Here is a 229804-nt window from a genome sequence, read left to right as displayed (position 1 = left end):
CGTCGGCGCCGTCCAGCCCTCCTTCTTGAACAGGGCGGCGTTGTACCAGTTGCCCCAGACCGTGTAGGCCACGTTCACCACGTAGAACTTGCCGTTCTGGGTGCCGTCGCCGACCGTGCCCGGCAGCAGCGAGTCGCCGACCGTGCCCTCGCCGTCCCAGGCGGGCGCGGTGAGCAGGTCGTCGAGCGGCTCGATGGCGCCCTCGTTGATCAGCGTGCTGCGGTCCATCATGTCGGCGCCCGAGTTCATCACCAGGTCGCTCGGCTGGGTCGCCATCTTCGGCTGCTCTTCGGTCTTGATCTTCTGGGTGGAAGACATGTTGACCGTGACCTTGGGGTGCTTGGCGTTGAAGACGACGGTGTCCTCCTTGGCCCACTGGTCGCCCAGCCCACCGTTGAAGACCACCACCTTGACGGCGCTGTCGTCCTTGACGCCGAACGGGTTGTCCTTGCTCTTGGCCGCGCCGCCGCCGCTGTCGGACTTGCTCGGCTCGCTGCCGGCGCAGGCGCTGAGCAGACCGGCCGCCGGAACGGCCAGCAGGCCCGCCGCGCCGGCGCGCTGCAGCAGGGTCCGACGGCTGAGGTCGGACTTCTCGGGGGTAACCGACATGGTGTCTCTCCTTGTGGTGTCGGGTCAGGCGGTCCGCCGGAGGCGCCCGGCGTACCGCGACTCGAGGGCGAGGTTGTGCTCGTCCCCACCGGGGACGTTGGCGGAGAGGTAGATAGGGGGTACCTCTCCGGCCTGGTGGAACCGTCGTACGACCTCGGCGGTCAGCAGCTGCGCCAGCAGCGCCGCGGTGACCGAGGAGACCGCACAGACCGCGCCGCCGCCCTCGAGCGGCAGCAGTGCGTCGCCGTACGGCGCGCCGTTGTCCAGCACGACGTCGGCGAGGTCGGCGAGCCGGTGCCCGGAGGGGTGCCGAGGGGCGACCCGGGCGGTGTGCTCGACCGAGGTGACCGCGATCAACGGATGACCACCGCGCTTGACCAGCGTCGCCAGCTCGACCACCGAGCCGTTGATGCCTGATTGCGAGGCGACCACGAACACGTCCTCCGGCTGCGGCGCGGCCAGGGCGTAGAGCCGGTGCGCCACCTCCGGGTCGCGTTCCAGCTTGGGGTCGGCGAGCACGTCGCGGGGCGCGTCGCCGTGCAGCACGAGGTCGTGCAGGGAGAGTCGGTTGGTGGGGACCAGACCGCCGGCGCGCGCCACCAGCTCGGCGGCGAACGCCTCGGAGTGGCCGGCGCCGAACGCCTGCAGGACACCACCGGCGCGCAGGCCGCCGGCGATCAGGTCCGCCGCCCGGTCCACCGCCACCGCCTGGCTGTCCACCAGCCGGTCGAGCACCGGGCGGACGGCGTCCGCGTACCGCTGGGCACTGATCATGAGAGGGACCCCTTCGCGGCCTTGTGCCCGTCGACGGCCTGGGCGGTACGCCGGAAGGCCGCGTGGGCGCGGTCGTGGGTGCGCTGCGCCACCGCGATGTAGAGCAGGTCGAGCACGACGAGCTGCGGGTGCCGGGCGGAGAGCGCGTCCGGCCGGAAGGTCGTCGCCTGGCTGGCGGTGACCAGGACGATGTCGGCGAGTTCGGCCAGCGGCGAGCGGGGGAAGCCGGTCAGCGCGACGGTGGTCGCACCCCGGCTGCCGGCCTCGGCGAGCAGCTCGATGGTCTCCCGGGTCTGGCCGGTGTGCGAGATGCCGAGCGCGACGTCGCCGACGCCGAGCAGCGCGGCGCTGGCCAGCCCCTCGTGCACATCGCTCCAGGCCCAGGCGGCCACCCCGATGCGGTGCAGGCTGAACTGCATCTCCTCGCCGACCAGGGCGCTGCCGCTGGCGCCGAAGATGTTCACCCGGTTGGCCCCGGCGATGGCGACCGCCGCCCGTTCCACCTCGGCCAGGTCGAGCAGCGCGGCGGTGTCGTGCATGGCGCGGGTGTCGGCGGCCATGATCTGGTCGAGCACCCGGGACAGCGGGTCGCCGGGCTGGATCTCCCGGCCGATGTCCACGGTCCAGCCGGCGGAGCGGGCCCGGCCGGTCTCGGCGGCGATGCCGAGCCGCAGGTCGGCGTAGCCCTCGAAGCCCATCGCCCGGCAGAACCGGGTGATCGTCGCGGGTGAGGTGCCGCTCCGCTCGGCCAGCTCCACGATGGTCGCCCGGGCCGCCGCCTCCGGGTCGCTGAGCACGTGCTCGGCGACCCGGCGCAGCGCCCCGGTCAGCTCACCCGCGCCGGCCCGGACCCTGGCCAGCACCCCGTCGCCCCGCCGGTCGGCCGGGGCGGCATCGACCACCGCGGTCGCCGCGGAGGTGTCGACGTCGTGCTCGGCCATCGGCGGGAGCCTTTCGGAAAAGAGTGTTAACTGTTAGTGGTAAAAGTTCTTACTGAAGGGCCCTCCGTGTCAAGACCGTGGGCGAAGTTTTCAAACTGTTACCTGGGACGCCGGCGCGATCTTGCGCCGGACACACCCGGGCGGCCAGCATGAGGACCATGTCGGACACCGTCGTGGTCGGCCTCGACGTCGGGGGCACGTCCACCCGCGCCACCGCCCTGAGCCTCGACGGGGCCCGCCTGGGCACCGGCCGCGCCGGCGGCGGCAACCCGACCAGCCACGGCGCCGAGCCGGCCGCCGCCGAACTGCTCGCCGCCCTGCGCGCGGCGCTCGCCGACGTCGATCCCACCCGGGTACGCGCCGGCGTGATCGGCCTCGCCGGCGCCGGCCGCCTCCTGGCCGACCCGCTGGGGCGCGCCGCGTTCGACCGGGCCTGGGCCGAGGCGGGGCTGCGCTGCCCGTACACGGTGCACGGCGACGCCCTGGTCGCCTACGCCTCCGGCACCGCCGCCCCGGACGGCACCGTGCTCATCGCCGGCACCGGCGCGATCGCCGCCCAGGTGCGCGACCTGCGCCTGGACCGCACCGCCGACGGCCACGGCTGGCTGCTCGGCGACGCCGGCTCCGGGTTCTGGCTCGGCCGCGAGGCGGTCCGCCGACTGCTCGCCGACCTGGACCGCGCCGACGCGCCGGGCGAGTTGGGCCGCCAGGTGCTGGCGGAGCTGACCGGCGCCGACGAGGTCGCCGCCCGCCCCCGCGCGACTGTCGACGCCGTGGTGCAGGCGGTCACCCGGCGTACGCCGGTGGAGCTGGCCCGCTTCGCGCCGCTGGTCGTGGCGGCGGCCCGCACGGGCGAGCCGACCGGCACCGCCCTGATCGCCGAGGCCGCCGCGTTGCTGGCCGAGAGCGTGTCCCGGATCCGGCCCGCCGGCGCGACCGACCCCGTGGTGCTCGGCGGCGGCCTGCTCACCGGCGACACCCCGCTGGCCGCCGCGGTCCGCGCCGAACTGGCCCGCCGCTGGCCGGCCGCGCCCCGGCACAGTGCCGGGGACGGCGCCGCCGCCGCGGCCTGGCTCGCCGCCCGGGACCTGCCCGAGGTGACCGACCCGACGGCGCTGCACGCCCGGCTCGTCCCGCCGCCCACCTGACCCGCGCCCCGCGCCCCGCGCCCCGCGCCCCGCGCCCCGCGCCCCGCGCCCCGCGCCCCGCGCCCCGCGCCCCGCGCCCCGCGCCCCGCGCCCCGCGCCCCGCGCCCCGCGCCCCGCGCCCCGCGCCCCGCGCCCCGCGCCCCGCGCCCCGCGCCCCGCGCCGACGGATGGTAGTCCTCCACGCCCCCCTTTGGAGCTGAGAGCAGGCACGACTCAACGCGGTCGAAGGCAGCAGCGGTGTGTGAGTCGTTCCTGCTCTCAGCTCCAAAGGCATCCGCGAGTCGTCCTGCCCGTCGGCGGCGGGCGGTCGCACGGTGCCGACGAACTTGATGACGCGGGTGAATCAGGGGCGGTCCGGCCGCCGTGACTCGTTCGCGTCATCAAGTTTGTCGGCACGGACCGGCTACCTCACCCTCCCGGCCCGCGGGCGTCGGGAACGGGTCCGTCGGCGGTAAGGGCCGGGCGGTGCGGCGGGCCGCCCCGTCGAGCCGCTGATCGGGTCGGGGGACGGTCGACGACGCCGCCCGGCCGATCCGATCAGAATCGGTCAGCAGCGCCAGTCCCCATGGGAGATTCTTCCGATCGGACGCGACGAGGGCCGGCCGACAGCATCGGCCGGCCCTCGGGGTCCGCTCAGGCGTTCGGGTTGCCCTGCTGCCCGGGGTGCCACCCCTGCTGAGCCGCCTGGCCCGGGTGCGCAGCGGGCGGCGGGTACGCCCCGCCCTGCTGCGAGGCGCCATAGGGCGCGGACTGACCCTGCTGCGGGGTGCCATAGGGCGCGGGCTGACCCTGCTGCGGCGCGCCAAACTGGGCCGGCTGGCCCTGCTGCGGCGCGCCAAACTGGGCCGGCTGGCCCTGCTGCGGGGTGCCGTACGGGGCGGGCTGGCCCTGGGCGGGCGGGAAGCCGGGGGCCGGCTGGCCGTGCCCGGACGGCGGGAACATGCCCTGCTGCGGCGGACCGGCGAACTGGTGCGCCGCGGCCCGCTCGCGCGCCTCCTTGCGGGCCTTCACCGCGCGCACGATCAACAGTATCGGCAGGATGAAGACGTAGAAGAAGATCCGGTAGTCGCCGCCGTCGAAGAGGAACAGCAGGTAGAAGCCGTACCCGAAGAAGGCCAGGCCGACGACCACGTTGAGGATGCGCGAACCGGTCCCCTGCTCCTTGATGGCGACGCCGACGGCGACCATCGCGATGCCGCCGATGAGTGTGCCGGCTCACCTTATTGGAACGACCTCACTTGAGCTGCCCGGCGGTCAGGCCAGCCTGGATCTGGCGCTGGAAGGCCACGTAGACCACCAGCACCGGCAGCACCGCGATGGTCAACCCGGCGAAGAGCTGGGCGTAGTCGCCGGCGTAGCCCTGGCTGACCGCGAGTGAGCTGAGGCCCTGGGCGAGCATCCGGTTCGGCCCGTCGCCGGGGATGAGCACCTGGGGCAGCAGGAACTGGTTCCAGTGGCTGAGGAAGTTGAAGATCCCCACACTGATCAGTCCCGGTCGCGCCATCGGCAGCATCACCCGGAAGAAGAGCCGGAAGTGGCCGCAACCGTCGATCATCGCGGCCTCCGCCACCGAGGTCGGCAGCGTACGGAAGAACGCGGTCAGGAAGAACACCGTGAACGGCAGCGAGTACGCCGTGTACACCAGGATCAGCCCCGGCCAGGTGCCGAGCAGGCCCACGCTGCGCACCACGAAGAAGAGCGGCACCAGCGCCAGGAACACCGGGAACATCATGCCGCCGACGAACAGGTAGTAGACCACCTGACGACCGCGGAACTCGTAGCGGGCGAAGACGTACGCGGCGGTGGCGCCGAGCAGCATGGTCAGAGTCAGCGAGCCGGTCACCACCACCAGGCTGTTGAAGAAGAACCGGCCGATGTGGGCGGTGGTCCAGGCCCGCGCCCAGTTGTCGAACCGCAACGCCTCGGGCAGGCCCCACGGGTCGGCGATGATCTCGCCGTTGCTCTTCAGCGAGCTGAGCAGCATCCAGGCCAGCGGCAGGATGGTCATCGCCGCCCAGAGCAGCAGGAACCCGTGTGAGAAGGCGTTCGCCACCCCCGTCTCGCGGCGCGGCGGGCGGTCCGCCGGGGCGGTGTCGCGCGGTACGGCGGCGGTGGGCGCGCCGGTGTCGACTGTGGTCACGAGTACTCGATCCGATCACGCCGGGCGGTCCGCAGCGCCAGCACCGCCACCGAGAGGGTCAGGAAGAACATGGCCACGCCGATCGCCGACGCGTACCCGAACTTGTTCTCGCTGCCGAACGAGGTGTCGTACATCCGCAGGCCGATCACGTCGGAGGAGAAGTTCGGGCCGCCGTTGGTCATGAGCTGGACCAGGATGAAGCCGTCCAGCGCGGCGATGGCCAGGTAGATCCAGGCGACCTGGATGGTGTCCCAGAGCAGCGGGATGGTGATCTTGCGCAGCATGGTGGCCCGGGACGCGCCGTCGAGCAGCACCGCCTCGTAGATGTCACGCGGGATGGCCTGCATGGCGGCGCCGAACAGCACCACGTAGAACCCGACGTTGCTCCACACCATCACGGCCAGCACGCACCAGAACGCGAACCGCGGATCGCCCAGCCAGGCCGGCGGCTCGGCCAGCCCGACCGCGCGTAGCGCGCCGTTGAGCAGGCCGCTGGTCGGACTGTAGATCTCCTTCCACAGCAACGCGATGATCACCACGGAGAGCACCTGCGGGAAGAAGTAGACCAGCCGGTAGACCGAGGTTCCACGTACCCCGGTCACCCCGGCGCGGCCCTTGCGGCCCCCCATGGTGAGCATGCTGGCGAAGAAGAGACCCAGCGCGATGGTCACCACCGGCACCACCGCGAGCAGGATCGCGTTGTTCTTCAGCGCGTTCCAGACGTACCCGTCGTGCAGCAGGGTGCGGAAGTTCGCCAGGCCGACCTGGTCGGCCTGCGCGGAGTAGCCCAGCCAGTCGGTGGTCGAGATCTGGAACGCCTGGAGGTACGGCGAGAGCACGAAGATGCCGTAGACCGCCAGCGGTGGCAGCAGGAAGCTGAGGATCAGCGGGAGTCGACCGTGTCGCATCCGATCGTCACGCGGCCCGCTTGTACTTCTTGACCGAGGTGTCCTGCGCGATCGAGTCGGCGCCCTTCTGGCACTGGTCGAGGAACTCGGCCGGGGAGATCCGGCCGCTGAAGAACTCGCCGCAGGCCGCGTCGACCAGGTTGCGCTCCAGCTTGCGGTAGTAGTTGTTGTAGACCCAGTTGAAGCCGTTGGACCCGGACGCGTCGAGCGCCTTGACCACGGTGGCGAGCCCGAACGGCAGCTCGACGCCGTCAGTGGCGCCGGCGACCACGGGCAGGCTGGCGACCTTCTTCGTGAAGTCCTGCGCGCCCTTGCGCGACAGCATGGTCCGGAAGTATTCCAGCCCGCCGGCGGTGTTCTTCGCCTTCGCCGGCACCATGAACGGCTCGCCCGCGGTGCCTCGGATCGCCTCGAACGGCAGCTTGTCGCCGCTGCCCAGGCTCGGGGTGGGCGCGACGGTCATGTTGAACCCGGCCGGGGTGACGTCCTTCTGCTCGCTCTCCAGCCAGGAGCCGCAGGAGATGAACGCGGCCTTGCCCTGGCACCAGGCGGTCTGCGACTGCTTGTGGTCCAGGCCCGGGGAGCCGGCGAGGATGAACTTGTCCTTGACGATCTGGTACCAGGCGTCGGCGGCGGTCTTCATGGCGTCCGACTTCCAGGCGTTGGGCTCCAGGTTGTCGATGGCCAGCGCGACCGAGGGCCCGCCCAGCTTGATCGCGGTGGAGATCAGCGGCCAGCTCATGTAGCGGGGGTGCAGGCCGGCGTACGTCCAGGGGGCGATGCCGGCGGCCTTGATCTGCCGGCAGAGCGCGATGTGCTCGTCCCAGGTCTTGGCGTAGGTCCAGCCGCGGTCGGCGAAGAGCTTGGTGGAGTGCCAGATGCCGTACACCGTGTAGGTGTAGTTGAGCACCAGGAACTTGCCGTCGTAGGAGCCGACCTCGACGGTGCCGGGCAGCAGCGTGTCCTTGACCGTCTTGCCGGGTGCGTCGAGGCTCGGCGCGGCGAGCAGGTCGCTCAGGTCGGCCAGCGCGTTCTGCGAGACCAGGCCGTTGAAGTCGATCTGGCCGGCGCCGGAGTTGTTGACCACGTCCGGCGGGCTGCCGTCGACGAAGCGCGGCTGGAGTGTCTTGCTGATCTCCTGGGTGGCCGAGTGCTTGATCTCCGCCTTCGGGTACCTCTCCTTGTACATGGCCTCGTGGGCCTTGGCGTAGTCCTCGCCGAAGCCGCCGTTGAAGATGACCACCTCGAGCGGGGCGTCCTCCTTCACGCCGAGCGGGTTCTGCTCGCTCTTGGTGCCCTTGTACGCCCCGGCGTCGCCCTTGTCGTCGCCGCCGGAGGTGGCACATCCGGTGAGCAGCCCGGCGGCGGGGGTGGCCAGCAGGCCGGCGGCGGCGCTGCGTCGAAGGATCTCACGCCTGTTCATCGCATCTCCTCGTTGGCTCTGTCGCTTCTCTTCACGAGACACGTTTTCGTTGAAGAATTTCTACGCCGACGAGACGCGGACCACAAGACCTCAGGGCCGAACCGTTATCCGTACCGGTCGGCGGAGGCTGGCATAGCCTGGGCTCATGCGCCGCCTGCGGCAGCTCGCCGAGCGCACGCCGCCGGGGCGGGATCGCTACGTCGACCTGCTCCGGGCGCTGGCCATCGCCATGGTCGTCCTCGGCCACTGGGGCGTGACCGTGATCGGCCACGAGCACGGCCGTCCGTCCGGCCACTCGGCGCTGGCCGACCTGCCCTGGGCCTGGCCGCTGACCTGGGTGGCCCAGGTGATGCCGGTGTTCTTCCTGGTCGGCGGCTACGCCAACGCCGCCTCGCTGACCGCCCGCCGGGCCCGGGGCGGCACCGCGACCGGCTGGCTGGTGGACCGCAGTGCCCGGCTGGTCCGGCCGACCACCGCGCTGCTGCTGGTGCTGGCCGCCGGCGCCACCGTCGCGACCCTGCGCGGGGCCGACCCGACGCAGGTCCGCACCGTGGTCTGGTTCGCCACCATCCCGCTGTGGTTCCTGGTCGCCTACTTCGTGGTGGTGGCGCTGACCCCGCCGATGTACGCGCTGCACCGCCGGTTCGGCCTCGCCGTCCCGGTGGCGCTGGCCGGTCTCGTCGCGCTCGGCGACCTCGGCCGGCTCCTCGGCCCGGCCGTCCTGGCCGACGGCAACTACCTGTTCGCCTGGCTGGCCGTGCACCAGCTCGGCTTCGCCTGGTACGACGCGAGCCGGCTGGACGCCCGCTCGACCGGGACGGCAGGCCCCGATCCGCGCCACGCCGCCGAGCGGACCGGCCTGCGCCGTCGGCGGCTGCCGCTGTCCCGTCGGGCGGGCGCGACGCTGGTGGCGGTCGGGCTGGCCGCGCTGGTGCTGCTCACGGTCGTCGGGCCGTACCCGGTGGCGATGCTGCACGTGGCCGGCGAGAAGCTGGACAACGCCGCCCCGCCCAGCGTGGCGCTGCTCGCCGCGGCCACCACCCAGCTCGGGCTGATCCTGCTGCTGCGCGGCCCGGCCGGGCGGCTGCTGCGCCGGTCCGGGGCGTGGCAGGCGGTGATCGCGGTCAACGCGGTGGTGCTGACCGTCTTCCTCTGGCACCTGACCGCCGCGGTCCTGCTGGTCGGCCTGCTCGACGCGCTCGGCGTGCTGCCCACTCCCCCGGTCGGCTCGGCGACCTGGTGGGCCTGGCGGATCCCGTGGCTGGCCGCCCTGGCCGTGGTGCTGACCGCGCTGGTCGCCGTCTTCGGCCCGATCGAGGCCCGCACCCGCCGTGTGTCGGGTCCGCCCGGCCGGCCGGGCAGCAGGCCCGGCGGCGGTGGCCGCGCCGGCGCGTACGGCCCGACGGCTACCGCGCTGGCCGTCGCCGGGTACGCCGCGCTGGTCGCCGGGCTGCTGCTGAACAGCCTGGCGCCGAAGACCGCGCCGGAGCCGCTCGGCCTGCCCGCCCCGGCGCTGGTGGCGTACCTGGCCGGGGCGGGACTGCTGCGGCTGCTCAGGTCTGGGTGGGGAAGCCGAGGTTGACCCCGCCGTGGCGCGGGTCGAGCCAGCGGCTGGTGACCACCTTGCCCCGGGTGAAGAACGCGACCCCGTCGGCGCCGTGCGCGTGCAGGTCACCGAAGAGCGACGCCTTCCACCCGCCGAACGAGTAGTAGGCCATCGGCACCGGGATCGGCACGTTGACGCCGACCATGCCGGCCTCCACCTCGTGCTGGTAGCGCCGGGCGGCACCGCCGTCGTTGGTGAAGATCGCCGTGCCGTTGCCGTACGGGCTGGCGTTGACCAGCTCCACCGCCTCGTCGTACGAGCCGACCCGCAGCACGCTCAGCACCGGACCGAAGATCTCGTCGGTGTAGATCGACATCTCCGGCCGGACGTGGTCGAAGAGGGTCGGGCCGAGCCAGAAGCCGCCCGGCTCGCCGTCCGGCGTGACGGTGCGCCCGTCCACCACCGGCACCGCGCCGGCCGACACCCCGGACTCGACGTACGACCGGACCCGCCGGGCGTGCGCGGCGGTGACCAGCGGTCCCATGTCGCAGCCGCGCCGGCCGTCCCCGGTGCGCAGCCGGGCCATCCGCTCGGCGATCCGCTCGACCAGCGCGTCGGCCACCGGCTCCACCGCGACCAGCGCGGAGATCGCCATGCACCGCTCCCCCGCCGAGCCGAACCCGGCGTTGACCGCGGCGTCGGCGGCCAGGTCCAGGTCGGCGTCGGGCAGCACCACCATGTGGTTCTTCGCCCCGCCCAGCGCCTGCACCCGCTTGCCGGCCAGCGCGCCGCGCTGGTGCACGTAGCGGGCCACCGGGGTGGAGCCGACGAACGACACGGCCTTCACGCCGGGGTGGTCGAGCAGCGCGTCGACCGCCTCCTTGTCGCCGTTGACCACGTTGAGCACCCCGTCGGGCAGGCCCGCCTCGGTGAACCACTCGGCCAGCAGCAGCGCCGCGCTCGGGTCCTTCTCGCTCGGCTTGAGCACCACCGCGTTGCCGCAGGCGATCGCCACCGGCACGAACCACAGCGGCACCATCACCGGGAAGTTGAACGGGGAGATCACCGCGACCACGCCCAGCGGCTGCCGCAGGCTGTACGAGTCGACCTCGGTGGACACGTTCTCGCTGAACCCGCCGCGCAGCGCCGAGGCGATGCCGCAGGCGTACTCGATCACCTCCAGGCCGCGCTGCACCTCGCCGGCGGCGTCCGCGAGGACCTTGCCGTGCTCGGCGGTGATCGCCTCGGCGAGCCGGTCGCGGCGGGCGTGCACCAGCTCGCGCACCGCGAACATCACCGCCGTGCGCCGGGCCAGCGAGGCGTCCCGCCAGTCGCGCGCGGCCCGCTCGGCGGCCTCCACCGCGCCGGCCACGTCGGCGGCGCCGGCCAGCGCCACCTGCCCGGTACGCCGGCCGGTGGCCGGGTCGAAGACGTCGCCGCGCCGCTCGGACTCCCCGGTGGTCCGCTTGCCGTCCACGTAGTGCCCGATGAGGTTCACGCCGCCGCTCCGATCGAGGTGCCGATCGCGTCGACCAGGATGGCCAGGCCCTCGCGGGCCTCGTCCTCGGTGAGCGTCAGCGGTGGACCCATCCGCACCACGTTGCCGTACAGGCCGCCCTTGCCGACCAGCAGGCCGCCGGCGCGGCACGCCTCGAAGACCCGGGTGGTCAGCTCCGGGTCCGGCTCGACGGTGCCGGGGCGGACGAACTCGACGGCCAGCATGAGGCCCTTGCCGCGTACCTCGGCGACCTGGTCCAGGCCGGCGGTGGCGGCCCGCAGGCCGTCGCCGAGGATGGCGCCGACGCGGGCCGCGTTGGCCTGCAGGTCGTTGTCGAGCAGGTAGTCGAGGACCGCGTTGCCGGCGGCGGTGGAGACCGGGTTGCCGCCGAACGTGGAGAAGCTGATCGCCGGCACCGCCTCCAGCACCTCGGCCCGGCCGACCACGCCGGCCAGGGCGAAGCCGTTGCCGATGCCCTTGGCGAAGGTGAGCAGGTCCGGGGTGACGCCGTGCGCCTGGTAGCCCCAGAAGTGCTCGCCGGTGCGCCCCCAGCCGGTCTGCACCTCGTCGCTGATCAGCAGGATGCCGTGCTCGTCGAGCACCTTCTTCCAGGCGGCGAGGAGCCCGTCCGGGCCGTGGGTGAAGCCGCCGACGCCCTGGATCGGCTCGGCGATCAGGCAGGCCACGTCGCCGGCGGTCTGGGTGGCGAGCACCTCGCGCAGGTCCTCGACCGCGGCGTCGACCCGGTCGTCGGCGTCGAGCCGGGCCAGCAGCCCGCGCAGCCGCTCGCCGGAGTGCAGCCAGGCCACCTGGAGCGGGTTGAGCGCGCTGGCCGACCAGCTCCGGTTGCCGGTGACGCCCATCGCCGCGTACGACCGGCCGTGGTAGCTGTTGCGCACGGCGAGGATCTGGTGCGAGCGCCGGTGGTTGGTGGCGACGAGCAACGCGGCCTCGTTCGCCTCGGTGCCGGAGTTGGTGAAGAAGACGCGCGCGTCGGGGATGCCGGAGACCCGGGCGACCTTCTCGGCCAGTTCGACCTGCTGGCGGATCAGGTAGAGCGTGGAGCTGTGCACCAGGCCGGTGGACAGTTGCCGCTGCACCGCCTCGCGGATCTCCGGGATGTCGTAGCCGATCATGTTGGTCAGCACGCCGCCGAAGAAGTCCAGGTAGCTGCGGCCGGCCGCGTCGGTGACCCGGCGGCCGGAGCCGGCGACCAGTTCGAGCGGTTCGGCGTAGTAGAGCGGCATCCAGGACGGGAGCACGGCCCGGTGCCGGGCCAGCAGGTCGTCGGTGGTCATCGGCGCACCCTTTCGGCGGCGGGTTGGTCCCCGCACGCTCCCACCGCGCGCGGGCAGGGACAACTGTCACTGTGTCGCGCGACGGCCCCGCCCACCTGACACCACGTACCCCGGTGGTGGCCGGCGCACGGCGGGGCCGGTGCCCGGCGAACCGCCGCGCACCGGCCCGCGAACCGGGTGGTCAGTTGACGTAGACGCCCGGGCTGCCGGTCTTGCTGGTGTCCTTCACCGGCGAGTACGTGGCGGTGAAGTAGGCGGTGCCGAAGCACAGCGACGGGCCGGAGAACTTGGTCAGGGTCTGGTTGGTGAAGGCGATCGAGTTGGTGGCGTTGGCCGCCGTGCCGGTGAGCGTGTTGGTGCTGGTCCGGTAGACGCAGGTGATCGGGCCGAGCAGCGAGTTCAGCACGACGGTGCTCTGGATCGGCGCGGCCGCGGTGCCGGAGATGGTGACCACGCCGGCGCTGGTGACCTTGGTGGAGTACGGCAGGTTGTTCACGGTCACGCTCTGCACGCCGGTGGTGCCGAAGACGTTCGTGGTGCAACTGGTGAACGTCTGCGCGGTGAGGCTCTCGGTGGCGGTGCCGGGGGCGGTCGGGTTGGTCAGCACCTTGGCGCTGAAGCTGGACGCGGCGCACTTGATGCCGGTGGTGCCGCTGGCCGAGTTGTAGAAGGTGGCGTTGGTGCCGGTCTTCAGGCTGGCCTGGATCACGTCGCCCACCGAGACCGCGGTGCCGGCCGGGGCCGGGTAGGTCAGCACGGCGCTGGCCAGCGCGGTGGTGGGGGCGGCGGTGGCGGGGGCGGCGCCGACCAGACCGGTCAGCAGCGCCAGGGCGGCGAGGCCCGCGCCGATACGTCCGTACCTGGGCATGGTGGTTCCTTCCGGCGGTGGGTGGAGACGGGCGGCGATAATGACAGCCGTCGAACCCTTCGGAGAGATCACTTTCGGTTACGGGCTGTCAACTGAGCGTGTCGAAAGTTATAAACCTCAGAGGGTCGTAAAGTCAACGCATCAAGGAGGGCCGATATCTTGACCATGCAGGGCCCGCCACCGCCCGCACCCCTGCCGGGTGCCCGGCACGGCCGCGACCCCGACCGCGCGATCAAGCGAGGCCCGCGGCGGGTGCCGGCCGAGGAGGTGGCCGCCACCCAACGCGACCGGCTCTTCGACGGCCTGGTGCGGGAGGTCGCCACCCGGGGGTACGACAACGCGCGGGTCAGCGACATCTGCCACGCCGCCGGGGTCACCCGGCCGGCCTTCTACGCCCTGTTCAGCGGCAAGCAGGACGCGTTCCTCGCCACGTACCGGCACGGCGTCGCGGTGGTCTCGCAGTTGATGGCGGCCGCCTACGCCGACGCCGGCCCGGCCTGGCCGGACGCCGCCCGGGCGGCGCTGCGCACCCTGCTCGACGTGCTGGCCAGCGTGCCCGCCTTCGCCCGGATGGCGCTGGTCGAGGTGGATGCCGCCGGCCCGGACGCGCGCCGCGAGCGCGACGCGCTGCTGCACAGCTTCCGCCGGTTCTTCGCCGACGCCGGCCCGGGGCCGGCGGTCCACGGCGTGGACCGCGACGTGCTGGTGTCCACGGTGGTCGGCGGCATCTACGCCACCATCCGCGCCCGGGTGACGCAGGGGCGGGCGGAGGAGCTGCCGCTGCTGCTGCCGGTGCTCACGTACGCGGCCACCGCGCCGTTCCTCGGCCCGGCGGAGGCCCGGCGGGCCACCCGGGCGGCCCGCCCGGACGACGGGCCGGCCGCGGTCGCGCCCTGCGCGCCCTGAGCACGGGTGGAAAACCGCAGCGGTTTTTCACTTTGGCCGCAATTGGCAGATACCGACTAACGATCTGTTGACCCGTCGTTTACTCAGCGGTAACTTCGGCCTGCACATCGTCGTGGATGAATTGATCTCGAAAGGGAGACTCGCCATGTCGGAGCAGACCGCACCGATCGTGCCCGGCCAACCGAGCAGCGGCGTGCGCTGGCGCCGGTTCGCCGTCACGCTCGGCGCCGTCGCGGCCGGCGCGGCCGGCATGGTCGTGCTGACCGCCCAGGGCGTGCTCGGCGCGCAGTTCGCCATCTCCGGAATGCCGTTCACCGTCACCGCCGACAAACTCGAGGGCACCGGGTTCGAGCAGTTCGCCACGCTCGACCAGATGATCCCGGACAGCCCCAACCAGGGCGACACCGGCGGCCAGGTGCTCGTCATCGTCTCCGCCATCGACAAGGCCGAGCTGACCAACCTCTGCCAGAGCATCAATCTGGGCGGGACCAACCTGCGGATCACCGCCGGCGGCGCCGGCAAGCCGGTCAGCGCCCGCACGCTCGTCGTCGACGGCGACGAGATCGCCGGCAACGCCTCGTTCAAGAAGATCAACGTCGGGCAGGACGCCAGCACCGTCGACCAGGTGCCCGGCGTCAAGGGCAACCCGGGCGTCTTCGCCCAGCAGGCCGACACGGTGACCATCACCAACCTGCGGCAGAACAACTACGCCACCACCGCCGCGATCTTCACGCTGCCCAACCTGCGCATGGGCTTCAGCTCCGACGGGTGCTGAGGTGAGCGCCGGACAACACGCGGCGCCGGCCGCCCGCCCCGCCGGGCGCTGGCGCCGCTGGCGGCGGGCCCGCCCCCTCACCGCCGGGGTGCTCGTCGCACTCGGCGGCGCCGAGATGCTGGTGACGCTGCGCGCGCCGCTCGGCGTGCTGCTGCACGTCGGGCCGCAGGGCCTCGCCGCCTACCTGGTCCCGGCGATCCTCGTGCTCTGCGGGGTGCTGCTGGTCGCCACCCCGCAGCAGCGGGTCTTCTACGCGCTGCTGTCGCTGCTGCTCGGGCTGGTCTCCTGGCTCACCTCGAACCTGGGCGGATTCCTGGTCGGCATGCTGCTCGCCCTGGTCGGCGGCGCGCTCGCGTTCGCCTGGACCCCGCACAAGCACCGGGCCGCACCCGCCACCCCGGCCACCAGCGAGCCGGCCGACGACACCGCGGCTCCGGAACCGGCGGCCCTCGACGCGCCGCCGACCCACGACACCTCACCTGCCGGCCGGGACTGAGCCTCAGCGGGCCGTGTCCGCGACCGCCTGCGCGAACACCTCGGAGCGGTGCTCGAAGTTGCGGAACCGGCCGTAGCTCGGCGCGGCCGGGGACAGCAGCACCACCCCGCCCGCCGGCGTGAGCTTGCGGGCCAGCCCGACGGCGGCGACCAGGTCGTCGGCCAGCTCGGTGCGCACCGCCGCCAGCCCGGCGAGCGCCTCGACGATGCGCGCGCCGCTGTCCGGGATGCCGATCACGGTGATCTCCCGCTCGGCCAGGTGCTCGCGCAGCGGCGCGTAGTCGAGGCCCCGGTCGGTGCCGCCGACGATCACCGTCAACGGCCGCCCCTCGTACGCGTCGATCGCGTGCATCGCCGCGTACGGGCTGGTGGCCAGCGTGTCGTCGACGAAGGTGAGCCCGGACGGGTCGGCGATCTCGGTCAGCCGGTGGGCCAGGCCCTGGAACTCGGCCACCGCCACCGCCAGGCTGTCCCGCCGCGCCACCACGTCCACGCCCAGCGCGTCCAGCACGGCCAGCGCGACGCACAGGTTGCCCTCGTTGTGCCGGCCGACCAGCGGCAGCACGGCACGCGGGAAGAGCGGCGCGTCGCGCAGGTGGAACCACGGCGTACCGTCCGGGCCGGTGGCCACGTGCGTGGTGTCCGGCGAGCCGGCCCGCACCGCGGCCCGGTCACCCAGCTCGACCGCCAGCCTCGGGTCGGCGCCGTTGACCACCACCGTGTGCGGGCCGTGCGCGATCAGGTTCAGCTTGTCCCGGTAGTACTCCCGCTCACCGCCGTGCGCGTCCAGGTGCTCCGGGAACAGCGCGGTCACCACCGCCACCCGCGGCGAGTCGGTCAGGTCGGCGCACTGGTAGCTGGACAACTCCAGCACGTACCGCTCCGCCTCCGGCAGGTCGAGCAGCGGCACGCCGATGTTGCCGCCGAACACGTTCGGCCGGTCCATCGCGGTGAGCAGGTGGCTGATCAGGCTGGACGTGGTGCTCTTGCCCTTGCTTCCGGTCACCCCGACGGTCCGGTCCGCGTGGTCGGCCATCCAGAGCGCGCTGCCCTGGGTGACCGCCACCCCGCGACGGCGCAGCTCCACCATCCACGGGTGGGTGTTCGGCACCCCGGGCGAGCGGACCACCACGTCGGCGGCGGCCAGCCGGTCGAAGCCCTCCTCGCCGGTGACCAGCGGCGCCGCCGCCGCGAGCGGGCCCTCCCAGGGCAGGCTCAGGAAGTTCGCGCTGTCGTCCACGGCGACCAGGCCGGCCGGGCCGTGCGCGGCGATCGCGATCACCGCGGCCCGACCCTCACGGCCGGCACCCCAGACGGCGACATGACGTCCGCGCAGATCAGACAGGCGCACAGGCTCTCCTCGGGCTCGGTCGGTGCTCGGCGGGCAGGGTCCGGCCCAGCCGGACACGGCCGGACGAACCAGGGCCTAGTATTGCGTGTGCCCAACGAGCAGCTCCGGCGGATGGACGCCTTCACCTTCCCGTCCTACTCGATCGACTTCGCCACCGGCGAGGTCCTGTTCGACTACGCCCTCACCGGACCCGACGGCGAGCAGCGGTTCACCGAGGTGATCACGCTCCCGCTGCCGACCGAGCCGGTCTCCGACGCCACCGCGGCCACCCTCGGTCGGGTGCTGGAACTGCTGCACGTGGTGGCCGGCGTCAGCTACTACAAGGCCGCCGCGCCGCCCCGGCTGGTGCTGCCGGCGCCGCTGGGCGCCGCCGCCGTCGAGCTGGTCACCGCCGTCTACACCAAGGGCCTCGCCGAGTACGCCTACCGCAACCAGTTGCCGCACGTGCTGGCGCTGCGGCCGGAGGTGCCGGCCGGCTCGGTCGGCCGGGCCGCCCCGCTGGACAACTCCGACCGGCGTCCGCTGTCGGCCGTCGGCGGCGGCAAGGACTCCATCGTCACGCTGGAGGCGCTGCGCCGGGCCGGATTCGACCCGGTGCCCTTCTCGGTCAACCCGAACCACGTGATCGTCTCGGTCAACGAGGCGTCCGACCTGGTGCCGCTGGCCGCCCGGCGCCGGCTCGACCCGGTGCTGTTCGACCTGAACGCGGCCGGGGCGCGCAACGGACACATCCCGGTCACCGCGATCAACTCGCTGATCGCGGTCGCCACCGCGGTCCTGCACGGTCTCGGCCCGGTGGTGATGTCCAACGAGCGCTCCGCATCCGACCCGAACCTGGTCTGGCAGGGCCACGAGATCAACCACCAGTGGTCCAAGGGCGTCGAGGCGGAAGGGCTGCTGCGCGCGGCGCTGGCCGAGCACGCCGGGCTCACCGAGCCGTACTTCTCGCTCCTGCGCTCCCTGTCCGAGCTGCACATCGCCCGACTGTTCGCCGAGATCGACCGCTACGACGCGGTAGTGACCAGTTGCAACGCCGCGTTCAAGCTGCGCGACGCCAGCGAGCGCTGGTGCCGCAACTGCCCGAAGTGCCGGTTCGTCTTCCTGGCCATGGCCCCGTTCATGTCCCGCGAGCGGCTCACCGGCATCTTCGGCGGCGACCTGCTGGCCGACGAGTCGCAGACCGCCGGCTACCGGGAACTGCTCGGCGTCGACGGGCACAAGCCGTTCGAGTGCGTCGGCGAGGTGGAGGAGTCGGTGGTCGCGCTGAGTTTGCTCGCACAGCAGGACCAGTGGCGCGACGCCCCGGTGGTCAAGGCGCTGGTGGCGGCGCTGCCCGACACCGCGTGGCAGGCGGCGTCGACCTCCGACGTCTTCACCCCCGGCGGGCCGAACTTCGTTCCCGCCCCCTACGCCAAGGCCCTCACCGCCCTCACCTGATCCGTCGCCCCGCCTCGCCTCCCGCGAAGCCCTTCGGTGCACCCGGGGGGTCCCGCCGTGGGTTGCCTGCCCGGCGTGAGACACCCACAGCGCTCCACCGACGAGATCAGCCGACCGTGAGTGGAACGCTGTGGGTGTCTCGGGGCCTCGTAGGCACACACAGCGTTCCACTCACGCCTGTCCCGTCCGCCTCGCGGGCCCCGGCTGCCCGTCGGCCATGTCTGTCCCGCCCCGCCTCTGCCCTGCCGGTTCCCGTCCGCGCCGCACGCACCTGCCCTGCCAGTCCGCCCCGCCCGGCCAGCTCCCGTGCGCCCCGCCCCGCCCCGTGCGCCCCGCCCGGCCAGCCCGCCCCGCACGCCCTGCCCGGCCAGCCCGCCCCGCACGCCCTGCCCGGCCAGGCCGCCCCGCACTGCCAGCTCCCGTCCGCCCCGCCCGGCCCCTCTCGTGCGCCCCGCCCCGCCCCGCGCCCGGTGCCCCACCGCGCCGTACCCCGTGCCCGTGCCCAGCCAGCCCCCGTCTGTCCCACCTTGCCCCGCCTGCCTCGCTCCGCAGCCCATGCCCAAACACCCCCGCCTCGCCGGCCTTGCCGCCCTCGCCGATCTTGGACTTGTGGCACCTCGCAAAGTCCACTAATCGGGTATCAGAGGCGCCACAACTCCATGATCGACGGGGCGCGGGGCGCAGCGCGTGAGCGCGGGGCGCAGCGCGTGAGCGCGGGGCGCAGCACGGGGCGCGGGGCGCGGCACGGGGCGCGGGGCGCGGGGCGCGGCACGGGGCGCAGGCGCGGGGCAGGGCGGGGTGGGTGGCGTCAGGGGGTGCGGACGGCGTCCAGGGCCAGCAGCGCCACGTGTAGGGAGAGGCACTGGTCGACCGAGTCGAGGTCGGCGTCGAGGATGCGGCCGATGCGGGCCAGCCGCTCGTAGAAGGCCGGCCGGGACAGGTGCGCGGCCACCGCCGCCGCCGACTTGTTCCGCCCCTGCTCCAGGTAGGCCCGCAGGGTGCCGAGCAACTGCTCCCGGGGGTGCTGCGCGTCGTACGCCAGCAGCGCGCCCAGTTCCCGCTCGACGAACGTCTGCAATCGGGGTTCGTCGCGGAGCAGGTGCAGCAGGCCGGCCAGCCCGACGTGCGGCAGTCGGAAGCAGGGCAGGTCGCGCGGGTCCCGCCGGGCCGCCTCGGCGACCTGTCGTGCCTCGACCAGCGATCGGCGTGCCTCCCGCAGGCTGCTCACCCCCGACCCGGCCGCGACCACGACCGCCGGCCGGGACGCGCCGTCGACCGCACGCGCACCCGCGGTCGAACCGCCCCGACCAGCCCCGTCGGCCGGGCGCGCACCCCGACCGAACCGCCCCGGCCAGCCCCGTCGGCCGGACGCGCCCCGCCGACCGAACCGCCCCGAACAACCCCGTCCACCGGGCGCGCACCCGCGGCCGGACCGCCCCGACCGACCCCGTCCAGTGGGCGCGCGCCGCCGGGTGCCGCGACCCGACCGGCGCCGTCGGCGGGGCGGGCTGGGCGTGGGGTGAGCGGGCGGACCGGGGCGGCGTCGAGGCGTACCCGACGCAACGCCGCGGCGAACGCGGCGAGTGCCCGCTCCTCGTCGGCGGGGTCGGGCAGCGCCAGCAGCGCGCCCACCGTGTGGTCGTCGACGGCGCTGGTCAGGGCCGTGAGCTTGGCCTCGCGTACCGCCTGGCCGACCGCCTCGGCGAGGTCGCGCAGGCGGGCCGGGCCGGCTTCCGGGCCGGCGGGCTCGCGGCGGGCGCCCAGCCGGGGGTCGTCGGGGGCATCCGGGCCGGTGTCGCCGGCCGGGTCGTCGCTGCGGTGGCGGACCACCACGCCGACGAGGTGCCGGCGGTCCAGGGTGACGCCGAGCGCCTTGGCGCGCAGCGCCACCTCGTCCACCGGGCGGGAGTGGTCGATCAGCGCGGTGAGCAGGGTGCGGTGGATCTGCCGTTCCAGGCCCTCGGCGTCGCGTCGGATCAGCCGGCCCAGGGCCAGCGTGGAGGCGGCCCGCTCGATCAGGATGGTGAGCCGGGTGGGCGGGGCGGCCTCGGTCGCCGGCCAGCGCAGCAGCAGCCGCCCCCAGTCCTGCCCGCGCGCGCCGACGGTGGTGACGAGCCAGCCGCTGTCCGGGTCGTACGCGGTGCGCCCGGCCGGGCGGATCCGCCGGGAGTGCTGTTCCCAGCCGTCCAGCAGCAGTTCCGCGCTCTCCCCCGCCGGGTCGTACGCGAGCACCTGCCGGGACAGGTTCTCCAGCACCACCGGGCAGCCGGCCAGTTCGGCGGCCTGGCGCAGCACCTCGGCCGGTTCGGCGCCCTCCACGGACAGCTCGGTGAACCGCTGGTGGATCTCCTCGGTGGCGCGCAGTTCGGTGAGCTGGGCGTCCACGATCAGCGCGTGCACCGCCTCGGTGATGCGGACGAACGGGGTGGCCCGGCGCAGCTCGACCAGCGGCAGCCCGCGCCGTTCGGCGGCGGCGGCCATCACCCGGGGTACGCCGCCGACGTAGCGGCGGCCCAGCTCGACGACCAGCCCGGAGACGCCGACGTCGGCCAGGTCGCCGATGAACGCGCGCAGTCCGGCGTCGTCGGCGGGCAGCCCGATGCCGGTGGTGAGCACCAGTTCCCCGCCGCCGAGCAGGGTGGCGATGTCGGGCACCTCGGCCACGTGCACCCAGCGCACCGGGCGGTCCAGCCCGGCGTCGCCGGCGACCAGGCGGGGCGCGCCGTGGCGTACCGGCACCAGGGCGAGCACCTCACGCACCGTAGGGAACACGGGCGACACGCTACCCTGCGTCACCACGGTCCCGGAACGGCCGCCGGTTCAGTCGACGCCGAACTCCATCGCGGCCCGGTCGAGCCACTCGTCCTCGGCCGAGGGCACGCCCCGGGAGGCGATGGCTTCCGCGCCGCCCTGGGGCATCGCGCCGATCAGCCCGGTCGAGGCCGCCTGCGCGGCGCCGACCATCCGCTGCGGGGCGGTGCCGCCGACCATGCCGAGCGAGGCGTACTGCTCCAGCTTGGCCCGCGAGTCGGCGATGTCCAGGTTGCGCATGGTGAGCTGGCCGATCCGGTCGGACGGGCCGAACGCCGAGTCCTCGGTGCGTTCCATGGACAGCTTGTCCGGGTGGTAGCTGAACGCCGGCCCGGTGGTGTCCAGGATCGAGTAGTCCTCGCCCCGGCGCAGCCGCAGCGTCACCTCGCCGGTGATCGCGGTGCCGACCCAGCGCTGCAACGACTCGCGCAGCATCAGCGCCTGCGGGTCGAGCCAGCGTCCCTCGTACATCAGCCGGCCGAGGCGGCGGCCCTCGGTGTGGTAGTTCGCCAGGGTGTCCTCGTTGTGGATGGCGTTGACCAGCCGCTCGTACGCGGCGTGCAGCAACGCCATGCCCGGTGCCTCGTAGATGCCCCGGCTCTTGGCCTCGATGATCCGGTTCTCGATCTGGTCGGACATGCCGAGGCCGTGCCGGCCGCCGATGGCGTTGGCCTCCAGCACCAGGTCGACCGGGCTGCCGAACTCCTTGCCGTTGATGGTCACCGGCCGGCCCTGGTCGAAGCCGACGGTGACGTCCTCGGTGGGGATCTCGACCGTCGGGTCCCAGAACCGGACGCCCATGATCGGGCTGACCGTCTCGATGCCGGTGTCCAGGTGTTCGAGCGTCTTCGCCTCGTGCGTGGCGCCCCAGATGTTGGCGTCGGTGGAGTAGGCCTTCTCGGTGCTGTCCCGGTAGGGCAGGTCCCGGTCGAGCAGCCACTGGGACATCTCCGTGCGCCCGCCCAGCTCGGTGACGAACGCGGTGTCCAGCCACGGCTTGTAGATGCGGAGCTGCGGGTTGGCCAGCAGGCCGTAGCGGTAGAACCGCTCGATGTCGTTGCCCTTGAACGTGGAGCCGTCGCCCCAGATCTGGACGTCGTCGGAGATCATCGCCCGGACCAGCAGGGTCCCGGTGACGGCCCGGCCCAGCGGCGTGGTGTTGAAGTAGGCCCGCCCGCCGGAACGGATGTGGAAGGCGCCGCAGGTCAGCGCCGCCAGCCCCTCCTCGACCAGGGCGGCGCGGCAGTCGACCAGCCGGGCCACCTCGGCGCCGTAGCTGAGCGCGCGGCCCGGCACGGAGGCGATGTCGGGCTCGTCGTACTGGCCGATGTCGGCGGTGTAGGCGCAGGGCACGGCGCCCTTGTCGCGCATCCAGGCGACCGCGACCGAGGTGTCGAGGCCGCCGGAGAAGGCGATGCCGACGCGTTCGCCGATGGGCAGGGAGGTGAGAACCTTGGACACAGGAAGATTATGCATCAAGGCGCATGGTCATGCAAGCGGATCGTCGCGCCCCAGTTCCCAGCAGGCCACCGCCGTCGCGGCGGCCACGTTCAGCGAGTCCACCCCCCGGCGCATCGGGATCACCACGCGCACGTCGCTGGCCGCCATCGCCGCCCGGGTCAGCCCGGCACCCTCCGCGCCCAGCAGCAGCGCCGCCCGCGCCCGCTGCTCGCCGGTGAGCCGCTGGATCGGCACCGCGTCCTCCGCCGGCGTCAACGCGAGCACCGTGAAACCCGCCGCCCGCACCTCCGCCAGGCCCGCCGGCCAGCTCTCCAGCTTCGCGTACGGCACCGCGAACACCTCGCCCATGCTGACCCGGACGCTGCGCCGGTAGAGCGGGTCGGCACAGGTCGGCGACAGCAGGACGGCATCCACCCCGAGCGCCGCCACGGCCCGGAAGATCGCGCCCAGGTTGGTGTGGTTGTTGACGTCCTCCAGGATCACCACCCGCCGGGCGGCGGCCAGCACCTCGGCAGCCGACGGCAACGCCCGGCGGTGGAACGAGGCCAGCACGCCCCGGTGCACGTGGAAACCGGTGGCCCGCTGGAGCACCTCGGCGCTGGCCGCGTACACCGGGGCGTCGCCGGTGTCCAGGTCGGCGAGCTGGTCCGCCCGCTTCGCCTCCACCAGGTACGACCGGGCCGGGTAGCCGGCCCGCAGCGCCCGCCGCAGCACCAGCTCCCCCTCGGCGATGAACAGCCCGTGCGGGGGCTCCCACCGGGTACGCAGCTCCACGTCGGTGAGCGCGCGATAGTCGGCGATCCGGTCGTCGTCGGGGTCGGTGATCTCGTGGACGGGCACCGGCCGATTCTGCCTGGTGCCCCGGCCCGCCCCGGCACGGGCCGGGTTTCCGTCGCCCGGGGCGGGGAACGGGAGCCGGAGGAGCGGACACCGACGAAGGGACCACCACGATGGGTGCGGACCAATCCGACGACGGCGCGCTGCCCCGCGACGCCACCGTCGCCGACCAGATCGTGGCCCGGCTCGCCGAGTGGGGCGTGCACCGCTACTACGGCTATCCCGGAGACGGGATCAACGGCATGACCTCGGCGCTGCAACGGGCCGCGGGGCGCGCCGAGTTCATCCAGGTCCGCCACGAGGAGACCGCCGGCTTCGCGGCCGGCGCGCACGTCAAGTACGGCGGCGGTCCGCTCGGCTGCGTGGTGGTGACCAGCGGCCCGGGCGCGATCCACGCGCTCAACGGCCTCTACGACGCCAAGCTCGACCACCAGCCGGTGGTGGCGCTGCTCGGGCACACCGCGCTGCCCGCCGAGGGCGGCGGCTACTACCAGGAGGTGGACCTGCTCGCGCTCTACAAGGACGTGGCGTCCGCGTTCCTGGTCCAGCTCGACGACCCGTCGCAGACCCGGCACCTGGTGGACCGGGCCTGCCGCACCGCGCTGGCCCGGCGTACCGTCACCGCCCTGGTCCTCCCCGCCGACCTGCAGGACGAACCGGCGGTGCCGCACCCGCCGCACGCCCACGGCTACTACCACACCAGCGCGGCCCCGAGCAGCCCGCCGGCCGCGCCGGCGGCGGCGGACGTCCGCCGGGCCGCGGACGTGCTGCGCGGCGGCGAGCGGGTGGCCATGCTGGTCGGGCAGGGCGCGCTCGGCGCCGAGGACGAGGTACGCCGGATCGCCGACCGGCTCGGCGCCGGGGTGGCCACCGCGCTGCTCGGCTTCGCCGCCGTCGACCACCGGCAGCCCTGGGTGACCGGCGCGATCGGCCTGCTCGGCACCCGCCCGAGCTGGCAGCTCATGCGCGAGTGCGACCGGCTGCTCATCGTCGGCAGCCAGATGCCCTACTCCGAGTTCTACCCGGCGGAGGGGCAGGCCCGGGCGGTGCAGATCGACCTGGACGGCAGCCGGATGGGGTTGCGCTACCCGACCGAGGTGAACCTGACCGGCGACGCCGGCGCGACGCTGCGGGCGCTCCTCGACGAGCTGGGCCCCGGCCCGGCCCCGACCGCCTGGCGGGCCACCATCGCCGACGCCACCGGCAAGTGGCGGGCCGCCCAACGCGACCTGGCCGGGCAGCCCGCCGACCCGGTCAACCCGCAGTCGCTGTTCGCCGCGCTCGACGACGCGCTGCCCGACGACGCCATGCTCGCCGTGGACTGCGGCACCGCCACCGCCTGGTACGCCCGGCACCTGCGGGTCCGCCCCGGCATGCTGGCCAGCCTGTCCGGCACGCTGCTGTCCATGGGCGGCGGCATGCCGTACGCGCTGGCGGCGAAGTTCGCCCACCCGGACCGCCCGGTGATCGCGCTCCTCGGCGACGGGGCGATGCAGATGAACGGCGTCAACGAGCTGATCACGGTGGCGAAGTACTGGCGGGAGTGGGCCGACCCCCGGTTCGCGGTGCTGGTGCTCAACAACCGGGAGCTGTCGTTCGTGAGCTGGGAGCAGCGTTCCGGCGAGGGCACGCCGATGTTCCCGGACAGCCAGGACCTGCCGGACGTCGCGTACCACAGGTGGGCGGAGGTGCTGGGGCTGCGCGGCGAGCTGGTCGACGCTCCCGAGCAGGTGTCCGGCCTGTGGCGGCGGGTGCTCGACGCGGACCGGCCGACCGTGGTCAACGCCGTGGTCGACCCGGCCGAGCTGATGCTGCCGCCGCACTTCACCGCCGAGCAGGCTCGCAAGACGGCCGCCGCGGTGCTGCGCGGGGACAGCGACCGGGCCGGCATCATCCGGCGAGGCGTGCCGGCCGCGCTCGCCGCGTACCGGCCCCGCCGCCGCGGTCGCTGACCGCTCACGCCCGCTCGTAGCGCAGCAGCACCGCGCGCCCGTCGAACGGACGCGTCCCGACCAGCCGCAGGTCGTGGCGGGCGACGTCGGGCAGCACCTGCTTCCCGCCGCCGAGCAGCACCGGGTGCACCACCACCTGGTACTCGTCGACCAGCCCGAGCGCCGCCAGCGCCGTCGCCGCGCCGGTCCCGCCGGTGACCAGCAGGTCGCCGTCGGTCTCCGCCCGCAGGGCGGCCCACTCCGCCGCCAGGTCTTCGCCGCCGATCACCCGGGCGCCGTGGTCGGCCTCGGTGAGCGTGCGGGAGACCACCACCTTCGGGGTACGCCGCCAGATCGGCGCGAACGCCCGGTTGTGCGGGTGGTCGGAGGTCGACCCGGCGTCCGGCCAGTAGGAGGCCATCATCTCCCACACCCGCCGCCCGTAGACGAACGCGCCGGCCCGCTCGGTCAGCTCCAGGGAGTACGCGGACAGCTCAGCCTCCATCGCCGGCCAGTCGAACTCGCCCTTCGGCCCCTCGATGAAACCGTCGACCGACTGGTGCACCCAGTAGATGACCTTGCTCATGGCGCGCTCCTCCACTCACCGGCGCCCCCGTTCGTCGAGCGCGCTCACCGATGGGTCGGAGCCGCCACAGCGAATCCGACACCCCGCGCCCGGCGTGTTTGGCGGGGGCCCTTCTTATGCAGAATGCGTTAAGAAGGGCCCCCGCCTTACACCTAGCCGCGGTTCTGGAGCCAGCGGAGCAGGTCGGCGGGGAGGTTGCGGTTGTCCTCACGGGGCTGGGGCTGGGGTTGCGGGCGGGGCTGGGGGCGCTGCGGGGTGCCGGCCAGCTCGCGGCTGGGCGCGGTGAAGTCCCGCACCGGCTTGCCGGCCACCGCCGTCCGGATCGTCCGGGCCACCGCGTCGATCACCTTCGCCTGCACGGCGGAGCCGACCAGGTCGGTCGAGTCGTCCGGGTTCGCGGCGATGCCGGCGACCGCCACCTGCGGGGTGTACCCGACGAACGTCTCGGTGGCGTTCTGCTCCGAGCTGCCCGTCTTGCCGGCCACCGGTCGGTCGACGATCCCGTTGACGCCGGTGGCGGTGCCGCCGTTGCACTGCCCGTACGCCGACTGCTGACCCACCGGGCAGCGGGCCGCGTCGGTGGCCGCCCGGGCCACGTCCGGCTCCAGCACCCGCTTGCAGTTCGGCTGCCCCACGTCGACCTTCCCGCCGTCCGGCGAGGTCACCGAGACCACCGGCAGCGGCGAGCAGTAGGTGCCCTCGGCCGCCACCGTCGCGTACGCGTTGGCCAGGTCGAGCGGGGTGGTGGCGGCCACGCCGAGCGTGAACGCGCCCCAGTTCGCGGCGTTGTCGCGGGCGAACGCGGCGTCCGAGTCGGCCCGGAACGTGATGCCCAGGCGTTGCGCCATCTGGACCACCTTGTCCTCGCCGACCTGCTCGGCCAGCCAGACGAAGTAGGTGTTCACGGAGCGGCCGAAGCCGTCCCACATCATCCGGTAGCCGTCCATCCACTCCGGGTTGGCGTTGCCCGGGCACCACGTGCCGTCGCAGTTGCCCTCGGCGTCCGAGGCGTAGCGGGTGGGCAGCTTGGCCGGCGCGTCGAAGCCGGTGGCGAGCGGCTTACCGGCCTCCAGCGCGGCCAGCATGGTGAACATCTTGAACGTGGAGCCGGCCTGGTAGCCGTCGACGCTCGGGCCGCCGGAGATCAGCGGGTTCACCGTGTTCGGGTGGTTGGCCTGCCCGGCCGGGTTGTCGGCCAGGCCGTAGTGCCGGTTTACCGCCATGGCGAGCACCCGGCCGGTGCCGGGCTCGACCGCCGCGATCGGCAGGGCGCGCTTGTCGTCGTACCCGTAGACCTTGGTGGCCTGCGCCTGCGCGGTCTGCTGGACCTTCGCGTCGAGCGTGGTGACCACCCGGTAGCCGCCCCGGCGCAGCGCCTGCTCGCGCTCCTCGGCGGTGTTGCCGAAGGCCGGCTGGGTGAGCCACCACTGGCGCAGGTAGTCGCAGAAGAAGCCCCAGTCGTCGTGGCCCTGCGCGGTCGCGGTGCAGCCGTTGGGCTGCGCGGTCGGACGCAGCGTGAGCGGCTCGGCCTTCGCCGCCGCGGCCTGCGGGGCGGTGATCGCGCCGGTCTCGGCCATCGCGTCGAGCACGTACCCGCGGCGGGCGAGTGCCTGCTCCTTGTCACCGTCGATCGGGCTGTACTCGTCGGGCGACTGGACCAGGCCGGCGAGCAGCGCCGCCTGGCCGAGGGTCAGGTCGGCAGGCGTCGTGCCGAAGTAGCGCTGGGCGGCGGCGGCCACCCCGTACGCGCCGGAGCCGAAGTACGCGATGTTCAGGTAGCGGTTGAGGATCTCGTCCTTGGACAGCGACCGCTCCAGCGCGTTCGCGTACCGGATCTCCTGGAGCTTGCGCCCGACGGTCTGCTCGGTGGCGGCCTGCCGCTCCTCGGCGGTGCGGGTCGGGTCGGTCTTGAGCACGTTGCGGACGTACTGCATGGTCAGCGTGGAGCCGCCCTGCTCGGTGCCGCCGCCCTTGACGTTGGCCACCAGCGCACGGGCGATGCCGCGCAGGTCGGCGCCGCCGTGCGAGTAGAACCGCCGGTCCTCGGCGCTGATGATCGCCTGGCGCATCACCGGCGCGATCTCGGCCAGCGGCACGTCGGTGCGGTTCACGTCGTAGAACGTGGTGATCAGCGTCTTGCCGTCGTTGGCGTAGAGGTAGGAGCGCTGCGGCTGCGCCGGGGTGCGCAGCGCGTCGGGCAGCTCCTCGTAGGCGCCGAGGCTGGCCTTGGCGACGAACCCGCCGAGCAGGCCCGTCGGGAGCGCGGCGAGCGCGAGGACGAGCCCGGCGAGCAGGCCCGCGAGCAGCACGGTGAACAGGCGCGACAACGGCGACCGGGGAGACGGCATGGACGCAAGGATTGCCGCGAAAGCCGCCTACCGGCCAGTTCGTCAGGCAACTGTCAGTTACCTCACGGCAACAGTTCAGCATCGGCGCCGACCGTGAACCGGTCACCCGGTGGCAAGCGGGCCGTCCGGTGACGCCGGCGGCGCCGGGGCGGCGGCGACGCTGGCCGCCGCCGCGTCGCGGGCGATCGTCTCGGGCACCAGGCGACCGCTGCGGTAGCCGATGCCGATGCCGGCGACCAGCACGAACATCGCGCCGAAGGTCTGCAACGAGCCGATCAGCGCACCACCCAGGCCGAGCAGCGGGGCGGCGATCATCAGCATCGTCCCGTCGCCGTAGGAGAACATCCCGGACCGGGCGACCGACCAACCGGTGAGGAACCAGCCCACGCTGTAGCAGGTGGCCCCGAACAGGACGATCCCGCGCGCGGTCAGCCCGAACACCGGCGTCTGCTCGGCCAGCCCGGCGAACGGCAGCATCAGCACCATCCCGCCGATGCTGGCCAGCAGCCCGGCCAGCGCGATCCGGCGGCAGCGGGTGGCCGCGAGCAGACCGGTGAGCGCGAGCAGGGCGAGCAGGCCCAGCCAGACCGACGCCACCCAGCCGACCAGGTAGAGCGGCTGCCCGTCGGCCGGGTAGGGATCGTTGCCGACACCGCCGTCGCTGGCCAGCGCCACCACGCCGTAGAGGACCGCGTACGCCGGCAGCAGCCAGACCGCCGCGCGGGCGAACCGGCGGACTGACCAGGCCCAGCTCGCGTCCGTGGCGGGCGCGCCCGGCCCCGGTTCGGAGACGAACGGCAGCACCCCGAACCCACCCCCGGTCCGCCGGGAGCCGAGCGGTCCGCCGGGGTCGTGCGCGCCGGGGACCGGGGTACGGGAGAAGAGCCGGTTCGCCGGTTCCGTCATGCGCCACCTCGCTCGCGTCACGGGCGGCCCGGGACACGCAACGGCGCCCCGGCCCTGGTCACCACCCGTCCTTCAGACCGATGGTGGCAGCCGCCGGGGCGCCGGATGAGCGATTCTCGGATTTGCCGGTCAGCCCCGCTCGCGCTGGTCCGCCGGGTCGGTGAGCAGCGTCTCCGGGGACACCGGCTCCGGGGCCGGCAGGCCCTTGGCCGTGTTGCCGCCGGTGGCCTGCGCCTCCGCCACGCGTACCTCGTCGTGGATCTCCTGGGCCGCGACGGCCGCGGCCTGGGCCGCCTCGGCGGCCTCCCGCTCCACCTCGCCGGCGGTCCTGGCGGCCTCCGGCGACGGCTGGTCGCCGACCATGTTCGCCAGCCCGCCCAGCGCGCCGCCCATGCCCTCCAGGGCCTTGGTGAGCTCGGTCGGCACGATCCAGACCTTGTTGGCGGTGCCGTTGGCGATCTGCGGCAGCGCCTGAAGGTATTGGTAGGCCAGCACCTTCTGGCTCGGGTTGGCGGTGTGGATCGCGTCGAAGACGGTGCGGATCGCCTTCGCCTGACCCTCGGCCTGGAGGATCCGGGCCTGCCGGTCACCGTCGGCGCGCAGCACCGCGGCCTGCTTCTCACCCTCGGCGGTGAGGATCTGCGACTGCTTGTGCCCCTCGGCGTTGAGGATCGCGGCCCGGCGGTCCCGCTCGGCGCGCATCTGCTTCTCCATCGAGTCGCGGATGCTCGGCGGCGGCTCGATCGCCTTGATCTCCACCCGGGTCACCTTGATGCCCCAGCGGCCGGTGGTCTCGTCCAGCACGCCGGAGAGGTGCCGGTTGATCTCCTCGCGGCTGGTCAGCGCGCGCTCCAGGTCCAGCGAGCCGATCACGTTCCGCAGCGTGGTGACGGTGAGCTGCTCGATCGCCTGGAGGAAGTTCGAGATCTCGTAGGTGGCGCGGACCGAGTCGACCACCTTGAAGTAGAGGACGGTGTCGATCGACACGACCAGGTTGTCGGAGGTGATCACCGGCTGCGGCGGGAAGCTGACCACCTGCTCGCGCATGTCGACCTTGGTGCGCACCGCGTCGACGAAGGGCACCAGCAGGTTGAGCCCGGGGCTCAGGGTGCGCTTGTACCTACCGAGCCGCTCCACCACGTCCTGACGCTGCTGCGGCACGATCCGCACCGCCTTGGCCAGTGTCACCACGACGATCACCGCCACGGCGATCAACAGGATCGCTGCAAACTCCATATGGTTCACCCTCTCGCTTCGGGCAGCTCGCCCGGGGCGGAAATGTCGTCCTGCCAGACCAGGGCGGTCGCGCCCCGGACCTTTATCACCTGCACCCGCTCGCCCGCCGCGTAGCTCCGCGTCGCGTCGAACGACCGGGCCGTCCACAGCTCACCGTCGATCTTGACCATGCCGCGGTCGGCGTCCACCGGCTCCAGGACCACCGCGGTGGCCCCCTCGATCGCCTCCACGCCGAACGGCTGGTCGCCGGTCTCCAACGCCGAGCGGGCGTTGCGCCGGATCACCGGCCGGGCCACCGCCAGGGACAGCGCCGAGACCACCGCGAAAATCACCGCCTGGAGCGCGACCGGCGCGCCGAGCGCCGCGGCGCCGGCGGCGGCGAACGCCCCGACGCCGAACATGATCAGGAACAGCGTCGTCGTGAAGATCTCGGCGACCGCCAATACCACACCCAGAACGATCCAGAACACGGCGTCCACGTGACCAATCGTGACACGTGAAGGCACGTGTCATCGAACTGTCATGATCGCTAGGCTCGGCCCACGGCACGGCGACGAGGAGGACGAGAGATGGCTCTGCTGCCCGAGACCGCACGCCAGGTGGACCTGCTGGTGGCCCGCGCTCAGGCGGAGGGCCACGCCCCGTCGCTCGCGCTGGGCGTGGTCCGGAACGGCGAACTCGCGCACGTCGCGCTCGCCGGCGAGCACCCGCGCCCCGACGTCGACCTCCAGTACCGGATCGGCTCGATCACCAAGACCATGACCGCGGTGCTGGTGATGCAGCACCGCGACGCCGGCCGCCTCGCCCTGGACGACCCGCTCGACAAGCACCTGCCCGGCACCCCGGTCGGCGCGCTCACCGTGCGCCAACTGCTCGGGCACGCCAGCGGCCTGCAACGCGAGCCGGACGGCGAGTGGTGGGAACGCGCGGCGGGCCGGGACCTGGACACCCTGCTCGCCGGGCTGACCCCGGACAAGATCGCCTACCCGCCGCACCGCCTCTACCACTACTCCAACCTGGCGTACGGGCTGCTCGGCGCCGCGCTGGAGCGGATCGCCGGCGCGCCGTGGGCCGACCTGCTGACCGAACGGCTGCTCGCGCCGCTGGGCATGCGCCGCACCACCGTGCTCCCCGCCGAGCCGTACGCCCGGGGTTTCGTCGTGCACCCCTGGCACGAGACGCTGCGGGAGGAACCGCTGACCGACAGCGGCGCGATGGCGCCCGCCGGTCAGCTCTGGTCGACCGTCGAGGACCTGGCCCGCTGGGCGACGTTCCTCGCCGACCCGGACCCGGCGCTGCTCGACCCGGCGACGCTGACCGAGATGTGCGTCCCGGTGGCGATCAGCGACCTGGACTCGTGGACCGGCGGGCACGGCCTCGGCGTGGAGTTCTACCGGGTCGGCGAACGGGTGTACGTCGGCCACGGCGGCTCCATGCCCGGCTACGTCGCCGGCCTGGCGGTGCACCGTCCGACCAGGACCGCCGTGGTCGACTTCGCCAACTCGTACGGGATGCGCGGCGGGCACCACATCTCCGCGCTGGGCCGCGAGGTGCTCACCCGGGTGCTGGACGCCGAGCCGACCGCGCCCGCGCCCTGGCGTCCGGCCGCCGCGCCGCCCGCCGCCGAGCTGACCGAGCTGACCGGCCGCTGGTGGTGGATGGGCGTGGAGTACGGGTTCCGCGTCGACGCCGCCGGCGACCTGGTGGGCGGGATGGTGGGCGGCCCGCCGCTCCGCTTCACCCCGGAGGGGCCGGACCGCTGGCGGGGCCGCTCCGGCCCGCAGGACGGCGAGATCCTCACCGTCGTCCGCGATTCCGCCGGCACCCCGGTAGCCCTGGACATCGCCACCTTCGTCCTCACCCGCACCCCTGACCAGGCTCCCTGAGCCCCGCCCTGCCCCGCCCTGCCCAGCCCCGTCGATCTTGGACTTGTGGCGCCCGTACCGCCCCGTTACGCCCGTTCCATCACCCACCACAACTCCATGATCGACGAACACCCCCACCCTCCAGGCCGTGATCAAGGGGTTTGTGTCGGCGTTGATCTCCGCACGCGCGCAAACTCCTTGATCAGCGAGTCGGGGCGACGACACGAGACGACCTCGGGGCGTGGTGGCCGGCGGTGGCCCGGGTAACCCGACACGTACACGTCATCGGCTCTGGATCGTCCACTTCGCCGTCCGGCGGGCGCCCGGGAGGCGTGCCCGAGCCGACCCGGTCCGGGTGCGACGCGCTCACCGGGCGGCAACCGACCCGCGAACCCGGCGCCCGACGGGGCCGGGGGCGACCGTGATCGGCGCAGGGATCAAGCCTGACCGCCCGGAGCCGATCACGGTCGCCCCCGGCCCTCAACCGCAACAACCACTCACCCGGGCGAGGTGACGAAATCGATCAACCGCTCCATCGCGTTGATCAACGGCGTCTCCACGTCGGCGAAACTGTCCACCCGGGACAGGATGTGCCGCCACATGTCCGCCGGCTCGGCCACCCCGAGCGCCGCGCAGACGCCCTCCTTCCAGGGGCGTCCGGGCGGCACCACCGGCCACGCGGCGATGCCCAGCGCCGCCGGCCGCACGGCCTGCCACACGTCGACGTAGGGATGCCCGGTGACCAGCACGTGCGGCGAGGTCACCCGGGCCACGATCCGGCTCTCCTTGGAGCCGGGGACGAGATGGTCGACCAGCACGCCGAGCCGCCGCTCCGGGCCGGGGGCGAACGCGCGCACCTCGGCGGCCAGCTCGTCGATGCCGTCGAGCGGTTCCACCACCACGCCCTCGATCCGCAGGTCGTCGCCCCAGATCCGCTCGACCAGCGCGGCGTCGTGCACGCCCTCCACCCAGATCCGGCTGGCCTTGGCCACCTGCGCCCGCACGTCGTCCACGGCGATCGAGCCGGAGGCGGTGCGCCGGCGGGCGGCGGGAACCGGAGCGCGAACCGGGCGGCGCAACGTGACCGGCCGGCCGTCGAGCAGGAACGCGGCGGGCAGCAGCGGAAAGTTGCGCCGGCGCCCGTGCCGGTCCTCAAGCACCACCGCGCCGGAGTCGAACCCGACCACCGCGCCGCAGAAGCCGGAGTCGGCGTCCTCGACCACCAGCTCGGGCTCGGCATCGACCTCGGGCGTCACCTTCCGCCGCCGCCAGTCACCCGCCAGCACGTCCCCGTCGTATCGCCCCGCCATGACGATCACGCTAACCACAGCGACCGGCGTGTCGCCCGCCGACGCGCCGGGCGGGTCCCCGTCCTCCGGCACGAACCGGTGCGAAGGGGGTAGTTGGGGGCAGGCCACGCCAGCGGTGCGGCAGCCGAGACAGCGGCGGCGGCCACCACGTACCCTTTCCGCATGTCCTCCCCCGCAACGGGCGCGGCCACGCTGGCTCCGCGCCGGTCGAGCCGGTTCGTCGCCTGGGTGCGCGCCTGGCGCGCCGGGCTCGTGCCGTTCGACGAGGTCGCCGACGCCATCGCCGGCGACGAGGAGCACCTCGTCGCCGACGCCCCCGGCACCTGGACCGACGTGTCCCTGCGGGAGGCGCTGCCCAGCCTGGCCAAGCACTCCCCGGACGAGATCCGCCTGGTGCTGCCCGCGCCCGGCGACCCGCGCGGGCTGCCCGGCCCCGGCGCGTTCGCCGGCGCCGCGCTGCTGGCCGGCGAGGCGGTGGTCGCCAGCGGGCTCGGGCTGGTGCCCGAGGTCCGCACGCACACCTCCGGCTCCGGGATGACCTGGGAGACCGTGCTCTGGCGGGTGCACCCGCTGCCGGCGGACGCGCCGAAGGCGTCGCTGGTCACGCCCGGCGCCGCCGAGGCCGAGGCCGAACTGGCCGCCGCGCTGGCCGAGACGACCGCCGCGCTGACCCGGCTGGACGTCGCCCAGTGGCGACCAGAGCTGGCCGGCGCGCTCGCCGCGCTGCGCCGCCCCGACGGCGGCACCGACCTGCCGCCCGGCTTCGACCCGCGGTCGCGCCGGCTGTTCGCCCGGGCAGCCGTGCTGGACCGGGTGCTCGCCCTGGCCGGGGAGAGCGCGCCGGGCGGCGCGGTGAACACCCACGAGGCGCAGCAGCGGGACGCGGCGTTGCGGCCGCTGACCACCGCCTGCCGGCAGGCCCTGGTGGCCGCCTGCAACGCCCCGCTGCGGCTGTAGACCGCCGGCTCAGACCTCGTCGATCAGGTCGGCCACCGAGTCGACGATCCGGGACGGACGGTACGGGTACCGCTCGGCCTCGGCCCGGCTGCTGATGCCGGTGAGCACCAGGATCGTCTCCAGCCCGGCCTCCAGCCCGCAGAGGATGTCGGTGTCCATCCGGTCGCCGATCATCGCGGTGGACTCCGAGTGGGCGTCGATGGTGTTCAACGCGGAGCGCATCATCATCGGGTTGGGCTTGCCGACGAAGTAGGGCTCCACGCCGGTCGCCTTGGAGATCATCGCGGCCACCGAGCCGGCCGCCGGCAGCGCGCCCTCCACCGAGGGGCCGGTGGCGTCCGGGTTGGTGCAGATGAACCGGGCGCCGTCGTCGATCAGCCGGATCGCCTTGGTGATCGCCTCGAAGCTGTAGGTGCGGGTCTCCCCCAGCACCACGTAGTCCGGGGCGAAGTCGCTGAGCACGTATCCCACCGCGTGCAGGGCCGTGGTCAGGCCGGCCTCACCGATCACGTACGCGGTGCCGCCCGGCCGCTGGTCGGCGAGGAACTGGGCGGTGGCCAGGGCCGACGACCAGATCGCCTCCTCCGGCACGTCCAGCCCCATCCGGGCCAGCCGGGCCTGCAGGTCGCGCGGGGTGTAGATGGAGTTGTTCGTCAGCACCAGGAACGGCTTGCCGGAGGCGCGCAGCTTCTGGACGAACTCGGGGGCACCGGGCACCGGCTGGCCCTCGTGCACCAGCACGCCGTCCATGTCGGTGAGCCAGCTCTGCACCGGCTTGCGGTCATGCATCGTGTCGTCCCCAGGGTGTCGGTGATCGGTCGGGCTCAGGGCCGGCGGGCCGGGGGTACGCAGCACAGCGCCGGGCAGGTGTCCCACGCCGGCAGCTCGCCGAGGCGACGGCGCTCCCCGTCCGCCGCGATGCGCTCCCGCACCAGCTCCCGGACCATCGCCACGAAGCGCGGATCGGTGCCCGGGGTGCCGGCGCGGACGAAGTCCAGCCCGAGCTGCTTCGCCGTCTCCAGGGCCTCGGTGTCCAGGTCCCAGACCACCTCCAGGTGGTCGGAGACGAAGCCGATCGGGCTGACCACCACGCCGGTCACCCCCTGCTCGGCGAGGGCGGTCAGGTGGTCGTTGACGTCCGGCTCCAGCCACGGCACCTGCGGCGGGCCGGACCGGCTCTGCCACACCAGCTCGTACGGCAGGTCGGGCGCGGCCGCGGCGTGCACCAGGCGGGCGGTCTCCTCCAACTGCGCGGTGTAGCGGCCGCCGTGCGGGCCGGCGGTGGCGGCGGCGGAGACCGGGATCGAGTGGGCGGTGAACACCAGCCGGGTGCTGTCCCGCTTCGCCGGGTCGAGCTGGGCCAGCGCGGCACGCACCGCGTCGGCGTGCGGCTCGACGAAACCGGGATGGTCCCAGAACTGGCGCAGCTTCTCGATCACCGGGGCGTCCGGACCGACCGCGGCCCGGGCGGTGGCGATGTCCTCCTGGTATTGCCGGCAGGACGAGTAGCCGCCGTAGGCGCTGGTGACGAACGCCAACGCCCGGGTGATCCCGTCGTCGCGCATCCGCGCCACGGTGTCGGCGAGCATCGGGTCCCAGTTGCGGTTGCCCCAGTAGACCGGGAGGTCGACGCCGTTGGCGGCGAAGTCGGCCCGGATCGCCGCCAGCAGGTCGCGGCACTGCTGGTTGATCGGGGACACGCCGCCGAAGTGCAGGTAGTGCTCGGCGACCTCGGCCAGCCGCTCCGGCGGCACACCGCGCCCCCGGGTCACGTTCTGCAGGAAGGGAAGAACGTCCTCGGGCCGTTCCGGGCCACCGAAGGAGACCAGCACCAACGCGTCGTACGCCATGGCCCTATTCTTCCCCGCCCGCCGTGACGCCCGTGCGACGCCCCCGGCTCATGGCGGTAACGCCTCGGCGCCGGATGATAGGCGGGGCCCCTTCCTATGCAGAATGCGTTAAGAAGGGGCCCCTACGAACGCCTTACACCTCAGGCGCCGAGGGCGTGGTAGCCGCCGTCGACGTGGACGATCTCGCCGGTGGTGGCCGGGAACCAGTCGGACAGCAGCGCCAGGCAGGCCCGCGCGGCCGGCTCGGAGTCGGTGAGGTTCCAGCCCAGCGGCGCCCGCTCGGTCCAGGCCTCCTCGAACTGGTCGAAGCCGGGGATCGACTTGGCCGCGATGGTGCGCAGCGGGCCGGCCGCGACCAGGTTGCTGCGGATGCCCTGCTTGCCGAGGTGCAGCGCCAGGTAGCGGGAGGCGGACTCCAGCCCGGCCTTGGCCACGCCCATCCAGTCGTAGACCGGCCACGCCTTGGTGGCGTCGAAGGTGAGGCCCACCACCGCGCCGCCGGAGGACATCAGCGGCAGCGCCGCCATGGCGAGCGACTTGTAGGAGAACGTGGAGACCTGAAGCGCGGTCGCCACGTCCGCCCAGGGCGCGTCGAGGAAGCCGCCGCCGAGGCAGCTCTGCGGGGCGAAGCCGATCGAGTGCACCACCCCGTCGAGGCCGTCGACGTGCTCGCGTACCCGGTCGGCCAGGCCGGCGAGGTGCTCGTCGTTGGTGACGTCCACCTCGATCACCGGCGCCGGTTCGGGCAGCCGCTTGGCGATCCGCTCCACCAGGGAGAGGCGGCCGTAGCCGGTGAGCACGACCTGGGCGCCGTTCTCCTGGGCGAGTTTCGCCACGGAGAACGCGATGGAGGCCTCGGTGATGACACCGGTGACCAGCAGCCGCTTACCGGCCAGGAGTCCGGACATTGCGCAGTTCCTCCGTGCTCTCTCAGTGACCCATGCCGAGGCCGCCGTCGACCGGGATGACGGCGCCGGAGATGTAGCCGGCCGCGTCCGAGGCGAGCCAGGTGACCACGGCGGCCACCTCCTCCGGCTCGGCGAACCGGCCGGCCGGGATGGCCTTGCGGTATTCGGTGCGGCGCTCCTCGGGCAGCGCCGCGGTCATGTCGGTGTCGATGAAGCCGGGCGCCACCACGTTCGCGGTGATGTTGCGACCGCCCAGCTCGCGGGTGATCGAGCGGGCCACGCCGACCAGGCCGGCCTTGCTCGCGGCGTAGTTGACCTGACCCGGGCCGCCGTAGAGGCCGACCACCGAGGAGATGAAGATCATCCGGCCCCACCTGGCGCGGAGCATCTTGGTCGAGGCGCGCTTGGCGACCCGGAACGAGCCCGCCAGGTTGGTGTCGACCACCCGGGTGAACTGCTCGTCGGACATCCGCATGATCAGCGTGTCGTCGGTGATGCCGGCGTTGGCCACCAGCACCTCGACCGGGCCCAGCTCGGCCTCCACGGCGGCGAACGCGGCGTCCACCGACTCGGCGTCGGTCACGTCGCACCGCACCCCGAAGAACCCCTCGGGGGCCTCGCCGCTGCGGTGCGTCACCGCCACCCGGTCGCCCTGCTTGGCGAAGGCCTGCGCGATGGCCAGCCCGATTCCCCGGTTTCCGCCGGTCACCAGCACGGTACGGGCCACGGGTCCCCCTGAAGCTCGGTCTGATCTCTCGGTCGGTCGGAGCCTAGGGGTTACCGGCAGGTAAGCGCTAACCCGCCCAGGTCACCGCCGGGTACGGCCGCCGGCCGGACCGGGCCGGCTCACGCACCGCGTTCGGACGCCCCGCCCGGACGCGCGGTCCGCGCGCTGCCGGTGTACGCTGATCACTGTCTGCGGGCCGGTCTGCGCCCGCGTTCCGGGCCCCGCCGACCGCAGGAGGTGATCGCTGTGCGAGATAGCGATCCTCCCAGTCGTGGCCGGGCCCACCGTCAGCCCCGCTGAGCCACGGCTCGGTCGACGCGGCTGACCCGCTTCCCGCCCTCCGCACCGCATCCACTCCCCGGCCGGCATCGCCGGGGGTGGCCCTGCCGCGCGGCGGAGCACCCGGTCACGACTTCGTGTGCGTCCTTCCCGGTCCCCCTCGCGGCCCGCCTCACCGGGCCGACCGTCGCCACGGAGCGCAACCATGAGCCGTTACGCCGCACCGCTGGGCTTCACCCTCGCCGCCGTCTGGGTGGCGGTCCTGTTCGTCCTGGCCGGCGGGGGCCACTGACCCCCACCGGCCCGGTCCGGCTCAGATCAGCCGGGACGTCCAGAGCAGGCTCAACCCGCCGGCGCAGAGCGCCAGGAGCAACGCGATCCCCGCGTACCACTGGGTGATCTCCCGCGGCTCCGTGCGGTAGCCGATCGAGCTGCCCATGTCCTGGTAGACCTGCTTGAGCTCGCTCACCGAGGCGGCCTCGTAGAAGAAGCCCTGGGTGGTCTCCGCGAGCTGCGACAACGCGCTGCGGTCCACCGGTACGCGCTGGAGCTGGCCGCCGATGTCCACCTGGCCCGAGTCGGTGCCGAACGCGATGGTGGAGACCGGCACGTTGGCCGCCTGCGCCGCCGCGGCCGCCTCCTCCACCGAGCGACCCGAGGTGCGGTAGCCGTCGGAGAGCAGCACGATGCGGGCCGGCGGGATGCCGGCGGCGCCGTCGGCCGGCACCGACCGGATCGCCTCCAGGCAGGTGAACACCGCCTCACCGGTGGCGGTCGCCTCGGCCAGCACCAGCCCGTCGATGGCGGCGGTCACCGCGCCCCGATCCTTGGTCGGCGCCACCAGCACGTTCGCCGACTTGGCGAACGAGACCAGCCCCAGGTTGTAGCTCTCCGGCAGCTCGCCGACGAACTGCTTGGCCGCCTCCTGGGCCGCCTCCAGCCGGTTCGGCGCCACGTCGTCGGCCTGCATGGACAGCGACACGTCGATGGCGAGCATCACGGTGGCCCGTTCCAGCGGCTCCCGGGTGTCGACCGCCGGCCGGGCCAGCCCGGTGGCCAGCACCAGCAGGCAGAGCAGGAACGCGGTCGCCGCCGCGTGCCGGCGCCAGCCGAGCCCCTTCGGGGCGACGGTGCGCAGCAGGTCGACGTTGGTGAAGCGCAGGGCGTACTGCCGGCGGTGCAGTTGCCGCCAGACGTACGCGGCGGCGAGGGCGAGCACCGGCAGCACGGCCAGCAGCCACCACGGTTGCAGAAAACGGATCATCGGGTCGTCCCTCGGGTACGGGCGTGCCGCTGCGCGGCGACGAAACGCACCATGTCCAGCAGCCAGTCTCGGTCGGTACGCAGGCGCAGGTGGGCCGCGCCCGCGGTGCGCAGCTCGGCGGCGATCGCCCCGCGCTGGGCGGCCGCCGCCTCGGCGTACCGGCGGCGCAGGCCGGGGTCGGCGGTCTGCACCTCGTGCAGCTCGCCGGTCTCCGGATCGACCACCGGCAGCACCCCCACGTTGGGCAGTTCCAGTTCGCGCGGGTCGACCACCTCGACGGCCAGCACGTCGTGACGGACCCGCAGCCTACGCAGCGGACGGCCCCACCGCTCGGGCGGCGAGAGGAAGTCGGAGATCACCACCGCCACCCCCCGCCGGCGGGGTGGCCGGTTGAGCATGTCCACGAGCGCGCCGAGATCGCTGCGACCGGGCCGGACCTCGGTGCCGGCGACCGCGCGCAGCAGCCCCTGCGCCTCCTTGCGACCGGCGCGGGCGGGCAGCCGCAGCAGCGTCCCCGGCCCGCCGGCCGCCGCGCCGGTGCCGACCACCGCGCCGATCCGGTTACCGCCGCGCACGGTCAGGTGGGCCAGCGCGGCGACCGCGGCGACCGCCACGTCGCGCTTGAGCCAGCGCCCGGTGCCGAAGTCGAGGCTGGCCGACAGGTCGACCGCCAGCCACGTCTCCAGTTCGCGGTCGGCCACCGTACGCCGCACGTGCGGCATGGTGGTGCGGGCGGTCACCGGCCAGTCCATCCGGCGCACGTCGTCGCCGGGTCGGTACTCCCGGGACTCCCCCGCCTCGCTGCCCGGGCCGGGCAGCAGGCCGGCGTAGTCGCCCTGGAGCAGCCCGTCCAGCTTGCGGGTGACCATGAGCTGGAGCCGGGCCAGCACCGCGCCCGAGCGGTCGCCGGTGGCCGGCAGCCGGGTGGGCGGGGTCACGGCCGCTGCCCGGGCCACCCGTGTCCTCCGACCGCCGGCGGCGGTGGCGTGGCCTGCTGGCGGGGCGCGACGGCGGGCAGCGGGATGGTCGACATCACCCGGTGCACGATGTGGTCGGCCGGCACGTCGTCGGCGAGCGCGTCGTAGCTGAGCACCAGCCGGTGGCGCAGGATGTCCGGCGCGATGTCCTGCACGTCCTGCGGCAGCGCGTAGTCGCGGCCACGCAGCAGCGCCAGCGCGCGGGTGGCCCGGACCAGGCCGAGCGAGGCGCGCGGGCTGGCGCCGTACTGGATGAGCTGGGCCACGTCGGGCATGCCGTGCTCGGCCGGGGCGCGGGTGGCGAGCACCAGCCGGACCGCGTAGTCGACGAGCGCGTTGTGCACGAAGACCTGGTCGGCCTTGCGCTGCAGGGCGATCAGGTCGGGGGTGTCGAACACCGGCGCCGGCTCGGGCGGCGCCACGCCCATCCGGTAGACGATCTCGCGTTCCTCGGCGTCGGTCGGGTAGCCCACCACGATCTTCATCAGGAACCGGTCCCGCTGCGCCTCGGGCAGCGGGTAGACGCCCTCCTGCTCGATCGGGTTCTGGGTGGCCATCACCAGGAACGGGTCCGGCACCCGGTGCGTCTCGCCGCCGATGGAGACCTGCCGCTCGCTCATCACCTCCAGCAGCGCCGACTGCACCTTCGCCGGCGCCCGGTTGATCTCGTCGGCGAGCAGGAAGTTGACGAACACCGGGCCCAGCTCGACGTCGAACTTCTCGCTGGACTGCCGGTAGATCCGGGTGCCCATGATGTCGGCCGGCACCAGGTCGGGGGTGAACTGCACCCGGGCGAAGGAGCCGCCGACGACCTGCGCCAACGTCTCGACGGCGAGCGTCTTGGCGACCCCGGGCACCCCCTCCAGCAGGCAGTGCCCCCGGGCCAGCAGCGCGACGAACATCCGCTCGACCATCCGGTCCTGGCCGACGATCACCCGTTTGATCTCGAACAGCGCCCGCTCCAGCAGCGTGGCGTCCTGCGCCGGGGTGGTGGTCGCCGGCGGCGGCGCGTCCGGCGGCGCCTCGGTCGGGTTCGGCACGTCGGGCGTGGTCGGCTGGGCCACCGGTCCTCCACAGCTGGGTCGTCGTCGCGTCGTGGTGCGAGTCAAGACTGTCATGCCTTGCCGAGAGCCGACGGCGGGAGAGGCACGATTTTCGGCGCGCCACGGCCGGTCGCCCGGAAAACGCTGAACACGGGTGGACAACTGGGGGTCCGGCGCGTGTACGATTCACCCCGTCGCCGGGCGGCTCCCCCCGTGGCCGCCCGGCGCTAAAACTCCCGGCGCGCGGCCTAGACTCGCCCCGGTGACCACTCCCAGCCCGGACGAAGCGCCGATCTGCTCGGCGCGGGGATGTCGTGCCCCCGCCCGGTTCCAGTTGCGCTGGCAGAATCCCCGCCTGCACCCGCCCGAGCGGCGCAAGACCTGGTTGGCCTGCCCGGACCACCGCGCGTCGCTCGGGGACTTCCTCGACGCACGCGGCTTCCTGCGCGAGGTGGTGCCGCTGCCCGGATCGCCTACGCTCGGATCGTGAGCGAGCAGACGATCAGGCCCCACGCCACCGGCGGACGCGGCGGTGCCACCCGGTGACCGGCGACGACCTCGCCGGCCGGTCGGTCGCCCCGCGCGGCCCGCTGGAGCCCTGGCCGGAGACGGTCCACTGGCAGCCGATCTCCCGCGACCTGATCTGGGTGGAGCTGATCCGGCTCGGCATCGGCCTCGCCGTGGCGCTGGTGGTGCTCGGCGCGGCGTGGGCGCTCTCCGGCCACTGGCTGCTCGGCGCCGCCGTCGGCGTGGCGCTGCTGCTGTCCGCCTGGCGGGCGATCACCATCGTGCGCGCGGTCCGCGCCTGGGGGTACGCCGAGCGCGACGACGATCTCCTGGTGCGCCACGGACTGCTGGTGCGCCGGCTCTCCATCGTCCCGTACTCGCGGATGCAGTTCGTGGACGTGAGCGCCGGTCCCCTGGAGCGCGCCTTCGACCTGGCCACCGTGCAGTTGCACACCGCGGCGGCGGCCAGCGACGCCCGGGTGCCCGGCCTGCGTCCGGCCGAGGCGTCCCGCCTGCGCGACCGGCTCACCGCCCTGGGCGAGGACCGGGCGGAGGGCCTGTGAGCGCGAGGAGTGAGCCGGGCCTGCGAGCCCCGCGGTCGCGAACGAAAGTTGTCCGGTGAGCGCTCCCGGCGCGCAGCCGTCGCCGGAGGAACGGCCGGGCCCGCCGGCCGCCCCGGGGCCGGTGACGAACGGGCAGCCGTGGCCCCCGGCGTCGGGGTACCCCCCACCCGCGCCGGCGCCGGACCATGCCCCGCCACCGGGCTGGGACGGCCCCCTCCCCGACCGAACTCCGCCGCCCGGCTACGGCACGCCGGCCGGCCCGCAGGCTCAGCCGTGGCCCGGTCCGGTGCCGCCCGGTCCGGTGCCGCCCGGGGGGTGGGGACCGGCGCCGTGGGGGCCGCCGGGCGGCGAGGAGCCCCGGCAGCGGCTGCACCCGCTGAGTCCCGCGCTGCACGGCGCGAAGTCGCTGGTCGTGGTGATCGCCGGCCTCTCCTGGTCGACCCTGTCCCGGGTCGGCTTCGGATGGTTCGCCGTGCTGGTCGCGGTCTTCGTCCTCGGCGCCACCGTGCTGTCGGTGATCAGTTGGTGGAACACCGGCTACCACGTGGTCGGGCGCGAGCTGCGGGTGCACGAGGGGCTGCTGTGGCGGCGTACCCGGGCCATCCCGCTGGAGCGGTTGCAGGCGGTGGAGGTGGTCCGGCCGCTGCTGGCCCAGCTCACCGGTCTGGCCGAGCTACGGCTGGAGGTGGTCGGGGGGGGCAAGACCGAGGCGCCGCTGGCGTACCTCGGGGTGGCCGAGGCCACCGCGTTGCGGCAGCGGCTGCTCGCCGTGGCCGGTCGGGCCCCGGCCCCCGCGCCCGTGCCCGCCGACGGCGGCGGCGTGCCGGCCGCCCCGGCGCCGGCCGGCCGCCGGCTGCACGCCGTCCGCAACCAGGACCTGCTGGTCAGCCAGTTGCTCACCCCGCAGGCGTTCCTGTTGCCGCTCGGCCTGGCCTTCGTGGTGGCGCAGTTCCTGTCCGAGGGCTCGTGGTCGTTCATCGCGGTGGCCAGCACGCTCACCGCGATGGCCGGGGTGCTGCTGCAACCGGTCCGCCGGGTGCTCGACGACTGGAGCTTCCGGCTCGACGCCGACGGCGACACGCTGCGCGTGCACAACGGGCTGCTGGAGACGCGGATGCAGACGGTCCCGCTGCACCGGGTGCAGACGGTCGGGGTGACCTGGCCGCTGCTCTGGCGGGTGAAGGGCTGGCTGCGGCTGCGGTTGGAGGTGGCCGGCTACTCGGCGGCCGAGCCGGACGACCGCAACCGCCCGGACCGGCTGCTGCCGGTCGGCGACGCCGGCACCGGGGCGCGGGTGGTGGCGGAGGTGCTGCCCGGTGTCCGGCTGGACGCGCTGCCCGGCACGCCGCCGCCGGTACGCGCCCGGTGGCTGCGCCCGCTGAGCCGGGCGGCGGTCGGCGCCGGGCTCGACGAGCGGGTCTTCGTGGCCCGGTCCGGCTTGCTGACCCGCCGGGTGACGCTGGTGCCGTACGCCCGGATCCAGAGCGTGCGGGTCACCCAGGGGCCGGCGCAGCGGCGGCTGCGGCTGGCCACGGTGCACGCCGACACCGCCGGTGGCGCCGGCGCGGCGGCGGTCGACCGGGACCTGGCCGACGCGTGGGCCCTGGCCGCGGAGCTGACCACCCGCGCCCGCACCGCGCGCCAAGCCGATCGTTCCGTGTAAGGAAGGGCCCCTTCTTAACGCATTCGGTAGAGGCGGGGCCCCTTGTTAACCACTACCGCCCGCCACGCGTCCGCCGGGCCGGTCAGCGACGCTCGGCAGGGACTGCGTCCGGGTCGGCGGCGAGCGCGGCGTCCGGACCGGCGGCGGGGGCGGTGACGCCGGTCACGGCGGCCGGCGTCCCGGCGCGGCGGGCCCGCCGCGCCCGCCACCAGCGCTCGACCAGGCCGACCACCAGGAACGTCATCCCGACGTACGCCCAGCCGACCAGCACGTCGATCAGGTAGTGCTCGCCGCTGTACATCAGCGTGAACGTCATGGCCAGCGGGTAGGCCAGCAGCAGCGGCCACCACCGCTTGCGCACCGAGCGCAGGAAGAACAGCACCACGAACAGCGCGAACGCGGTGTGCAGCGACGGCATGGCGGCGACCGGGTTGGAGGCGACCTGCCCGGCGTTGAGCAGGTTGCCCGCGCCGTGCATGCCGATCTCCTTCCAGCCCCGGGTGGAGATCCGGGCCACCTCGGTGAGCAGCCCGTTCTGCGCCGCCCACCACGGCGGCGCGGCCGGGTAGACGAAGTAGGTGACCAGCCCGGCCGCGCACAGGAAACCCCACCGCGTCATGTAGCTGATCCAGCGCTCCCGGTTGCGCATCCAGAGCACCGCGGCGGCGGCCAGCGTCGCCACGAAGTGCGAGAAGTAGATCCAGCTCACCAGCACGTCCCACCAGCGCACCCGGGCGGGGTCGTAGAGGTGCTGCTGAAGCCAGACGGTCGGCACCTCGCCGCCGGTGACCCACCCGGTCAGGAACCGGTCGGCGACGATCAGCTCCATGGCGTGCGGGGTGGCGCCGTTGTCGGCGAACCCGCGGGACAGGTTGTACGCGGCGAGCAGCAGCACCACCGGGATCCAGTCCCGCGCGAAACGCAGGTGGCTGCGCCACGGCCGGTTCGAGTTCCAGGCGACCGTGCCGGCCCAGATCCACAGGAACGCGTACGCCGGGTCGGTCGGCAGGCCGATGGCGAGCCAGGCGGCGACGAAGGCGACGCCCCAGACGGCCATCGCGATCACGCGACGGCGCCCGCCGTCGGGGACGCGGTCGGTCCGGCGGGGGCGGGGGCGGGGATCTGTCAGCACGGCCATCGCGGTCAAGGTTAACGGCGGGCCACCGGAGGGCCGACGCCGACCGTCGGGGCCCGGCCCGTCCCGGCGTCGGGGGCCGGCCCGGACGCGGGACGGCTCCGCGCTCGCTGCACTAGGCTCGGCCGCATGCAGGAGCAGCCGGATTCGCCCTTCGTGCCGGGCCTGACCGCCCGGGTCGAGCTGACCGTGACCGACACGGACACCGCCCTGGCGCTGGGCTCGGGGGACGTGCCGGTGCTCGGCACTCCCCGGGTGGTGGCGCTGGCCGAGGCGGCCACCGTGGCCGCGCTCGCCGCCCGGCTGCCCGCCGGCGCCACCACGGTCGGTGTCCGGGTCGAGCTGGAGCACCGCACGGCCACCCCGGTGGGACGGGCCGTCTCCGCCCACGCCGAGCTGGTGAAGGTCGACGGCCGCCGGCTGGTCTTCGAGGTGACCGTGACGGACGGCAACGCGGTGGCCGCGCAGGGGCGCGTCGAGCGGGCGCTCGTCGACCGGCAGCGCTTCGTCGAGCGGGCCACGCGCGCGTGACGACCGCCGCCTTCGCCGAGATCGCCGCCGGCGTACACCTGCTGCGCGAGCCGCTGCTGCACGTCAACGTGGTGCTGGTGGTGGGCGACGGCGCCGCGTTGCTGGTGGACACGCTCTCCACGGCCGGGCAGGCCCGGGAGCTGGCCGCCGCCGCGCGGGCGGTCACGCCGCACCCGTGGACGATCGTCAACACCCACCACCACTTCGACCACTGCTTCGGCAACGCCACCCTGGCCGGGCCGGACACCCCGGTGTACGCGCAGGCCCAGGCCGTGGCCGTGCTGCGCGACCACCCCGACGAGCTGCGCCGGGCGGCGTACCAGGAGATGCGCGCCGAGCAGCCCGCGCTGGCCGACGAGCTGGCGCGCACCGAGCTGCGGGTCCCGACGCACACGGTGCACTCCGAGACGGCGCTGGACGTCGGCGGGCGGCGGGTGCTGCTGCGTCACCCCGGGCACGGGCACACCGACGCCGACCTGGTGGTGCACGTGCCGGACGCGGACGTGCTGGTGGCCGGTGACCTGGTGGAGCAGAGCGGGCCGCCGGCGTTCGAGGAGTCGTACCCGTTGCGGTGGCCGGACGCGGTGGCCGACCTGCTGCGGCTGACCACCCCGGCCACGGTGGTGGTGCCGGGCCACGGCGAACCGGTCGACGTGGCGTTCGTCCGCGAGCAGCACGACCGGCTCGCCCGGCAGGCGTGGCTGATCCGCGCCGGTCACACCGGCAGCGCCCCGCCGGAGCGGGTGGCCGCCGAATCGCCGTTCGGCGCCCGGCCCGGCCTGATCGCGGCCCGCCGCGGCTACGCGGAGCTCGACGGCACGGCGTGAGCGGCCGGCCGGCTGGCTCAGTCGGCGTCGGCGACGATCTCCCGCAGCCGGTTGCGGCACTCGGCGACGAACGTCGGGAAGGTGTGCCAGTAGTACGAGACGCCGCCGGCCGCCGCGGCGATCGCCCAGGCCCGCGCCCGCGCCCAGGTCTCGTCGTCCACGCCGAGCGCCTCCCGGTAGGCGTGCCGGGCCTCGGGCGGCAGGTCCCAGGTGGGGGCGTGTTCCGCGTCGGGGTGCCCGACGGTGAGGCCCCCGAAGTCGATGACCGCGTGCAGCCGGCCGTCGCGGACGAGGAGGTTGGTGGGCTTCAGGTCGCTGTGCAGCCAGACGTGCGGGCCGGCGGGCTCGGGCCGCGCGAGGCCGGCCCGCCACAGCCGGTCCAGCCGGTCGACGTCCACCTCCGCGCCGATGGTGCGCCGGCAGTCGTCGAGCGCCCCGCTGATCCATTCGTCGCAGGGGTGCAGGCTGCCGCCGCGATAGCCGCTCAGGTCGCCCGCCCGGGTCGCGCCGGCGAGGTCGAGCGCGTGCAGCTCCCGTACCGTCGAGGCCAGGTCGGCGCCGAGCGCGGCCCAGTCGGAGACGGTGTCGGGCCGGACCTCGTCGCCGTCGATCCACCGGTAGACCGACCAGGGCAGTCCGAACGCGGCGGACGGCGCGCCGGCGTGCCGCGGCTCCGGCACCGGGAACGACAGCCGCGACGCCAGGCGCGGCAGCCACCGCTGCTCCTTGCGCAGGGAGGCGGCCTTCTCGGCGGTACGGGGCAGGCGGACGAGCAGGTCGTCGCCGAGCCGGTACATGGTGTTGTCGGTGCCGGACCCGGCGGGCCGCAACGGCAGCGCGGCCCACTGCGGGCACTGCTCGGCCAGGAGCGACCGGACCACGGACTCGTCCACCGGTACCTCGTCGTGGTGCAACGTCACGTGGAGATCATTGTGCCGGAGCCGTGCGGCGGCCACCGATTTCCGGGTCCGGGCGCGCGCAGCCGGACCACCGGCGGCCGGCGGGGTGACGGGCGCGGGCCAGCAATAAGGTAGCCCGAGCCAACGATCCTGGGGGGACCTCTCGTGAGCCAGACCGTGCGGACCGCCGCGCGCCCGCCCGTCCGCCCGTCCACCCCCGGCGGCGCGGCCCTGCTGGTGCTGCTCGGCACGCTCACCGCGATCGGCCCGCTCTCGCTGGACATGTACCTGCCGGCGTTCCCGGCGATGGCCCGCGAACTCGGCGCCGACCAGGCCGGCATCCAGCTCTCGCTGACCACCTGCCTGATCGGCCTGGCGCTGGGCCAACTGGTCACCGGCCCGCTCAGCGACCGCTGGGGGCGGCGCCGTCCGGTGCTGATCGGCGTCGTCGCGTACGCGGTGCTGGCGCTGGCCTGCGCCGCGGCGCCCACCGCCCCGCTGCTGGCCGCCGCGCGGTTCGCGCAGGGGATGGCCGGCGGCATGGGCGTGGTGGTCGCCCGCGCGGTGGTCCGCGACCTCTACGCCGGCCGGGACGCGGCCCGGTACTTCTCCCGGCTCACCCTGGTCTTCGGGGTGGCGCCGGTGGCCGCGCCGAGCGTCGGCAGCCTGGTGCTGCGGTTCGGCTCCTGGCGGGCGGTCTTCCTCACCCTGGCCGCCATCGGGGTGGTGCTGGCCGTCGCGGTCGCGCTGCGCCTGCCGGAGACGCTGCCGGCCGAGCGCCGCAGCACCGGCGGGCTGGCCACCACCGTCCGGACCATGCGGTCGCTCGCCGCCGACCGGGTCTACCTCGGGTACGCGCTGACCCAGGGCTTCGCGTTCGCCGGGCTGTTCGCGTACATCTCCGGGTCGTCGTTCGTGTTCCAGGACGTCTTCGGCGTCTCGGCGGCCGTGTTCAGCGTGCTCTTCGGGGTGAACGCGCTCGCGCTGGTGGCCACCGGGCAGCTCAACGCCCGGCTGCTCGACCGGTTCAGCCCGCGCCGGCTGCTGGTCGCCACGCTGGTGGTCGGCGTGGTCACCGCCGCCGGCGTGCTGACCGGCGCGCTCGCTGGCAGCCTCGCCGTCACGGCGGTGGCGCTGTTCGCGTTCGTGGGCTCGCTGGGCATGGTGATGCCGAACAGCACCGCGCTGGCGCTGGACGCGCACGCCCGGCACGCCGGCACCGCCGCCGCCCTGATGGGCGGCATCCAGTCGGTGGTCGGCGCGCTCGCCGCGCCGCTGGTCGGCCTCGGTGGCGAGGGCAGCGCGCTGCCGATGGCCGCCGTGCTGGCCGGCGCCGCCGCGCTCTCCCTGACCGCCGTGCTGACCCTCGCCCGCCGCCGACCGCCCGGCGCCTAGCGCGGGTGTTAAGCGGGGGCCCCGCCTCTACCGGAGGCGTTAAGCGGGGGCCCCGCCTTTCACCGCGAAGCGGGTGGCGACGGCGGCGCGGGTGGGCATGGCGGTGGCGCCGCCGGGCGACTCGCAGACCAGGCCGGCGACCCGCAGCGCGAACGCCACCCGCTCCCGCCAGCCGATCGGGTCGGCCGGCTCGCCGGCGGCGAGCAGCTCGGCCACCAGCGCGCCCATCACCGAGTCGCCCGCGCCGGTGGCGTCCACCGCGTCGACCTTCGGCGCGGGCACCCGCACCACGTCGTCGCCGGCCGCGACCAGCGCACCGTCCGCGCCGAGCGTCACCACCACCGTGCTCGCGCCCAACTCCCGCAGGTACGCGGCGACGCCCTCCACCGGCTCGTCGGGGTAGAGCACCCGGGCGTCCGCGGCGCTCAGCTTCACCAGGTGCGCGGCGGCGGCGAACTCGGCGACCACGCCCCGCAGCGCGTCGAGCGCGCCGGGCGCGGTGAGCAGGCTGGGGCGCACGTTCGGGTCGAACACCCGCAGCCCGCCGGCGACCGCCCAGGCCCGGCGGGCGGCGGCCAGCACCGGCGGGTCGAGCAGCACGATCGAGCCGCAGTAGAGCACGTCCGCGCCCTCGACCAGCGCCACGTCGAGGTCGTCCGGGCCGAGCAGGGCGTACGAGCGCGGCTCGCCGTAGAAGCGGAACTCCGGCTCCGGGCCGGCGAAGGTGGCCACCGCCAGCGCGGTCGGCGCGGGCACGGTCACCGCCCCGCGCACGCCCACACCGGCGCCGGTGAGGAAGGCGCGGATCCGGCCGGCCAGCGCGTCGTCGCCGAGCGAGCCGACGAACTGCACGTCCCCGCCGAGGCGGGCGATCGCCACCGACACGTTGAGCGGTCCGCCGCCGACGGCCTGGCGGTAGACGGGTTCCCCGTCGTGCTCGGCGTCGAGCAGGTCGACGAGCGCCTCGCCGAGCACCACCGCGTACCCCATCCTGGCTCCCCTCGTTGTCCTCCCCCGATCCTGGCGCATCGCGGGCGGCCACGCGACGCGACCCGGGGCATCGACCGGTGGCTATTGCATGCGGCGACCGGACGTGATGGGATGGCGCTACCGGAAGGGCGCGGTGGGCTGCCGCGTCGCCGGGTCGAGCCGACGCGAGGGCATCCCCGGTCCGTGGCACGGACCGCAGGCGGTGCGCGCCCACCGACGGCCCCGGCCGCACGCCGACCGCCGGGCGCGGGCACCGCGATGATCGCATCCGCTCGTCGCAGCGGGGCGGGCCGAAGCGGGCCACGCTCCGCGAGTCAGGAGATCCCCGTGCACCGATCCCGTACGGCCGCGCTCGTCACCGCGGCCCTCACCCTGGCCGTGGGCGCGTTCGCCCTGGCCTCCGGGCCCGACCCGGCCGCCGCGCACGGCGCAGCGATGACGCCGGGCGCCCGCACCTACCTGTGTTGGAAGGACGGCCTCACCGGCACCGGTGAGATCCGGCCCAACAACCCCGCCTGCGCGTCGGCCGTCGCGGAGAACGGGGCGAACTCGCTCTACAACTGGTTCAGCGTGCTGCGCTCCGACGCGGGCGGCCGGACCACCGGGTTCATCCCCGACGGCAAGCTGTGCAGCGGCGGCAACCCGAACTTCAGCGGCTACGACGCGGCCCGCAACGACTGGCCGGTCACCCACCTGACCGCCGGGCGGTCGATGGAGTTCCGCTACAGCAACTGGGCCCACCACCCGGGCACGTTCTACTTCTACGTGACCAAGGACAGCTGGTCCCCGACCCGGCCGCTGGCCTGGAGCGACCTGGAGACGCAGCCGTTCCTGCAGGTGACCAACCCGCCGCAGAGCGGCGCGGTGGGCACGAACGACGGCCACTACTACTTCACCGGCACCCTGCCGACGAACAAGAGCGGCCGGCACATCATCTACTCGCGCTGGGTGCGCTCGGACAGCCAGGAGAACTTCTTCGGCTGCTCGGACGTGACGTTCGACGGCGGCAACGGCGAGGTGACCGGCATCGGCTCGGGCGGCAACCCCTCGCCGACGCCGACGAACCCGAACCCGACGCCCACCAACCCCACCCCGACGCCGACGAACCCGACGCCGACGCCGACCGGCCCGACGCCCACGCCGACCATGCCGGCCGGCAACTGCATGGCGGTCTACAAGGTGGTCAGCGCCTGGGGCGGCGGCTTCCAGGGCGAGGTCATGATCATGAACCACAGCACCCGGACGTACTCCGGGTGGACCGCGAACTGGACCTGGCCCAGCGGCCAGACCATCAACCAGGTGTGGAACGGCACGTTGAGCGGCAGCGGGGCGTCGGTGACGGTCACCAACGCCGCCTACAACGGCAGCATCGCACCCGAGGGAACCACGACGTTCGGCTTCACCGCGAACGTCTCCGGCCAGAACACGCTACCCACGGTCACCTGCACCGGCCGGTGACCACCGATTGAGCGAGGGCCCCCGGGGGCGCACCCCGGGGGCCCATCGTCACGTCCGGGTCAGCGGACCATGCTGCCCACGACCGGCTTGGTCAGCAGCGCGGACTGGTTGCGCTGGATGCCCGGGTCGAGCGTCTTCGCCACGAAGATGGCGTGCCAGATGCAGAAGATCAGCACGGTCCACACCTTGCGGGAGTGGTCCGCCTCCTCCCGCTTGTGCTCCTCCAGCAGCCGCATCGCGTACGACAGGTCGATCAGGTCGCCCGCGCCGGAGGTGGCCAGCACGTGCCGGGCCCACTCGTACATCTCGCCGCGCAGCCAGACCCGGGTCGGGGTCGGGAAGCCCAGCTTCTTGCGGTTGACGATGGCCGGCGGCACCACGCCCTGCAGCGCCTGGCGCATGGCGTACTTGGTGGCCTCGGAGCGCGGCGGCAGCTTCAGGTCGACCGGGATGCCGGCGGCGACGTCGAACACCTCCCGGTCCAGGAACGGCACCCGCACCTCCAGCGAGTGCGCCATCGAGATCCGGTCCGCCTTGACCAGGATGTCGCCGCGCAGCCAGGTGTAGAGGTCGACGTACTGCATCTTGGTGACGTCGTCCAGCTCGGTGCACTCGGCGTAGATCGGCGCGGTCACGTCGGTGTAGCGCACCGAGGGGTCGTAGCGGCGCAGCAGGTGCTGCTTCTCCTCCTCGGTGAACATCCGGGCGTTGCCGTAGTAGCGCTCCTCGATCGGGGTGGTGCCGCGCTCCAGGAAGCTCTTGCCCTTGACCCCCTGCGGGATCGCCCGGGAGACCGCCCGCAGGCCCTTCTGCACGCCGTCCGGCAGGCCGTTCACACTGCTCAGCGAGAGCGGCTCGCGGTAGATCGTGTAGCCGCCGAAGAACTCGTCCGCGCCCTCGCCGGAGAGCACCACGGTGACGTGCTCGGCGGCCTTCTTCGCCACGAAGTAGAGCGGCACCAGGGCCGGGTCGGCGACCGGGTCGTCCAGGTGCCAGACGATCTTCGGCAGCGCGTCGATCATGTCCTGCGGCCCGATCTTGGTCGGGATGGTGGTCACGTCGAGGTGCCGGGCCGACTCCTGGGCCACGTCGATCTCGGAGTAGCCGGGCACGTCGTAGCCGACGGTGAAGGTGAGGATGTTCGGGTTGAACTCGCGGGCCAGCGCCACCACCGCGGTGGAGTCGATGCCGCTGGACAGGAACGAGCCGACCGGCACGTCCGAGCGCATGTGCATCCGGACGCTCTCCCGCAGCGTCTCCCGGATGTCGTGGTAGAGCCGCTGCTCGTCCGGGACCGGGGCGGGCCGGAACACCGGCCGGTACCAGCGGCGCACGTCGATCCGGCCGTCCGGGCTCCAGGTCAGGTACTCCCCCGAGCCGATCCGGCTGATGCCCTTGTGCAGCGTGCCCGGCTCCGGGACGTACTGCAGGGTCAGGTAGTGGCTCAGGTTCGCGGTGTCGATCCCCGCGTCGCCCTGGTAGGCGGAGTGCGCGAACGGCAGCAGCGCCTTCTTCTCCGAGGCCAGGTAGAGGCCGTCCTGGGTCTGGAGGTAGTGCAGCGGCTTGATGCCGAAGTAGTCCCGGGCGCCGAACGCCCGCCGCTCCTGCCGGTCCCAGATCACGAAGGCGAACATGCCGCGCAGCCGGGTGAGCACCTGCTCACCCCAGTAGTGGTAGCCGGCGACGATCACCTCGCCGTCGCCGTTGGTGGCGAACTGGGCGCCGTAGTCGCGGATCAGCTCGTCGCGCAGCTCGATGTAGTTGTAGATCTCGCCGTTGAAGGTGAGCAGGTAGCGCCCGCCCGCGTAGGGCAGGGGCTCGTGGCTGAGCGCCACGTCGATGATCGCCAGCCGCTTGTGCGCGAACACGCCGTCCGCGTACCGGCCGGAGGCGTCGCCGACCACCTCGACCCCGGTCTCGTCCGGGCCCCGGTGGTGCAGGCACTCCAGTGCGCCGGCGATGTGGTCGCGGTGGGCGGCGGCGTCGCCGCGCGCGCTGAAGAAGGCCAGGAGTCCGCACATGACGGCCATCTTTCCACGCGCCGGAAGCCGCCGTCGCGGCACCGCAGGCACTCCCCGCCGTCGTGCGCGCGGTACCGTCGGGACCAGCGACGAGGCTCAGGGAGGGGCGGATCATGGCCGAGGAGCGGACGCAGCAGGGCAAGCCGGCGGACGGCACGGAGTCGCACGACCCGGACTTCCCGGAGGCGTTCCTGTCGTTCATGCGGCAGGGCTGGCGGGACACCGAGCTGCCGGTCACCCCCCGCGCGGAGGTGCCCAACCACGCCAAGCGGCGGGCCGCGCTGGCCGAGGCGTTCCCGGGCGAGACGCTCGTCATCCCCACCGGCAACGAGAAGGTCCGCGCCAACGACACCGACCACCGGTTCCGGCCGGGCAGCGACTTCGCGTACCTGACCGGCGACATGGAGCCCGACAGCGTCCTGGTGCTGCGGCCGGGCGGCGAGGCCACGCTGTTCATGCGGCCGCGGTCGTCGCGGGCGACCGACGAGTTCTTCCGCAGCCGCCACGGCGAGCTGTGGGTGGGCCGCCGGCCGACGTTGCGCGAGAAGTCGACCGAGCTGGGCCTGCCGACCGCCGACCTGAGCGAGCTGGACGCGGCGCTGGCCGACCTGGCCCCGGGGCGGACCCGGGTGCTGCGCGGCTTCGACGCCCGGGTGGACGCCGCGGTGCGCCGCCACGACGGGCCGCGGGCCGAGGGCCAGCCGGGTCGCGACCGCGAGCTGGCCATCGCGATCTCCGAGCTGAAGCTGGTCAAGGACGAGTGGGAGATCGCGCAGCTCCAGGAGGCGTGCGACGCGACGGTGCGCGGCTTCGAGGACGTGGCGCGGGTGCTGCCGGCCGACCGGGCGATCTCGGAGCGGCTGCTGGAGGGCGTCTTCGCGCTGCGTGCCCGGCACGACGGCAACGAGGTCGGCTACGGCTCGATCGTCGGGGCCGGCGAGCACGCCACGATCCTGCACTGGGTGCACAACCACGGCGCCACCCGTCCGGGTGACCTGCTGCTGATGGACATGGGGGTGGAGAACCGCAACCTCTACACCGCCGACGTGACCCGGGTGCTGCCGGTCGACGGCCGGTTCACCCCGTTGCAGCGGCAGGTCTACGACGCGGTCCACGCCGCCCAGCAGGCTGGCATCGACATGTGCAGGCCCGGGGTGGGGTTCCGCGACGTCCACCTGGCCTCGATGCGGGTGCTGGCCGAGGCGCTCAAGGATCTCGGGCTGCTGCCGGTGAGCGTGGACGAGGCGATGGACCCGGCCTCCACGGTCTACCGCCGCTGGACGCTGCACGGCACCAGCCACATGCTCGGCCTCGACGTGCACGACTGCGCCAACGCCCGCAAGGAGACCTACCGCGACGGGCCGCTCGGCGAGGGCTACGTGCTGACCGTCGAGCCGGGGCTCTACTTCCAGCCGGAGGACGAGCTGGTCCCGGAGGAGCTGCGCGGCATCGGCGTGCGGATCGAGGACGACATCCTGGTGACCGCCGACGGTCCGGTGAACCTCTCGGCGGGCCTGCCGCGGGGTTCCGACGAGGTGGAGACCTGGCTGGCCGAGCAGCGTGAGGCGGGTCCGCGCCTGCCCGGCTGAGTCTCCCGGACCGACCGACGTCTTCGGCGGGCCCGCACCAGTCTCCGGTGCAGGCCCGCCCGCTTTCCATCATCTTTGCGTAGTTTCTTCGGATAAGACCTTCTCGCGAGGATCCTTCTTCTACGGTGTCGATCAGGGGCTACCACCCGTTTGTAGCCGCTCGCTCCCTCTGGGGCGATCCGATCCGTTTGGGGAGAACCGAAAGGGCGGAAGGCTCTCATGTCCAACGAGGTAACGACACCCGACGGCGACGCGCCGGCCACGACCCCGCCGACCGGCAGGCGGCGGGCGCTCTGGGTCGCCACCGGGGTGGCCGGGCTGACCGGCGTCGTCGGCCTGGCGGCGCTCGGTGGCCTCGCCGCCCGCGACGACAAGGCCGGCGGGCCGGAGCGGGTGGCGGACAACCGCGCCGCCGCGCCGCAGAACGCCGGCGGCGACTCCCACGGGGACCACCGGACGGGCGAGGACGGCGGCGATCGGGGCCGGGGCGAGTGGGGCGGCGAGGAGGAGCACGGCAGGGCCCGTGAGATCCCCTGCGACGACGACGCCCTGGTCGACGCGCTGGAGCTGGCCAACCGCGACCACGGTGGCACCCTGAAGCTCGCCGAGAACTGCACCTACGAGCTGCGGGTCAAGGACCGCGAGGTCGGCGGCGGCCTCCCGGTGATCAGGCAGGACGTCACCATCCAGGGCAACGGCTCGACCATCGCGCGCGACGCCGAGGACGCCTTCCGGATCTTCCGCGTCGCCGGTGGCGGCCACCTCACCCTCGACGACCTCACCGTCTCCGGCGGTAACGCCTCCGCGGCGCGGCACCCCGGCCCGACCGCGTCGGGCCCGGCACGGGACGAGGGCGAGGGCGACGGCGGCGCGCTGCTGGTCGAGCGCGGCGGCAAGGCCCACCTGTCCCACGTCACGCTCACCGGCAACAACGCCGAGCACGACGGCGGCGCGGTGGCCAACTACGGCCGGGTGTGGCTGACGGAGAGCACGGTGGACCGCAACCACGCGCGGGGCGACGGCGGCGGCATCGTCAACCACGGCCTCCTCACGATCGAGGCGTCGCACGTCGACGACAACACGGCCGCCGGCAGCGGCGGTGGTGTCGCCAACGGCAGCGACGAGCGGCGCGGCCAGGGCGCTCCGGTCGCGCTCGCCGCCCTAGGCATGGGCGGGCACGGGGGGCGCGACGCCGGCACCGTGGAGATCGTCGGCGTCCGGGACGGCAAGAACACGTCGCCGAGCACGCTGGACGGCAACCGGGCCGGGAAGAACGGTGGCGGCCTGTTCAGCAGCGGCGGCTACGTCACCGTCTCCTTCACCCACATCACCGGAAACACCGCCTGCGAGAACGGCGGCGGCGTCTACGCCGAGAACACCGACCTCGACCTCGACAAGGTCGTCATCGCCGGCAACCACGCCGACGGCGACGGCGGCGGCGTCGTCACCACCGGCGGCAAGCACTGGGGCTACCCCAACACCAAGGACGAAGGCAACGCCACCATCTCCGACAGCGTCATCGTCGACAACACCGCCAACCGCTTCGGCGGCGGCATCTACAACGGCGAGTGGCTCGTCAAGATCGAAGACGGCTTCCTCACCCGCGACCACGACGAGGACGACAACGCCGCCCTCACCCTGCGCGACACCCTGGTCAAGGGCAACACCGCCCTCAACGGCGGCGGCATCTTCAACAACAAGGCCACCATCACCCTGACCAAGACCCACGTCACCAAGAACACCGCCACCGACACCAGCAAACTGCACCGCGTCGCCGGCGGCGTCCTCAACAACGAGGGCCACGTCACGCTCGACGACGACTCCCTCATCAGCGACAACGACCCCACCAACTGCGCCAACACCGTCAAGGACTGCTTCAACTAGCGCACCACCACATAGAGCCCGAGGTCCCTTCCCGCCGACTGCCGGCGGGAAGGGGCCCGCTCCGAGCGTCGTGTCCCCCGCCGGGGCCTCCGTCCCCGCTGCGACCGCCGGTCCCGCCCGCACCCTTATGCGGGTTTTTTTCGTATATGGGCACAGGGTGAAGAAGGTTCTCATACGGTGTTGTTCAGCAGCTACAACCGATTTGTAGCGAAGGCCGCCTCGCTGTGGCGAAGCGACCTTGTCAGGTACAAGGAGAGGGCAGAGAGCTCCGATGTCCAACTACCTTCGCAATAACGATGACGCCACCACCACCCGCGAGACCGTTTCCCCGCTCCGGCGCCGCCGGCTCTGGCTCGCGACCGGCGTCGTGGGCCTGACCGGAGCGGTCAGCCTCGCCGGCGTGGCCTACGCGACCACCGGGGTCACCGGTCCGCACCGGCTCGCCGACGTGAAGTGGTCGACCACGCAGCAGCTCAGCGACGACGACCACGGCGGCGACAAGGCCACCGAGGACGAGCACGGCAAGGACGAGCACGGCAAGGACGACTACCGCGGTGACGAGTACGGCAAGGACGGCAAGGACCGGGGCCAGGAGGGCCGGGACCGGGGCGAGTGGGGCGGCGAGGAGGACCACGGCAAGGCCCGCGAGGTCCCCTGCGACGACGACGCCCTGGTCGACGCGCTGGAGCTGGCCAACCGCGACCACGGCGGCACGCTGAAGCTCGCCGAGAACTGCACCTACGAACTCGGCGTCAAGGACCGCAAGGTCGGCGGCGCGCTGCCCGAGATCAAGCAGGACGTCACCATCAAGGGCAACGGCTCCACCATCGAGCGCGACGCCGAGGACACCTTCCGGATCTTCCGCGTCGCCGACGGCGGGCACCTCACCCTCAAGGACCTGACGGTCAAGGGTGGCAACGCGTCCGAGTTCAAGTACCCGGGCGGACCCGGCCCGATGGCGCCGGCGACGGCGAACGGCACGGCGGCCCAGTCGGCCCCGGCCGCCCCGGCGGTCGCGGGGGCGCAGGCCGCCACCGCGGCCCAGGCCACCGCTCCGGTCGCGGCCGCCGCGCCGGCTCCGGTCGCGGCGCAGGCCGCGGCTGCTCCGGTCGCGGCTGCTCCGGTCGCGGCGCAGGCGGCCACCGCTCCGGCGCAGGCCACCACGGCGGCGCAGGCCGCGACCGCGACGACCATCGTGGTCTCCGGCCCGGAGAACGGTGCCGAGAAGCAGGGCGAGGGTGACGGCGGCGCGCTGCTGGTCGAGCGCGGCGGCAGCGCCCACCTGTCCAACGTCAAGCTCACCGACAACAACGCCGAGCACAACGGCGGCGCGGTGGCCAACTACGGCCGCGTGTGGCTGGAGGAGAGCAAGGTCGTCAACAACCACGCCCAGGGCGACGGCGGCGGCATCTTCAACCGCGGCATCCTCAAGGTCGAGGAGACCAAGGTCGACGACAACACCGCCGGCGGCAACGGTGGCGGTATCGCCAACGGCAACGGCCTCTCCGGCAAGCACGGCGCCGACGCCACCGAGCTGCAGAGCTACGTCCCGTCGGGCAAGCACGACGAGGCCGGGACGGTCGAGATCATCGGTTCCGACCACGGCAAGAACGGCGGCAAGGAGGGCGAGAACTCCTCGGTGTCGAACAACCGGGCCGGGAAGAACGGTGGCGGCCTGTTCAGCAGCGGCGGCTACGTCACCGTCTCCTTCACCCACATCACCGGAAACACCGCCTGCGAGAACGGCGGCGGCGTCTACGCCGAGAACACCGACCTCGACCTCGACAAGGTCGTCATCGCCGGCAACCACGCCGACGGCGACGGCGGCGGCGTCGTCACCACCGGCGGCAAGCACTGGGGCTACCCCAACACCAAGGACGAAGGCAACGCCACCATCTCCGACAGCGTCATCGTCGACAACACCGCCAACCGCTTCGGCGGCGGCATCTACAACGGCGAGTGGCTCGTCAAGATCGAAGACGGCTTCCTCACCCGCGACCACGACGAGGACGACAACGCCGCCCTCACCCTGCGCGACACCCTGGTCAAGGGCAACACCGCCCTCAACGGCGGCGGCATCTTCAACAACAAGGCCACCATCACCCTGACCAAGACCCACGTCACCAAGAACACCGCCACCGACACCAGCAAACTGCACCGCGTCGCCGGCGGCGTCCTCAACAACGAGGGCCACGTCACGCTCGACGACGACTCCCTCATCAGCGACAACGACCCCACCAACTGCGCCAACACCGTCAAGGACTGCTTCAACTGACCTGACGGACCCGGGGTACGGACCGGCCCCCCAGCCACACGTGGCTGGGGGGCCGGTCCGCCGTCACGGTCAGCTCTGGACGAAGACCGCCACGCTGCGCGCCGGCACGGTGAACGTGCCGGCCGCCCGGTCGAACGAGGCCGTCCGCAGGGCCGGGTCGGCCGAGTTCCGCAGCACCGGGTGCAGCGCCACGTTCGCCCCGCGCAGGCCGCCGACGGTCTGCTTCGCCGTCTCCGGGGTGGCGTTGAAGACCACGGTCACCGACTTCCACTTCCCGTTTAGCCCGCGGGCGTCCAGGGTCATGGTGAGCACGCCCGGGGTCTCCTTCTCCCCGGACAGCGGGAACGCGACCCGCTTCTGCACCTGCTCGGCGGTGGGCAGCCCGAACACCGGCGAGGACCGCCGGATGCGCAGCAGCTCCGCGTAGCGGGCATCGGCCAGGTCGATCGCCGCGCAGTCCGGCACCAGCTTCGCGTCGGCCAGCAGCGGCTTCGCGTACGGCCACTTGTCCTTGTTGTCCTGCTCCGGCGGCAGGCCGGCGCCGAACCCGTTGCCCTGGGCGCAGTCCCAGCGGATCTGGTTGAACCAGTCACCGGAGTTGTAGGAGTTGCGGTCCAACGACTTCGACCGCAGCCGCTCCGAGCCGGCCGTCACGAACCCGGTCCCCTGCCCGAACGCGGTGGTCGCCAGCGCGAGCACCTGCATCCGGGCCCGGTCCTGCGCCGAGGTCCCCTGCGGCAGCTTGTACGCCAACGCGTCGTACAGGATCTCGTTGTCGTGCGCGTCGACGTAGGTGACCGCCTCGCCCGGCGCGGCGGTGTAGCCGGCCGGGGAGCCGTTGTAGTCGACCTGCGCCCCGGTGACCGTCTTCCCGGCGGAGTCGGTGAACCGGTAGTCGCGCAGGTTGCCGGTCAGCCCCACCTTGATCAGGTCGTGGGAGTGCAGCAGCCGGGCCTTCTGCTCGGCCGCCGAGCCGTTGGCCGCGTCGCCGTTCGGGTCGGTGAACAGGCCGGAGGCGAAGCCCTGCACCCGCGGGTTGGCGTCGAACGGGCCGCCGCCGCGCACCGCGTCGCGGAGCCGGTCGTTGAACGTGCCGATCCCGGTGCCGGCCATGTTGGCCTGGGTGGCCTGGACGAACCGGGCGTCGTTCGCGACCTCGCCGAAGTTCCAGCCCTCGCCGTACAGCATGATCTTCTTGCCGTCGACGCCGTCGCGGGCCGGCGTGAGCTTGTCCAGCGCGGCGCGTACGGCCAGGATGTTCGCCTTCGGGTGGTGCCCCATCAGGTCGAACCGGAAGCCGTCCACCTTGTACGCCTTGGCCCAGGTGACGAGCGAGTCCACCACGAGCTTGCCCATCATGGCGTGCTCCGGGGCGGTGTTGGCGCAGCACGTCGAGTTGGCGACCGTGCCGTCCTCCAGCAGCCGGTGGTAGTAGCCCGGCACCACCTGGTCGAGCACCGACTTTCCATCGGTGCCGGCGGCCGAGGTGTGGTTGTAGACCACGTCCATGACCACCCGCATGCCGGCCTGGTTCACCCCGGCGACCATCTGCCGGAACTCGGTGGTGCGCTTCGCGCCGGTCGGGTCGACGGCGTAGCCGCCCTCCGGCACCGTGTAGTGCAGCGGGTCGTACCCCCAGTTGTAGCCGTCCTTCTCGGCCACCGCGGCGACGCACTTCTGCTGCTGGTCCGAGTCCGGCGGCAGCTTCGCCAGGTCGCAGGCGGGCTGGGCCTGGTCGGCCCGCTTCTCCGGAATCGTGGCGAAGTCGAACGCCGGCAGCAGGTGCAGGTAGTTGACGCCGGCGTCGCCGAGCGCCCGCAGGTGCTTCATCCCGGCGGTGTTCGGGTCGGTGAACGCGAGGTAGGTGCCCCGCTTCTCGGCCGGGACCGTGCTGTCGGCGATGGAGAAGTCGCGCACCGACAGTTCGGAGATCTGCGCCTTGGCCGCCGGCACGGGCGCCGGCTTGCGCAGGTTCGCCCAGCCGGCCGGCGCGAGCGCCGGGTCGGTCAGGTCGACGATCTGGCTGTGCGTGGAGTTCGGCGCGAGCGCCACCGAGTAGGGGTCGGTGACCGACGCGGTGACCACCTTCTGCGCCGCCGGCTGCCAGGCCTCGACCTGGTAGCGGTAGTAGCGCCCGGTCCACGCCTTGGTGCCGCGCACCGACCAGACGCCGGTGCGGTCGTTGCGGCTCATCGCCACCGTGCTCGGCTGCGCGGTCGGTGAGTCGAACAGTTGCAGCGACACCTTCCGCGCGGTCGGTGCCCACACCGCGAGGGTGGGCACCCGGCCGGCGAACGTCGGGCCGAGCTTCGCGCCGGTCGCCGCCGGGTAGACGTCGTCGAGCACGCCGGGGATCTGCACCCCGGTGGCGCCGAGCAGCGCGCCCTCGGCGTCCCGCTCGGTCACCACGAGCTGCCCGCGCAGCGCCGCCGGCACCTTGGCCAGGTCGGCGCGATCAAGCGAGAAGGCGTGATAGGCCCAGAGCTGGGGGTACGCCTGCCGTTGCGCCTCGGTCAGCCCGTTGCGCTGCGCCCGCAGCGGCAGCGTGGTGTACGTGCCGGTCAGCTCGCCGTCGGCGACGCCGATCCCACCGGCCGGCGCGGCGACCAGCGCGTACTTCTTGCCGTCGGTCGGGCCGGTGGCCCAGGCGACGGTGGACCGGTCGATCCACTGCGCCTTCTGCTTGGTGACGTCGAGGTCCTTGGCGGCGCCGGTGGTGGCCGCCGGCAGCAGCCGGCCCTTGACGCCGGCCAGCAGCCACACCTCGTGCCCGACGCCGGTCAGGTCGAGCCGCTGGTCGTCCGGCTGGTCCTTCTCGTCGCCGGAGTGCAGGATGTAGCTCAGCCCGGTCGCGCCGGCGGCCAGGGGCACCCGGAACACCGCGCCGTAGGAGTCGATCTTCTCCGGCTTCAGCGGGGCGGCCCAGTCGGTCGGGTTGGCCGCGCCGTCCCACAGGTGCAGGCCCCAGCCGTCGTAGTTGCCGTCGGCCTTGCGCCAGTGGATGACCGCGGTGCCCTGGTCGACCGCCGGGTCGGGCTCGCCGGTGGCGGCCTGCCGGGTCGGGTAGAGCGTCGGGTCGCCCTGCTTCACCCAGACCTCGCCGGTCTGGGTGACGTCGATGGTGCGGTCGTTCGCCACGTCCTTGTTGCCGTCTTTGTCGACCACCAGGAAGCCGACCGACTTCGCGCCGGGCTTGAGCTTCACCCAGGCGAACCGGCCGTACGAGTCCTCACCGGCGAACGGCTGCCCCTTCGGCCACTCGGTGGCGTACGCCGGGTCGATGTCGCCCCAGGTGTAGAGCCCCCAGTCGGCGTACCCGCCGGCCGGGCGCTGGTAGTGCACGATCGCCCAGTCCCGCGACGCGCCCTGCGCCGGGGTGCCGACCGTGCCGGTGGTGCGGGCGGTGGCGGTCCGTCCCTTGCCGTCGCGGACCACCGCCTTGTATTCGACCTTGGTGCCGCCGGGCAGGCCGGTCAGGTCGTGGTGGACCGTGTACGGCGCGCGGTCGGCGCTGCCCAGCAGCGTCCACCTGCCGCCGGGCACCCGCGCGGCGAACGTGACGGTGGCGAGCGGGTCGCCGGTGACCTGGGCGGTGACCGCGGTGGTGGTGGCGACCGGGGCGGCGCCCGGCTCGGTGAGCGTGACGGTCGGGGCCGCGCCGGGCTGCGGGATCGCCCGGTCGGCCTTGAGCACCACGGCCGACATGGCCGGCACGGTGACGCTCAGCTTGCCGTCGGCGCCGGCGGTGGCGGTGGCCGCGCCGCCGTAGATGCCGGTGAAGCGGGCGCCGGCCGACCAGGTGTCCACGGTGACAGTCTGCGGGGTGGACGCGTTGTTGACCGCGGCTACGTGTTCCACCCGCTCGGTCTTCAGGACGCGGGAGAACGCGAACACGCCGGGACCGTCGGCGGCGTACCGGGTGACCTGGACGCCGTCGCGCAGCGCGGGGTGCACCGCCCGCAGCTTGCCCAGCTCGGCGATGGTCCGGTAGAGCGGGTGCCGGGTGTCGTACTGGTCGGAGGCGTGGGTGCGGGTGGTGCCGATCAGGTCGTCGTCGAGGTAGTCCGCGGTGCGCGAGGCGAACATGTCCTGGCGGGCGTCCTTGTCCCCGCCCGGCCCGGTGAAGCCCTGCTCGTCGCCGGAGTAGACCACCGGCTGCCCTCGGGTGAGGAACATCAGCTGGTGGGCGAGCTGGTCGCGGCGGAGCTGGCTGGCGTCGTCACCGCCGGACGCGGCGATGAACGAGCCGATCCGGCCCATGTCGTGGTTGCCGAGGAACGTGGTGAGCCGGTTGGCGTCGGTGTCCCGGGCGGAGTAGAGGTCGTCCTTGGCGTACACGTCGGCGAGCGCCTTGGCCGAGCCGTCGGCTGCGGTGTAGCCGCGCGCCGCCTCCTGGAAGGAGAAGTCGAGCGTGGCGGGCAGGCCGCCCTGGCGCACGTAGGTCGACTCGATGGCCTGGTCGGCGCTGTAGACCTCGCCGAACATGAAGAAGTCCTTCTTGCCGGCCTTCGCCGCGTAGGCGTCGATGCCCCGGGTGAACTGCGGCCAGAAGTCGAGGTTGGCGTGCTTGACCGTGTCGAGGCGGAAGCCGTCGACGCCGGCCTTGCCGATCCACTGGCCGTAGATGTCGGTCATGCCGCGGACCACCTCGGGACGTTCGGTCCACAGGTCGTCGAGGCCGAAGAAGTCGCCGTACTCGCTGTTCTCCCCGGCGAACGTCGAGTCACCGCGGTTGTGGTACATGGTCGGGTCGTTGAGCCACGCCGGGACCTTGACCTTCGCGTCGGCCGGGCTCGCGAACGTCGGGGTGTACGGGAACGACGTCGAGTTCACCGCGGGGAACTTCCGGGTGCCGTCGGCGTAGTTGCGGTCCTCGAAGGCCCGGCCCGAGGCGTCGGTGTAGGGCGAGGTCTTCTTGTCCACGTAGCCGTACTTGTCCTCCGCGTAGCGGATGATGTCGGCCGTGTGGTTGACGATGATGTCGAGATAGACCTTGATGCCGCGCCGGTGCGCGAGGTCGACCAGCTTCTTCAGCTCGGCGTTGGTGCCGAAGTGCGGGTCGACCTGCGTGAAGTCGGTGATCCAGTAGCCGTGGTAGCCGGCCGAGACGTCGGCGCCGGTGCCCTGCACGGGCCGGTTCTTGAAGATCGGGGCCAGCCAGATGGCGGTGGTGCCCATCTGCTGGATGTAGTCCATCTTGTCGATGACGCCCTTGAGGTCACCGCCGTGGTAGAAGCCCTTGTCCGCGGGGTCCAGGCCGGTGGTGAGCCGGTCCCCGGTCAGCCCGCCGGCGTCGTTGCGCTTGTCGCCGTTGGCGAAGCGGTCCGGCAGCACGAAGTAGAACTGCTCCGCCTTCGCGGTGTTGGTCCCGGCCTTGAGCAGCGCCTCGGCGGACGGCTCCCGGTTCCACTGGGGGGCGTTGCCGGCGGCCAGGACGTCGGGGGTGACGGCGCGCTGGGCGCCTTCGGCGCCGAGTTGGTGGAGGGCCACCGGCACGCCGACGAGGGTGAGTACGAGGGAGGAGACCAGGGCGAGCAACGCCTTGGGGGATATCGGCGTCGGTTTCATCGACGGCCTTTCTCTGGTCGCTGATTCGCCCGCACGCTAGCCCTTGCCGAAACATTCTGCAATACCTTGCAAACGACGTCGCAACACGGCAGTCATCTTGCAAAACGGGCGATCGGCGTCCCCGCCGTCAGGACCGGTGGGTCAGAGACCGGCGCAGGTCGCGCCGTCGACCGCGCACGAGTCCGGCCGGGTGGTGCCGGTCCGCTCGAAGTGGAAACGCACCGGCACCGACGCGCCCGCGGCCAGGTCGACCCCGCTGCGGTAGGTGAAGACGCCACCCTCGAAGCCGAACCGGCCCTGCTCCGCGCCCTCCACCCAGGCGGTGACCAGCCGACCCTGCGGAAACGTCAGCCGCACCGTCCAGCCCCGCGCCGAGCGACCGGTGTTGGCCAGCAGCACCTCGCCGATGAAGCCGCCGTCGAAGGTGCTGACCACTCCGTACCGCCCGGTCACCGCCGACGGCGGGGCCGGCGGCGGGGGTGCGGGCGACGCGGGCCGGACGTCGCCGCGCGGGCTCCCGGTCGACGCGGCCGGCGTCGGCCGGGCCGGCAGCACGGTCGACCGGGGCGAGAGCCCGGGCGCCACCGGACGCGTCACCGGGCTCGACGCCTGACCGGTGACGGCGGGCGAGGTAGCCGGCGCGACCGGAAGGCCGGGCAGGGACATGGCCGGGTCCGTCGGCCCCTGCGTCGGGAAGGTCCGCCGGCCCCGCACCGAGCCGAGCGCCACCACCAGCAGCACCACCATCACGATCACCCCGGTGGCGACCAGAACCCAGGGGGACGAGGTGATGGCGGAACCGGGCGACGGGGCGGCACGGCGCGTGCGGGACATGTTCCTCCTGTCGGCGGGCAGGGCGAACACCCGGCTGCCCTCCCCCGTTGGTGGACTGCGCCAGCCTAGCCAGCAACATCACCTGCGGCGAGCGAACCGAACGGATCTGACCCGTGACTCAGCGACCTGATACGTTGCACGCCGATCGATGACCACAATGGCTCGTGCAGCGGCAGGACGGATGGCCAATGACTGAGTGGCAGGGCAACATCCGGCGTGCGTCCACAGCGGACCACGCCCTCGTGACCGGGATCCTCGCCGAGGCCTTCATGCGGGACCCGGTCAGCGGCTGGATCTTCCCGGCGGACGACCACCGGGCGCGGGTCCACCCCGCGTTCTTCGGGCCGTTCGTCGCGTTGGCGTTGCGGACCGGCCAGGTCCACGTGGCCGGCGACGGGCTGGGCGCCACGCTCTGGCTGCCGGTCGGCGGCGACCACGACGGCGACGACGGCGAGGAGCTCGCCGACCTGGAGGCCGCGATCGGCCCGGAGGCGATGAAGCGCTTCGCCGTGCTCGACGAGCTGATGGCCGCGAACCACCCCGGCGAGCCGCACTGGTACCTGCCGTTCGTCGGCGTGCACCCCGACCACCACGGCAAGGGCGTCGGCTCGGCGCTGCTGCGCGACCGGCTGACCGAGTTGGATCAGGCCGGCGCGGCCGGCTACCTGGAGGCCAGCACGCCGCGCAACGCGGCGCTCTACGAGCGGCTCGGCTTCCGGCGCCGCCCGGTCACGCTGGACCTGCCGGACGGGCCCAGCCTCTACCCGATGTGGCGCGACCCCGCCTGAGAGAGCGTGCCGTCCCGCCCCGGATCCGCCGGGGCGGGACGCGGCGGACCGTCAGCGGCGGACCGTGGTGGTGCTGACGTCGAGCGCGCCCACCACCGCGGCGAGCAGCCCCTCCAACTGGGCCGGAAGGAAGCGCCGGCAGTCCCGCATCCGGCCGCCGACCTGCGGGTCGAAGATGTGCGCGGCGAGCCCGACCGCCTCGCCGAGACTCGCCAGCAGCAACGTCCCCGGGTCCAGCTCGGCCGGGGACGAGTGCATCAGCATGGCGGTCAGCCGGACCCGCGGCGAGGCCGCCTGGTTCGGGTCGATGGCCGGCCAGCGCACCTGGCGACCGATCAGCTTGCCCTGCTCCCGGCGCAGCACGCCGGCGGTGACCAGCCGGGTGCCGACCCGCTCGTTGATGTTCAACTGGGTCCGCAGGTAGCGGATCCACAGCCGGGCCGGATGCGCGCCCTCACGCCGCAGGATCTCGGTGATCAGCAGGTCGGTCAGCGGCTCCTGCCAGAGCCGTGGATCGACCGCGGCGATGCCGCCGTTGTCGAGGGCGATCCGGCCCTCGAACATCAACTCGGCGAGCGCGGCGCCGGCCAGGCCGCACTCCAGCCGGTCGACGGCGACATGCGGCTTACCGGTGAACTCGTCGTGTCCGATGAGGAACAGCGCATCGGCGAGCCGGTACGTGGCTTGTGCCCCGGGGTAGGTCATGGTCCATCCTCGAACGGTGGCCGTGATCGTCGCCACGGGACGGTACGGCATGAACACGCACAGCTCAATTCTGGTCGATCATGCGCGCCCTAATCGATATCGAAGTGGGCTTGTGACGATCCGTGATCACCAATACCCTGCTTCAGGCTGTTCCGAAGTAGACACCCCCAACCCTTCCCCCTCCCCCTGGAGAAGCCTTGTCCTCCGATCCGTTCTTCTCCGACGGTGGGCTACGCCGTGGCCGTCTCGGCACCGCCCACCTCGTCTTCTTCACCGTCGCCGCGTCGGCGCCGCTGACCGTTCTCGGCGGCGGCGTCACCACCATGTACGCGGTCAGCGGCAACATCGGCGCCGCGCTGGGCTACGTGCTGCTCGCGGCCGTGCTCGCCGTCTTCGCCACCGGCTACGCCGCGATGAGCCGGTACGTCGCGAACGCCGGCGCGTTCTACGCGTACATCGCCAACGGCCTCGGCCGGGCCGGTGGGGTGGCCGGCTCGGCGGTCGCGTTGGCCGCGTACAACGCGATCCAGATCGGCCTCTACGGGCTGTTCGGCGCGATCATGAAGGACTTCATGACGGCGAAGGCCGGGCTGACCCTCGACTGGTGGGTCTGGGCGCTGCTGGCCTGGGTGTTCATCGGCGTGCTCGGCGTGCTGCGCATCGACCTGAACGCCAGCGTGCTCGCGGTGCTGCTGGTCCTCGAGTGCGTGGCGGTGCTGATCTTCGACCTGGTGGCGTTCGCGCACCCGGCCGGCGGCAGCGTCACCACCGCCGGCATCAGCCCCACCCACCTGTTCGGGGCCGGGTTCGGCGCGGTGCTGGCGTTCACCATCGCCTCGTTCACCGGTTTCGAGAGCGGCGCGATCTACAGCGAGGAGGTCAAGGACCCACGGCGCACGGTGGCCCGGGCCACCTACATCGCGGTCGCGTTCACCGGCCTGTTCTACGCCTTCTCCGCCTGGGCGCTCACCGTGCTGACCGGCCCGGAGAACGCGCAGCAGGCCAGCACCGAGGCCGGGCCGGGCGTGGTCTTCGGCGCCCTCGACCAGTACGCCGGCACCGTGATCGCGGACATCGCGAACGTCCTGTTCATCACCAGCGTGCTGGCCGCCCTGCTGTCGTTCCACAACGGCGTGGCCCGCTACCTGTTCGCGCTCGGCCGGGAGAACGTCCTGCCCCGCTTCCTCGGCGCGACCTCCAGCCGCAGCGGCGCCCCGATCGCCGGCTCGCTGATCCAGAGTGTGCTGGCCGTGGTGGTCTTCCTGGCGTTCGCGATGAGCGGCCGTGACCCGGTCATCGACCTGTTCACCTGGCTGTCCGGCTCCGCCGCGGTCGGCGTGGTGCTGCTGATGACGCTGACCTCGGCCGCCGTCGTCGGCTTCTTCCGGGGCCGCGGCGGCCCCGAGTCGGCCTGGCAGCGGGCGATCGCCCCGGCGCTCGGCACCGTCCTGCTCACCGCCGTGCTGCTGGTGCTGCTGTTCAACTTCGACGCGCTGCTCGCGCCGGACACCGCGAGCTACCTGAAGTGGCTGCTCCCGGCGATCCCGGTGGTCGCCGGCGTGCTCGGCCTGCTCTGGGGCGTGGTGCTGCGGACCAGCCGGCCGGACACCTACCGCCGGATCGGCCAGCTCGACGAGGAGGGCCTGCACGAGCCCGGCCTGCACTCGGCCCCCGAGGCCGACCGCTGGGCAACCAGCCACCGCTGAGCACGTAAGGCGGGGCCCCTTCTTAACGCATTCGGTAGAGAAGGGGCCCCTTCTTAACACCTGGATTCCGGGTCAGGCGGTGCGGATGACGGTGCAGATGGCCGGGCCCTCGTCGGTGGCCCGCAGCAGGTATCGGTAGCGCTCACCGGGCACCGCCCGGCCCTGGCTGTCCAGGAACTCCCACCGCACCGCGACCTCGGTGAGCAGCGCGGACACCTGCTGCACGTCCTCGATCTGCGCGTTCGCGGCGATCAGCTCCCGCTCCTGGTAGTCGGGCGCGGCGCCGACGAAGCTCAGCGCCACCGACGCCGGCGAGGCGAACGAGAAGCTGTAGGTGTCGGCGACCACCAGCCCGGGCAGGGCGTAGCAGCCGGCGAGGGCCGGCACGTCGGCGCTGGTCAGCGCCACGCCGTACCGGTCGAAGAAGTCGGTGAGCGTGTCGAGGTCGGTGGAAGCCGTCACACCGGCTTCCATTACCGGCCCGCGACCTCGGCAAACCTGGTCAGCGGGGCGGGATGCGAACCTCGATCTCCGCACCGAGCTGGGCGCCGCCGGTCAGTGCCAGGTCGTCGCCGCTCCAGAACCGCCCCGGGTCGTACCAGTTGGGCCGCCGCCCGGCCGGCAGGAGCCCCATCGCCTCGTACGTCACCGCCACCACCTCGGCGCAGTACGCGGTCTCCAGCGCCCGGTCGCGCGCCGTCCTCCCGCCGTCGTCGGGCGTCCGGTCGGCGTCCGACATGGACGGCCGGCGTAGCTGCGGCACCCGGCCCCGGGCCCACCGCCAGGCGAGCTGCGCGGTGGACGGGAACGGCGTGCCGTCGAGCCGCGCCACGGTACGCAGCACCGCCTCCTCCATCGTGGTGTCGGCGGGTGGTTCGAGCTGGCGCAGCCAGCCGCGCTGGCCGTACCGATTGGCCCACACGCAGACCGCGTCGCGCAGGTCGTGCAACTGCACGCCGCGCTGGCGGGCGCCGGTCCACATGTCCGGCAGCGAGCGGCCCAGCTCGGCGTGCCACATCAGCGGCGGCATGTCGTCCAGCACCACCGCCATGCCCACGTGGTTGACCGGACTGTTGGTGGTGAACTGGATGGCGCGGTCGGGCACGCTGCGCCCGCGGAACACCCACAGATCTCCGGTACGGGTCAGCTCCACGGCCTCGTCCAGGCTGATGCTCATGGAGGACTACCCTAAGCCGATGCGGCAACGGATGCGGTGGTGGAAGCTGCTCGGGCTGGCCGGTCTCGCCGGCGTGGCGGCGACGGGCGTGGTGGTGGCCCGGGCGGAACGGCAGCGCCGGGCGTACACCCCGGAGGAGATCCGGGATCGGCTGCGCGAGCGGCACGCCAAGGCCTCGTCCTCCTGATCGGCGGCGTTCCGGGGCGGCGCACGGCGAGGTGCTGCCCTACCATCGTCCTGATGGGAAACAGTTTCTGGGAGACACAGTTTGTTCTCGATCCCCCACCCGCGCCGGTGGAGCGGCACGGCGACGTCGACCTGCACCTGCCGACCGGCGACGGCCGCCGACCGGCCGTCGTGGTGGTGCACGGTGTGCCCGGACCACCGGACGCACCCGACGCGCGGGACTGGCCGCTCTACCGCGGCTACGGCGCCCTGCTCGCCGAACGCGGCATGGTGGCCGCGATCCCCCGGCTCACCGTGGCGCACCCCGACGACCTGACCACGGTCGCGGACCGCGTCGCCGGCACGGCCGACCTGCTCCGCGCCGACCCCCGCGTCGACCCGGACCGGCTCGCGCTCTGGTTCTTCTCCGGCGCCGGCCTGCTGCTCGGCGACTGGCTGCGCGACCCACCCCGCTGGCTGCGAGGGCTCGCCGCGACCTATCCGCTGCTGGCGCCCCTGGCCGAGTGGCCGCCGGTCGACCCGCGCTTCCACCCGATCGACGCCCTCGACGCCGCCGGCGCGCCGGTGGGCGCGAGCCGGGCGGTGCCGCTGGTGCTGACCCGGGTCGGGCGGGACCGACCCGAGGTCGCGTCGAGCGCCGGGGCGTTCCTGGCCGTCGCCACCCGGCACGGTACGCCCGTGCGGATCGTCGACGTGCCGAACGGTCAGCACGGGTTCGACGCCCTGGACCACACCGAGGAGTCACGAACCGCCGTCCGTGCCGCCCGCGACGCGTTGTTCGACCTGCTCACCTCCGACTGAGCCGACCAGACCCGGCGGCGCTCGGCCGCGTCGCGTGCCGCCGGTCCGGGTCCGATCGGTGGAAGGCGTGGGGTGTCGCGTCGCCTCGCGGCGCCCACGGCGTTCCACGCCGCTCCCCCGCGTCGGTGTCCGCCCGGCCGGCTCGCGCCCGTCGAGTCCGGCCCCGCTACGAAATCCGGACATCCGACGCGGTCGGGACGACGACCGCCATATCACCGTGCCGCCGCATCGGCGCCGTTCCGCCGCGGCCGCACCCATCGTCGGAGTCGGGCACGTCCACCCCATGGGTGTCACAGTTGTCCGAGCGTTGGGAGACGTGGAGATCTTGGTGCGAACCCGCCCCTCCGGGGGCCGTTTCATACCAAGATCCACGATTGGTCGATCCCGCTTGGGCCGCACGGCGCTGATGTCCGGATCGGCGGTGGTGGGCGTCATCGTGGTGGCGGAATCGTCGCCGGGGGTGGGGCGTTATACCTGGCAGACCGCGTGGAGCCCGGCCCCTGGCCGCCGGCAGCCCCGGTCGGAATGCCCGGCCACCGGCCGTCGTTACATCCCCCGGGCCGCCGAGCCCTCGGCCCGGCAGGCGTCGGAATGACCGGCCACCGGCCGTCGTTACATCCCCCTGAGCCGCCGAGCAGGCCACCCCCGTGGCCCCGGCGTACGGGCCCCGAGCAGGCCAACCGGCCGCCGAGCCCACCCCGCCAAGACTTACCCCCTCTCTCGCGGCAACCCCTGCCGCGTCACCCCCCTTGGGAGGCAACCATCATGGCTACCACCCTGCTGCGTAACACCGTGCTGACCGCTGCCGGTATCGCCGCCACCGCCGGCGGTATCGCCGGGCCCGCCATCGCCGCCCACGCCGCCCCGGCCGAGAAGAGCACCGTCGTCGCCGACCGCAAGGGTCACGGCGAGCGGGAGCTGAACGTGCGCTACGAGGCACAGCCGAACTTCTACTACTGCGGCCCCGCCGCCGCCCGCAACGCCATCAGCGTCCTGGGCAAGAACATCGACGTCGACGCCATGGCCAAGGAGATGGGCACCACCGAGAACGGCACCAACAGCATCAACGACATCACCCCGGTCCTGAACAAGGAAACCGGCAAGCCCTACCGCTCCGTCGAGATCCGCAGCCCCAAGGCCGACAACACCCAGACCGACAAGCTGCGCGCCGACATCGTCCACACCGTCGACGACGGACGCGCCGTGGTCGCCAACATCGCCGGCACCACCACCGACACCGACGGCACCACCCACTCCTTCGAAGGCGGCCACTACATCAGCGTCGTCGGCTACCAGAACAACGGCGAAACCGTCACCATCGCCGACAGCGCCAACCCGAACACCGCCTCCTACCGCATCACCGTCGACAACCTCGCCGACTGGATCGCCACCCGCGGCTACAGCACCCGCTGACACCCCCCACACACACACGAAGGGCCCGACCCCACCAGGGGACGGGCCCTTCCTGCGTCTCAGCGTTCCGTGGCGCCGACCGGCTCGACCTGGTCGGGCGGCGTCTCGACCGGGCCCAGTCGCTTCGCGCGGCGGCGCAGCCACCAGGTGCTGACCAGGCCGGCCAGCACGGCGAGCACCAGCCCGGCCCAGGAGATGTCCTTGAGCCAGTGCTCGGCGGCCCGCCCGAGGTAGAACAGCAGGTAGGTGGTGCCGAAGGCCCAGACCAGGCCGCCGGCCGCGTTTGCCACCAGGAACCGGCGGTACGGCACGTGCAGCGCCCCGGCCAGCGGGCCGGCGAGGATGCGCAGCAGCGCGACGAACCGCCCGAAGAAGACCGCCCAGACGCCGTGGCGGGCGAAGCTCTGCTCGGCGCGGGCCAGGTGGGCCGGGCCGAGGTGCTTGGGGAAGCGCCGGCCCAGCCGTTCCAGCAGCGGCCGGCCACCGCGGCGGCCCACCGCGTACCCGATTGAGTCGCCGACGATCGCGCCGGTCGCGGCGGCGGCGGCCACCCACTCGGGCTGGACCACCCCGGTGGCGGCCAGCAGGGCGGAGCTGACCAGCACGATCTCGCCGGGCAGTGGGACGCCCATGCTCTCGACGCCGATCACCCCGGCGACGATCAGGTAGATCACGCCCGGGGGTAGCGCGGAGAGCCAGTGCTGCACGTCGACCACGCCTCGACACTACCCGCGCGGACCTCCGCCCGTGGGTGCCAGGAACTCCAGCCGGTTGCCGTGCGGGTCGTGCGTGTGGAACCGCCGCATCCCGGGAATCTCGTCGTCGCCCCAGGTCACGGCGTGGCCGGCGGCGTCGAGGCGGGCGGCGAGGTCGTCCAGGTCGGTGCGGACCAGCGCCGGGTGGGCCTTGCGGGCGGGCACGAAGTCGTCCTCGACGCCGAGGTGCAGCTCGGCGTCGTACCCGGTGAACCAGCAACCGCCGCGGGCGGCGAGGGCCGGGGGTTTGGGCTTCTCGGTGAGGCCGAGCAGCCCGGCGTAGAAGGAGCGGGAGAGGTCCTCGGAGCCGCGCGGGCAGGCCAGCAGGACGTGGTGGATCATGGTGGCACCTCCTCGTCCCGCAGCGTGGCACGAGGTTGCGCGAATAGCAAGACGGACGTACGGTTTTGTAGAGACCGACGCAGGTAAGTGTCGCCTAAGCACGGCGGCGCCCCGGTCGGTGCGACAAACTGCTCAGGACTACTCACGGTCGCTGGTGTGAAGGAGTACGACGTGGCGAGCCTCGACACCTTCGGTGCGAAGACCCAGCTACGCGTCGGAGACGCGAGCTACGAGATTTTCAAGATCGGCCAGGTTCCGGGGCACGACAGACTGCCCTACAGCCTGAAGATCCTGCTGGAGAACCTGCTGCGGACGGAGGACGGCGCGAACATCACCGCCGACCACATCCGGCAGCTCGGCGGCTGGGACCCCAGTGCCGACCCGAGCGTGGAGATCCAGTTCACCCCGGCCCGGGTGCTGATGCAGGACTTCACCGGCGTGCCCTGCGTCGTCGACCTGGCCACCATGCGCGAGGCCGTCCGCGACCTGGGCGGCGACGCCACCAAGGTGAACCCGCTCGCCCCGGCCGAGCTGGTCATCGACCACTCCGTCATCGCCGACCTGTTCGGCCGCGAGGACGCGTTCGAGCGCAACGTCGAGCTGGAGTACGAGCGCAACAAGGAGCGCTACCAGTTCCTGCGCTGGGGCCAGAGCGCGTTCAACGAGTTCAAGGTCGTCCCGCCGGGCACCGGCATCGTGCACCAGGTCAACATCGAGTACCTGGCCCGCACGATCATGGAGCGCAACGGTCAGGCGTACCCGGACACCGTCGTCGGCACCGACTCGCACACCACCATGGTCAACGGCCTGGGCGTGCTGGGCTGGGGCGTCGGCGGCATCGAGGCCGAGGCCGCGATGCTCGGCCAGCCGGTCAGCATGCTGATCCCGAGGGTCGTCGGCTTCAAGCTCTCCGGCGAGATGCCGGCCGGCACCACCGCCACCGACCTGGTGCTGACCATCACCGAGATGCTGCGCAAGCACGGCGTGGTCGGCAAGTTCGTCGAGTTCTACGGCCCGGGCGTCAGCGCGGTGCCGCTGGCCAACCGCGCCACCATCGGCAACATGTCCCCGGAGTACGGCTCCACCGTCGCGATCTTCCCGATCGACGGCGAGACCGTGCGCTACCTGGAGCTGACCGGGCGCGACCCGCAGCAGGTCGCGCTGGTCGAGGCGTACGCCAAGGAGCAGGGCCTCTGGCACGACCCGAACCACGAGCCGGCGTACTCGGAGCGCCTGGAGCTGGACCTCGGCACCATCGAGCCCTCCCTGGCCGGCCCGAAGCGCCCGCAGGACCGGGTGCCGCTCGGTAGCGCCAAGACGCTGTTCCGCTCGGCGCTGACCGACTACGTCGCGGCCGACGAGACCGGCGGCGACCCGGGCCGCAAGCCGGGCGTGCCGCAGCAGCAGAAGCCGTTCGGCACCGACGGCCCGGCCGACGAGGCCAGCGCCGAGTCCTTCCCGGCCAGCGACGCCCCGGCCAACGGGGTCAACGACCCGGCGGACGCGCCGCGTGACCTGGAGACCGCCGCCGTGGGCGCGGGCGGCCGGGCCAGCAACCCGGTCCGGGTGACCGGCGCCGACGGCGTCGAGTACGAGCTGGACCACGGCGCCGTGGTGATCGCCGCGATCACCTCCTGCACCAACACCTCGAACCCGCAGGTGATGATCGGCGCGGCGCTGCTCGCCCGCAACGCGGTGGAGAAGGGCCTGGCCCGCAAGCCGTGGGTGAAGACCACCCTGGCGCCGGGCTCCAAGGTCGTCATGGACTACTACGACCGCGCCGGCCTCACGCCCTACCTGGAGAAGCTCGGCTTCAACCTGGTCGGCTACGGCTGCACCACCTGCATCGGCAACTCCGGTCCGCTGCCGGAGGAGGTCTCCGCCGCCGTCAACGAGGGCGACCTGGCCGTCGTCTCGGTGCTGTCCGGCAACCGCAACTTCGAGGGCCGGATCAACCCGGACGTCAAGATGAACTACCTGGCGTCCCCGCCCCTGGTGGTCGCGTACGCGCTCGCCGGCACCATGGACATCGACCTGGCCAACGAGCCGATCGGCGAGGACTCCGAGGGCAACCCGGTGTTCCTGCGGGAGATCTGGCCGAACACCGCCGAGATCCAGGACGTCATCGCCTCGGCGATCGGCGCCACCGGCTTCAGCGCCGCGTACGCCGACGTGTTCGCCGGTGACGAGCGCTGGCAGTCGCTGCCGACCCCGACCGGTGACACGTTCTCCTGGGACGGCGAGTCGACCTACGTGCGCAAGCCCCCGTACTTCGAGGGCATGCAGCAGCAGCCGACCCCGGTGCAGGACATCGCCGGCGCGCGGGTGCTGGCGAAGCTGGGCGACTCGGTGACCACCGACCACATCTCCCCGGCCGGCTCGATCAAGGCGGACTCCCCCGCCGGGACGTACCTGGCCGAGCACGGCGTGGCCCGGCACGAGTTCAACTCGTACGGCTCCCGCCGCGGCAACCACGAGGTGATGATCCGGGGCACGTTCGCCAACATTCGGCTGCGCAACCAGCTCGTCCCGGGTGTGGAGGGCGGCTTCACGGTCAACCACCTGACCGGCGACCAGTCCTCGATCTACGACGCCTCGATGGCCTACCAGGAGGCGGGCGTCCCGCTGGTCATCCTGGCCGGCAAGGAGTACGGCTCGGGCTCGTCGCGCGACTGGGCGGCCAAGGGCACCATGCTGCTCGGCGTGAAGGCGGTCGTCGCCGAGTCGTACGAGCGGATCCACCGCTCGAACCTGATCGGCATGGGCGTCCTGCCCCTGCAGTTCCCGGTGGACACCACCGCGGAGTCGCTGGGCCTGACCGGCACCGAGACGTTCTCGATCAGCGGCGTGACCGCGCTGAACGACGGCGAGACCCCGCGCACGGTGAAGGTCACCACCGACACCGGCGTGGAGTTCGACGCCGTGGTCCGCATCGACACCCCCGGTGAGGCGGACTACTACCGGCACGGCGGCATCCTGCAGTACGTGCTGCGCCGGATGATCGCGAGCTGAGGTTTTGTGGTTAGGAGGGGCCCCTTGTTAACAGACGTCTGTTAACAAGGGGCCCCTCCTTACATCTCCTCCAGCACCGCCTTGAGCCGGGCCAGGTCGCCCTGGACCAGCGCGGTGTCCCGCTCGAAGTCGGCGTCGCTCATGCCCGGTCCTCGACGCAGGCTGAACACCACCTCGGTGCCCTCGCCGTCGGCGACGGCACGCAGCGGCACGTACACCGTCTCACCGGCCGGCGTGTGCACCTCATGGTCGAGCACGCCGTAGTCGTTGGCCGGGGCGAACGTCAGCCGCGCCCGCCCCTCGGGGGTGTCCACGAACCAGTCGTCGCCGTCACGGGTCACCGAGCCACCCAGGCCGGGCGCCCAGCGCGGCAGGTTGGCCGGGTCGGCCACGAACGCGTAGACCGCCGCCACCGGGCGATCGATGTGCACGCTGAGGTGCCGGGACTCGGTAGCCACGCCGCCGATCATGGCACGACCGTCGTACCGTCGCGCTAGCGTGCCGCGCCATGGGCATGGTTTTGATTGGACGCCGGCTCTCCGGCCCGGAACTGTCGGCGGCGGCGGCCGACCCGACGACGGTGGCGCCGCTGCTGCACGGCGACGACCCCCTCCTCGACCTGGACAAATCCTGGCACGGGCTGCACTACCTGTTGACCGGGACCGCGTGGGACACCGACGACGGCGCCGGGGCGGCGATCCTCGGCGGCGAGCCGATCGGCGACGACGTCGGCTACGGCCCGCCCCGGCTGCTCGCCCCGGACGCCGTCCGCGCGGTGGCCGACGGGCTCGACGCGGTCAACGAGGCGACGCTGCGCGCCCGCTTCGACCCGGACGCCATGACCGACGAGGGGATCTACCCGGCCATCTGGCACGACGGCGACGATGAGTTCGACACCTATCTCTGGCCGAGCTTCGTCGAGCTGCGCCGGTTCTACCGCACCGCCGCGACGCAGGGCGAGGGCGTGCTGCTGGCGGTCACCTGAGGCACCGCCCACCCCGTCCCACGTGACGCCGACCCGGCCGTCACCAGGGCACCACGCCGGCGTCCTCGAAGAACCCGCCGGTCGGCCCGTCGTCCGGCAGCGTGGCGAGCCGGATCGCGATCGCCGCGCCCTGCTGCGGCGTCCGCACCCCGCTGAAGCCGTTCAGGTCCGTCGCGACGTAGCCGGGGCAGGCGGCGTTGACCAGGATGTTCGTGTCGGCCAGCGCCCGGGCGTACTGGATGGTCACCGCGTTGAGCATCGACTTCGACGGCGCGTAGGCCACCGACAGCGGCCCGGTCTGGCGATCCCCGGCGGAGGCGCTCTGCCGGGTCAGCGAGCCGACCCCGCTGGACATGTTGACGATCCGGGGCGACGCCGAGCGGCGCAGCAGCGGCAGCATCGCCTCCACGACCCGCACGACCCCGATCACGTTCACCTCGACCGCCGCCCGCACGGTCGCCACGTCCGCGCCGCCGGGCTGCTGCGGCGTCCCGCCGGTGACGGCCGCGTTGTTCACCAGCACGTCGAGGCCGCCGACCCGCTCCCGGAGCAGGCCGACGGCGGCGGCCACGCTCGCGTCGTCGGTCACGTCCAGCGGTACGCCGAACGCGTCCACGCCGTCCGCGCGCAGCTTCGCCACGGCGGCCTCCCGGCGCTGCTCGTCCCGGGCGCCGACGCCCACCTGCCAGCCGAGCGCGCCCAGGCCGGCCGCGATCTCGTACCCGATTCCCTTGTTCGCACCGGTCACCAGCGCGGTCGTGCGTTCGCTCATGCGGTCGATCCTGTCCGCGCCGCCGGCCGCCGGCCAACACCGTCTCGGTAGCCGCCGATACCCGGCGGGTATCGAACGGGGTACGGTGGCCGGATGGAGACGCGGGAGCTGCGCTACTTCGTCGCGGTCGCCGAGGAGCTGCACTTCGGGCGTGCCGCGCGACGCCTCGGCATCGCCCAGCCGCCGCTGTCGCGGGCGATCCGGCAGCTCGAACGGCGGCTCGGGGCGACGCTGCTGGACCGCGACAGCCGGTCCGTCACGCTGACCCCGGCCGGCGTGGTGCTGCTGCGCGAGGGCCGGGCCGCGTTGGACGCGGTGGCCGCCGCCGACCGCCGCACCCGACGTGCCGCGTCCGCCGCCGGCGGCGGGCCCGGCCTGGTGCTGGCCAGCAAGGCCGGCGCGTCCAGCGAGCTGCTGCCGAAACTGCTCGACGCCTACGCCGCCGAGCCCGAGGCGGTGGCCGTGGAGGTGCTGCTGTGCGGCGTCGGGGAGCAGGAACGGCTGCTGCGTGACGGGCGGGCCGACGTGGCGCTGCTGCACCTGCCGTTCGACTCGACGGCCGGCCTGGACACCGAGGAACTGGTGACGGAGCAGCAGGTCGTGGTGTTGCCGGCGGCGCACCCGCTGGCCGCCCGGTCGCACCTGCGGTCGGCCGACGTGGAGGCGCTTCCCGACCTGCCGTTGCCGCGCTGGCCGCGCCGGGACGGCTCGTATCCGGACGGGCCGGGGCCCGAGGTCCGCGACCACGCCCAACTGCTCCAGCTCATCGCGCTCGGCCGGGCCGCGGCGGTGCTCCCCGAGTCGTGCCGGACGCTCCTGCGCCCCGACCTGACCGCCGTGCCGGTGCCGGACGCGCCGGCGGTGACCACGGTGATCGCGTGGCCGCCGCACAGCCGGTCGCGGTCCCTGGCCGCCCTGGTCCGCACCGCCACCCGCCTCTGACGACGCCACGCCGCACGGTCACCGGCCGCGCCGGCGCGCCCCTAGTCGAGCAGGTCCTTGCGCATCTGCTGGGTGACCACCCGGTAGCCGGACGTGCGGTAGAGCGTCGCGGCCGTCTCGTTGGCGCCGAAGACGTTCAGCTCCAGCGCCCGGGCACCCCGCTCCCGGGCCACCCGCTCGCCGGCCGCCAGCAGCGCCCGCCCCAGCCCTCTGCCGCGGTGCTCGGTGGACACCTCGATGTCCTGGATGAAGGCGCAGTCGGGCAGGCCACGCGGATGCGTCAGGCTGATCCAGATCCGGCCGATCGGGGTGCCGTCGGCCAGCTCGCCGACCAGGATGAGCTGGCCGACGGTGGCCATGCCGTCCGGCAGCAGGGCGGCGATGGCCGTCCGCGCCCGACCGAGGCCCTCCTCGGCGGTCCAGTTGCCGGCGGTGACGTGCTCCCGCGCGTACTCCACGGCCAGCTCGTCCTGCCAGCGGTCGAACTCCGCCGGGGCCATCGCCCGGACGGACACGGTCGGGTCAGTCACCGGCGGCCCGCCGCCGCGCCTCCCGCAGCTTCATGGCGTGCTCCAGCAGCGTGATCAGCACCTCCTTGGCGGACTCGCGCTGCCGCGCGTCGCAGAGCACCACCGGCACGCCCGGGTCCAGGTCGAGCGCCGCCTGCACCTCGTCCAGCCGGAACGTGCGGGCGCCCTCGAAGCAGTTCACCGCCACCACGAACGGCGTGCCCCGTCCCTCGAAGTAGTCGATCGACGGGAAGCAGTCGGCCAGCCGGCGGGTGTCGGCGAGCACCACCGCGCCGAGCGCGCCGAGCGCCAGCTCGTCCCAGACGAACCAGAACCGGTCCTGACCGGGCGTGCCGAACAGGTAGAGCACCAGGTCGTCGCTGATGGTGATCCGGCCGAAGTCCATCGCCACGGTGGTGGTCGACTTCGCCTCCACACCGGACAGGTCGTCGATGCCGATCCCGGTCTCGGTCAGCACCTCCTCGGTGCGCAACGGCCTGGTCTCGCTGACCGCGCCGACCATGGTGGTCTTGCCCACGCCGAAACCGCCGGCGATCAGGATCTTGATCGCGGTGGGCAGCGGCGCCGCTCCCGCCGGCCGCTCAGAGCGCCCGTAGTCCATTGATTACCGCCTCGAAAACGTGCTCGTCGGGAAGGCCGGCGGGGGTCGCGCGCGGCTCGCGTACCTGCACCAGGCTGCGGGCGGCCAGGTCTCCCAGGAGGACCCGGACGGTGCCCACGGGCAGGTCGAGATGGGCGGCGATCTCGGCCACGGACTGGATCCGCTGGCAGAGGCCCACGATCGCCACGTGCTCCGGGCCGAGCCCGGACTCCGACCCCACCTCGTTCCGCGTCGCGGTCACCAGGGAGATCAGATCGAACGTGCCGGTCACCGGGCGCGCCCGGCCGCCGGTCACCGCGTACGGGCGAACCACCGGGCCCGCGTGGTCGTCCACCCACTCCTGCTCCGTGGGCTCCCCCGGGCCGGTCATCGCGCCGCGTTCTCGCCGAGGGGCTGTTCCCTGGTCGGTGACGCGACGAACCGGCCGACCCGGGTGACGAGCATGGCCATCTCGTACGCGATCAGGCCGACGTCCGCGTCCTCCGACGCGAGCACCGCGAGGCAGGCGTTGCGGCCGGCCGCGGTGACGAAGAGGAAGGAGGACTGCATCTCGATGATGGTCTGCTGCACCTGACCACCGCCGAACCGCTTGCCGGCGCCGCGGGCGAGGCTCTGGATGCCCGCCGCCATCGCCGCCAGGTGCTCGCCGTCGTCCCGGCTCAACCCGCGGGACGAGGCCATCAGCAGTCCGTCGGTGGAGAGCGCCACGGCGTGTTCCGCCTGCTTGACCCGGCCGACCAGGTCATCCAGCAGCCACGCAAGATCCGCGCTCGAAGCCGTCTTCTGCGCCACTCGTCGTCCTCTTCTCCCCGGCTGGTGTGCCGTTCTCGTCCCGGATCCGTCCGCGTCGACGTCCGGTCAGGTGGCCTGCTCGTTGTCGTCGGCCGGCCCGCCGCCGGCCCCGCGCGCCCCGCCGAGCAGCCGCGCCGCGTCGGTGCGGCCGCGTCGGGTTCCGCTCTGGTAGGAGCTCATCATCCGGCGCACCTGCTCGGGCGCGCGCGCCGCGTCCTCCGCCCCGTCGTCGTCCGCATCGGACTGCTCGTGCCGCAGCTCCGGGTTCAGACTGGCCTGGCGCACCCGGACCGGCAACCCGGCGTCGGTGACCGGCGGGGCCGCGTCGGCCGCCGCCGGTGCGGCGCGGGTCTCGACCATGGCCAGCTCCGCGGTCGGCCCGGCCACCGCCGACTGCCGTTTGCGGGTACGCGCCGGCAGCCCGGACGGGGTCAGCCGGGGCGCCTCCGGCTCCGGCTCGACCTCCGGCGTGCCGCTGTCCTCCGGGGTGGTCGCCGTGCTGTCGCCGGCCTCGACCGGCCGGACCGCGACGGTCTCGTCAGCGGCGGCGGGCGGCGTCTCGACCGGCTCGTCGGCCGGCGCCGGCGCGGCGGTCACCTCGGGGGCCCCGACGAAGCCGTTGGTGTCCTCGGCGATCAGCTCGCGCGGGATCAGCACCACCGCGGTGGTCCCGCCGTAGGCGGACTCGCGGAGCTGCACCCGCACGCCGTGCCGCTCGGTGAGCCGGCTGACCACGAAGAGGCCGAGCCGGGCCGCGTCGGCCAGGTTCAGCTCGGAACGGTCGACGATGCGCGCGTTCGCGGCGGCCAGCTCGTCGCCGCTCATGCCGAGGCCCCGGTCCTCGATCTCGATGGCGAAGCCGTTGGCGACCAACTGGCCGCGGACCTCGACGGTGGTCTGCGGCGGCGAGAAGGACAGGCCGTTCTCGATCAGCTCGGCCAGCAGGTGGATCACGTCACCGACCGCGCGACCGGTCAGCGACACCGCGCCCAGCGGCCGGACGGTGACCCGGGTGTAGTCCTCGACCTCGGCGACCGCGCCGCGCACCACGTCGACCATCGGCACGCTGCGCCGCCAGGCGCGGCCCGGGGTCGACCCGGAGAGCACGATCAGGTTCTCCGCGTTGCGCCGCATCCGGGTGGCCAGGTGGTCGACCCGGAACAGGTCCTCCAGCTCCTCGGCGTCGTGCTCCCGGCGTTCCATGGCGTCGAGCAGGGTGAGCTGGCGGTGCACCAGCGCCTGGGTGCGCCGGGCCAGGCTCAGGAACACGTCGCGGACGCTGCGGCGCAGCTCGGCCTGCTCGACGGCGATCCGGACGGCGGTCTCCTGCACCACGTTGAAGGCCTTGCCGACCTGGCCGATCTCGTCGTCGCCGAACTGCAACGGTGGCGCCTCCCGTTGGACGTCCACCTCCTCGCCCCGGCCGAGCCGTTCCACCACGCTGGGCAGCCGCTCGTTGGCCAGTCGGAACGCCGCCTCGCGCAGCCGTTCCAACTGCCGGACCAGCGCCCGGGCCGTGGTGATCGAGACGATGACGGACGCGACGACGGCGATCAGGCCGAGACCGGCGGCGAGCACCAGCCGGACGATGACGCCGACGGCGACCGGGGTGGCCCGGGACACGATGTCCTCACCACCGGCGAGGATCACCCCGCGCAGGTCGGCCATCGCCCGGTCGGCGGCGGCCCGCCAGGCGTCGGCGGTGAGCGGGGGACGCACGTCCTCGCCCTTGGCCGCGAGCACCCGGTCCTGCAGGGTGCGGAGCTGCCCGAACGCCTCGCCCTCGACCATCTGCTGATAGCGGGCCCGGTCGCTCGGGGCCAGCTCGCGGGCGGTGCGGTCGGCGAGGAACCACTGCGCGCCGACCAGCCGGGCGAACGCGGTCTGCTCGGCGACGGTCAGCCGGTTGGCCGCGACCGCGCCGGTGAGCAGGGCGTCCTGTTGGGACAGCAGCTCGCGGGAGCGGTTCAGGTCGATCAGCGCGGCGGTGTCCCGGGCGATCTGGTCGTCGTCGAGGCCGCCGAGCGCGTCGAAGACCGCGAAGATCCCGTCGACCGCCTCGTCGTACGCGGACAGGGTGGCGGTCCGGTCGATGGTCTTGCGGCCGACCTCGTCCCGGACCTGGGTGAGCTGGCCCAGCTCGGACTTCAGCTCGGCGAGCCGCTGCTCCAGCTCGTCGCTGGCCGGGACCTCGGTACGCCAGTCCTGCACCGACTTCCACAGTGTGGCGGCCGCGGAGTCGGTGCGCCCGCGCTGGGCCTGCAACTCCTGCAACTGCCCGGGGTCGGACTCGCCCAGGTAGCGCAACGAGAGCCGGCGCTCGTTCTGCAGCTCCAGCAGCAGCGGGTCGCTCGGCTCGAAGACGCGCGCGTTGAGCGCCTGCACGCCGAGCAGGTTGAACCCGTCGCGCACGGTCACCCAGGCCGCGAAGCCCCAGAGCGCGACCAGCGACGCCAGCAGGGCGATGATCTTCGTACGGAGATTCGTACTGCGGGAACCCATCACACCGTCCTGGCCCGGTCTCCGGTCGGCTCGAAATCCGATCGACTCCGGCGCACGCTAGCAGCCGTCGTGAACTCCATTCAAGCGATCCTGATCATGGCAGGTGCCCGGTACGTCGATGCCCAGCCCGCGCGGCCCGAGGCGGCCAGCACCGCCGCGCGCACGATCAACGTCGGCCGATACAGGTCCTTGTCGTGCCAGAGCGCCGGCCCGCCGTCGCTTCCGTCCAGCTCGGACAGTCGATCGCGGCCCCGGGCCAGCGCGGCGGCGACCCGCGCGTCCCCGGCCCGGCCGGCGCCGGCCAGGGCGAGCACCGCGTACGCGGTCTCCTCGGCGGTGCCGTGCCAGCGGCCCCAGGAGCCGTCCGGCCGCTGCGTGTCGAGCAGCCAGCCGACGCCCCGCTCCACCGCGGCCCGGGCCGCGCCGTCGGGCGCGTGGTCGGCCAGGGCGAGCAGCACCGCGTACGTGGCGTAGTAGGCCGAGGCGTGCCAGCGGTCGTCCCACCGCCCGTCCGCCTCCTGCCGCGCCACCAGCCACTCGGTCACCCGCCGCCGGGCCGCCGTGACGCCGGGCCGGCTCGGGTGCTCGCCGAGCGCGTCGAGCACGTGCGCGTTGGTGGTCAGCGACGCCCCGTCCTCCCCCGGCCAGGTGCAGAAGTGCCGCCCGGTGTCGTACCCGGCGAGCGGCCCGACGCCGAGCGGCCGACCCAGCCGGGCCAGCGCGTAGAGCGCGACGGCCGTGGTGTCGGCGTCGGCCGGCAGCCCTGGCGCGGTGGCCGCGCCGGAGCCGCCCACGGCGGCGCGCAGCGCGGTCAGGACCGGCTCGGGCGCGCGCACCGGGACACCGGCCCGGATCAGCACGGCGAGCACCCAGGCCCGCTCGAAGACGGTGATCGGGCTGGCGCAGGGCACCGGGCCGGACCGGGCGACGGCTCGCAGGTAGTCCAGGGCGGCGCCGGGTTCGGGCCGGCCGAGCCAGGCGGCCGTGGCGGCCGGTGAGGCGCCCACCGCCCCGCTCGACGAGGGCCGGACGCCCGCCGCCCGGTGGGCCAGTTCGCCGGCCACCTCCAGCGCGTGCGCCAGCTTCTCCGGGACGGGCCGACCGGCGGCCAGCATTCCGCGTACCCGGCTCAGCCGGGTCGGGTCGAGACCGGCCGGCAGCGGCAGGCGGGGCCGGTCCGCCCACCCGGCCAGCCCGGGCGGCGGACCCGCCGGCCCGGTGAGATGCCGGTCGACGGCGTCCCGCAGCGCCGGCACGATCAGGTCGGTGGCCGGCAGGTCGGGCGGGGTGTCACCGTGCAGCGCGCCGGCCAGGAACGCCAGCCCCCGGTGCGCGGCGGCGGCCGACGCCGGGGCCGGGCCGTCCCGGTGCAGCACGGCCAGCAGCGCCTCGACGGCGCTCAACGTCGGCACCAGCGCGTAGCCGCCGGGGCCGCCCCAGCCGCCGTCCGGGCGCTGCTGGTCGAGCAGCCAGGCCAGGCGCGCGTCGTGGCCGGGCAGCCACGGCGCGAGCGCGACCAGCCGGCCGGTCTCGTAGACCGACGGCGAGGTCTGCCCGGCCGGGTCGTGGGCGAGCGCGTCGACCAGCTCGCGCACCGGCCAGGTACGGGTCGCGGGCTCGGCGGTGAGGCTCACCGCACGCCCCAGAAGTCGGTGTGCCGGTAGAACCCGGTGGTGTAGCCGAGCTGCCGGGACAGGAAGTCGGCCTCCCGGGGCGCCTCGCCGGCCAGTTTCGCCAGCAGCACGCGGCAGTGCTCGACCTGCTCGGCGAACCGTCGTTCGATCTCCGCCGGGTCATCCACCAGCAGCAACGCGTTGAGGTCGCCGGACTCCACGTCGCGGCGGTGGGTGCCCAGGTCGTTGACCAGGCGCAGGGCCCGCTGCACCTCGTCGCCGACCTCGACCAGCCGGTCCAGCGCGGCGGCGTCGGTCACCGATCCGGTGTGGATCCAGTGGGCCACGTTGACCACGGTGGCGGCGAGGTTGTCCGCGTTGGCCAGGTATTCGGCCAGCGTCGGGCGGCCGGTGGCGCGCCACGTCCACTCCCGGGCCATCGCGTCCAACGTGCGTTCCATGCTGGCGCGCCAGCGGCCGCGCAGCGCGGGGTAGCCGGGCGCGGCGGCGACGTCGTCGCGCAGCTCGGCGAGGAACCGGCCCAGCGGGTCGTCGGTGGCGACACCGTCGAGCACGCCCAGGCAGGTGGCCGCGATCCGGTCGACCTCGGCCCGGCTGGTCGCCTGGTGGTCGACCTGCCAGTCGACGGCGAAGCCCCACAGCACGGCCCGGTTGGTGACGGCCAGCTCGGCGGCCGTGTGCCAGGGGGCGCTGAACGCCATGGCCGAGGCGATGCTGCTGAACAGCGTCGCGTCGAACGGCTCACCGGGGAACAGCTCCGGGTGCGCGGCGGCGACCTTGCGCAGGCCGCGCTGGCCGTGCGCGGCGAGCGCGCAGATCCGTCCCTGCTCCGCGGCGGCTTCGATCGGGTCGGGCGCCGGTGCGCCGGTCACGCCGACTCCGCCCGGCCGGCGGCGAGCAGGGTCAGCTCGACCCGTTGGCGGGGTCGCAGCGCCGCGGCCAGCCGCAACCCGGGTACGTCGGTGCGGCGCAGCCGGAAGCGGTAGCGGCTGAGCATGGTGGCGAGGATGAGCTGGGCCTCCAGATAGAACAGGTACATGCCGAGGCACTGGTGCGGGCCGCCGCCGAACGGGAAGTGGGCGTAGCGGTGGCGGGCGCGGACCTGCTCGGGCCGGAACCGGTCTGGGTCGAACTCGTCCGGGCGGTCCCAGAACTGCCGCATCCGCTGGGTGATCAGCGGGCTGACCGCCATGGTCGCCCCGGCCTCGATGGGCACGCCGTCGATGACGTCGTCGGCGACCGCACGGCGCGGGATGATCCAGCCGATCGGGTAGAGCCGCAGCAGCTCGTCCAGCACCATCTTGGTGTAGGTGAGCCGGTCCAGGTGCTCGCGGCGTACCGGCTCGCCGCCGACCACCTCGTCGATCTCGGCGTAGAGCCGCTCGGCGACCTCGGGGTGCTGGTGCAGGTGCGGCCAGGCCCAGGTCAGCACGTTGATGGTGGTCTCGGTGGTGGCGGCGAACATGGCCACGGTGTCGTTGCGGACCTGCCGCTCGTCGAGCTGGCGGCCGTCGTCGGTGCGGGCCTGCCACAGCGTGGAGATGATGTCGTCGCCGGAGTCGGCCTCGTCACGGGTCTGCCGGACGATCGGCACCAGCACGTCGTCGACGACGCGCACCGCGCGGCGGAACGTGCGGTCGCCCGGCATGGGCAGCGACAGCGGCGCGAACGGCACCACGATCCGGGGGATGACGGCGGTGGCGATGCGGTCCTGGGCGTCGATCACCCGCATCGCGTCCGGCACCGAGATCCGGTCGGCGAAGAGCACCTTCATGATGGCCCGGCTGACGATGCGGGCCTGCTCGACTCCGATGTCGACCGGCCGCCCGGCGCGGTACGGCTCGTCCAGCTCGTCGACCGCGTCGGAGATGGCCTCGGCCATGCCGTCGATGAGCGCCTCGACCCGCTTGGCGGTGAACATCGGCTGGAGCATCCGGCGGCTGGCCGACCAGATCTGCCCCTCGCCGAGGATGCCCTCGCCGAACAGCCGCTTGACCGGGCGCCAGAACAGCCCGTCGCCGGCCCGTTCGTAGTTGTCCGCCCGGTCGCGCAGCACGTGCTGCACGTGCCGGGGGTGGGTGACCAGGTAGGGGCGGAACGAGCCGAGGTTGAGCCGGACGATGTCGCCGTCGGTGCGGTTGCCGACGTCGATCAGCGCGCGGGCCGGGTCCCGCAGGACGGCGGGCAGGATCTGCCGCAGCGGCACGGTGCGTGGCCGGCCGGTGGGCCGGGACGGGCCGGACGAATCGGCCACCTGAACGCCCCCTCGGGTTGACTGAGGGTCGCTACCCCGTCTCGACCCGTGAACGTTGCTCGTGAGCATGCCATCCTGAGCCGCGAATCAAAAGACAGCTCGGAGGATATTTCACTTAACAACAATCTCTATGTCGAGAATGGAGCCGGTGGGATATGCGTCACGCCGCAAGCCTTCCGGTGCAAGGCCGGGCCCCCGCTTAACGTTTCCGGCATAGCCGGGGCCCCCTGTTAACACGCGCCTCGCGGGCGCGGGAACGCGGGCGCGGGGCCCTCCGCTGTGCCAAGCTTCGGGCATGGACGACAAGACCATCCTGAGCCGGATCTCGGAACTCGTCGACGAGGAGCACCGCCTGCGCTCCGACGCGCAGCAGCACGAGGCCGGCACCGACGACGAGGCCCGGGAGCGGCTGCGGCACCTCGAGGAGTCCCTGGACCAGTGCTGGGACCTGCTCCGCCGCCGCCGGGCGGCGCGCCAGGCGCACGGCGACCCGGACGCCCAGGGCGAGCGCCCGGTGCCCGAGGTCGAGCGCTACCTCCAGTGACCCGGCGCCCCGGACGGGAGCGATCCCGCCCGGGGCACCCCGCGGATCAGCGGATCCCCGCCTCCCGCAACAGCGTCTCGGTCAACGCCACCGGGTCGGTGGCGGACGCCGGCAGCCCCCGGGCGGTGAACCAGGCGGCCACCACCCGCACGTCGCGGGCCAGGAACTCGCCTCCCTGCGGGTTGGCCACCACGTCCACCACCTGCGGCAGGTCGATCATGACCAGCCGGCCCGCGTGCACCAGGAGGTTGTACGGGGACAGGTCGCCGTGGGCGTACCCGGCGCGGGCGAGCACCACCAGCGCCTCGACCATCTGCTCCCACAGGTCGGCCAGCTCGGCGTCGGTGGGCCGGACCTGGGCCAGCCGGGGCGCGGCCTCCCCCGCCTCGGCGTCACCCACGAACTCCAGCATCAGCTCGGTGCCGAGCAACTGCACCGGGTAGGGCACGGCGATCCGCCCGGATTCGGCGCCGATCTCCCAGAGCCGGGACAGCGCGGCGAACTCGGCCGCCGCCCACTGCCCGGCGATCATCTGCCGGCCGAACGCGGTGCGGCCGGTCATCGCCCGCATCTCCCGCGAGCGGCGGACCCGGCGGCCCTCCAGGTAACCGGCGTCGCGGTGGAACAGCCGGTGCTGGGCGTCCCGGTAGCGCTTGGCCGCGAGCAGGCAGCCGCGGTCGGTGTCCGGCACGGCGCGCCGGACCAGATGGACGTCCGCCTCCTTGCCGGTCTTGAGCACACCCAGCTCGGTGTCGCGGGCGGCCAGCTCGGTGACCAGCCAGGCCGGGTGCGGCTCGGGACCGTGGACGGCCTGGTCCCAGGAGGACCAGTGGTCCTCGGTGTCGGGTTCCGCGTCCGGGTCGGCGAGGGTCGGCTGGGGCCGCCCCCGCTTCAGGAAGCGTGGTTCGTCGTCGTCGAAGCGGCTCTTGCCGCGGCCACGGCGCTGCGGCGCCGGGAGGTCGGGATCGCGCACGGGTGGATCTGTCCTTCGATCGAGGCTGGTGGAGGCAGGCGGAACGACCCTGCAAAGACGGCCATGACCGACCTCCTCTCCTCGACCGGGCGACACCCGGCTGCGCCCTCGCGCGGCACCATGCTCGCCGGCCGGAGCGGGTGGGGCAACCGGTTTTCCGCTCAGCCCGCCAGCACGGCGGCCACGGCCGGGATCACCCCGTCCTCGACCCGGGTCGGCGCGAACCGCGGATCCGACCAGCGGCGTCCCCGGTGCAGCCAGACGCTGGGCAGGCCCACCGCGGTCGCACCGCCGATGTCCGCCTCCGGGCTGTCGCCGACCACCCACGCGCCGCGCAACGGCATCCGGGCCCGCTGGGCGGCGAGCGCGAAGATCCGCGGGTTGGGTTTGCTGACGCCGGCCTCCTCGGAGATCACCCAGTCGGCGACGTACCGGTCCAGGCCGGTTCTGCGGATCTTGGTGTCCTGCTGGCGTGCCGCGCCGTTGGTGACCACGACCGGCACCCAGCCGGCGTCGGCGGCGATCCGCAGCGCGCACGCCACCAGCGGGTCGAGCCGCATGTGCTCCACCACGCCGTCGTGCAACTCCTCCACCAGGTCGATCGAGGGGATGCGCAGGCCGTAGCGGTCGCGGACGGCGTCGGCCACGTCCCAGCGGTTGGTCAGCCCGTCGGCGTCGACGGAGACGAGCCAGTCGAGGTCGGCGGGCGGCGCGCCGACGTTCTCCAGGAAGCGTGCTCCCCAGGCGCGGAACGGCCCGTCGCGGTCCAGCAGGGTGTCGTCCAGAGCGAGCAGGAGCAACGGCACCTGAGCACCCTACGGGAACGGCCGGAGCACCGGCAGGGCCGAGGGTCCCCTCCTGACGCTCAGGCGACGAACGCGGCGCGGGCCGCCCCGGCGTCGGGCAACCGGTCGAGCAGCATGGTGTGCGCCGCCCGGGTGTCCGCCAGCACGGCCGGGTCCAGCACCGCCACCAGCACGTCCTCGCCGGTGTCCGCGCCCCGGGCGAGGGGCCGGCCCTCCGGGTCGTAGACCGCCGCGCCGCCGTTGAACCGCCAGGGATCCGCGCCGCCGACCGCGTTCGCGAAGACCACGAACATGGTGTTGTCCAGCGCGCGGGCGGCGTAGTAGAGGTCCCGGCGGTGCGCCGAGCCGGCCAGGTAGCCGCTCGGGCAGAGGTAGCCGTGCGCGCCGTCGGCCGCCGCGGCCCGGCCGTGCTCGGGGAAGCAGCCGTCGTAACAGATGCCGAGGCCGAACCGCCACCGCTCGACCACCAGCGTCGCGCCGCACCGGCCGGCGTCGAACAGCTCGCGCTCGCCGCTCCAGAGCTGCTGCTTGTCGTACGCCGCGGTGACCGTGCCGGCCGGGTCCACGACCAGCGACGAGATGGTGCGCCGCCGGTCGGGGTGGCGGACCGCCGCACCGATCACCACGGCCGCCCCGGCGTCGCGGGCGGCCACGCGCAGCGGGTCCAGCCTCGCGTCGTCGACCCGCCCGTCGGGGTCGGCGGCGACGTCCGTCCCGGTCGGGTCGGCGCCCAGCGTCGGCGGGTGGTACGCCGGCAGGAACAGCTCGGGCAGCACCACCACCCGGGCGCCGGCGGCCCGGCCGACCAGGCGGGCGGCGGTGCGGGCGTTGCCGGCGACGTCGCCGGGCACCGGCTCGGCCTGCACGGCGGCGACGGTCAGCGGCGCGGTGGGGAGGGACACGCCCGGATGGTAGCGAACCATCCTCGCAAGCCGTACGTACGGTTTGCGTCGGCCCTACTCACCTGCGACGATCGTGACGTGCCCAGAGTAAGTCAGGACCAGCTCGACGCGCGCCGGCAGGAGATCCTCACCGCGGCCCGGGCGTGTTTCGCCCGACACGGCTACGAGGGCGCCACCGTGCGACGGCTGGAGGAGGCCACCGGCCTCTCCCGGGGCGCGATCTTCCACCACTTCCGGGACAAGGACTCGCTCTTCCTCGCCGTCGCCGAGGACGACGCCGCCGCGATGGTGGAGACCGTCGCCCGCAACGGCCTCGTCCAGGTGATGCGGGACCTGCTGGCCCGCGCCGTCTCCCCGGACACCACCGGCTGGCTCGGCAGCCAGCTCGAGGTCTCCCGCCGGCTGCGCACCGACCCGGCGTTCGCCAAGCGCTGGTCCGAGCGCTCGGCGGCGATCGCCGAGGCGACCCGCGAGCGCCTGCTCCGCCAGCGCGAGGCGGGCGTGCTCCGCGACGACGTACCGATCGACGTGCTCGCCCAGTTCCTGGAGCTGGCGTACGACGGGCTGGTGCTGCACCTGGCCATGGGCCGACCCGCCGGCGACCTGACCCGCGTGCTCGACCTGGTCGAGGAGGCCGTCCGCCGGCACTGAGTCTCGGTCCGGTAACTGCCCCCACCGGGGAGATCAACGCTGGCGCGCCTGCTCCACAATGGGCCGCGACACCCCTGTCGACAGGAGCAGCCCATGACCGTCCTCGCGGCCGACACCTGGGGCATCCCCGGCCCCGTCTTCCTGCGCTGGTACCTCGTCGCAGCAGTCGTCCTGGTCGTCGGCGCGGCGGTGTACCGGTTCCGCGCGCTGGCCGGCACCGCCGTCACCGACCACGCCGCGCTCGGTCCGCAGCAGGTCGCGTACCTCAACGGGGGCGACCAGCTCGCGGTCTGGACCTCGCTCGGCGGGCTGCGCCGGGCCGGCGCCCTCGGCGTGCACCCGGACCGGCGACTGGCCCCCGGCGGGCCGCTGCCCGCCGGCGTGACCCCGCTCGACCAGGCCGTCCACCACGCGGCCGGCCGCGGCCTGCGCTCCCGCGAGCTGGCCGGCGACGAGTGGGTCCGGCGCGCCCTCGACGAGCTGCGCGACGGGCTGGTCCGCCGCGGCCTGGCCCTGGACCCGGAGCGGCGCCGCACGTTGAAGCGCGGCGCCGTGCTGGTCGGCCTGCTGCTGGTCCTCGGCGTCGCGCGGGCCTTCGTCGGCCTGACCAACGGTCGCCCCGCCGGCTTCCTGCTCCTCGCCCTGTTCCCGCTCTTCGTCGCGTTCCTGCTGCTCAACCGCGTGCCCTGGCGCACCCGGGCGGCCACCGCCGCGCTGCGCGACCTGCGCCGCCGGCACACCGCGCTGCGCCCGGCCGCCACGCCGGCGTACGCCACGTACGGCCCGTCGGCCACGGCCATGGCGGTGGCGCTGTTCGGCACCGCCACGCTCTGGACCATGGACCCCGGCTTCGCGGAGCAGGCCGAGATCCAGCGCCAGGCCATGGGCACCGCCGGCAGCTCCGGCTCCTCGTGCGGCGGCGGCAGCAGCTCCTGCTCCGGGGGCGGCTCCTCGTGCGGCGGCGGCAGCTCCTGCGGCGGTGGCGGCGGGTGCGGGGGCGGCGGGTGCGGCGGATGACCGGCCCGTCGGGCGTCGGCATCGGCTGGCGGCCCGAGATCGCCGGCTTCGTGGCCGGGCTGCCGGGCCTGCGCTTCGTCGAGGTGGTCGCCGAGGCGGTGACCCCGACCGGGCCGCTGCCCGAGGGCCTGGCCGAGCTGCGCGAACGCGGCGTCACCGTCGTACCCCACGGGGTGCGGCTGTCGCTCGGCGGCGCGGAACCGGTCGACCCGCACCGGGTGGCGCACCTGGCCGGGGTGGCCACGGCGCTGGCGGCGCCGCTGGTCAGCGAGCACATCGCGTTCGTGCGGGCCGGGGGGCTGGAGGCCGGTCACCTGCTGCCGCTGCCGCGCAGCCGGGAGGCGGTGGCCGCGGTGGTGGCCAACGTGCGGCGGGCGCAGGCGGAGCTGCCGGCGCCGCTGGCGCTGGAGCCGATCGCGGCGCTGTTCGACTGGCCCGACGACGAGCTGGACGAGGCCGACTTCCTCACCGAGATCCTCGACGCCACCGGGGCGCTGCTGCTGCTCGACGTGGCGAACGTGCACGCCAACGCCCGCAACCGGGGCGACGACCCGGCCGCGCTGCTGGACCGGCTGCCGCTGGAACGCGTCGCCTACGTCCACGTGGCCGGCGGCGCCGAGGCCGGCGGTTTCTACCACGACACGCACACCGACCCGGTGCCCGCCGAGGTGCTCGACCTGGTCCGCGTGCTCTGCGACCGGCGCCGCCCGCCGGCGCTGCTGCTGGAGCGCGACGGCCACTACCCGCCCGCCGACGAGCTGCGCGGCGAGCTGGACGCGCTGGCCGCCGCCTCCGGCTACCCGGTGGTCACGTGAGCGGCGACCTGGCGGCCCGGCAGGCCGAGCTGGTCGCGGCGCTGGTGGCCGGCGGGCCGCTGCCGCCCGGCTTCGCGCCGGCGCCGGTCGACGCGGCCCGCCGGGCGCTGCTGCGCAAGCGGGCCGGCGACGTGGCCCGGCACTGGCCGCTGCTCGCCGCCGGCCTCGGCGCCGAGTGGCCGGCGGTGTTCACCGCCTGGGCGGACGGCCGCCCCACCGGCGGCTCGCTGCGCGACGGCTGGGACCTGGCCCGCGAGCTGCGCGCGGAGGGCACGCTGCCGCCGCTGGGCGCGGAGGAGCTGGCCGTGCGCGAGGCCGCGAGCCGCTACGACGGTCGCACCGCGCCCCGGCCCCGCCGCCGGCCGGCGTTCGCCCGCGTCGGCGGCGCCGTCGCGGTCCAGGCCGCCGGTCGGGTACGCCTGCTGCGGCCCGCCCCGCGCTGACAGGTGCCGCCCGATACGGCAGGATCGGGCGTATGAATCTCGGACTCGCCGACCGGGTGTACGTGCTGACCGGCGCCTCCGGCGGCCTCGGCTTCGCCACCGCCGAGCAGCTCGTCGCGGACGGTGCCCGGGTGGTGATCTCCGCACGCGCCCCGGAGCGGGTGGCCGCCGCCGTCGAGGCGCTCGGCGACCCGGAGCGGGCCATCGGGCTGACCGCCGACCTCGCCGACCCCGGCACCCCGGACCGCCTCGTCGCGGCGGCGCGGGAGCACTTCGGCCGGCTCGACGGCGCGCTGGTCTCGGTCGGCGGCCCGCCCCGGGGCACCGCCGCCGAGGTCACCGACGCGCAGTGGCGGGAGTCGTTCGAGACCGTCTTCCTGGGCAGCGTCCGCATCGCCCGTACGGTGGCCGGCGCGCTCACCGACGGCGGCGCGATCGCCCTGGTGCTGTCCACCTCGGCGCGCGCGCCACTGGCCGGGCTCGGCATCTCCAACGGCCTGCGACCGGGCCTGGCCGGCGTGGCGAAGGACCTGGCCGACGAGTACGGCCCCCGCGGCGTGCGGGTGCTGAGCCTGCTGCCCGGGCGGATCATGACCGACCGCAACCGGGAGCTGCTGGCCGCCTCCGGCGACGCCGACCGGGCCCGCGCCGAGGCGGAGGCGGCCATCCCGCTGGGCCGCATCGGCGACCCGGCCGAGTTCGGTCGGGTGGCCGCGTTCCTGCTCTCCCCCGCCGCCGGCTACGTCACCGGGATCACCGTGCCGGTCGACGGCGGCGCGCTGCGCGGCCTGTGAACGACCGACGCCGCCCCGGCGGCGGCCGGCCCGAGGCCGCCCCCGGCCCGGGCACGCCGGCCCGCCGGCACCCCCGGCCCAGCCGCGAGCAGCTCGCCGCCGCGGCCGACCGGCTGCTGCCCGATCTGATCGCGCCCGGGCTGGACGTGCTCTTCGTCGGCATCAACCCGGGCCTGTGGTCGGCGGCCACCGGCTGGCACTTCGCCCGCCCCGGCAACCGGTTCTGGCCGGCGCTGCACCGCGGCGGGTTCACCCCTCGGCTGCTGCACCCCAGCGAGCAGGACCAGTTGCCCGCGCTCGGGCTGGGCATCACCAACATGGTGGCCCGGGCCAGCGCCCGCGCCGACGAGCTGACCGCCACCGAGCTGGTCGACGGCGCGCGCCTGCTGACCGCGAAGGTCGAGCGGCACCGGCCGCGCTGGGTGGCGGTGGTCGGGGTGACCGCCTACCGGATCGGGTTCGCCCGACCGAAGGCCGGCTTCGGGCCGCAGCCGGAGCACCTCGGGCCGGCCCGCCTCTGGGTGCTGCCCAACCCGAGCGGACTGAACGCGCACTTCACCCCGGAGACGCTCGGTGCCGCCTTCGGCGAGCTGCGCGCGGCGGTCACCGGCGGGTAGCGCGGCCCGTTCCGGCCGGCGACGCCCACCGGCGATGACGCACCGCGTCGGCGGGACCGCGCACCGTAGATCCTCCTGCCATAATCGCCGCCATGCATGCACTGGCCGCGTCCGGTCCCTGGGATGCGATCGAGCGGAGCATCGCCAGCGGGGTCGCGCCCTTCGTGGTGACCGTCGTCGCGGCGCTCATCGCGCTGGCCTCGCTGATCTCCACGCGGTTCCCGCGAAGGCCGACCCGATCGCTCGACGACCTGGCCGACGACCTGGCCGGGGCGATGCGGGAGCGGGCCGGCCAGGAGGTCGTCGAGCGGGACCTCACCGCGCCCATGCCGATCACCTGGCACCGGGCCTCGGCGCCGATCGGCGCCCCCGCGCGGAACTCGCTGACCGGCCCGTTCGAGCCGCTTCCCGGGTCGGAGCGCGTCACCGGCCACGACCGTGTCGAGGGCACGCAGCAGGACCTCTACGGGCACTACGCCGGCCTGCCCTCCGGCCGGCTGGTCATCGCCGGGCCGGCCGGCGCCGGCAAGAGCACCGCGGCCGTCCTCCTCTTCCGGGACGCGCTGGCGGCACGTGAGCGGGTCGGCCCGGATCAGCGGTCACGCGTGCCCGTGCCGATCATGGCCAACCTGCGCGGCTGGGACGCGCACACCACCTCGCTCGCGACCTGGATCACCGATCAGATCGCCGAGATCCCCGGCTTCGCCGCCAAGGACGCGGCGCGGCTCGTCGCGGGCCACCGGGTCGCCGTGCTCGTCGACGGTCTCGACGAGATCGGCGAGGGCCTGCGCCCGGTCGTGCTGCGCGAGCTGAGCCGGCAGGCCGACCTCCGGCTGGTGCTGCTGAGCCGCATCGACGAGCTGAGCGGCGCCGTCCGGCGACATCCACTGGTCGGCGCGGCGGGCGTCGAACTCCGGCCCGTCGACGAGGACGTCGCGGTCGACTACCTGCTCAGCCGGCTCTCCTCGCCACCGCCGTCCGCCTGGCAGAAGGTCACCGACCGGCTCCGGCGCGGCCCGGCCGGCCCGCTCACCGGCCCGCTGAAGAACCCGTTCCTGCTCACCCTGCTCCGGGACGCGTACGGGCCGCTCGACCCGGTGGACGAACTCCTGGACCGTCGACGGTTCCGCAAGGCCCGGCAGGTCGAACGCCATCTGCTCGACCGCGCGCTGGCCACGGCGTACGCTTCCGGCCCGGAGCGGCCGGCGCCGCGCTACTCGCTCCGTACCGCCCAGAGGACGCTCGGCTTCCTCGCTCACCACCTCGGCCACACCGGCGACAGCGGCCTCAAGTGGTGGGACATGCCTCCGACGGGTCCGCAGCACCCCGTCCCGGGCACGCTGTCCGCCCTGGCGGTCTGGTTCACGATCGCGCTCCCGACCAGCCTGCTTCTCGGCCTGTCCTACCGACTGGCCGACGGGCGCGACATCTCCAGCGGGCTGCCGATCGGGCTGCTCATGGGGCTGGTGTCCGCGTTCGCCTCGATCCGGGGGCGGGAACCGATGCGCCGGCGGGTGCCCCGGGGCTGGTGGCGGGCGATGTTCGCACCGCGCCGGATCCTCGTCACCCTTCCCCTCGGGTTCGGGTTGGTCCTGCCGCTCAGCCTGATCGGCTCCGTGCTTCCCGGCGTCGGCGGTTACCTGCTCACCGGGCTGGCGGTGTGGCTCACCATCGAGTTGGGGGCGTCGCTGTTCAGCACGGTGCAGCCCGACGACTACGCGCTCGATCCCCGACGGTCGTGGCGCGACGACGCGGTGGCCGGGGCGACGCTCGCCGCCACCGGAACGTCGGGCGCGTTCGTGGTGGGCATCGGCTTCGGCATGCACCACGACGCCGACCTGCCCCGGGCCGTGGCGATCGGCGGGTTGGGCGCCCTCGCCAACGGGATCTGGCTCTGGTCCTTCTCCACCGTCTGGCGCACGTTCTGCCGGCAGGTGGAGATGGCCGTACGCTTCCGGCTCCCCCTGCGGATGCGACGGTTCCTGGAGGACGCACGGGAACGGCAGATCCTCCGCACCGCGGGACCGGTCTACCAGTTCCGGCACGACCTGCTCCGGGAACGTCTGGCCGAGACGTGGGGCGGGGCCCAGCGGTCGGTGCCACGCCAGCAGACCCCGCCGGCCGGGCGAAAGGCACCCGGGGGCGGAACGCCCAGCGACCGGTCCCTGGGAAACAGGCCCTAGTTCGCCGCCGCCGGCGGCATCGCCTCCTGCGCGACGTAGGTGCCCATCGGCACCGTGGTCACGATCGGCTCGGGCTGCTCCGGATCGGCGTAGGGCGCCGGGGAGTCGGCGACCGCGAACTGGGTGCGGTAGAGCTCGGCGTAGAGACCGCCGACCGCCACCAGCTCCTCGTGCCGGCCCCGCTCGACGATCCGCCCCTCGTCGAGCACGAGGATCTGGTCGGCGTCGCGCACGGTGGAGAGCCGGTGCGCGATCACCAGCGCGGTACGCCCGGTCAGCGCCACCGCCAACGCCCGCTGCACCGCCGCCTCGCTCTCCGAGTCGAGGTGCGCGGTGGCCTCGTCGAGGATCACGATCGACGGGGCCTTGAGCAGCAGCCGGGCGATCGCGATCCGCTGCTTCTCACCGCCGGAGAAGCGGTAGCCCCGCTCGCCGACGGTGGTGTCGAGCCCGTCGGGCGTGGCCCGGACCAGGTCGGCGACCTGCGCGCCGGCCAGCGCGGCCCAGATCTCGTCGTCGGTGGCGTCGGGCTTGGCGTAGCGGAGGTTCTCCCGGATCGTCTCGTGGAACAGGTGCGAGTCCTGGGTGACCACGCCGATCTCGTCGCGCAGCGAGGCGAGCGTCGCGTCGCGCACGTCGACGCCGCCGACCAGCACCTGACCGTCGCTCACGTCGTAGATCCGGGAGATCAGCATGGACAGCGTCGACTTGCCGGCGCCGGACGGGCCGACCAGGGCCACCATCTGCCCCGGCTCGACGCCGAACGAGACGCCCTTGAGCACCGGCTCGTTGACCGTGCGGTCGAGCGTGGCGACCTCTTCGAGGGAGGCCAGCGACACCTCGGCGGCGCTCGGGTAGCGGAAGCGCACGTCGCGGAACTCGACCCGGCCGCTGCCCCGGGGCACCGGCACCGCGTCGGGCTTCTCCTCGATGCCGGGACGCAGGTCGAGCACCTCGAAGACCCGGTCGAAGGAGACCAGCGCGCTCATCACGTCGACCCGGACGTTGGAGAGCGCGGTGAGCGGACCGTAGAGGCGGGTGAGCAGCAGCGCCAGCTTGACCACGGTGCCCGCGCTGACCGCGCCGGCGACCGCGAGCCAGCCGCCCAGCCCGTAGGTGAGCGCCTGGGCGAGCGAGGCGACCAGCAGCATCGCCACGAAGAAGGTGCGGGAGTACATCGCGGACTGGATGCCGATGTCACGGACCCGTTCGGCCCGGCCGGCGAACCGGCTGGCCTCGACCTCGGGCGCGCCGAAGAGCTTGACCAGCAACGCGCCCGAGACGTTGAACCGCTCGGTCATGGTGGCGTTCATCTTGGCGTCGAGGTTGTAGGACTCGCGGGTGATCTCGGCCAGCCGCTTGCCGACCCGGCGGGCCGGGATGATGAAGATCGGCAGCAGGACCAGCGCCAGCACGGTGATCTGCCAGGACAGCACCAGCATCGCCCCGGCGGTGAGCACGAGTTGGATGACGTTGCTGACCACCCCGGACAGCGTCGAGGTGAACGCGCGCTGGGCGCCGAGCACGTCGTTGTTGAGCCGGCTGACCAGCGCGCCGGTCTGGGTGCGGGTGAAGAACTGCAGCGGCATGCGCTGGACGTGGTCGTAGACCCGGGTGCGCAGGTCGAGGATGATGCCCTCGCCGATGCGGGCCGAATACCACCGCTGGGCCAGCGAGAAGAGCGCGTCGGCCACGGCCAGCGCGGCGATGACCAGGGCGAGCCGGACCACCGTCTCGCGGGCGTCGGGACCACCGCCGGCGATCGCGTCGATCACGTCGCCGGCGAGCAGCGGGGTGGCCACGCCGATGACCGCGGCCACGATCACGGTGAGCAGGAAGACGACGATGTCGCGCCGGTAGGGCTGGGCGAACGCGACGATCCGCCGGGCGGTGCCGCGCTTGAGCCGGTGGGCGGAGACCTCGTCGCGGTTGCGCAGCGACCGGAGCATGCTCCAGCCGCCCATGCCGCCGCCGGCCATGTGGCTGGACACTCGTCACCTCCGGATCGTCGGGCAGGCCGAACCGTCGGGGTCAATTCTCCCGACGCCTGTGACAACCTCGCGAGTAACCCAGATCTTCCCGAACGGTCCTTACTATTCGCCCTGCCCGGCCAGGTCCCGGATCCGCCGGGTCTGCGCCTCCCGCTCGGCCCGCTGCTGCTCGGCGGGCGGGCGTCCGGCCGCGCCGGCGAGCAGCGCCTTGATCTCCACGATCGCGTCCCGGTTGTTGGCCAGCAGCCCGGCGGACAGGTCCCGCACCGCGCCGTCCAACTCGTCGGTCGGCACCACCAGGGTGGCCAGGCCGATCCGGTCCGCCTCGGCGGCGTCCATCCGGCGGCCGGTGGCGCAGATCTCCAGGGCCCGGGAATAGCCGACCAGGTCGACCAGGCGACCCGTGCCGGCCAGGTCGGGAACCAGGCCGAGGGTCACCTCGGCCATCGAGAGCCGGGCGTCGGCGGCGAGCACCCGCAGGTCGCAGGCGAGGGCGAGCTGGAAGCCGGCGCCGATCGCGTGCCCCTGCACCGCGGCGATCGAGATGACGTCCGGCCGGTGCAGCCAGGTGAAGCCGGCCTGATATTCGGCGATCCGGTCGGCGCACTCGCTCTCCGGGAGCGTGGCCAGCTCGGCGAAGGAGCCCGGCCCGGACGCGCCGGCGAACGCCAGGTCCAGGCCGGCGGAGAAGGACCGCCCCTCGCCGCGTACGACGACGACCCGGACGTCACCGGGCAGGTCCCGGGAGAAGTCGCTCATGGCGCGCCACATCGCCGGGGTCTGGGCGTTGAGCACGTCGGGCCGGCACAACGTCACCGTCGCGACCGGCCCGTCGCAGTCGAGTCGAACTCCGGCCGTCTCGGCGGTCACCGGACCGCCCGGAGCGCGACGCTGATGGACGACGCTGGGGGGCGGGTCACGCCTTCTTGCGGCGCCGGGCGCCGCCGCGCTGCCGCAGCTGCACCCCGGACTCGGTGAGCACCCGGTGGATGAATCCGTATGAACGGCCGGTCGAGGCCGCCAGCGCACGGATGCTCTCACCCCCGGTGTACCGCTTTACCAGGTCTTTGGCGAGCGTCTGACGCTCGGCCCCGACGATCCGGCGACCCTTCTCAGTGCTGGTGGCTGTGCCGGTGGCTGCCATGCTGATTCCTCACGTCCCAGACTGTGCGGTTCGGATACGGTCCCACCTATTAGACCGCCTCGGACGATCATGCGCCAGATATCAACTATTCGCCAACCGACACGCTACGCATTGTCAGCTTCCCGATAGAGTGATCCTCCCGACCGTCCGATCCGTACCGGTGGGGTCGTATCGTGCCCCCGGTGACCGACCTGATCGCCGCCGCGGCGGGCGCCGCGGGCGTATTCGCCGCCACCAACCTCGACGACGTCGTCGTGCTCACCGTGCTGTTCGTGGCGGCCCGGCGCAGCGGCCGGCCCCGACCCTGGCAGATCGTCGCCGGCCAGTACGCCGGCATCGGCGCGCTGGTCGCCGTCGCGGTGGTGGCCGCCGCCGGCCTGCTGGTGGTGCCCGACCCGTGGCCCGGCCTGCTGGGGCTGCTGCCGGTCGCGCTCGGCGTCCGGGCGCTGCTCAGGCGGGACGCCGAGGACGACGAGCCGCCGGCGGTGGTCGGCACGCTGCTCGGCGTCGCCGGGGTCACGGTCGCCAACGGCGCCGACAACATCGCCGTCTACGTGCCGGTCTTCCGCACCCTCGACCCGGCCACCGGCCTGGTCTGGCTGCTGGTCTTCGCCGTGCTGGTGGCCGTCTGGTGCGCGGTCGCCGCCGCGCTCGGCGGTCACCCCCGGGTGGTGGCGCTGGTCGGCCGCGCCGGCCACTGGCTGGTCCCGGCGATCTTCATCGCCATCGGCGCGACCATCCTGCTCACCTCCGGCGTGCTCCCCCGCCTGGCCGCCCTGCTCCCCTGACCTTCCGACGGGAGCGGGTCAGGCCAGCTCGACCAGTTCCAGGAGGTCGTCGGACCACGCGTCCTCGTCGCCGTCGGGCAGCAGGATGGCGCGGTCGGGCTTGAGCGCGGTCACCGCGCCCGGGTCGTGGGTGACCAGCACGATCGCGCCCGGATAGCGGGCGATCGCGTCGAGCACCTGCTCCCGGCTGACCGGGTCGAGGTTGTTCGTCGGCTCGTCCAGCAGCAGCACGTTGGCGCCCGAGCAGACCAGCGTGGCCAGCGCCAGCCGGGTCTTCTCGCCACCGGAGAGCACACCGGCCGGCTTGTCCACGTCCTCGCCGGAGAAGAGGAACGCGCCGAGGATCTTGCGCAGGTCGGTGTCGGTCTGGTCCGACGCGGCGCTGCGCATGTGCTCCAGGATCGTCCGGTCCACGTCCAGTGTCTCGTGCTCCTGGGCGTAGTAGCCGAGCCGCAGGCCGTGCCCGGGGCGCACCTCGCCGGTGTCCGGCTCCAGCAGCCCGCCGAGCATCCGCAGCAGGGTGGTCTTGCCGGCGCCGTTGAGGCCGAGGATGGCCACCCGGGAACCGCGGTCCACCGCGACGTTCACGTCCGTGAAGATCTCCAGCGACCCGTACGACTTGGACAGGCCGGCGGCGGTCAGCGGCGTCTTGCCGCACGGCGCCGGGTTGGGGAACCGGACCTTGGCCACCTTGTCCGCGTGGCGTACCTCTTCCAGCCCGGAGATCAGCTTCTCGGCCCGGCGGGCCATGTTCTGCGCGGCCACGGTCTTGGTGGCCTTGGCGCGCATCTTGTCCGCCTGGGCCATCAGCGCGCCGGCCTTCTTCTCGGCGTTGGCCCGCTCCCGGCGCCGCCGCCGCTCGTCGGTCTCGCGCGCCTCCAGGTACGCCTTCCAGCCGAGGTTGTAGGTGTCGACCACGGACCGGGTGGCGTCCAGGAACCACACCTTGTTGACCACGGACTCCAGCAGCGAGCCGTCGTGGGAGATCACGATCAGGCCGCCCTTGTGGTTGGCGAGGAAGCCGCGCAGCCAGGTGATCGAGTCGGCGTCGAGGTGGTTGGTCGGCTCGTCGAGCAGCAGGATGCCGCCGCCGTTCTCGCCCGCGTCGCGGAACAGGATCCGGGCCAGCTCGATGCGGCGGCGCTGGCCGCCGGAGAGCGTGCCGATGGTCTGCGCCAGCGCGCGGTCGGGCAGCCCGAGGTTGGCGCAGATCCGGGCCGCCTCGGCCTCGGCCGCGTAGCCGCCGAGCGAGGCGAACTGGTCCTCCAGCGCGCCGTAGCGGCGGACCAGCTTCTCGTCGTCGGCGCCCTCGGCGAGCTTGTCCTCCAGCTCCTTCATCTGCGCCATGAGCACGTCCAGGCCGCGTGCGGAGAGCACCCGGTCCCGCCCGGTGACGTCCAGGTCGCCGGTACGCGGGTCCTGCGGCAGGTAGCCGATGGCGCTGCGCCGGTCGATCTGCCCGGCGTACGGCTGACCCTCGCCGGCGAGCACCTTCAGGGTGGTGGTCTTGCCGGCGCCGTTGCGCCCGACCAGGCCGATCCGGTCCCCCGGCTGCACCCGCAGCGTGGTGTCGGACAGCAGGATCCGGGAACCGGCGCGCAGTTCCAGGCCGGTGGCAGTGATCATTTCGGAGTACTCGCTCTCGGGGTTCCGGAAGGGCTGATTCAGGGCACGCGAAAGCGCCGGCGGGTCGTCATCTCCCGTCGGCGCGGGGCCGTTCAGCCTTCGCAGCGCAGCACGGGTCAAGTGTACCGGGCGCGCCGCGCCGCCCCCGCCGGATTACCGGACAAGATCATCGGGTACCGAATGCGCCGTCCGGACCCGGTCCGGTACCGCAACCATCACACACGGACACATCGGTGATCGGGGTCAACATGGAGCTGAACGAGAACGCGCGGGTCGACACCAGCCAGGTGGACGACCGGCGAGGGTCCGGCGGCGGAGGAGGAGGCGGGATGGGCATTCCCATCCCGGGTGGCGGCGGTGGCCGGGGCGGGCTCGTGGGCATCATCATCGCCGTGCTCGTCGCCCTGGTCGGCGGCGGCTTCGGCCTCAACGCGGCCACCAACGGCGGCGGCGGATCCGAGCAGGGCGACAACACCTCCCTGGAGCAGAAGTGCTCCGCGCAGGACGCGCTGAAGCAGCTCGACTGCCGCAACACCCTCTACGTCAACTCGATCCAGGCATACTGGCGCACCGCCATGCCGGAGGTCTTCGGCGAGCAGTACCAGCCGTCCAAGACGGTGTTCTTCAGCCAGAACGTCAACACCGGCTGCGGCGCGGCCGACTCCGGGGTCGGGCCGTTCTACTGCCCGGCCGACGACCTGGTCTACATCGACCTCACGTTCTACCGGCTGCTCGCCGACCAGCTCGGCGCCGAGGGCGAGTTCGCCCAGCCGTACGTGCTGGCGCACGAGTACGGCCACCACGTGCAGGACCTGCTCGGCACCGAGGCGCAGATGCGCCGCCAGCAGCAGCGCGACCCGCAGAACGCCAACGCGCTCTCGGTCAAGCTGGAGTTGCAGGCCGACTGCTACGCCGGCGCCTGGGCCAAGAACGCCACCGGCACCGCCGACGACAAGGGGCAGAAGATCTTCAAGAGCATCACCGACCAGGACATCCAGCAGGCGATCGACACCGCCGAGAAGATCGGCGACGACGCCATCCAGCAGCGCTCCGGCCGGCCGGTGAACCCGGACGAGTTCACCCACGGCAGCTCCGAGCAGCGCAAGCAGTGGTTCACCAAGGGCTTCTCCACCGGCGACCCGAAGGCCTGCGACACCTTCGGCGCCGGCCAGTAGGCGCGACCGCTCCACCCCGGGCCGTCGGCCCGTACCGCTGGGACGTCCCGCGGCACGGGCCGGCGGCCCGGTCCCGTGGTGCCCGCCGGTCAGCCCGGCAGGTTCACCTGGGCCGGCGTCGGCCGCTGGACGGTGGTGCCGTCGCCCAGTTGCCCACCGCTGTTGTCGCCCCAGCACCACAGGCCGCCGCCGGTGCGGATCCCGCAGCCGTGGTCGGTGACGGCCAGGCCGCCGGTCCAGGTCGTCTCGGTGCCGACGCGGGTCGGCGCGGACCGGTGCGTGGTGGTGCCGTCCCCGACCTGCCCGGAGCCGTTCTTGCCCCAGCACCAGAGGCTGCCGTCGGTGCGCGACGCGCACGACGTGTCACTGCTCGCGTCGACCCGGCTCCAGGTGGTGCCGGTGCCGACCTGGACCGGCGTGGTCTGGTAGGTGCCGCCCACGCCGAGCTGCCCGTAGCCGTTCTCCCCCCAGCACCACAGCGCGCCGGAGCGGACCCCGCAGGTGTGCGCGTATCCGGCCGCGACGCCGGACCAGGTGGTCGCGGTGCCGACCTGCGCCGGCGTGGTCTGCGAGCCCAGCGTGCCGAGACCGAGCTGCCCGTCCGAACTCAGCCCCCAGCACCACAGCGTGCCGTCGGTGCGGATCGCGCAGGTGTGCGCGAAGCCGGTCGAGACGCTCGCCCAGGTGGTCGCGGTGCCGACCTGCAGCGGGGTGGTCGCGACGTACGGCGAGGTGCCCACGCCGAGCTGCGAGGTCCGGTTGAAGCCCCAGCACCAGAGCGTGCCGTCGGTCCGGATCGCGCAGGTGTGCGCCGGGCCGGCGCTGACCCGGGCCCAGGTGGTGGCGGTGCCGACCTGCACCGGCGCGCTGCGGCTGGTGGTGCTGCCGTCGCCGAGCTGGCCCCGGAAGTTCGAGCCCCAGCACCACAGCGTCCCGTCCGTCCGGATCGCGCAGGTGTGGCCGGAGCCGCCGTCGACCGACGCCCAGGTGGCGGTGCCGACCCGCGCCGGGGTGCTCCGGTTCGTGGTGGTGCCGTCGCCGAGCTGGCCGCCGTAGTTCGAGCCCCAGCACCACAGGCCCCCGTCGGTCGGGATCGCGCAGGTGTGCGCCCCGCCGGTGGTGACACTGGTGACCGCCGGGGCCGCCAGCGCGGCGCGTTCGGCCGCACCGGCCGCCGCCGGGCCCGTGGTCAGCGCGGCGGTGAGCACGACGCTTCCGGTGCACATCGCCGCCGCGGCGGCGAGCAGCCTGGTCGCACGGCGCCACCGGGTTCCGGGCCGGCCGTCCTGATGTCCGCTCATGAAAATGTTCTCTCCCAACGATGTCGGTGCACGGATGGCGGAGGCGAAGCTGCCCCGGTGGGTCGCCCGGAGACCCACCACTTCGTGACACCAACCTTAGAGATCGGTTTCGCTCGATGCACTGGCGGCGCGGGAGATTGACCGGCTTGATGTGATCTTTCCTGTTCAGCGGACCAGGATGTGGACCGCCCGGGCGGCGGCGACGGCCGCCACCAGCACCGCGTGCCGAGGTTCCGGCACGTCCAACAGGCGCTCGGCACGCAACGCCGCGAGCGGCGCCAGCCGCCGGTCGGCCAGCACCGTGTCCACCGCCCGCCGGTCCCCGCCGCAGACCAGCGCCGCGAGCGTGCCGGCCGCCGGCAACAGCAGGCGTACGGCGAGGTCGGCCGCGTCGCCCAGGGCCGCCTTCGCCTGGTTGTCGCGCCGCCTGGCGAACCGCTGCTGCGACCAGCCGCCGGCGGCGGTGCGCCCCTGCACGTACCGGGTGTCCACCTTGGAGGTCACCAGCTCGGTGCCGTCGGCCACCCCGACCGCCACCGCGCCCTTGCGGGCCAGTAGCAGGCCGAGCCGGCGGGGCGCGGCGGCCACACCGGCGAACGCCCGCAGGTCCGGCGCCGGGCGGGCGCCGGGCGGCGTGTGCAACTCGGCGGTGGCGCCGTCCGGGGCGGTGAGCAGCAGACCGTACCCCAGGGCGGTGACGGTGGGCGGGCCGTGCCGGTCGGCGAAGCCCTCGGCCCAGCGCAGGACGCGGGCCGGGTCGACCTCGACCCACCGGCCGCCCCCGGCTGCGGGTCGGCTGCTCATGACACGACGGTACGCGGTCAGCCGGACAGCAGGGTGGCCGCCGCGAGAGCGGCGATCAACGCGCTGGACACCACGCCGGTGACCAGCCGGCCGCGCGGACCGGACAGCGCCCGGCCGACCACCGAGCCACCGCCGGCCACCACCAGTTGCCAGCTCGCCGAGGCCAGGAACGCGCCGGCCACGAACGCCGCGGCGACGGCCGGATCCGGCTCGGCCGCGTCGCGGCGGCCGAGCACCAACGCGGCGAAGTAGAGCACCGTGGCCGGGTTCAGCAGGGTGAGGCCGAGCAGCGCCAGGTACGCCCGGGCCGGGGTGCGCAGGCCGCGACCCGCCGGCACGTCCGCTCCCGCCGGGCCACGCACCGCCGGGGCCCCGCCCACCGCCGGGTCGTGCCCGCCGCGCACCGCCGGGGGCTCGTCCATCGGCCGGGCTCGCCGGGTGGACCAGGCCCGCCACAGGCCGTGCGCGGCGATGCCGAGCAGGACCAACGCGGCGACCACCCGCAGCGGCCCGGCGACCGGGGCGAGGAGCCTCGCCAGCCCGGCGCCGCCGAGCGCGGCGAGCGCCGCGTAGAGCCCGTCGGCGGTCGCCACGGCCAGCGCCGCGGCGGCGCCGACCCGGAACCCGTCGCGGGCGCTCAACCCGAGGATGAGGACCGCGATCGCACCGACCGGGATCGCCACGCCGTAGCCGGCGACCAGGCCGGCGAGGAACCCGCCGGTCACGACGGCGGACGACGGGTCGAGACGGCCGGCAGGGCGCGCTGTCGACGCGCGGCCGTGGCCGCACGGACAGGAGCCTGCTTCGGGTACGCCTCGATCACCCCCTCATCCTCCGACCCGCGCCCCCGCCCCCGCCACCCGATTTCTCGGCTCGGCTCGGCTCGGCTCGGGTCGGGTCGGAGGAGATCTTGGAACGAAAAGGCCCCTATGGGGGCCGGTTTCTTCCAAGATCTACCGGCGTCCCGCTCGATGGACGCTCGATCTCATCTTCTGGTCGCTGGCGGTCCTGGACGAGCTGACCGCCGGCGCAGATCGGGCCGGAGCACTGTCGACCGTGAAGGCGGCACTGGTGGAGGTGGCGGGGCGGGGCGGGGACCAGGTGGGCGGGCAAACGACTCGGGCGCGCCACCCCGGAAGGGGTGACGCGCCCGCGAACGGTGACCGGGGAACCGGTCAGACGTTGAAGCCGAGCGAGCGGAGCTGGTCGCGCCCCTCGTCGGTGATCTTGTCGGGGCCCCACGGCGGCAGCCAGACCCAGTTGATCCGGATGTCGTTCACCAGGCCGCCGCCCGGGCCGGTGGTCAGCGCCTGCCGGGCCTGGTCCTCGATCACGTCGGTCAGCGGGCAGGCCGCCGAGGTCAGCGTCATGTCCAGCGTGGCGACGTTCTCGTCGTCCACGTGCACGCCGTACACCAGGCCCAGGTCGACCACGTTGATGCCCAGCTCGGGGTCGACGACGTCCTTCATCGCCTCCTCGATGTCGCCGACGGCGGCCTTGCCGCCGGCCGGCGTGGCCGGGCTGTCGGTCGCCACCGCGCCGGTCTCCGGCGTCGTGGTCTCGTGCTCGCTCATGCCTTCACCTCCGTCGGGCTCACGCCCACCCCGGCGCGTGCCGCAGCGTCCTTGAACGCCATCCACGACAACAGCGCGCACTTGACCCGGGCCGGGTAGCGCGCGACACCCGCGAACGCCACCCCGTCTCCGAGTACGTCCTCGTCCGGCGTGACCTGGCCACGCCCGGACATCAACTCGACGAACGCCTCGTGCACCACCGCGGCGTCGCCCGCCGCCCGGCCCCGCAGCAGCTCGTGCAGGATGCTCGCCGACGCCTGGCTGATCGAGCAGCCCATCCCGTCGTACGAGATGTCGGTGAACACGGTGCCGTCGGTGGCCACCCGCACGGTGATCTCGTCACCGCAGGTCGGGTTGACGTGGTGCGCCTCGCCGACCCGGGTGGCCGGGTCCGTCGCCTCCCGCAGGCCACGGCCCTGCGGGTGCTTGTAGTGATCCAGGATGATCTCCTGGTAGAGAGAATCAGGATTCGTCACGCGAACACCTTCCGCACCTGCTCCAGGCCCGCCACCAGGGCGTCGATCTCCGCGGTGGTGGTGTAGAGGTAGAACGACGCCCGCGTCATCGCCGGCACCCCGAAGCGGGCGCACACCGGCTTGGCGCAGTGGTGCCCCACCCGCACCTGCACGCCGAGCGAGTCGAGCACCTGCCCGACGTCGTGCGGGTGCACGTCACCGAGCGCGAACGAGATCGTCCCGCCCCGGCCGACCGGCACGGACGGGCCGAAGATCCGCAGCCCGGGCACGGTGGCGAGGGCGTCCAGCGCGTACGCCGTCAGCTCCTTCTCGTGCCACTGGATCGCCCGCATCCCGACCCCGGTCAGGTAGTCCACCGCCGCGCCGAGCGCGACCGCCTCGGCGATCGGCGGCGTGCCCGCCTCGAACCGGGCCGGCGGCGCGGCGAACGTGGTGCGCGCCATCGTCACCGTCTCGATCATCGAGCCGCCGCCCAGCACCGGAGGCATCGCGGCGAGCAGCTCGCCCCGGCCCCAGAGCACGCCGACGCCGGTCGGGCCGCACATCTTGTGCCCGGTGAAGACGATGAAGTCGGCGTCCAGGTCGACCACGTCGATCGGCTGGTGCGGCACCGACTGGGAGCAGTCGAGCAGCAGCAGCGCGCCGACCTGGCGGACCCGCTCGGTGATCCGGCCGGTGGCGTTGACCGTGCCGAGGATGTTCGACGTGTGCACCAGCGAGACGATCTTCGTGCGCTCGGTGACCAGGTCGTCCAGCCCCGACTCGTCGAGCCGGCCGCCGTCGGTGACCGGGAACCAGCGCAGCGTCGCGCCGGTGCGCTCGGCGAGCAACTGCCACGGGACGATGTTCGAGTGGTGCTCCATCTCGGAGATCACGATCTCGTCGCCGGGGCCGAGCCGGAACCGCTCGTCGCCGTCCGCGCGCAGCGACGCGTTGGAGAACGCGTACGCCACCACGTTGATCGCCTCGGTGGAGTTCTTGGTGAACACCACCTCGTCCACGCTCGGCGCGTTGACGAACGCGGCGATCTTCGCCCGTGCCCCCTCGTACGCCTCGGTCGCCTCGGTGCCCAGCGTGTGCACCGAACGCGACACGTTGGCGTTGTGCCGCGCGTAGTGCTCGGTGAGCACGTCCAGCACCTGCCGCGGCTTGTGCGAGGTGTTCGCGCTGTCCAGGTAGACCAGCGGGTGACCGTTGACCTCCCGGTCCAGGATCGGGAAGTCGGCCCGCACCGCCGCGGAGTCGAAGCGCGGCACGTCGTCGTACTGCGGCATGCCGGCCGGGATCGCGATGGAGGAGGTCATGTCAGGTCAGGCCCGCGCCGCGCCGGCCCCGGCCACGTACCGCTCGTAGCCCTCTTCCTCGAGCTTGTCGGCCAGCTCGCGGCCGCCCTGCTCGACGATCCGCCCGGCCACGAAGACGTGCACGAAGTCCGGCTTGATGTAGCGCAGGATCCGGGTGTAGTGGGTGATCAGCAGCATGCCGGTGTCGCCGGTGTCCCGGACCCGGTTGACGCCCTCGCTGACCACGCGCAGCGCGTCCACGTCCAGGCCGGAGTCGGTCTCGTCGAGGATGGCGATCTTCGGCTTGAGCAGCTCCAGCTGCACGATCTCGTGCCGCTTCTTCTCACCGCCGGAGAAGCCCTCGTTGACGTTGCGCTGGGCGAACGCCGGGTCCATCTGGAGCTTCTCCATGGCCCCGCGCAGCTCGCCGGCCCAGGTGCGCAGCTTCGGCGCCTCGCCGTCGATGGCGGTCTTGGCGGTCCGCAGGAAGTTGGCCACCGACACGCCGGGGACCTCGACCGGGTACTGCATGGCCAGGAAGAGGCCGGCGCGGGCCCGCTCGTCGACGGACATGGCGAGCACGTCCTCGCCGTCGAGGGTCACCTCGCCGCCGGTGATCTCGTACTTGGGGTGGCCGGCGATCGAGTAGGCCAGCGTCGACTTGCCGGAGCCGTTCGGGCCCATGATCGCGTGCGTCTCACCGGAGCGCACGGTCAGGTCGACCCCGTGCAGGATCGGCTTGAGCTCACCCTCGGGCAGCTTGACCGACACCTTCAGGTCGCGGATCTCCAGGGTGCTCATTATCGCGTCACTCCATTGCTCGGCGTCATGCTGACGTAGATCTCGCCGTCGCGGACTTCGACGGGGTAGACGGGTACGGGTTCGGTCGCGGGCAGCCCGGTCGGCTCGCCGGTACGCAGGTCGAAACGGGATCCGTGCAGCCAGCATTCCAGCGTGCAGCCCTCGACCTCGCCCTCGGAGAGCGCCACGGCGGCGTGCGAGCACTCGTCGCGGACGGCGTAGAACGCGTCGTCCTCGCCGTGCACGATCGCCACCTGCACGCCGTCCACGTCGGCGCTGATCGCGGCGCCCTTCGGCACGTCCTCGGTGGAACAGATCCTGATCATCAGGCGCCGGCCTTGGTCAGGCGCGCCTCGATCGCGTCACCGAGCCGCTCGCGCAGCTCCTCGACCGGGATCTTGTTGATCATCTCGGCGAAGAAGCCGCGCACCACCAGGCGACGGGCCTCACCCTCCGGGATGCCCCGGGCCATCAGGTAGAAGAGCTGCTCGTCGTCGAACCGGCCGGTCGCGCTGGCGTGCCCGGCGCCGGCGATCTCGCCGGTCTCGATCTCCAGGTTGGGCACCGAGTCGGCCCGGGCGCCGTCGCTGAGCAGCAGGTTCCGGTTGATCTCGTACGTGTCGGTGCCGGTCGCCTCGGCCCGGATCAGCACGTCGCCGACCCAGACGGTGTGCGCGTCGTCGCCCTGCAGCGCGCCGCGGTAGCCGACGTTGCTGCGGCAGTCCGGCACGGTGTGGTCGACGAGCTGCCGGTGCTCCAGGTGCTGCCCGGAGTCGGCGAAGTAGAGGCCGTACAGCTCGGCCTCGCCACCGCGCTGGGTGTATTCCACCGTGGTGTGCTGGCGGACCAGGTCGCCACCGAGGCTCACCTGCACGTGCACGACCTTGGCGTCGCGGCCCAGCTTCACCTTCAGGTGCTGCGCCTGGACCGCGTCGTCGGCCCAGTCGGCGACCGTGACCAGGGTCAGCTTCGCGCCGTCGGCCACCGTCACCTCGACGTTGTCGGCGAGCGTGGCCGAACCGACGTGCTCCAGCACCACGGTCACCTCGGCGAACCGGCCCACCTCGACGAAGGTGTGGCCGAACGCGGGCGCCCCGGCGTCCTCGCCGACCGCCCGCAGGCGCACCGGCGTCGCCACCACGGCGTCCCGGGCGACCTGCACCAGCAGCGCGCCGTCGGCCTCGCCGTGGGCCAGCGCGCTGACCCGGTCGAACGGGGTGAGCACACTGCCCACGCGCGGGTCGTCGGAGGCGATCCGGTCGACGGTGACGCCCTCGGGCAGGTCGTCGTGCTCGTGCCGGACCGTGCCGCGCGGCGACCCGGAGCCGTCACCCGTCAGGCCCCGCAGGCGCTTGAGCGGGGTGAAACGCCACTCCTCCTCCAGGCCGGTCAGGGCCGGGAAGTCGGCGACGTCGTACGAGCGGAGCGCCTGCGACTTGGTCGTGGGCGGCGCGGAAGCCTGGGTAGTCATCTCTTCCTTGGTCTGTTCAGCGACGCGGTGTCATTAGTCGGAGGGTCGGACGGGGTCCGCGCTGCCCGGCCAGACTGGTCCGGGCAGCGCGGTCACGGTCAGCCGACCGCGCCCTCCATCTGCAGCTCGATCAGGCGGTTGAGCTCCAACGCGTACTCCATCGGAAGCTCCTTGGCGATCGGCTCGATGAAGCCGCGCACGATCATCGCCATCGCCTCGTCCTCGCTCAGGCCCCGGCTCATCAGGTAGAAGAGCTGGTCGTCGCTGATCTTGGAGACGGTCGCCTCGTGCCCCATCGACACGTCGTCCTCGCGGATGTCGACGTACGGGTAGGTGTCGGAGCGGGAGATGGTGTCGACCAGCAACGCGTCGCACTTGACCGTGCTGCGGCTGCTGTGCGAGCCCTCCAGCACCTGCACCAGGCCGCGGTAGGAGGTGCGACCGCCGCCCCGGGCGATCGACTTCGACACGATGGTCGAGGAGGTGTGTGGCGCGGCGTGCACCATCTTGGCGCCGGCGTCCTGGTGCTGGCCCTCGCCGGCCATGGCCACCGAGAGCACCTCGCCCTTGGCGTGCTCGCCGGTCATGTAGACCGCCGGGTACTTCATGGTGACCTTGGAACCGATGTTGCCGTCGACCCACTCCATGGTCGCGCCCTCGTGGCAGACGGCACGCTTGGTGACCAGGTTGTAGACGTTGTTCGACCAGTTCTGGATGGTCGTGTAACGGCAGCGCGCGTTCTTCTTGACGATGATCTCCACGACCGCGCTGTGCAGCGAGTCGGAGGAGTAGAGCGGCGCGGTGCAGCCCTCGACGTAGTGCACGTACGCGCCCTCGTCGACGATGATCAGCGTGCGCTCGAACTGGCCCATGTTCTCCGTGTTGATCCGGAAGTAGGCCTGCAGCGGGATCTCCACGTGCACGCCCTTCGGCACGTAGATGAACGAGCCACCGGACCACACGGAGGTGTTCAACGCGGCGAACTTGTTGTCGCCGACCGGGATCACCGTGCCGAAGTACTCCTTGAAGATGTCCTCGTGCTCGCGCAGCGCGGTGTCGGTGTCGAGGAAGACGACGCCCTGCTCCTCGAGGTCCTCACGGATCTTGTGGTAGACGACCTCGGACTCGTACTGCGCCGCGACGCCGGCGACCAGCCGCTGCTTCTCCGCCTCCGGGATGCCCAGCCGGTCGTAGGTGTTCTTGATGTCCTCCGGCAGGTCCTCCCAGCTGGTGGCCTGCTTCTCGGTGGACCGGACGAAGTACTTGATGTTGTCGAAGTCGATCCCGGTGAGGTCGGCGCCCCAGGCCGGCATCGGCTTGCGGCCGAACAGCCGCAGGCCCTTCAGGCGCAGGTCGAGCATCCAGGCCGGCTCGTTCTTCTTGGCCGAGATGTCACGCACCACCGCCTCGTTCAGACCACGCTGGGCGGCGGCCCCGGCGACGTCGGGGTCGGCCCAGCCGTACTCGTAACGACCGAGGGCGGCGAGCTGCTCCTCCTGGGTCAGGGGCTGGACGATCTGCTCGGTCATCTATCTGTCCTCACAGTGGTGACGGTGGAACCGGACTGGGCGGGAATGTGCGTGGTGCACACGCCGTCGCCGTGCGCGATGGTGGCCAGGCGCTGCACGTGGGTGCCGACCAGGCGGGAGATCACCGCGGTCTCGGCCTCGCACAGCTGGGGAAACTCGGCGGCCACGTGCGCCACCGGGCAGTGGTGCTGGCAGAGCTGGCCGCCGGACGCGATCGTGGACGCGTTGGCAGCGTAGCCCTCGGCGGTGAGCGCCCCGGCGAGCGCCTCGGCCCGCGCGAGCGGGGCGTCGCCGGCGTCCTCCATGGCGGCCCGGCAGCGGTGCTCCAGCGCGGCGACCTGGTCGGCCGCGAACGCCGCGACCGCCTCGGCGCCGCCGGTGCGGGCGATCCACCGCAGCGCGGCGGTGGCCATGTTGTCGTAGTGGTGGGTGCCACAGCGCACCCGGGCCGCCTCGGTCAGCACGAAGACCTTGGCCGGCCGGCCCCGCCCCCGGCTGCCCCGGACCGTCTGCTCGCGGGCGACCACGTCACCGTCGGCGAGCATCGCGTCGAGGTGCCGGCGGATCGCGGCCGGGCTGAGACCGAGCGCGGAGCCGAGCTGCGCGGCGGTGGTCGCGCCCCGCTCCAGCAGAAGCTGCGTGACCCGGTCCCGGGTCGACAGGTCGGCAGGGGCCGTCGCGCCGGCGACCGTACTGGTCACCGACCCTTCGGACAGCGCTGCCGCGTTTTTCACAACGGCAACGTTACGTAATTCGCGCAGGCCCCGCAAACCCGGGGTCCGGTGATCCCGACCACCGGGTCTCCGGAGTCACCCGATCGGGATCAACTACGGTGCGTAGGATTCGCTCCGTGAAGCGTTCCGTCCGGTTCCCGGTCTCCCCCACGCTGCTGCGTCGCCTCGCGTTCACCTCGATCATCGCGAACGTGGCGATCGTGGTCACCGGCGGGGCCGTCCGGCTCACCGCCTCCGGCCTCGGCTGCCCCACCTGGCCCCGGTGCACCGACGAGTCCTACACCACCACGTCCGAGATGGGCGTGCACGGGGTGATCGAGTTCGGCAACCGGCTGCTCACCTTCGCGGTGGGGATCATCGCGCTCGCCGTGGTGCTGGCCGTGCTGGCCCAGCGCCCGCGCCGCCGGGGGCTGCTGCCGCTGGCCGTGGGCGTGCTGCTCGGCATCCCGGCGCAGGCGGTCCTCGGCGGGATCACCGTGCTCACCAACCTCAACCCGTGGGTGGTCGGGCTGCACTTCCTCGCCTCGATGGTGGTGATCGCGGTCGCGTACGCGCTGTGGCGGCGCACCGTCGAGCCGGACGGGCCGGTGACGCCGACCGTGCCGGCGCCGCTGCGTACCCTCGCCTGGATCACCACCGTGGTCGGCGCGGCGGTGCTGGTGGTCGGCACCTGGGTGACCGGCAGCGGCCCGCACGCCGGCGACCAGGGCGCGGCCCGCAACGGCCTGGACCCCGAGTCGATCTCCCAGGTGCACGCGGACGGCGTCTTCCTGCTGCTCGGCCTCTCGGTGGCGCTGTTCTTCGCGTTCCGCGCGGTCGGCGCCACGCGCGCCGCCCGGGCCGCCGCGGTGCTGCTCGCGGTCGAGCTGGGTCAGGGCCTGATCGGCTTCGTGCAGTACTTCACCCACCTGCCGGCGGCGTTGGTCGCCGCGCACATGCTCGGCTCCTGCCTGGTGCTGCTCGCCACGCTCGGCGTGCTGTGGGCCACCCGCGAGCGCCTCCCGGCCGCCCCGCCGGCCCCGGCCGCGCCGACCGCCGAGCCGGTGGGCGCCACCGCCTGAGCCGGGCGTTACCGCGCGGCGGGAGCGGGAATGCGGGCCGGACGACGGACCGTACGCCCGAGGGGAGCCGCCGGTGTCGCGCAGGGGCCTTGCCACGACCACGCCGCAGCGGCTGACGCCGGTGGCCGGCGCGCCGCTGTGGTGCGACGCCCGCGAGCACGGCCTCACCGGCGACGGCGTCACCAACGACCAGCCGGCGCTGGCCGCGCTGGTGGACCGCCTGGGCGCCGGCTATGACGCGGACGGGCGGGCCCGGGTCATCCACTGCCCGCCGGGCCTCTACTCGATCCGCGACGCCGGCACGGTCTGGCGCAGCGGCGTCTCGCTCATCGGCGCCGGCCCGGCCGCGACCCGGTTCCTGCTCAGCAACGAGGGCAACCGGGCCGACCCGGTACCGCTGGCCTACTGGACCACCGTGCAGCACGGCGCGGACCGGGACCGGCACATCGCCGACTGCACGTTCGCCGACTTCGAGATCGACGGCTCCGGCGTCGGCCAGGCCGAGTACGACTACCTGGCCAAGGGGCTCGGCCTGCAGTACGTGGTGCGGGGCGTGTTCCGCAACCTCTACATCCACCACACCGGCGCGACCGGCCTCGGCTGCGACTTCCTCCAGGACACGCTGATCGACGGCGTGGTCGTGGTGGGCTGCGGCCGACTGGACAACGGCCAGCAGATGGGCGGCGCCGGGATCGGCGTCGGCATCGGCGGCTGGGGCGACGTGGAGCGCCTCACCATCGCCAACTGCACCACCGTCGGCAACGGCACCAACGGGATCTTCCTGGAGCTGCAGAAGGACTACTGGACCCCGCCGCGCGGCATCCGCATCATCGGCTGCCACAGCCAGGCCAACCGGTTCGGCATCTCGGACTGGGGCGCGGACGGGCTGATCGTCTCCGGCTGCACCATGACCAACAACCTGGAGGCCGGCTTCGACGTGTCGGCCAACGGCACCGCCGGGGTCGCCGGGCGCGGCGGCCTGCTCACCGGCAACGTGATCGACTGCAACGTCGGCGACGGGATCAGCATGGGCAACACCCCCGGCCCGTACGCGGTGCAGGGCAACCGGATCAGCCGCAACGGCGGGTACGGCTACCACGAGCACGACCTCGGCCACGGCTACCGGGGCGCGGCGGCGGACGTGGTGATCCAGGACAACGACATCCGGGAGAACGCGCTGGACGGCATCCGGATCGACCGGCCGATGCTGGACGCGTCGATCGTGGGCAACCGGATCCGCGACAACGGGCGCCGCTCCGCCCCGGCCCACCGGGGCTCCGGCGACGCGGTGCGCTACGGCCTGCGCGAGGTCACCGACGGCGCGGCGCACTGGCCGGCCGGCGGGCACCGGGGCAAGGTCGTCCGGGTCGGCTCCCGCGACGCCGTGGTCGCGGACAACACCGACGACCGGCTCGCCCTGGCCGAGGTACGCCCGGACGGCGCCACCGCCTGGAACGAGGCGATCCCGGAGCCCGGCTCGGCGTACGAGCTGCCGGACGGGCCGGCGGCCAGCGCCGGGATCACCGTCGCGGCCCCGTTCGACTCGGCCACCGTCCGGGCCAACCGGATCTGGCACCGGGAGGCCGACACCCAGGCGTACGGGATCTGGATCACCGAGTCCGGAAGCTGCGTGTCGTGCGCGGTGGAGGACAACGACCTCGCCGGGTCGACGGCCGCGCTGCGCCTGGACACCCCGCCGATCGGCGGTCGCTGGGACCGCAACCACACCGACCGCGGCTGACACGTCTCCCCAGCCGCCCCGACGGCTCAGGCTCCGTCAGCCCGCCACGCCCGGCGACCAGCACCCAGCCAGCAGTGAGCGGCACCGTTGATGCCGTCAACTTCATGATCACCTGCTCGACTTCCGGAAGTGCGGCGGGTTGGAGCCGAGGGTCTCGATCATGGACTTGTGGTGCCATGATATGTCGCTTACGCCCTGAAATCGGAACTGCCACAACTCCAAGATCGGCGCGGCGGGTCGGCGGGCCGGGTGACAGAGCGGGCGCGCTGCGTCGCTGACTTCGTGATCGCCGGGCTCACCGCACCCGGAGAGCTGGGCAAGCAGGCGTCCACGGGGTGCGGTCCGCCCACGACGTCGACGGACGGCGGGTGGAACGCGGTGGGTGCCTGGGCGGGGCGTGAGACGTTCCATGGCGTTTCGTTCGTCGCGCCTGGTGGTGGTGCGCCTCGACCCTGGACGGGGCGGGGCGGTCAGGGGCGGCGGGGCAGGTGGGCGAGGATCGCGTCGGCGAGGCGGTCGGGGGCGCCGTCGGCGTAGCCGACGAAGAGGCTCGGCTCGGTCAGCTCCAGCTCGACCAGCACCGGCGAGCCGTCCGGGCCGGGGATCAGGTCGACCCGGGCGTAGAGCAGCCGGTCGGTCCCGCCCGGAACGGCGGCCAGCACCGTGTCGGCGACCGCCCGCTGCTCGGCGGTGGCGGCGCGGGCGTCGATCCGCTCCTCCTTGTAGAGCGCGGCCTCGCCCCGGTCCGGGCCGGTGAGCATCGGCCCCTTGCGGATCGCGTGACTGAAGACCAGGCCGTCCGGGCCGGCCAGGTAGAGCAGCGCGGTCTCGCCGGCGGTGTCCACCGCGTCGAGGTACGGCTGGACCATGGTCACCCGCCCGGCGGCACCGAGGCGTCGCGCGTGCGCCGCCGCCAGCTCCCGGTGCTCCGGGTCGGCCAGGTCGTAGCGCCCGGTGTCCTGGCTGCCGGCGCTGACCGCCGGCTTGAGCACGTGCTCGCCGGTGGCCGGCGGCGTCCAGCGCTCCCCCGGCGCGATCCAGACCGTCGGCACGGTCGGCGCCCCGGCGGCGGAGAGCTCGGCCAGGTAGCGCTTGTCGGTGTTCCAGGCGACCACGTCGGCGGGGTTGACCAGGGCCGGCACGGTGCGCGCCCAGGCGACGAACTCGTCCCGCCGCAGGGCGTAGTCCCAGGGCGAACGGAGCACCACCAGGTCGTGGCCGGACCAGTCGACGGTCGGGTCGTCCCAGATCGCGGCCTCGGCGTGGACGCCGCGGGCGGCGAGCGGGTCGAGCACGAGCCGGTCGTCGGGGTCGAGGTCGGGCAGGGCGGCACAGGTGACGAGAGCGACCCGGGGTTTCCCCCGGGTCGACTGGTGGTGGTTGGTCATGCGGTTATGTGTGTCAGCGGGCCATCGTGCGCCGGGCCATCGACCGCCACAGGTCGTTGCTCGGACGCATCTGGTCCATCAGCTCGCGCTCCCAGGCGTTCTCCACGTCGACCCCGGCCGTGGCACAGGCCTGCCGTGCGACGACGGTGTCGTCGGCGAACTGGTCCGCCCACGCTCCGTCGGAACCCACGAGGACGATCCGTGCGCCGCGCTTGCCGACGTACTCGATGACCGCCTTCGCGCCGCCGTGCCCGGCGGCGAACGACTTGATGCCCGCGACCAGGCCATTGGGGGCCTGCTCGTCGGTCTTGTCAGCCGTCAGCGTCGTATCGGAACCATCTGCCATGACGCGAAGCCTAAGCAGACTTCCACCCGGATGTGCGAGAACGATGAACTGAATGTGATGCCAATTACCCCTCCGTTTAAGGAGAACCACAGGTAATTTGCCCGGATTTATCGTTCATAACCGGGCAAACCGGGCGGCAGAGATCGTCACGCTCTGTCCGGGTTGGTCCCCTACGGTGGACCGGGAAAAAACTTCTGATGAACCGCCTCACGTGCGCGAACGAGCGCGACGGTCAGATCAGCGCGTCCAGCGCCACGGCGGCGAACAGGATGGTGAGGTAGGTGGTCGACCAGTGGAACAGCCGCATCGGCTTGACCGCCTCGCCGCGCGCCGCGCGCCGGCACAGCTTGTGCGCCTCCACCACGAAGATCCCGCCGACGACCAGCGCGGTCACCCCGTAGATCGGGCTCATCCCGAGCGGCCAGACCGCCAGCGACGACAGCAGCGTCAGCCAGGAGAACCCGATGATCTCGGCGTTGACCCGCCGGACCGAGGCCACCACCGGCAGCATCGGAATGCCGGCCCGGGCGTAGTCGTCCTTGTACTTGATGGCCAGCGCGTAGAAGTGCGGCATCTGCCAGAAGAAGACCACCGCGAACAGGCCCCAGGCGGCCGGCGACAGCGAGCCGGTGACCGCGGCCCAGCCGATCAGCACCGGCGCGGCCCCGCAGACGCCGCCCCAGAACGTGTTGGCGGCCGTGGTCCGCTTCAGCCAGAGCGTGTAGACCAGGTCGTAGTAGGCGATCGCGGCCAGCGTCAGGCCGGCCGCCAGCCAGTTGGTGGTGGCCGCCATCAGCGCCACCGACACCGCCGCCAGCACCAGCCCGAAGACCAGGGCGTTGCGCGGCGACACGGTGTGCGCCGGCAGCGGACGACGCTTGGTGCGCCGCATCAACTGGTCGATGTCGCGGTCGATGTAGCAGTTGAGGACGCTCGCCGCGCCGGCCGCGAGCGAACCGCCGACCAGCACCACGGCCACCAGCCACAGCGACGGCATGCCGCCGTCCGCGAGCATCATCGCCGGCACGGTGGTGACCAGCAGCAGCTCGACGATCCGTGGCTTGGTCAGCGCGACGTACGCGGCCACGACGGCCCGCACGTCCCGCCGGCCGGTCGCCGGCGCCTCCGCCACCGTGCCCACCGGTGACGACCCGGCAGGGTTGCTGACCGGGCGCTCGGTGATCATGCTCACGGATTGCCACCTTCCGGCTTCGGCAGGGGAGGTCGTCGGCCCGGACCCGAGCCGGGTCCACACACCGCCCCACACACTACGCGTCGTCGTTTTGGCTGCCCCGCAGACCCGGCAACGGTGCGGGCCGTCACACCGGGGGTTGAACGTCCGGCCGGGACGCAAACGTACAAGTCAGCATGCCGAGATCCCCGGGCGGACGTTTAGCGGCGCTCGATAGGGTCATCAGTGAGGGTTCCGCCCATCTGCCGAGGAGCACATCAACGTGGCTGCGAAACGACCCGAGCTTCCCGCTCTCAACTGGTCCGACCTCGACCGCAGGGCCGTCGACACGGTCCGCGTGCTGGCCATGGACGCCGTGGAGAAATCCGGCAACGGCCACCCGGGCACGGCGATGAGCCTCGCCCCGGCGGCCTACCTCCTGTTCAACCGGGTCATGCGGCACAACCCGACCGACCCGAACTGGCCCGGCCGGGACCGGTTCGTGCTGTCCGCCGGGCACTCCAGCCTGACCCTCTACATCCAGCTCTTCCTCTCCGGCTACCCGCTGGCCCTGGACGACCTCAAGGCGCTGCGCCAGTGGGGCTCGCTCACCCCCGGCCACCCGGAACACGGCCACACCCCCGGCGTCGAGACCACCACCGGCCCGCTCGGCCAGGGCCTCGGCAACGCGGTCGGCATGGCCATGGCCGCCCGCCGCGAGCGCGGCCTGTTCGACCCCGAGCCGGACCGCGCCGACTCCCCGTTCCGGCACGACATCTGGTGCATCGCCTCCGACGGCGACATCGAGGAGGGCATCACCCACGAGGTGAGCGCGCTCGCCGGCCACCAACAGCTCGGCAACCTCTGCGTGATCTACGACGACAACGAGATCTCGATCGAGGACGACACCCGGATCGCCAAGAGCGAGGACGTGGCGGCCCGCTACGAGGCGTACGGCTGGCACGTGCAGACCGTCGACTGGCGCACCGGCGACGCCGACCAGGGCGACTACCACGAGGACGTGGAGGCGCTCTACCAGGCGCTGCTGGCCGCCCGGGCGGAGACCGACCGGCCGTCGTTCGTCGCGCTGCGCACCATCATCGGCTGGCCCGCGCCGAACAAGCAGAACACCGGCAAGATCCACGGCTCGGCGCTCGGCGCGGACGAGGTCAAGGCCACCAAGGAGATCCTCGGCTTCGACCCGCAGCGCACCTTCGAGGTCGACGAGGAGGTGCTCAAGCACGCCCGCCAGGTGGTCGAGCGCGGCACCGAGGCGCAGGCCGAGTGGAACAAGGGGTTCGACGCCTGGGCGCAGGCCAACCCGGAGCGCAAGGCGCTGTGGGACCGGATGGCCACGCGTACCCTGCCGACCGGCTGGACCGACGCGTTGCCGACCTTCCCGGCGGACGCCAAGGGCGTCGCCACCCGGGCCGCCTCCGGCAAGGTCCTGGAGGCGCTCGCCCCGGTGCTGCCCGAGCTGTGGGGCGGCTCGGCCGACCTGGCCGAGAGCAACAACACCACCATGAAGGGCGAGCCGTCCTTCGTCCCCGCCGGGCACGCCACCAAGGACTTCCCGGGCGACGAGTACGGCCGCACGCTGCACTTCGGCATCCGCGAGCACGGCATGGGCTCGATCCTCAACGGCATCGCCCTGCACGGCGGCACCCGCCCCTACGGCGGCACGTTCCTGGTGTTCAGCGACTACATGCGTCCGTCGGTGCGGCTCGCCGCGCTGATGAAGCTGCCGGTGACCTACGTCTGGACGCACGACTCGATCGGCCTCGGCGAGGACGGCCCCACCCACCAGCCGATCGAGCACCTGACCGCGCTGCGGGCCATCCCCGGCCTGGACGTGGTCCGCCCGGCCGACGCCAACGAGACCGCCTGGGCCTGGCGGCAGGCGCTGGAGCACACCGACCGGCCGACCGCGCTGGCGCTGAGCCGGCAGGCGCTGCCGACGGTCGACCGCGCCGAGTTCGGTTCCGCCGAGGGCACCGCCAAGGGCGGGTACGTGCTGGCCGAGGCGTCCACCGGCAAGCCGCAGGTGATCATCGTCGGCACCGGCTCCGAGGTGCAGCTCTGCCTCACCGCCCGGGAGCGGCTGGAGGCCGACGGCACCCCCACCCGGGTGGTGTCCATGCCGTGCCAGGAATGGTTCTTCGCGCAGGACGAGGCGTACCGGGAGTCGGTGCTGCCGCGCGGGGTAAAGGCACGGGTGAGCGTGGAGGCGGGCATCGCGATGTCCTGGCGGGCGATCGTCGGCGACAGCGGCGAGTGCGTGAGCATCGAGCACTACGGCGCGAGCGCGCCCTACACCGTGCTCTTCGAGCAGTTCGGGTTCACCCCCGACCGGATCGTGGCCGCCGCGCACGCGGCGCTGACCCGGGTGGGCGACATCACCGGTTTCACGACCGGCAACTGAGGGGAGCGTGGACGGCATGACGGACAGGCTGAAAGAGCTCCAGAACGCCGGGGTGGCGATCTGGCTCGACGATCTTTCCCGGGTACGACTGACCTCCGGCGGGCTGGACAAGCTGCGCCGGGAGAGCCACGTGGCCGGGGTGACCACCAACCCGACGATCTTCGCCAAGGCGCTGAGCGACGCCGACGAGTACGACTGGCAGCTCCGTGACCTCGCCACCCGCGACGTGGACGTCGAGGAGGCGGTCCGCATGCTCACCACGTACGACGTGCGGTGGGCCTGCGACGTGATGCGCCCCTCCTACGACGCCAGCGACGGCGTCGACGGCCGGGTCTCGATCGAGGTGGACCCCCGCTCGGCGCACGACGCGGACAAGACCGCCGCCGAGGCCAAGGCGCTGTGGTGGCTGGTCGACCGGCCGAACCTCTTCATCAAGATCCCGGCGACCGAGGAGGGCCTGCCGGCGATCACCAAGACGCTGGCCGAGGGGATCAGCGTGAACGTCACGCTGATCTTCGGCCTGGACCGCTACTCGCAGGTGATGGAGGCGTTCCTCGCCGGCCTGGAGCAGGCGAAGGCCAACGGCCACGACCTGTCCAAGATCGGCTCGGTGGCCTCGTTCTTCGTCTCCCGGGTCGACACCGAGGTGGACAAGCGGCTGGAGAAGATCGGCTCCGACCAGGCCAAGGCGCTGCGCGGCAAGGCCGCCGTCGCCAACGCCCGGCTGGCCTACGAGCGCTACGGCGAGGTGTTCTCCTCCGACCGGTGGCAGAAGCTCGCCGACGCCGGCGCCCACCCGCAGCGGCCGCTGTGGGCCTCCACCTCGACGAAGAACCCCGACTACCGGGACGTCATCTACGTCGAGGAGCTGATCGCCCCCGGCACGGTCAACACCATGCCGGAGCCGGTCGTGCACGCCTACGCGGAGCACGGCGAGACGCAGGCCGACACGATCACCGGCGCGTACGACGACGCGCGGCAGGCCTTCGCCGACCTGGAGTCGGTCGGGGTGGACCTGGCCGACGTGATCGCCACCCTGGAGCGCGAGGGCGTGGAGAAGTTCGAGGCGAGCTGGCTGGAGCTGCTGGAGGGAGTCAAGAAGTCCCTCGCCGAGGCGGCCAAGGGCGCGGGCAGCCCGCACCGGGCCGCCGAGGGCAACGCCCGCAACGCCCAGCAGGCCGGCGGGAACGCGTGACCGACGGCGTGCGACGCGTCCCGGGGCAGCGCCCCGGGGCGCGTTCCGCCGTACCGTGGACCCGGTGAGGTGAAGCACATGAGCGACCTGCTGGCCGGGCCGGCGGACGTCGCCGCCGGCCTGGCCGTGCACGGCGCGGGCGCGGTGGACGTGTCCGCGCGCGCCGCGCTGGTCGCCTCGCACGTCCCCGCGCGGCTGGCCGCCCAGGACCCGACCCTCTGGGGGCCGGCGGCCGAGGCGACCGCCCGCGACCGGCTGGGCTGGGTGGACACCCACTGCCGCAGCCGGGACCTGCTCCCCCAGCTCGCCGAGCTGACCGCCGAACTGGGCGACCTGGACCACGTGGTGCTCGCCGGCGACGGCGACGTCACGCTGGCCGCCCGGGTGATCGCCGAATGCCTGGGCCGGCCGCTGACCGTGCTCGACACCGCCGATCCCGGCCCGGCCCGCGCGGCCCTGGCGGACCGTCCGGCGCGCACGGTGCTGGTGCTCGCCGGGCGAGCCGGCCCCGACCCGACCACCGACGCGCACCTGCGGGTCTGGCGGGAGGCCTGGCACGACGCCGGGCCGGAGGCGGACCGGCACGTCGTGGTGGTCACCCCGCCCGGCTCGGCGCTGGCGGCGCTCGCCGACGAGCTGGGCGCGGTGCTGATCCCGGCCGATGAGGAGGTGGCCGGGCCCTGGTCCGCGCTCTCCGCGTACGGCCTGGTGCCGGCGGCGCTCGCCGGCGCACCGGTCACCGAACTGCTGGACGAGGCCGCGGCACTCGCCGGCGCGCTGGAGCGGGACCGGGACAATCCGGCTCTCGCGCTCGGCGCGGCCCTGGGCGCGGCGGCTGCCGGCGGGCGGAACACCGTCGCGTTGGCGCCCGACGGCACCGGCCTCGACGGGCTGCGGCACTGGGTCGGCGCGCTGCTCACCGCCGCCGGCGGCGGGCGGGTGCTGCCGATCGCGGCGGAGTCCCCCGACGCGCCCGGCGCCACCGGCCCGGACGTGCTGACGGTCGGGATCGGCGGCGCGCTCGGCCCGGGGATGGCGCCCGGCGTGGCCGCCGACGTGGCGGTCAACGGCCCGCTCGGCGCGCAGTTCCTCACCTGGGCACACGCCGCCGCGATCGCCGCGGTGCCGCTGGGGGTGGACCCGTTCGCGGAGCCGGCGGCCCGCACCGACGACGACACCCCGGGCGGGTCGCCCTCGTCGGTCGACGGCGCGGTCGAGGTGTACGCCCCGGCCGGCGCCCCGACCGACCTGGCCGGCGCGCTGCGCTGGATCATCGACGGGCTGGCCCCGGACGAGCACCTCGCCGTGACCGCCCACCTCGACCCGCGGGCCGACGCGGCGGTGGCCGGGCTGCGCCCGCTGCTGGCCCGCACCACCGGGCGGCCGGTGACCTTCGGCTGGGGCCCCCGCCACCCGAGCCACTCCGACGGGTGCGCCCGGCACCTCCAGATCACCGGTGCGGTCACCGATGATCTGCCGGTGCCCGGCCGCCCGTACACCTTCGCGGAACTCCAGGCGGCCCAGGCCGCCAGCGACCGGCGGGCCCTGGCCGGCCGGGAGCGACCGGTGCTGCGACTGCACCTGACCGAGCGGGCGGCGGGCGCCGCCCAACTGCTGGATACGGCCGGACGGACACCTACGTGACGATCAACGATCTGGAATCAGTGGACCGAGATGCAGGAGGAGGTGGCCCGGTGAACCCGCTGCGCGACCCGCAGGACCGGCGGCTGCCGCGGATCCCCGAACCGTGCGCCTTGGTGATCTTCGGCGTCACCGGGGACCTGGCCCGCAAGAAGTTGCTGCCGGCGGTCTACGACCTGGCCAACCGGGGGCTCCTGCCGCCCGGCTTCGTGGTCCTCGGCTTCGCCCGCCGCGACTGGGGCGACGGTGACTTCGAGTCGCTGGCCCACGACGCGGCCAAGAAGCACGCCCGCACCCCGTGGCGGGAGGAGGTCTGGGCCCGGCTCGTCGGCAACATCAAGTTCGTCGGCGGCTCGTTCGACGACGACGCCGCCTTCGACCATCTCGCCACCACGCTCGACGACCTGCGCGACACGCACGGCATCGCCGGCAACGCCGCGTTCTACTTCTCCATCCCCCCGGCGGCGTTCCCGGTGGTGCTCAAGCAGCTCGCCCGCACCGGCATGGCGGACAACGACAAGTCCGGCGGCTGGCGGCGGGTGGTGGTGGAGAAGCCGTTCGGCAACGACCTGCCCTCGGCCAAGGCGCTCAACGACCTGGTCGACGACGTCTTCACCCGGCAGGACGTCTTCCGGATCGACCACTACCTGGGCAAGGAGACGGTCCAGAACATCCTGGCGCTGCGGTTCGCCAACAACCTGTTCGAGCCGCTGTGGAACTCCAAGTACGTCGACTCGGTCCAGATCACCATGGCCGAGGACGTCGGCATCGGCACCCGGGCCGCCTTCTACGACTCGGTCGGCACCGCCCGCGACGTGCTGCAGAACCACCTGCTCCAGTTGCTCGCCCTGGTGGCGATGGAGGAGCCGACCAGCTTCGACGCCGACGAGATCCGGGCCGAGAAGCTCAAGGTGCTCAAGGCGATCGCGGTGCCCCGCGACGTCTCCCGGGACACCGTGCGCGGCCAGTACCTGCCCGGCTGGGTGGGCGGCGAGCGCGCCAAGGGCTACCTGGAGGAGGAGGACGTCCCGGCGGACTCCACCACCGAGACGTACGTGGCGGTGAAGCTGGCCATCCAGAACCGCCGCTGGGCCGGGGTGCCGTTCTACATCCGGGCCGGCAAGCGGCTGCCCCGGCGGGTCACCGAGGTGGCCATCATGTTCAAGAAGGCGCCGCACCTGCCGTTCAACCCGGCCGACATGGAGTCGCTCGGCTCCAACCAGCTCGTCATCCGGGTCCAGCCGGACGAGGGCGTGGTGCTGAAGTTCGGCTCCAAGGTGCCGGGTACCACCATGGAGGTCCGCGACATCGCGATGGACTTCCAGTACGGCGAGGCGTTCACCGAGTCCAGCCCGGAGGCGTACGAGCGGCTGGTGCTTGACGTGCTCATCGGCGACCGGACGCTGTTCCCGGACGCCGCCGAGGTGGAGCAGAGCTGGCAGGTGGTCGACCCGCTGGAGCACGCCTGGGAGGGCACGAAGCCGGAGCCGTACCGGGCCGGCGAGTGGGGCCCCCGCGCCGCCGACGAGATGCTGGCCCACGAGGGCCGGGCTTGGAGAAGAGCATGATCGGGCTGTGGGACACCACCGGCAACGAGGTGGTCAAGGCGCTGGCCGCCGAGCGGCGCAGCGCGGGCGGGGTGGCCAGCGGCATGGCGCTCACCCTGATCGTCGTGGTGGACGAGAAGCGGGTCCGCGAGGCCGAGGCGGCGGCCACCATCGCCGCCGCCGCGCACCCGTGCCGGCTGCTCGTGGTGGTCCGCTCCGACATCGAGCGGGACCGCAACCGGCTGGACGCGGAGATCGTCGTGGGTGGCCGGCTCGGCCCGTGCGAGGCGGTGGTCACCCGGATGTACGGCCGGCTGGCGCTGCACGCCGAGTCCGTGGTGATGCCGCTGCTGGTGCCGGACGTGCCGGTGGTGACCTGGTGGCACGGTGAGCCGCCGGCCGAGATCGCGACCGACTTCCTCGGCGTGGTGGCCGACCGGCGGATCACCGACGCGGCGCAGGCCGCCGACCCGATCGCCGCGCTGCGGGAGCGGGCCTGCGACTACGCGCCGGGCGACACCGACCTGGCCTGGACCCGGATCACCCCGTGGCGCACGCTCGTCGCCGGCGCGTTCGACACCACCCAGGCCCGGGTCACCGAGGCGACCGTGGTCGCGCCGCGCACCGACCCGACGGCGGCGCTGATGTGCGGTTGGCTGAGCGCCCGGCTCGGCATCCAGCCGTCCTGGGAGCACACCGACGAGTTCCCGCGCATGCGCGAGGTGCAGTTGCGCTGCGCCAACGGCGACGAGCTGACGCTGACCCGCGACGACAGCATCGCCGTGTTCCGGCGTACCGGGCAGGAGGACCGGACGCTGCCGCTGGTCCGCCGGCCGCTCGGCGACGAGCTGGCCGAGGAGCTGCGCCGCCTCGACGCCGACCAGGTCTACGCCGAGGCGCTCGGCGCGACGGCCGGGCTGACCGGCCTGGACCAGCGTGCGCCGCAGCGGGTGCACGTGTGGAAGGATCCGGCGACCGCCCAGCGGGCCGAGGCCGGCGTGACCGCGCACGCGGGCGCGACAGCCAACGAGTGACCGCCCGGACCGGGCGGTCGGACGCACAGAGACACGAGGCACGACGGATGACTGAGGCGAGTGTCGCCGTACACGCCGACCCCGACCTGCTGGCGCAGGCGGTGGCGGCCCGGCTGGTGGTGAAGCTGCTCGACGCGCAGGCCGAACGCGGTCAGGCGTCGGTAGTGCTGACCGGTGGGCGGATCGCCGCGGCGGTCCACCGGGCGGTCGGCCAGTTGCCCGCCCGGGACGCAGTGGACTGGTCCCGGGTCGACGTCTGGTGGGGCGACGAGCGCTTCCTGCCGGCCGGCGACCCGGAGCGCAACGAGACCCAGGCCCGGGCGGCGCTGCTGGACGCGGTGCCGCTGGACCCGGCCCGGGTGCACCCGATGCCGGCCTCCGACGGCCCGGCCGGCGACGACCCGGAGGCGGCCGCCGCCGCGTACGCGCGGGAGCTGGCCGCCGCCGCCCGGCCGGGCACCGCGGCGCTGCCCCACTTCGACGTGCTGATGCTCGGCGTCGGTGAGGACGGGCACGTGGCGTCGGTGTTCCCGGAGCACCCGGTGCACCACGACAGCCGGCCGGTGAGCGCGGTGCGGGGCAGCCCGAAGCCGCCGCCGGTGCGCACCACGCTGACCCTGCCGACGATCAACACGGCCGAGGAGGTGTGGCTGGTCGCCGCCGGGGCGGACAAGGCCCGGGCGGTGGGCATGGCGCTGGCCGGCGCCGGGCCGGTGCAGCTTCCGGCGGCCGGGGTGCGGGGCGTGTCGCGCACCCTCTGGCTGCTGGACCGCGCCGCCGCGGCGAACGTCCCACCGCGCTCGCGCAGCCTGAGGTGAAAGGAGGGGCCCCCGCTTAACGCCTGCGGTATGGGCGGGGCCCCTTCCTAACGCCCCTCAGGCGCGACCTCGGCGCCGGCGCAACGCCGCCAGGGCCTCGGCGAGCAGCGCCTCACCCTCCTCCGGCGTGCGCCGCTCCTGCACGTACGCCAAATGGGTCTTGTAGGGCTCGGCCCGCTGCCGGCCCGGCGGGTTGCCCGGCTCGGGGCCGGCCGGTTCCCCGCAGCGGGGGCAGTCCCACGACGCCGGGGTCTCCGCCTCGGCGGCGATCAGGAACTCGACCCGGTGCTCGTGGCGGCACCAGTAGACGACCGGGCGGCGCGGCGCCGGCTCGGTGCGCTGGTCGAAACGCTCGGGGGCGGACCCGATCCGGGTGCCGCGGATGACGTTGTTGCTGGGCACGGTTGCTCGCTCCCTGTCGTCGGAGGGGACCGCCGCCGGAAGGGGTCGGCGACGGGCGACGGGCGGAGAAACAAAACTGCGCGCGGTCCGTAACGGACCGCGCGCAGATTGTACGCTTCTTCGGCGCTCGCTCAGGTGCCGCTGCTCATCTGCAGCCGGAGCCAGAGCCCCAGCCCGACGATGCACGCGAACCAGACGATCCCCACCAGAACGGTGTAGCGGTCGAGATTCTTCTCGGCCACCGAGGAACCGGCCAGGCTGGAGCTGACGCCGCCGCCGAACATGCTCGACAAGCCGCCGCCCTTACCGCGGTGCAGGAGGATCAGCAGGACGAGCAGCACGCTGGTGATGACCAGCAACGTGATCATCGTGTAGGCGAACCAGATCGGCATGGCGGGGGTCAGTCCTCTCGTTACGATCACTGCCCGGACCTGTCGGGCACGGCGGCACCGACCGTTGGACGGGCAGCGTCAAGGATAGCGAGCGATCAGCGGGCCGTGTGCTCCGGGAACCGACAGATCTGCGCGAACTCCTCCGCGTCCAGGCTCGCGCCCCCGACCAGCGCCCCGTCCACGTCCGGCTGGGCCATGATCGCGGCGACGTTCGACGCCTTGACCGACCCGCCGTAGAGGATCCGGACCTGCCCGGCGGTGGTCTCGTCGAAGGTCTCCACGAGCCGCTTGCGCACCTCGCCGCAGACCTCCTGCGCGTCCTCCGGGGTCGCCGTCTTGCCGGTGCCGATCGCCCAGACCGGCTCGTACGCCACGACGACCTTGGTGACCTGCTCGGCGGTGAGGCCCTTCAGCGCGCCGTCGAGCTGGTCGCAGCAGTGCGGAACCTGCTTGAGCTGCTCGCGGATCTCCAGGCCCTCACCGATGCAGAGGATCGGGGTGAGCCCGTTCGCCAGCGCCGCCGCCACCTTCGCGTTGACCAGCGCGTCGTCCTCGTGGTGGTACTGCCGGCGCTCGGAGTGGCCGACCACCACGTAGCCGCAGCCCAGCTTCGCCAGCATCGGCCCGGCGATGTCACCGGTGTAGGCCCCGGACGGGAACGGCGACAGGTCCTGCGCGCCGTAGCCGATCAGCAGCTTGTCGCCGTCCACCGCGGTCTGCACCGTCCGCAGGTCGGTGAAGGGCGGCAGCACCACGCACTCGACGTCGGTGAGCTGCTTCTCGTTGAGGCTCGCCGCCAGCTTCTGCACCAGCAGGTTGGCCTCGAGGTGGTTCAAATTCATCTTCCAGTTGCCGGCCATCAGCGGCCGGCGGGTGGTGCTCGCCATTCAGTTCTCCAGAGCCGCGATGCCGGGGAGGGTCTTGCCCTCCAGGTATTCGAGAGACGCGCCACCACCGGTGGAGATGTGCCCGAACGAGGACTCGTCCAGACCCAGCGCCCGCACCGCCGCCGCCGAGTCACCGCCGCCGACCACGCTGAACGCGTCGGCCTTGGTGATCGCCTCGGCCACCCCGCGCGTGCCGTTGGCGAACGCGGCCATCTCGAACACGCCCATCGGGCCGTTCCAGAAGATCGTCTTCGCCTGGGACAGCACGGCGGCGAAACCGGCCACCGTCTCCGGCCCGATGTCCAGGCCCAACCGGTGGCTGGGGATGCCGTCGGCCGGCATCGTGTCGTGCGCGGCGTCCGGGGCGAACGCGTCCGCGGCCACCACGTCGACCGGGAGCATGATCTTGCCGGGCGCGCGTTCCAGCAGGTTGCGGCAGGTCTCGACCATCTCCTCCTCCAGCAGCGAGGTGCCCACCTCGTGGCCCTGGGCCTTGAGGAAGGTGAAGCACATCCCGCCGCCGATGAGCAGCCGGTCGACCGTGGGCAGCAGCGCCTCGATCACGGCCAGCTTGTCGGAGACCTTCGAACCGCCCAGCACCACCACGTACGGCCGCTCGGGCGCGCCGGTCAGCTTGCTGAGCACCTCGACCTCGCGCAGCACCAGCCGGCCGGCGACGTGCGGCAGGCGCGCCGGCACGTCGTGCACGCTGGCGTGCCTGCGGTGCACCGCGCCGAACGCGTCGTCGACGTACGCGTCGCCGAGACCCGCGAGCTGATCGGCGAAGGCGCCCCGCTCGGCGTCGTCCTTGCTGGTCTCCCCCTTGTTGAACCGGAGGTTCTCCAGCAGCGCGACCTGGCCGTCGGCCAGCTCGGCCACGGTGGACCGCGCCGAGTCGCCGACGGTGTCCTCGGCGAAGTGCACCGGGGCGTCGAGCAGCTCACCGAGCCGCCCGGCGACCGGGCGGAGGCTGAACTGCGGGTCCGGCGCGCCCTTCGGGCGGCCCAGGTGCGAGCAGACGACCACCTTCGCGCCGGCCTGCACCAGCGCGCTCAGCGTCGGCAGCACCGCCCGGATCCGGCCGTCGTCGGTGATGTCACCGGTCTGCTTGTCGAGCGGGACGTTCAGGTCGGCGCGCACCAGCACGCGCCGACCCGACACCCCCTCGGCGAGCAGGTCGTCGAGGTCGCGGATGCTCACAGCGACGAACCGACCAGCTTGACCAGGTCCACCAGGCGGTTGGAGTAGCCCCACTCGTTGTCGTACCAGCCGACGACCTTGACCTGGTTGCCGATCACCTTGGTCAGCGGCGCGTCGAAGATGCACGACGCCGGGTCGGTGACGATGTCGGCGGACACGATCGGGTCCTCGTTGTAGACCAGGACGCCCTTGAGCGGGCCCTCCGCGGCGGCCTTGATCGCGGCGTTGACCTCGTCCACGGTGGTCTCCCGGCCGACCTCGACGGTCAGGTCGGTGGCCGAGCCGGTCGGGATCGGCACCCGCAGCGCGTAGCCGTCCAGCTTGCCCTTCAGCTCCGGCAGCACCAGGCCGATCGCCTTCGCGGCGCCGGTCGAGGTCGGCACGATGTTGAGCGCGGCGGCCCGGGCCCGACGCAGATCCTTGTGCGGCGCGTCCTGCAGGTTCTGGTCCTGCGTGTACGCGTGGATGGTGGTCATCAGACCCTTGGTGATGCCGAACGTGTCCTGCAGGACCTTCGCCATCGGCGCGAGGCAGTTGGTGGTGCAGGACGCGTTCGAGATGATGTTGTGCTTGGCCGGGTCGTACTGGTCCTGGTTGACGCCCATGACCACGGTGACGTCCTCGTTCTTCGCCGGCGCGGAGATGATGACCTTTTTGGCCCCGCCGTCGATGTGCGCCTTCGCCTTGGTGGCGTCGGTGAAGAACCCGGTGGACTCGATGACGACGTCCACGCCGACCTCGCTCCACGGCAGCTTGCCGGGGTCCTTCTCCTCGAACACCTTGATGGCCTTGCCACCCACGGTGATCTCGTCGGCGCTGGCCTTCACCTCGTGCGGGAGGCGACCCAGGATGCTGTCGTACTTGACAAGGTGGGCGAGCGTCGCGTTGTCGGTCAGGTCGTTGACCGCCACGATCTCGATGTCCGCGCCGGACGCCAGCACTGCCCGGAAGAAGTTACGGCCGATACGGCCGAAGCCGTTGATGCCAACCCGGATGGTCACAGGTCCCATCTCCTCGCGTTCTGGTCCGCCGGCGTCAGACCACGGCCGGCGGAGGTGTGTGCGCCGACCGTTGGAGCCGGCCGTTGACGATGTCATCTCGGCCACCCCGCCGCGGTCCATGGAGACCTGACCGCCCGAGGCGGTGAGTACGGCGAGGAATGCCTGTGCCGGCCCCCTTGCCGTACGCAGCGACCCTATCCGAGCGCGTGGCGGCCCGCTGCGCCGGGTGGTGATCCCGGTCGCGCGACGTCGCCCCCTGCGTCCTATCAGACCACGAGCATGTCCGGCGTGACGGCCGCTTCGGTATCCGGGATGCCGAGGTCACGGGCCCGCTTGTCGGCCAACGCCAGCAGCCGGCGGATCCGGCCGGCGATGGCGTCCTTGGTCAGCGGCGGCTCGGCGAGCGCGCCCAGCTCCTCCAGCGACGCCTGGCGGTGCTCCAGCCGCAGCCGGCCGGCCGACGTCAGATGGTTGGGCGCGTCGTCGGCGAGGATCTCCAGCGCCCGGGTCACCCGGGCGGCGGCGGCCACCGCCGCGCGCGCCGAGCGGCGCAGGTTCGCGTCGTCGAAGTTGGCCAGCCGGTTGGCGGTCGCGCGCACCTCCCGGCGGACCCGACGCTCCTCCCAGGCCAGCACGCTGGAGTGCGCGCCGATGCGGGTGAGCAGCGCGGCGATCGCGTCGCCGTCCTTCACCACCACCCGGTCCACGCCACGCACCTCACGGTTCTTGGCGGTGATGCCGATCCGGCGGGCGGCGCCGACCAGCGCGAGCGCCGACTCCGGCCCCGGGCAGGTGATCTCCAGCGCGCTGGAGCGGCCCGGCTCGGTCAGCGAGCCGTGCGCCATGAACGCGCCGCGCCAGGCGGAGACCGCGCAGCAGACGTTGGCGGCCACCACGTGCGGCGGCAGGCCCCGCACCGGACGGCCCCGCACGTCCAGCAGGCCGGTCTGCCGGGCCAGCGCCTCACCGTCCTTGACCACCCGCACGATGAAGTGGCTGCCCTTGCGCAGGCCGCCCGAGGCGAGCACGTGGATCTCGCTCGGGTAGCCGTAGACCTCGGCGATCTCCCGCCGCAGCCGGCGGGCCACCGCGCCGGTGTCCAGCTCCGCCTCGACCACCACGCGACCCGACACGATGTGCAGGCCGCCGGCGAAGCGCAGCAGGGCGGCCATCTCCGCCCGGCGGCAGCAGGGCTTGGGCACGTCGACCCGACTCAGCTCGTCCTTGACCGCAGCCGTCATCGCCATTCCAGCGCCCCCTCACGGACCAGTACCGGCGTGTCGCCGGTGATTACGTACGTGTCTAACGATCGGCGCCCAGGACAGGCACCAGTGCGGCGCCCAGTGCGGCCGGATCATGACAGGGCGTGCCGTCGGTGACGGCGACGGGGGCGAGGACCAGCCGGGCACCCAGCGATTCTGCCGCACGTTCGACCGGTGCGGGGTCACCCACCGCCGTGGAGTCGGCCAGCACCATGTCCACTTTCAGCTCGGGCAGATAGCGCCGCAGGGTGTCCAGATGGTCGGGCAGGGACAGCCCGGACGTCTCCTTCTCCGCCACCAGGTTCAGCGTCACCAGCCGCCGCGCCGGGCTGGACACGATCGCGTCGGCCAGGCCGGGCACCAGCAGGTGCGGCAGCACGCTGGTGTACCAACTGCCCGGCCCGAAGATCAGCCAGTCGGCGGCGCGTACCGCGGTCACCGCCTCGGCGCACGCGGCCGGCGCGGCCGGGGTCAGCCGCAGCGACTCCACCGTGCCCGTGGTGATCGCCACCTGGTGCTGGCCGCGCAGCGTGCGCACCTCGTCCGGGTGGGCCGGGTCGACGCCGCGCACCCGCGCCTCGATGCCCACCGGCTGGCGGGACATCGGCAGCACCCGGCCGACCGCGCCGAGCATCGCCCCGGCGTGGTCGAGCGCGGCCACCGGGTCGCCGAGCAGCTCGGTCAGCCCGTGCAGCAGCAGGTTGCCCACCGCGTGCCCGACGAGCGGGTCACCCACGCCGCCCTCCGGCGCGGGCGCGGCGGCGGCGAACCGGTGCTGGAACAACGCCGCGCTGCGCCTCGTCGCCGGGTGGTCACCCGAGAGCGCGACCAACGCCTGCCGCAGGTCACCCGGGGGCAGGCCGCCGCGCTCGGCGCGCAGCCGGCCGCTGGAGCCGCCGTCGTCGCCGACCGTGACCACCGCGGTGATGTCCAGGTCCAGTCCGGGTACGCAGTGCCGCAGCGCCCGCAGCGACGCCGAGAGGCCGTGCCCGCCGCCGAACGCGACCACCCTGATGGGGGTCACTCCCGCCCCAGGTCCCGGTGCTGCGGATTGGCGGCGATGCCGGAGGCGCGCAGCCGGACGGCCAACTCCTCGGCGATCGCGACACTGCGGTGCTTGCCGCCGGTGCAGCCGACCGCCACGGTCAGGTAGCGCTTGCCCTCCCGCGCGAAGCCGGTGGTGGTGGCGTTGACCAGGTCGGCGTAGCCGGCGACGAACGCGTCGGCGCCCTCCTGCCCCAGCACGTACGCGCTGACCGCCTCCTCCCGGCCGGTGTGCTCCCGCAGCTCCGGCACCCAGTACGGGTTGGGCAGGAACCGGGCGTCCATCACGAAGTCGGCGTCCGGCGGGAGGCCGTACTTGAAGCCGAACGACAGCACGGTGATCCGCAGCCGGCGGGCGTCCTCGCCGCCGAACAGCTCCTCGACCCGGCGGCGGAGCTGGTTGACGTTCAGGTGGCTGGTGTCGATGATCACGTCGGCCTGGTCGCGGGCCTCCTCCAGCAGCGCCCGCTCCACCGCGATGCCGTCGGCCAGCCGCCCGTCGCCCTGCAACGGGTGCGAGCGGCGCACGCTCTCGAAGCGGCGGATCAGCACCTCGTCGTCGGCGTCGACGAAGACGACCCGGGGCGAGAAGCCGCGCTCGCGCAGCTCCCGGATCGCGCCGGCCAGGTCGGTGGAGAAGGCGCGCGAGCGCACGTCCAGCACCATCGCCGTACGCCGGGCCGCCCCGCCGGCCTTGAACGCCAGCTCGGCCATGTCCAGCATGAGCGCCTGGGGCAGGTTGTCGACCACGTAGTAGCCGACGTTCTCCAGCGCCCGGGCCACCGTGCTGCGGCCACCACCGGAGAGGCCGGTCACCACCACCAGGGAGGTCTCCGCCTCCGCCGGCGCCGGTCGCCCCACCGCCGTCTCCGCGTTGGTCGGCACCAGGTCCTCCGCCGTCCGCGCCTCGCTCACCCGCTACCCCCAGCCGTGGCGCCACGGCCGGTCGGCCGCGCATGGTCAGTCGCCGACTCTAACGGCTGCGACCCCGCCCGGGATTCCACGGGGTGACCACCGGAACAGCCGGTTGCCCGATTTGTCGGGGCGGCCGACCACGCCACGCGCCCGCTCGGGGCCGGGCGTCGTCGGTCGGCGCTCGTAGACTGCGCGGATGGTCTCCCCCACCGAGCAGCGGACCGACGACGCGCTGGGCGTGCTGCGCCGGGTCTTCGGCTACGACGCCTTCCGCGGCGTCCAGCAGGACATCATCGAGCACGTGGTGGCCGGCGGCGACGCGCTGGTGCTCATGCCCACCGGCGGCGGCAAGTCGCTCTGCTACCAGATTCCCGCGCTGGTCCGCGACGGCGTGGCGGTGGTCGTCTCCCCGCTGATCGCGCTCATGCAGGACCAGGTCGACGCGCTCACCGCGGTCGGCGTGCGGGCCGGGTTCCTCAACTCGACGCAGGAGCCCGCCGAGCGGCGCCGGGTCGAGACGGCCTACCTCGCCGGCGAGCTGGACCTGCTCTACCTCGCCCCGGAGGGGCTGGCCGTGCGGTCCACCCTGGGCCTGCTGGAGCGCGGCCGGATCGCCCTGTTCGCGATCGACGAGGCACACTGCGTCTCCCAGTGGGGGCACGACTTCCGCCCCGACTACCTCAACCTGTCGATGCTGCACGAGCGCTGGCCGCAGGTGCCGCGGATCGCGCTGACCGCGACCGCGACCCGGGCCACCCGCACCGAGATCGCCACCCGGCTGCAACTCACCGAGGCCCGGCACTTCGTGGCCAGCTTCGACCGGCCCAACATCCAGTACCGCATCGTGCCCAAGCGGGAGCCGCGCCGGCAACTGCTGAGCCTGCTGCGCGACGAGCACCCCGGCGACGCCGGCATCGTCTACTGCCTGTCCCGGGCCTCGGTGGAGAAGACCGCCGAGTTCCTGGTCGCCAACGGCATCGCGGCGCTGCCCTACCACGCCGGCCTGGACGCGGCCACCCGCGCCCGCAACCAGCAGCGCTTCCTGCGCGAGGACGGGCTGGTCATGGTGGCCACCATCGCGTTCGGCATGGGCATCGACAAGCCCGACGTACGCTTCGTCGCCCACCTCGACCTGCCCAAGTCGGTCGAGGGCTACTACCAGGAGACCGGCCGCGCCGGGCGCGACGGGCTGCCGTCCACGGCCTGGCTGGCGTACGGGCTGCAGGACGTGGTGCAGCAACGCAAGATGATCGAGACGTCGGAGGGCGACCTGGCGCACCGGCGCAACCTCGCCGCCCACCTCGACGCGATGCTGGCGCTCTGCGAGACGGTCCGCTGCCGCCGCGCCCAGCTTCTCGACTACTTCGGCGAAACCGGCGGGGCCGCCTGCGGCAACTGCGACACCTGCCTCGACCCGCCGGAGTCCTGGGACGGCACGGTCGCCGCGCAGAAGCTGCTCTCCACCGTCTACCGGCTCGACCGGGAACGCAACCAGCGCTTCGGCGCCGGGCACAGCATCGACATCCTGCTCGGCAAGCACACCGACAAGATCGACCAGCACGGCCACGACGCGCTGAGCACGTTCGGCATCGGCACCGAGCTGCGCGACGTCGAGTGGCGCGGGGTGGTGCGGCAACTGCTCGCCGAGGGCCTGCTCGCCGTCGAGGGCGACTACGGCACGCTGGCGCTGACCGAGGCCAGCGCCGACGTGCTCGGCCGGCGGCGCACGGTCACCCTGCGCAAGGAGCCGGAGCGGCCGGTGACGGGCCGGGCGGCCAAGCCACGCGGCTCGGCCACCGTCGTGGCCGACCTCTCCCCCGCCGCCGCCGGCGTCTTCGAGCGGCTGCGCGCCTGGCGGGCGGCCACCGCCAAGGAGCAGGGCGTTCCGGCGTACGTCATCTTCCACGACGCGACGCTGCGCCAGATCGCCGCCGAGCCGCCGGCGTCGCTGGCCGAGCTGTCCCGGTTCAACGGCGTGGGTGAGAACAAGCTCGCCAAGTACGGCGAGTCGATCCTCGCGGTCCTCGCCGAGGGCTGACGCAGGAAGGGCCCGACCCCGGTGGTGGGGTCGGGCCCTTCGTGTGTGTGGGGGTGTCAGCGGGTGCTGTAGCCGCGGGTGGCGATCCAGTCGGCGAGGTTGTCGACGGTGATGCGGTAGGAGGCGGTGTTCGGGTTGGCGCTGTCGGCGATGGTGACGGTTTCGCCGTTGTTCTGGTAGCCGACGACGCTGATGTAGTGGCCGCCTTCGAAGGAGTGGGTGGTGCCGTCGGTGTCGGTGGTGGTGCCGGCGATGTTGGCGACCACGGCGCGTCCGTCGTCGACGGTGTGGACGATGTCGGCGCGCAGCTTGTCGGTCTGGCTGTTGTCGGCCTTGGGGCTGCGGATCTCGACGGAGCGGTAGGGCTTGCCGGTTTCCTTGTTCAGGACCGGGGTGATGTCGTTGATGCTGTTGGTGCCGTTCTCGGTGGTGCCCATCTCCTTGGCCATGGCGTCGACGTCGATGTTCTTGCCCAGGACGCTGATGGCGTTGCGGGCGGCGGCGGGGCCGCAGTAGTAGAAGTTCGGCTGTGCCTCGTAGCGCACGTTCAGCTCCCGCTCGCCGTGACCCTTGCGGTCGGCGACGACGGTGCTCTTCTCGGCCGGGGCGGCGTGGGCGGCGATGGCGGGCCCGGCGATACCGCCGGCGGTGGCGGCGATACCGGCAGCGGTCAGCACGGTGTTACGCAGCAGGGTGGTAGCCATGATGGTTGCCTCCCAAGGGGGGTGACGCGGCAGGGGTTGCCGCGAGAGAGGGGAAAGTCTTGAGGGGTGGGCTCGGCGACCGGTTGGCCTGCTCGGGGCCCGTACGCCGGGGCCACGGGGGTGGCCTGCTCGGCGGCTCAGGGGGATGTAACGACGGCCGGTGGCCGGTCATTCCGACGCCTGCCGGGCCGAGGGCTCGGCGGCCCGGGGGATGTAACGACGGCCGGTGGCCGGGCATTCCGACCGGGGCTGCCGGCGGCCAGGGCCGGGCTCCACGCGGTCTGCCAGGTATAACGCCCCACCCCCGGCCCCGATTCCGCCGTGACGGTGGCACCGACCACGGCCAGCCCCACTGAAACGGACATCATGCGCCAGTTACCTCATAGCACCCAGCCGGGGCGTGCCACCGAAAGGGATGCCGGGCCTGAGACACCCATAGCGTTCCAGTCACGCCCCGCTGGGCTGGTGGGTGGAACGCCACGGGTGTCAACCGAGGGCTGAGACACCCACGACGTTCCACTGACGCTTCCGTGGGCTGGTGGGTGGAACGCCCGCGGGTGTCCGGCGGGGTGGGATGCGCCTGTGAGTTGGGGGGCGTGACCCGCGGTCCCGTGAAGCGGACGATCGGTCTTGGAAGGCGAGAAGTCCGGTTTGCCGAGGTGGCGTTGCGGGCGCGCGGGGATGCCGCCACCTCGGGTGGATCGGGGTCGGTTCGAGAGCGCTGTGGTCAGCCGCGCCTACCGGAGCGGCGGAACGCCCAGATCCCGCCGGCGATCGCCACGGCTGTCGGCAGAAGGCAGCAGAGCAGCAGGACGGACAGGTGCCACGGCTTGATCGCTCCCATGGGCCGAAGGATAGGCGCCGGGGTCCACCACGGCCGTGGTCAGGACGGTGTCGTGGCCGGGTCGCTGTCGAGGGCGGCGAGGATGGCCTCCGCCGTGCGCCGGCCCACGCCGGGCACCTCGGTGATCTCCTCGACGGTGGCCGCGGAGAGCCGCTTCAGCGAGCCGAAGTGCCGCAGCAGCGCCTGCCGCCGGACCTCGCCGAGCCCGGGCACGTTGTCCAACGCGGACTCGGTCATCCGCTTGGAGCGCCGCTGGCGGTGGAACGTGATGGCGAAGCGGTGGGCCTCGTCGCGGACCCGTTGCAGCAGGTAGAGCGCCTCGGAGGTGCGCGGCAGGATGACCGGGAACTCGTCGTCGGGCAGCCAGACCTCCTCCAGCCGCTTGGCCAACCCGCACAGCGCCACGTCGTCGATGCCCAGCTCGGTCAGCGCCTTGGCGGCGGCGGCCACCTGGGGCGGGCCGCCGTCGACCACCACCAGTTGCGGCGGGTACGCGAACCGGCGTGGCCGCCCGGTGGTCGGGTCGATGCCGGGGCGGTCGGGGTCGGCGGCGGTCTCCTCGCCCAGCTCACCGGTCTCGGCGCGGGCGTCGAGATAGCGGGCGAAGCGCCGGCGCAGCACCTCGGACATGGCGGAGAGGTCGTCGGTGGCGCCACGCACGATGAACCGCCGGTATTCGCTCTTGCGGGGCAACCCGTCCTCGAAGACGACCATGCTGGCGACCACGTCGGTGCCCTGGATCTGCGAGACGTCGTAGCACTCGATGCGCAGCGGCGAGGTGCGCATGGCGAGCGCGTCGGCGATCTCGTCGAGGGCCTGACCGCGGGTGGTCAGGTCACCGGCGCGCTTGAGCTTGTGCCGGGCCAGCGCGTCCTTGGCGTTGCGCTCGACGGTCTCCAGCAGCGACCGCTTGTCGCCGCGCTGCGGCACCCGCAGCGACACCCGGCTGCCCCGCCGGGTGGAGAGCCAGTCGGCGAGCGCGTCGGCGTCGGCGGGCAGCTCGGGGACGAGCAGCTCCCGGGGGACGTCGGCCTCGCCCTGCTCGCCGCCGTAGACCTGGGTGCAGAAGTGGTGCACGAGGTCGCCGGTGGTCAGCTCCTCGGTCTTCTCCACCACCCAGCCGCGCTGGCCGCGCACCCGGCCGTCGCGGACGTGGAAGACCTGCACCGCGGCTTCGAGCGGGTCGTCGGCGAACGCCACCACGTCGGCGTCGGTGCCGTCGCCGAGCACCACGGTCTGCTTCTCCATGGCCCGGCGCAACGCGGCCACGTCGTCGCGCAGCCGGGCGGCCCGCTCGAACTCCAACTGCTCGCTGGCCTCCAGCATGTCCTTCTCGATCCGGCGCACCATCGTGTCGGTGCGGCCGGCCATGAAGTCGCAGAAGCCGTCGACGATCTCCCGGTGGCGCTCGGCGCTGACCGTGCCGACGCAGGGCGCGGAGCACTTGCCGATGTAGCCCAGCAGGCAGGGCCGGCCGACCTGACCGGCCCGCTTGAACACCCCGGAGGAGCAGGTGCGCGCCGGGAAGACGCGCAGCAGCAGGTCGAGCGTCTCGCGGATGGCCCAGGCGTGCGAGTAGGGCCCGAAGTAGCGCACCCCCTTGCGCTTGGCGCCGCGCATCACCTGCAGGCGCGGGAACTCCTCGTCGAGGGTGACCGCCAGGTAGGGATAGGACTTGTCGTCGCGGTAGCGGACGTTGAACCGGGGGTCGTACTGCTTGATCCAGGTGTATTCCTGCTGGAGCGCCTCGACCTCGGTGGCGACGGTGATCCAGTCGACCGACTCGGCGGTGAAGACCATCTGCCGGGTGCGCTGGTGCAGGTTGACCGGGTCGGCGAAGTAGGAGTTGAGCCGGCTGCGCAGGTTGCGCGCCTTGCCGACGTAGATCACCCGGCCGGTGCCGTCGCGGAAGCGGTAGACCCCTGGGGACTCCGGGATGGTGCCGGTCGCGGGACGGTAGGTCGAGGGGTCAGCCACGCCTCAAGCCTAGTCCGCACCCCCGACACCCGACCGCCGCCGCACCCCGCCCGCGGTCGGCGGACGGAGGCGGCGCGGGCGGTCAGGCGAGCGTGATCTGGTCGCCCTCGACCTTGATCTCCTTGCCCGCCAGCGGCTTGGTGGCGGGGCCGGCCTTCACCGAGCCGTCGGCGATCGAGAACCGGCTGTTGTGGCAGGTGCAGTTGATGGTGCCGCCGTCGACGTTCGACACCGGGCAGCCCTGGTGCGTGCAGATCGGGTCGAACGCCTTGAACTGGCCGGCCTCGGGCTGGGTGATCACGACGCCCTTGCTGGCGTACACCGCGCCGCCGCCGACCGGAATGTCGGTGGTGCGGGCCAGCGGACCGCTGCTGTCCCGGTTGCCGCCGCCGGCGTCACCGGTCCCGCTGGCGCCCGGTCCGCCGCTGGTCGGGGCCGTCCCCGGCGTCGCCTCGTCGTCACCGCACCCCGCGAGCACCACGGCCGCGCCGACCGCGCCGGCGCCCGTGAGCAGGGCTCGACGGCTCTGGGTGACCGGCCCGGTCAGCACCTGATCATCACTCATCTCCGGCCTCTCTCTCGGCTGTCGCCACCGGTTCATGATCCGTGGCCACACTGCGGTACACGCACCAGCGTGGTGCACGGTTCATACTGGCGCGTCACGAAATGGGCACCGGCGCGGACCCCGGCGAGCGGGCCGGCGCACCGGCCCGCTCGCGGTACGCGTCGCTCAGCGCACGCCCGCCGGCACCTTGCGGGCCCGCGTCCTGGTGACACCGTTGGCCTTGGCCGCCCGGGTGGTGGCCGCCTTGGCGCCCTTGGCCTCGCCGGCCAGCTTGAGGATCGGCCGCAGGAACTCGCCGGTGTGGCTCTCCGCGACCTCGGCGACCTCCTCCGGGGTGCCGGTGGCGAGCACCGTGCCGCCTCGGTGACCGCCCTCCGGGCCCATGTCGATCAGCCAGTCGGCCGTCTTGATCACGTCGAGGTTGTGCTCGATGGTGATGACCGTGTTGCCCTTGTCGACCAGGCCCTCCAGCACCATCAGCAGCTTGCGGATGTCCTCGAAGTGCAGGCCGGTGGTGGGCTCGTCGAGCACGTAGACCGTCCGGCCGGTGGAGCGCTTCTGCAACTCGGAGGCGAGCTTCACGCGCTGCGCCTCGCCGCCGGAGAGCGTCGGCGCCGGCTGGCCGAGCCGCACGTAGCCCAGCCCGACGTCGACCAGCGTCTTCAGGTGCCGGTGGATGGCCGGGATGGCGGAGAAGAACTCGGCCGCCTCCTCGATCGGCATGTCCAGCACCTCGGCGACGGTGCGGCCCTTGTAGTGCACCTCCAGCGTCTCCCGGTTGTAGCGGGCGCCCTTGCAGACCTCGCAGGGGACGTAGACGTCCGGCAGGAAGTTCATCTCGATCTTGATGGTGCCGTCGCCGGAGCACGCCTCGCAGCGCCCGCCCTTGACGTTGAACGAGAACCGGCCCGGACCGTACCCTCGGACCTTGGCCTCGGTGGTCTCGGCGAAGAGCTTGCGGACGTGGTCCCAGACCCCGGTGTAGGTGGCCGGGTTGGACCGCGGGGTGCGCCCGATCGGCGACTGGTCCACGCCGACGACCTTGTCCACGTGCTCCAAGCCGGTGACCCGGGTGTGCCGGCCGGGCACCAGCCGGGCGCCGTTGATCTGGTTGGCGAGCACCGCGTAGAGGATGTCGTTGACCAGCGTCGACTTGCCCGAGCCGCTGACCCCGGTGACCGCGATGAGCTGCCCCAGCGGGAAGCCCACGGTGAGGTTGCGCAGGTTGTGCTCGCGCGCGCCGTGCACCACCAGCTCGCGTCCCGGCGTCTGCGGCCGGCGGGTGGCCGGGGTCGGGATGGCCTTGCGCCCGGCCAGGTAGGCGCCGGTGACCGACTCCTCGTTGTCGAGCAGCGCCGGCACCGAGCCGCTGTGCACGATCTTGCCGCCGTGCTCACCCGCCCCGGGACCGATGTCGACGATCCAGTCGGCCACCCGGATGGTGTCCTCGTCGTGCTCGACCACGATCAGCGTGTTGCCCAGCCCGCGCAGCCGCAGCAGCGTCTCGATCAGCCGGTGGTTGTCGCGCTGGTGCAGGCCGATCGACGGCTCGTCGAGCACGTAGAGCACGCCGACCAGGCCGGAGCCGATCTGGGTGGCGAGCCGGATGCGCTGCGCCTCGCCGCCGGAGAGCGTGCCCGCCGGACGGTCCAGGGAGAGATAGTCCAGACCGACGTCGAGCAGGAACTTCAGCCGGGCGTTGATCTCCTTGAGCACGCGCTCGGCGATCATCTTCTGCCGGTCGGTCAGCTCGATGCCGGCGAGCAGGTCGGCCGCCTCGCCGACGGAGAGGTTGCAGACCTCGGCGATGCTCTTGCCGGCCAGCGTGACCGCCAGCACCTCCGGCTTGAGCCGGGCGCCGCCGCAGGCCGCGCACGGCACGTCGCGCATGTAGCCCTCGTACTTGTCGCGGGACCACTCCGACTCGGTGTCGTTGTGCCGGCGCTCGATCCACTGCACCACGCCCTCGAAGCCGGTGTAGTAGGAGCGCTCGCGACCGTACTTGTTGCGGTAGCGCACGTGCACCTGGTCGTCGGAGCCGTGCAGGATCGTCTTCTGCGCCCGCGACGGCAGCGCCCGCCACGGCGTGTCGACGTCGAAGTGCTGCGCCTCGCCGAGCGCCTCCAGCAGGCGCAGGAAGTATTCCAGGTTGTGCCCGGTGGCCCAGGGCTGGATCGCGCCCTCGCGCAGCGTGCGCTCCGGGTCCGGGATGACCAGCTCCGGGTCGACCTCCTTCTTGGTGCCGAGGCCGGTGCACTCGGGGCAGGCGCCGTAGGGCGCGTTGAAGGAGAAGACCCGGGGTTCCAGGTCCTCGATGGCGAGCGGGTGGTCGTTCGGGCAGGCCAGGTGCTCGGAGTAGCGGCGCTCCCGGGCCGGGTCGTCCTCCGGCAGGTCGACGAAGTCGAGCAGCACCAGGCCGCTGGAGAGGCCGAGCGCCGCCTCGACCGAGTCGGTGAGCCGCTGCTTGGCGCTCGGCTTCACGCTGAGCCGGTCGATCACCACCTCGATGGTGTGCTTCTCCTGCTTTTTGAGCTTGGGCGGCTCGGTCAGCGGGTGCACCACGCCGTCGACCCGGGCCCGCGCGTAGCCCTTGGCCTGCAGCTCGGCGAAGAGGTCGACGTATTCGCCCTTGCGGCCGCGCACCACCGGCGCGAGCACCATGAACTTGGTGCCCTCGGGCATGGCGAGCACCCGGTCGACGATCTGCTGCGGGCTCTGCTTGGAGATCCGCTCGCCGCAGATCGGGCAGTGCGGCTCGCCGATGCGGGCGAAGAGCAGGCGCAGGTAGTCGTAGACCTCGGTGATGGTGCCGACGGTGGAGCGGGGGTTGCGCGAGGTGGACTTCTGGTCGATGGAGACCGCGGGGCTGAGGCCCTCGATGAAGTCGACATCGGGCTTGTCCATCTGGCCGAGGAACTGCCGGGCGTACGACGACAGCGACTCGACGTAGCGGCGCTGCCCCTCGGCGAAGATGGTGTCGAACGCCAGGCTCGACTTGCCCGAACCGGAGAGCCCGGTGAAGACGATCAGGGCGTCCCGGGGCAGGTCGAGACTGACGTCACGCAGGTTGTGCTCGCGCGCGCCACGGATGATCAGACGGTCGGCCACGGTGCGTGTGCTCCCGGAAGAAGAATGTGAGGCGAAGTCTGTTTTTCGCGAATTGCGGGGGCGCAGGAAAGCGCCCCGGCAACTCTAGCCCCGAGGTGTGACAACTTCCGTCGCGCGCACATTCCCCCAGCTCAGAACGGGCCGGGCGCCGGCGGGGTCGCCGACCGCCCGGTGCGCCGCCGCCCGCCCCGCCAGCCGCCGCGCCGCTCGGCGGCCAGCCGCACCGCGCGCCGTCCGCTCTCGAACGCGATCTCCCGCTGCAACCGGCGCCAGCTCTCCCACCGGCGCGTCGACAGCTCGCCACGGTCCAGCGCGTCCCGCACCGCGCAGGCCGGCTCGGCGTCGTGCGCGCAGTCGGCGTACCGGCAGCCGGCGGCCAGCTCGGCGATGTCGGCGAACGCCCGGTCCAGCCCGGCGGCGCCGTCCAGCAGGCCGACCGCCCGTACGCCGGGGGTGTCCAGCACCGCTCCCCCACCCGGCAGCGGCACCAGCGCCCGCCAGGTGGTGGTGTGCCGGCCCTTGCCGTCGACCCGGCGGATCGCCTGGGTGGGCATCACCTCCGCCCCGGCCAGCGCGTTGACCAGGCTCGACTTGCCGGCGCCGGAGGGACCGAGCAGGCCCAGCGTGCGCCCGGGGGCCACGTGCCGGCGCAGCGGCGCCAGGCCGGTGCCCCGCTCGGCGCTGACCGGCAGCACCGGCACCCCGGGGGCCAGCTCGGCCAACTGCCGGGCCACCGCCTCCGGGTCGGCCGCCAGGTCGGCCTTGGTGAGCAGCACCAGCGGCTCGGCGCCGGACTCGTGCACGAGCGAGAGCAGCCGTTCGATCCGGGCGGCGTCCGGCGCCGGGTGCACCGGCTCGACCACCGCGGCGGCGTCGATGTTGGCGGCCAGCACCTGGCCGCTGGCGTCCTTGCCGGCGGTGCGCCGCACCAGCGCGGTGCGCCGGGGCAGCACCGTCTCCACGGTGACCGGGCCGTCCGGCCAGGTGGCCAGCAGCACCCAGTCGCCCGCGCACGGCAGCGCGGTCAGGTCGCGGGCCGCGGCGGCGAGCACGCCGCCGCCGAGGCTGGCCCGCACCGGGCCCTCCGGGCACAGCACGGTGCACACGCCGCGGTCCACCCGGGCCACCCGCCCGGGTCGGTGGTCGAATCGCCGGTCGAGATGGGCAGCCCGGTCGGCGTCCCAGCCGAGTGCGGTCAGGTCGAGGTTCATGATGTCCCCGACGGTAGGGGGCGCGCCGACGCGCCGAAAGCGATTTCCCCGGCGGCGCGGAGCGGCCCGGCCCGCTAGGGTCGAACGCGATGACGACTGATCCCCTGCTGCTGACCGGCGAGCTGGCCGCGGCCAACGACCGGCTGCTGCGTACCGTGGCCGGCCTGACCGCCGCGGACGTCGCGGCGCCGTCGCCGCTGCCGGGCTGGACCCGCGCGCACGTGCTCACCCACCTGGCCCGCAACGCCGACGGGTTCGTCAACCTGCTCACCGCCGCCCGCACCGGCGAACCGATCCCGATGTACGCCTCGGTCGAGGCGCGTAACGCCGACATCGAGACGGGCGCCGGCCGGGGGCCGGCGGACCTCCTGGACGACCTGCGCCGCAGCGCCCAGCGCTTCGACGTGGCGGTGGCGGAGATGCCGGCCGAGGCGTGGGGCGCGACGGTGCAGGCCCGACGCGGTCCGTGGCCGGCGGCGCTGGTGGTGTGGGGCCGGCTGCGCGAGGTCGAGGTGCACCACGTCGACCTGGGCGCCGGCTACCGGCCGGCCGACTGGCCGGAGGCGTTCGCCCTGCGGCTGCTGCACGAGGTGACGGCCGGCCTGGCCGGCGACCCGGGCGCGCCGGCCATGGTGCTGCGGGTGGACGGCGCCGCCCACGAGATCACCGTGGGCGACCCCGAGGGGGCGCCCACGATCACCGGCCCCGCGCCGGAACTCGCCGCCTGGCTGACCGGCCGGGGCACGGGCGAGCTGCTCACCGTCGACCCCGACGGCCCCCTGCCGACTCCACCGGAATGGATCTGAACCCCGTCATGACCTACACCGGAGACGTCACGCCCGGCGGCCCGCCGGCCGTGCGCGAGCTCGACCGGCTCACCGTCACCAAGCTGTCGGTGGGCCCGATGGACAACAACGCCTACCTGCTGCGCTGCCACGCCACCGGTGAGCAGGCGCTCATCGACGCCGCCAACGAGGCGCCCCGCCTGCTGGAGCTGATCGGCGACGGCGGGCTGGCGACCGTGGTCACCACCCACCGGCACATGGACCACTGGGTCGCGCTGGAGGAGGTCGTGGCCAAGACCGGCGCCCGCGCGCTGGTGCACGCCGACGACGCCGAGGGCCTGCCGATCGCCGCCGAGGCGCTGCGCGAGGGCGACACCGTCGCCGTCGGCGACTGCGAGCTGGAGGTGATCCACCTGCGCGGGCACACCCCGGGCTCGATCGCGCTGCTCTACCGCGACCCGGCGGGCACCCCGCACCTCTTCACCGGCGACTCGCTTTTTCCCGGTGGGGTGGGCAACACCGACCAGGACCCGGAACGCTTCGGCCAGCTCATCGACGACGTCGAGGCCCGGCTCTTCGACCGGTTGCCGGACGAGACCTGGTTCTACCCGGGCCACGGCAAGGACAGCACGCTCGGCGCCGAGCGACCCGCCGTGCCGCAGTGGCGGGCGCGCGGCTGGTGAACGCGCCGGGCCCGGCCTCCCCCGTGGCGGCCGGGCCCGGCCCGCTCAGCCGGTCACCGCGCGCAGCCGCCGCCGGGTGCCGAGCAGCACCGGGCCGGCGAGCAGCAGCCCGACCGTCATGGTGAGCACCGTCGGGTCGGGCGCGCCGGGCAGCAGCCCGGTCAGCGTCCGCGCGGCCAGCCCGAGCGCCACGTAGAGCCCGGCCCAGGCGGTGGCGCCGAGCGCCGCGCAGGCGACGAACCGCCGGTACGGCATCCGCAGCCCGCCGGCGGCCAGCGGCAGTAACGCGTTGAACACCGGCAGGAACGGCGCCACCAGCACGATCCGCCCGCCGCGGCGACGCAGCAGCGTCTCGGCGGCCGCCCAGCGGGACTCGCCGATCCAGTCGCCCAGCCGGCCGCGTCGCAGCCGCGCGCCCCAGAGCCGGCCGGCGAGGAAGCTCAACGACCACCCGGCCACGCAGCCGGCGACCACCGCGGCGACCGCCGCCGCCCCGCCGACCGGCCGGCCCGCCCCGACCGCGGCGAGGACCGCGGCGTCGCCGGGCACCAGCACCCCGAGCAGCGGTACGGCGTCGGCGAGCATCACCACGCCCAGCAGCCCCATCAGCAGCGTGGTGGGAAGCTGCCCGAACTGGGCGAGGAGATCCGTCATGCCTGGCACGCTATGCCCGATCGGGCGCGCGGGACATCGGGCGTGATCCCCCACACGCCCCCGATGTCGCCTCCGGAGGATCCCCGAGAGTCAGCGGGGGCGCAGCACCTGCACCCGGCGTACCGGGGAGTCGACGGCCGGCTCGGTGGTCGGCACCGGGTAGCTGGCCACCAGCTCCAGCCCGTCCGGCGGCAGGTGGCCCCGGTCCGGGTCGCCGAGGAGCACCTCGACGCCCCGGTCGGCGCAGCGCCGCAGGTAGGGCAGGACCCGGGCGGCCAGGTCCGCGTCGTAGAGGACGTCGCCGGCCACCAGCAGGTCGACGTCCGCCACGCCGTCGAGCAGGTCGTCGCCGTCGGCGGTCACCCGGACCCGGTTCGCCCGGGCGTTGACGGTCACGGCGGCCAGCGCGTACGGGTCGACGTCGTTGGCCACCACGTCGGCGGCGCCGGCCAGCGCGGCGGCGACGGCCACCAGCCCCGAGCCGGCGGCCAGGTCGAGCACGCGCCGCCCGGCGGCGAGTTCGGGGTGGTCGAGCAGGTGCCGGGCCAGCGCCTGCCCGCCGGCCCAGACGGACGCCCAGTACGGCGGTGGGAGCGACCGGCCGGCGGCGGCCTCCATCCGCGCCCACCACAGGATCGCGTCCTCGGCCAGGTGCAACCGCACCTCGGGCACGAACGGCGCGGCCATCAGTCGCAGCCGGTCCGGGCCCACCCCGGGCGTCGTGATCTCCCGTTGCAGGTCGGTCAGCGCCGTCGGAGTGCTCATCGGGGCAAGCATGCCGCGCCCCGGCCACCGACGGTGGCATTTCCGGCGCCTAGGTATTCGCGAGCCACGCCGGCACTTCCGCCAGCGGATCCGGGTCCGGGCGGTTACTGTCGGACTGGTACAGGGCGATCACCGGCCGCGGGCCGGTGCTCACCCGCATTGAACAGGGAGAGACGCATGGCAACCGGCACGGTCAAGTGGTTCAACTCGGAAAAGGGCTTCGGCTTCATCGAGCAGGACGGCGGAGGCCCGGACGTGTTCGTCCACTACTCGGCCATCCAGAGCAGTGGCTACCGCGAGCTGAACGAGGGCCAGAAGGTCGAGTTCGAGGTGACGCAGGGCCAGAAGGGCCCGCAGGCGGACAACGTTCGTCCGATGTGACGATGTGCCGGTGGCGGCGGTCGGATCCCGACCGCCGCCGCAGCGCGCTATCCGGCGGGTGCCGCCGGCAGGTCCCGCCGCCGGCGTAGCGGCCCGACCAGCAGCAGCAGCGGGGTCAGCGCCAGCCAGGCGGTCATCACCCGGATCGCCCCGGCCGGCCCCCACGCCGCGCCCAGCGCGCCGGCCGCCAGCGCGGCGAGCGGGATGGTGCCGTAGTTGAGCAACTGCATGCTCACGGTGACCCGGCCGAGCAGCCGGTGCGGCGTGTAGGTCTGCCGGAAGCTCCCCTTGACCACGTTGCCGATCGCGACGCCCAGGCTCACCAGCGTGCCGCCGAGCACCAGCCAGGCCGTCCGGGCGCCGGGGCCGGCGAGCGGGATGAGCAGCGCGGGCGGGCCGGTCAGCGCGCCGGCGACCAGCAGCGCGCGGGCGGTGCCGACCCGGCGGGCCAGCCGGGCGGCGAGCGCCGCGCCGAGCACCCCGCCGAGGCTGGCCAGTCCGATCAGGAGGCCGACCAGCCCGGCCGGCAGGTCGGCCGAGCGGACCAGGAAGACCACCAGCACCGCCTGGTAGCCGGTGAGCCCGATGTTGCTGGCCGCGCCGAAGACCGTCAGCACCCGCAGGTACGGATCCCGGGTGACGAAGCGCAGCCCGTCGACGACCTCCCGGCGCATCGACGCGGTCGCGGAGGGGCGGTGCGGCCGGGGTTCGACCGCCCGGATGCGGTGCAGGCACAGCGCCGACGCCAGGAAGCTCACCGCGTCCAGCGCCACCGCGGTCACCGCGCCGGCGAGTTGGGCGATCAGGCCGGCCAGCCCGGGGCCGAGCAGGTAGCTCGCGGTCTGGGTGGCGTGCAGCCGGGAGTTGGCCGGCGGAACCTGTTCGGGCGGCAGCAGGGTGGGCAGGTAGACCTGGTCGGCGGTCTCGAAGAAGACCCGGGCCAGGCCGGCGCCGAGCGCCACGACCAGCAGGTGCCCGACGGTGAGCAGGTCCAGCAGGGCGGCCACCGGCACGCTGGCGAACAACGCGGCGGCGCACAGGTCGGCGGCGATCATCACCGGCCGGCGGCGGACCCGGTCGACCCAGGCGCCGACCGGCAGGCCGGCGAGCAGCCAGGGCAGCCAGGCCGCGGCGGTGAGCACCGCCACCTGGAACGTGCTGGCGTCCAGCACCGCCACGGCGACCAGCGGCAACGCCACGGTGGTCATGTTGCTGCCCACCGCGCTGATCGTGTGGCCGGTCCAGAGCAGCCGGAAGTCGCGGTGCCGGAACAGCCCACCCTGCGGCGCCATGGCGGGCGGCGCGGGCGCGCCGGCCGGGGCGGTCACGGCCGGCCCGGGACGCCGTGGGCGAACACGAAAACCGGCTCACGGGTCTGCCCGTCGTCGGGGGTGGCGCGGTCCGCCCAGCGCATGAGCAGCGCGATCACCTCGCGGCTGAGCTCGGTCAGCTCGTCCGGGGTCAGGTGCAGCCAGTGGTCGGTGCTGAACGGTCCGTCGCCCCAGGCGACGTGGGCCTCCTCGGGAGCGGCGTGCCAGGCCCGCACCAGCTCGGCGTGGCGCTCCAGGTTGAGCGAGCTGGCCGCGTCGGCCACCACCCGGGCGGACGGGTCGTCGTCGAAGTCGGTGTGGGACCAGCGCACCCCCCGGTTGCGGGGCTTCCACCAGCGCTCGCGGCGGTCGCGGGCCAGCTCGGGCGCCTCGACGAGCAGGTCGGCGGCGGCCAGCACCTTGAGGTGGTGGCTGACGTTCGCCGGCGCCTGGTCGGTGCGTTCGGCGAGCATGCCCACGGTGCACGGGCCGTAGACCTTGAGCACGTCCATGAGGCGGCGGCGGAGCGGGTGGGCGAGCGCGGCGAGCACCCGGCTGTCGGTGACCTGTCTGACCGTCGGCTGATCCATGCGGCCGAGTCTGGCATTAGCAAGAGGCGTTGCGCAACAGTCGTTGCGAAACTCGCTGTCCCGGCGCCGCGACGCTGCAGTCGTCGCGGCGCGGGCGGATCAGGCCGTGAGCCGCCGGGACAACTCGTCGGCGACGTTGCGGGCGATCTGTGGCGGGATCGCTGCCGCGATCTTCTCCGGCGGCAATCCGGCCAGGACGCCCGTGATGATCTGTTGCTCGTCCGTGAAGTCCTTGCCGGACAACGCGTTCACCTGGGCCACCAGCGCGGGCCAGCCCTGCAGCATCGCCAACATCTGACGCAGCGGCGAGTCCGCCGCCGGCTGCGTGATCAGCCCGGTGGTGTTGGCCGGCGAGATCAGCCAGTTGCGCAGGTTCTGCAGGTCGGCGAGGACGTCACCGACCGTACGACTGGACGAGCCGGTGTCGCGGACGAGTTTGTCGGTCTGTTCCATCTCGGGCTCCGGTTTCGGTGGGGCGATCAGGCCGATCGCGGTGAGGTAGCGGCGAAACAGCGGGGTCTGGTCCCGGCCCGCCTTGGTCGAGTCGCGGAAGAAGCTGATGTGCGTGTGGTACAGGTGGCTGCTGTCCCCGCCGGTACGCCGGCCCAGCCGGTCCCACCGCCGCACGGTCCGGCCGTCCGCGGAGTAGATGACCTCCCGGATGTCCCGGGAGTCCGCCGCGTTCGCCGCGCACTGCGCCACCAGCCAGGTGGAGAACGTGCGCAGCGTGTGCGTGGCACCGCCGGAGCGGACCGAGAACGTGCCGACGTCCAGTGCGGACGCGTACAGCGTCAACCCGGAGCGGTCCCGGGTGGACTCCACCACCGAGTAGTCGTTGGTGACCACCCGGTCCGAGCCGCAGTGGTAGCCGCCCCGGTGGCTGGGATCACCGACGATGCCGACCTCGGCCGGCTCGAGGTCGGCGTCCCGGACGACGTTCTTGTCGACGTTGAGGTAGGCGAGTAACAGGGTGCGGACGGCCAGCAGGTTTGCCGGGGCCGACGTCATGGCAGATCCCCTCCGATCGATCGTCGGTACGGGCACTGCAGTCACGACGCGTGATGAGGTGAGATCTGCGGACGCGCCCCTACCGGATGACTGCACGACAACGGGCACTTGCCTGAAGACTATCCCCGGTTAGAGGAAATGCCCAGGTCAAGGCCAAGATTTACGATTATCTACCCGGTGTGGACGACGCCTTCGCGAGCGGCAGCAGCACCGCCGACGGGTGCGCGCGGTCGTGCAGCACCTCCCGCCAACCGGCACGCAGTGTGACGGCAGTGCCGAGCGGCTCGCCAGTGCCGGGATTGCGCGCGTACCGCGGGTGGGCGCCGCCGGAGACCTGCAGCCGCAACCGGTGCCCGGGCGCGAACCGGTGGGCGGCCGGCCACAGCGCGACCGGCACCCGGAGCACGCCGGAGCCGTCGGCCGGGAACCGTCCCGGCTCGACCCGGACCAGGCCGTCGCACACGTTCCACGAGCGCCCGCCCCGGTCCACGTCGCACAGCCGCACGAACACGTCCAGGTAGGACAGCTCGCTGCGCAGGTGGATCTCGGCGTGCACCGGCCCGATCACCTCCACCGGCTCGCGCAGCGGCTCGGTGGTGTAGGTCAGCACGTCCGGGCGGGACTCCACCGGGCGGTTGTCCACCGCGCCCGCCCGCTGGGCAACCAGCAGCGGCCCGCCCAGCGACGGGGTCGGGTCGGCCGGGTCGTACCGGATCCGGTCCGGTCCGCCGCCGGCCGGCGGCGCGGGGTCGAGGCCACCGTCGGGTTGCAGGTGCCAGCGCGTCGCCGCGGCCGGCGGCGGCCAGTCCGGCAGGTCCCGCCAGCCGCCCCCGACGCCGCCGACGTGCACCCGGACCGGGGCGCGCTCCGACGCCGGGCCGTCGGCCAGGTGCTCGGCGAACCAGTCCAGCCCCTCCCGCAGCGACGCGACCAGCAGCCCGGGGCTGCCGTGCGTCCACGGGCCGACGGTCAACCTCGGGCGGGCGCCGGCGGCCCGCAGCCGGGCGTAGTCGTCGAGCTGGGCCGGCAGGAAGATGTCCTGCCAGCCGCTGACCATGGCGACCGGCGCGCGCACCTCGTCGATCCGCTCGCCGAAGACCCGGGCCCGCCAGTAGTCGGCGCCCGGGGTGTGGTGGCGCAGCCACTCCTGGAAGAACGGCACCGTCACGCCGGTGGCGACCCGGTCCGCCTCGGCCAGCGGCAGGTGCGTCAACGCCCGTACCAGCCGGGGCTGGCCCCGCTTCAGCTCCCACTGCCGGGCCAGCCAGGGCACGGTCTGCGCCTGCAGCAGCTCGGCCCAGGTGAGCACCGTGTCCAGCGCGAACGACTCCCCCGCGTACGTCGAGTCGCGGGTGCCCGAGGCGGTCACCACCGCGACCATCGCGCGCAGCTCGTCGCCGGCCTCGGCGGCCACCGCCCACTGCACGAAACCCTGGTAGCTGGCGCCGAACATGCCGAACGCGCCGGTCCACCACCGCTGGCGGCGCAGCCAGTCGAGGGTGTCCAGGCCGTCGTCGCGCTCGTGCACCAGCGGGGCGAACTCGCCCCCGGAGCCGTACGTGCCGCGGCAGGACTGGATCACCACGTGGAAGCCGCGCTCGGCGACCAGCCGGCCGAGCAGCCGGATCGGCCCACCCCGCCCGTACGGGGTGCGGATCAGCACGCAGGGCGCGCCGGGCAGGTCGGGCGCGTAGTGGTCGGTGCGCAGGGTGGTCCCGTCGCGGACCCGGACCGGAAGGTTGCGGGTGACGGTGACCCGGCCGGTGCGGGCGGCGGGCAGCCGCAGCGCCGCCGCGGCGAGCCGGGTGACCAGCCGCACGGTCAGCGGTCGCCGGACGGTTCGGCGGTGACGCGGGCGGCGCGCACCTCGTCGCGGTGCGCCCGCATGCTGTGCACCATCTCGCCCATGAACCGGTGCACCACGGCGAGTTCCTCGTCGGTGAACCGGTCCATCACCGCGTCGGTGCGCCGGCCCAGCGGGCCGAAGAAGCTCTGCGCCAGGGTGGCGCCCCGGTCGGCGTAGTGCAGCAGGATCTTGCGGCGGTCGGCGGTGTCCCGGTCGCGGCGGATGTGGCCCGCGCGCTCCAGCCGATCGACGAGCGCGGTGACCGAACCGGACGAGAGGTTGAGCACGTCGCCGAGCCGTCCGGGGGTGATCGGGTCACCCACCAGCTCGGCCTCCATCACCGCGATCAGCGCCTGCAGGTCGGTCGGGTTGAGCCCGTGCAGGCCGGCGAACGCGTGCCCGACGTGCTGCGCGTCCGCCGAGTAGCGACGCAGGTCGTTGGTGATCTCGGCGACCAGGCGCCCCCGCGGGTCGTCCCGTCGCCGGTACATGCCATGCCCCGTCACCGCTCGCCGCCACCCCCTGCCCGGTCCGGTTGCAGCATAGAGCCTTCCCGGATAATCTCGCTCATCAAGATACTCGGCTAGCGAGAATCGTTCGCCCCAAGGCATGTGAGGCCTGAAGATGTCTCTGTTCACCCGCGTCGCCCGGGGCCGGTTGGCCGCCTGGCTCACCGTGGTCGCCGCCATCGTCGTCGGCGCGGTCGTCTTCGGTCTACCCACGCCGGACAACCCCCAACCGGTCTCCGCCACCGGACTGTCCGTGCAGTGGCAGTCGACCCAGGTCGAGCGGCTCCAGGACCAGCTACCCTCCCGCGACACCCAGCCCGCGCTGGTGGTGGTCAGCCGCGCCGACCGGGCCCCGCTGAGCACCGCCGACCGCAGCGCGCTCGACGGCGCGGCCGGCAAGCTCGGCGCGCTCGCCGTCGGCGGCCGGGTCGCCCCGGCCCAGCTCTCCCCGGACGGCACGGTGGCCCTGGTCGCGGTGCCGCTGTCCACCGCCGGCGACCAGCAGGCCGTGGTCGACGAGGTGGTCAAGGTGCGCGACGCCGTGGCCGACCTGCCCGACGACCTGACCGTCGAGGTCACCGGCGGGCCCGCCTTCACCGCCGACCTGAGCAAGGTGTTCCAGGGCGCCGACACCACGCTGCTGCTGGTCACCGCCGCGGTCGTCGCGCTGCTGCTGCTCGTCACCTACCGCAGCCCGTTCCTGTGGCTCGTGCCGCTGCTGGTGGTCGCCGCCGCCGAGCAGTTCACCCTGCGCACGGTGGAGACCGTCGTGCCCGCGCTGGGGATCTACCTGCCCAGCGGCCAGGTCACCGGCATCGCCAGCGTGCTCGTCTTCGGCGCCGCCACCGACTACGCGCTGCTGCTCATCGCCCGCTACCGTGAGGAACTGCGCCGCGAGGAGAACCGGTTCACCGCCATGCGGGCGGCCCTGCGCCGCACCGCCGAGCCGATCCTGGCCAGCGGCGGCACCGTCGTGCTCGGCGTGCTCACGCTGCTGCTCTCGGAGCAGGAGACCAACCGGGCGCTCGCGGTCGCGTGCGCCATCGGCGTCGTCTTCGCCATGCTCTCCGCCCTGTTCGTGCTCCCCGCCGCGCTGGTGCTCTTCGGCCGCGGCCTGTTCTGGCCGTTCGTCCCCCGGGTGGGCAGCGCCGCCCGCGAGGGCCGGCTCTGGGGCCGCCTCGGCGAGCTGGTCGTCCGCCGGCCGCTGCCGGTGGCGGTGCTGTCCACCCTGCTCCTCGCCGGCCTCGCGCTCGGCGGCCTGGGCATCCGCACCGGCCTGTCCGAGACCGAGCAGTTCCGGGAGCGCCCCGAGGCGGTCACCGGCGCGGAGACCCTCGCGCGGGCGTTCCCGGCCGGCAGCACCCAGCCGGTCGCCGTGCTCACCAACCCGCAGGCCGCCCCCGCGGTGCTCGCCGCCGCCACCGCCGTCGACGGCGTCGCCTCGGCCCGACCCAGCACCGCCGGCGACCGGATCGCCCAGGTCGACGTGGTGCTCACCGCCGAACCCGGCACCGCCGCCTCCGACCGCGCGGTCGTGGCCCTGCGCGACGCGGTCGCCGCCGTACCGGACTCCGCGCCACCCACCGTCGACGGCGCCGACGCCCCCGACGGCGCCCTGGTCGGCGGCACCGTCGCCGCCACCTACGACTCGACCCAGGCCAACACCAAGGACCTGCGGCTGATCCTGCCGATCATCCTGCTGCTCGTCGGCGCCGTGTTGGTGCTGCTGCTGCGCGGCCTGCTCGCCCCGCTGCTGCTGGTGCTGACCGTGATCGCGTCGTTCTTCGCCAGCCTCGGCGCGGCCTGGCTGATCTTCGACCACGTGCTGGACTTCCCGGCGCTGGACAGCGGCGTGCTGCTGCTGGCCTTCGTGTTCCTGGTCGCGCTCGGCGTGGACTACAACATCTTCCTGGTCACCCGGGCCCGGGAGGACGCCCGCCGCACCGGCACCCGCGACGGCATGCTGTCGGCGCTGCGGGTCACCGGCGGCGTCATCACCAGCGCCGGCGTGCTGCTGGCCGCGGTCTTCGCGGTGCTGGGCGTGCTGCCGCTGATCACGCTCACCCAGATCGGGATCATCGTCTGCGTCGGCGTGCTGCTGGACACGCTGCTGGTGCGCACCGTCCTGGTGCCGTCGCTGGCGTTCCTGCTCGGCGACCGGTTCTGGTGGCCCGGAAAGATCACCCGCGAGCCCGACGCGCCCGCCGAGGCGGCCGACGTGCCGGCCGAGCCGGTCACCGCGCGGGACTGACCCCGTCGGCCGGGGGCGGCGTGTCACCGCCCCCGGCCGGTCCGGTCAGAACGCGAGGCACTCGCAGCCGGTCATCAGCTCACGCACGTTGTAGACGTACTGCGGGTTGGGGATGTCCAGCGGCTTCCCCTTCTGGGCCACCGCGGCGTGCCCGAAGTTGTACGCCGAGATCACCGCGTTCAGCAGGCAGGAATTCAACTTGGCCGTGCACAGCGAGGCGTCGAGCCGGTAGTCCGACTCGAAGTACATGTCGCCGATGTACTTGGTCAGCCATGCCAGGTAGGTGCCGCCCAGGTAGGCGTTGTCACGATAGTCGTCGATGTCGTACGACTGCTCGAACCGCTGGTTCATCCACTCCGCGGTGGCCGGCATGACCTGCATCAGCCCGACGCCGGTGTCGCAGGCGTAGATGTTGGACTGCCAGCCGCTCTCCTGCCAGGCGGTGGCCTTCATCAGCGCCGACGGGATGCGGATGTCCGGCGCCGAGGTGGGCCAGTAGGTGCGCCCCGCCGCGTCGGTCAACGCCTTCTTCACCGCACTCCGGCTCGCCTCGGTGCCCCGGTAGCTCGGCTTGCAGCCGGCGGCCGGCGGCTTCGGCGCCGGCGGCACCCGGGTCTCGGTCGGCGGCTTCGGCTCGGCCAGCGGCGCGGTGGACGTGCGCGACGGCTTCGGCCGGGGCTTCGCGCTCGCCGACGGGCTGGGCCGCCCGCCCATCGCCTCGACCCCGGCCGGCTCCTCGCTCGGCGCGTCGGCCGGCGCGTCGGCCGGCTCCTCGACCGGTGCCGCCGTGGGCAGTTCCGCGGCCACCCCGCGAACCGGTGGCTCCTCGCCGCCGCACCCGCTGACCGCCCCCGCCGCCAGCAGCGCCACCACCGCAGCCGCGGCCAACCGGCCGACTCCTCGCCGCATCGGACCTCCCCGTGGTTCCGTCGGCGCACCCTAACAGGCATCGACGGGTCAGCGTGGTCCCCGCGACGTCGGCCGGCGCTCCCGGGGCCGCGGCGGCCCCTCCGCGCCACCGGCCCCGGACGGATCGGCGTCCCCGACCTCCGGGCCCGGCCGGTCACGGCCCGCGTCCGGGCCGGGCCGATCGGCGCCGGCGGTCGCCCCGACCGGTCCGCCGGCCCCCGCCACCCGCTCCCGGGTCGCCCAGGCGACCACGAACACGGTGGTCCACGCGGCGCCCAGCAGCACCGACGAGGCGGTGCCGGTGACCGTGCTCCAGCCCAGGTAGAGCCGGGCCCCGGCGACCGCGACCACAGCCGCCGAGGCGACCGTCCAGACGGCCACCGCGACCGGCCACCGCGCCCCGCGCGCCAGCAGCCACGCCAGCGTGCCGAAACTCGCCGTCACCACCGCGTTCTGACCGGGGAACAGGTCCCGCACCCGGTCCGGGCCACCCGGACCGGTCAGGTCGGTGACCACCACCAGCAGCACCAGCGGCACGGCCGCACCGACCGTGCCGACCACGCCGAGCAGGTCCGCGCGCCAGGGCCGCCGCCGCCGGGCCACCACCGCCGCCACCACGGCCACCGCGGTGATCAGCACCCAGCCGCGCAGCACCGACACCGCGGCCAGCGCCGCGTCGGCCACCCCGGGGGTACGCCGTGCGGCGAACCAGTCGGCGGCCAGCCCGTCGAGCACCCCGAGACCGCTGTGCCGGACCACCGCCGCCAGCAACGCGGCCACCCCCAACCCCAGGACGAACAGCAGCGCCAACCCGAGCGCCAGGTTGATCAGCAGCGTCCAGACCGGGCCGACCCGCATCCCGACCAGGAAGAACAGCACCCCGTAGCGGGACCGCAGCCAACGCAGCGGCGGGAGCGCGGCGGCGCGGACCGCCAGCGCCCGCACCGGATCCGGGTTACGCCCCAGCCAGCGGCCGGCCAGCACCACGCCCAGCAGGCACACCAGCAGCACCAGCACCGCACCGGTGGCCTGCCCCAGCAGCCTCGACATCCGCTCGTACGACTCGCCGGCCAGGTAGCCGGCCAGCACCGAGGCGCCGACCCAGCTCACCACCCCGGCCAGGTTCCACGGCGCGAACCGCCGGTACGGCATCCCGCCGCCGCCGGCCAGCCGGGGCGCCAGCGTCCGGGCGAACGCGATCCACCGGGCGGCCAGCATGCCCCGCCCACCGAGGCGGTCCAGCAGCTCCTCGGCGCGCCGCCACCGGTGCGACCCGAGCCGGGCACCGAGCCCGGAGGCGCGCAACCGGGGGCCGTACCGCCGTCCGGCACGGTAGGCGAGTGTGTCTCCGATCACGGCGGCGGCCGTCATGGCCAGCAGCGCGGGGGCGAGCCGTAGCGTCCCCGCGTACGCTAGGAAGCCGACCAGCAGCAGGGTCGCCTCGCCCGGCACCAGCAGTCCGAAGATCACCGCGGTCTCGCCCGCGACGATCGTCGCGGCGACCAGGTAGATCAGCAGGGGCGACAGCCCCTGCAGCCAGCTCAGCAGGTCAGGCATTCGGCACCCCGCACGGGAGCCAGCATGCCAGTCGCTGCAACGGTCGGCCCAGCACTTTCGACACAGATCCGGGCGATCTCGGGGTGACCCCGAGGCGCGCCCCGGCAACCGCAGACAGGAGTATGGAGGGTATGCAGCTTCGCACCGACCTCCGCAACGTCGCCATCATCGCCCACGTCGACCACGGCAAGACGACCCTGGTCGACGCCATGTTGCGGCAGGCCGGCGCCTACGGCGCCCGCGGCGAGGACACCGAGCGGGTCATGGACTCGATGGACCTCGAGCGGGAGAAGGGCATCACCATCCTCGCCAAGAACACCGGCGTGCGATACCTGCCGGCGGACGGCGACCCGGTCACCATCAACATCATCGACACCCCCGGCCACGCCGACTTCGGTGGTGAGGTCGAGCGCGGCCTGACCATGGTCGACGGCGTGGTGCTCCTGGTCGACGCCAGCGAGGGCCCCCTGCCGCAGACCCGGTTCGTGCTCCGCAAGGCGCTGCGCGCCCGGATGCCGATCATCCTGGTGATCAACAAGGTGGACCGCCCGGACGCCCGGATCAAGGAGGTCGTGGACGACACCTACGAGCTCTTCCTCGACCTGGACGCCGACGAGGAGCAGATCGACTTCCCGATCGTCTACGCCTGCGCCCGCGACGGCATCGCCTCGCTGACCCAGCCGGCCGACGGCGCGGTCCCGGACGACAGCACCAGCCTGGAGCCGCTGTTCCGCACCCTGCTGGACACCATCCCGGCGCCCGCGTTCGAGGAGGACGCGCCGCTGCAGGCGCACGTCACCAACCTCGACGCCTCGCCGTTCCTGGGCCGGCTCGCGCTGTGCCGGGTCCGGCAGGGCACGATCAGCAAGGGCCAGACCGTGGCCTGGTGCCGCACCGACGGCAGCACCCAGCGGGTCCGCATCTCCGAGCTGCTGATGACCGAGGGCCTGGAGCGCAAGCCCGCCGAGTCCGCCGGGCCGGGCGACATCATCGCCGTCGCCGGCATCCCGGAGATCATGATCGGCGAGACGCTCGCCGACGCCGAGAACCCGATCCCGCTGCCGCTGATCACGGTGGACGAGCCGGCCATCTCGATGACCATCGGCACCAACACCTCGCCGCTGGTCGGCCGGGTCAAGGGCGCCAAGGTCACCGCCCGGATGGTCAAGGACCGGCTGGACAAGGAGCTGGTCGGCAACGTCTCGCTGCGGGTCCTGCCCACCGAGCGCCCGGACGCCTGGGAGGTGCAGGGCCGGGGCGAGCTGGCGCTGGCCATCCTGGTCGAGCAGATGCGCCGCGAGTCCTACGAGCTGACCGTCGGCAAGCCGCAGGTGGTCACCCGGGAGATCGACGGGAAGACCTGCGAGCCGGTCGAGCGGCTGACCATCGACTCCCCCGAGGAATACCTGGGCGCGATCACCCAGCTCCTGGCCACCCGCAAGGGCCGGATGGAGCAGCTCGTCAACCACGGCACCGGCTGGATCCGGATGGAGTGGCTGGTCCCGGCGCGCGGCCTGATCGGCTTCCGCACCGAGTTCCTCACCGACACCCGCGGCACCGGCATCCTGCACCACGTCTTCGAGTCGTACGAGCCGTGGTTCGGCGAGCTGCGGACCCGCCAGAACGGCTCGCTGGTCGCCGACCGGGCCGGCGCGGTCACCTCGTTCGCCATGATCAACCTGCAGGAGCGCGGCCAGCTCTTCGTCGAGCCGACCACCGAGGTGTACGAGGGCATGATCGTCGGGGAGAACTCCCGCTCCGACGACATGGACGTCAACATCACCAAGGAGAAGAAGCTCACCAACATGCGGGCGTCCACGTCCGACGAGACCGAGAAGCTGATCCCGCCGCGCAAGCTGTCACTGGAGCAGGCGCTGGAGTTCTGCCGCGAGGACGAGTGCGTCGAGGTCACCCCGAACGCGGTGCGCATCCGCAAGGTGGTGCTGGACCAGCAGCAGCGCGGCCGGGCCGCCGCCCGCCGCAAGCACGCCGGCTGACCCACCCCGCCCCACCCGGAGCCCGGCCCGCCTTCGGCGGACCGGGCTCCACCCCTTCCCCTGGTCGATCATGAAGTTGGCGGCGAAGTCGATCTCCAGATCGGCCGCCAACTTCATGATCGACGCCCAGAGGGTGCGGGGTCAGCGGGGTTTGGTGGCAGCGAGGGCCAGGATGTCGGGGATCGGGCCGGAGCCGGACTCGACGACCCGGTCGAGGACCAGGCCGGCGGCGGCCACGGCGGTCAGCAGGTCGGCCAGGGGCAGGTGCCAGGCCCCCACCCGGGCCCGCACGCCGGTCGGGTTCCACGACCGGACGGTGCGCTCGCGCTCGGCGTAGCCGCCGTCGATCACGATCCGCCCCTGGTCGGACCGGTCGGCGAACGCGCCGCAGAAGCACGGATGCAACCCGACGTGCACCAACCGGCCGCCCGGCGCCAACACCCGGGCCATCTCCGCGACCGCCGCCGGATAGTCCGGCATGTCGGTGTGCGCCAGCAGGCAGACCGCGGCCGGCACCACGCCGTCGGCCAACGGCAGCGCGGTCGCGTCCGCGCGGGCCACCGGCAGCCGGGACCGGGCGTGCCGGAGCTGCCCGCCCGACAGGTCCACCCCCACCGGCGTCCAGCCCAGCCGGCGCAGCTCCCCGGCGTGCGCCCCGGTGCCGCAACACAGGTCCAGGCAGCGCCCCGGACCGTCGCCCAGCAGCTCCGCCAGCACCGACCGGACCCGGTCCATGTAGGTCGCCGAACCGACCGTGGCGTAATCCTCGTACCAGTCGGCGATGTCGTCGTACAGGGGGGTCGTCATGCCCGCACGGTAGACCCGGCAACGGTGCCGCCGCAGCCCCGCGCCCGCCGCGAAGATCCGCTACGGTCACCTGCATGACCTGGGACGAACTCGACGCGCACCTGGACAGGGTCCCCGGCACCGTCTCCGCGTACGTCGGACGCCCCGGCGCCCGCCCCACCTGGACCCGGCGGGCCGACGCCACCCACTACGCCGCGAGCACCATGAAGGTCGCCGTGCTGGTGGCGCTGCACCGGGCCGCCGAGGCCGGCCGGCTCGACCTCGACGCGCCGGTCCCGGTGCGCAACTCCTTCGACTCCGCGCTGCCCGGCGCGCCCCGCTTCACCAACGCCCGCGACTACGACAACGACGAGGCCGTCTGGGAACGGGTCGGCGGCGCCGCGCCGCTGCGCTGGCTCGCCGAACGGATGATCATCCGCTCCAGCAACCTGGCCACCAACCTCTGCATCGGCCAGGTCGGGCTGCCCGCCGTGGCGCGGGCGTGGGACCTGGCCGGCGCCCGGCACAGCGTCACCGGCCGCGGCATCGAGGACTTCGCCGCCCGCGACGCCGGCATCGACAACCTGGTCACCGCCGCCGACCTGGCCACCCTGCTCGGCGAGCTGACCCGGGGCGCCACCCGGCCCGGCCCGCTCGCCTCGCCGGCCGGCTGCGCCGCCATGCTCGACGTGCTCACCGCCCAGGAACACCGCGAGGACCTGGCCGCCGGGCTGCCCGACGGCACCCGCATCGCGCACAAGAACGGCTGGGTACGCGGCGTCCGCCACGGTGCCGGCGTGGTGTTCCCGGACGACGCGCCGCCGTACCAGATCGTGGTGTGCACGACCACCGACCTGGCCGACGGCGGCGCGGACGGCGAGCAGGTCGAGGACGACGCCTGCCGGCTGATCGCGCACGTCTCCGCGCGGGTGTGGGCCGCCCGGCACGAGCTGGCCGACTGACTACTCGAGCAACCGCTCCCGCAACGCGGCCCGCACGTCGTCGGTCACCCCCAGACCGTCGCGCAGGTACGCGTCGAACGACCCGTGCACCCGGCGCACCTCGTCGTAGGCGGCGTCCAGGTACTCCGGGCGCACCTCCAGCAGCGGCCGCGCCACCGCCGGGTCGAGATCCGGCCGCCGCCGCGTCATCGCCGTCAACAGCACCTCGCGCAGGCTCTCGGTCAGCTCGTTGTGCCGCAGGTAGTCGGCCCGGATCGCCGGCTCCGCCACCCCCAGCGCGGTCAGCAGCACCACCGACAACCAGCCGGTCCGGTCCTTGCCGGCCGAGCAGTGGAACAGCAGCGGCAGGTTCGCGTCGTCCGCGGCCAGCCGCACCGCCTCGCCGAACCCGGCCCGCGCCGGCTCCCCGGTGACGAACCAGCGGTAGATCGCCGTCATCGCCCCCGGCATCCCCTCGCGCGCCAACTCCGCGTACGCGCCCAGGTCGTGCCCCTGCACCACGGCCGAGACGTAGGTGAACACCGGGTGGGCCGCGTCGTAGACCGGCAGGTGCACCACGCGCGGCTCACCCACCAACCGGTCCGGCGGGGCCACCTCCTGCTCCTGCGCCGCGCGCAGGTCCACCACGCACGCCGGATCGAGCTTGCCCAGCACCGGCAGGTCGTCGTCGGTGAGCCGACCCAGTGCCGCGGTGCGGACCAGCCGCCCGGAGCGGACCCGCCGCCCGTCGGTGGTCGGCAACCCGCCCAGGTCACGCGCGTTCGGCGCCCCCACCAGCACCCAGTCCCGCCCGGTCATCGGCCCTCCCCTGCTCGCCACCAGTTGCCTATAGGGTGCCCCACATGACGATCGCCGCGGTACGCACCCACCGGCTCTCCGCCCCCTTACACACCCCGTTCGTCACCGCGCTGCGCAGCACCACCACGGTGGAGACGCTGATCGTCGAGGTGATCGACAGCGACGGCCGCTCGGGCTTCGGCGAGGCCCCGCAGGTCTGGCAGGTCACCGGCGCGTCGATCGGCGGCGCCGAGGCGTGCGTCCGCGAACTGCTCACGCCGCTGCTGACCGGCCGCGACGCCGACGACCTCCAGGCCCGGTGCGCGCAGGTGCGCCGCGCGGTGGTCGGCAACGAGTCCGCGAAGGCGGCCGTCGACATGGCGCTGCACGACCTGGCGGCGCGGCGACTCGGCGTACCCCTGGTGCGGCTGCTCGGCGGCACCACGCTGCGCGTCCCGACGGACGTCACGCTCGCCGCCGGCGACGCCATCGACCTGGCCACGGCGGCCGGCCGGCGGCGCGCCGAGGGTTTCACCGTGCTCAAACTGAAGGTCGGCACCGACGCCCGCGGCGACCTGGACCGGGTCCGCTCGGTGCGCGCCGCGGTCGGCCCGGACGTGCGGATCCGGCTGGACGCCAACCAGGGCTGGACGCCCCGCGAGGCGGTCCGGGTGATCCGGGGCATCGCCGACGCCGGCCTCGACGTGGAGCTGGTCGAGCAGCCGGTGCACCGCCGCGACCTGGACGGGCTGGCCTGGGTCAGCGACCGGGTGGACGTGCCGATCCTCGCCGACGAGTCGGTGTTCGACGTGCGTGACCTGGTCGAGGTGATCCGCCGCCGGGCGGCCGACATGGTCAACGTGAAGCTCGCCAAGTGCGGCGGCCTGCAGGCGGCCCGCACCCTGCTCGACCTGGCCGCCGCGCACGAGATGGGCACGATCGTCGGCTCGATGATGGAGGGACCGATCGGCGTGGGCGCGGCCGCCAGCCTGGTCGCCGCGCACGGCACCACCGCCGTGTCGGACCTCGACGCCGCCTGGTGGCTCGCCTGGTCGCCGGTCACCGGCGGCATCCGGTACGAGGACGCGCACGTGCTGCTGCCGGACGCGCCCGGGCTCGGCATCACCGACGTGAGTGAAGCTAAGATTCAGCGCCACGGTTGAGAGTCGTTGGATTTTTTCATAGGGTCGCCCACAGAAGCGTGGGAGGAGGGGTGCGGATGGCGCCTCAACCGGGCCACCAGGCCGTCGTACGGGTCCCGGTGGCGACCCTGTGGACAACCCCCGACGCGGTCCGCCCGATCGACGAGCCGGCGCTGCGCGACTCCCCCGACGTCGCCGCGTGGATCGCCGGGATGGACCACGACCAGCGGGTCGGCGACTGCGTGCTGACCCAACTGCTGCTCGGCGAGCCGGTGCTGGTCACCGGCGCGGGGCCGGACGGCTGGGTGCGGGTGGTCGCCCTCGGGCAGCCCGCCGCCAAGCTGGACCCGCGTGGTTATCCGGGCTGGATGCGGGCCGCCCACCTGACCGGGCCCGCCGACGCCGGGCCATCCGCGTCCGCGCTCGTCGTCGACGTCCGCCGCACCACGCTGCACGAGGCGGCGGACGGGCCCCCGGCGCTCGCCGGGGTGGTTCTGGGCACCCGCCTCGACTCCGCCGGACGGCCGGTGGACGGCTGGCGGCCGGTCCGGGCCCCCGGCCGGGCGACCCCGCTCTGGGCCCCCGAGGGCGACCTCGTGCCGCTGCCCGCCGAGCGACCCGAGGCCAAGGAGGTGCTGGCCGTCGCCGAGCGGCTGCGTGACCTGGTCTACATCTGGGGCGGCCTGTCCACCGACGGCATCGACTGCTCCGGGCTGGTCCACCTGGCCTGGCGGCGGTACGGCGTGACGCTGCCCCGCGACGCCGACGACCAGGCCGAGGCGACCACCCCGCTGGCGCTGGACGACGAGCGCCCCGGCGACCTCTACTTCTTCGCCCGCCCCGGCCGGCGCATCCACCACGTCGGCATCGTCTCGGCCGACCCGCACGGCGGCCGGCGCCGGATGCTGCACGCGTGCTACCTCACCCGCCGGGTGGTCGAGGAGGAACTCCCGGCGGCCCGGGTCGCCACCCTGGTCGGCGCGCACCGGGTCTGACCCCGGAACCGTCGCGGGGGCGTTCCCGCACAGCGGAAACGCCCCCGACGAGCCGGTCGGTCAGCGACGCGCCTCGGCCAACTCCCGACGCCGGTCCCGCGAGGACTTGACCAGGCTCGCCGCCGTGGCCACGGCCAGCGTGCCGAGGATGACGGTCAGGGAGAGCCAGATCGGGATGTGCGGCGCCCAGCCCACGTGCTCACCGCCGTTGATGAACGGCAGGTTGTTGTCGGCCAGCGCCTCCAGCACCAGCTTGACGCCGATGAAGCCGAGCACCACGGCCAACCCGTAGCTGAGGTAGATGAGCCGGTCCAGCAGGCCGCCCAGCAGGAAGTAGAGCTGCCGCAGCCCCATCAGCGCGAACACGTTGGCGGTGAAGACCAGGTAGGGCTCCTGGGTGATGCCGAAGATCGCCGGGATCGAGTCGAGCGCGAAGATGAGGTCGGTGGTGCCGATGGCGATCATCACGATCAGCATCGGGGTGAACAGCCGGCGGCCGTTCTCCCGGGTGGTCATCCGCGCCCCGTCGAAGTCCCGGGACAGCGGCAGCGCCTTACGGCTCCACCGGATCAGCACGTTCTCGCTGAACTCGTCCTCGTCCGGCTCGCCCTGGCGGGCCAGGTTCACCGCGGTGTAGATCAGGAACGCGCCGAAGATGTAGAAGACCCAGGAGAACTGGGCGATCAGCGCGGCGCCGGCGGCGATGAACCCACCCCGCATGACCAGCGCCAGCAGGATGCCGATGAGCAGCACCTTCTGCTGGTACTGCCGGGGAACCCCGAAGCGGGCCATGATGATCACGAAGACGAAGAGGTTGTCGACCGAGAGGCTGTACTCGGTGAGCCAACCGGTGTAGAACTGCCCGGCCACGCTCGCCCCGGCGGTCAGCCAGAGCACCACGCCGAAGAGCAGGGCCAGCGCGACGTAGAAGCCGACCCAGAGGCTGGACTCGCGGACGCTGGGCTCGTGCGGGCGTCGGCCGATGATGAACAGGTCGGCCAACAGGACCGCGATCATCGCGGTCAGGGTTACCGCCCACACCAATGCGGACACGTTCAAATCCATCCTCCGGCAGACACGCAGCGTCGGGCACACCGTACGCCGGGTGTGGGGCCGGGGTGCGTCGACGCTGACTCTGGTGACTGTCGGAGGTCTCTTCCGCCGAAACCCGGGTGGGCTCCGACCGACGGAGCCGGGTCGAGGCGCCGGGGGGTGCTGGCGCTCTTCCGTGCTGACGACTCCGTCGCGGGGGAATACTCCCCTCCTCGGCCGCCATTCTTCACCATCGCACCCGGTTGGCGCATCTCCGGGCGCCGATCTGCCGTCCGCACGTGCCACGTGTCACGTCCGCTTGAGCGTCCTAGGAGACTAGCCGCGTCCCGGATCCGGAACGCGGCGCAGGCGACACCACGTCTTGCGAGCGACATACCTCCTGGTCATATTTATGACTGACAGGCATATCGCTCACAGTCGGCCTTCTTTTCGGGTCGCGACACGCCCGACGACCGGCACACCACCGATTCACGGTCTCCGAGGTCGGAGGTCTGCCGCGCGGCGCCGGATCACGCGCCGTCGGACGGCACCGCACCGGCGGACGACACCGGGTCGGCGGGGAGCACCGGGTCGACGAAGGACCAGCCGGCGGCGAGCAGGGCGTCACAGGCGGCGGTCGCGACGGCCATCCGCTCCTCGTGGGTCCCGCGCAACTCGACGGCCGGCACCCCGAGCCCGGCCAGCTCCGCGCGGAACCGGTCGGTCATCCACGCCCGCAGGTGCTCGCCGTCGCGCAGGCCGTCGTCGGCGAACGGCACCCCCTCGTGGTCGGTGAGCAGGTAGAGCGCCGGACGTCGGGCGGCCGCGCGCACCTCGGCGCCGGACGACCCGAGGTAACGCTCCTCCCAGACCGCGGTGGCCCGGGCGTCGGTGTCGCCGAACAGCAGCGGCCCGCACACCCGCGCCGCCGCGTCCTCGGCGGCCTGCTGCTCGCGGACCACCTCGACGAAATCGTCGCGGTCCCAAATGACGTCGAAGACGGTCGCCTCCGGCCGGGACCGGCGCAGCGCGGCGAGCTTGCGTTCGGTCAGCTCCCGGCCGTACTCGGGCACCCAGGCGGTGCGGTAGTGCTCGGCGAGCGCCCGCGCCATGGTCGTGGTGCCGGTGGACTCGGCGCCGACCACGACCACCCGCCGGGCCAGCCACGCCCGCACCGGCGGGCTCAACCACCGCCAGTGCGCCGCCGGGTCCGCGCGCACGGCGGTGCCGGACACCGGCACCGCCGCCCGGCGCGGATCCACGTCGACCGCGACCGCTCCGAACCGGCGGGCCAACTCCTCGCCGTACGCCTCGGAGGAGAAGACCGCGTCCACCGACGCCCCGCCGAGCGCGTCGGCGAACACCGCGCAGTGCAGGTCCCAGACCGCCGGGTCGGCGTAGTCGACCGGGTGGTCGTCGTGGCGACCGACGAACCGCACCCACGGCGTGCCGGCGTGCACCTCGCGCAGCCAGTCCAGCCGCAGCTCCAGCGGGATCGACTCCCGACGGGACGGCGCCACCACCACGGTCACCGCCGCGCACCGGGCCGCGGCGGCCTCGACGAGCGCGTGGTGCCCGGCGTGCGGTGGATAGAACTTGCCGACCACCAGGCCGTGCCGGAACCGCCGGCCCAGTTCGCTCACGCGGCCACCGGCGCCGGGCCGGGCGGCACCGGCGTGGCCGCCGCGCGCCGGCGCAGGTCCGCCCGCCAGGCCCGCAGGCCGACCACGCAGAGAGCCAGGAAGATCAGGTAGAGACCGCCGGTCAGCCAGAGTCCCTTGTACGCGTAGAGCGGGATGTAGATCAGGTCGGCGGCGATCCACAGCCACCAGCTCTCCACCAGCTTGCGGGTCTGGCCGTAGGTGGCCAGCAGCGACAACGCGGTGGTGACCGCGTCGGCCAGCGGGACGGTGGAGTCGGTGGCTCGGTCCAGGAACACCCACAGCCCGGCGGTGAGCAGCAGCCCGGCCGCGCCCAGCGCCCACCACTCCCGCCGCCCGGTGCGGGCCACCGTGAGCCGGCCGCGCCGGTCACCGCCGAACAGCCAGTGCCACCAGCCGTAGACGCCGAGCGCCACGTAGACGATCTGGAGTCCGGCGTCGGCGTACAGGCCGGCGGTCCAGAACAGCACCATCAGCAGCAGCACGTTGGCGATGCCGATCGCCCAGTTCGCGATGTGCTGGCGCGCGACCAGCCAGACGTTGACCACGCCGGTGACGAAGCCGAGCAGCTCGGCCCAGGTGGTGCCGGCGCCCCACACGGTGAACACGGTGCCGGTGAGCCAGTCGAGCATGAAGTCCTCCCCGAGAGCACCCGGAGCGTACCGGTGGACCGCCGGCATGGGAGGCTTCGGGCATGGTTCTTGAGGTCGCGCTGATCGACGTGACGCCCGGGCACGAGGACGACTTCGCCGCCGCCTACGCGCAGGCGCGGCCGATCCTCGCCGGCAGCGAAGGCTGCCGCTCGGTGCGGATGACCCGCGGGGTGGAGTCGCCCACCCGGTTCGTGCTGCTGGTCGAGTGGGACTCGGTGGAGGCGCACGACGTGAACTTCCGGCAGACCGAGCGCTTCGGGCGGTGGCGTGGGCTGATCGGGCCCCACTTCGCCGGCCCGCCGCTGGTCGAGCACTTCGTCGACGTGCCGGCCTGAACTGTCGTACCCCTCACGTAGCCTGCGCGCGACGCGCGGCCACCGGTCCCGGCGGGCATCGGGGGCGCCGGGCCCGGTGGGCGCGCGGCGGCCTCACTCCAGCTCGTGCGGGTCGCGCTGCCGGGGCACCGTCGGGGCGCCGAGCCCGCGGGTCAGCAGCTCGACCGTCGCGTCCTCCGGCAGCGCCGCCGCGAGCAGTCGCTCGATCACCTGCTCGTAGCGCGCCACGTCGGCCTCGGCGACCAGCCGCAGGTCGGTGGTGAGCGTCTCCACCAGCACGGTGCGCGGGTCGTCCGGGTCGGGATAGGCGTAGTAGGAGAACGGCGCCAGCGGGTGCAGGTCGTCGCCGGACGAGGCGCCGCGGGGCAGCACCCGGATCGTCACGTGCGACCGCTCGGCCAGCGCCAGCAGGTGCCGCACCTGCTCCCGCCACACCTCCCCCGGCAGCCCGTTCGGCTCGCAGGCCCGCTCGTCGAGCAGCGCGGTGTAGTGCGGCGGATCCGGCCGGACCAGCAGCTCCTGGCGCACGGCCCGGGCCCGCACGTCGGCGTCCACGTCCACCTCGCCGGCCAGCGACGCCCCGGCCGCCACCCGCAGCCGGGCGTACGCCGGGGTCTGCAGCAGGCCGGGCACCAGCGCCGGTTGGTATTCCACGATGCGTTCGGCGCCCGCCTCCAGCTCCGCGTACGCCCGCTGCCGCTCGCCCATCTCGCCCAGCGCCTTGGACCAGCCGCGCCCGGTGGCGGCGTCCCGGGCGATGACGATCAGGTCGTCGCGCTGGTGCGACGGCACCTCGTAGACGTCGAGCAGGTCGAGGACGTCGGCCAGGTCGGGTCGGCTCTGGCCCAGCTCGATGCGAGACAGCTTCGAGGTGGACGCCCACCCGAGCCGGGTGCAGACCTGTTCGAGCGTGAGCGACTCACGGCGGCGCAGCCGGCGCAGTTCCACGCCGAGCCGCACCCGCCGCACCACAGGACTTGCTGACAACGCCATGCGCGCCTCCCGCTGGGAGCGTACGCATGACCATCACACACGGCAATACCTCGCTCGCGCAGAGCGACAGGTGCTCGTCACCGCACCCCGGCCGCGTCCATCCCCCGCAGCTCCTTCTTCAGGTCGGCGACCTCGTCGCGGATGCGCGCCGCCAGCTCGAACTGGAGCTCCCGCGCGGCGGCCAGCATCTGGTCGTTGAGCTCCTGGATGAGGTTGGCCAGGTCGGCCCGGGCCATCCCCTCGCGCGACGGCGTCGCCGCGCCGCCCCGACCGCCCCGGCTGCGGGTCTCCTTGACCGGCGCCTTGCCCCGGGAGAGCTGCCGCGCGGCGCCGCCGACGGTGGTGTTCTCGGTGTCCTCCGCCTCGCGGTAGATGTCGTCGAGGATGTCGTGGATCTTCTTGCGCAGCGGCTCCGGGCTGATCCCGTGCGCCTCGTTGTGCGCGATCTGCTTGGCCCGACGCCGGTTCGTCTCGTCGATCGCGGACGCCATCGACGGGGTGATCTTGTCGGCGTACATGTGGACCTGGCCGGAGACGTTCCGGGCCGCGCGGCCGATGGTCTGGATCAGCGACCGGCCGCTGCGCAGGAAGCCCTCCTTGTCGGCGTCGAGGATCGCCACCAGGGAGACCTCGGGCAGGTCGAGACCCTCCCGCAGCAGGTTGATGCCGACCAGCACGTCGTAGTCGCCCTTGCGCAGCTCGCTCAGCAGCTCGACGCGGCGCAGCGTGTCCACCTCGGAGTGCAGGTAGCGCACCCGGATGCCGTTCTCCAGGAGGTAGTCGGAGAGATCCTCGGCCATCTTCTTGGTCAGCGTGGTGACCAGCACCCGCTCGTCGCGCTCGGTGCGCAGCTTGATCTCGTGCATGAGGTCGTCGATCTGCCCCTTGGTCGGCTTGACCACCACCTCGGGGTCGATCAGGCCGGTCGGCCGGATCACCTGCTCGACGAACTCGCCCTTGGCCTGCTCCAGCTCCCACGGCCCGGGGGTGGCGGAGAGGAAGACCGACTGGCCCACCCGCTCCAGGTATTCGTCGAAGCGCAGCGGCCGGTTGTCGGCGGCGCTGGGCAGCCGGAAGCCGTGGTCGATCAGCATCCGCTTGCGGGAGGCGTCGCCCTCGTACATCCCGCCGATCTGCGGGATGGTCACGTGCGACTCGTCGACCACGGTGAGGAAGTCGTCGGGGAAGTAGTCGAGCAGGCAGTGCGGCGGGCTGCCGGGCAACCGGCCGTCCATGTGCATGGAGTAGTTCTCGATGCCGGAGCAGAAACCGACCTGCCGCATCATCTCGATGTCGTAGGTGGTGCGCATCCGCAGTCGCTGCGCCTCCAGCAGCTTGCCCTGCCGCTCCAGCTCGGCCAGCCGCTCGGCCAGCTCGGCCTCGATGTCGCGGATGGCCCGCTCCATCCGCTCCGGGCCGGCCGCGTAGTGCGTCGCCGGGAAGATGACCAGGCTGTCCACCTCGCGGACCACGTCACCGGTCAACGGGTTGAGGTAGTAGAGCTTCTCGATCTCGTCGCCGAACAGCTCGATCCGGACGGCCAGCTCCTCGTAGGCCGGGATGATCTCCAGCGTGTCACCGCGCACCCGGAAGGTGCCGCGCTGGAAGGCCATGTCGTTACGGGTGTACTGGATGTCGACCAGCCGACGCAGCAACTGGTCGCGGTCGAGCTCCTGCCCCACCGCGGCCCGCACCGCGCGGTCGAGGTATTCCTCCGGCGTGCCCAGGCCGTAGATCGCCGACACGGTCGCGACCACGATCACGTCCCGCCGGGTGAGCAGCGACATCGTGGCCGAGTGCCGCAGCCGCTCGACCTCCTCGTTGATCGAGGAGTCCTTCTCGATGTAGGTGTCGGTCTGCGGGATGTAGGCCTCGGGCTGGTAGTAGTCGTAGTAGGAGACGAAGTATTCGACCGCGTTGTGCGGCAGCAGCTCGCTGAACTCCTTGGCCAGCTGCGCGGCGAGGGTCTTGTTGGGCGCGAGCACCAGGGTGGGCCGCTGCAACCGCTCGACCAGCCACGCCGTGGTGGCGCTCTTGCCGGTGCCGGTCGCGCCGAGCAGCACCGTGTTGCGGTCGCCGCGCCGCACACGTCGCTCAAGGTCGTCGATGGCCGCCGGCTGGTCGCCGGCCGGCTGGAAGTCGCTGACGACCTGGAAACGGCCGTCGAGCCGGGGAATGTCGAGCGCCATGACACCAACGGTACGCCCGCGGTCCGACACTTCCGGCCCGACCACGGACCGTCCCTGACCGGCTTCGATATTCCCATTGTGTGGCTCATCTCACCGGACTACCCTCGTACCGTAGGCCGCTCGCGGCGGCCGACCGGGCCGGTGGCCGCCCCCTCGCGGGGCCCGGCCGCCCCCGGCGCCAGGGGCCGCAGCACCCGGGACGACCGGCGTGCGCGCCCACGGTGGTCGCGCTGAGGCGCTCACCGGCCGCCGCGAGCGCCCCTGCCACGTCACCCGGAACCCCGTCCTCGCGTTCTCCACTCGTGGAGACCTCTCCCGATCGCCGGCCGCGACGCGACCACGCGCCCGGCGAAGCGCCGGAGCCGGCCCGGCAGCGCGCCGTGGGCCGCCCGCACCGGTCCACCGCGCGCGGCGGCGGCGACCAGCCGGTCCCCCGCGAACCGGGCCGAGGTCACCGTCGCGGCCGCACCAACACCCCGGCCCGCCCGGCCACCGGCCGTCGCCGGCGCACCGATCCCGCCGCCGGCCGCCCGCCGGCCGCCGCGGCGGGCGGCGACCCCGCGCTGGACGGCGCGGACGACCCGCCCGAGCGCCCGACCCGGCGGCGAGCCGCGCTGGCCGCGCTCGTGGTGGCCGCCGCGGCCTCGGCGACCGTCCTGGTCACCGGCCTGCTCAGCGGGCCGCCGCAGCCCGGCCCGGGTGACGGGGAGCGCCCGCTGAGCGCGGCCGAGGCGGACCGGGTGGCCGCGCTGCGGGTCACCAACCTGCGTGACGTCCGCGCCGGCGTCCGGGTCACCGTCGGCGCCGGCCGGGACCGGACCGACCTGCTCGGCTGGGTCGACTGGGCCCGGCCGCTGGTCTACCTGGACGTCGGCGGGCCCGGCGCGGGGGCCGACCGGGGGCTCGTCCAGGCCACCGCGTCGACGCTGCTGGTCCGCCCCGACGCGACCGCGCTGCCCACGCCCGCACGTCCCCCGCTGGTGCCGCCGGAGGACCGGTGGCGGCTCCGCGAGCCGGTCGCCGGGCGCGGCCTGGACGCGGTCCGCGACCTGCTGCTCGGACTCGGCGCGGACCGGGTCGACCCGGTCGGGCGGGACGGCCGCTGGCTGCGCCGGGAGAGCATCGCCGGCGTCGGCGTGGACGTGCTCCGGGCCCCGCTGGCCGTCCCGACCGGCGACCCCCGGCCGACGCTCTGGCTCGACCGGGACGCCCGGCTGCACCGGCTCACCGGCCGGCTGCCCGACGGCACGGCGGTCACGGTCGACCTGGTGCGCGTGGACCGGCCCACCACGCACCCGATCGACGCGCTCGGCGGTCGGCCCGGCCAACCCCGGCCGCTGACCGACGACGAGGCCGACCGGCTGGCCCGGCTGCCCGCTCGACTCCGGGCCGCCGGCGGCGCGACGCTGTCCGTGGCCGCCCCGTTCGGCCCGTCCGCCAACCTCGACGGCACCGGCACGCTGAGCTGGACGAGGGCCTCCGCCGCCGTCACCGTGACCGACGCGGACACCGGCCGGCGCACCCGGCGCGAGGTCCACGCCGGCGCCGTGGCCCACCCGGACGATCCCGCGCCCCCCGGACCCGGCGACGAGGTGGACCGACTGCTCTCCACGTCGCTGCTGGCCGGCGTCCACCCCCCGGACGGACCGGCGGTCCGGATCCGGGAGGACCAGGCGGCCGACCGGACGGTCGACGTCGTGGAGGTGCCCGGCGGCCTGCGCTGGTGGCTCGACCGGACCGGGCTGCCGCACCGGCTGGAGCTGCGCAGCGGGCGCGGCGTGTGGCTCCGCCTCGACCTCTCCCCCGGCCCCGCGACGGCCTCCTGAGCCGTGGGTCAGGGCCGCCAGCCGGTCTGCGCGGCCCACTTCTCGGCCCGCAGGTGCTCCTCGTCGAACCACGGGTCGGTGAGCGTGCCCTGCTCGGCGCTCTCCGGCGCGGTCGCCACCAGGTCCCGCTTGACCTGCAGGTACGCGGCCCGCCGCGCCGGATCGGCGCGGAGGTGGTCGCGCATCAGCAACGCGTGGCGCCAGCCGGCCGAGCCGGCCGCCCGCAGGTGGACGACCGCCGGACGACCCGGGTCCGCGCCGGCGTGCACCCGCTTCGCCCAGTGCACCCGGTCGGGCCGGCGCGGCGCGTCCCACCACTCGCCGGGCAGTCGGGGAAAGCCCGCCTCGGCCAACCGGTCGGCGAGCGGGCCGTCCGCCTCCGCCAGCGAGGGCACGGTGAGCTGGACGTCGATGACGTCCGGCGCGCTCAGGCCGGGCACCGCGGTGGACCCGACGTGGTCGACCCGGAGGTCGCCACCGGCGGCGTGCCGGATCCGGGCGGCCAGTCGGGCGTACTGCTCGGCCCAGGTCGGGTCGGGCTCGGCGAGCGTCGACCGGTCGGGACGCACCGCGCGTCGCTCGCGGACGTGGCGCTCGTAGGGCAGCAGCCGGTCGCGCCAGAGGTCGTCCACCGCGCCGTGCAGGTCGGCGAGCGTGCCGTCGTTGGTGAGCAGCACGTCCGCCGCCGCCTGCCGGCGGGCGTCGTCGGCCTGCGCGGCGATCCGCCGCTCGGCCTCGGCCGGATCCATCCCCCGGTCGCGCGACAGCCGCGCCAACCGGGTCGGCACCGCCGTCTGCACCACGAGCACCAGGTGGTACGTCGGCGCGAGACCCACCTCGACCAACAGCGGCACGTCGTTGACCACGACCGCGTCGGCGGGCGCCGCGGCGACCAGTTCGGCCGCCCGCGCGCGTACCCGGGGGTGGGTGATCGCCTCCAGCCGGCGGCGCGCCGACTCGTCGGCGAAGACCACCCCGCCCAGGGCGTCGCGGTCCAGCGCGCCATCGGGGCCGAGGACCCGGTCGGAGAACGCGGCGACCACCTCGGCCAGCCCCTCGGTGCCGGGGGCGACGATCTCGCGGGCGATCCGGTCCGAGTCGACGACCACCGCGCCGAGCCCCGCGAGGCGGCTCGCCACCGCGCTCTTGCCGGAACCGATCCCGCCCGTCAGCCCCACCTTCAGCATCCGGACAGTCAACCCGATCACCCGGCCCGCGCCAAACCGGGCTCGCCGACCCGGAAGACGACCGCGGGCCCCGCCCCCGGCGCTCCGTTGGTGCGGAACGCGGGGACGGGGCCCGTCGTCAGAGCTGGTCCGTCCGGTGGGACGGACCGACGGTCACTTGCCGCCGGCGAGCTTCTCGCGCAGCGCGGCGAGCGCCTCGTCGGTGGCCAGCGTGCCGGCCGGCTCCTCGGCCTGACGGCTCGGGGCCGACGAGGTCGAGGAGGAGGTGGAGGTCGACGCGCTGGTGGCCGGAGCCGGGTTGGCAGCGGCCTCGGCGTCGGCGGCGCGGGAGGTCTGCACCTGCTTGGTGTGGGCCTCCCAACGCTGACGCGCCTCGGCGTACTGGTTCTCCCAGGTCTCCCGCTGCTTGTCGTAGCCCTCGAGCCACTCGCCCGTCTCCGGGTCGAAGCCCTCCGGGTAGATGTAGTTGCCCTCGTTGTCGTACGTGGCAGCCATGCCGTAGAGGGTCGGGTCGAAGTGCTCCTCGCCCTCGACGAAGCCCTCGTTGGCCTGCTTGAGCGACAGCGAGATCCGGCGGCGCTCCAGGTCGATGTCGATGACCTTGACCATGACCTCGGAGCCGACCTGCACGACCTGCTCCGGGATCTCCACGTGGCGCTCGGCCAGCTCGGAGATGTGGACCAGGCCCTCGATGCCGTCGTCCACCCGGACGAACGCGCCGAACGGCACCAGCTTGGTGACCTTACCCGGCACGATCTGCTGGATCGCGTGGGTGCGGGCGAACTGACGCCACGGGTCCTCCTGCGTCGCCTTCAGCGACAGCGAGACCCGCTCGCGGTCCAGGTCGACGTCCAGGACCTCGACCTCGACCTCCTGGCCCACCTCGACGACCTCGGACGGGTGGTCGATGTGCTTCCAGGACAGCTCGGAGACGTGCACGAGGCCGTCCACGCCGCCCAGGTCGACGAACGCGCCGAAGTTGACGATCGACGAGACGACGCCCTTGCGGACCTGGCCCTTCTGCAGCTTGTTGAGGAACTCGGTGCGCACCTCGGACTGCGTCTGCTCCAGCCAGGCCCGGCGGGACAGGACCACGTTGTTGCGGTTCTTGTCCAGCTCGATGATCTTGGCCTCGAGCTCGCGGCCGACGTACGGCTGCAGGTCACGCACCCGCCGCATCTCGACCAGCGACGCCGGCAGGAAGCCACGGAGGCCGATGTCGAGGATGAGACCACCCTTGACGACCTCGATGACCGAGCCGCGGACGACACCGTCCTCGTCCTTGATCTTCTCGATCGTGCCCCAGGCCCGCTCGTACTGCGCCCGCTTCTTGGAGAGGATCAGCCGACCCTCCTTGTCCTCCTTCTGGAGGACGAGGGCCTCGATGTGGTCGCCGACCGAAACCACCTCGGCCGGGTCCACGTCGTGCTTGATCGACAGCTCCCGAGAGGGGATCACGCCCTCGGTCTTGTAGCCGATGTCGAGCAGGACCTCGTCCCGATCGACCTTGACGACGGTGCCTTCGACAATGTCGCCGTCGTTGAAGTACTTGATGGTCTCGTCGATAGCGGCGAGGAAAGCTTCCTCAGAGCCGAGATCGTCGTGCGTGACCTTGTTGGCGCTCGAGGTGGCCTCGATGCTGCTCGTCATGTGGGCGGTTGCTCCGGTCGGATGGGTTGTCACAGCGGGCATGGGTGTCGCGGTGACTCTTCCGCGCCAACGGATCCGCCGCCGGGCACACCGAACGATCGACGCGAGAAGATCATTAGTGGCTCCGGTGACCGCGCACCTGCTCCCTGCCGAGGCACACGATCCGCGAGCGCATCGTCTAGCCTACCCGCTGCATTACCACAGCGTGCAAGCCCTCCCGGGTCCGTGCGAGCTCACCGGCTGCGAAAGCGGAGATTTCGCGCGGTAAGGGGCCACCCGTGTCTCGTCCGTCACATCAGTCCCGCCGGCAACACGCCGGCCCCGGCCGCGCCGCCGGCCCGCGCCGGTCCTAGCGTGGACGGGTGGACGACGACAGGGTGACCCGCCGGCGGGTCGGCGCCGCCGAGATCCGCCGCGCCAACCGCGGCTGGTGGGACACCGACGCCGACGCCTACCAGGCCGAGCACGGCACGTTCCTCGGCGACGTCGACTTCGTGTGGTGCCCGGAGGGGCTGCGCGAGGCCGACGCCCGGCTGCTCGGCGACGTCACCGGCCGGCGGATCCTCGAACTCGGCGCCGGCGCCGCCGCCGCCGCCCGCTGGCTCGCCGGCCAGGGCGCCCGGCCGGTCGCCCTGGACCTGTCCGCCGGCATGCTGCGGCACGCCGCCGAGGCCGCCGACCGGACCGGGGTACGCGTGCCGCTGGTCCAGGCCGACGCGCTGGCCCTGCCGTTCGCCGACGCCGCCTTCGACACGGTGTGCACCGCGTTCGGCGCGATCCCGTTCGTGGACGACTCGGCGGCGGCGATGCGCGAGGTGGCGCGGGTGCTGCGCCCCGGCGGCCGGTGGGTCTTCTCGGTCACCCACCCGATGCGCTGGATCTTCCTCGACGACCCCGGCGAGGGTGGGCTGACCGCCGTGCACTCGTACTTCGACCGCTCCCCCTACGTCGAGCAGGACGCGCACGGCGTGGCCACCTACGTGGAGCAGCACCGCACCCTCGGCGACCGGATCCGCGAGCTGGTCGGCGCCGGCTTCCGCCTGCTCGACCTGGTGGAGCCGGAGTGGCCGGCCGGGCACGAGGGGATCTGGGGCCAGTGGAGCCCGCTGCGCGGCCGACTCTTCCCCGGCACCGCCATCTTCGTCTCGGAGAAGCCGGCCGGCTGAGCGCGTCGCACGTCCGGTGCGACGTCGGTGACGTCACGCGGCGGTACGGTCGCCACGTGCCGGCCGAGCCCGCTTCGACTCCACCTTCCCCTTGGTGTCCGGACCCGATTCGGCAGCAGCGTGCTGCCGATCGCCGAGATCCGTCCCTGACCGCCGGCTGGCCGTTACTCGCCCCCGCCGCCGGGTAACCGGCCGGCATGGCCGAGAAGGAGTTCCGCGCCGGCGACCACGTCTCCTGGGCCAGCCACAGCGGTCGGGCGTACGGCGTGGTCAAGGAGAAGCTGACCGAGCGCACCCACGTCCGCGGGCACCCGGTGAACGCCTCCGCGGAGCAGCCGCAGTACCGGATCACCAACGACGACTCCGGCCGCGACGTCGCCCACCGACCGGAGGTGCTACGCGATGAGTCGCAGTGAGGACCCGCAGCAGACGTACCGGGAGTTCACCGACGCGGTGAACATGAAGCCCGCCGAACTGACCCGCTGGCTGGAGACCGACGAGTCCAAGCACGTCGGCTGGCACAAGCCGGGCACCAAGGGCGGCGAGTCGGTCGGGCACGACTCCGGCCGCAAGATCGTGGACCTGCTGCGTCGCAAGCGTGACCAGCTCACCGCCGCCGACTACAAGCACATGCGCAAGGTGATCGGGTACGTGCACCGGCACCTCGCCCAGCGCCCGTCCGGCGACGTCCGCGACACGAAGTGGCGCTGGTCGCTGATGAACTGGGGCCACGACCCGCTCAAGAGCTGAGATTCCGCGACCCCGACCGGGGTCAGTGGTCGGCGCTGTTCCAGTCGCGGCCCTCGCCCACCGACACCTCCATCGGCACCGACAGCGGGTGGGCCGCGCCCATCTCCGCGCGCACCAGCGCCTCCAACGCCTCCCGCTCACCCGGCGCGACCTCGAAGACCAGCTCGTCGTGCACCTGCAACAGCATCCGGGAGCGCAGGTCGGCGTCGCGCAGCGCGGCGTCGACGCGCAGCATGGCGACCTTGATGATGTCGGCCGCCGAGCCCTGGATCGGCGCGTTGAGCGCCATCCGCTCGGCCATCTCCCGGCGCTGCCGGTTGTCGCTGACCAGGTCGGGCAGGTAGCGGCGGCGGCCCAGGATGGTGGAGGTGTAGCCGTCCTGGCGGGCCCGGGCCACCACCTCGTGGAGGTAGTCACGGACCCCGCCGAAGCCGGCGAAGTAGTTCTCCATCAGCCCGCGCGCCTCCTCGGCGCTGATGCCGAGCTGCTGGGACAGGCCGAACGCGCTCAGCCCGTACGCCAGGCCGTAGTTCATCGCCTTGATCTTGCGGCGCTGGTCGGCGGTGACGTCGGCGACCTCGACGGTGAAGACCGAGGAGGCGGTCGCGGCGTGGAAGTCGTGCCCGGAGTTGAACGCCTCGATCAGCGCCTCGTCCGTCGACAGGTGCGCCATGATCCGCATCTCGATCTGGCTGTAGTCGGCGGTGAGCAGGCACTCGTAGCCCTCGCCGACGACGAACGCGCGCCGGATCCGCCGCCCCTCCTCGGTGCGGATCGGGATGTTCTGCAGGTTGGGCTCGGTGGACGAGAGTCGCCCGGTCGCGGCCACGGTCTGGTTGAACGTGGTGTGGATCCGGCCGTCGTCGGAGACCGACTTGAGCAGCCCGTCGACCGTCGACTTGAGCTTGGCCACGTCGCGGTGGCGCAGCAGGTGGTGCAGCAGCGGGTGCTCGGTCTGCGCGTAGAGCCACTGCAGGGCGTCGGCGTCGGTGGTGTAGCCGGTCTTGATCCGCTTGGTCTTGGGCAGCGCCAGCTCGGTGAAGAGGATCTCCTGCAACTGCTTGGGCGAGCCCAGGTTGAACTCCCGGCCGACCACCTCGTAGGCGCTCTGCGCGGCGGCCTTCACCTCGGCGGCGAAGTGCGCCTCCAACTCGGAGAGGTAGTCGGTGTCGGCGGCGATGCCGGTGCGTTCCATGGCGGCGAGCACCCGCATCAGCGGCAGCTCCACCTCGGCCATCAGACGGGTGGACTGCTCGCCGTCGCGGGACAGCTCGGCGTCGATCGCGTCGGCCAGGTCGAGCGTGGCCCGGGCCTGGAGCATCAGGTTCTGCTCGGCGGCGCCCTCGTCGCCGAACCCGTCCAGGGTGAGCTGGCCGGTCTCCGGGGCGTCGACGCGCAACTCCCGGTGCAGGTAACGCAGGGCCAGGTCGGTGAGGTCGTAGGAGCGCTGGTCGGGGCGGGCCAGGTAGGCGGCGATCTGGGTGTCGCGGGCGATGCCCTGCAGATCCCAGCCGTGCGCGGCGAACGCCAGCACCGCCGGCTTGCTGTCGTGCAGCACCTTGGGCCGCGCGGCGTCGGCCAGCCAGCCGGCCAGGGCGGCCTCGTCGCCGGCCTCCAGGCGGGCCGGGTCGAACCAGGCGGCCGCGCCGGCGGCGGTGGCCAGTGCCATCCCGGTGACGGTCGCGGTGTGCCGCCGGTTGGGGCCGGTGTCGAGCGTGGCGGCCAGGCCGACCGGCGCGCCCGCCGGGGCGTGCGTGTCCAGCCAGCCGGCGAGCGCGCCCGGCTCGGTCAGCACCTCGCCGGCCAGCTCGAAGCCGGCCTCGGCCTCCGGCTCGACGGCCTCCAGGTATTGGTAGAGCCGGTCGCGCAGGATGCGGAACTGGAGCGTGTCGAAGACCTGGTGCACGGCCTCCCGGTCCCAGCCCTGCCAGCGGGCGTCCTCGGGACGCACCGGCAGCTCCAGGTCGGTGACCAGGCAGTTGATCTCGTAGTTGCGGATCACGTCGGCCAGCCGCTCGCGCAGGCTGTCGCCGGCCTTGCCCTTGATCTCGTCGGCGCGGGCCACCACGCCCTCGACCCCGTCGTAGAGGTTGATCCACTTGGCTGCGGTCTTCGGGCCGACACCCGGGACGCCGGGCAGGTTGTCGCTGGTCTCGCCGACCAGGGCGGCCAGGTCGCGGTAGCGATCGGGGGTGACGCCGTACTTCGCCTCGACCGCGGCCGGGTCCATCCGGGCCAGGTCGGAGACGCCCTTGCGCGGGTAGAGCACGGTGACCCGATCGCCGACGAGCTGGAACGCGTCCCGGTCACCGGAGGTGATCAACACGTCCATGCCCTGGTCACGGGCCTGGCAGGCGAGCGTGGCGATGACGTCGTCGGCCTCGTAGCCCTCCTTCTCCACCACCGGCACCCGCAGCGCCGCGAGGACCTCCTTGACCAGGCTCACCTGGCCCTTGAAGTCGGTCGGGGTCTCGCTGCGGCCGGCCTTGTACTCGGAGTATTTCTCGGTGCGGAAGGAGCGGCGGGAGACGTCGAACGCGACCACGATGTGCGTCGGCTGCTCGTCGCGGAGCACGTTGATCAGCATCGAGGTGAAGCCGTAGACGGCGTTGGTCGGCTGCCCCGTGGTGGTGGAGAAGTTTTCCACCGGCAGGGCGAAGAAGGCCCGGTATGCCAGGGAGTGTCCGTCGACGAGGAGCAGGCGCGGCGTCGTAGCTGTCACGGCAGCGACTCTAGTCCGTGACCCCGACATCCCCGGCACCAGCAGCCCCCACGGATCGCGACCGAACCACTACGGTATGGAGATCAGTCGATGGCAGGTCAAGGAGGACTCGATGCGACGATGGGGTGTCCGAATTCTGGTACCGGCGCTCGCCACGGCCGGCGCGCTGACCGTGCTGAGCGGTCCGGCGTTCGCCGGCTGGGTCAACGGCGGGGTCTACACGCTTCAGTCCAAGTGCATCTCGGTCGGGCAGTCCCGGGTCAGCAGCGGCACCTACCAGACCTACGTCTGCGAGCCGCAGAGCCCCGGCTGGCTGCTCCGGGGCTTCGTGAACTGACCGGCGGGGTCCGGTGCGGCCGACGCCGCACCGGACCCGGTCAGAGCACCTTGGCCAGGAACGCCTTCGTCCGGTCGTGCTTCGGCGCCGCGATCACCTCGCGCGGGTCGCCCTGCTCGACCACCACCCCACCGTCCATGAAGACCAGGTGGTCGCCGACCTCCCGGGCGAAGCCGATCTCGTGGGTCACCACGATCATCGTCATGCCGTCGCGGGCCAGGTCCTTCATCGTGTCCAGCACCTCGCCCACCAGCTCCGGGTCGAGCGCGCTGGTCGGCTCGTCGAAGAGCATCAGCTTCGGCTGCATGGCCAGCGCCCGGGCGATCGCCACCCGCTGCTGCTGGCCGCCGGAGAGCTGACCCGGGTACGCGCCGAGCTTGTCGCCCAGCCCCACCCGCTCCAGCAGCTCCGCGGCCCGCTCCCGGGCCTGCGCCTTCTTCGACTGGCGCAGCAGCACCGGCGCCTCGGTGACGTTGCCCAGCACGGTCATGTGCGGGAACAGGTTGAACCGCTGGAACACCATGCCGATCGCCCGGCGCTGCGCGGCCACCTCCTTGTCCCGCATCTCGTGCAGCTTCCCGCCGCGCTCCCGGTAGCCGATCAGGTCGCCGTCGACCCAGATCCGGCCGGCGTCGATCTTCTCCAGGTGGTTGATGCAGCGCAGGAACGTCGACTTGCCGGAGCCCGACGGCCCGAGCAGACAGCACACCTCGCCGGAGCGGACCTCCAGGTCGATGCCCTTGAGCACCTCCAGCGGCCCGAACGACTTGTGCACCTGCTCGGCCCGCACCATCAGACCGGGCTTCTGCGTCCCGGACGCGCCGGGGGAAACGATCGTCTCGGTCATGGTGCCGCCGTCCCGCTCGTCGTGCCGCCGCTCTCGGCGGCCAGGCCCCGCAGCCGCTGGCGGGCCCGGGCACTGCGCCCGAAGCCCTTCGAGTAGTGCCGCTCCAGGTAGTACTGCCCGACCAGCAGCACGCTGGTCAGCAGCAGATACCAGAGCGTGGCGGCGACGTACATCGGGAACGGTTGGAACGTCCGACTACCGACCGCTTTGAGCTGGAAGAACAGCTCCATGGACACCGGCACGAAGGCCACCAGCGAGGTGTCCTTGAGCATCGCCACGGTCTCGTTGCCGGTCGGCGGGATGATCACCCGCATGGCCTGCGGCAACACGACGCGCCGCAGGATCTGCCCCCGGCTCAGGCCGAGCGCCTGGGCCGCCTCGGTCTGCCCCTCGTCCACCGACTGGATGCCGGCGCGCACGATCTCCGCCATGTAGGCGGCCTCGGACAGGCCCAGCGCCAGCATGCCGGCGACGAAGCCGGTGAGGATGTCCACCGCGGTGAAGCCGAACAGGCGCGCCTCGAAGTCGTGCAGCCCGAACAGCGCACCGATCTGCCGGTCGAAGGGCAGGCCGAACTCCAGGCGTGACCAGAGGATGCCGAGGTTGCCGAAGAGGATCGCCAGCACCAGCCGGGGCACCGCGCGGAAGAACCAGGTGTAGACCCAGGAGACGCCGCGGAGCACCGGGTTCGGCGACAGCCGCATGATCGCGATGACGATGCCCAGCCCGATGCCGATCACCATCGAGGTCACCAGCAGCAGGATGGTGCCCCGGAGCCCTTCCATGATCGGTGGGCGGAACATCTCGTCCACCATGAACGACCACTTGAACGCATCGTTCGTGACCAGCATGTGCACGAACATCGCGGTCAGCACCGCGATCACCGCCACGCCGACCCAGCGTCCGGGGTGCCGCACGGGCACGGCCTTGATCGGTTCCGGCCGTGCCCGTTCGGGTGTGTCAGTGTCGACCGACATGGTCAGGCCGACGGGTTCAGCTCGGCGTTGGTGATCGCGCCGCCCTCGACGCCCCACTTGGCGAGCGCCGACTTGTAGCTGCCCTCGGTGATCACCGCCTGCACGGCCTCCTTGAGCACCTCGGCGAAGGCCTGCTGGTCCTTCTTCACCGCGTAGCCGTAGGGGGCCGACTCGTAGATGTCGCCGAGCACCTCCAACTGGCCGTTGCTCTGCTTGACCGCGTACGCGCCGACCGGCGAGTCGGCGAGCATGGCGTCGTCCTTGCCGCTGACGATGGCGGCCGTGGCGTCGCTCTGCGCCTGGTACTGGTCGATGCTGATCGCCGGCTTGCCGGCGTCGGTGCACTTCTTCGACCGGGCGGTGATGTCGTCGAGCTGCACGGTGCCGACCTGCACGGCGATCTTCTTGCCGCAGGCGTTCTCGGGGTCGACCTTGCCGGGGTTCCCGGCCTTGGTCGCCCACTGGGTGCCGGCCGAGTAGTAGCTGACCATGTTGACGGTCTTCAGCCGGTCGGCGTTGATGGTGAACGACGAGACGCCGACCTCGTACTTGCCGGACTCGATGCCCGGCAGGATCGAGTCGAACGGCGCCGACTCGTACTGGGCCTTGAGGCCGAGCTTCTGCGCCACCGCGTTGAACAGCTCCACGTCGAAGCCGACCACGGTCTTCCCGTCCTGGTCGAGGAACTCGGCCGGAGCGTACGTCGAGTCGGTGCCGACCTTGATCACGCCGTCGGCCTTGATCGTGTCCGGCACCTTGGCGGCCAGGCCCGAGTCCGCCGAGGCGGACACCGAGGGACCCGCGCCGGGCTCGGACGAGTTCTCCTTCTCGCCGCAGGCGGCGAGGGAGAGCAGGAGGACTGCCGCGCCGGCGACGCCGAGCGCCGCCCGCCGGCCGGGGTTGGGGTGGAACATGGGGTACTCCTTTTGCGAGGGGGGCGTCGGTCAGGCCACGCCGAGGTAGGCCTCTTTGACCGAGGGGTCGTGCAGCAGCTCCGCGCCGGTGCCGCTCTTGACGATCCGGCCGGTCTCCAGCACGTACGCCCGGTGCGCGCGGGCCAGCGCCTGCTGGGCGTTCTGCTCCACCAGCAGGACGGTGGTGCCCTGCTGGTTGATCTCCGTGATGATGGTGAAGATCTGCTGGATCAGCATCGGCGCGAGGCCCATCGACGGCTCGTCGAGCAGCAGCAGCTTCGGCCGGCTCATCAGCGCCCGGCCGACCGCGAGCATCTGCTGCTCGCCGCCGGAGAGGGTGCCGCCGGGCTGCTTGCGCCGCTCGGCCAGCCGGGGGAACAGGTCCAGCACCCGCGCCAGGTCCTGCGCGATGCCGGCCTTGTCCCGCCGGGTGTACGCGCCCATGTCGAGGTTCTCCAGCACCGACATGCCGGGGAAGATGCCCCGGCCCTCAGGCGCCTGGCACAGCCCGCGCCGGACCCGCAGGTCGGCCCGGAGCTTGGAGATGTCCTCACCGGCGAACCTGATGCTGCCGGTGGCGATCGGCCGGATGCCGGAGATCGCCCGCATGGTGGTGGACTTGCCGGCGCCGTTCGCGCCGATCAGCGCGACGATCTCGCCCTCGTCCACGGTCAGGCTGATGCCGTGCAGCGCCTGGATCCGCCCGTAGAGCAGGCTCACGTCCTCGATCTCAAGCAGCATCGTCCGGCACCCCCAGGTACGCCGCGACCACCTTCGGGTTGTCCCGCACCTCGGCGGGCAGCCCCTCGGCGATCTTCTTTCCGAACTCCAGGACCACGATCCGGTCGGTCACGCCCATCACCAGGCGCATGTCGTGCTCGATCAGCAGCACGGTCACGCCCTGGTCCCGGATCTGCCGGATGAGCTGGAGCAGCTCCTCCTTCTCCGCCGGGTTGAAGCCGGCGGCCGGCTCGTCCAGGCAGAGCAGCACCGGGTCGGTGGCGAGCGCGCGGGCGATCTCCAGGCGCCGCTGCTCGCCGTAGGACAGGTTGCGGGCGAACTCGTGCATCCGCTTGCGGATGCCGACGAACTCCAGCAGGCGCTCGGCCTTCTCCCGCCCCTCGCGCTCCTCCTTCCAGTGCCGCGGCAGGCGCAGCAACGCGGAGACCACGCTGGTCTTGTGGTGCGCGTCCGCGCCGACCTGGACGTTCTCCAGCGCGGTCATCTCCGGGAAGAGCCGGATGTTCTGGAACGTGCGGGCCATGCCCATCCGGGTGATCTGGTGGCGCTTCTTGCCGCTGATCTTCTCGCCCCGGAACCGGATCTGCCCCTCGGTGGGCTGGTAGATGCCGGTCATCGCGTTGAAGCAGGTGGTCTTGCCCGCGCCGTTGGGCCCGATCAGCCCGAGGATCTCGCCCTTGTAGAGGGTGAAGTCCACGTCGTTGAGCGCGACCACGCCGCCGAAGCGCAGCGTGACGTGGTCCACCTCCAGCAACGGCTCGCGCGCGTCCACCGTCTCGACGGCGGGCGCCGCCGCCTGGGCCGGAACGGCCGGGGTCTGCTCGGTGTCACTCACCGACGATCACCTCCTTGCGACGGTCCTTGAACTCCGCCGCTCGTCGCCGGTTCGGGATCAGGCCCTGCGGCCGGAAGATCATCATGACCACGAGCACCAGGCCGAAGAAGAGGAATCGGTACTCGTACAGCTCGATGCCGAACAGCTCGATGCCGCGGAACCGCTCGATCATGTACGCCACCAGGCCGCCACCGACGATCGCGCCGACGATGTTGCCGGAGCCGCCGAAGATGACCGCGGCCAGGATGATGATCGAGTTGAGCAGCTCGAAGTTCTGCGAGTTGACGAAGTTCTGCTTACCCGCGAACAACGCGCCGGCCAGGCCGGCGATCGCCGCGCCGGAGGCGAACGCCCACAGCTTGAACTTGAACGTGGGCACGCCCATCAACTGGGCCGCGTCCTCGTCCTCCCGAATCGAGATCCAGGCCCGGCCGACCCGGCTGTGGGTCAGGTTCCGCACCCCGATCACCACCAGGATGATCAGCGTGAGCACCAGCCAGTAGTACGGGCGGGCGTCGAGCACACCGAAGAACGGCCGCCCGTCGGCGTACTTGCCGGGCGGGTGCGGGATCTCGCTGAAGCCCCGCTGCCCCTTGAGGAACGTGGAGCTGACCGCCGCGATCCGGATCATCTCGGCGAAGCCGAGCGTCACCAGCGCCAGGTAGTCGCCGCGCAGGCGCAGCGTCGGCGTGCCCAGCATGACGCCGGAGACCATGGTCAGCGCGATCGCGATCGGCACCACCAGCAGCCACGGCCACAGCGTCTTGATGTTGCTGCTCGGCGACGTGAGCACCGCGACGGTGTAGGCGCCGACCGCGAAGAAGCCGAAGTAACCGAGGTCGAGCAGGCCGGCGAACCCGACCACGATGTTCAGCCCGACCGCCAGCAACACGTAGATCGAGACGGTGAAGAGCACCTGGGTGAAGTTCGCACCGGGCGTCGGGATCGGCCCGAGGTACTGGTAGAACTCCTTGTTCGGCAGCGCGTAGAAGAACACGATGACCGCGGCCAGCAGCACCCAGCGCACCCAGCGCGGCGCGTGGTGCCAGCGGTCCGCGATCGCCTCCCGGCCCTGCCGCAGCCGGACCCCGATCCCCTCCTGCTGCTCCGGGCTCGGCGGATTTACCGTCGTCGTCATGCGCGTGCCCTCCCCAGTGATTCGCCCAGCAGGCCGGTCGGGCGGAACATCAGCAGCACGACCAGCACCGCGAACGCGGCGAAGTCCTTCCACTGACTGCCGAACAGGCCGGAGGCGTAGTTCTCCACGACGCCCAGCAGCAGGCCGCCGACCAGCGCGCCCCGCAGGTTGCCGATGCCGCCGAGCACCGCCGCGGTGAACGCCTTGAGGCCCAGCAGGAAGCCGACGCTGTAGGTCAGCGTCTGGATCCGTACGTCGTAGAGCAGGCCCGCGACGCCGGCCATGGTGCCGCCGGCGATGAAGACCATCAGGATGATCCGGTCCTTGTTCACGCCCATCAGGGCCGCCGTGTTGGCGTCCTGCGCCACCGCCCGGATGCCACGGCCGGTGCGGCTGCGGTTGATGAACTGGTCCAGCGCGAACATCATCACCAGGGCGGCGCCGATGGTGAGGAGCTGGATGCTGTCGATCGGCACGCCGGCGACGTGGAACAGCGGCTTCGAGCTGACCAGCGACGGCGCACCCTCCGGCAGGCGTCGGGTGTAGACGCCGAACGCCTCGGAGATCGCGATCGAGGCGCCGATCGCGGTGATCAGGAACGCCAGCGGGGGCGCGTTGCGCTTGCGCAGCGGACGGTACGCCACCCGCTCGATCACCGTCGCGGTGCCGGCCGAGGCGATGGCCGCCACGATCATCGCCACCAGCAGATAGAACAGGATCGAGCCGACGCCGCTGACCTGGGAGTTCTGGTCGAGACCGAAACCGTTCCAGGTCCAGATCGCGGCGAACGCGCCCGCGATGAACACCTCGGAGTGGGCGAAGTTGATGAGCCTGAGCACGCCGTAGACAAGCGTGTAGCCGAGCGCGACCAGGGCGTAGATCGCACCCTGTGTCAGGCCGGTCGTGGTGAGTTCCCCGAAGTTGGAGAACAGTCCGTCGAAGTTCAAGGGAGGGACGCTCCGTCGCTGAAGAGAAAAAGGGGGTGCGGCCGGGAGCCAGCTCCCGGCCGCACCCGCGATTCACAACTCAATCGCCAGTCGCAGCGATCGACGATCAGGACTTGGGGATCTCCTGGTCCGGGACAACCTTGCCGCCCTGCACCTTGAACGCCCAGACCTTGACCTGCGCCGGGTCCAGCTCGCCGCCCTCGACGAACTTGTAGCTGGCCGCCACGCCCTCGCCGCTGTAGCCCTTGACGAACTCGAGCAGGTCGGCGCGGGAGGTCTTGCCGGCCTTGATGCCCGCCAGCAGGATGTTCGCGGCGTCGAACGCGGTGTCGCTGTAGGTGCCCGGGTCGGTGCCGTTCAGGGCCTTGTAGTCGGCGGCGAAGGAGCCGCGGGCCTCGGTGGACGGCTGGCAGGGGCAGGTGAGGATGGTGCCCTCGGCGGCGGCCGCACCGGCGGAGGTGATGTAGGCGCCGTCGTTCACGCCGTCACCGGCGACCAGCGGGGCGGTGACGCCGGCAGCGGTGAGCTGCTTGCGGATCAGGCCGGCCTCCTGGTAGTAGCCACCGTAGAAGACCGCCTTGACGTTCGCGGCCTTGACCTTGGTGACGACCGCGGAGAACTCGGTCTGCTTGCCCTCGCCCTGGACCTTGTCGCTGCCCACGACCGAGGCGCCGAGCACCTTCTTGACCTCGTCGGCCAGACCGGCGCCGTACGCCGACTGGTCGTCGATGACGTAGACCCGGTCGGCCTTGATCACGTTCTTGATGTAGACGCCGGCGGCGGGGCCCTGGCTCAGGTCGTTGCCGACCGCCCGGAAGAACGTCTTCCAGCTCTTCTTGGCGAGGGTCGGGTTGGTCGCGGAGGGGGTGATGGTGACCAGACCGGCCTCGTTGAACAGCGGACCGGCGGCCTCCGACTCACCCGAGTAGGCCGGACCCACGACACCGAGGATCTTGGTGTCGTCGATCGCCTTCTGGGCCAGGCCGGGCGCCTGGTCCGGGCTGCCCTGCGAGTCGAGCTCGGCGAGCTCGACCTTGCAGTCCGGGTTCTCCTTGTTGTACTTGTCGACCGCCAGCTTGGCGCCGTTCTTCTCGTTGATGCCCAGCGCGGCCGAGCTACCGGTCAGCGCGCCGAAGAAAGCGATCTTGCTCCCGCAGGCGCTGCCCCCGGAACCCTCATCGTCGCTGCCGCTGGAACAAGCGGTACCACCGGCGACGAGCGCCAGCATGGCGACCCCGCCGATCACGCGTGCGAGCTTCTGCCTCAAGGCCCGAACCCTCCTCCGTCCATGGTCCGAACCACCCGCTGCTGATTGGCCCTTGCGGGGGGCGGACGAACCAGACCGTCGTCGCCGGTCTGGGCCGGGACGTTATCCCACCGGCCAGCGGTGACGTAAGACCCGGAAAGCGGGGTTGACCGAACCGTTACACGCCGTGGCGGATTACCGACGCTTCCCGTAAGAACCGAAGGCGGCGAAAGGCTTTCACCGAGGTTTCATCGGTAACGGGTCAACGCGCCGGCACCCGCTACTCATCGACGGCCGGCAACGCCGCCCACCAGGCACGGGAGGTCTTGCCGTCATCCGCGACCACCACCAACCCGGCATCGCCGGCAGCCACCGCCAAGGCCGCGTCACCACTCGCCGGCACCGGCGTCGGCACGATCACCGGACGCCACGACACGCCGCCGTCACCCGATATCCACAATCGGCGATCCGCGCCGTCCCCGGTCACCGCGACCAGCCGCCCGCCGACCCCGACCAGGCCCGTCACCGACGACACCCCCGGCCCGTCCGCGCCGAACCCGCCGACCCGCCGCCACCCGTCCGGCCGGTCGGCCGGCGCCTGCCACACCGCGAAGCCGTCCCGGACCGGACCGACCGCCGTCGGCGCGCCGTCACGCAGTACCACCCGCTCCGCCGCCCCGCCACCGTCCGCCGGCAGCGCCGCCCGCCGCCACGACCGGCCGTCCGCCGACGACCAGGCCAACGGCGTCAACGCCGTGCCGCCCGCCGGCAGCAACGACCCCACCACCAGCCAACCCGACCCCAGCGGTGCCGCGTCGTACGCCGCGGTCCGGCCCCGACCGTCCCCGGCCAGCTCCGCGACCCCCTCGCGCACCTCGAACCCGCCGGCGTCCGGCGACGTCCACACCGCCGCGCCGTCCGTGCGCGCCCCGGCGATCAACCAGCCGCCCGGCCCCGCCGCCAACCGCGACGCGCTCACCGCGCGCGGCCCGCCGAACAGCTCGAACGCCGCCGGCACCTCCCGCAACGGCCCGCCCGGACGCCACACCCACGAGCCGGTACGCGGATTGCCGTGCACGCCGCCGTTCTTCGCCCCGAGCGCCGCCATCCCGCCGTCGCGGCACGCCACCGCGTAGAGCACGTGCTGCCGGCCGTAGAACGTCTGCGCGCGCACCGGCAACGCCGACCAGGTCGTGCCGTCCGAGCTGGTCCAGGCCGCCGGACGGGTCTCCCCCGCCGGGTCGACCAGGCCGCCGACGGCGTACCACCGGTCGGCGCAGCGCGCCGCGTCGCGCAGCAGGAGGCGACCCGCGGGCCCCGCCGGCACGGGCAGCTCGACCGCCCGCCAGGCCGGGCGCACCGGCGCCGGCGCGGCCGGCTCCTCCGGCGCCGACCGGCACGCGGCGAGCAGCACCGCGACACCGGCCACCACGACGACCACCGACCTCAGGCGCGGAAGAGGCATGGATCCGATCCTATCGATCGGCCGCCTCCGCGCGAGCGGCGAACCGCGCCCGGCGGGTCAGGAGGCGGGCTGCTGCGCCACCTCGCCGCCGGCGGTCTCGGCGAGGATCCGCTCGGCGACCTCCTTCATGGTCATCCGGTGGTCCATCGCGGTGCGCTGGATCCACTTGAAGGCCTGCGGCTCGGTCATCCCATAGGTGGTCATCAGCGCGCCCTTGGCCCGCTCCACGGTCTTGCGGATCTCCAGCCGGTCGGTCAGGCCGGCGACCTCGGCCTCCAGCGCGGAGATCTCCGAGTAGCGGGACAGCGCGATCTCCACCGCCGGCACCAGGTCGCTCTTCTGGAACGGCTTCACCAGGTAGGCCATCGCGCCGGCCGCCCGGGCCCGCTCCACCAGGTCACGCTGGCTGAACGCGGTCAGGATGATCACGGGGGCGATGCGCGCGCCGGCGATCCGCTCGGCGGCGGCCAGCCCGTCCATGATCGGCATCTTGATGTCGAGGATGACCAGATCCGGCTTGAGCTCCTCGGCGAGCTTGACGGCGGTCTCGCCGTCGCCGGCCTCGCCGACCACCTCGTAGCCCTCCTCGACCAGCATCTCGGCCAGGTCCAGCCGGATCAGCGCCTCGTCCTCGGCGATCAGAACGCGCTTGCGCTCGGCATCCGTCTGCATCTCGCCCACGAGCCACTCCCACCAGTTCGAACCCGGCACCCGCCGTGCCGGGTGTCGCCGCCCTCAGCCTAGCGGGTAGGCTGTCGAGGCCGAATCACGGAACGCCCTCGTAGCCCAACTGGCAGCAGGCAATGGATTCAAACTCCATACAGTGTGGGTTCGAATCCCACCGAGGGCACCAGAAATGTCATACAGGCGTTCGACCATAGGCCTGTGCATCCTCCCGAAATACGCGCTCGGGCGCGACGTCTCTACCTCGGCGGCGCGACCGTCGCCGAGGTGGCGCGGACCGTGGGGCTCGCCTATCCGACGGTCCGCCACTGGTGCAAGGATCGACCGGAGCCGAAGCAGCAGGGCACCGCGCTGCGGTGTTTCCGCTGCCGCGAGGATGCCCGCGGTCCGACAGATCCCTCGGCCTACGCCTACCTCCTCGGCCTCTATCTCGGCGACGGGCATCTCGTCACCAGCGCCCGGGTGCCGGTGCTCCGGATCGCCTGCGCCGACGCCTGGCCGGGCCTGATCGAGGCGTGCGACGACGCCATGCGAACGGTGCTTGCCGAGAAGGTGCAGCGCGTCCAGAAGTTGGGCTGTGTCAGTGTGCAGAGCTACGGCAAGCACTGGCCGTGCCTGTTACCGCAGCACGGCCCTGGCAGGAAGCACGAACGCCGGATCGTCCTGGCCGACTGGCAGCGCACCATCGTCGAGGCACACCCGGGCGACTTCCTGCGTGGCCTGTTCCACTCCGACGGCTGCCGTTTCGCCAACCAGGTCACGGTTCGCGGCAAGCGCTACGTCTACCCGCGCTACATGTTCGTCAACGAGTCCACCGACATCATGGGCCTCTGCCAGTGGGCGCTCGACCTGCTCGGCATCGCCTGGCGGATGAACCGCCGCAACTCGCTGTCGGTCGCCCGCCGGGAGGCGGTCGCCGCGCTGGACCGGCACGTCGGCCCGAAGTCCTGACCGGACGGCGTGCTGTGGGCATGACGCCGGCGGCGACCGGTCCGACGGACGCCGACGCCTGACCGGCGCGCGCGTCAGACCGCCGCGAGCGCCCGGGCCAGGTCGGCGCGCAGGTCCTCCGGGTCCTCCAGGCCGACGGACACCCGCAGCAGCCCGCCGCACGGCTTGGCGTCGCCCTCCACCGGCCGGTGGGTCAGCGAGGCCGGGTGCTGGATCAGCGTGTCGACGCCGCCGAGCGAGACCGCGTGGGTGATCAGCTCGCAGGCGCCGGCGACCGTGGCCGCGGCGGGCGCGCCGCCGCGTACCTCGAAGGCGAGCAGGCTGCCGCCGCCGGACATCTGGCGGCCGACCAGGCCGGCAGGGTCGTGCCGGGACGGGTGGTGGACCCGTTCGACGGCCGGGTGGCCGGCGAGCCAGGCGGCGAGCTTCTCCGCGCCGGCCTGTTGGGCGCGGACCCGCAGCGGCAGGGTCTGCAGGCCGCGGTGCAGCAGGTAGGCGCCGAGCGGGTGCAGGACGGCGCCGGTGACGGCGCGGACCTGGCGCAGCCGGGCGGCCCAGTCGGGCGCGCAGGCGACGACGCCGGCGAGGACGTCGCCGTGGCCGCCGATGCTCTTGGTGGCGCTGTGCAGGACGAGCGCGGCGCCGTGCCGGGCGGGCTGCTGGAGCACCGGGGTGGCGACGGTGTTGTCGACGAGCAGCGGGACGTCACCGGCGGCGGTGGCGAGCGCGGCGATGTCGACCAGGTCGAGGGTGGGGTTGGCCGGGGTCTCGACGACGACCAGGGCGGTGTCGGGGCGGATCGCGGCGGCGACGTCGTCGGCGCGGGCCCAGGTGACCTCGGTGCCGAGCAGGCCGGTGGCGAGGACGTGGTCGGTGCCGCCGTAGAGCGGGCGGACGGCGACGACGTGGCGCTTGCCCTCGCGGGTGGCGGCGAGCAGGGTGGCGGTGAACGCGGCCATGCCGCTGGCGAACGCGACCGACTCGGCGGTGCCTTCGAGCTGGGCGAGGGCGGTCTCGAAGCGGGCCACGGTGGGGTTCCAGAGCCGCTGGTAGACGGCGCTGCCGCCGGCCGGGAGCGGGTTACCGGTGGCGAGGGTCTCGTAGGCGTCGCCGCCGTCGGCCACCGAGGGCAGCGGGTTGGTGGTGGAGAGGTCGATGGGCGGGACGTGGACGCCGAGGCCGGCGAGGTCGTCACGCCCGGCGTGCACGGCTGCGGTGTCCACGGCGGTCATACCCGGAAGCGTCGAACATGACGGCACCCTGGGGCAATACTGTCGAAGAAGATTCTGATGATCTCGCTTCCGTGCGATGCATCTTCGGTGAAGGATGGTGGGATGCCTCTCGCCCCGAATGATGTGCGGCCGTTCTCCGGCCTGGACGACGTCGACCGCGCGATCCTCACCGAGCTGACCGCCGACGGGCGGGTGCCCAACAACGCGCTCGCGGAGCGGGTCGGCGTGGCCCCGTCGACGTGTCTGACGCGTACCCGGGCGCTGCGCGAGTGCGGGGCGATCCGCGGGTTCCACGCCGACGTCGACCCGGCGGCGGTGGGGCTGCCGTTGCAGGCGCTGGTGTCGGTGCGGTTGACCGCGCACGAGCGGGCCGCGGTGGACGCCTTCCGGGCCCGGTCGGTGCGGCTGCCGGGGGTGGTGTCGGTGTTCCACGTGGCCGGCGCGGAGGACTACGTGCTGCACGTGCGGGCGGCGTCCGGGGACGCGCTGCGGGACTTCGTGCTCGACCACCTGGCGGTGGATCCGGCGGTCCAGCACACCCAGACCAGCCTGATCTTCGAGCAGGCCCGGGGTATGGGCTGACCCACGCCACGGAACAATTCCGGCACGTGGCCGGTTGCACCCTGGCGTGATCGACGTACCGATGTCTGTCCTTGACCTTGCCCCGGTGGCCGCGACCGGCGGTGCCGGCGAGGCGCTGCGGCACACCACCGAGCTGGCCCGGCGCACCGAGGAGCTGGGTTTCCGCCGGTTCTGGGTGGCCGAGCACCACAACATGCCGGCGATCGCCAGTTCGGCGCCGGCGGTGCTGCTCGCGCACCTCGCGGCCAACACCAGCACGATCCGGCTGGGCTCGGGCGGGGTGATGCTGCCCAACCACGCGCCGCTGGTGGTGGCGGAGCAGTTCGGCACCCTCGAAGCGCTGCACCCGGGCCGGATCGACCTGGGCATCGGGCGGGCGCCCGGCACCGACCAGGTGACCGCGCTGGCGTTGCGCCGGACCATGGAGGGGCTCTCCGCCGAGCACTTCCCGCGCGAGCTGGCCGACCTGATGAACTACTTCAGCGGCGCCGAGCCGGGCCCGATCACCGCGACGCCGGGGCGGGGGCAGTCGCCGCAGGTGTGGCTGCTCGGGTCGAGCGGGTTCAGCGCCCAGCTCGCCGGCCTGCTCGGATTGCCGTTCTCGTTCGCGCACCACTTCAGCGCGCAGAACACGGTGCCGGCGTTGCAGCTCTACCGGCAGCACTTCCGGCCGTCGCAGTGGCTGGACCGGCCGTACGCGATGGTGGCGGTCAACGCGGTGTGCGCGGAGACCGACGAACGGGCGCAGTGGTTGGCCGGGCCGGCCGGGTTGTCGTTCCTGAAGCTGCGGTCGGGGCGGCCGGAGCCGCTGGTGACGCCGGAGGAGGCGGCGGCCTACCCGTACTCGGAGCTGGAGCGGGAGTTCGTGGCCCAGCGCCGCGACGGCCAGGCGACGGGTTCGCCGGAGACGGTGGCCCGGCAGCTCGGCGCGCTGGTGGAGCGCACCGGCGCGGACGAGCTGATGCTGACCACGATGGTCTACGACGTGGCCGACCGGGTTCGCTCGTTCGAGCTGATCGCCGGGAAGGTGGCCGGGGGCCTGCGCCGGGAAGGCTGAAACACGCTCTTCATAGCCACGTCACCGCAGCGTCGCGTGGGACGCATAACTTTGTCCCCGGTGGTGGTACGGCATTCCCGGTCGGGACGGGTCGGGAATGCTGCGGTGTGGTGCACCGGGTCGCCGGCGGAGCGGATTCCGCGGCCGGCGACCCGGTGCCTGCGTCTCTAGCGCAGGTAGATGTTCGGCGCGGCCGGTGCGGCCATGCCGTCGCCCAGGTGGAATCCGGGGTGCGGCGGCTGGTTGTAGGCGGTGTTCTGCCAGGCGACCGCGACCCGATACTGCGGGTCGTGCATCAGCGTCGGCAGGCGCAGGCTCGTGGTGACGGGCGTGCTGTAGATCCGTAGCGCGCTGCTGTCGGCGGTACGCCAGACCACCTCCTCGCGCCAGTCGCCGAGGATGTCGCCGGAGAGCGCCGGGGTGCTCTTGGTGCTGTTGTTGGACGCGACGTTGCTGCCGGTGAGCAGCCGGGTCTCGCCGCCGGTGCCGTACTTGTCGATCTTCGTGCCGTCGAGCAGCTCACGGACCGGGTCGCCGTCCCACCAGATCAGGAAGTTCGCCGAGGACGGCTTGCGGCCGACGTTCTGCCCGCGCGTGTTGAGCAGGCCGTCGACCGCCGACGACCAGGACTCCGCGCCGGGGCTGCCGGCCCAGACGTCGTCGGAGACGCCGCGGCCGTTGTCGCCGTTCGGGGCGGTCTGCCAGAGGATCTGCCCGGTGCGCGCGTCGGACATCCAGGAGCTGGGCTTGCTGGAGTCCTCGTCGACCTTGAAGACCTCCAGGCCGGCGCGGGCCGGGTCGAGGTCACCGACGTGCAGCGCGTCGCCGTGCCCGTTGCCGGTGGAGTAGAGCAGCCGGCCGTTGTCGTCGATGGTGGCGGCCCCGTAGACGATCTCCTGGCGACCGTCGTTGTCCACGTCGGCGACGGAGAGCTGGTGGTTGCCCTGGCCGGCGGCGGCGCCGTTGCCGGAGGCGTTGGAGTCGAACGTCCACCGCTTGCGCAGCGTGCCGTCGCGGAAGTCCCAGGCGGCGATCACGGCCCGGGTGTAGTAGCCGCGCGCCATGATCAGCGAGGGCCGCTGCCCGTCCAGGTAGGCGGTGCCGGCGAGGAACCGGTCGACCCGGTTGCCGTACGAGTCGCCCCAGGACGAGACGGTGCCGCGTGGCGGGTCGTAGTCGACGGTGGACAGGGCCGCGCCGGTGCGACCGTCGAACATGGTCAGGTACTCGGGGCCGGCGAGCACGTAGCCGCTGGAGTTGCGGTGGTCGGCGGACGAGGAGCCGATCACCTGGCCGGTGCCGGAGCGGGTGCCGTCGGCGGTCTTCATGGCCACCTCGGCGTCGCCGTCGCCGTCGTAGTCGTACACCTGGAACTGGGTGTAGTGGGCCCCGGCGCGGATGTTGCGGCCCAGGTCGATCCGCCACAGCCGGGCCCCGGTGAGGGTGTAGGCGTCGACGTAGACGTTGCCGGTGTAGCCGGACTGGGAGTTGTCCTTGCTGTTGGACGGGTCCCACTTGAGCACGAACTCGTAGCGGCCGTCGCCGTCGAGGTCGCCGACGCTCGCGTCGTTGGCGGCGTAGCTGTAGGCCTCGCCGCTCGGCGTGGTGCCGCCCGGCGGGGCCTGGATCGGCACGTCCAGGTAGCCGTTGGCGAACTGCAACGCCGGGGCGGACGCCGCCTGTTCGGCGCCGTTCACCACGGCCCGCACGGTGTACGCGGACCCGGCGGCCGCGCCGCCGTCGAGGTACGTGGTGGCGCCGGTGATCGGGCTCGCGTTGACCTTGGTGGAGCCCCGGTAGAGGTTGAACGAGACACCGGAGGTCTCGGTGCCGAGCAGTCGCCAGGAGACCAGGTTCCCGCTGCCGGAGCGGACGCTGACCAGCCCCCGGTCGAGCTTCTCCATCTGCTTGGCGCCGGCCGGCGGCGTGGTCGGCGGGGGCGTGGTCGGCGGCGGTGTGGTGGGGCCGGAGGTCGGCGGGGGCGTGGTGGGGCCGGAGGTCGACGGCGTCGACGTCGGCGTCGCACCGGTGCAGGTGGTGCCGTTGAGCGTGAACGCGGTGGGCACCGGGTTGGCGGAGTCGTTCCACGAGCCGTTGAAGCCGAAGTTGGCGGTGCCGCCGGTGCCGAGAGCCGCGTTGTAGCCGGCGTCGCGGGCGGTGACCTGGGCGCCGGACTGGGTGACCGTGGCGTTCCAGGCCTGGGACACCTGCTGGCCGGCGGTGAAGCTCCAGCCGAGCGTCCACCCGTTCACCGGGTCGCCGAGGTTGGTCACGGTGACGTCGGCGCCGAAGCCGCCGCCCCACTGGTTGGTGATCCGGTAGTCGACCCGGCAGGCGACGGCCGCCGCCTGGGCGGTCACGGCGGTGAGCGCACCGGCCGCCAGGGTGGCCGCCGAGGCCGCGGCGAGCAGCGCCGCCCGACGGCGGGAGGTGGTGGGATGCACGGGGTTGCCTTTCGCGAAGGTCAGGCGCGCGACGACGCCGGTCTGCCCGGACCGGCGGAAGAGGCACGCGCTTCACATCGACATTCGTAACTGGCTCCGCGCCCCGCCAGCGTAGGTCACCACCGGTCGCCCCACAAGCGCCGCCGGGCTCGCTCGCCACGGCGGCGCCATGCCGACCGCCGGGGCCGTCCGCTCGCCGGCGTCACCGACCGTGACCACGCTGGAGAAGAAATCCGTGAAGAGCGATATACCGCAGAGGCATAAAAATGGGTCTTGTGACGTGTTTGTGGGTGGTTGGGCGCGTCGTTGATGGGGCACGCCGTTGTCCTGCCTAGGTTCTGGCTTGTCGAAGGTCAGAACTAGTGGGCGGGGCAACGGCGTGCGTTCGGTAAGGGTATGGGCTCGGTTGTTCGGGGTCGAGCAGGCGGTGCTCGAGGGTGTCGAGTTCGATGCGGTCGAGTCGGTGGTGGTGGCTCGGGTGCGGGTGCGGCGGGGTGCTCGGCATCGGTGTCCGCATTGTCGTCGTCGGTGTGCGGGGTATGACGCGGGTGTTCGGCGGCGGTGGCGGGCGTTGGATCTGGGGACGGTGCGGGCGGTGATCGAGGCCGATGCGCCGCGGGTGTCGTGTCGGGTGCATGGGGTGATCGTCGCGGCGGTGCCGTGGGCGCGTCATGGGGCGGGGCATACCCGGGCGTTCGATCAGGTGGTGGCGTGGTTGGCGGTGCACGCGGCGAAGTCGGTGGTGTCGCGGTTGATGCGGATCAGTTGGCGCACGGTGGGGGCGATCGTGGCGCGGGTGTGGGCTGACACCGGCGACGCGGTGGATCGCCTCGACGGGTTGCGTCGCATTGGTATCGACGAGGTCAGCTATAAGAAGGGCCACCGGTATCTGAGCGTGGTGGTCGACCACGACACCGGTCGACTGGTGTGGGCCGCTGCGGGCAAGAGCGCGGCCACGCTGCACGCGTTCTTCGACCTGCTCGGTCCCGAGCGGGCCGCCGCGATCACTCACGTGTCGGCCGACGGCGCGGACTGGATCACGACCGTGGTGCGGCGTCGTTGCCCGAACGCGGTGCGCTGCGCCGACCCGTTTCACGTCGTGGCGTGGGCCAGCGACGCCGTCGACCGGGTCCGCCGACAGGTATGGAACGCCGCGACCGGTCGGGGAGCAGGCCGCCGCGGGGTGGCCGTCGGCGAAGCGCGGCTGGTGAAGAACACCCGCTGGGCGCTATGGAAGAACCCGAACAACCTCACCGACGCCCAGCGGGCCACCCTCGCCTGGATCGCCAAGACCCACCCCCGCCTGCACCGAGCCTGGGCCCTCAAAGAAGGCCTGCGCTACGTGTTCACCCTGGCCAAAACCAGCCCACCAGCCGCGGTCGAAGCCCTCGACCGTTGGGTCGAATGGGCCCGCCGCAGCCGCATCGACATCTTCGTCGACCTACAACGCCGCGTCACGCGTCACCGCGACGCGATCATCGCCTCCATCACCCACGGCCTGTCCAACGGCCGCATCGAGTCCGTCAACGCCAAGATCCGCCTGATCACCCGGATGGCCTTCGGCTTCCACTCACCCGACGCCCTCATCGCCCTGGCCATGCTCAACCTCGGCGGCCACCAACCCCAACTCCCCAACCGGTGACCCACACATCCATCACAAGACCCATAAAAATGACCCAGAGGTATGACGCTGAAAAGAGGTGCCCCTTTCCGGGCAGCCGACGACGCCTCGGCGCAACCGACGGAGGGAACGCGCAGCACGAACCGCGCACCTCATCGACGCGTCGGGGCAACCGGCCGCGGGAAACGCGTGGACACGGACGACTCAGCCGACGAGGCGTCGATGACCGGTGACGGTGAACGCGGCGCGTACCGCGCAGCCGTCGACCCTGGCGGGACGACCGGCGCGGTGGGGCGTGCGCAGTGGCCGGCGGACCGTCGCAGGGCCGCCCGCGGCGCAGGCTCAGCCCTCGACAGCGGCCGCGAGCCGGCGGGAATCCGCCGGAACAGCGACGGCAGGCTCCGCGTCGGCAGTCCCGGCGGCGACCGGAGCGGTGGCCGGAGCAGCGGTGGCCGAAGCGGCGGCGACCGGAGCAGTGGCGGACGGGGCGGCGGAGGGCGAAGCGTCGGCCGGGGCGGCCGAGGGAGGGGTGTCGATGGACGACGCGTCGGTGGGGGCCGCGTCGGAACGGGTGGCGGCGAGGGCGGCGTCGACCGTGGCCCGGGCGCGGTGGGCCCGGCGCAGGGCCCGCACGGCGAGCACCACGGCGGTCAGCCAGCCGGCGGCGAGCACGGCGTAGACCAGGGCCGGCACCGGGCCGCCCAGCTCGCCGGCGCGCAGCAGGGTGCGGGCGTTGGTCAGCACGATCACGCCGCCGATGACGGCGCCGAGCACCTGGGCCGGCACGATGCGGACCAGCCAGGCCGCGATCGGCGCGGCGATCAGGCCGCCGATCAGAAGCGCGGCCACGGTGGGCAGCAGGAATCCCTCGGAGCCGAGGCCGATGAGGAAGCCCACGCTGGCCGCGCCGGCCACCACGAACTCGGAGGTGTCCACCGAGCCGATGACCTTGCGGGGCTCCATCCGGCCGGACACCAGCAGGGCCGGGGTGGCGACCGGGCCCCAGCCGCCACCGCCGGTCGCGTCGACGAAGCCGGCGACCAGGCCGAGCGGGGCGAGGAAGCGGCTGCGCAGGCGGCCGGCGGCGCGGTTCGCGCGCAACGGCCGGGAGAAGCGGATCAGCAGGTACGCGCCGAGGGTGAACAGGATGGCGGCCATCCAGGGCGCGGCCGACTCGGTGGAGATGGAGCTGAGGAAGGTGGCGCCGGCGAACGCGCCGATCGCGCCCGGCAGCGCGATCCGGCCGACCACCTTCCAGTCGACGTTGCCGAAGCGCCAGTGCGAGACGCCCGCGGCGAGCGTGGTGCCGATCTCGGCGAGGTGCACCGAGGCGGAGGCGGCGGCCGGCGCGACCCCGGCGACGAGCAGCAGGGTCGACGAGGTGAGTCCGTACGCCATGCCGAGCGCGCCGTCGACCAGTTGCGCGAGGAGCCCGACGAGGGCGAGTACCAGCAGCTTGCGCATGAGCGCCCCCAGACTTTTCGGTATCTCCTATCGACTTGGTCGACAATGCGGCACGGAGGCGTCCCCGGTCAAGTCCCCCATCCGGTTGGTGAGACCCGCCGGACGGACCGGCGGTCAGCTCCAGGCGCGCGGGTCGGCGGCCAGCTCGTTGACCCGGCCGGGCAGCGTGCCGGCGGCCACGTCGGCGATGGTGACCAGCTCCAGGATCTCCCGTTCGCTGGCCCGCAACGCGATCCACACGTCCTGCAGGGCACGCGCGGCGCCCTGGTAGCCGAGCTGCTCCGGGCGTTGGCCCCGGACGTGCGCGAGCGGCCCGTCGATCACCCGGATCACCTCGGCCAGGGAGATCTCCGCGGCCGGTCGCGCCAGCCAGTAGCCGCCCTCGGGGCCACGCTGGGCGTGCACGATGCCGCCCCGGCGCAGTTGGAGCAGGATGCTCTCGAGGAACTTCGGCGGGATGTCCTGCGAGCGGGCGATCTGCTCGGCGGTCACCGGCCGGCTCCGCCCGGAGGTCGTGCCCTCGGCGACCGAGGCGAGCTCGGCGGCCGCGCGGAGGGCGTAGTCGACCCGGGCGGAGAGGCGCATGCCGGCAAGGTTAGTCGCCTGCTCAGCCGCCCGGCTTCCCGCCCCTCGGCCGAACGGTCACGGTTGTCGGCTCAGCCGCCGACCCGGCGCAGCAGACCCTCCTGCACGGCGCTGGCGATGTGCCGGCCCTCGGTGGTGAACATCCGGCCGGTGGCCAGGCCCCGCGCCCCCGAGGCGGACGGGCTCCAGCAGTCGTAGAGGAACCACTCGTCGGCCCGGAAGGACCGGTGGAACCACAGCGCGTGGTCGAGGCTCGCGCCGACCACGCCGCCCGGCCCCCACACCTCGCCGTGCACCGACAGCACCGAGTCGAGCAGCGTCAGGTCGGAGGCGTACGTCAGCGCGCACGCGTGCAGCAGCGGGTCGTCGGGCAGCTTGCCGTCGATGCGCATCCAGACCCGCTGGTGCGGCTCGGCCGGGCGGTCGCCGGGGCGCACCCAGCCGGGCTCGCCGACGTAGCGGACGTCGATCGGGCGCGGGATCTGACCCCAGATGCCGAGCCGCTCCGGGTAGCGGGCGAGCCGGTCGGCCATGGTCGGCACGTCGTCCGGACCGGGCACGTCGGGCGGGAGCGGGGCGTGGTGGTCCAGCCCCTCCTCCTGCCGCTGGAACGACGCCGACATGAAGAAGATCGGCTCGTCGTGCTGCAACGCCACCGAGCGGCGCACCGAGAAGGAGCGCCCGTCGCGGACGTTCTCCACCTGGTATTCGATCGGCTCGGCCGGGTCGCCGGGCCGCACGAAGTAGCCGTGCAGCGAGTGCACGGCACGCTCCGGGTCGACCGTGCGGCCGGCGGCCACCAGCGCCTGGCCGGCGACCTGACCGCCGTAGACCCGCTGCGGACCGACCGGTGGGCTCATCCCGCGGAAGGCCATCTCGCCGGTCTGTGCCAGGTCCAGCACCTCCAGGAGCTGGTCGACCGCCGCCTGCCCGGTCGCCACCGGAGCGTCACTCACCGCGCCACCTCTGTCCGCACGCTCACTGAAGCGCCCGGGCCGCCGCCGCGTCGACCAGCGAACCGAGCTGGTGCACGCGCAGCGTGTTGGTGGAGCCGGGGGTGCCGGGCGGGCTGCCGGCCACGATCACCACGTAGTCGCCCGGGTTGGCCCGGTTGAGGCCCAGCAGCGCCTGGTCGACCTGGCGGAACATGTCGTCGGTGTGCTGCACGAACGGCATCAGGAACGTCTCCACGCCCCAGCAGAGCGCGAGCTGGTTGCGCACCTCCGGCACCGGGGTGAAGGCCAGCAGCGGCAGGTCGCAGTGCAGCCGGCTGAGCCGCTTGACGGTGTCGCCGGTCTGCGAGAACGCCACCATGGCCTTGGCGCCGATGGCGCGGGCGATCGACGACGCGGCGACGGTGAGCGCGCCGCCGTGCGTACGCGGGTCGTGCTGAAGCCGGGGCACGGCGATCGAGCCGGCCTCGGTGGTGGTGACGATCTTGGCCATGGTGCTGACGGTGAGCACCGGGTACTTGCCGACGCTGGTCTCGCCGGAGAGCATCACCGCGTCCGCGCCGTCGAGCACCGCGTTGGCCACGTCGGAGGCCTCGGCGCGGGTCGGGCGGGAGTTCTCGATCATGGAGTCGAGCATCTGGGTGGCCACGATGACCGGCTTGGCGTTCTCCCGGCAGAGCTGCACGGCGCGCTTCTGCACCAGCGGGACCTGGTCGAGCGGCAGCTCCACGCCGAGGTCGCCGCGGGCGACCATGACGCCGTCGAAGGCGAGCACGATCGCCTCAAGGTGGTCGACCGCCTCCGGCTTCTCGACCTTGGCGAGCACCGGGCGGCGCACGCCCTCCTCGTCCATGATCGCGTGAACCAGCTTGATGTCGTCCGGCGAGCGGACGAAGGAGAGCGCGACCAGGTCGACGCCGAGGCCGAGGGCGAAGCGCAGGTCCTCGGCGTCCTTGTCGGACATCGCCGGGACGCTGACCGCCACGTTCGGCAGCGAGACGCCCTTGTTGTTGGAGACCGGCCCGCCCTCGGTGACCAGGCAGCGGATGTCGTTGCCGGTGACGTCGCTGACCTCGACCGCCACCCGGCCGTCGTCGATCAGCAGCCGGTCGCCCGGCTTCACCTCCTGCGGCAGCTTGCGGTAGGTGCAGGAGACCCGCTCCTTGGTGCCGACGATCTCGTCGCTGGTGATCACCACCGAGTCGCCGGTGCGCCACTCGTGCGGCCCGTCGGCGAAGCGGCCGAGGCGGATCTTGGGGCCCTGGAGGTCGGCGAGCACCGCGACCGGCTGCCCGGCCGCCTCCGCCGCCTCGCGCACCATGCGGCAGACCGACTCGTGGTCGTCGTGACTGCCGTGGCTGAAGTTGAGCCTCGCCACGTTCATGCCGGCCTCGACGAGCCCCCGGATGCGCTCCGGGGACGAGGTGGCGGGGCCGAGAGTGCAGACGATCTTCGCGCGGCGTGTCACGCCCATCAGGCTAGTCTCTCCTCCGGATCGACCTGCCGGCCGACCCCTTGCGGACTGCGGAACAGTTGTCCAACGACGCGCGAAGAACCCGCGCGGGCGGGCGGTAGGCGTACCGCACCGGAACGTCGTGTGTGGCGGGCATCGGCGACCGCGCGGCGGAAATCGTACCGCCCGCCGTCACCGGTCGACGGGGTGCTCCCGCCGATCCGGCCCGGCCGCCCCGTCACGGGGTCCCGGTGGGCCGGCCGGCGGCAGCGTCGGCACGGCGGAGAACGTCGCGTGCGGGTCGTAGTGGCGCTTGGCCCGGCGCAGCCGGTCCCAGTTCGGGCCGTAGGCGAGGCGGACCCGGTCGGTCTCCTCCGGCGCGAGCAGGTTCGGGTAGCCGCCGGGCAGCGCGTGCGGGGCCAGGGCCGCGCTGGTGCGCTCGGCCCAGGCCCGGTGCGGGGCCGGGTCGTCGCCCGGCGCCCAGACCGCGATGATCTCCGCCAGCAGGTGGTCGGCGCGCAGCCCGAACGCGGTCCCGGCCACCCCGACCCGGGCGGCCGCGCCGTGGAAGTGGTGCAGCGCGATCGCCGAGAACGGCGACGAGACGGCCCCGGCCGCCGCGGTCAGCGCGGCCACCACCGGCTCGTCCACCCCGGCCAGCCACCGGGTACGCAGCAGGTAGTGGTTGCCGTCGGCCATCCCGCCGTCGAACAGGCGCAGCGCGTCCTCGTACGGCAGCGGGGCGACCTGGTCGACCAGCGGGGTGCCGAGCGCGCGCAGCCGGTCCACCGCGGCCCGGCCGGCCGCCGGGTCGTCGCCGCTGTGGAACGGGGCGAGGAAGACCACCGGCTCCCCCGCCGGGCCGGGCAGGAAACCGGCCATCACGGTCAGCTCGTCCGGCGCGTCGCGTACCACCGCGCCGTAGCCGCGCAGCACCGCTGTCGCCTGCGCCAGCGGGAACAGCAGCATCCCGGCGAGCACGGTGGCGATCCGGTGGGTGCGGTAGCGCAGCGCGGTGACCAGCCCGAAGTTGCCGCCGCCGCCGCGCAGCGCCCAGAACAGCTCGCGCTCGTGGCGCGCGTCGGCGCGCACCCGCCGGCCGTCGGCGAGCACCACCTCGGCGCCGAGCAGGTTGTCCAGCGCCAGCCCGAGGCGACCGCAGAGCGGGCCGTAGCCGCCGGCCATGGTCAACCCGGCCATCCCGACCGCGCGCACCACGCCGGTGGGGACCACCCGGTCGTACGGCCGCAGGGCGGCCAGCACGTCGGCGGCCGTCGCCCCGCCGCCCACGGTGACCACCCCGGAGTCGGGGTCGAGGTCGACGCCGCGCAGCGCGGTGAGGTCGACGACCAGACCGCCGTCGCGCAACGCCCGGCCGGCCCAGTCGTGGCCGCCGGCACGGGCCGACAGCGGCAGGTGGCAGCGCCGCGCGACGCGGACCGCCAGGGCCGCCTCGTCGGCGTCGCGCACGCGCGCGACCAGCGCCGGGGTCGCGCCCGGGGCGCCGTTCCAGAGGCGTACGGCGTCCGGGAAGCCGGCGTCGGCGGGGGTGAGCAGGCGGTCGCCGAGCGCCTCGCGGAGCAGGTCGGCGGCGTGCGGCACGTCCGGGGCGGAGGTCATGGCGGACTCCCTCGGCCGACCCCGGGCCGGCGGCGCCGGACGGGCCGGGGTCGCTGCTGCGCCGGACCGTAGCACCGCCGGGGACCGGCGCGCCGTCGCCCGCGCGACAGTGCCTCAGCTCTCGGTCTTGACCAGCGGGAACTCCAGCGAACCGGCCGGGCAGAGGAAGGTCAGCACCTCGACCCGGTAGAGCCCGGCCTGCACCGCCGGGTCCGCCTCCATCACGCTGCGCACGTCGTCCACCGAGCCGGTGCGGGCCAGCCCGAACCCGATCGGCGGGTCCGGTTCGCGGGCCGGGCCGTCGACCGAGCCGTCGACCAGCACGATGCCGCGCCGCTGCAACGCCTGCATGTGCCGCAGGTGCTCGGACTGGAGCCGCTGCACGGTCTCCTCCGGCAGCGCCCGCCCGGAGGGACCGGGATAGAGCACGATGCACTCGTACGTGTCCAGCGCGAAGTCGAGCCGGGGCGTCGCGCCCATGCGCACCTCCTGCAGCGGCGTCCCGCCCAGCCTCGCACGGTGCCGCCCCGCCGCGGGGCCGCTCGCCGCAACTGCCCGCCGCGCCGCCCGGTCGCCGACCGGCCGGGGCGTTCGTCCGGTCGTTGCCAGCGCGTCCGGGGCATTGATATCTTTCCGCGTGCACATCGCCCGGGGACCGGCCGCGGACGCCTCACCGTGGTTCACCGGCCCGCCCGGGGAGGCCGGCCTCGACCCGGCCCCGTCGACGCTGGGCCGGGCCGTCCGCGACGTGGTGGTCCGCTCGCTCACCGAGTTCGTCGGCCGGTACGCGCCTGCCTTCCGCGTGCCGCGCGTCTTCGCGGGGTTCCCGGTGCAGGCGGACGTGCACGCCGACCTCGCCCACGTCCTCGGGCTGCTGCACGCCGGCGGGGTCACCCACCTGGCCGGCACGCCGGTGACCGAGGCGTTGACGACCGTGCTCGGCGCGGTCGACGGCCCGCGCACGCACACGTTCGCCTCCTACCGGGTGGCCGAGACGCTGCGCCGGTTCGGCCCGTGGGCGGACAACGCGCTGCTGTCCCGGCTGCCGCCGGATCGGCAGGCGCACCTGCGGGCCGCCGTGGACACCGGGCCGCACGACGCCTGGCTGGACGCCCGCACGCCGCGCAACTACGCCGCCGTGCTGGCCCGCTGCGAGCACGCCCGGGCGGCACTCGGGCTGCCCGTCGACGACGCGGCGTTGGACGGCCTGGTCGCCCGCACCCGCGCCCTGATCGAGGCGACGCCGGGCCGGCAACTGGACGACTCCACCGACGGCTCCGGCCGGTTCGACGTCTACGGCCCGGCCCTGTATTTGGTCGCGGAGCCGCTGGCCGAGCGGATCGGTCCCGCCTGGGAGGCGGGGGCCCGCCAGGCGCTGGCCCTGGTCGATCTGGTGGTCACCGACAGCGGGACCGCCGTCGGCTGGGGCCGCTCCGCCGGGGCGCTGGCCCGCTGCCTCACGGTCGAGCTGGCCGGGCTGGTCGCCCGCCGCCCCGAGCTGTCCCCCACCGGCGCGCACGAGTGGGCGGCCCGGGCCGGGGACGCGCTCGCCGCGTTGCGGCAGTGGTTCGACCAGGGGCTGATCCAGTCGCACCGCCACCGGTCGACGTACGCGTACCGGGGGCCCGCCCGGCGGTTGCAGATGACCCTCGACTGCTTCGGCAAGCTGCTGGACGCCGCGAACGCGCTGGACGCCGTGCCGGTGCCGGGCCCGACGCCGCGCCGGGCGCGCGACGCGGTCTTCTGGTTCGACCGCGACCGGCACGCCGGCGTGTGGTCGTACCGCTCGGCGCACACCGCGTTCGTCCTGCCGCTGGTCGGCTCCACCGTCTCGGACTACCTGCCCGCGCCGCAGTGGCCCGGCCTGTTCGAGGTGCCGGTGGACAGCGCCCTCGCCACCGGGGTGCCGGTGGCGGTGTACGACGGGCGTACCGTCGCGCCCGCCGGCCTGCCCGACGAGGTGGTCCACCGGCCGGGCGGGCTGGAGGTGGTGCACCACCGCTGGCCGGACACCGGCCGGCGGCAGGTCCCCGACGAGCCGGCGCCGGTGCGGGCGACCCGCCGGGCCTGCTACGAGGTGCGCGGCCGGACCCTGCACGTGCACGAGGAGCTGCGGTTCGACGAGCCGCCGGACGCGGTCGCCCTGCAGGTGACGGAGGCGGCGGCCCGGCCGCTGCGGGTCGAGTTCGCGGTCGGCCCGGCGGACGTGGTCACCACCGTCGAGGTGCGCGGCGTGAAGGACTACCGCAGCTACTTCGGTGAGCTGCCGGTCGTGCACCAGGTGGAGTTGGCGCCGGCCACCCGGCTGGACTTCCGCTGGTCGGTCACGCCGAAGCTGCGGGTGGCCAGCTCGGCGTACGGCCACCACTACGACGCCCTGCTCTACGCCCCGCTGCGGGACCGGGTGCACGAGGTGGCGCTCACCCGCGCGCAGCTCGACCGGCACCGGGAGATCCTCGCCGAGGTGGACGTGTTCCACCTGCACTGGCCGGAGCGGTTCCTCCCGGCGGAGCTGGCCGGGCACCTCGCGCTGATCGACGCGGTGCGCGACAGCGGCACCCGGCTCCTGCTCACCCAGCACAACCTCACACCGCACGACCGGCGGCCGGAGTGGCGCGGCGTCTACCAGGCGTGGGCGGCCGCCGCCGACGGCGTGATCCACCACAGCGCGCGCGGGCGGAACCGGGCGCGCGCCGAGTTGCCGTACCCCGAGCACGCGAGGCACCTGGTGGTCCCGCACGGGCACTTCGGCGACCTGATGACCGACATCCGCGACGACGACCGGGCCCGCACCGAGGCGGAGTTCGGCCTGCGACCCGGGGTGCTGCGGCTCGGCGTGATCGGGGCGCCCCGGCCGGAGAAGGACGTCGCGCTCGTGATCGACGCGGTGGCCGCCTGCGACCGCGACGACATCGAACTGCTCGTGCTCTCCGGCACCCCGGAGCTGCCCCGCCCGCCGGACCCCCGGATCCGGGTCGTGCCCTACGAGCTGGTGCCGCGCCGCGAGTACAACCGTCGGCTCGCCGCGATCGACGTGCTGGTGCTGCCGTTCGACGACGGCGACATGCTGGCCACCGGCACGGTCGCCGACGCGGTCGGACGGGGGCTGCCGGCGCTGGTGTCGCCGTGGCCGTTCCTCACCGAGATGCTCGGCGGGTCCGCCATCCCGTACGGCCGCACCCGCGAGGACCTGACCCGCTGCCTGGACTCGCTGGACGACGTCCGCCTCGACCAGGCGCGCGCGGCGAGCGGGCGGCTGCGCGACGCACACGACTGGAGCCGGGTGGCGGAGCTGCACCTCGCCGCGCTGGAGTCCCTTGGTCCCGCGAAGCTCTGAGGAGAGTGGATGACCGACCAGACCACGGGCGTGGCCGCGGACGCGCCGCGGACGTACCCGGACCACCCGGCCGCGCTGCGCGTCGCCGCCGCCGCGGTGGCGGCCCGGGCCACGCACGTCCGGCCGTCGTCGCGCCCGGTCGACGCCGGCTACCTGGACGAGCTGCGCCGCCGGCCGCCGGTGGAGTCCGGGCTGTCCCGGCTGCCGGACGAACGGACCCGGGTCGGCTTCGTGATCGTCCGTGACGCGATCAACTTCGGCTCCGGACTGCACCCGCACCTGGTGAAGCTGCCCGGCCTGTCCGGCGCCCGGACCATCGGTCAGCACCTGCTCGACAGGGTGCTCCGGCAGGGCGTGCCGGATCCGGCGTACCTGGCCGGCCTGGACGCGCACGCCTGCGCGGAGCTGTTCGGCCAGCCGACGCGGGGTCCGGCGTTCACCCTGATGACCATGTTCGCCACCGCCTGGAACGAGCTGGGCGCGTACACCCGGGACCGGTTCGGCGGGGAGTACCCGGCGCTGGTGGAGGAGGCGGCCGGGTCACCGGCGCGGATGGTGGCGGTGCTGGCCGGGATGCCGCACTGGCGGGACGTCTCCCGGCACGGCGACCTGGCGGTGCCGTTCCACAAGCGCGCCCAGTTGGCGACGTACGGCCTGTCGCTGTGCCACGACCCCGGGGGTACGCGGCGGTTCACCGACCTCGGCCGGCTCACCGCGTTCGCGGACAACCTCATCCCGCACGTGCTGATCGAGGACGGGCTGCTGGAGGTCTCCGCGGAGCTGGCCGACGCGCTGCGGGCCGGCCGGCCGCTGGAGCACGGCTCCGCGCCCGAGGTGGAGCTGCGGGCCGGCGCGGTGGAGGTGTGCGAGCGGCTGGCCCGGCGGGCGGCGGCGGACGGCGACCCGCTGCACCCGGTCGAGCTGGCCAGCCTGCTGTGGAAGCGAGGGCAGCAGCCGCGTTACAAGGCCACGCCCCGGCCGCGCAGCGTCAGCTTCGCCTACTGAGGAGGACCCCGGATGCTCCCGGCCGCCCTGCTGATGCGCGCGGACCTGCCCGACCAGCTCTTCTCCCCCGCCGGCCGGGCCCGCCTGGACCGGCTGCTCGCGCTCGACACGTGGACCTCCTGGGCGGACGCGTCGCCGACGGCGTTGCGCCGCACCGAGCTGCTGGTGACCGGTTGGGGCTGTCCCCGGGTCGGCGCGGCGGAGCTGGCCGACCTGCCCCGCCTGCGCGCGGTGGTGCACACCGGCGGTTCGGTGAAGGACCTGCTGGACCCGGCGGTGTGGGCGCGCGGCATCCGGGTGACCAGCTCGGCGCGGGCCAACGCGGTGCCGGTGGCCGACTACACGGTGGCGATGGTGCTGCTGGCCGGCAAGAACGTCCTCGCCGCCGCCGCGCGCTACCGGCACACCCTGGACCGCCGCGCCCTGCTGACCGGCTACCCGGAGACGGGCAACGCGGACCGGACGGTGGGTCTGCTCGGCGCGTCCCGGGTCGGCCGGCTGGTCGCGGCCCGGCTGTCCGGCCTCGGCTTCCGGCTGCTCTGCCACGATCCGTACCTCGACGCGGACGACGCGCGGCGGCTCGGGGTGCGGCCGGTGAGCCTGGACCGGTTGTTCGCGGAGGCGTCGATCGTCAGCCTGCACGCCCCGCTCACCCCGGACACCGCGGGGCTGGTCGGTGCGGCCGAGCTGGCGCTGATGCCCGACGGCGGCACCCTGATCAACACCGCCCGGGCCGGGCTGCTGGATCAGGACGCGCTGCTCGTCCACCTGCGCGGCGGCCGGCTCTCGGCCGTGCTGGACGTGACCGACCCCGAGCCGCTGCCGCTGGACCATCCGCTGCGGGAGCTGCCGAACGTCCTGATCACCCCGCACGTCGCCGGGGCGCAGGGCACCGAGCTGCGCCGCCTCGGCGACCAGGCGGTCCAGGAGGTGGAACGGTTCGTCGACGGCCGGCCGCCGGCCGACCCGGTGCTGGCGGAGCGGCTGCCGTTCCTGGCCTGAGCCGAGGGACGGCTCAGGCGCCCACCTCCGCGCGGTACTTCCAGTAGCGCCGGCCGAACTCGCTGAAGTCGGGGAACTCGTCGGTCCAGAACTTCTTCGGGCCGACGCAGTGCACCAGGGACGCCTGGGCCGGGTCGCCGCCGTAGACCGGCTCCAGCCGCCAGCCCATCATGTGGTTCCACCGGTGCGGCAGCCGGCGCCACCGTCCGAACAGGACGTGGTTCAGCGCGTCCTGGTCGGGATAGCGGGCCGCGTCCGCGTGCCGCTCGACGTACGCCAGCGCGTCGCGGGTGACGTCCGCCTCCCGCCAGCGCGCCAGGTCGATCAGCAGCATGCCCGAGTTGAAGTAGGGCGCCTGCGGGTCGAGCCCGGCCTCCTCGCGCAGCCCCGGCAGCGCGCCCCCGTCGGCCAACCGCCGGGTGTACGCGTCGCGGACCGCGCCGATGACCGCATCGCCCAGCTCGGCCTCGGCGAGCCCGGTCAACGGCCCGGTGCAGAGCATGTCGCAGTCGAGGTAGAGCAGCCGGTCCATCTCGGCGGGCACGAGCCAGGGCATGAACAGGCGCAGGTACATGCCCTGGGAGATGTGCCGGGCGCTGTCCCGGGTGGACAGCGGCAGGTGCGCGACCTGCTCCACCGGCAGGAAGTGCGCCTCCCCGCGGTCGCCGACCTGCCGCCGGACGGCCTCGCGTACGGCCCGACCCGGCTCGCGGTCGGTGATCAGCCAGAACCGGGGCGCCGCCAGGGCGCTCTCCCGCAGGATGCTCTCGATGAGGACCCGCGCGTGCGGCACGTACGCCTCGTCGAAGCCGAGTCCGATGTGCACCGGCTCCCCATCGTCGTCACGGCGCACCCGGTGGTGGCGCCGATGCCAGCTTCGGGCACCGGGGCCGGTCCTGCCAACCCCGCACGACCCCTAACGGGCAGCGACGCCCACCGATACCGGGCCCGCCGGCCGATAGGCTCGGCCGGTGGTGCCCTTCCCCGTCTTCTGGTGCTTCGCGCTGCTGTCCAACACCGCGGCCTCGGCCCAGTGGGTGAACATCGCCTGGGCGCTCGGCGACAACCGCCTGCCGGCGGCGGTGCTCGCCGTGTGGCAGATCTCCGCCCTGCTGGGCACGATCCCGGGCGTGCTGCTCGGGGCGCGGGCGGCCCGCCGGTTCGGGCACGTCCGTACCCTGGTCTGGTCGTCCGCGGTCGAGGCGGTGAGCTGCCTGGCGGTGGCCGCCGCCGCCTGGGACACCGGTGGCGGGCTGTCCACCCGCCGGGCGCTGCTGGTGGCGGTCGTCTGCTCGGTCACCCCGTTCGCGGTCGGCTTCGGCGGCCCGTCGTGGCTGGCCCTGGTCAGCGCCTGGCCGGGCACCGCGAGCCGCACCCGCCAACTGCTGCTGGACAGCATCCAGTTCCAGCTCGGCCGCACCGCCGGACCGCCGGTGGCGGCCTTCCTGATCGCCACCGTCGGTCATCCGGTGCCGGTGGCGGCGGTGGCGAACGCCGCCACCTTCCTCGCCGTCACGGTGATCATGGCGGCGGCCGCGCGGACGCTCCGCCACGTGCCGCCACCGCCCGCGCCGGCCGGCGGGCCGACGCCGGCGCGCCGGCCGTCCTGGCGGCTGTTCGGCTCCACCGCGGTGCTGGCCGCCGCCGGGTACGCGCTGGCCAGCGACACCTCCCGGCTCTACGTGGCCCGCCTGATCCGGGCCGCGGACCAGCCCGCCGTGGTCTTCTCGGTGACGGTCTCGGTGGTGGCGCTCACCGCCGCCGTGGCCGCCGCGGTGGCCGCCCGCCGCCGGCTGCCGGACCGCCGGCTGGCCCAGCTCGGGCTCGGCCTGCTCGCCGCCGGCCTGGTCACCTGGGCCACCGCGAGCACGCTCGGCGTCCCGGCCTGGATCGCCGGCGGGGCGCTGGTCGGCGCCTCCCTGCCGCTGGCGCACGCCGCGCTCACCTCGCTGGTGATGGGTGAGGCGGGTGACGCGGACCAGGCGACCGGGGCCGCCGTCACGATGGCCACCAACACCGGCGCGGTGGCGCTCGGCAGCACCGTGGTCGCGCCGCTGGTGAGCCCGCTCGGGCCGCTGGTGTTCCTGCCGATGGCCGCCGTCGCCGCGGTCGCGCTGGCCCGGGTGCGCCGCCGTTACCGCGCCGACCCTCCCCCGCCGCCGGCCGGGCCGGTGCCGGTGGGCGCCGTCAGCGCCCGAGGCACTCCGCCAGATCGTCCGCGATGACCGTGGCGCCGCTGACCGGGGCGCTCAGCGCCGCGGGGAGCGGGGTGTCGCGCTGGCCGGGATGCCGCCACGCCTCGGCGAGCGCCGCGCCGAAGGCCGGGTCGGCCAGCACCCGCTCGTTGAGGTCGTGCACCGCGCGGACCCCGTCGCCCTCGGGCAGGTCCGACCCGACCGGCGCGTACGCGTCGTCCAGCACCCGCCAGGCGGGACCCAGGTCCGCGCCGTGGTGGCGCAGCAGCCGGCGCAGGTTGAGCACCTGGGAGTAGTTCTCCGGGGGCAGCGGCAGCATCGGCCGGCCGAGCTGGGCCAGCTCCAGGATCGTGGTCAGCCCCGGGGGCGCGAAGACCGCCGCCGCGGCCCGGAACAGCGCGAGCGCCGCGTCGTGGCTGAGCGAGCGGGCGTCGAACCCGGCGAACAGGTCGGCGAACCGGTCGATGGCGCCCGCGCTGGTGAGCACCACCGGCGGGCGCGCCGACGCCTCGGCGACCAGGCGCAGCACGTGTGCCAGGTAGACGTGCTGGCTGCCCGGGTAGGGGTTGAGCAGGCCACCGAGGCTGGCCACGATCGGCGCGTCGGGCTCCGCCGCCGGCTCGGGACCGTCCGGCCGGGGCTCGACGTCGGTGATCGGCGGGACGGCCCGGACGTTGGGTACGCCGGTGCGGCCCATCACCTCCACCGAGTCGAACAGGTCCTGCACCCAGTAGCGGCGTACCGCCTGGATGCCGGGGAAGCCGGTGAACGAGTCCGGCCGCCACATGTAGGCCAGGCTGTCGACGCAGAACACCGGCAGCTCCGGCGCCAGCCGGGCGGCCAGCGGCCGGTGCATCACCACGATCATCGCGTCGAGGCTCGGCCGGACGTCCACCCCGGCCCGCTCGGCCTCGTGGACGCTGCCGGTGTCCACCACCCGGGCCGGCAACCCGGTGCGTCGGAGCAGCTCCAGACCCAGACCGCTGGACACGAACGTCCAGCGCACGGCGTCACCCAGCCGCCGCTGCACCGCCTCGGCGACGGCGACGGCCTTGCTCGCCGGCCCGTACCCGAACGGCAGCGCGTAGAGCCCCAGCCGCAGCGGCGTCCCGGCCGGGGCGCTCACCGGGCGCCGCCCGAGGACCGGGCCGGACCGCTCGCGCCGACCGGGTCGGGATCAGCGCCGAGGCTGCGCAGCAGCGCCCGCACCGAGCGGTCGAGGCCGAACCGCTCGGCGATCCGGGCCCGGTCCGCGTCCGGCACGTCCGGCGCGTCAAGCGCGTCGCGGACCGCCCCGGTCAGCGCGTCGAGGTCACCCACTCGCACCGCGACCGCGGCCGGCCCGACCGTCTCGGGCAGGCCCGCGTCGTCGTACACCACGGTTCTCGTGCCGCTGGCCTGCGCCTCGATGGAGACCATGCCGAACGGCTCGCCGACCGAGGGCAGGACCACGGCGGAGGCCGCCGCGAACAGGCCGGCCATCTCGGCGGGGGACGACGGCGGCGGGACCAGCCGCACCCCGGGCAGCCGGCGCAACCGGTCCCGGAAGTCGGCGGTGTCCGGGTCGACCACGCCGGGGGTGACGTCGGTGACCAGCAGCTCCACCCCGAGGCGGCCGGCGGCCGTCGCCGCGTCGGCGAGCCCCTTGTTCGCCACCAGGCGCCCCGCCCACACCAGGTGCCGTCCCTTCCCGACGCGCGGCTGCTCGACGAACTCCGCGGCCACGAACGGGGTGACGACGTCCACCGGGCGGTCGACCTCGGCCTCGATCAGCCCGGCCAGCCACCGCGAGCACGCCTGCCGGGACGGCGCCCCGGCGATGGCGGCGCGCAGCGCGCCGGCCGTGTCGGCGGGCGGCCACACCCGGCCGGGCGCGAAGCAGGGCGGGTTGTGCATCATCAGGCCCGCCCGCGGCAGGTGGGGCAGCCAGTGGGCCTCCTGGTGCAGCGAGACGAGGTCGATGCCGGCCACCACCTCGGCGGCCTCCGCCGGGCTGCCCACCGCGTGCTTGCGCACCCCGGCGAGCCGGTGGGCGTGCGTGGCGAAGGCGCGGTCCAGGTCGTCGGGCACCGTGTCGTAGACGGCGACGACGTGCACCTCGTAGTGCCGGGTGAGCGCCTGCGCCCACCCGGCCATCACGTTGGAGATGCCACCCACCCGGAAGCCGGACGGGTAGTGGCCCATGCTGACGAACGCGATCGATCCGGTCGGAGCGTGCACCCGGTCCCTCCCCGAGGGCTCAGTAGACCATCCCCATGGCGGCGCGGACCTCGGCCAGCGTGGCGTCGCCGACCTCGTTGGCCCGGCGGTTGCCCTCGGCCAGGACCGAACGCAGGTAACCCTCGTCGGCCGCCAGCTCCGCCCGCCGGCTGCGGATCGGGGCCAGCCGCTCGTTGACCGCCTCGGTCACCACGGCCTTCAACCCGGCGCCGCCGGCGCCGGCCAGCTCGTCGGCCAGTTCCTCCGGCGTCCGACCGCTGCTGAGCGCGGCCAGCAGCAGCAGGTTGGCCACCTCCGGGCGGCGCTGCGGCTCCCAGGTGATCTGCCGCTCGCTGTCGGTGACGGCCCGGCGGATCAGCTTGGCCGTGACGTCGGCGCTCATCGCCAGCTCGATGGCGTTGCCCCGGGACTTGCTCATCTTCTGCCCGTCCACGCCGAGGATGTTCACCGCCTCGGAGAGCAGGGCGTCCGGCCGGGGGAACACGGCGTGCCGCTGGTCGGCGCGGCCGTAGATCTCGTCGAACCGGCGGGCGATCGACCGGGACTGCTCGACGTGCGGCAACTGGTCCTTGCCGACCGGCACCAGGTTGGCCTTGCAGAACAGGATGTCGGCGGCCTGGTGCACCGGGTAGGTCAGCATCAGCCCGGACATCGGGCGGCCGTTGGTGGCCGCCAGCTCCGCCTTCACGGTCGGGTTGCGGCGCAGCTCGGCGTCGGTGACCAGGGCGAGGAACGGCAGCATCAACTGGTTGAGCGCCGGCACCGCGGAGTGGGCGAAGATCGTGCAGCGGCTCGGGTCGAGCCCCACGGCCAGATAGTCGGTGACCAGCGAGAGCACCCGTTCGCCCACCGGCCCGACCGCGTCCCGGTCGGTGATGACCTGGTAGTCGGCGATGATGACGAACGTCTCCACCCCGGCGTCCTGCAACCGGACCCGGTTCTCCAGCGAGCCGAAGAGGTGACCGACGTGCAGCCGGCCGGTCGGCCGGTCGCCGGTCAGCACCCGGAACCGGGACGGGTCCTCGCGCAGCTCCCGCTCGATCGCCTCCGACCGCCTGCGGGCGGCCGCGAAGGAGGCGTTGTCCGGCCCGCCGTCGACCGGGTCGTCCGGGCCCGCCTCCCGCGGCGGGTCCATCAGCGAGCTGTCCTGCGCAGCGTGCATGAAACGGCAAGCCTCTCTGGTCACCGACGGCCGGTCACGGTCCGTCCCGTTCGTACCGTGGGATTGTAGGGGTTCAATCGATCGCCGCGAGGAAGTCCTCGCGGGTGTACGTGCCGTGCCGCAGGGTGCGCCGCAGCAGCCCCCGGCGGACCAGGCCCCGGTAGTCGGCGCTCAGGTCGGGGAAGCGCGCGCTCCACCGCTGCCAGAGGTAGGCGGCGGTGCGCAGGCCGTACCCCTGCATCTCCGGCGCGGCCTGGAGGAAGGCGGCGGCCTCCGGCTGCTCGAACAGCTCGGCCAGGTCCGCGCCGGTGATCCGGCCGGCGGCGAAGCGACCGACGGCGTGCAGGTAGCCGGCGCCGTCGGGGAACGGCATCTTGGGCCGGTGCGCCAGGTGCGCCGGGAGGAACTCCTCCGCGACCTGGCGCAGCGCGACCTTCTGCCGGGCCGGACGCACCGAATAGTCGATCTTGCGGGCCGGCGGCAGGGCGCGCGCGTGGGCGACCACCGCCGAGTCCAGGTACGGCACCCGCGCCTCGACGTGGTGCGCCATGGCGCAGCGGTCAAGCCGCAGGCACTCCCGCGCGCCGAGGTCACGCTGCTCGAAGCGCATCCACGGCTCCACCATGGCCGGCGGCAGGTCGGCGTAGAAGCCGTAGCCGCCGAACAACTCGTCCGCACCCTCGCCGGAGAGCAGCACCTTCACCCCGGCGTCGTGGGCGAGCCGGGCGGTCAGCCAGGTGCCCACCCCGCCGAGCACGGTGAAGACGTCCGGGCTGACCGTGTGCGTGACGACCGCGTCGAGGAGGTCGGGGATCTCCGCCTCGTCGAAGATCACCTCGTGGTGGTCGGTGCCCAGGTACGCCGCCACCTCCCGCGCCGCGTCGAGGTCGGCGCTGCCCTCCAGGCCGGCGGTGAACGTGCTGACCCGTCCCACCTCCCGGGTCGCGATCGCGGTCAGCAGCGAACTGTCCAGGCCGCCGCTGAGCATGCAGCCCCACCGCACCTCGGCCGGGATCTGGTCCCGTACGGCGGTCACCACCAGATCCCGCAGGGTCCCCTCGCGGGGCCGGGGGCTGATCGCGACGACGTCCCCCCGGGACGACCACACCGTGCCCGGGGCCACCCGGCACGCGAACGGTCGCAGCTCGGCCGGGATCGTCTCCGGCGTGCTGCTGACGAAGAGCGCCCCGCCTTGGCGCGCCGCGTACAGCGGCTTCACGCCGATGCCGTCCACCGCCACGACGAGCAGGTCCAGCTCCAGGTCGTAGAGGCAGACCGCGTACATGCCCTCCAGGTGGTCGGCGAACCGCAGCCCGTACTTCTCGTAGAGGATGCCGACGACGTGGCCGTCGTTGCCCGACGGCGCGCGCACCCCCACCTCGTCGAGGATGCGGTGGTGGTTGTAGACCGCGCCGTTGAACACCACCCAGGCCCGCCCGCCGGGCGACCGCAACGGCTGGTCCCCGTGCGCCAGGTCGGTGATGGCGAGCCGGACCACCCCGAGGGTGAACCGGGGGTCGTCGAGCACGGCGGTCCCGTCCGGACCGCGGTGGCTCATGCCGGCCAGGGCCGCCTCGACGGCGGACCGGTCGGCGGGGACGGCGGCAGCTATCCCGCACATGGGACGGCCCCCTCTCTCGTCTCGTCGGGCCGGCGCGCGGGCGCGCCGGTCGTGGTCACGCCCGCCCCGCGGGCTGGCCCAGGTCGGCGACGAGGTGCCGCCGGCGGTGCAGGTAGTCGAGGTAGCCGTCCAGCGCCGGCGGCTCGAACGTCGGCACCAGCACCAGCCGCGGCGGCGCCGGCCGGTGCACCAGATGCCGCCGGAGCTTGGCCGCGACGGCCGCCTCCAGCGCGCTCAGCTCGTCGTCCCCCGGGTCCCGCTCCGGCACCCGCAGGAACAGCACGTCGTAGACCAGGCCGAAGCGGAGGCTGCCGGTCAGGCACTCCTGCAGGGCCCGGGTCTTCGGCTCCACGAAACCGCCCGGCAGCTCGGAGAGCAACGCGGTGGTCAGCCGGGCGTTCGCCGGCGTGGTGAGCATGGACAGCGCCGGCAGCACGTACGTGGTCAGCTCCTGGTCGAAGACGGTGCCGCCCAGCTCCACGAACAGGTGCGCCGGGCGGCCCGCGTCCACCCAGGCCCGGTGCAGGGTGAGCAGGAAGAACCGGCTCAGGTGCGGCACGAAGCTGAGGTGCTCCCAGTCCGTGCCGCCGAACTCGCGCAGGAAGGACAGCAGCACGTCGCCGCCGAGGATCTGGTTCGGCCAGCCCATCACCGTGTCCGGCAGGAACCGCCGGTAGGTGGCGAGGTCGTCGGTCGGCGACGGGTGGTTGCCGCGCTCGTTGGTGTTGAGGATGCCGTCGAACTTGACCACCGTCGCCGGGCCGGGGACGGTCGCGGCCAGCCGGGCCACCAACTGCCCCTTGCCGATGTCCGAACGCGGATGTCCCAGCAGCACGAAGACGTGGCACCCGCCGAAGTCGACGTGCCGGAACGCCTCGTCCAGCCGGTCGGTGACCGGAGTCGGTTCCATCAGCGGCCATGAGCCGGTCATCGGTCGATCCCTTCCTGGACGGTCCGGGTGCGCGTGTCGTCCCAGCCGAGCGCGCGGGCCCGGCCGACGTCGTACCGCAGGTCCCGGGTGGACCGGCGGATGCCGTAGCGGAGGTTGGGCCACCGGGCGGGCCGGCCACGAACCCGGGCGGCGGCCCAGGTCAGCAGGCCCAGCGCCGCGTAGGCCGGGCGCGGCACCGGCAGCACCCGCAGGCCGGGGTCGTGGCGGCGGCACCAGGCCCGGGCGAACGGCAGCGCCGCGACCGCTCGGGCGGGCGCCGCGTGGTAGACCGCCGGGCGGCCGTCCTCCACCGCCCGGCGGACCAGGTCGGCGACGTCCGCGGCGTGCACGAACGGCAGGTGGTTGCGGCCCGCGCCGACCAGCAGGCCGAACCGCCCGACGGTACGGACCACCGGCGGGGTGCGGTCGTCGAAGAGGATCCCCGGGCGGATCACCACCAGGTTCACGCCGAGCCGCTCCGCCAGCGCGCCCAGCCGGCGCTCCAGCTCGATCTTCATCGCCGGGTACGGGTCCAGCACCTCGGACCCGGCGGCCGGTGGGCGCGACTCGGGCAGCGGAACCGCACCGGGGGCCGCGTCCAGGCCGTACACCATCACGCTGGAGACCTGCACGAACGTGCGGACGCCGTGGGCCCGCCCGTGTTCCATCAGCCGCAGCGCGGCGTCCAGGTTGTCCCGCCGGTAGTCGGCGGCCGGGTGCGGGGCGAACCGGAAGGCGCAGTGCACGACCGCGTCCACGTCGCGGGTGAGTTCCGCCGCCGCACCCTGCCGCACCTCGATCCGCCGGTCCGGGACGGGCGCGACCGGACGCCGGTGCCGCACGGCGCGGACCTCGTGCCCGGCGTGGGCCAGCGCCGCGACGCACGCCCCGCCCAGCCGCCCCGCGGCGCCGGTCACCAGCACGCGCATCAGCCGACCGCCACGGCAGGGCGCACCCGGCGGAGCACGTGCGCGGCGGTCACCAGGTCGGCCCAGGGGTCACCGGTCGAGCTGAAGACGGTGGTCCGCGACGCCAGGTCGGCCGGCGGGTCGGCGAGCAGCGCCCCGAGGTCGACGGCGTCCCGGTGCGCCGGGCCCGCCTCGGCGACGGCCAGGTCCCGGTCCTCGACCAGCAGCAGGTGCTCCCGCAGCAGGTCGGACGCCACCTCCCGGCGGTCGGCCGCGTGCGCGCCCATGCAGTTGACGTGCACCGGCCCGGGCGGCAGCCGGACGATCAGCGGCTCCACCGAGCCGGTCGCCGTGCCGATCACGTCGCGCCCGTCGACCACGTCGGCCGGTCCGTCGGCGACCTCGACGCGGCACTCCGGGCCGGCCAGGTCGGCGGCCCACCGGGCGAACGCCTCGGCGTTGCCGGCCCGGCGGCTGGTGACCGTGACCGAGGCCAGCGGCCGCACCGCGCACATCCCCCGCACCTGCTGCCGGGCCAGCACCCCGCTGCCGACCAGGCCCACGTGCAGCGGCCGGTCCGGGGTGCAGAGGTCGGTCACCAGCGCGGTCACGGCGGCGCACCGCAGGTCGGTCAGGGCCGCGCCGTCCAGGACCGCCAGCGGCCGGCCGGTGCGCGTCGACATCACCACGGAGAGGGCGTGGATCGCGGGTTCCCCGGCCGGGCGGTCCGGCACCAGGGTGGCCAGCTTCGTCACGAAGAGGCCCTCCCGGGAGCTGACCGAGGGCATCACGCCGAACATCGCCGGCGGGTCCGTGCCGGCCACCGTGGTCCGGGGCGGGGTGCGGGCGGCGGCGCGATGTCCCTCCGCGTACCCCCGGCGCAGCTCCTCGACCAGCACGGGCAGGTCCGCCGCGCCGGCGACGGCGTGCCGGTCGACCACCAGCGGGACCAGCGCGGATTCCGCCCTCACGCCGCGCCGCCCCCGCCGGCGCACGGGATCAGCGCGCTGCGGGTGAAGACCATGACCTCCGCGCCGTCGGACTTGAGCCCCCGGGTCCGGAACGTCACCACGCCGGTGTCGGGTCGGGACCGGGAGAGGCGCTTGGCCACCACCTCGGACTCGGCGGTCAGCGTGTCACCGACGAAGACCGGCGTGCTGAGCCGGATCTCCTCCCAGCCGAGGTTCGCCACCGCCCGCGCGCTGGTGCCGTTCGTGCTCATCCCGCCGACGATGGCGAGGGTCACCAGGCTCGACACGACGGGACGGCCGAACTCGGTCTCCTCCGCGTAGGCCGCGTCGATGTGCAGCGGGTGGGCGTTGAGGCTGAGCAGCGACATCCAGATGTTGTCGGTCTCGGTGACGGTCCGGCCGGGACGGTGCTCGATCACGTCGCCGACGTCGAACTCGTCGTAGTACAGGCCCCGGGACTCGCGGTAGCGGCCCGGCGCGACCTCGGTGAACGCGCGCGGCGGCCTCATCGCGACCGCCCGGCCCGGGCCAGCGTGCTCTCGGCCTGGCGCAGGAAGGGCGGGCCGAGCATCCGGCCGTCCATGGTGATGATGCTGGAACCGGTCCGCCGGAACTCACCCACGATCCGGTCGGCGCGGTGCACGTCGGCGGTGCTGGGGGTGAACACCTCGTTGATGACGTCGACCTGGCCGGGGTGCACCGCCACCTTGCCGGTGTAGCCGAGCGCGGCGGCGCGCCGGGCGTCGGACTCGAGCGCCGCGGCGTCGTCCAGGTCGAACGTCGGGCCGTCCACCGCCTCGATGCCGGCCGACCGGGCCGCCAGCGCGACGCGGGACCGGGCCATCAGCAGCGGCTCCCACTCCATCGCGGTGCCGGTGTCGGCGCAGAAGTCGGCCGCGCCGAAGGTCAGCGCCACGAGCCGGGGGCGGGACCGGGCCACGGCCATCGCGCTCTCCAGCCCGGCGGCGGTCTCCAGGATCGCCCACAGCACGGTGTCGATCCCCGCCCCGGCGAGGACGTCGTCGACGAGTTCGACGTCGTAGGGCGACTCCACCTTGGGCAGCACGATCATGTCAGGGGCGGTCCGGGCGTCGAGCACCATGTGCAGGTCGCGCAGGCCCTCCGGGGACCGGATCGGGTTGACGCGCAGGCTGTAGCCGGCCGGCACGTCCAGCGGGTCGAGCGTGGCCACCGCCTGCCGCGCGTCGTGCTTGGCCTCCGGCGGCACGGAGTCCTCCAGGTCGAGCAGGTGGATGTCGGCGGCGTCCGCCGCGCCGCCGAGGAACCGTTCCATCCGGATGGCCGGGGTGACGAGGAGGCAGCGGCAGATCCCACGCGACCGGCTCCGGGGTACGCCCTCGACGACGGTCATCTCGCACCCCCGGCGACCGCGGTGGCGTCCGTCCCGCGCAGGTGGGGCACCACCCACTCGACCAGCAGGTCGACGAAGCGGCGCAGGTTCTCGTCGCCGAGGTTGGCCCGGATCATGACCCGCAGGCCCTCCCGTCCCCGGGAGGTGACCGGGAAGTAGACCGGCGCGCAGTAGAAGCCCTCGTCGAGCAGCCGCCGGGACAGGTCCACGGCCAGGTCCCGGTCGCCCACCGGGAGCGCCCGCACCGGCAGGATGCTGCCGGCGGACTCGCTGGGCACCCGCGAGTCGAAGTAGTCGAGGTTGGCGCGCAACCGGCCCTGCAGGTGGGACAGCTCCGGTCCGGCGTGCAGCCGGGCCGAGGCCAGCACGCTGCCCATGTTGGCCACGCTCGGGGTCTGCGACCAGCACATCGGGCCGGCGAACGTGTTGACCAGGGCGGGATCGACCGACTCGGGAAGCATCACCACGCCGCCGGAACAGCCGAACCCCTTCTCCAGCGATCCGGTGATCAGCGTCAGGTCGTTGAGGTCACCCATCTCCGAGCGGATGTAGCCCTCGCCGCGGTCACCCATGACCGAAATGGCGTGCGAATCGTCCATCCACAGAAAGAGGCCGTACCGGTCCTGGAGGTACCGCAGGCTGTCCAGATCCGCCAGACCGCCCATGGAATAGGCGCCGTCGGCGACGTAGGCCACCCGCCCGTACTTCTTGCACGCGTCCTCGACGAAGTCGATGTCGTTGTGCGGCGCGACCAGCACGGGCGCCTCGTCGGCGCAGATCGGTTTCACGTAGTCCATGCAGAAGTGGCTGCGCTTGTCGAAAACGGTGACCCGGGGCCGGCCGTCGACGAGGTGGCCGGACGACACGAGCGGCAGCAGCCCGGCGGTCGCCACGCTGCAGGAGAGCGCCAGCAGGCACTGCGCCCGCCAGATCTCGGAGAGCTGGTCCTGGGCCTGCCGCAGCACCGACGGGCGCATCCGGGTGGGAGTGATGCCCAGCCCCACGCAGCCCTGCGAGGTCAGCGCGTCGATCGCGCCCTGCACCACCGCGGGGTGCGTGTTCAGGCCGAGGTACGAGTAGGAGCTGAGGTTGAGGAACGAGCGGCCCGTGTCCGGGTCGTGCAGGGTGCCGTCGGGTCGGCACTCGAGGTGCAGGTTGATCAGGCCCCCGCTCTCCGCCTCGCGCCAGTTGCCCTGCGACAGACGCATCATCTTCGCGGTGTCGCGGAAACGGCGAGGGCCTTCGAGACCGGCCTCGCCGGAATCGTCACCACTCATGCTTCCACTCCTTAGGGGTTGCCGCGCACGAATAGGGGTCGCCGCGCACGAGATAAGGGGTTCGATATAGGGGTGTGAATGCAACGAGCCGGTCGTCACTACTCCGGGACGTACTCCGATGCAATTCCTACAAAGCCGGTGCCAGCGTATACGGGATTGCTTCGGGCACAAGCGTTGACTTGCGTTCGTCAATGGGATAGGAGTGGTGCGGACCGCGCGAATGGTCGCGACGCACACGGGGGCGCAGCACACGATGACGAATCTCCGGGGAAACCCGTGCGACAACACCAGCGTCGGCGTGCTGATCACCGACCCGGCCGGCCGGTTGCTGCTGCTGCGCCGGGCCACCGCACCGGTCGGGATGGCCCCGGTCGCCGGGCACGTGGACGACCACGGCACCCCGGCCGACGCCGCCCGCCGCGAGGTGACGGAGGAGGTCGGCCTGACCGTCCGGACGCTCGACCCGGTGGCGGACGGCTGGCGGCCCAACGCCTGCCGGCGGCGGCCCGGCCCGCGCGGCACCGGACACCACTGGTTCGTGTACCGGGCGGCGGTCACCGGCGCCGTCCGGGCCGATCCGGAAGCCGCCCACGAGGTCGGCTGGTACACCCCGGACGAGGTGCGGGACCTCGCCGACCGCACGGTGGCGCACGCCCGCGGGCACGTCGGCGCGGAACGGTTCGCCGAGGCCCCGGGCATCGAGCCGGTGTGGCTGAGGTTCCTGCACGACCTGGCGCTGGTGGACACCGCGACCGCGGATCTGGCGGCGGTGGACGCGCTCGCCGCCGGACGACCCCCTCGACCGCGCGCCTGACCGGCGACGATCGCCGCCTGACGCACCCCGCTGGTACGTTTCCGGGTACTCCCGTCGCCCGAGCGGAGGTCCCGGGTGAGCATCACCCCGCCCCACGGCACCCGGTGGCCGGACGTCGCCACCACGGGCGCGGACGCGGGCGCGGCGATCACGGGGCGTGACTGGACCGGAACACCACTCGGCCCGATCGCCGACTGGCCGCAGAGCCTGCGCACCGCGCTGGCGCTCTGCCTGCACTCCCCCGCCCCGGCCGTGCTCTGGTGGGGCGACGGCCCGGTGGCGCTGCCGAACGACGCGTACCGGGACCTGCTCGGCCCGGCCCGGGACGCCGCCTCCGGCGCGCCGGGCGTCGACCTCTGGCCCGGCGACCCGGACGCGTTCGCCGCGCTGCTCGCCGGGGTACGCGCCGGCCGGGGCGCCACGGTCAGCCCCGACGTGCCGGTACGACGCACGCGCGACGGCGTCGACGAGGAGCGGTGGTTCACCTTCACGCACAGCCCGGTGACCGGCGAGTCCGGCCGGCCGGCCGCTGTCCTCACCATCGGCGCCGAGACCACCGCGCGGGTGGTCGGCGCGTGCCGGCTGCGGCTGCTCGCCACGCTGGCCGGCGCGCTGGCCGGCGCCGCCGACCCGGAGGAGGTGGCCCGGCGGGCGGTCACCACGCTGGCCGACGCCGCCCCGCTGCCGTTCGTCCAGCTCCACCTGGCCACGCCGGACGGCCCACGGCTGGCCGCCGCGGACGGCGCCGACGTGCTCCCCGGGCCGCCCGGCGGCTGGCCGCTGGCCGAGGTGCTGGCCGACGGCGCGCCGCGACTGGTGCCCCCGCACCCGAGCGACGGCTGTCCGGCCGCCCCGGTGGTGGCCGTGCTGCCGGTGCCCGACCCCGGCGCCGCAACACCGGCCGCGGTCCTGGTCGCCGGGTTGGACCCGCACCGGCCGGTCGACGCCGACCACCGGGCGTTCGTCGAGCTGGTCGCCGGGCAGATCGGCGCGGCGCTGGCCGCCGCCCGGGCCCGCCGGGCGGACCGCCACCGGCCCGCACCGGACCCCACCCGCGCCGAGCTGCGGCTGTTCCAGGCGCTCGTGGAACGCTCCGGCGACTTCATCGCGGTGGCCGACCCGGACGGCCGCACCGTCTACGTCAACCCGGCCGGCCGGGCGCTGTTCGGGCTCGACGACCGGGCGGGCGACGAGCCGGGGCCGGTCGACACCGACCCGCCGGACGCCCGCGACCTGTGGCGCACCGAGCTGATCCCGACCGCGCTGCGCGAGGGGCACCACCGGGGGGAACGCCGGCTGGTCCACCGGGACACCGGCGAGCTGATCGACGTCGACCACCAGACGTTCACCGTGGACACCGGCGACCAGCGGCCCGCGTTCGTGGCCACCGTCGGGCGGGACGTCAGCGAGCGGCAGCGGGCGCTGCGGCGGGCGGAGGCGCTCGCCCGGCTGGCCGGGGCGCTCAGCTCGGCGCGGGGCCGGGAGGCCGTCGTGGCGGCGCTCACCGCGCTCGCCCCGGCCGTGGTGGACGCCGCCACGCTGCGGGTGGCCGTCGCGTCGCCCGGCGGCCGGATGCTCGACGTGGCCGGCGGCGACGCGCCGCCCGGCCGGCTGCCGGTCGACGCCGACGACCCGCTGGCCCGGGCGGTACGCGACAACGCGGTGCTGCCGCTGGCCGGCGCCGACGGCCGGACGGCCGGCGTCTGCCTGCCGCTGCGCTACGGCGACGGCGGCACCCTCGGCGCGCTGGAGGTGTGCTGGGTCGGCCCGGTCGCCGACGACGAGGCGCTGCGCAGCCTGCTCGACGCGGTGGCCGGGCTGTGCAGCCAGGCGGTGCAGCGGGCCGAGCTGACCGGGTCGGCGCAGGCGATGGCCGGGTTCGCGGCCCGGCTGAGCGTGACCCGCTCGACCACCGAGGCGATCGAGGTGATCCTGGACGCCGCCACCACCGCGCTCGGCGCCGAGCTGCCCGGCCTGGCCATGCGGGACGAGGGCCGCCGGGTCCGGCTGTGGCACCACGACGACGTGCCGGGCACCCTGGCCGCCACGTTCCGCGACCTGACTCTCGACGACCCGCGCCCGATCGTGCGCGCGCTGCGCAACGGCGAACGCATCGTGCTGCGCGACCGCGCCGACTTCGCCGCCCGGTTCCCGGGCCTGCCCGACCCGGTCGGCGGGCACGGCCTGGTGACCACCGTGGCGCTGCCGCTGTTCGGTGCCGGGCACCGCCCGATCGCCGCGCTGGGCTTCGGCTGGCGGCGCGAGCGCCCGCTGCGCGACACCGACCTGGCGCTGCTGGACACCGTCGCCGACCTGTGCGAGCAGACGCTGGAGCGGGTCCGGCTGGCCGCCGCCGAGCACAACCTGGTGACGCGCCTGGCCGGTCGGCTGCGCAGCTCGTCGCTGACCACGCCGCGCGGGGTGGAGGTGGCCACCCGCTACCGGCCGGCGATGAGCGGCCTGCACCTGGGCGGCGACTGGTACGACCTGGTCCGGCAGGACGGCGACCGGCTGGCCGTGGTGGTCGGCGACGTGGTCGGGCACCAGGTCGAGGCGGCCGCCGACATGGCCCAGCTACGCACCATGCTGAACACGCTGATCCGGTTGGGCGTGCCGCTGGAGGAGGTGTTCCTCCGGCTCACCGAGCTGGTCGGCGTCGGCTTCCTGGGCACCTGCCTGGTCGTGGTGGTCGACCCGGCGGCCCGCACGGCGCGGGTGGCCCGGGCCGGGCACCCGCATCCGGTGCTGCTGCCGGTCGGGCGGCCGCCGCACAGCGTGCCGACCGCGAACGCCCTGCCGCTGGGCATGGTGGACCGGCCGATGACGGTCACCACCGTCGCGTTCGCCCCGGGCGACGTGCTGGTGGCGTACACCGACGGGTTGGTGGAGCGGCGCGGCCGGCCGTACGACGAGGGCGTCGCGGCGCTGCACCGGTCACTGGCCGGGGTGCGCGACGAGCCGGTGGAGGCGATCGCGGACGCGCTGCTGCACGACCTGGCCGGCTCCGAGGACGACCAGGCGCTGGTGGTGCTGCGACACCTGGGCTGAGCAGGCTTCGGCCCCGCTTTTCGGGGAATGACCTCCGGTCGGAAGACCACCCACCTCAGGAGGACCGTGATGGCCACCAGCACCCAGCCGGCCAAGGCGTCGGGCAGCTACCGGATCGGTGGTGACCTGCGGGTCGATCGCCTGGGCTACGGGGCGATGCAGCTCACCGGTCCGGGTGTCTGGGGCGACCCGAAGGACCCGGCCGAGGCGGTGCGGGTGCTGCGCCGGGCGTACGAGCTGGGGGTCACGTTCATCGACACCGCCGACTCGTACGGGCCGTTCGTCAGCGAGATGCTGATCAAGGAGGCGCTGCACCCGTACGCCGACGATCTGGTGATCGCGACGAAGGCCGGGCTGACCCGCTCCGGCCCGGGCGACTGGCGGCCGGTGGGCCGCCCGGAATACCTGCGCCAGCAGTGTGAGCTGAGCCTGCGCCACCTGGGCCTGGAGTCGATCGGGCTCTACCAGTTGCACCGGATCGACGCCCAGGTGCCGCTTGCGGACCAGCTCGGCGAGCTGGCGTTGCTGAAGCAGGAGGGCAAGATCCGGCACATCGGGCTCTCCGAGGTGTCGGTGGAGCAGATCGAGGCGGCTCGGAAGATCACCCCGATCGTGTCCGTGCAGAACCTCTACAACCTGGCCGACCGCAGCGCCGAGGACGTGCTGGAGCACTGCGAGCGCAACGACCTGGCGTTCATCCCCTGGTTCCCGATCGCCACCGGCAACCTGGCCCGGCCGGGCGGCCCGCTGGACGCGATCTCGACCGGGCACGGCGCGACCCCGGCGCAGCTCGCCCTGGCCTGGCTGTTGCGCCGGTCGCCGGTGATGCTGCCGATCCCGGGCACGTCGTCGGTGGGCCACCTGGAGGAGAACGTGGCGGCCGCCGGGGTGGAGCTGACCGACGACGAGTACGAGGCACTGTCGAAGGCGGCCTGACCGGCCCTCTATGCGTGGCGTGATCGAGAAACTACTGTCGGAAGGATTCTCGTGACTGGGGGTCCTGGGTGGTGGAATTCGACTACGTCGTGGTGGGCGCCGGGGCGGCGGGCTGCGTGCTGGCCGACCGGCTGAGCGAGGACCCGGGCACCCGGGTGCTGCTGCTGGAGGCCGGCGGCTGGGACCGCAGCCCGTTCGTCCGGGTGCCGAAGGCGTTCTCCCGGTTGATGGACGACCCGCGCACCGCCTGGCACTACCCGGCGACGATCGGGCCGGACCGGCGGGAGACCTGGCAACGCGGTCGGATGGTCGGCGGCTCCACCTCCGTCAACGGCATGATCTGGAGCCGCGGCGCGGCCCGGGACTGGGACGCTCTGGCGCCGCTGGGCTGGGGCTGGTCGGCGGTGCGGCCGGCGTTCCAGCGGCTGGAGGACCATCCGCTGGGGCCCGCGCCGCACCGGGGCGTCGGCGGGCCGGTACGGCTCTCCGTCGCCACCGGCACCGACCCGCTGGCCGAGGAGATGGTGGCCACCGGCGCCGAGCTGGGGTGGCGCCCGGTGGACGACCTGGACGCCGACGACGACGAGCGGATCGGGTATCCGACCGCGACCATCCACCGCGGCCGGCGGGTGAGCGCCGCGGACGCGTTCCTGCACCCGGCCCGCCGCCGGCCCAACCTGACCGTCGTGGTCGACGCGCTCGCGCTGCGGGTGCTGGTGGAGGACGGTCGGGCGGTCGGTGTCCGGGTGGCGCACCGGGGCCGGGAGGTCGAGCACCGGGCGGCCGGTGAGGTGATCCTCGCCGCCGGCGCGCTGGCCACCCCGCAGTTGTTGCAGGTCTCCGGCATCGGCCCGGCCGACACGCTGCGCGCCGCCGGCGTACCGGTGCTGCTCGACCGTCCCCGGGTGGGTGCCGGCCTGCGGGAGCACCGGTCGATCGCGTTGCAGTACCGGCTCGCCGGGCCGGGCGGCCACAACGCCCGACTCGGCAGTCCGCTCGGGCAGGCCCGGGCGACGCTGCGCTGGCTGCTCACCCG

At 73.4% G+C, this 229804-nt stretch carries 203 protein-coding genes and 2 tRNA genes (2 of these 205 cut by a window edge); 73 read left to right on the top strand and 132 right to left on the bottom strand.

Annotation, left to right across the window (positions count from 1 at the left end; translation table 11 throughout):
• The 3 genes in view from ngcE (H1D33_RS04305) to H1D33_RS04295 are tightly spaced (at most 24 nt apart) and all read right to left on the bottom strand, a layout consistent with a single transcriptional unit that may run on beyond the window.
• On the bottom strand, positions 1-609 hold the start of the coding sequence (gene ngcE / locus H1D33_RS04305) for an N-acetylglucosamine/diacetylchitobiose ABC transporter substrate-binding protein (protein ID WP_181569291.1). 804 nt of this gene lie to the left of the window's left edge; 609 of the gene's 1413 nt are visible here — the first part of the coding sequence; it begins with the start codon at positions 607-609; its stop codon lies off the left edge, out of view.
• A 24-nt stretch (positions 610-633) separates the two neighbouring features.
• Entirely contained in the window at positions 634-1383 is a 750-nt protein-coding gene (locus tag H1D33_RS04300; protein ID WP_181569292.1) for an SIS domain-containing protein, read from the bottom strand.
• Positions 1380-2324 (bottom strand): MurR/RpiR family transcriptional regulator, encoded by a 945-nt coding sequence (locus H1D33_RS04295; RefSeq protein ID WP_181569293.1) that lies wholly within the window; start codon positions 2322-2324, stop codon positions 1380-1382. The genes H1D33_RS04300 and H1D33_RS04295 overlap by 4 nt, the downstream gene beginning before the upstream one ends.
• Positions 2325-2482: 158 nt before the next feature.
• On the opposite strand from H1D33_RS04295, the gene H1D33_RS04290 reads away from it, so the two are divergent.
• On the top strand, positions 2483-3472 hold the full coding sequence (locus tag H1D33_RS04290; RefSeq protein ID WP_181569294.1) for an N-acetylglucosamine kinase: 990 nt from the start codon (positions 2483-2485) through the stop codon (positions 3470-3472).
• A 633-nt stretch (positions 3473-4105) separates the two neighbouring features.
• Here the strand turns inward: H1D33_RS04290 and H1D33_RS04285 are convergent.
• The 4 genes from H1D33_RS04285 to ngcE (H1D33_RS04270) are packed head-to-tail and all read right to left on the bottom strand — an operon-like array spanning position 4106 to position 7943.
• Complete coding sequence (locus H1D33_RS04285) at positions 4106-4660, bottom strand: hypothetical protein (protein WP_181569295.1); 555 nt, start codon at positions 4658-4660, stop codon at positions 4106-4108.
• A 46-nt stretch (positions 4661-4706) separates the two neighbouring features.
• On the bottom strand, positions 4707-5612 hold the full coding sequence (locus H1D33_RS04280; protein ID WP_181569296.1) for a carbohydrate ABC transporter permease: 906 nt from the start codon (positions 5610-5612) through the stop codon (positions 4707-4709).
• The gene (locus H1D33_RS04275) at positions 5609-6520 is read right to left on the bottom strand and encodes a carbohydrate ABC transporter permease (protein ID WP_181569297.1); all 912 of its coding nucleotides are present in this window, start codon (positions 6518-6520) and stop codon (positions 5609-5611) included. The genes H1D33_RS04280 and H1D33_RS04275 overlap by 4 nt, the downstream gene beginning before the upstream one ends.
• A gap of 7 nt (positions 6521-6527) precedes the next feature.
• Positions 6528-7943 carry an N-acetylglucosamine/diacetylchitobiose ABC transporter substrate-binding protein gene (ngcE, locus tag H1D33_RS04270; RefSeq protein ID WP_181569298.1) on the bottom strand — a complete coding sequence of 472 codons (1416 nt, stop codon included), beginning with the start codon at positions 7941-7943 and terminating at the stop codon, positions 6528-6530.
• Positions 7944-8088: 145 nt separating this feature from the next.
• On the opposite strand from ngcE (H1D33_RS04270), the gene H1D33_RS04265 reads away from it, so the two are divergent.
• Positions 8089-9525, top strand: coding sequence for an acyltransferase family protein (locus H1D33_RS04265; protein WP_181569299.1), 1437 nt, complete (start codon positions 8089-8091; stop codon positions 9523-9525).
• Here H1D33_RS04265 and H1D33_RS04260 read toward each other — a convergent pair.
• From H1D33_RS04260 to H1D33_RS04250, 3 genes are all read right to left on the bottom strand, one after another.
• Complete coding sequence (locus H1D33_RS04260) at positions 9497-10987, bottom strand: CoA-acylating methylmalonate-semialdehyde dehydrogenase (protein ID WP_181569300.1); 1491 nt, start codon at positions 10985-10987, stop codon at positions 9497-9499. The genes H1D33_RS04265 and H1D33_RS04260 overlap by 29 nt on opposite strands.
• Positions 10984-12285: an aspartate aminotransferase family protein gene (locus H1D33_RS04255; protein WP_181569301.1), complete on the bottom strand. Its 1302-nt coding sequence runs from the start codon at positions 12283-12285 to the stop codon at positions 10984-10986. The genes H1D33_RS04260 and H1D33_RS04255 overlap by 4 nt, the downstream gene beginning before the upstream one ends.
• Before the next feature lie 181 nt (positions 12286-12466).
• Positions 12467-13153 carry a Tat pathway signal sequence domain protein gene (locus H1D33_RS04250; RefSeq protein WP_181569302.1) on the bottom strand — a complete coding sequence of 229 codons (687 nt, stop codon included), beginning with the start codon at positions 13151-13153 and terminating at the stop codon, positions 12467-12469.
• Between the two features lie 165 nt (positions 13154-13318).
• Here H1D33_RS04250 and H1D33_RS04245 point away from each other — a divergent pair, with 165 nt between their 5' ends.
• From H1D33_RS04245 to H1D33_RS04235, 3 genes are all read left to right on the top strand, one after another.
• On the top strand, positions 13319-14059 hold the full coding sequence (locus tag H1D33_RS04245; protein ID WP_246412268.1) for a TetR/AcrR family transcriptional regulator: 741 nt from the start codon (positions 13319-13321) through the stop codon (positions 14057-14059).
• A gap of 145 nt (positions 14060-14204) precedes the next feature.
• A complete protein-coding gene (locus H1D33_RS04240; RefSeq protein ID WP_181569304.1) occupies positions 14205-14834 on the top strand; it encodes a DUF6230 family protein in 630 nt (209 codons plus the stop codon).
• Between the two features lies 1 nt (position 14835).
• Positions 14836-15330: a DUF6114 domain-containing protein gene (locus H1D33_RS04235; protein ID WP_181569305.1), complete on the top strand. Its 495-nt coding sequence runs from the start codon at positions 14836-14838 to the stop codon at positions 15328-15330.
• 3 nt (positions 15331-15333) lie between these two features.
• Here H1D33_RS04235 and murD read toward each other — a convergent pair whose 3' ends face one another.
• Both murD and H1D33_RS04225 read right to left on the bottom strand, forming a co-directional pair.
• Positions 15334-16680, bottom strand: a complete 1347-nt coding sequence (murD, locus tag H1D33_RS04230; RefSeq protein WP_181569306.1) for a UDP-N-acetylmuramoyl-L-alanine--D-glutamate ligase — start codon at positions 16678-16680, stop codon at positions 15334-15336.
• A 571-nt stretch (positions 16681-17251) separates the two neighbouring features.
• A tRNA-OTHER gene (locus H1D33_RS04225) sits at positions 17252-17355 on the bottom strand.
• Here H1D33_RS04225 and H1D33_RS04220 point away from each other — a divergent pair.
• Positions 17335-18117, top strand: a complete 783-nt coding sequence (locus tag H1D33_RS04220; protein ID WP_181569307.1) for a MurL C-terminal domain-containing protein — start codon at positions 17335-17337, stop codon at positions 18115-18117. The two genes, H1D33_RS04225 and H1D33_RS04220, sit on opposite strands and share 21 nt — an antisense overlap.
• An 808-nt stretch (positions 18118-18925) precedes the next feature.
• Here H1D33_RS04220 and H1D33_RS30400 read toward each other — a convergent pair.
• Genes H1D33_RS30400 through H1D33_RS04200 form a run of 4 tightly spaced genes read right to left on the bottom strand, consistent with a single transcriptional unit; the run spans position 18926 to position 23229 of the window.
• Positions 18926-19345 (bottom strand): PucR family transcriptional regulator, encoded by a 420-nt coding sequence (locus H1D33_RS30400; RefSeq protein ID WP_479686828.1) that lies wholly within the window; start codon positions 19343-19345, stop codon positions 18926-18928.
• A complete protein-coding gene (locus H1D33_RS30250) occupies positions 19342-20889 on the bottom strand; it encodes a PucR family transcriptional regulator ligand-binding domain-containing protein (protein WP_479686827.1) in 1548 nt (515 codons plus the stop codon). The genes H1D33_RS30400 and H1D33_RS30250 overlap by 4 nt, the downstream gene beginning before the upstream one ends.
• Before the next feature lie 48 nt (positions 20890-20937).
• Positions 20938-22389, bottom strand: a complete 1452-nt coding sequence (gene argG, locus H1D33_RS04205) for an argininosuccinate synthase (RefSeq protein WP_181569308.1) — start codon at positions 22387-22389, stop codon at positions 20938-20940.
• A gap of 27 nt (positions 22390-22416) precedes the next feature.
• Positions 22417-23229: a TrmH family RNA methyltransferase gene (locus H1D33_RS04200; protein ID WP_181569309.1), complete on the bottom strand. Its 813-nt coding sequence runs from the start codon at positions 23227-23229 to the stop codon at positions 22417-22419.
• 110 nt (positions 23230-23339) lie between these two features.
• Between H1D33_RS04200 and H1D33_RS04195 the strand changes: the two genes are divergently transcribed.
• A complete protein-coding gene (locus H1D33_RS04195; RefSeq protein WP_181569310.1) occupies positions 23340-25178 on the top strand; it encodes a thiamine pyrophosphate-requiring protein in 1839 nt (612 codons plus the stop codon).
• 4 nt (positions 25179-25182) lie between these two features.
• Here H1D33_RS04195 and H1D33_RS04190 read toward each other — a convergent pair whose 3' ends face one another.
• The 5 genes from H1D33_RS04190 to H1D33_RS04170 form a co-directional block, all read right to left on the bottom strand.
• Complete coding sequence (locus tag H1D33_RS04190; protein ID WP_181569311.1) at positions 25183-25743, bottom strand: dihydrofolate reductase family protein; 561 nt, start codon at positions 25741-25743, stop codon at positions 25183-25185.
• 152 nt (positions 25744-25895) lie between these two features.
• Positions 25896-28091, bottom strand: a complete 2196-nt coding sequence (locus H1D33_RS04185) for a transglycosylase domain-containing protein (RefSeq protein ID WP_181569312.1) — start codon at positions 28089-28091, stop codon at positions 25896-25898.
• Positions 28092-28193: 102 nt separating this feature from the next.
• Positions 28194-28997 carry a hypothetical protein gene (locus tag H1D33_RS04180; protein ID WP_181569313.1) on the bottom strand — a complete coding sequence of 268 codons (804 nt, stop codon included), beginning with the start codon at positions 28995-28997 and terminating at the stop codon, positions 28194-28196.
• 129 nt (positions 28998-29126) lie between these two features.
• Positions 29127-30233, bottom strand: a complete 1107-nt coding sequence (locus H1D33_RS04175; protein ID WP_181569314.1) for an SPFH domain-containing protein — start codon at positions 30231-30233, stop codon at positions 29127-29129.
• A gap of 5 nt (positions 30234-30238) precedes the next feature.
• The gene (locus tag H1D33_RS04170) at positions 30239-30712 is read right to left on the bottom strand and encodes an NfeD family protein (RefSeq protein WP_181569315.1); all 474 of its coding nucleotides are present in this window, start codon (positions 30710-30712) and stop codon (positions 30239-30241) included.
• A gap of 90 nt (positions 30713-30802) precedes the next feature.
• Here H1D33_RS04170 and H1D33_RS04165 point away from each other — a divergent pair, with 90 nt between their 5' ends.
• On the top strand, positions 30803-32119 hold the full coding sequence (locus tag H1D33_RS04165; protein ID WP_181569316.1) for a serine hydrolase domain-containing protein: 1317 nt from the start codon (positions 30803-30805) through the stop codon (positions 32117-32119).
• Between the two features lie 476 nt (positions 32120-32595).
• Here the strand turns inward: H1D33_RS04165 and H1D33_RS04160 are convergent, their stop codons facing one another.
• Complete coding sequence (locus tag H1D33_RS04160; protein WP_181569317.1) at positions 32596-33408, bottom strand: DUF3097 domain-containing protein; 813 nt, start codon at positions 33406-33408, stop codon at positions 32596-32598.
• Positions 33409-33570: 162 nt separating this feature from the next.
• Here H1D33_RS04160 and H1D33_RS04155 point away from each other — a divergent pair, with 162 nt between their 5' ends.
• Positions 33571-34365: a hypothetical protein gene (locus H1D33_RS04155; RefSeq protein ID WP_181569318.1), complete on the top strand. Its 795-nt coding sequence runs from the start codon at positions 33571-33573 to the stop codon at positions 34363-34365.
• 9 nt (positions 34366-34374) lie between these two features.
• Here H1D33_RS04155 and H1D33_RS04150 read toward each other — a convergent pair whose 3' ends face one another.
• The 7 genes from H1D33_RS04150 to H1D33_RS04120 form a co-directional block, all read right to left on the bottom strand.
• Positions 34375-35241, bottom strand: a complete 867-nt coding sequence (locus H1D33_RS04150) for an HAD-IIA family hydrolase (RefSeq protein ID WP_181569319.1) — start codon at positions 35239-35241, stop codon at positions 34375-34377.
• Positions 35190-36215, bottom strand: a complete 1026-nt coding sequence (locus H1D33_RS04145) for a ferrochelatase (RefSeq protein WP_181569320.1) — start codon at positions 36213-36215, stop codon at positions 35190-35192. Before H1D33_RS04145 ends, H1D33_RS04150 begins: the two co-directional genes overlap by 52 nt.
• Positions 36216-36355: 140 nt before the next feature.
• Entirely contained in the window at positions 36356-37123 is a 768-nt protein-coding gene (fabI, locus tag H1D33_RS04140) for an enoyl-ACP reductase FabI (protein ID WP_181569321.1), read from the bottom strand.
• A 22-nt stretch (positions 37124-37145) separates the two neighbouring features.
• Positions 37146-37850 carry a beta-ketoacyl-ACP reductase gene (gene fabG / locus H1D33_RS04135; protein ID WP_091066754.1) on the bottom strand — a complete coding sequence of 235 codons (705 nt, stop codon included), beginning with the start codon at positions 37848-37850 and terminating at the stop codon, positions 37146-37148.
• Positions 37851-38442: 592 nt separating this feature from the next.
• The gene (locus H1D33_RS04130) at positions 38443-39393 is read right to left on the bottom strand and encodes a VWA domain-containing protein (RefSeq protein ID WP_181569322.1); all 951 of its coding nucleotides are present in this window, start codon (positions 39391-39393) and stop codon (positions 38443-38445) included.
• Positions 39390-40349: a DUF58 domain-containing protein gene (locus H1D33_RS04125; RefSeq protein WP_181569323.1), complete on the bottom strand. Its 960-nt coding sequence runs from the start codon at positions 40347-40349 to the stop codon at positions 39390-39392. The genes H1D33_RS04130 and H1D33_RS04125 overlap by 4 nt, the downstream gene beginning before the upstream one ends.
• Positions 40328-41434, bottom strand: coding sequence for an AAA family ATPase (locus H1D33_RS04120; RefSeq protein ID WP_181569324.1), 1107 nt, complete (start codon positions 41432-41434; stop codon positions 40328-40330). The genes H1D33_RS04125 and H1D33_RS04120 overlap by 22 nt, the downstream gene beginning before the upstream one ends.
• A 241-nt stretch (positions 41435-41675) precedes the next feature.
• On the opposite strand from H1D33_RS04120, the gene H1D33_RS04115 reads away from it, so the two are divergent.
• The 3 genes from H1D33_RS04115 to H1D33_RS04105 all read left to right on the top strand — a co-directional run bounded on the left by H1D33_RS04115 (position 41676) and on the right by H1D33_RS04105 (position 44146).
• Positions 41676-41903, top strand: a complete 228-nt coding sequence (locus tag H1D33_RS04115) for a hypothetical protein (protein WP_181569325.1) — start codon at positions 41676-41678, stop codon at positions 41901-41903.
• Positions 41904-41955: 52 nt separating this feature from the next.
• Positions 41956-42483 (top strand): PH domain-containing protein, encoded by a 528-nt coding sequence (locus H1D33_RS04110; protein ID WP_181569326.1) that lies wholly within the window; start codon positions 41956-41958, stop codon positions 42481-42483.
• A 286-nt stretch (positions 42484-42769) separates the two neighbouring features.
• Positions 42770-44146, top strand: coding sequence for a PH domain-containing protein (locus H1D33_RS04105; protein WP_414685530.1), 1377 nt, complete (start codon positions 42770-42772; stop codon positions 44144-44146).
• Positions 44147-44228: 82 nt separating this feature from the next.
• Here H1D33_RS04105 and H1D33_RS04100 read toward each other — a convergent pair whose 3' ends face one another.
• Positions 44229-45284, bottom strand: coding sequence for a phosphatase PAP2 family protein (locus tag H1D33_RS04100; RefSeq protein ID WP_181569327.1), 1056 nt, complete (start codon positions 45282-45284; stop codon positions 44229-44231).
• Positions 45285-45410: 126 nt separating this feature from the next.
• On the opposite strand from H1D33_RS04100, the gene H1D33_RS04095 reads away from it, so the two are divergent.
• Together H1D33_RS04095 and H1D33_RS04090 are read left to right on the top strand one after the other, a co-directional pair.
• A complete protein-coding gene (locus tag H1D33_RS04095) occupies positions 45411-45812 on the top strand; it encodes a thioesterase family protein (protein WP_181569328.1) in 402 nt (133 codons plus the stop codon).
• Entirely contained in the window at positions 45809-46639 is an 831-nt protein-coding gene (locus H1D33_RS04090) for an MBL fold metallo-hydrolase (protein ID WP_181569329.1), read from the top strand. The genes H1D33_RS04095 and H1D33_RS04090 overlap by 4 nt, the downstream gene beginning before the upstream one ends.
• Before the next feature lie 17 nt (positions 46640-46656).
• On the opposite strand, the gene H1D33_RS04085 is transcribed toward H1D33_RS04090, so the two are convergent.
• Complete coding sequence (locus tag H1D33_RS04085; RefSeq protein WP_181569330.1) at positions 46657-47559, bottom strand: aminoglycoside phosphotransferase family protein; 903 nt, start codon at positions 47557-47559, stop codon at positions 46657-46659.
• A 144-nt stretch (positions 47560-47703) separates the two neighbouring features.
• On the opposite strand from H1D33_RS04085, the gene H1D33_RS04080 reads away from it, so the two are divergent.
• Complete coding sequence (locus H1D33_RS04080) at positions 47704-48933, top strand: multidrug effflux MFS transporter (RefSeq protein WP_414685483.1); 1230 nt, start codon at positions 47704-47706, stop codon at positions 48931-48933.
• A gap of 39 nt (positions 48934-48972) precedes the next feature.
• Here H1D33_RS04080 and H1D33_RS04075 read toward each other — a convergent pair whose 3' ends face one another.
• The gene (locus H1D33_RS04075; RefSeq protein WP_181569331.1) at positions 48973-49923 is read right to left on the bottom strand and encodes a carbohydrate kinase family protein; all 951 of its coding nucleotides are present in this window, start codon (positions 49921-49923) and stop codon (positions 48973-48975) included.
• 327 nt (positions 49924-50250) lie between these two features.
• Between H1D33_RS04075 and H1D33_RS04070 the strand changes: the two genes are divergently transcribed.
• Positions 50251-51381 carry a lytic polysaccharide monooxygenase auxiliary activity family 9 protein gene (locus tag H1D33_RS04070; RefSeq protein ID WP_414685482.1) on the top strand — a complete coding sequence of 377 codons (1131 nt, stop codon included), beginning with the start codon at positions 50251-50253 and terminating at the stop codon, positions 51379-51381.
• Between the two features lie 59 nt (positions 51382-51440).
• Here the strand turns inward: H1D33_RS04070 and asnB are convergent, their stop codons facing one another.
• Positions 51441-53402: an asparagine synthase (glutamine-hydrolyzing) gene (asnB, locus tag H1D33_RS04065; RefSeq protein WP_181569333.1), complete on the bottom strand. Its 1962-nt coding sequence runs from the start codon at positions 53400-53402 to the stop codon at positions 51441-51443.
• 113 nt (positions 53403-53515) lie between these two features.
• On the opposite strand from asnB, the gene H1D33_RS04060 reads away from it, so the two are divergent.
• The 3 genes from H1D33_RS04060 to H1D33_RS04050 all read left to right on the top strand — a co-directional run bounded on the left by H1D33_RS04060 (position 53516) and on the right by H1D33_RS04050 (position 59150).
• Positions 53516-54991: an aminopeptidase P family protein gene (locus tag H1D33_RS04060; RefSeq protein ID WP_181569334.1), complete on the top strand. Its 1476-nt coding sequence runs from the start codon at positions 53516-53518 to the stop codon at positions 54989-54991.
• 219 nt (positions 54992-55210) lie between these two features.
• Positions 55211-56875 carry a hypothetical protein gene (locus tag H1D33_RS04055; RefSeq protein WP_181569335.1) on the top strand — a complete coding sequence of 555 codons (1665 nt, stop codon included), beginning with the start codon at positions 55211-55213 and terminating at the stop codon, positions 56873-56875.
• A gap of 271 nt (positions 56876-57146) precedes the next feature.
• Complete coding sequence (locus tag H1D33_RS04050) at positions 57147-59150, top strand: hypothetical protein (RefSeq protein WP_181569336.1); 2004 nt, start codon at positions 57147-57149, stop codon at positions 59148-59150.
• 69 nt (positions 59151-59219) lie between these two features.
• On the opposite strand, the gene pulA is transcribed toward H1D33_RS04050, so the two are convergent.
• Both pulA and H1D33_RS04040 read right to left on the bottom strand, forming a co-directional pair.
• Positions 59220-64718 carry a pullulanase-type alpha-1,6-glucosidase gene (gene pulA, locus H1D33_RS04045; RefSeq protein ID WP_181569337.1) on the bottom strand — a complete coding sequence of 1833 codons (5499 nt, stop codon included), beginning with the start codon at positions 64716-64718 and terminating at the stop codon, positions 59220-59222.
• A gap of 141 nt (positions 64719-64859) precedes the next feature.
• The gene (locus H1D33_RS04040) at positions 64860-65552 is read right to left on the bottom strand and encodes a cellulose binding domain-containing protein (protein ID WP_181569338.1); all 693 of its coding nucleotides are present in this window, start codon (positions 65550-65552) and stop codon (positions 64860-64862) included.
• A 188-nt stretch (positions 65553-65740) separates the two neighbouring features.
• Here H1D33_RS04040 and H1D33_RS04035 point away from each other — a divergent pair, with 188 nt between their 5' ends.
• Positions 65741-66340: a GNAT family N-acetyltransferase gene (locus tag H1D33_RS04035; RefSeq protein ID WP_181569339.1), complete on the top strand. Its 600-nt coding sequence runs from the start codon at positions 65741-65743 to the stop codon at positions 66338-66340.
• Positions 66341-66391: 51 nt separating this feature from the next.
• On the opposite strand, the gene H1D33_RS04030 is transcribed toward H1D33_RS04035, so the two are convergent.
• Positions 66392-67045, bottom strand: coding sequence for a GOLPH3/VPS74 family protein (locus tag H1D33_RS04030; protein WP_181569340.1), 654 nt, complete (start codon positions 67043-67045; stop codon positions 66392-66394).
• Between the two features lie 197 nt (positions 67046-67242).
• On the opposite strand from H1D33_RS04030, the gene H1D33_RS04025 reads away from it, so the two are divergent.
• Entirely contained in the window at positions 67243-68751 is a 1509-nt protein-coding gene (locus tag H1D33_RS04025) for an APC family permease (RefSeq protein WP_181569341.1), read from the top strand.
• 72 nt (positions 68752-68823) lie between these two features.
• Here the strand turns inward: H1D33_RS04025 and H1D33_RS04020 are convergent, their stop codons facing one another.
• On the bottom strand, positions 68824-69213 hold the full coding sequence (locus H1D33_RS04020) for a hypothetical protein (protein WP_181569342.1): 390 nt from the start codon (positions 69211-69213) through the stop codon (positions 68824-68826).
• Between the two features lie 40 nt (positions 69214-69253).
• On the bottom strand, positions 69254-69928 hold the full coding sequence (locus tag H1D33_RS04015; protein WP_181569343.1) for a hypothetical protein: 675 nt from the start codon (positions 69926-69928) through the stop codon (positions 69254-69256).
• On the opposite strand from H1D33_RS04015, the gene H1D33_RS04010 reads away from it, so the two are divergent.
• The 3 genes from H1D33_RS04010 (at position 69927) to H1D33_RS04000 (ending at position 72328) form a co-directional block, all read left to right on the top strand.
• Positions 69927-70115: a hypothetical protein gene (locus H1D33_RS04010; protein WP_139128748.1), complete on the top strand. Its 189-nt coding sequence runs from the start codon at positions 69927-69929 to the stop codon at positions 70113-70115. The two genes, H1D33_RS04015 and H1D33_RS04010, sit on opposite strands and share 2 nt — an antisense overlap.
• A gap of 53 nt (positions 70116-70168) precedes the next feature.
• Entirely contained in the window at positions 70169-70915 is a 747-nt protein-coding gene (locus tag H1D33_RS04005) for a hypothetical protein (protein ID WP_246411701.1), read from the top strand.
• A gap of 765 nt (positions 70916-71680) precedes the next feature.
• Positions 71681-72328: a C39 family peptidase gene (locus tag H1D33_RS04000; RefSeq protein WP_181569344.1), complete on the top strand. Its 648-nt coding sequence runs from the start codon at positions 71681-71683 to the stop codon at positions 72326-72328.
• A 59-nt stretch (positions 72329-72387) separates the two neighbouring features.
• On the opposite strand, the gene H1D33_RS03995 is transcribed toward H1D33_RS04000, so the two are convergent.
• Positions 72388-73044 carry a DedA family protein gene (locus H1D33_RS03995; protein WP_181569345.1) on the bottom strand — a complete coding sequence of 219 codons (657 nt, stop codon included), beginning with the start codon at positions 73042-73044 and terminating at the stop codon, positions 72388-72390.
• Positions 73045-73053: 9 nt separating this feature from the next.
• Positions 73054-73425 (bottom strand): VOC family protein, encoded by a 372-nt coding sequence (locus H1D33_RS03990; protein ID WP_181569346.1) that lies wholly within the window; start codon positions 73423-73425, stop codon positions 73054-73056.
• Positions 73426-73581: 156 nt separating this feature from the next.
• Here H1D33_RS03990 and H1D33_RS03985 point away from each other — a divergent pair, with 156 nt between their 5' ends.
• Complete coding sequence (locus tag H1D33_RS03985) at positions 73582-76437, top strand: aconitate hydratase (protein WP_181569347.1); 2856 nt, start codon at positions 73582-73584, stop codon at positions 76435-76437.
• Positions 76438-76496: 59 nt separating this feature from the next.
• Here H1D33_RS03985 and H1D33_RS03980 read toward each other — a convergent pair whose 3' ends face one another.
• Positions 76497-76895 (bottom strand): SRPBCC family protein, encoded by a 399-nt coding sequence (locus tag H1D33_RS03980; protein ID WP_220138717.1) that lies wholly within the window; start codon positions 76893-76895, stop codon positions 76497-76499.
• Between the two features lie 50 nt (positions 76896-76945).
• Between H1D33_RS03980 and H1D33_RS03975 the strand changes: the two genes are divergently transcribed.
• The gene (locus H1D33_RS03975; RefSeq protein WP_181569349.1) at positions 76946-77422 is read left to right on the top strand and encodes a YfbM family protein; all 477 of its coding nucleotides are present in this window, start codon (positions 76946-76948) and stop codon (positions 77420-77422) included.
• A 40-nt stretch (positions 77423-77462) separates the two neighbouring features.
• Here H1D33_RS03975 and H1D33_RS03970 read toward each other — a convergent pair whose 3' ends face one another.
• Positions 77463-78194: an SDR family NAD(P)-dependent oxidoreductase gene (locus tag H1D33_RS03970; protein ID WP_181569350.1), complete on the bottom strand. Its 732-nt coding sequence runs from the start codon at positions 78192-78194 to the stop codon at positions 77463-77465.
• Between the two features lie 93 nt (positions 78195-78287).
• Here H1D33_RS03970 and H1D33_RS03965 point away from each other — a divergent pair, with 93 nt between their 5' ends.
• Positions 78288-79136: a LysR family transcriptional regulator gene (locus H1D33_RS03965; RefSeq protein ID WP_181569351.1), complete on the top strand. Its 849-nt coding sequence runs from the start codon at positions 78288-78290 to the stop codon at positions 79134-79136.
• 41 nt (positions 79137-79177) lie between these two features.
• On the opposite strand, the gene H1D33_RS03960 is transcribed toward H1D33_RS03965, so the two are convergent.
• The 8 genes from H1D33_RS03960 to H1D33_RS03925 all read right to left on the bottom strand — a co-directional run bounded on the left by H1D33_RS03960 (position 79178) and on the right by H1D33_RS03925 (position 87401).
• Positions 79178-79666: a GNAT family N-acetyltransferase gene (locus H1D33_RS03960; protein WP_181569352.1), complete on the bottom strand. Its 489-nt coding sequence runs from the start codon at positions 79664-79666 to the stop codon at positions 79178-79180.
• On the bottom strand, positions 79659-80267 hold the full coding sequence (locus H1D33_RS03955) for a GTP-binding protein (protein ID WP_181569353.1): 609 nt from the start codon (positions 80265-80267) through the stop codon (positions 79659-79661). Before H1D33_RS03955 ends, H1D33_RS03960 begins: the two co-directional genes overlap by 8 nt.
• The gene (locus H1D33_RS03950) at positions 80248-80637 is read right to left on the bottom strand and encodes a DUF742 domain-containing protein (RefSeq protein ID WP_181569354.1); all 390 of its coding nucleotides are present in this window, start codon (positions 80635-80637) and stop codon (positions 80248-80250) included. The genes H1D33_RS03955 and H1D33_RS03950 overlap by 20 nt, the downstream gene beginning before the upstream one ends.
• Positions 80634-81059, bottom strand: a complete 426-nt coding sequence (locus H1D33_RS03945) for a roadblock/LC7 domain-containing protein (RefSeq protein ID WP_181569355.1) — start codon at positions 81057-81059, stop codon at positions 80634-80636. Before H1D33_RS03945 ends, H1D33_RS03950 begins: the two co-directional genes overlap by 4 nt.
• 66 nt (positions 81060-81125) lie before the next feature.
• On the bottom strand, positions 81126-83561 hold the full coding sequence (locus H1D33_RS03940; RefSeq protein WP_181569356.1) for a sensor histidine kinase: 2436 nt from the start codon (positions 83559-83561) through the stop codon (positions 81126-81128).
• An 80-nt stretch (positions 83562-83641) separates the two neighbouring features.
• Positions 83642-85195 (bottom strand): prenyltransferase/squalene oxidase repeat-containing protein, encoded by a 1554-nt coding sequence (locus tag H1D33_RS03935; RefSeq protein ID WP_181569357.1) that lies wholly within the window; start codon positions 85193-85195, stop codon positions 83642-83644.
• Positions 85192-86067 carry a terpene synthase family protein gene (locus H1D33_RS03930; protein WP_181569358.1) on the bottom strand — a complete coding sequence of 292 codons (876 nt, stop codon included), beginning with the start codon at positions 86065-86067 and terminating at the stop codon, positions 85192-85194. The genes H1D33_RS03935 and H1D33_RS03930 overlap by 4 nt, the downstream gene beginning before the upstream one ends.
• On the bottom strand, positions 86064-87401 hold the full coding sequence (locus tag H1D33_RS03925; RefSeq protein WP_181572918.1) for a cytochrome P450: 1338 nt from the start codon (positions 87399-87401) through the stop codon (positions 86064-86066). The genes H1D33_RS03930 and H1D33_RS03925 overlap by 4 nt, the downstream gene beginning before the upstream one ends.
• Positions 87402-87744: 343 nt before the next feature.
• Here H1D33_RS03925 and H1D33_RS03920 point away from each other — a divergent pair, with 343 nt between their 5' ends.
• Positions 87745-87993: a DUF2630 family protein gene (locus H1D33_RS03920; protein WP_089156110.1), complete on the top strand. Its 249-nt coding sequence runs from the start codon at positions 87745-87747 to the stop codon at positions 87991-87993.
• A 46-nt stretch (positions 87994-88039) separates the two neighbouring features.
• Here H1D33_RS03920 and H1D33_RS03915 read toward each other — a convergent pair whose 3' ends face one another.
• The 3 genes from H1D33_RS03915 to H1D33_RS03905 form a co-directional block, all read right to left on the bottom strand.
• Positions 88040-88966 (bottom strand): serine protein kinase RIO, encoded by a 927-nt coding sequence (locus H1D33_RS03915; RefSeq protein WP_181569359.1) that lies wholly within the window; start codon positions 88964-88966, stop codon positions 88040-88042.
• Positions 88967-89127: 161 nt separating this feature from the next.
• Entirely contained in the window at positions 89128-89772 is a 645-nt protein-coding gene (locus tag H1D33_RS03910) for an HAD family hydrolase (RefSeq protein ID WP_181569360.1), read from the bottom strand.
• Between the two features lie 59 nt (positions 89773-89831).
• Positions 89832-90674: a carbon-nitrogen hydrolase family protein gene (locus tag H1D33_RS03905; protein WP_246411703.1), complete on the bottom strand. Its 843-nt coding sequence runs from the start codon at positions 90672-90674 to the stop codon at positions 89832-89834.
• A gap of 78 nt (positions 90675-90752) precedes the next feature.
• Here H1D33_RS03905 and H1D33_RS03900 point away from each other — a divergent pair, with 78 nt between their 5' ends.
• The 7 genes from H1D33_RS03900 to H1D33_RS03870 all read left to right on the top strand — a co-directional run bounded on the left by H1D33_RS03900 (position 90753) and on the right by H1D33_RS03870 (position 97194).
• On the top strand, positions 90753-91325 hold the full coding sequence (locus H1D33_RS03900) for a TetR/AcrR family transcriptional regulator (RefSeq protein WP_181569362.1): 573 nt from the start codon (positions 90753-90755) through the stop codon (positions 91323-91325).
• Positions 91326-91418: 93 nt separating this feature from the next.
• Positions 91419-92342 (top strand): TIGR04222 domain-containing membrane protein, encoded by a 924-nt coding sequence (locus H1D33_RS03895; protein ID WP_181569363.1) that lies wholly within the window; start codon positions 91419-91421, stop codon positions 92340-92342.
• Positions 92339-93157 carry an MbnB/TglH/ChrH family RiPP precursor modification enzyme gene (locus H1D33_RS03890; protein WP_181569364.1) on the top strand — a complete coding sequence of 273 codons (819 nt, stop codon included), beginning with the start codon at positions 92339-92341 and terminating at the stop codon, positions 93155-93157. Before H1D33_RS03895 ends, H1D33_RS03890 begins: the two co-directional genes overlap by 4 nt.
• Entirely contained in the window at positions 93154-93600 is a 447-nt protein-coding gene (locus H1D33_RS03885) for an SCO6045 C-terminal-like domain-containing protein (RefSeq protein WP_181569365.1), read from the top strand. Before H1D33_RS03890 ends, H1D33_RS03885 begins: the two co-directional genes overlap by 4 nt.
• A gap of 32 nt (positions 93601-93632) precedes the next feature.
• Positions 93633-94394, top strand: a complete 762-nt coding sequence (locus H1D33_RS03880; protein WP_181569366.1) for an SDR family oxidoreductase — start codon at positions 93633-93635, stop codon at positions 94392-94394.
• Positions 94391-95011: a G/U mismatch-specific DNA glycosylase gene (gene mug, locus H1D33_RS03875; RefSeq protein ID WP_181569367.1), complete on the top strand. Its 621-nt coding sequence runs from the start codon at positions 94391-94393 to the stop codon at positions 95009-95011. The genes H1D33_RS03880 and mug overlap by 4 nt, the downstream gene beginning before the upstream one ends.
• Before the next feature lie 92 nt (positions 95012-95103).
• Positions 95104-97194, top strand: a complete 2091-nt coding sequence (locus tag H1D33_RS03870) for a P-loop NTPase family protein (protein WP_181569368.1) — start codon at positions 95104-95106, stop codon at positions 97192-97194.
• Here H1D33_RS03870 and H1D33_RS03865 read toward each other — a convergent pair.
• The 3 genes from H1D33_RS03865 to H1D33_RS03855 form a co-directional block, all read right to left on the bottom strand.
• The gene (locus H1D33_RS03865; RefSeq protein WP_181572919.1) at positions 97191-99173 is read right to left on the bottom strand and encodes an ABC transporter ATP-binding protein; all 1983 of its coding nucleotides are present in this window, start codon (positions 99171-99173) and stop codon (positions 97191-97193) included. The two genes, H1D33_RS03870 and H1D33_RS03865, sit on opposite strands and share 4 nt — an antisense overlap.
• Before the next feature lie 114 nt (positions 99174-99287).
• Complete coding sequence (locus H1D33_RS03860) at positions 99288-100055, bottom strand: enoyl-CoA hydratase/isomerase family protein (protein ID WP_181569369.1); 768 nt, start codon at positions 100053-100055, stop codon at positions 99288-99290.
• 46 nt (positions 100056-100101) lie between these two features.
• A complete protein-coding gene (locus tag H1D33_RS03855; protein ID WP_007072022.1) occupies positions 100102-100329 on the bottom strand; it encodes a helix-turn-helix domain-containing protein in 228 nt (75 codons plus the stop codon).
• A gap of 182 nt (positions 100330-100511) precedes the next feature.
• On the opposite strand from H1D33_RS03855, the gene H1D33_RS03850 reads away from it, so the two are divergent.
• Entirely contained in the window at positions 100512-101117 is a 606-nt protein-coding gene (locus tag H1D33_RS03850; protein WP_246411705.1) for a cadmium resistance transporter, read from the top strand.
• Between the two features lie 18 nt (positions 101118-101135).
• Here the strand turns inward: H1D33_RS03850 and H1D33_RS03845 are convergent, their stop codons facing one another.
• Positions 101136-102743: an ABC-F family ATP-binding cassette domain-containing protein gene (locus tag H1D33_RS03845; RefSeq protein ID WP_181569371.1), complete on the bottom strand. Its 1608-nt coding sequence runs from the start codon at positions 102741-102743 to the stop codon at positions 101136-101138.
• A gap of 248 nt (positions 102744-102991) precedes the next feature.
• Between H1D33_RS03845 and ypfJ the strand changes: the two genes are divergently transcribed.
• Positions 102992-103918, top strand: a complete 927-nt coding sequence (ypfJ, locus tag H1D33_RS03840) for a KPN_02809 family neutral zinc metallopeptidase (RefSeq protein ID WP_181572920.1) — start codon at positions 102992-102994, stop codon at positions 103916-103918.
• Between the two features lie 89 nt (positions 103919-104007).
• Here ypfJ and H1D33_RS03835 read toward each other — a convergent pair whose 3' ends face one another.
• The 11 genes from H1D33_RS03835 to H1D33_RS03785 form a co-directional block, all read right to left on the bottom strand.
• A complete protein-coding gene (locus H1D33_RS03835) occupies positions 104008-105219 on the bottom strand; it encodes an RCC1 domain-containing protein (protein ID WP_181569372.1) in 1212 nt (403 codons plus the stop codon).
• A gap of 165 nt (positions 105220-105384) precedes the next feature.
• On the bottom strand, positions 105385-106023 hold the full coding sequence (locus H1D33_RS03830; protein ID WP_181569373.1) for an acVLRF1 family peptidyl-tRNA hydrolase: 639 nt from the start codon (positions 106021-106023) through the stop codon (positions 105385-105387).
• 17 nt (positions 106024-106040) lie between these two features.
• The gene (locus H1D33_RS03825) at positions 106041-106748 is read right to left on the bottom strand and encodes a LysE family transporter (protein WP_181569374.1); all 708 of its coding nucleotides are present in this window, start codon (positions 106746-106748) and stop codon (positions 106041-106043) included.
• Between the two features lie 450 nt (positions 106749-107198).
• Positions 107199-107597, bottom strand: coding sequence for a metal-sulfur cluster assembly factor (locus H1D33_RS03820; protein WP_181569375.1), 399 nt, complete (start codon positions 107595-107597; stop codon positions 107199-107201).
• Positions 107594-108073, bottom strand: a complete 480-nt coding sequence (gene sufU / locus H1D33_RS03815) for a Fe-S cluster assembly sulfur transfer protein SufU (RefSeq protein WP_181569376.1) — start codon at positions 108071-108073, stop codon at positions 107594-107596. Before sufU ends, H1D33_RS03820 begins: the two co-directional genes overlap by 4 nt.
• Entirely contained in the window at positions 108070-109377 is a 1308-nt protein-coding gene (locus H1D33_RS03810; RefSeq protein ID WP_181569377.1) for a cysteine desulfurase, read from the bottom strand. The genes sufU and H1D33_RS03810 overlap by 4 nt, the downstream gene beginning before the upstream one ends.
• Positions 109378-109383: 6 nt before the next feature.
• Positions 109384-110157: a Fe-S cluster assembly ATPase SufC gene (gene sufC, locus H1D33_RS03805; protein ID WP_181569378.1), complete on the bottom strand. Its 774-nt coding sequence runs from the start codon at positions 110155-110157 to the stop codon at positions 109384-109386.
• On the bottom strand, positions 110157-110483 hold the full coding sequence (locus tag H1D33_RS03800) for a non-heme iron oxygenase ferredoxin subunit (protein WP_091071871.1): 327 nt from the start codon (positions 110481-110483) through the stop codon (positions 110157-110159). Before H1D33_RS03800 ends, sufC begins: the two co-directional genes overlap by 1 nt.
• Complete coding sequence (gene sufD / locus H1D33_RS03795; protein ID WP_181569379.1) at positions 110483-111628, bottom strand: Fe-S cluster assembly protein SufD; 1146 nt, start codon at positions 111626-111628, stop codon at positions 110483-110485. Before sufD ends, H1D33_RS03800 begins: the two co-directional genes overlap by 1 nt.
• Before the next feature lie 98 nt (positions 111629-111726).
• Complete coding sequence (gene sufB / locus H1D33_RS03790; RefSeq protein ID WP_181569380.1) at positions 111727-113157, bottom strand: Fe-S cluster assembly protein SufB; 1431 nt, start codon at positions 113155-113157, stop codon at positions 111727-111729.
• A complete protein-coding gene (locus H1D33_RS03785) occupies positions 113154-113891 on the bottom strand; it encodes a helix-turn-helix transcriptional regulator (protein ID WP_181569381.1) in 738 nt (245 codons plus the stop codon). The genes sufB and H1D33_RS03785 overlap by 4 nt, the downstream gene beginning before the upstream one ends.
• Before the next feature lie 98 nt (positions 113892-113989).
• On the opposite strand from H1D33_RS03785, the gene H1D33_RS03780 reads away from it, so the two are divergent.
• Together H1D33_RS03780 and H1D33_RS03775 are read left to right on the top strand one after the other, a co-directional pair.
• Complete coding sequence (locus tag H1D33_RS03780; protein WP_181569382.1) at positions 113990-114952, top strand: COX15/CtaA family protein; 963 nt, start codon at positions 113990-113992, stop codon at positions 114950-114952.
• A 73-nt stretch (positions 114953-115025) separates the two neighbouring features.
• Positions 115026-116693, top strand: a complete 1668-nt coding sequence (locus H1D33_RS03775) for a right-handed parallel beta-helix repeat-containing protein (protein WP_181569383.1) — start codon at positions 115026-115028, stop codon at positions 116691-116693.
• Positions 116694-117163: 470 nt separating this feature from the next.
• On the opposite strand, the gene H1D33_RS03770 is transcribed toward H1D33_RS03775, so the two are convergent.
• From H1D33_RS03770 to H1D33_RS03760, 3 genes are all read right to left on the bottom strand, one after another.
• Complete coding sequence (locus H1D33_RS03770; protein WP_181569384.1) at positions 117164-118081, bottom strand: ATP-grasp domain-containing protein; 918 nt, start codon at positions 118079-118081, stop codon at positions 117164-117166.
• A 13-nt stretch (positions 118082-118094) separates the two neighbouring features.
• Positions 118095-118427, bottom strand: a complete 333-nt coding sequence (locus tag H1D33_RS03765; protein ID WP_181569385.1) for a hypothetical protein — start codon at positions 118425-118427, stop codon at positions 118095-118097.
• 232 nt (positions 118428-118659) lie between these two features.
• Entirely contained in the window at positions 118660-119619 is a 960-nt protein-coding gene (locus tag H1D33_RS03760) for a heme o synthase (RefSeq protein WP_181569386.1), read from the bottom strand.
• 262 nt (positions 119620-119881) lie between these two features.
• Between H1D33_RS03760 and tkt the strand changes: the two genes are divergently transcribed.
• The 6 genes from tkt (at position 119882) to pgl (ending at position 128255) form a co-directional block, all read left to right on the top strand.
• Positions 119882-122020 (top strand): transketolase, encoded by a 2139-nt coding sequence (gene tkt, locus H1D33_RS03755; protein ID WP_181569387.1) that lies wholly within the window; start codon positions 119882-119884, stop codon positions 122018-122020.
• 16 nt (positions 122021-122036) lie between these two features.
• The gene (gene tal / locus H1D33_RS03750) at positions 122037-123215 is read left to right on the top strand and encodes a transaldolase (RefSeq protein WP_181569388.1); all 1179 of its coding nucleotides are present in this window, start codon (positions 122037-122039) and stop codon (positions 123213-123215) included.
• Positions 123216-123293: 78 nt separating this feature from the next.
• Positions 123294-124859 (top strand): glucose-6-phosphate isomerase, encoded by a 1566-nt coding sequence (locus tag H1D33_RS03745; protein ID WP_181569389.1) that lies wholly within the window; start codon positions 123294-123296, stop codon positions 124857-124859.
• Between the two features lie 50 nt (positions 124860-124909).
• On the top strand, positions 124910-126424 hold the full coding sequence (gene zwf, locus H1D33_RS03740; protein ID WP_181569390.1) for a glucose-6-phosphate dehydrogenase: 1515 nt from the start codon (positions 124910-124912) through the stop codon (positions 126422-126424).
• Complete coding sequence (locus H1D33_RS03735; protein ID WP_181569391.1) at positions 126421-127437, top strand: glucose-6-phosphate dehydrogenase assembly protein OpcA; 1017 nt, start codon at positions 126421-126423, stop codon at positions 127435-127437. The genes zwf and H1D33_RS03735 overlap by 4 nt, the downstream gene beginning before the upstream one ends.
• Before the next feature lie 47 nt (positions 127438-127484).
• Positions 127485-128255, top strand: a complete 771-nt coding sequence (gene pgl, locus H1D33_RS03730) for a 6-phosphogluconolactonase (protein ID WP_181569392.1) — start codon at positions 127485-127487, stop codon at positions 128253-128255.
• A gap of 57 nt (positions 128256-128312) precedes the next feature.
• Here the strand turns inward: pgl and H1D33_RS03725 are convergent, their stop codons facing one another.
• The 8 genes from H1D33_RS03725 to rapZ form a co-directional block, all read right to left on the bottom strand.
• The gene (locus H1D33_RS03725; protein ID WP_181569393.1) at positions 128313-128657 is read right to left on the bottom strand and encodes an RNA polymerase-binding protein RbpA; all 345 of its coding nucleotides are present in this window, start codon (positions 128655-128657) and stop codon (positions 128313-128315) included.
• Between the two features lie 131 nt (positions 128658-128788).
• Entirely contained in the window at positions 128789-129049 is a 261-nt protein-coding gene (secG, locus tag H1D33_RS03720) for a preprotein translocase subunit SecG (RefSeq protein WP_181569394.1), read from the bottom strand.
• Positions 129050-129144: 95 nt separating this feature from the next.
• Positions 129145-129936: a triose-phosphate isomerase gene (gene tpiA / locus H1D33_RS03715; RefSeq protein WP_181569395.1), complete on the bottom strand. Its 792-nt coding sequence runs from the start codon at positions 129934-129936 to the stop codon at positions 129145-129147.
• On the bottom strand, positions 129937-131136 hold the full coding sequence (locus H1D33_RS03710; RefSeq protein WP_181569396.1) for a phosphoglycerate kinase: 1200 nt from the start codon (positions 131134-131136) through the stop codon (positions 129937-129939).
• Complete coding sequence (gap, locus tag H1D33_RS03705) at positions 131133-132137, bottom strand: type I glyceraldehyde-3-phosphate dehydrogenase (RefSeq protein WP_107162499.1); 1005 nt, start codon at positions 132135-132137, stop codon at positions 131133-131135. Before gap ends, H1D33_RS03710 begins: the two co-directional genes overlap by 4 nt.
• A 266-nt stretch (positions 132138-132403) precedes the next feature.
• Positions 132404-133384, bottom strand: a complete 981-nt coding sequence (gene whiA / locus H1D33_RS03700) for a DNA-binding protein WhiA (RefSeq protein ID WP_018788213.1) — start codon at positions 133382-133384, stop codon at positions 132404-132406.
• A gap of 55 nt (positions 133385-133439) precedes the next feature.
• Positions 133440-134423: a gluconeogenesis factor YvcK family protein gene (locus tag H1D33_RS03695; protein WP_181569397.1), complete on the bottom strand. Its 984-nt coding sequence runs from the start codon at positions 134421-134423 to the stop codon at positions 133440-133442.
• Entirely contained in the window at positions 134420-135328 is a 909-nt protein-coding gene (rapZ, locus tag H1D33_RS03690; RefSeq protein WP_181572921.1) for an RNase adapter RapZ, read from the bottom strand. The genes H1D33_RS03695 and rapZ overlap by 4 nt, the downstream gene beginning before the upstream one ends.
• Before the next feature lie 226 nt (positions 135329-135554).
• Between rapZ and recQ the strand changes: the two genes are divergently transcribed.
• Positions 135555-137396 carry a DNA helicase RecQ gene (gene recQ / locus H1D33_RS03685; protein ID WP_181569398.1) on the top strand — a complete coding sequence of 614 codons (1842 nt, stop codon included), beginning with the start codon at positions 135555-135557 and terminating at the stop codon, positions 137394-137396.
• Between the two features lie 56 nt (positions 137397-137452).
• Here recQ and H1D33_RS03680 read toward each other — a convergent pair whose 3' ends face one another.
• From H1D33_RS03680 to rsgA, 5 genes are all read right to left on the bottom strand, one after another.
• Positions 137453-138100 carry a C39 family peptidase gene (locus H1D33_RS03680; RefSeq protein WP_181569399.1) on the bottom strand — a complete coding sequence of 216 codons (648 nt, stop codon included), beginning with the start codon at positions 138098-138100 and terminating at the stop codon, positions 137453-137455.
• A gap of 883 nt (positions 138101-138983) precedes the next feature.
• Positions 138984-140921, bottom strand: coding sequence for an excinuclease ABC subunit UvrC (uvrC, locus tag H1D33_RS03675; RefSeq protein WP_181569400.1), 1938 nt, complete (start codon positions 140919-140921; stop codon positions 138984-138986).
• A gap of 82 nt (positions 140922-141003) precedes the next feature.
• Positions 141004-141486 carry a Rieske (2Fe-2S) protein gene (locus H1D33_RS03670; protein WP_181569401.1) on the bottom strand — a complete coding sequence of 161 codons (483 nt, stop codon included), beginning with the start codon at positions 141484-141486 and terminating at the stop codon, positions 141004-141006.
• A 165-nt stretch (positions 141487-141651) separates the two neighbouring features.
• Entirely contained in the window at positions 141652-144594 is a 2943-nt protein-coding gene (gene uvrA / locus H1D33_RS03665) for an excinuclease ABC subunit UvrA (RefSeq protein WP_181569402.1), read from the bottom strand.
• 131 nt (positions 144595-144725) lie between these two features.
• Positions 144726-145805, bottom strand: coding sequence for a ribosome small subunit-dependent GTPase A (gene rsgA / locus H1D33_RS03660; protein ID WP_181569403.1), 1080 nt, complete (start codon positions 145803-145805; stop codon positions 144726-144728).
• Positions 145806-145894: 89 nt separating this feature from the next.
• On the opposite strand from rsgA, the gene H1D33_RS03655 reads away from it, so the two are divergent.
• Complete coding sequence (locus H1D33_RS03655; RefSeq protein WP_181569404.1) at positions 145895-146611, top strand: maleylpyruvate isomerase family mycothiol-dependent enzyme; 717 nt, start codon at positions 145895-145897, stop codon at positions 146609-146611.
• A gap of 8 nt (positions 146612-146619) precedes the next feature.
• Positions 146620-147273 carry an MBL fold metallo-hydrolase gene (locus H1D33_RS03650; RefSeq protein ID WP_181569405.1) on the top strand — a complete coding sequence of 218 codons (654 nt, stop codon included), beginning with the start codon at positions 146620-146622 and terminating at the stop codon, positions 147271-147273.
• 45 nt (positions 147274-147318) lie between these two features.
• On the opposite strand, the gene H1D33_RS03645 is transcribed toward H1D33_RS03650, so the two are convergent.
• Positions 147319-147927, bottom strand: coding sequence for a DedA family protein (locus tag H1D33_RS03645; RefSeq protein WP_181569406.1), 609 nt, complete (start codon positions 147925-147927; stop codon positions 147319-147321).
• 90 nt (positions 147928-148017) lie between these two features.
• The gene (locus H1D33_RS03640) at positions 148018-148692 is read right to left on the bottom strand and encodes a class I SAM-dependent methyltransferase (protein WP_181569407.1); all 675 of its coding nucleotides are present in this window, start codon (positions 148690-148692) and stop codon (positions 148018-148020) included.
• 177 nt (positions 148693-148869) lie between these two features.
• Here H1D33_RS03640 and H1D33_RS03635 point away from each other — a divergent pair, with 177 nt between their 5' ends.
• Positions 148870-149073 carry a cold-shock protein gene (locus H1D33_RS03635; protein ID WP_013287480.1) on the top strand — a complete coding sequence of 68 codons (204 nt, stop codon included), beginning with the start codon at positions 148870-148872 and terminating at the stop codon, positions 149071-149073.
• A gap of 47 nt (positions 149074-149120) precedes the next feature.
• Here the strand turns inward: H1D33_RS03635 and H1D33_RS03630 are convergent, their stop codons facing one another.
• From H1D33_RS03630 to H1D33_RS03610, 5 genes are all read right to left on the bottom strand, one after another.
• Positions 149121-150401 carry an MFS transporter gene (locus tag H1D33_RS03630; RefSeq protein ID WP_246411709.1) on the bottom strand — a complete coding sequence of 427 codons (1281 nt, stop codon included), beginning with the start codon at positions 150399-150401 and terminating at the stop codon, positions 149121-149123.
• A complete protein-coding gene (locus tag H1D33_RS03625; protein WP_181569408.1) occupies positions 150398-150973 on the bottom strand; it encodes an ArsR/SmtB family transcription factor in 576 nt (191 codons plus the stop codon). The genes H1D33_RS03630 and H1D33_RS03625 overlap by 4 nt, the downstream gene beginning before the upstream one ends.
• A 99-nt stretch (positions 150974-151072) precedes the next feature.
• Positions 151073-151981, bottom strand: coding sequence for a hypothetical protein (locus H1D33_RS03620; RefSeq protein ID WP_181569409.1), 909 nt, complete (start codon positions 151979-151981; stop codon positions 151073-151075).
• A 166-nt stretch (positions 151982-152147) separates the two neighbouring features.
• Positions 152148-153806 carry a CocE/NonD family hydrolase gene (locus H1D33_RS03615; protein ID WP_181572923.1) on the bottom strand — a complete coding sequence of 553 codons (1659 nt, stop codon included), beginning with the start codon at positions 153804-153806 and terminating at the stop codon, positions 152148-152150.
• Complete coding sequence (locus H1D33_RS03610) at positions 153803-154318, bottom strand: MarR family winged helix-turn-helix transcriptional regulator (protein WP_181569410.1); 516 nt, start codon at positions 154316-154318, stop codon at positions 153803-153805. Before H1D33_RS03610 ends, H1D33_RS03615 begins: the two co-directional genes overlap by 4 nt.
• A 133-nt stretch (positions 154319-154451) precedes the next feature.
• On the opposite strand from H1D33_RS03610, the gene H1D33_RS03605 reads away from it, so the two are divergent.
• Positions 154452-156587: an MMPL family transporter gene (locus H1D33_RS03605; RefSeq protein ID WP_181569411.1), complete on the top strand. Its 2136-nt coding sequence runs from the start codon at positions 154452-154454 to the stop codon at positions 156585-156587.
• A gap of 45 nt (positions 156588-156632) precedes the next feature.
• Here H1D33_RS03605 and H1D33_RS03600 read toward each other — a convergent pair whose 3' ends face one another.
• Together H1D33_RS03600 and H1D33_RS03595 are read right to left on the bottom strand one after the other, a co-directional pair.
• Positions 156633-157496, bottom strand: a complete 864-nt coding sequence (locus tag H1D33_RS03600) for a transglycosylase SLT domain-containing protein (protein WP_181569412.1) — start codon at positions 157494-157496, stop codon at positions 156633-156635.
• A 48-nt stretch (positions 157497-157544) separates the two neighbouring features.
• Complete coding sequence (locus tag H1D33_RS03595; protein WP_181569413.1) at positions 157545-159053, bottom strand: DedA family protein; 1509 nt, start codon at positions 159051-159053, stop codon at positions 157545-157547.
• 131 nt (positions 159054-159184) lie between these two features.
• Between H1D33_RS03595 and typA the strand changes: the two genes are divergently transcribed.
• Entirely contained in the window at positions 159185-161050 is a 1866-nt protein-coding gene (gene typA, locus H1D33_RS03590; RefSeq protein ID WP_181569414.1) for a translational GTPase TypA, read from the top strand.
• A gap of 141 nt (positions 161051-161191) precedes the next feature.
• Here typA and H1D33_RS03585 read toward each other — a convergent pair whose 3' ends face one another.
• Positions 161192-161857 carry a class I SAM-dependent methyltransferase gene (locus H1D33_RS03585; protein WP_181569415.1) on the bottom strand — a complete coding sequence of 222 codons (666 nt, stop codon included), beginning with the start codon at positions 161855-161857 and terminating at the stop codon, positions 161192-161194.
• Positions 161858-161931: 74 nt separating this feature from the next.
• Here H1D33_RS03585 and H1D33_RS03580 point away from each other — a divergent pair, with 74 nt between their 5' ends.
• The gene (locus H1D33_RS03580) at positions 161932-162798 is read left to right on the top strand and encodes a serine hydrolase (protein WP_181569416.1); all 867 of its coding nucleotides are present in this window, start codon (positions 161932-161934) and stop codon (positions 162796-162798) included.
• Here H1D33_RS03580 and H1D33_RS03575 read toward each other — a convergent pair whose 3' ends face one another.
• The gene (locus H1D33_RS03575; RefSeq protein WP_181569417.1) at positions 162799-163596 is read right to left on the bottom strand and encodes a tyrosine-protein phosphatase; all 798 of its coding nucleotides are present in this window, start codon (positions 163594-163596) and stop codon (positions 162799-162801) included.
• Between the two features lie 44 nt (positions 163597-163640).
• Between H1D33_RS03575 and H1D33_RS03570 the strand changes: the two genes are divergently transcribed.
• Entirely contained in the window at positions 163641-164738 is a 1098-nt protein-coding gene (locus tag H1D33_RS03570; protein ID WP_181569418.1) for a mandelate racemase/muconate lactonizing enzyme family protein, read from the top strand.
• Positions 164739-164794: 56 nt separating this feature from the next.
• Positions 164795-165712 (top strand): C40 family peptidase, encoded by a 918-nt coding sequence (locus H1D33_RS03565; protein WP_181569419.1) that lies wholly within the window; start codon positions 164795-164797, stop codon positions 165710-165712.
• 60 nt (positions 165713-165772) lie between these two features.
• Here H1D33_RS03565 and H1D33_RS03560 read toward each other — a convergent pair whose 3' ends face one another.
• The 3 genes from H1D33_RS03560 to pnuC all read right to left on the bottom strand — a co-directional run bounded on the left by H1D33_RS03560 (position 165773) and on the right by pnuC (position 169037).
• Positions 165773-166771, bottom strand: coding sequence for a TerC family protein (locus tag H1D33_RS03560; RefSeq protein ID WP_181569420.1), 999 nt, complete (start codon positions 166769-166771; stop codon positions 165773-165775).
• A 503-nt stretch (positions 166772-167274) separates the two neighbouring features.
• The gene (locus H1D33_RS03555; protein ID WP_246411711.1) at positions 167275-168387 is read right to left on the bottom strand and encodes an AAA family ATPase; all 1113 of its coding nucleotides are present in this window, start codon (positions 168385-168387) and stop codon (positions 167275-167277) included.
• Entirely contained in the window at positions 168384-169037 is a 654-nt protein-coding gene (pnuC, locus tag H1D33_RS03550) for a nicotinamide riboside transporter PnuC (protein WP_181569421.1), read from the bottom strand. Before pnuC ends, H1D33_RS03555 begins: the two co-directional genes overlap by 4 nt.
• 62 nt (positions 169038-169099) lie before the next feature.
• Between pnuC and H1D33_RS03545 the strand changes: the two genes are divergently transcribed.
• Positions 169100-169393, top strand: coding sequence for an antibiotic biosynthesis monooxygenase family protein (locus H1D33_RS03545; RefSeq protein ID WP_181569422.1), 294 nt, complete (start codon positions 169100-169102; stop codon positions 169391-169393).
• 93 nt (positions 169394-169486) lie between these two features.
• Here H1D33_RS03545 and H1D33_RS03540 read toward each other — a convergent pair whose 3' ends face one another.
• Positions 169487-170386: a DUF5753 domain-containing protein gene (locus H1D33_RS03540; protein ID WP_181569423.1), complete on the bottom strand. Its 900-nt coding sequence runs from the start codon at positions 170384-170386 to the stop codon at positions 169487-169489.
• Between the two features lie 77 nt (positions 170387-170463).
• Positions 170464-172575: an excinuclease ABC subunit UvrB gene (uvrB, locus tag H1D33_RS03535; protein WP_181569424.1), complete on the bottom strand. Its 2112-nt coding sequence runs from the start codon at positions 172573-172575 to the stop codon at positions 170464-170466.
• Positions 172576-172877: 302 nt separating this feature from the next.
• Between uvrB and H1D33_RS03530 the strand changes: the two genes are divergently transcribed.
• A complete protein-coding gene (locus H1D33_RS03530; RefSeq protein ID WP_181569425.1) occupies positions 172878-174401 on the top strand; it encodes a hypothetical protein in 1524 nt (507 codons plus the stop codon).
• Between the two features lie 8 nt (positions 174402-174409).
• Here H1D33_RS03530 and coaE read toward each other — a convergent pair whose 3' ends face one another.
• Together coaE and rpsA are read right to left on the bottom strand one after the other, a co-directional pair.
• On the bottom strand, positions 174410-175588 hold the full coding sequence (gene coaE, locus H1D33_RS03525) for a dephospho-CoA kinase (protein WP_181569426.1): 1179 nt from the start codon (positions 175586-175588) through the stop codon (positions 174410-174412).
• Between the two features lie 153 nt (positions 175589-175741).
• The gene (rpsA, locus tag H1D33_RS03520; protein WP_181569427.1) at positions 175742-177280 is read right to left on the bottom strand and encodes a 30S ribosomal protein S1; all 1539 of its coding nucleotides are present in this window, start codon (positions 177278-177280) and stop codon (positions 175742-175744) included.
• A 320-nt stretch (positions 177281-177600) separates the two neighbouring features.
• Here rpsA and H1D33_RS03515 point away from each other — a divergent pair, with 320 nt between their 5' ends.
• From H1D33_RS03515 to H1D33_RS03505, 3 genes are all read left to right on the top strand, one after another.
• Positions 177601-178404, top strand: a complete 804-nt coding sequence (locus H1D33_RS03515; protein WP_181569428.1) for a class I SAM-dependent methyltransferase — start codon at positions 177601-177603, stop codon at positions 178402-178404.
• A 197-nt stretch (positions 178405-178601) separates the two neighbouring features.
• Positions 178602-178820, top strand: a complete 219-nt coding sequence (locus tag H1D33_RS03510) for a hypervirulence associated TUDOR domain-containing protein (RefSeq protein ID WP_181569429.1) — start codon at positions 178602-178604, stop codon at positions 178818-178820.
• Complete coding sequence (locus tag H1D33_RS03505; RefSeq protein ID WP_181569430.1) at positions 178807-179154, top strand: DUF3140 domain-containing protein; 348 nt, start codon at positions 178807-178809, stop codon at positions 179152-179154. The genes H1D33_RS03510 and H1D33_RS03505 overlap by 14 nt, the downstream gene beginning before the upstream one ends.
• 22 nt (positions 179155-179176) lie before the next feature.
• On the opposite strand, the gene polA is transcribed toward H1D33_RS03505, so the two are convergent.
• A complete protein-coding gene (gene polA, locus H1D33_RS03500) occupies positions 179177-181876 on the bottom strand; it encodes a DNA polymerase I (RefSeq protein WP_181569431.1) in 2700 nt (899 codons plus the stop codon).
• A 112-nt stretch (positions 181877-181988) separates the two neighbouring features.
• Here polA and H1D33_RS03495 point away from each other — a divergent pair, with 112 nt between their 5' ends.
• Positions 181989-182213 carry a hypothetical protein gene (locus H1D33_RS03495; protein ID WP_181569432.1) on the top strand — a complete coding sequence of 75 codons (225 nt, stop codon included), beginning with the start codon at positions 181989-181991 and terminating at the stop codon, positions 182211-182213.
• Positions 182214-182253: 40 nt separating this feature from the next.
• Here the strand turns inward: H1D33_RS03495 and H1D33_RS03490 are convergent, their stop codons facing one another.
• The 10 genes from H1D33_RS03490 to H1D33_RS03445 all read right to left on the bottom strand — a co-directional run bounded on the left by H1D33_RS03490 (position 182254) and on the right by H1D33_RS03445 (position 192004).
• Positions 182254-183060: an amino acid ABC transporter ATP-binding protein gene (locus H1D33_RS03490; RefSeq protein WP_281370390.1), complete on the bottom strand. Its 807-nt coding sequence runs from the start codon at positions 183058-183060 to the stop codon at positions 182254-182256.
• Entirely contained in the window at positions 183057-184037 is a 981-nt protein-coding gene (locus H1D33_RS03485; protein WP_181569433.1) for an amino acid ABC transporter permease, read from the bottom strand. Before H1D33_RS03485 ends, H1D33_RS03490 begins: the two co-directional genes overlap by 4 nt.
• A 2-nt stretch (positions 184038-184039) precedes the next feature.
• Complete coding sequence (locus H1D33_RS03480) at positions 184040-184951, bottom strand: ABC transporter substrate-binding protein (protein ID WP_181569434.1); 912 nt, start codon at positions 184949-184951, stop codon at positions 184040-184042.
• A 30-nt stretch (positions 184952-184981) separates the two neighbouring features.
• Positions 184982-185692 (bottom strand): ABC transporter ATP-binding protein, encoded by a 711-nt coding sequence (locus tag H1D33_RS03475; protein ID WP_181569435.1) that lies wholly within the window; start codon positions 185690-185692, stop codon positions 184982-184984.
• Positions 185682-186527 carry an ABC transporter ATP-binding protein gene (locus H1D33_RS03470; protein ID WP_414685481.1) on the bottom strand — a complete coding sequence of 282 codons (846 nt, stop codon included), beginning with the start codon at positions 186525-186527 and terminating at the stop codon, positions 185682-185684. The genes H1D33_RS03475 and H1D33_RS03470 overlap by 11 nt, the downstream gene beginning before the upstream one ends.
• A complete protein-coding gene (locus H1D33_RS03465; RefSeq protein ID WP_181569436.1) occupies positions 186520-187665 on the bottom strand; it encodes a branched-chain amino acid ABC transporter permease in 1146 nt (381 codons plus the stop codon). Before H1D33_RS03465 ends, H1D33_RS03470 begins: the two co-directional genes overlap by 8 nt.
• The gene (locus H1D33_RS03460; RefSeq protein WP_181569437.1) at positions 187662-188612 is read right to left on the bottom strand and encodes a branched-chain amino acid ABC transporter permease; all 951 of its coding nucleotides are present in this window, start codon (positions 188610-188612) and stop codon (positions 187662-187664) included. The genes H1D33_RS03465 and H1D33_RS03460 overlap by 4 nt, the downstream gene beginning before the upstream one ends.
• Positions 188613-188718: 106 nt before the next feature.
• A complete protein-coding gene (locus H1D33_RS03455) occupies positions 188719-189879 on the bottom strand; it encodes a branched-chain amino acid ABC transporter substrate-binding protein (protein WP_181569438.1) in 1161 nt (386 codons plus the stop codon).
• Between the two features lie 259 nt (positions 189880-190138).
• Entirely contained in the window at positions 190139-191323 is a 1185-nt protein-coding gene (locus tag H1D33_RS03450) for a hypothetical protein (RefSeq protein ID WP_307755343.1), read from the bottom strand.
• Between the two features lie 57 nt (positions 191324-191380).
• Positions 191381-192004: an ANTAR domain-containing response regulator gene (locus H1D33_RS03445; RefSeq protein ID WP_091059864.1), complete on the bottom strand. Its 624-nt coding sequence runs from the start codon at positions 192002-192004 to the stop codon at positions 191381-191383.
• 94 nt (positions 192005-192098) lie between these two features.
• Between H1D33_RS03445 and H1D33_RS03440 the strand changes: the two genes are divergently transcribed.
• Together H1D33_RS03440 and H1D33_RS03435 are read left to right on the top strand one after the other, a co-directional pair.
• Positions 192099-192176 (top strand) — tRNA-Leu (locus tag H1D33_RS03440).
• 32 nt (positions 192177-192208) lie between these two features.
• Positions 192209-192958 carry a terminase gpP N-terminus-related DNA-binding protein gene (locus H1D33_RS03435; RefSeq protein WP_181569439.1) on the top strand — a complete coding sequence of 250 codons (750 nt, stop codon included), beginning with the start codon at positions 192209-192211 and terminating at the stop codon, positions 192956-192958.
• Between the two features lie 74 nt (positions 192959-193032).
• On the opposite strand, the gene H1D33_RS03430 is transcribed toward H1D33_RS03435, so the two are convergent.
• Positions 193033-194190 carry a trans-sulfuration enzyme family protein gene (locus tag H1D33_RS03430; protein WP_181569440.1) on the bottom strand — a complete coding sequence of 386 codons (1158 nt, stop codon included), beginning with the start codon at positions 194188-194190 and terminating at the stop codon, positions 193033-193035.
• A 102-nt stretch (positions 194191-194292) separates the two neighbouring features.
• Between H1D33_RS03430 and H1D33_RS03425 the strand changes: the two genes are divergently transcribed.
• Both H1D33_RS03425 and H1D33_RS03420 read left to right on the top strand, forming a co-directional pair.
• A complete protein-coding gene (locus tag H1D33_RS03425) occupies positions 194293-194772 on the top strand; it encodes an Lrp/AsnC family transcriptional regulator (protein WP_181569441.1) in 480 nt (159 codons plus the stop codon).
• 34 nt (positions 194773-194806) lie between these two features.
• Positions 194807-195829 (top strand): LLM class flavin-dependent oxidoreductase, encoded by a 1023-nt coding sequence (locus H1D33_RS03420; protein ID WP_307755342.1) that lies wholly within the window; start codon positions 194807-194809, stop codon positions 195827-195829.
• A 167-nt stretch (positions 195830-195996) separates the two neighbouring features.
• Here the strand turns inward: H1D33_RS03420 and H1D33_RS03415 are convergent, their stop codons facing one another.
• On the bottom strand, positions 195997-198273 hold the full coding sequence (locus H1D33_RS03415) for a rhamnogalacturonan lyase family protein (protein WP_181569443.1): 2277 nt from the start codon (positions 198271-198273) through the stop codon (positions 195997-195999).
• A gap of 379 nt (positions 198274-198652) precedes the next feature.
• On the opposite strand from H1D33_RS03415, the gene H1D33_RS03410 reads away from it, so the two are divergent.
• The gene (locus H1D33_RS03410) at positions 198653-199915 is read left to right on the top strand and encodes an ISL3 family transposase (protein ID WP_181572522.1); all 1263 of its coding nucleotides are present in this window, start codon (positions 198653-198655) and stop codon (positions 199913-199915) included.
• Positions 199916-200236: 321 nt separating this feature from the next.
• On the opposite strand, the gene H1D33_RS03405 is transcribed toward H1D33_RS03410, so the two are convergent.
• The 6 genes from H1D33_RS03405 to H1D33_RS03380 all read right to left on the bottom strand — a co-directional run bounded on the left by H1D33_RS03405 (position 200237) and on the right by H1D33_RS03380 (position 206449).
• Positions 200237-201358 carry a sulfite exporter TauE/SafE family protein gene (locus tag H1D33_RS03405; RefSeq protein WP_181569444.1) on the bottom strand — a complete coding sequence of 374 codons (1122 nt, stop codon included), beginning with the start codon at positions 201356-201358 and terminating at the stop codon, positions 200237-200239.
• Between the two features lie 114 nt (positions 201359-201472).
• Positions 201473-201943: an RrF2 family transcriptional regulator gene (locus tag H1D33_RS03400; protein WP_181569445.1), complete on the bottom strand. Its 471-nt coding sequence runs from the start codon at positions 201941-201943 to the stop codon at positions 201473-201475.
• Between the two features lie 71 nt (positions 201944-202014).
• Positions 202015-202884, bottom strand: a complete 870-nt coding sequence (locus H1D33_RS03395) for an acyl-CoA thioesterase (protein WP_414685529.1) — start codon at positions 202882-202884, stop codon at positions 202015-202017.
• Between the two features lie 37 nt (positions 202885-202921).
• Positions 202922-204370 (bottom strand): pyruvate kinase, encoded by a 1449-nt coding sequence (gene pyk, locus H1D33_RS03390; protein ID WP_181569447.1) that lies wholly within the window; start codon positions 204368-204370, stop codon positions 202922-202924.
• Positions 204371-204541: 171 nt separating this feature from the next.
• A complete protein-coding gene (locus H1D33_RS03385; protein WP_181569448.1) occupies positions 204542-205969 on the bottom strand; it encodes an FAD-binding oxidoreductase in 1428 nt (475 codons plus the stop codon).
• A 114-nt stretch (positions 205970-206083) separates the two neighbouring features.
• Complete coding sequence (locus tag H1D33_RS03380; protein WP_091060178.1) at positions 206084-206449, bottom strand: YciI family protein; 366 nt, start codon at positions 206447-206449, stop codon at positions 206084-206086.
• Positions 206450-206606: 157 nt separating this feature from the next.
• Between H1D33_RS03380 and H1D33_RS03375 the strand changes: the two genes are divergently transcribed.
• Genes H1D33_RS03375 through H1D33_RS03365 form a run of 3 tightly spaced genes read left to right on the top strand, consistent with a single transcriptional unit; the run spans position 206607 to position 211313 of the window.
• Positions 206607-209306 carry a glycosyltransferase gene (locus tag H1D33_RS03375; RefSeq protein ID WP_181569449.1) on the top strand — a complete coding sequence of 900 codons (2700 nt, stop codon included), beginning with the start codon at positions 206607-206609 and terminating at the stop codon, positions 209304-209306.
• Between the two features lie 9 nt (positions 209307-209315).
• The gene (locus tag H1D33_RS03370; RefSeq protein WP_181569450.1) at positions 209316-210311 is read left to right on the top strand and encodes a queuosine salvage family protein; all 996 of its coding nucleotides are present in this window, start codon (positions 209316-209318) and stop codon (positions 210309-210311) included.
• 12 nt (positions 210312-210323) lie between these two features.
• Positions 210324-211313 (top strand): hydroxyacid dehydrogenase, encoded by a 990-nt coding sequence (locus H1D33_RS03365; RefSeq protein WP_220138718.1) that lies wholly within the window; start codon positions 210324-210326, stop codon positions 211311-211313.
• Between the two features lie 13 nt (positions 211314-211326).
• Here the strand turns inward: H1D33_RS03365 and H1D33_RS03360 are convergent, their stop codons facing one another.
• Entirely contained in the window at positions 211327-212139 is an 813-nt protein-coding gene (locus tag H1D33_RS03360) for a glycosyltransferase family 8 protein (protein ID WP_181569451.1), read from the bottom strand.
• Between the two features lie 145 nt (positions 212140-212284).
• Here H1D33_RS03360 and H1D33_RS03355 point away from each other — a divergent pair, with 145 nt between their 5' ends.
• Positions 212285-213538 (top strand): MFS transporter, encoded by a 1254-nt coding sequence (locus H1D33_RS03355; protein WP_181569452.1) that lies wholly within the window; start codon positions 212285-212287, stop codon positions 213536-213538.
• Here H1D33_RS03355 and H1D33_RS03350 read toward each other — a convergent pair.
• From H1D33_RS03350 to H1D33_RS03305, 10 genes are all read right to left on the bottom strand, one after another.
• Positions 213501-214634, bottom strand: a complete 1134-nt coding sequence (locus H1D33_RS03350) for a hypothetical protein (RefSeq protein WP_181569453.1) — start codon at positions 214632-214634, stop codon at positions 213501-213503. The two genes, H1D33_RS03355 and H1D33_RS03350, sit on opposite strands and share 38 nt — an antisense overlap.
• Positions 214631-215728, bottom strand: a complete 1098-nt coding sequence (locus H1D33_RS03345; RefSeq protein WP_181569454.1) for a glycosyltransferase family 4 protein — start codon at positions 215726-215728, stop codon at positions 214631-214633. Before H1D33_RS03345 ends, H1D33_RS03350 begins: the two co-directional genes overlap by 4 nt.
• 19 nt (positions 215729-215747) lie before the next feature.
• Complete coding sequence (gene trpS, locus H1D33_RS03340) at positions 215748-216890, bottom strand: tryptophan--tRNA ligase (RefSeq protein ID WP_246411717.1); 1143 nt, start codon at positions 216888-216890, stop codon at positions 215748-215750.
• A gap of 73 nt (positions 216891-216963) precedes the next feature.
• Positions 216964-218511 carry an asparagine synthetase B family protein gene (locus H1D33_RS03335; RefSeq protein WP_181569455.1) on the bottom strand — a complete coding sequence of 516 codons (1548 nt, stop codon included), beginning with the start codon at positions 218509-218511 and terminating at the stop codon, positions 216964-216966.
• Between the two features lie 55 nt (positions 218512-218566).
• A complete protein-coding gene (locus H1D33_RS03330) occupies positions 218567-219442 on the bottom strand; it encodes a hypothetical protein (protein WP_181569456.1) in 876 nt (291 codons plus the stop codon).
• The gene (locus tag H1D33_RS03325; RefSeq protein WP_220138719.1) at positions 219439-220371 is read right to left on the bottom strand and encodes an NAD-dependent epimerase/dehydratase family protein; all 933 of its coding nucleotides are present in this window, start codon (positions 220369-220371) and stop codon (positions 219439-219441) included. The genes H1D33_RS03330 and H1D33_RS03325 overlap by 4 nt, the downstream gene beginning before the upstream one ends.
• Positions 220371-221321, bottom strand: a complete 951-nt coding sequence (locus H1D33_RS03320) for an ornithine cyclodeaminase family protein (RefSeq protein WP_181569457.1) — start codon at positions 221319-221321, stop codon at positions 220371-220373. The genes H1D33_RS03325 and H1D33_RS03320 overlap by 1 nt, the downstream gene beginning before the upstream one ends.
• Positions 221318-221830: a MaoC family dehydratase gene (locus H1D33_RS03315; RefSeq protein WP_181569458.1), complete on the bottom strand. Its 513-nt coding sequence runs from the start codon at positions 221828-221830 to the stop codon at positions 221318-221320. Before H1D33_RS03315 ends, H1D33_RS03320 begins: the two co-directional genes overlap by 4 nt.
• Positions 221827-222693, bottom strand: coding sequence for an HpcH/HpaI aldolase/citrate lyase family protein (locus H1D33_RS03310; RefSeq protein ID WP_181569459.1), 867 nt, complete (start codon positions 222691-222693; stop codon positions 221827-221829). Before H1D33_RS03310 ends, H1D33_RS03315 begins: the two co-directional genes overlap by 4 nt.
• Positions 222690-223970 carry an aminotransferase class I/II-fold pyridoxal phosphate-dependent enzyme gene (locus tag H1D33_RS03305; RefSeq protein WP_181569460.1) on the bottom strand — a complete coding sequence of 427 codons (1281 nt, stop codon included), beginning with the start codon at positions 223968-223970 and terminating at the stop codon, positions 222690-222692. Before H1D33_RS03305 ends, H1D33_RS03310 begins: the two co-directional genes overlap by 4 nt.
• 253 nt (positions 223971-224223) lie before the next feature.
• Between H1D33_RS03305 and H1D33_RS03300 the strand changes: the two genes are divergently transcribed.
• From H1D33_RS03300 to H1D33_RS03285, 4 genes are all read left to right on the top strand, one after another.
• The gene (locus H1D33_RS03300; protein WP_181569461.1) at positions 224224-224784 is read left to right on the top strand and encodes an NUDIX hydrolase; all 561 of its coding nucleotides are present in this window, start codon (positions 224224-224226) and stop codon (positions 224782-224784) included.
• 75 nt (positions 224785-224859) lie between these two features.
• Positions 224860-227832, top strand: a complete 2973-nt coding sequence (locus H1D33_RS03295; protein ID WP_181569462.1) for a SpoIIE family protein phosphatase — start codon at positions 224860-224862, stop codon at positions 227830-227832.
• 69 nt (positions 227833-227901) lie between these two features.
• Positions 227902-228768 (top strand): aldo/keto reductase, encoded by an 867-nt coding sequence (locus H1D33_RS03290; protein WP_181569463.1) that lies wholly within the window; start codon positions 227902-227904, stop codon positions 228766-228768.
• Between the two features lie 71 nt (positions 228769-228839).
• A protein-coding gene (locus tag H1D33_RS03285) for a GMC family oxidoreductase (RefSeq protein ID WP_307755341.1) crosses the window boundary here: on the top strand, positions 228840-229804 show its 5' portion. 625 nt of this gene lie beyond the right edge of the window; the window shows 965 of its 1590 coding nt (coding positions 1-965); the start codon lies at positions 228840-228842; its stop codon lies beyond the right edge, outside the window.

Source organism: Micromonospora ferruginea (assembly GCF_013694245.2).
GTDB lineage: Bacteria > Actinomycetota > Actinomycetes > Mycobacteriales > Micromonosporaceae > Micromonospora > Micromonospora robiginosa.
Note: the sequence above shows the minus strand (reverse complement) of the source record. Positions and strands in the feature narration are given on the sequence as shown.

What these genes read in the sequence shown, in the direction of transcription:
- H1D33_RS04300 (WP_181569292.1), bottom strand. Translation starts at nt 1,383, where the DNA reads ATGATCAGTGCCCAGCGGTACGCGGACGCCGTCCGCCCGGTGCTCGAC.
- H1D33_RS04295 (WP_181569293.1), bottom strand. Translation starts at nt 2,324, where the DNA reads ATGGCCGAGCACGACGTCGACACCTCCGCGGCGACCGCGGTGGTCGAT.
- H1D33_RS04290 (WP_181569294.1), top strand. Translation starts at nt 2,483, where the DNA reads ATGTCGGACACCGTCGTGGTCGGCCTCGACGTCGGGGGCACGTCCACC.
- H1D33_RS04285 (WP_181569295.1), bottom strand. Translation starts at nt 4,660, where the DNA reads ATGGTCGCCGTCGGCGTCGCCATCAAGGAGCAGGGGACCGGTTCGCGC.
- H1D33_RS04275 (WP_181569297.1), bottom strand. Translation starts at nt 6,520, where the DNA reads ATGCGACACGGTCGACTCCCGCTGATCCTCAGCTTCCTGCTGCCACCG.
- ngcE (WP_181569298.1), bottom strand. Translation starts at nt 7,943, where the DNA reads ATGAACAGGCGTGAGATCCTTCGACGCAGCGCCGCCGCCGGCCTGCTG.
- H1D33_RS04265 (WP_181569299.1), top strand. Translation starts at nt 8,089, where the DNA reads ATGCGCCGCCTGCGGCAGCTCGCCGAGCGCACGCCGCCGGGGCGGGAT.
- H1D33_RS04255 (WP_181569301.1), bottom strand. Translation starts at nt 12,285, where the DNA reads ATGACCACCGACGACCTGCTGGCCCGGCACCGGGCCGTGCTCCCGTCC.
- H1D33_RS04250 (WP_181569302.1), bottom strand. Translation starts at nt 13,153, where the DNA reads ATGCCCAGGTACGGACGTATCGGCGCGGGCCTCGCCGCCCTGGCGCTG.
- H1D33_RS04245 (WP_246412268.1), top strand. Translation starts at nt 13,319, where the DNA reads ATGCAGGGCCCGCCACCGCCCGCACCCCTGCCGGGTGCCCGGCACGGC.
- H1D33_RS04240 (WP_181569304.1), top strand. Translation starts at nt 14,205, where the DNA reads ATGTCGGAGCAGACCGCACCGATCGTGCCCGGCCAACCGAGCAGCGGC.
- H1D33_RS04195 (WP_181569310.1), top strand. Translation starts at nt 23,340, where the DNA reads ATGGGTGCGGACCAATCCGACGACGGCGCGCTGCCCCGCGACGCCACC.
- H1D33_RS04190 (WP_181569311.1), bottom strand. Translation starts at nt 25,743, where the DNA reads ATGAGCAAGGTCATCTACTGGGTGCACCAGTCGGTCGACGGTTTCATC.
- H1D33_RS04185 (WP_181569312.1), bottom strand. Translation starts at nt 28,091, where the DNA reads ATGCCGTCTCCCCGGTCGCCGTTGTCGCGCCTGTTCACCGTGCTGCTC.
- H1D33_RS04180 (WP_181569313.1), bottom strand. Translation starts at nt 28,997, where the DNA reads ATGACGGAACCGGCGAACCGGCTCTTCTCCCGTACCCCGGTCCCCGGC.
- H1D33_RS04175 (WP_181569314.1), bottom strand. Translation starts at nt 30,233, where the DNA reads ATGGAGTTTGCAGCGATCCTGTTGATCGCCGTGGCGGTGATCGTCGTG.
- H1D33_RS04165 (WP_181569316.1), top strand. Translation starts at nt 30,803, where the DNA reads ATGGCTCTGCTGCCCGAGACCGCACGCCAGGTGGACCTGCTGGTGGCC.
- H1D33_RS04160 (WP_181569317.1), bottom strand. Translation starts at nt 33,408, where the DNA reads ATGGCGGGGCGATACGACGGGGACGTGCTGGCGGGTGACTGGCGGCGG.
- H1D33_RS04155 (WP_181569318.1), top strand. Translation starts at nt 33,571, where the DNA reads ATGTCCTCCCCCGCAACGGGCGCGGCCACGCTGGCTCCGCGCCGGTCG.
- H1D33_RS04145 (WP_181569320.1), bottom strand. Translation starts at nt 36,215, where the DNA reads ATGGCGTACGACGCGTTGGTGCTGGTCTCCTTCGGTGGCCCGGAACGG.
- fabI (WP_181569321.1), bottom strand. Translation starts at nt 37,123, where the DNA reads ATGTCCGGACTCCTGGCCGGTAAGCGGCTGCTGGTCACCGGTGTCATC.
- H1D33_RS04130 (WP_181569322.1), bottom strand. Translation starts at nt 39,393, where the DNA reads ATGATCCGTTTTCTGCAACCGTGGTGGCTGCTGGCCGTGCTGCCGGTG.
- H1D33_RS04100 (WP_181569327.1), bottom strand. Translation starts at nt 45,284, where the DNA reads ATGGCCGTGCTGACAGATCCCCGCCCCCGCCCCCGCCGGACCGACCGC.
- H1D33_RS04095 (WP_181569328.1), top strand. Translation starts at nt 45,411, where the DNA reads ATGCAGGAGCAGCCGGATTCGCCCTTCGTGCCGGGCCTGACCGCCCGG.
- H1D33_RS04075 (WP_181569331.1), bottom strand. Translation starts at nt 49,923, where the DNA reads ATGGGGTACGCGGTGGTGCTCGGCGAGGCGCTCGTCGACCTGCTCGAC.
- asnB (WP_181569333.1), bottom strand. Translation starts at nt 53,402, where the DNA reads ATGTGCGGACTCCTGGCCTTCTTCAGCGCGCGCGGCGACGCCGCCGCC.
- H1D33_RS04060 (WP_181569334.1), top strand. Translation starts at nt 53,516, where the DNA reads ATGGCCGAGGAGCGGACGCAGCAGGGCAAGCCGGCGGACGGCACGGAG.
- H1D33_RS04055 (WP_181569335.1), top strand. Translation starts at nt 55,211, where the DNA reads ATGTCCAACGAGGTAACGACACCCGACGGCGACGCGCCGGCCACGACC.
- H1D33_RS04050 (WP_181569336.1), top strand. Translation starts at nt 57,147, where the DNA reads ATGTCCAACTACCTTCGCAATAACGATGACGCCACCACCACCCGCGAG.
- pulA (WP_181569337.1), bottom strand. Translation starts at nt 64,718, where the DNA reads ATGAAACCGACGCCGATATCCCCCAAGGCGTTGCTCGCCCTGGTCTCC.
- H1D33_RS04040 (WP_181569338.1), bottom strand. Translation starts at nt 65,552, where the DNA reads ATGTCCCGCACGCGCCGTGCCGCCCCGTCGCCCGGTTCCGCCATCACC.
- H1D33_RS04035 (WP_181569339.1), top strand. Translation starts at nt 65,741, where the DNA reads ATGACTGAGTGGCAGGGCAACATCCGGCGTGCGTCCACAGCGGACCAC.
- H1D33_RS04030 (WP_181569340.1), bottom strand. Translation starts at nt 67,045, where the DNA reads ATGACCTACCCCGGGGCACAAGCCACGTACCGGCTCGCCGATGCGCTG.
- H1D33_RS04010 (WP_139128748.1), top strand. Translation starts at nt 69,927, where the DNA reads ATGGAGGACTACCCTAAGCCGATGCGGCAACGGATGCGGTGGTGGAAG.
- H1D33_RS04015 (WP_181569343.1), bottom strand. Translation starts at nt 69,928, where the DNA reads ATGAGCATCAGCCTGGACGAGGCCGTGGAGCTGACCCGTACCGGAGAT.
- H1D33_RS04005 (WP_246411701.1), top strand. Translation starts at nt 70,169, where the DNA reads ATGGGAAACAGTTTCTGGGAGACACAGTTTGTTCTCGATCCCCCACCC.
- H1D33_RS04000 (WP_181569344.1), top strand. Translation starts at nt 71,681, where the DNA reads ATGGCTACCACCCTGCTGCGTAACACCGTGCTGACCGCTGCCGGTATC.
- H1D33_RS03990 (WP_181569346.1), bottom strand. Translation starts at nt 73,425, where the DNA reads ATGATCCACCACGTCCTGCTGGCCTGCCCGCGCGGCTCCGAGGACCTC.
- H1D33_RS03975 (WP_181569349.1), top strand. Translation starts at nt 76,946, where the DNA reads ATGGGCATGGTTTTGATTGGACGCCGGCTCTCCGGCCCGGAACTGTCG.
- H1D33_RS03970 (WP_181569350.1), bottom strand. Translation starts at nt 78,194, where the DNA reads ATGAGCGAACGCACGACCGCGCTGGTGACCGGTGCGAACAAGGGAATC.
- H1D33_RS03965 (WP_181569351.1), top strand. Translation starts at nt 78,288, where the DNA reads ATGGAGACGCGGGAGCTGCGCTACTTCGTCGCGGTCGCCGAGGAGCTG.
- H1D33_RS03955 (WP_181569353.1), bottom strand. Translation starts at nt 80,267, where the DNA reads ATGGACTACGGGCGCTCTGAGCGGCCGGCGGGAGCGGCGCCGCTGCCC.
- H1D33_RS03950 (WP_181569354.1), bottom strand. Translation starts at nt 80,637, where the DNA reads ATGACCGGCCCGGGGGAGCCCACGGAGCAGGAGTGGGTGGACGACCAC.
- H1D33_RS03940 (WP_181569356.1), bottom strand. Translation starts at nt 83,561, where the DNA reads ATGGGTTCCCGCAGTACGAATCTCCGTACGAAGATCATCGCCCTGCTG.
- H1D33_RS03920 (WP_089156110.1), top strand. Translation starts at nt 87,745, where the DNA reads ATGGACGACAAGACCATCCTGAGCCGGATCTCGGAACTCGTCGACGAG.
- H1D33_RS03895 (WP_181569363.1), top strand. Translation starts at nt 91,419, where the DNA reads ATGACCGTCCTCGCGGCCGACACCTGGGGCATCCCCGGCCCCGTCTTC.
- H1D33_RS03890 (WP_181569364.1), top strand. Translation starts at nt 92,339, where the DNA reads ATGACCGGCCCGTCGGGCGTCGGCATCGGCTGGCGGCCCGAGATCGCC.
- H1D33_RS03880 (WP_181569366.1), top strand. Translation starts at nt 93,633, where the DNA reads ATGAATCTCGGACTCGCCGACCGGGTGTACGTGCTGACCGGCGCCTCC.
- H1D33_RS03870 (WP_181569368.1), top strand. Translation starts at nt 95,104, where the DNA reads ATGCATGCACTGGCCGCGTCCGGTCCCTGGGATGCGATCGAGCGGAGC.
- H1D33_RS03865 (WP_181572919.1), bottom strand. Translation starts at nt 99,173, where the DNA reads ATGGCCGGCGGCGGCATGGGCGGCTGGAGCATGCTCCGGTCGCTGCGC.
- H1D33_RS03855 (WP_007072022.1), bottom strand. Translation starts at nt 100,329, where the DNA reads ATGGCAGCCACCGGCACAGCCACCAGCACTGAGAAGGGTCGCCGGATC.
- H1D33_RS03845 (WP_181569371.1), bottom strand. Translation starts at nt 102,743, where the DNA reads ATGATCACTGCCACCGGCCTGGAACTGCGCGCCGGTTCCCGGATCCTG.
- ypfJ (WP_181572920.1), top strand. Translation starts at nt 102,992, where the DNA reads ATGGAGCTGAACGAGAACGCGCGGGTCGACACCAGCCAGGTGGACGAC.
- H1D33_RS03835 (WP_181569372.1), bottom strand. Translation starts at nt 105,219, where the DNA reads ATGAGCGGACATCAGGACGGCCGGCCCGGAACCCGGTGGCGCCGTGCG.
- H1D33_RS03830 (WP_181569373.1), bottom strand. Translation starts at nt 106,023, where the DNA reads ATGAGCAGCCGACCCGCAGCCGGGGGCGGCCGGTGGGTCGAGGTCGAC.
- H1D33_RS03820 (WP_181569375.1), bottom strand. Translation starts at nt 107,597, where the DNA reads ATGAGCGAGCACGAGACCACGACGCCGGAGACCGGCGCGGTGGCGACC.
- H1D33_RS03810 (WP_181569377.1), bottom strand. Translation starts at nt 109,377, where the DNA reads ATGACCTCCTCCATCGCGATCCCGGCCGGCATGCCGCAGTACGACGAC.
- sufC (WP_181569378.1), bottom strand. Translation starts at nt 110,157, where the DNA reads ATGAGCACCCTGGAGATCCGCGACCTGAAGGTGTCGGTCAAGCTGCCC.
- H1D33_RS03800 (WP_091071871.1), bottom strand. Translation starts at nt 110,483, where the DNA reads ATGATCAGGATCTGTTCCACCGAGGACGTGCCGAAGGGCGCCGCGATC.
- sufD (WP_181569379.1), bottom strand. Translation starts at nt 111,628, where the DNA reads ATGACTACCCAGGCTTCCGCGCCGCCCACGACCAAGTCGCAGGCGCTC.
- sufB (WP_181569380.1), bottom strand. Translation starts at nt 113,157, where the DNA reads ATGACCGAGCAGATCGTCCAGCCCCTGACCCAGGAGGAGCAGCTCGCC.
- H1D33_RS03770 (WP_181569384.1), bottom strand. Translation starts at nt 118,081, where the DNA reads ATGACCAACCACCACCAGTCGACCCGGGGGAAACCCCGGGTCGCTCTC.
- H1D33_RS03765 (WP_181569385.1), bottom strand. Translation starts at nt 118,427, where the DNA reads ATGGCAGATGGTTCCGATACGACGCTGACGGCTGACAAGACCGACGAG.
- tal (WP_181569388.1), top strand. Translation starts at nt 122,037, where the DNA reads ATGACGGACAGGCTGAAAGAGCTCCAGAACGCCGGGGTGGCGATCTGG.
- H1D33_RS03745 (WP_181569389.1), top strand. Translation starts at nt 123,294, where the DNA reads ATGAGCGACCTGCTGGCCGGGCCGGCGGACGTCGCCGCCGGCCTGGCC.
- H1D33_RS03735 (WP_181569391.1), top strand. Translation starts at nt 126,421, where the DNA reads ATGATCGGGCTGTGGGACACCACCGGCAACGAGGTGGTCAAGGCGCTG.
- pgl (WP_181569392.1), top strand. Translation starts at nt 127,485, where the DNA reads ATGACTGAGGCGAGTGTCGCCGTACACGCCGACCCCGACCTGCTGGCG.
- secG (WP_181569394.1), bottom strand. Translation starts at nt 129,049, where the DNA reads ATGCCGATCTGGTTCGCCTACACGATGATCACGTTGCTGGTCATCACC.
- tpiA (WP_181569395.1), bottom strand. Translation starts at nt 129,936, where the DNA reads ATGGCGAGCACCACCCGCCGGCCGCTGATGGCCGGCAACTGGAAGATG.
- whiA (WP_018788213.1), bottom strand. Translation starts at nt 133,384, where the DNA reads ATGGCGATGACGGCTGCGGTCAAGGACGAGCTGAGTCGGGTCGACGTG.
- recQ (WP_181569398.1), top strand. Translation starts at nt 135,555, where the DNA reads ATGGTCTCCCCCACCGAGCAGCGGACCGACGACGCGCTGGGCGTGCTG.
- H1D33_RS03680 (WP_181569399.1), bottom strand. Translation starts at nt 138,100, where the DNA reads ATGGCTACCACCCTGCTGCGTAACACCGTGCTGACCGCTGCCGGTATC.
- H1D33_RS03670 (WP_181569401.1), bottom strand. Translation starts at nt 141,486, where the DNA reads ATGAGTGATGATCAGGTGCTGACCGGGCCGGTCACCCAGAGCCGTCGA.
- rsgA (WP_181569403.1), bottom strand. Translation starts at nt 145,805, where the DNA reads ATGAACCTCGACCTGACCGCACTCGGCTGGGACGCCGACCGGGCTGCC.
- H1D33_RS03655 (WP_181569404.1), top strand. Translation starts at nt 145,895, where the DNA reads ATGACGACTGATCCCCTGCTGCTGACCGGCGAGCTGGCCGCGGCCAAC.
- H1D33_RS03650 (WP_181569405.1), top strand. Translation starts at nt 146,620, where the DNA reads ATGACCTACACCGGAGACGTCACGCCCGGCGGCCCGCCGGCCGTGCGC.
- H1D33_RS03645 (WP_181569406.1), bottom strand. Translation starts at nt 147,927, where the DNA reads ATGACGGATCTCCTCGCCCAGTTCGGGCAGCTTCCCACCACGCTGCTG.
- H1D33_RS03640 (WP_181569407.1), bottom strand. Translation starts at nt 148,692, where the DNA reads ATGAGCACTCCGACGGCGCTGACCGACCTGCAACGGGAGATCACGACG.
- H1D33_RS03635 (WP_013287480.1), top strand. Translation starts at nt 148,870, where the DNA reads ATGGCAACCGGCACGGTCAAGTGGTTCAACTCGGAAAAGGGCTTCGGC.
- H1D33_RS03625 (WP_181569408.1), bottom strand. Translation starts at nt 150,973, where the DNA reads ATGGATCAGCCGACGGTCAGACAGGTCACCGACAGCCGGGTGCTCGCC.
- H1D33_RS03620 (WP_181569409.1), bottom strand. Translation starts at nt 151,981, where the DNA reads ATGACGTCGGCCCCGGCAAACCTGCTGGCCGTCCGCACCCTGTTACTC.
- H1D33_RS03610 (WP_181569410.1), bottom strand. Translation starts at nt 154,318, where the DNA reads ATGTACCGGCGACGGGACGACCCGCGGGGGCGCCTGGTCGCCGAGATC.
- H1D33_RS03605 (WP_181569411.1), top strand. Translation starts at nt 154,452, where the DNA reads ATGTCTCTGTTCACCCGCGTCGCCCGGGGCCGGTTGGCCGCCTGGCTC.
- H1D33_RS03600 (WP_181569412.1), bottom strand. Translation starts at nt 157,496, where the DNA reads ATGCGGCGAGGAGTCGGCCGGTTGGCCGCGGCTGCGGTGGTGGCGCTG.
- H1D33_RS03595 (WP_181569413.1), bottom strand. Translation starts at nt 159,053, where the DNA reads ATGCCTGACCTGCTGAGCTGGCTGCAGGGGCTGTCGCCCCTGCTGATC.
- typA (WP_181569414.1), top strand. Translation starts at nt 159,185, where the DNA reads ATGCAGCTTCGCACCGACCTCCGCAACGTCGCCATCATCGCCCACGTC.
- H1D33_RS03585 (WP_181569415.1), bottom strand. Translation starts at nt 161,857, where the DNA reads ATGACGACCCCCCTGTACGACGACATCGCCGACTGGTACGAGGATTAC.
- H1D33_RS03580 (WP_181569416.1), top strand. Translation starts at nt 161,932, where the DNA reads ATGACCTGGGACGAACTCGACGCGCACCTGGACAGGGTCCCCGGCACC.
- H1D33_RS03575 (WP_181569417.1), bottom strand. Translation starts at nt 163,596, where the DNA reads ATGACCGGGCGGGACTGGGTGCTGGTGGGGGCGCCGAACGCGCGTGAC.
- H1D33_RS03570 (WP_181569418.1), top strand. Translation starts at nt 163,641, where the DNA reads ATGACGATCGCCGCGGTACGCACCCACCGGCTCTCCGCCCCCTTACAC.
- H1D33_RS03565 (WP_181569419.1), top strand. Translation starts at nt 164,795, where the DNA reads ATGGCGCCTCAACCGGGCCACCAGGCCGTCGTACGGGTCCCGGTGGCG.
- pnuC (WP_181569421.1), bottom strand. Translation starts at nt 169,037, where the DNA reads ATGCTCGACTGGCTCACCGGCACCGTGTTCACCGTGTGGGGCGCCGGC.
- H1D33_RS03545 (WP_181569422.1), top strand. Translation starts at nt 169,100, where the DNA reads ATGGTTCTTGAGGTCGCGCTGATCGACGTGACGCCCGGGCACGAGGAC.
- H1D33_RS03540 (WP_181569423.1), bottom strand. Translation starts at nt 170,386, where the DNA reads ATGGCGTTGTCAGCAAGTCCTGTGGTGCGGCGGGTGCGGCTCGGCGTG.
- uvrB (WP_181569424.1), bottom strand. Translation starts at nt 172,575, where the DNA reads ATGGCGCTCGACATTCCCCGGCTCGACGGCCGTTTCCAGGTCGTCAGC.
- coaE (WP_181569426.1), bottom strand. Translation starts at nt 175,588, where the DNA reads ATGCTGAAGGTGGGGCTGACGGGCGGGATCGGTTCCGGCAAGAGCGCG.
- rpsA (WP_181569427.1), bottom strand. Translation starts at nt 177,280, where the DNA reads ATGCCCGCTGTGACAACCCATCCGACCGGAGCAACCGCCCACATGACG.
- H1D33_RS03510 (WP_181569429.1), top strand. Translation starts at nt 178,602, where the DNA reads ATGGCCGAGAAGGAGTTCCGCGCCGGCGACCACGTCTCCTGGGCCAGC.
- H1D33_RS03505 (WP_181569430.1), top strand. Translation starts at nt 178,807, where the DNA reads ATGAGTCGCAGTGAGGACCCGCAGCAGACGTACCGGGAGTTCACCGAC.
- H1D33_RS03495 (WP_181569432.1), top strand. Translation starts at nt 181,989, where the DNA reads ATGCGACGATGGGGTGTCCGAATTCTGGTACCGGCGCTCGCCACGGCC.
- H1D33_RS03490 (WP_281370390.1), bottom strand. Translation starts at nt 183,060, where the DNA reads ATGACCGAGACGATCGTTTCCCCCGGCGCGTCCGGGACGCAGAAGCCC.
- H1D33_RS03485 (WP_181569433.1), bottom strand. Translation starts at nt 184,037, where the DNA reads ATGTCGGTCGACACTGACACACCCGAACGGGCACGGCCGGAACCGATC.
- H1D33_RS03480 (WP_181569434.1), bottom strand. Translation starts at nt 184,951, where the DNA reads ATGTTCCACCCCAACCCCGGCCGGCGGGCGGCGCTCGGCGTCGCCGGC.
- H1D33_RS03475 (WP_181569435.1), bottom strand. Translation starts at nt 185,692, where the DNA reads ATGCTGCTTGAGATCGAGGACGTGAGCCTGCTCTACGGGCGGATCCAG.
- H1D33_RS03465 (WP_181569436.1), bottom strand. Translation starts at nt 187,665, where the DNA reads ATGACGACGACGGTAAATCCGCCGAGCCCGGAGCAGCAGGAGGGGATC.
- H1D33_RS03450 (WP_307755343.1), bottom strand. Translation starts at nt 191,323, where the DNA reads ATGCCTCTTCCGCGCCTGAGGTCGGTGGTCGTCGTGGTGGCCGGTGTC.
- H1D33_RS03430 (WP_181569440.1), bottom strand. Translation starts at nt 194,190, where the DNA reads ATGACCGCCGTGGACACCGCAGCCGTGCACGCCGGGCGTGACGACCTC.
- H1D33_RS03425 (WP_181569441.1), top strand. Translation starts at nt 194,293, where the DNA reads ATGCCTCTCGCCCCGAATGATGTGCGGCCGTTCTCCGGCCTGGACGAC.
- H1D33_RS03405 (WP_181569444.1), bottom strand. Translation starts at nt 201,358, where the DNA reads ATGCGCAAGCTGCTGGTACTCGCCCTCGTCGGGCTCCTCGCGCAACTG.
- H1D33_RS03400 (WP_181569445.1), bottom strand. Translation starts at nt 201,943, where the DNA reads ATGCGCCTCTCCGCCCGGGTCGACTACGCCCTCCGCGCGGCCGCCGAG.
- pyk (WP_181569447.1), bottom strand. Translation starts at nt 204,370, where the DNA reads ATGGGCGTGACACGCCGCGCGAAGATCGTCTGCACTCTCGGCCCCGCC.
- H1D33_RS03385 (WP_181569448.1), bottom strand. Translation starts at nt 205,969, where the DNA reads ATGACCTCCGCCCCGGACGTGCCGCACGCCGCCGACCTGCTCCGCGAG.
- H1D33_RS03380 (WP_091060178.1), bottom strand. Translation starts at nt 206,449, where the DNA reads ATGGGCGCGACGCCCCGGCTCGACTTCGCGCTGGACACGTACGAGTGC.
- H1D33_RS03370 (WP_181569450.1), top strand. Translation starts at nt 209,316, where the DNA reads ATGACCGACCAGACCACGGGCGTGGCCGCGGACGCGCCGCGGACGTAC.
- H1D33_RS03365 (WP_220138718.1), top strand. Translation starts at nt 210,324, where the DNA reads ATGCTCCCGGCCGCCCTGCTGATGCGCGCGGACCTGCCCGACCAGCTC.
- trpS (WP_246411717.1), bottom strand. Translation starts at nt 216,890, where the DNA reads ATGCACGCTGCGCAGGACAGCTCGCTGATGGACCCGCCGCGGGAGGCG.
- H1D33_RS03335 (WP_181569455.1), bottom strand. Translation starts at nt 218,511, where the DNA reads ATGTGCGGGATAGCTGCCGCCGTCCCCGCCGACCGGTCCGCCGTCGAG.
- H1D33_RS03330 (WP_181569456.1), bottom strand. Translation starts at nt 219,442, where the DNA reads ATGACCGGCTCATGGCCGCTGATGGAACCGACTCCGGTCACCGACCGG.
- H1D33_RS03325 (WP_220138719.1), bottom strand. Translation starts at nt 220,371, where the DNA reads ATGCGCGTGCTGGTGACCGGCGCCGCGGGGCGGCTGGGCGGGGCGTGC.
- H1D33_RS03315 (WP_181569458.1), bottom strand. Translation starts at nt 221,830, where the DNA reads ATGAGGCCGCCGCGCGCGTTCACCGAGGTCGCGCCGGGCCGCTACCGC.
- H1D33_RS03310 (WP_181569459.1), bottom strand. Translation starts at nt 222,693, where the DNA reads ATGACCGTCGTCGAGGGCGTACCCCGGAGCCGGTCGCGTGGGATCTGC.
- H1D33_RS03305 (WP_181569460.1), bottom strand. Translation starts at nt 223,970, where the DNA reads ATGAGTGGTGACGATTCCGGCGAGGCCGGTCTCGAAGGCCCTCGCCGT.
- H1D33_RS03300 (WP_181569461.1), top strand. Translation starts at nt 224,224, where the DNA reads ATGACGAATCTCCGGGGAAACCCGTGCGACAACACCAGCGTCGGCGTG.
- H1D33_RS03290 (WP_181569463.1), top strand. Translation starts at nt 227,902, where the DNA reads ATGGCCACCAGCACCCAGCCGGCCAAGGCGTCGGGCAGCTACCGGATC.